The organism is Hydrogenophaga pseudoflava NBRC 102511, from assembly GCF_001592285.1.
GTDB classification, from domain to species: Bacteria; Pseudomonadota; Gammaproteobacteria; order Burkholderiales; family Burkholderiaceae_C; genus Hydrogenophaga; species Hydrogenophaga pseudoflava.
In genome coordinates, this window is the sequence record NZ_BCWQ01000002.1 from 1 (window position 1) to 224,680 (window position 224,680).

210 protein-coding genes, 6 tRNA genes and 1 other RNA gene (1 of these 217 cut by a window edge) are annotated in these 224,680 nt (G+C 65.7%); 87 read left to right on the top strand and 130 right to left on the bottom strand.

The genetic code is table 11. The features are described 5' to 3' along the window. The 8 genes from HPS01S_RS02870 to tolB all read right to left on the bottom strand — a co-directional run. The coding region (locus HPS01S_RS02870; protein ID WP_157576055.1) for an MCP four helix bundle domain-containing protein at positions 1-864 on the bottom strand (864 nt) is incomplete at its 3' end. 273 nt (positions 865-1,137) lie between these two features. Then, positions 1,138-1,213, bottom strand: a tRNA-Lys gene (locus HPS01S_RS02875). Positions 1,214-1,268: 55 nt separating this feature from the next. Beyond that, positions 1,269-1,344: transfer RNA gene (locus HPS01S_RS02880), tRNA-Lys, on the bottom strand. A 46-nt stretch (positions 1,345-1,390) separates the two neighbouring features. Next, complete coding sequence (locus HPS01S_RS02885) at positions 1,391-2,206, bottom strand: tRNA threonylcarbamoyladenosine dehydratase (protein WP_066150986.1); 816 nt, start codon at positions 2,204-2,206, stop codon at positions 1,391-1,393. Continuing rightward, complete coding sequence (locus HPS01S_RS02890; protein ID WP_066150989.1) at positions 2,203-3,315, bottom strand: YeeE/YedE family protein; 1,113 nt, start codon at positions 3,313-3,315, stop codon at positions 2,203-2,205. Before HPS01S_RS02890 ends, HPS01S_RS02885 begins: the two co-directional genes overlap by 4 nt. A 56-nt stretch (positions 3,316-3,371) precedes the next feature. After that, positions 3,372-4,124, bottom strand: coding sequence for a tol-pal system protein YbgF (gene ybgF, locus HPS01S_RS02895; protein WP_255284142.1), 753 nt, complete (start codon positions 4,122-4,124; stop codon positions 3,372-3,374). Between the two features lie 49 nt (positions 4,125-4,173). After that, positions 4,174-4,746, bottom strand: coding sequence for a peptidoglycan-associated lipoprotein Pal (gene pal, locus HPS01S_RS02900; RefSeq protein ID WP_079365802.1), 573 nt, complete (start codon positions 4,744-4,746; stop codon positions 4,174-4,176). A gap of 67 nt (positions 4,747-4,813) precedes the next feature. Continuing rightward, entirely contained in the window at positions 4,814-6,124 is a 1,311-nt protein-coding gene (gene tolB / locus HPS01S_RS02905; RefSeq protein ID WP_143434266.1) for a Tol-Pal system beta propeller repeat protein TolB, read from the bottom strand. Positions 6,125-6,272: 148 nt separating this feature from the next. Here tolB and msbA point away from each other — a divergent pair, with 148 nt between their 5' ends. Continuing rightward, on the top strand, positions 6,273-8,084 hold the full coding sequence (gene msbA / locus HPS01S_RS02910) for a lipid A export permease/ATP-binding protein MsbA (RefSeq protein ID WP_066150995.1): 1,812 nt from the start codon (positions 6,273-6,275) through the stop codon (positions 8,082-8,084). 8 nt (positions 8,085-8,092) lie between these two features. On the opposite strand, the gene rng is transcribed toward msbA, so the two are convergent. From rng to HPS01S_RS02950, 8 genes are read right to left on the bottom strand one after another with little or no spacing between them, the layout of a single operon-like run. After that, positions 8,093-9,634 (bottom strand): ribonuclease G, encoded by a 1,542-nt coding sequence (gene rng, locus HPS01S_RS02915; protein ID WP_066150998.1) that lies wholly within the window; start codon positions 9,632-9,634, stop codon positions 8,093-8,095. A 26-nt stretch (positions 9,635-9,660) separates the two neighbouring features. Continuing rightward, positions 9,661-10,284: a Maf family protein gene (locus HPS01S_RS02920; protein ID WP_066151001.1), complete on the bottom strand. Its 624-nt coding sequence runs from the start codon at positions 10,282-10,284 to the stop codon at positions 9,661-9,663. A 6-nt stretch (positions 10,285-10,290) separates the two neighbouring features. Further along, on the bottom strand, positions 10,291-10,758 hold the full coding sequence (gene rlmH / locus HPS01S_RS02925; protein WP_066151004.1) for a 23S rRNA (pseudouridine(1915)-N(3))-methyltransferase RlmH: 468 nt from the start codon (positions 10,756-10,758) through the stop codon (positions 10,291-10,293). Next, on the bottom strand, positions 10,755-11,465 hold the full coding sequence (gene rsfS / locus HPS01S_RS02930) for a ribosome silencing factor (RefSeq protein ID WP_066151008.1): 711 nt from the start codon (positions 11,463-11,465) through the stop codon (positions 10,755-10,757). Before rsfS ends, rlmH begins: the two co-directional genes overlap by 4 nt. Then, a complete protein-coding gene (gene nadD / locus HPS01S_RS02935; protein ID WP_066151011.1) occupies positions 11,462-12,112 on the bottom strand; it encodes a nicotinate (nicotinamide) nucleotide adenylyltransferase in 651 nt (216 codons plus the stop codon). Before nadD ends, rsfS begins: the two co-directional genes overlap by 4 nt. Continuing rightward, positions 12,112-13,026, bottom strand: coding sequence for an oxygen-dependent coproporphyrinogen oxidase (gene hemF, locus HPS01S_RS02940; RefSeq protein ID WP_066151013.1), 915 nt, complete (start codon positions 13,024-13,026; stop codon positions 12,112-12,114). The genes nadD and hemF overlap by 1 nt, the downstream gene beginning before the upstream one ends. A gap of 2 nt (positions 13,027-13,028) precedes the next feature. Beyond that, a complete protein-coding gene (purD, locus tag HPS01S_RS02945; RefSeq protein WP_066151016.1) occupies positions 13,029-14,303 on the bottom strand; it encodes a phosphoribosylamine--glycine ligase in 1,275 nt (424 codons plus the stop codon). Next, a complete protein-coding gene (locus tag HPS01S_RS02950; protein ID WP_066151019.1) occupies positions 14,300-15,025 on the bottom strand; it encodes a YebC/PmpR family DNA-binding transcriptional regulator in 726 nt (241 codons plus the stop codon). The genes purD and HPS01S_RS02950 overlap by 4 nt, the downstream gene beginning before the upstream one ends. An 88-nt stretch (positions 15,026-15,113) precedes the next feature. On the opposite strand from HPS01S_RS02950, the gene HPS01S_RS02955 reads away from it, so the two are divergent. After that, on the top strand, positions 15,114-16,655 hold the full coding sequence (locus HPS01S_RS02955; protein ID WP_066151774.1) for a helicase HerA-like C-terminal domain-containing protein: 1,542 nt from the start codon (positions 15,114-15,116) through the stop codon (positions 16,653-16,655). A 31-nt stretch (positions 16,656-16,686) separates the two neighbouring features. Beyond that, positions 16,687-17,460, top strand: a complete 774-nt coding sequence (locus HPS01S_RS02960; RefSeq protein ID WP_066151022.1) for an SGNH/GDSL hydrolase family protein — start codon at positions 16,687-16,689, stop codon at positions 17,458-17,460. Between the two features lie 77 nt (positions 17,461-17,537). Here the strand turns inward: HPS01S_RS02960 and clpA are convergent, their stop codons facing one another. From clpA to icd, 3 genes are all read right to left on the bottom strand, one after another. After that, on the bottom strand, positions 17,538-19,877 hold the full coding sequence (gene clpA / locus HPS01S_RS02965; RefSeq protein WP_066151025.1) for an ATP-dependent Clp protease ATP-binding subunit ClpA: 2,340 nt from the start codon (positions 19,875-19,877) through the stop codon (positions 17,538-17,540). Positions 19,878-19,969: 92 nt separating this feature from the next. Then, positions 19,970-20,326: an ATP-dependent Clp protease adapter ClpS gene (gene clpS / locus HPS01S_RS02970; RefSeq protein WP_133156860.1), complete on the bottom strand. Its 357-nt coding sequence runs from the start codon at positions 20,324-20,326 to the stop codon at positions 19,970-19,972. 216 nt (positions 20,327-20,542) lie between these two features. Continuing rightward, entirely contained in the window at positions 20,543-21,796 is a 1,254-nt protein-coding gene (gene icd, locus HPS01S_RS02975) for an NADP-dependent isocitrate dehydrogenase (protein WP_066151028.1), read from the bottom strand. Between the two features lie 134 nt (positions 21,797-21,930). On the opposite strand from icd, the gene HPS01S_RS02980 reads away from it, so the two are divergent. Further along, a complete protein-coding gene (locus HPS01S_RS02980) occupies positions 21,931-22,383 on the top strand; it encodes a DUF192 domain-containing protein (RefSeq protein WP_066151031.1) in 453 nt (150 codons plus the stop codon). Between the two features lie 70 nt (positions 22,384-22,453). Here HPS01S_RS02980 and HPS01S_RS02985 read toward each other — a convergent pair whose 3' ends face one another. From HPS01S_RS02985 to xseA, 3 genes are all read right to left on the bottom strand, one after another. Beyond that, complete coding sequence (locus HPS01S_RS02985) at positions 22,454-24,688, bottom strand: NADP-dependent isocitrate dehydrogenase (RefSeq protein WP_066151034.1); 2,235 nt, start codon at positions 24,686-24,688, stop codon at positions 22,454-22,456. 259 nt (positions 24,689-24,947) lie between these two features. Continuing rightward, positions 24,948-25,529, bottom strand: a complete 582-nt coding sequence (locus tag HPS01S_RS22105; RefSeq protein WP_066151037.1) for a superoxide dismutase — start codon at positions 25,527-25,529, stop codon at positions 24,948-24,950. Positions 25,530-25,622: 93 nt separating this feature from the next. After that, positions 25,623-26,921, bottom strand: coding sequence for an exodeoxyribonuclease VII large subunit (xseA, locus tag HPS01S_RS02995; RefSeq protein WP_066151041.1), 1,299 nt, complete (start codon positions 26,919-26,921; stop codon positions 25,623-25,625). Positions 26,922-27,238: 317 nt separating this feature from the next. Between xseA and HPS01S_RS03000 the strand changes: the two genes are divergently transcribed. The 6 genes from HPS01S_RS03000 (at position 27,239) to adk (ending at position 31,201) form a co-directional block, all read left to right on the top strand. Next, positions 27,239-27,883 (top strand): MotA/TolQ/ExbB proton channel family protein, encoded by a 645-nt coding sequence (locus HPS01S_RS03000; protein ID WP_066151043.1) that lies wholly within the window; start codon positions 27,239-27,241, stop codon positions 27,881-27,883. A 20-nt stretch (positions 27,884-27,903) separates the two neighbouring features. Next, positions 27,904-28,341, top strand: a complete 438-nt coding sequence (locus HPS01S_RS03005; RefSeq protein WP_066151048.1) for an ExbD/TolR family protein — start codon at positions 27,904-27,906, stop codon at positions 28,339-28,341. Positions 28,342-28,351: 10 nt separating this feature from the next. Further along, entirely contained in the window at positions 28,352-29,458 is a 1,107-nt protein-coding gene (gene lpxK, locus HPS01S_RS03010; protein ID WP_066151051.1) for a tetraacyldisaccharide 4'-kinase, read from the top strand. After that, entirely contained in the window at positions 29,439-29,639 is a 201-nt protein-coding gene (locus HPS01S_RS03015; protein WP_066151054.1) for a Trm112 family protein, read from the top strand. The genes lpxK and HPS01S_RS03015 overlap by 20 nt, the downstream gene beginning before the upstream one ends. Then, complete coding sequence (kdsB, locus tag HPS01S_RS03020; protein ID WP_066151056.1) at positions 29,636-30,418, top strand: 3-deoxy-manno-octulosonate cytidylyltransferase; 783 nt, start codon at positions 29,636-29,638, stop codon at positions 30,416-30,418. Before HPS01S_RS03015 ends, kdsB begins: the two co-directional genes overlap by 4 nt. A 126-nt stretch (positions 30,419-30,544) precedes the next feature. Beyond that, positions 30,545-31,201: an adenylate kinase gene (gene adk, locus HPS01S_RS03025; protein ID WP_066151059.1), complete on the top strand. Its 657-nt coding sequence runs from the start codon at positions 30,545-30,547 to the stop codon at positions 31,199-31,201. Positions 31,202-31,275: 74 nt separating this feature from the next. On the opposite strand, the gene HPS01S_RS03030 is transcribed toward adk, so the two are convergent. Continuing rightward, the gene (locus tag HPS01S_RS03030) at positions 31,276-32,241 is read right to left on the bottom strand and encodes an asparaginase (RefSeq protein WP_066151062.1); all 966 of its coding nucleotides are present in this window, start codon (positions 32,239-32,241) and stop codon (positions 31,276-31,278) included. An 89-nt stretch (positions 32,242-32,330) separates the two neighbouring features. Here HPS01S_RS03030 and lexA point away from each other — a divergent pair, with 89 nt between their 5' ends. The 3 genes from lexA (at position 32,331) to HPS01S_RS03045 (ending at position 34,549) form a co-directional block, all read left to right on the top strand. Beyond that, on the top strand, positions 32,331-33,011 hold the full coding sequence (gene lexA / locus HPS01S_RS03035) for a transcriptional repressor LexA (protein ID WP_066151065.1): 681 nt from the start codon (positions 32,331-32,333) through the stop codon (positions 33,009-33,011). Positions 33,012-33,143: 132 nt separating this feature from the next. Beyond that, a complete protein-coding gene (locus HPS01S_RS03040) occupies positions 33,144-33,494 on the top strand; it encodes a hypothetical protein (RefSeq protein WP_066151068.1) in 351 nt (116 codons plus the stop codon). Positions 33,495-33,541: 47 nt separating this feature from the next. Beyond that, the gene (locus HPS01S_RS03045; RefSeq protein ID WP_066151071.1) at positions 33,542-34,549 is read left to right on the top strand and encodes a D-2-hydroxyacid dehydrogenase family protein; all 1,008 of its coding nucleotides are present in this window, start codon (positions 33,542-33,544) and stop codon (positions 34,547-34,549) included. A gap of 68 nt (positions 34,550-34,617) precedes the next feature. On the opposite strand, the gene HPS01S_RS03050 is transcribed toward HPS01S_RS03045, so the two are convergent. Further along, positions 34,618-36,663, bottom strand: a complete 2,046-nt coding sequence (locus HPS01S_RS03050; RefSeq protein ID WP_157576057.1) for a type IV pilus assembly protein FimV — start codon at positions 36,661-36,663, stop codon at positions 34,618-34,620. 75 nt (positions 36,664-36,738) lie between these two features. Here HPS01S_RS03050 and HPS01S_RS03055 point away from each other — a divergent pair, with 75 nt between their 5' ends. The 8 genes from HPS01S_RS03055 (at position 36,739) to selD (ending at position 44,917) form a co-directional block, all read left to right on the top strand. Further along, positions 36,739-38,259, top strand: coding sequence for a 3-hydroxyacyl-CoA dehydrogenase (locus tag HPS01S_RS03055; RefSeq protein ID WP_066151077.1), 1,521 nt, complete (start codon positions 36,739-36,741; stop codon positions 38,257-38,259). A 2-nt stretch (positions 38,260-38,261) separates the two neighbouring features. Then, the gene (locus tag HPS01S_RS03060) at positions 38,262-39,041 is read left to right on the top strand and encodes an oxepin-CoA hydrolase, alternative type (RefSeq protein WP_066151080.1); all 780 of its coding nucleotides are present in this window, start codon (positions 38,262-38,264) and stop codon (positions 39,039-39,041) included. 138 nt (positions 39,042-39,179) lie between these two features. Then, positions 39,180-39,899: a Crp/Fnr family transcriptional regulator gene (locus tag HPS01S_RS03065; RefSeq protein WP_066151083.1), complete on the top strand. Its 720-nt coding sequence runs from the start codon at positions 39,180-39,182 to the stop codon at positions 39,897-39,899. Positions 39,900-39,930: 31 nt separating this feature from the next. Continuing rightward, entirely contained in the window at positions 39,931-41,016 is a 1,086-nt protein-coding gene (locus HPS01S_RS03070) for a phosphotransferase family protein (RefSeq protein WP_066151086.1), read from the top strand. Positions 41,017-41,058: 42 nt separating this feature from the next. After that, positions 41,059-42,318, top strand: a complete 1,260-nt coding sequence (locus HPS01S_RS03075; RefSeq protein WP_066151089.1) for an acyl-CoA dehydrogenase family protein — start codon at positions 41,059-41,061, stop codon at positions 42,316-42,318. 57 nt (positions 42,319-42,375) lie between these two features. Further along, positions 42,376-42,452, top strand: a tRNA-Pro gene (locus HPS01S_RS03080). A gap of 58 nt (positions 42,453-42,510) precedes the next feature. Beyond that, positions 42,511-42,587 (top strand) — tRNA-Arg (locus HPS01S_RS03085). A gap of 44 nt (positions 42,588-42,631) precedes the next feature. Then, entirely contained in the window at positions 42,632-44,917 is a 2,286-nt protein-coding gene (gene selD / locus HPS01S_RS03090; RefSeq protein ID WP_066151092.1) for a selenide, water dikinase SelD, read from the top strand. Between the two features lie 24 nt (positions 44,918-44,941). Here selD and HPS01S_RS03095 read toward each other — a convergent pair whose 3' ends face one another. The 6 genes from HPS01S_RS03095 to HPS01S_RS03120 form a co-directional block, all read right to left on the bottom strand. Further along, a complete protein-coding gene (locus tag HPS01S_RS03095; protein ID WP_066151095.1) occupies positions 44,942-45,589 on the bottom strand; it encodes an ATP-binding cassette domain-containing protein in 648 nt (215 codons plus the stop codon). 1 nt (position 45,590) lies between these two features. After that, positions 45,591-47,210 (bottom strand): ABC transporter permease, encoded by a 1,620-nt coding sequence (locus tag HPS01S_RS03100; protein WP_157576059.1) that lies wholly within the window; start codon positions 47,208-47,210, stop codon positions 45,591-45,593. Between the two features lie 20 nt (positions 47,211-47,230). Further along, on the bottom strand, positions 47,231-48,406 hold the full coding sequence (locus HPS01S_RS03105) for an ABC transporter substrate-binding protein (protein ID WP_066151102.1): 1,176 nt from the start codon (positions 48,404-48,406) through the stop codon (positions 47,231-47,233). 195 nt (positions 48,407-48,601) lie between these two features. Next, positions 48,602-49,810, bottom strand: coding sequence for a branched-chain amino acid ABC transporter substrate-binding protein (locus HPS01S_RS03110; protein ID WP_066151105.1), 1,209 nt, complete (start codon positions 49,808-49,810; stop codon positions 48,602-48,604). A gap of 193 nt (positions 49,811-50,003) precedes the next feature. Further along, a complete protein-coding gene (locus HPS01S_RS03115) occupies positions 50,004-50,435 on the bottom strand; it encodes a DNA polymerase III subunit chi (RefSeq protein WP_066151108.1) in 432 nt (143 codons plus the stop codon). Beyond that, a complete protein-coding gene (locus tag HPS01S_RS03120; protein ID WP_066151112.1) occupies positions 50,432-51,934 on the bottom strand; it encodes a leucyl aminopeptidase in 1,503 nt (500 codons plus the stop codon). Before HPS01S_RS03120 ends, HPS01S_RS03115 begins: the two co-directional genes overlap by 4 nt. Positions 51,935-51,959: 25 nt before the next feature. Here HPS01S_RS03120 and lptF point away from each other — a divergent pair, with 25 nt between their 5' ends. From lptF to HPS01S_RS03145, 5 genes are read left to right on the top strand one after another with little or no spacing between them, the layout of a single operon-like run. Continuing rightward, positions 51,960-53,078, top strand: coding sequence for an LPS export ABC transporter permease LptF (gene lptF / locus HPS01S_RS03125; RefSeq protein WP_066151778.1), 1,119 nt, complete (start codon positions 51,960-51,962; stop codon positions 53,076-53,078). Further along, complete coding sequence (lptG, locus tag HPS01S_RS03130; protein WP_066151115.1) at positions 53,075-54,193, top strand: LPS export ABC transporter permease LptG; 1,119 nt, start codon at positions 53,075-53,077, stop codon at positions 54,191-54,193. Before lptF ends, lptG begins: the two co-directional genes overlap by 4 nt. 2 nt (positions 54,194-54,195) lie before the next feature. Next, positions 54,196-54,561 (top strand): sirohydrochlorin chelatase, encoded by a 366-nt coding sequence (locus HPS01S_RS03135; RefSeq protein ID WP_066151118.1) that lies wholly within the window; start codon positions 54,196-54,198, stop codon positions 54,559-54,561. Then, the gene (locus HPS01S_RS03140) at positions 54,558-55,502 is read left to right on the top strand and encodes a CysB family HTH-type transcriptional regulator (protein WP_066151121.1); all 945 of its coding nucleotides are present in this window, start codon (positions 54,558-54,560) and stop codon (positions 55,500-55,502) included. Before HPS01S_RS03135 ends, HPS01S_RS03140 begins: the two co-directional genes overlap by 4 nt. Positions 55,503-55,506: 4 nt before the next feature. Then, the gene (locus HPS01S_RS03145) at positions 55,507-56,688 is read left to right on the top strand and encodes a pyridoxal phosphate-dependent aminotransferase (RefSeq protein WP_066151124.1); all 1,182 of its coding nucleotides are present in this window, start codon (positions 55,507-55,509) and stop codon (positions 56,686-56,688) included. Positions 56,689-56,697: 9 nt separating this feature from the next. Here HPS01S_RS03145 and HPS01S_RS03150 read toward each other — a convergent pair whose 3' ends face one another. Together HPS01S_RS03150 and hrpA are read right to left on the bottom strand one after the other, a co-directional pair. Next, positions 56,698-57,414, bottom strand: a complete 717-nt coding sequence (locus HPS01S_RS03150) for a twin-arginine translocation signal domain-containing protein (protein ID WP_066151780.1) — start codon at positions 57,412-57,414, stop codon at positions 56,698-56,700. A gap of 71 nt (positions 57,415-57,485) precedes the next feature. After that, positions 57,486-61,424: an ATP-dependent RNA helicase HrpA gene (gene hrpA / locus HPS01S_RS03155; protein WP_174545229.1), complete on the bottom strand. Its 3,939-nt coding sequence runs from the start codon at positions 61,422-61,424 to the stop codon at positions 57,486-57,488. Between the two features lie 69 nt (positions 61,425-61,493). Between hrpA and argA the strand changes: the two genes are divergently transcribed. Continuing rightward, the gene (gene argA / locus HPS01S_RS03160) at positions 61,494-62,834 is read left to right on the top strand and encodes an amino-acid N-acetyltransferase (RefSeq protein WP_066151130.1); all 1,341 of its coding nucleotides are present in this window, start codon (positions 61,494-61,496) and stop codon (positions 62,832-62,834) included. A gap of 24 nt (positions 62,835-62,858) precedes the next feature. Here argA and HPS01S_RS03165 read toward each other — a convergent pair whose 3' ends face one another. Next, positions 62,859-63,371, bottom strand: coding sequence for a disulfide bond formation protein B (locus tag HPS01S_RS03165; protein ID WP_066151132.1), 513 nt, complete (start codon positions 63,369-63,371; stop codon positions 62,859-62,861). 72 nt (positions 63,372-63,443) lie between these two features. After that, positions 63,444-64,220, bottom strand: coding sequence for a ferredoxin--NADP reductase (locus HPS01S_RS03170; RefSeq protein ID WP_066151134.1), 777 nt, complete (start codon positions 64,218-64,220; stop codon positions 63,444-63,446). A gap of 289 nt (positions 64,221-64,509) precedes the next feature. On the opposite strand from HPS01S_RS03170, the gene HPS01S_RS03175 reads away from it, so the two are divergent. Both HPS01S_RS03175 and HPS01S_RS03180 read left to right on the top strand, forming a co-directional pair. Beyond that, positions 64,510-64,788: an oxidative damage protection protein gene (locus HPS01S_RS03175; protein ID WP_066151138.1), complete on the top strand. Its 279-nt coding sequence runs from the start codon at positions 64,510-64,512 to the stop codon at positions 64,786-64,788. 24 nt (positions 64,789-64,812) lie between these two features. Beyond that, a complete protein-coding gene (locus tag HPS01S_RS03180; RefSeq protein ID WP_066151142.1) occupies positions 64,813-65,982 on the top strand; it encodes an FAD-dependent oxidoreductase in 1,170 nt (389 codons plus the stop codon). 6 nt (positions 65,983-65,988) lie between these two features. On the opposite strand, the gene HPS01S_RS03185 is transcribed toward HPS01S_RS03180, so the two are convergent. Beyond that, positions 65,989-66,780 carry a hypothetical protein gene (locus HPS01S_RS03185; protein ID WP_066151144.1) on the bottom strand — a complete coding sequence of 264 codons (792 nt, stop codon included), beginning with the start codon at positions 66,778-66,780 and terminating at the stop codon, positions 65,989-65,991. Positions 66,781-66,917: 137 nt separating this feature from the next. Here HPS01S_RS03185 and HPS01S_RS03190 point away from each other — a divergent pair, with 137 nt between their 5' ends. From HPS01S_RS03190 to HPS01S_RS03250, 13 genes are all read left to right on the top strand, one after another. After that, positions 66,918-67,709, top strand: a complete 792-nt coding sequence (locus tag HPS01S_RS03190) for a sulfite exporter TauE/SafE family protein (protein WP_066151146.1) — start codon at positions 66,918-66,920, stop codon at positions 67,707-67,709. A 20-nt stretch (positions 67,710-67,729) separates the two neighbouring features. After that, positions 67,730-69,511, top strand: coding sequence for a nitrite/sulfite reductase (locus HPS01S_RS03195; RefSeq protein WP_066151150.1), 1,782 nt, complete (start codon positions 67,730-67,732; stop codon positions 69,509-69,511). A 17-nt stretch (positions 69,512-69,528) separates the two neighbouring features. Then, the gene (locus HPS01S_RS03200; RefSeq protein WP_066151153.1) at positions 69,529-69,912 is read left to right on the top strand and encodes a DUF934 domain-containing protein; all 384 of its coding nucleotides are present in this window, start codon (positions 69,529-69,531) and stop codon (positions 69,910-69,912) included. 17 nt (positions 69,913-69,929) lie between these two features. Then, on the top strand, positions 69,930-70,553 hold the full coding sequence (locus HPS01S_RS03205) for a phosphoadenosine phosphosulfate reductase domain-containing protein (protein ID WP_066151160.1): 624 nt from the start codon (positions 69,930-69,932) through the stop codon (positions 70,551-70,553). Positions 70,554-70,588: 35 nt separating this feature from the next. Beyond that, entirely contained in the window at positions 70,589-71,533 is a 945-nt protein-coding gene (gene cysD, locus HPS01S_RS03210; RefSeq protein WP_066151166.1) for a sulfate adenylyltransferase subunit CysD, read from the top strand. A 44-nt stretch (positions 71,534-71,577) separates the two neighbouring features. Further along, a complete protein-coding gene (locus tag HPS01S_RS03215) occupies positions 71,578-72,882 on the top strand; it encodes a sulfate adenylyltransferase subunit 1 (RefSeq protein WP_066151168.1) in 1,305 nt (434 codons plus the stop codon). Positions 72,883-72,991: 109 nt separating this feature from the next. Next, on the top strand, positions 72,992-73,321 hold the full coding sequence (gene fdxA, locus HPS01S_RS03220) for a ferredoxin FdxA (protein WP_066151171.1): 330 nt from the start codon (positions 72,992-72,994) through the stop codon (positions 73,319-73,321). 9 nt (positions 73,322-73,330) lie between these two features. Continuing rightward, the gene (locus HPS01S_RS03225; RefSeq protein ID WP_157576061.1) at positions 73,331-74,395 is read left to right on the top strand and encodes an NAD(P)/FAD-dependent oxidoreductase; all 1,065 of its coding nucleotides are present in this window, start codon (positions 73,331-73,333) and stop codon (positions 74,393-74,395) included. Between the two features lie 65 nt (positions 74,396-74,460). Beyond that, positions 74,461-74,536: transfer RNA gene (locus HPS01S_RS03230), tRNA-Asn, on the top strand. Between the two features lie 417 nt (positions 74,537-74,953). Next, positions 74,954-75,310 (top strand): VanZ family protein, encoded by a 357-nt coding sequence (locus tag HPS01S_RS03235; RefSeq protein ID WP_066151177.1) that lies wholly within the window; start codon positions 74,954-74,956, stop codon positions 75,308-75,310. A 4-nt stretch (positions 75,311-75,314) separates the two neighbouring features. Next, positions 75,315-76,088 carry a leucyl/phenylalanyl-tRNA--protein transferase gene (gene aat, locus HPS01S_RS03240; RefSeq protein WP_066151181.1) on the top strand — a complete coding sequence of 258 codons (774 nt, stop codon included), beginning with the start codon at positions 75,315-75,317 and terminating at the stop codon, positions 76,086-76,088. Beyond that, the gene (locus HPS01S_RS03245) at positions 76,085-76,825 is read left to right on the top strand and encodes an arginyltransferase (RefSeq protein ID WP_066151189.1); all 741 of its coding nucleotides are present in this window, start codon (positions 76,085-76,087) and stop codon (positions 76,823-76,825) included. Before aat ends, HPS01S_RS03245 begins: the two co-directional genes overlap by 4 nt. A 37-nt stretch (positions 76,826-76,862) precedes the next feature. Next, entirely contained in the window at positions 76,863-77,666 is an 804-nt protein-coding gene (locus HPS01S_RS03250; protein WP_066151192.1) for an IclR family transcriptional regulator, read from the top strand. Positions 77,667-77,730: 64 nt separating this feature from the next. On the opposite strand, the gene HPS01S_RS03255 is transcribed toward HPS01S_RS03250, so the two are convergent. From HPS01S_RS03255 to HPS01S_RS03280, 6 genes are all read right to left on the bottom strand, one after another. Then, a complete protein-coding gene (locus tag HPS01S_RS03255; protein WP_084397000.1) occupies positions 77,731-78,954 on the bottom strand; it encodes a serine hydrolase in 1,224 nt (407 codons plus the stop codon). Positions 78,955-79,129: 175 nt separating this feature from the next. Then, complete coding sequence (locus HPS01S_RS03260; protein WP_066151194.1) at positions 79,130-80,671, bottom strand: 2-isopropylmalate synthase; 1,542 nt, start codon at positions 80,669-80,671, stop codon at positions 79,130-79,132. A gap of 241 nt (positions 80,672-80,912) precedes the next feature. Next, positions 80,913-81,722: a CDP-diacylglycerol--serine O-phosphatidyltransferase gene (gene pssA, locus HPS01S_RS03265; protein ID WP_066151197.1), complete on the bottom strand. Its 810-nt coding sequence runs from the start codon at positions 81,720-81,722 to the stop codon at positions 80,913-80,915. Between the two features lie 111 nt (positions 81,723-81,833). Next, positions 81,834-82,850 (bottom strand): ketol-acid reductoisomerase, encoded by a 1,017-nt coding sequence (ilvC, locus tag HPS01S_RS03270; protein ID WP_066151200.1) that lies wholly within the window; start codon positions 82,848-82,850, stop codon positions 81,834-81,836. Between the two features lie 110 nt (positions 82,851-82,960). Beyond that, positions 82,961-83,452 carry an acetolactate synthase small subunit gene (ilvN, locus tag HPS01S_RS03275; RefSeq protein ID WP_066151204.1) on the bottom strand — a complete coding sequence of 164 codons (492 nt, stop codon included), beginning with the start codon at positions 83,450-83,452 and terminating at the stop codon, positions 82,961-82,963. Positions 83,453-83,584: 132 nt separating this feature from the next. After that, entirely contained in the window at positions 83,585-85,366 is a 1,782-nt protein-coding gene (locus HPS01S_RS03280; protein ID WP_066151207.1) for an acetolactate synthase 3 catalytic subunit, read from the bottom strand. Positions 85,367-85,631: 265 nt separating this feature from the next. Between HPS01S_RS03280 and HPS01S_RS03285 the strand changes: the two genes are divergently transcribed. Genes HPS01S_RS03285 through HPS01S_RS03295 form a run of 3 tightly spaced genes read left to right on the top strand, consistent with a single transcriptional unit; the run spans position 85,632 to position 87,162 of the window. Beyond that, positions 85,632-86,177 (top strand): RDD family protein, encoded by a 546-nt coding sequence (locus HPS01S_RS03285; RefSeq protein ID WP_084397046.1) that lies wholly within the window; start codon positions 85,632-85,634, stop codon positions 86,175-86,177. Next, positions 86,165-86,578, top strand: coding sequence for a diacylglycerol kinase (locus HPS01S_RS03290; protein ID WP_303741004.1), 414 nt, complete (start codon positions 86,165-86,167; stop codon positions 86,576-86,578). Before HPS01S_RS03285 ends, HPS01S_RS03290 begins: the two co-directional genes overlap by 13 nt. Next, positions 86,575-87,162 (top strand): LOG family protein, encoded by a 588-nt coding sequence (locus HPS01S_RS03295; RefSeq protein ID WP_066151218.1) that lies wholly within the window; start codon positions 86,575-86,577, stop codon positions 87,160-87,162. The genes HPS01S_RS03290 and HPS01S_RS03295 overlap by 4 nt, the downstream gene beginning before the upstream one ends. Here the strand turns inward: HPS01S_RS03295 and HPS01S_RS03300 are convergent. Then, complete coding sequence (locus HPS01S_RS03300) at positions 87,159-87,497, bottom strand: P-II family nitrogen regulator (protein ID WP_066151221.1); 339 nt, start codon at positions 87,495-87,497, stop codon at positions 87,159-87,161. The genes HPS01S_RS03295 and HPS01S_RS03300 overlap by 4 nt on opposite strands. Positions 87,498-87,578: 81 nt before the next feature. Further along, positions 87,579-89,270: an NAD+ synthase gene (locus HPS01S_RS03305; protein WP_066151225.1), complete on the bottom strand. Its 1,692-nt coding sequence runs from the start codon at positions 89,268-89,270 to the stop codon at positions 87,579-87,581. Here HPS01S_RS03305 and HPS01S_RS03310 point away from each other — a divergent pair. From HPS01S_RS03310 to HPS01S_RS03330, 6 genes are all read left to right on the top strand, one after another. Next, the gene (locus HPS01S_RS03310) at positions 89,269-90,519 is read left to right on the top strand and encodes a GNAT family N-acetyltransferase (protein ID WP_084397001.1); all 1,251 of its coding nucleotides are present in this window, start codon (positions 89,269-89,271) and stop codon (positions 90,517-90,519) included. The genes HPS01S_RS03305 and HPS01S_RS03310 overlap by 2 nt on opposite strands. Positions 90,520-90,618: 99 nt before the next feature. Next, positions 90,619-90,933: a hypothetical protein gene (locus HPS01S_RS21695; protein ID WP_157576063.1), complete on the top strand. Its 315-nt coding sequence runs from the start codon at positions 90,619-90,621 to the stop codon at positions 90,931-90,933. Next, positions 90,930-91,388, top strand: a complete 459-nt coding sequence (locus HPS01S_RS03315; protein ID WP_066151782.1) for a bactofilin family protein — start codon at positions 90,930-90,932, stop codon at positions 91,386-91,388. The genes HPS01S_RS21695 and HPS01S_RS03315 overlap by 4 nt, the downstream gene beginning before the upstream one ends. Then, positions 91,385-91,975 carry a bactofilin family protein gene (locus HPS01S_RS03320; RefSeq protein WP_084397003.1) on the top strand — a complete coding sequence of 197 codons (591 nt, stop codon included), beginning with the start codon at positions 91,385-91,387 and terminating at the stop codon, positions 91,973-91,975. Before HPS01S_RS03315 ends, HPS01S_RS03320 begins: the two co-directional genes overlap by 4 nt. 7 nt (positions 91,976-91,982) lie before the next feature. After that, positions 91,983-92,462 (top strand): hypothetical protein, encoded by a 480-nt coding sequence (locus HPS01S_RS03325; protein WP_066151235.1) that lies wholly within the window; start codon positions 91,983-91,985, stop codon positions 92,460-92,462. A 4-nt stretch (positions 92,463-92,466) separates the two neighbouring features. Beyond that, positions 92,467-92,871 (top strand): bactofilin family protein, encoded by a 405-nt coding sequence (locus HPS01S_RS03330; RefSeq protein WP_066151238.1) that lies wholly within the window; start codon positions 92,467-92,469, stop codon positions 92,869-92,871. 82 nt (positions 92,872-92,953) lie between these two features. Here the strand turns inward: HPS01S_RS03330 and ppa are convergent, their stop codons facing one another. Then, positions 92,954-93,490: an inorganic diphosphatase gene (gene ppa, locus HPS01S_RS03335; RefSeq protein ID WP_066151241.1), complete on the bottom strand. Its 537-nt coding sequence runs from the start codon at positions 93,488-93,490 to the stop codon at positions 92,954-92,956. Positions 93,491-93,730: 240 nt separating this feature from the next. Between ppa and HPS01S_RS03340 the strand changes: the two genes are divergently transcribed. Beyond that, entirely contained in the window at positions 93,731-95,791 is a 2,061-nt protein-coding gene (locus tag HPS01S_RS03340; protein WP_066151243.1) for a sodium-translocating pyrophosphatase, read from the top strand. A 55-nt stretch (positions 95,792-95,846) separates the two neighbouring features. Here the strand turns inward: HPS01S_RS03340 and HPS01S_RS03345 are convergent, their stop codons facing one another. Then, positions 95,847-96,449, bottom strand: a complete 603-nt coding sequence (locus HPS01S_RS03345) for a TetR/AcrR family transcriptional regulator (protein WP_084397048.1) — start codon at positions 96,447-96,449, stop codon at positions 95,847-95,849. A gap of 111 nt (positions 96,450-96,560) precedes the next feature. Between HPS01S_RS03345 and HPS01S_RS03350 the strand changes: the two genes are divergently transcribed. The 4 genes from HPS01S_RS03350 to moeA all read left to right on the top strand — a co-directional run bounded on the left by HPS01S_RS03350 (position 96,561) and on the right by moeA (position 100,486). After that, entirely contained in the window at positions 96,561-97,385 is an 825-nt protein-coding gene (locus HPS01S_RS03350; RefSeq protein WP_066151249.1) for a metal-dependent hydrolase, read from the top strand. Positions 97,386-97,460: 75 nt separating this feature from the next. Beyond that, on the top strand, positions 97,461-98,576 hold the full coding sequence (gene moaA, locus HPS01S_RS03355; protein WP_066151251.1) for a GTP 3',8-cyclase MoaA: 1,116 nt from the start codon (positions 97,461-97,463) through the stop codon (positions 98,574-98,576). A 4-nt stretch (positions 98,577-98,580) separates the two neighbouring features. After that, positions 98,581-99,201 (top strand): molybdenum cofactor guanylyltransferase MobA, encoded by a 621-nt coding sequence (mobA, locus tag HPS01S_RS03360; protein WP_066151254.1) that lies wholly within the window; start codon positions 98,581-98,583, stop codon positions 99,199-99,201. Positions 99,202-99,208: 7 nt separating this feature from the next. Continuing rightward, on the top strand, positions 99,209-100,486 hold the full coding sequence (gene moeA, locus HPS01S_RS03365) for a molybdopterin molybdotransferase MoeA (protein WP_066151256.1): 1,278 nt from the start codon (positions 99,209-99,211) through the stop codon (positions 100,484-100,486). Positions 100,487-100,492: 6 nt separating this feature from the next. Here the strand turns inward: moeA and HPS01S_RS03370 are convergent, their stop codons facing one another. The 5 genes from HPS01S_RS03370 to HPS01S_RS03390 all read right to left on the bottom strand — a co-directional run bounded on the left by HPS01S_RS03370 (position 100,493) and on the right by HPS01S_RS03390 (position 106,785). Beyond that, the gene (locus HPS01S_RS03370; protein ID WP_066151260.1) at positions 100,493-100,954 is read right to left on the bottom strand and encodes a methyltransferase family protein; all 462 of its coding nucleotides are present in this window, start codon (positions 100,952-100,954) and stop codon (positions 100,493-100,495) included. Beyond that, positions 100,951-104,046: an efflux RND transporter permease subunit gene (locus HPS01S_RS03375; RefSeq protein ID WP_066151262.1), complete on the bottom strand. Its 3,096-nt coding sequence runs from the start codon at positions 104,044-104,046 to the stop codon at positions 100,951-100,953. The genes HPS01S_RS03370 and HPS01S_RS03375 overlap by 4 nt, the downstream gene beginning before the upstream one ends. 30 nt (positions 104,047-104,076) lie before the next feature. Continuing rightward, positions 104,077-105,324, bottom strand: coding sequence for an efflux RND transporter periplasmic adaptor subunit (locus HPS01S_RS03380; RefSeq protein WP_066151265.1), 1,248 nt, complete (start codon positions 105,322-105,324; stop codon positions 104,077-104,079). A gap of 162 nt (positions 105,325-105,486) precedes the next feature. Next, on the bottom strand, positions 105,487-105,921 hold the full coding sequence (rnhA, locus tag HPS01S_RS03385; RefSeq protein ID WP_066151267.1) for a ribonuclease HI: 435 nt from the start codon (positions 105,919-105,921) through the stop codon (positions 105,487-105,489). A 24-nt stretch (positions 105,922-105,945) separates the two neighbouring features. After that, the gene (locus HPS01S_RS03390) at positions 105,946-106,785 is read right to left on the bottom strand and encodes a class I SAM-dependent methyltransferase (RefSeq protein WP_066151269.1); all 840 of its coding nucleotides are present in this window, start codon (positions 106,783-106,785) and stop codon (positions 105,946-105,948) included. 84 nt (positions 106,786-106,869) lie between these two features. On the opposite strand from HPS01S_RS03390, the gene gloB reads away from it, so the two are divergent. Both gloB and HPS01S_RS03400 read left to right on the top strand, forming a co-directional pair. Beyond that, complete coding sequence (gloB, locus tag HPS01S_RS03395) at positions 106,870-107,643, top strand: hydroxyacylglutathione hydrolase (RefSeq protein ID WP_066151271.1); 774 nt, start codon at positions 106,870-106,872, stop codon at positions 107,641-107,643. A gap of 57 nt (positions 107,644-107,700) precedes the next feature. Next, entirely contained in the window at positions 107,701-109,287 is a 1,587-nt protein-coding gene (locus tag HPS01S_RS03400) for a transglycosylase SLT domain-containing protein (RefSeq protein WP_066151273.1), read from the top strand. A 19-nt stretch (positions 109,288-109,306) separates the two neighbouring features. Here HPS01S_RS03400 and HPS01S_RS03405 read toward each other — a convergent pair whose 3' ends face one another. From HPS01S_RS03405 to dnaX, 5 genes are all read right to left on the bottom strand, one after another. Next, positions 109,307-110,371 carry an ABC transporter substrate-binding protein gene (locus HPS01S_RS03405; protein ID WP_084397005.1) on the bottom strand — a complete coding sequence of 355 codons (1,065 nt, stop codon included), beginning with the start codon at positions 110,369-110,371 and terminating at the stop codon, positions 109,307-109,309. A 135-nt stretch (positions 110,372-110,506) separates the two neighbouring features. After that, a complete protein-coding gene (locus HPS01S_RS03410; protein WP_066151277.1) occupies positions 110,507-110,911 on the bottom strand; it encodes an MAPEG family protein in 405 nt (134 codons plus the stop codon). Positions 110,912-110,948: 37 nt separating this feature from the next. Then, complete coding sequence (recR, locus tag HPS01S_RS03415) at positions 110,949-111,554, bottom strand: recombination mediator RecR (RefSeq protein WP_066151279.1); 606 nt, start codon at positions 111,552-111,554, stop codon at positions 110,949-110,951. Positions 111,555-111,568: 14 nt separating this feature from the next. Then, the gene (locus HPS01S_RS03420) at positions 111,569-111,901 is read right to left on the bottom strand and encodes a YbaB/EbfC family nucleoid-associated protein (protein ID WP_066151282.1); all 333 of its coding nucleotides are present in this window, start codon (positions 111,899-111,901) and stop codon (positions 111,569-111,571) included. Between the two features lie 46 nt (positions 111,902-111,947). Beyond that, a complete protein-coding gene (gene dnaX / locus HPS01S_RS03425) occupies positions 111,948-113,819 on the bottom strand; it encodes a DNA polymerase III subunit gamma/tau (protein ID WP_066151283.1) in 1,872 nt (623 codons plus the stop codon). Between the two features lie 65 nt (positions 113,820-113,884). Between dnaX and ffs the strand changes: the two genes are divergently transcribed. Further along, an RNA gene (gene ffs, locus HPS01S_RS03430) (signal recognition particle sRNA small type) lies at positions 113,885-113,981 on the top strand. Here the strand turns inward: ffs and HPS01S_RS03435 are convergent. The 8 genes from HPS01S_RS03435 to HPS01S_RS22345 all read right to left on the bottom strand — a co-directional run bounded on the left by HPS01S_RS03435 (position 113,967) and on the right by HPS01S_RS22345 (position 126,420). Then, the gene (locus HPS01S_RS03435; protein WP_084397006.1) at positions 113,967-115,103 is read right to left on the bottom strand and encodes a DegT/DnrJ/EryC1/StrS family aminotransferase; all 1,137 of its coding nucleotides are present in this window, start codon (positions 115,101-115,103) and stop codon (positions 113,967-113,969) included. The genes ffs and HPS01S_RS03435 overlap by 15 nt on opposite strands. Then, on the bottom strand, positions 115,100-115,942 hold the full coding sequence (locus tag HPS01S_RS03440; protein ID WP_066151287.1) for a Gfo/Idh/MocA family protein: 843 nt from the start codon (positions 115,940-115,942) through the stop codon (positions 115,100-115,102). Before HPS01S_RS03440 ends, HPS01S_RS03435 begins: the two co-directional genes overlap by 4 nt. Positions 115,943-115,953: 11 nt before the next feature. Next, complete coding sequence (locus tag HPS01S_RS03445) at positions 115,954-116,724, bottom strand: hypothetical protein (protein ID WP_066151288.1); 771 nt, start codon at positions 116,722-116,724, stop codon at positions 115,954-115,956. Positions 116,725-116,773: 49 nt separating this feature from the next. Further along, positions 116,774-118,111 carry a glycosyltransferase gene (locus tag HPS01S_RS03450; RefSeq protein WP_066151290.1) on the bottom strand — a complete coding sequence of 446 codons (1,338 nt, stop codon included), beginning with the start codon at positions 118,109-118,111 and terminating at the stop codon, positions 116,774-116,776. A 122-nt stretch (positions 118,112-118,233) separates the two neighbouring features. After that, complete coding sequence (locus tag HPS01S_RS03455; protein WP_066151292.1) at positions 118,234-119,223, bottom strand: tripartite tricarboxylate transporter substrate binding protein; 990 nt, start codon at positions 119,221-119,223, stop codon at positions 118,234-118,236. 79 nt (positions 119,224-119,302) lie between these two features. Further along, positions 119,303-120,556, bottom strand: coding sequence for a TIGR03862 family flavoprotein (locus HPS01S_RS03460; RefSeq protein ID WP_066151293.1), 1,254 nt, complete (start codon positions 120,554-120,556; stop codon positions 119,303-119,305). After that, positions 120,553-123,810 carry a UvrD-helicase domain-containing protein gene (locus HPS01S_RS03465; protein ID WP_066151295.1) on the bottom strand — a complete coding sequence of 1,086 codons (3,258 nt, stop codon included), beginning with the start codon at positions 123,808-123,810 and terminating at the stop codon, positions 120,553-120,555. Before HPS01S_RS03465 ends, HPS01S_RS03460 begins: the two co-directional genes overlap by 4 nt. Before the next feature lie 18 nt (positions 123,811-123,828). Further along, complete coding sequence (locus tag HPS01S_RS22345) at positions 123,829-126,420, bottom strand: PD-(D/E)XK nuclease family protein (protein ID WP_066151297.1); 2,592 nt, start codon at positions 126,418-126,420, stop codon at positions 123,829-123,831. Between the two features lie 144 nt (positions 126,421-126,564). Here HPS01S_RS22345 and trxA point away from each other — a divergent pair, with 144 nt between their 5' ends. The 4 genes from trxA (at position 126,565) to HPS01S_RS03490 (ending at position 130,516) form a co-directional block, all read left to right on the top strand. Beyond that, positions 126,565-126,897 (top strand): thioredoxin TrxA, encoded by a 333-nt coding sequence (gene trxA, locus HPS01S_RS03475; RefSeq protein ID WP_066151299.1) that lies wholly within the window; start codon positions 126,565-126,567, stop codon positions 126,895-126,897. A gap of 193 nt (positions 126,898-127,090) precedes the next feature. Continuing rightward, on the top strand, positions 127,091-128,353 hold the full coding sequence (rho, locus tag HPS01S_RS03480) for a transcription termination factor Rho (RefSeq protein ID WP_066151301.1): 1,263 nt from the start codon (positions 127,091-127,093) through the stop codon (positions 128,351-128,353). Positions 128,354-128,452: 99 nt separating this feature from the next. Beyond that, positions 128,453-128,701 carry a type B 50S ribosomal protein L31 gene (locus HPS01S_RS03485; protein WP_066151302.1) on the top strand — a complete coding sequence of 83 codons (249 nt, stop codon included), beginning with the start codon at positions 128,453-128,455 and terminating at the stop codon, positions 128,699-128,701. A 108-nt stretch (positions 128,702-128,809) separates the two neighbouring features. Next, positions 128,810-130,516 (top strand): hypothetical protein, encoded by a 1,707-nt coding sequence (locus HPS01S_RS03490; protein WP_066151304.1) that lies wholly within the window; start codon positions 128,810-128,812, stop codon positions 130,514-130,516. On the opposite strand, the gene phoR is transcribed toward HPS01S_RS03490, so the two are convergent. The 8 genes from phoR to HPS01S_RS03530 all read right to left on the bottom strand — a co-directional run bounded on the left by phoR (position 130,513) and on the right by HPS01S_RS03530 (position 137,723). Next, the gene (phoR, locus tag HPS01S_RS03495) at positions 130,513-131,805 is read right to left on the bottom strand and encodes a phosphate regulon sensor histidine kinase PhoR (protein ID WP_157576065.1); all 1,293 of its coding nucleotides are present in this window, start codon (positions 131,803-131,805) and stop codon (positions 130,513-130,515) included. The genes HPS01S_RS03490 and phoR overlap by 4 nt on opposite strands. 20 nt (positions 131,806-131,825) lie before the next feature. Further along, positions 131,826-132,548 (bottom strand): phosphate regulon transcriptional regulator PhoB, encoded by a 723-nt coding sequence (gene phoB, locus HPS01S_RS03500; RefSeq protein ID WP_066151305.1) that lies wholly within the window; start codon positions 132,546-132,548, stop codon positions 131,826-131,828. After that, positions 132,545-133,246 carry a phosphate signaling complex protein PhoU gene (gene phoU, locus HPS01S_RS03505; protein ID WP_066151307.1) on the bottom strand — a complete coding sequence of 234 codons (702 nt, stop codon included), beginning with the start codon at positions 133,244-133,246 and terminating at the stop codon, positions 132,545-132,547. Before phoU ends, phoB begins: the two co-directional genes overlap by 4 nt. A 14-nt stretch (positions 133,247-133,260) precedes the next feature. Next, a complete protein-coding gene (gene pstB / locus HPS01S_RS03510) occupies positions 133,261-134,052 on the bottom strand; it encodes a phosphate ABC transporter ATP-binding protein PstB (RefSeq protein WP_066151309.1) in 792 nt (263 codons plus the stop codon). A 31-nt stretch (positions 134,053-134,083) separates the two neighbouring features. Next, positions 134,084-134,941, bottom strand: coding sequence for a phosphate ABC transporter permease PstA (gene pstA, locus HPS01S_RS03515; protein WP_066151311.1), 858 nt, complete (start codon positions 134,939-134,941; stop codon positions 134,084-134,086). 1 nt (position 134,942) lies between these two features. Beyond that, complete coding sequence (pstC, locus tag HPS01S_RS03520) at positions 134,943-135,941, bottom strand: phosphate ABC transporter permease subunit PstC (RefSeq protein WP_066151312.1); 999 nt, start codon at positions 135,939-135,941, stop codon at positions 134,943-134,945. A 91-nt stretch (positions 135,942-136,032) separates the two neighbouring features. Then, positions 136,033-137,064, bottom strand: coding sequence for a phosphate ABC transporter substrate-binding protein PstS (gene pstS / locus HPS01S_RS03525; RefSeq protein WP_066151313.1), 1,032 nt, complete (start codon positions 137,062-137,064; stop codon positions 136,033-136,035). Positions 137,065-137,162: 98 nt separating this feature from the next. Beyond that, entirely contained in the window at positions 137,163-137,723 is a 561-nt protein-coding gene (locus HPS01S_RS03530) for a TlpA disulfide reductase family protein (protein WP_255284144.1), read from the bottom strand. A 130-nt stretch (positions 137,724-137,853) separates the two neighbouring features. Here HPS01S_RS03530 and ppx point away from each other — a divergent pair, with 130 nt between their 5' ends. The 3 genes from ppx to HPS01S_RS03545 all read left to right on the top strand — a co-directional run bounded on the left by ppx (position 137,854) and on the right by HPS01S_RS03545 (position 143,496). Next, on the top strand, positions 137,854-139,335 hold the full coding sequence (ppx, locus tag HPS01S_RS03535; protein ID WP_066151315.1) for an exopolyphosphatase: 1,482 nt from the start codon (positions 137,854-137,856) through the stop codon (positions 139,333-139,335). Positions 139,336-139,437: 102 nt separating this feature from the next. Next, entirely contained in the window at positions 139,438-140,553 is a 1,116-nt protein-coding gene (locus HPS01S_RS03540) for a response regulator (protein ID WP_066151316.1), read from the top strand. 3 nt (positions 140,554-140,556) lie between these two features. After that, positions 140,557-143,496: a hybrid sensor histidine kinase/response regulator gene (locus HPS01S_RS03545; protein ID WP_066151318.1), complete on the top strand. Its 2,940-nt coding sequence runs from the start codon at positions 140,557-140,559 to the stop codon at positions 143,494-143,496. 23 nt (positions 143,497-143,519) lie between these two features. On the opposite strand, the gene HPS01S_RS03550 is transcribed toward HPS01S_RS03545, so the two are convergent. The 5 genes from HPS01S_RS03550 to HPS01S_RS03570 are packed head-to-tail and all read right to left on the bottom strand — an operon-like array spanning position 143,520 to position 148,909. Next, positions 143,520-144,002, bottom strand: a complete 483-nt coding sequence (locus tag HPS01S_RS03550) for a SixA phosphatase family protein (protein WP_066151319.1) — start codon at positions 144,000-144,002, stop codon at positions 143,520-143,522. Positions 144,003-144,007: 5 nt separating this feature from the next. Further along, positions 144,008-146,074 (bottom strand): polyphosphate kinase 1, encoded by a 2,067-nt coding sequence (ppk1, locus tag HPS01S_RS03555; RefSeq protein ID WP_066151322.1) that lies wholly within the window; start codon positions 146,072-146,074, stop codon positions 144,008-144,010. Positions 146,075-146,083: 9 nt separating this feature from the next. Next, positions 146,084-147,145 (bottom strand): glycosyltransferase family 4 protein, encoded by a 1,062-nt coding sequence (locus HPS01S_RS03560; protein WP_066151324.1) that lies wholly within the window; start codon positions 147,143-147,145, stop codon positions 146,084-146,086. After that, positions 147,142-148,050, bottom strand: a complete 909-nt coding sequence (locus tag HPS01S_RS03565) for a UDP-2,3-diacylglucosamine diphosphatase (RefSeq protein ID WP_084397008.1) — start codon at positions 148,048-148,050, stop codon at positions 147,142-147,144. The genes HPS01S_RS03560 and HPS01S_RS03565 overlap by 4 nt, the downstream gene beginning before the upstream one ends. A gap of 1 nt (position 148,051) precedes the next feature. Further along, the gene (locus HPS01S_RS03570; RefSeq protein WP_066151788.1) at positions 148,052-148,909 is read right to left on the bottom strand and encodes a GNAT family N-acetyltransferase; all 858 of its coding nucleotides are present in this window, start codon (positions 148,907-148,909) and stop codon (positions 148,052-148,054) included. Positions 148,910-149,133: 224 nt separating this feature from the next. Between HPS01S_RS03570 and HPS01S_RS03575 the strand changes: the two genes are divergently transcribed. From HPS01S_RS03575 to HPS01S_RS03615, 9 genes are all read left to right on the top strand, one after another. Further along, entirely contained in the window at positions 149,134-151,293 is a 2,160-nt protein-coding gene (locus HPS01S_RS03575) for a PhoX family protein (protein ID WP_066151326.1), read from the top strand. A gap of 11 nt (positions 151,294-151,304) precedes the next feature. Then, on the top strand, positions 151,305-152,216 hold the full coding sequence (gene ppk2 / locus HPS01S_RS03580) for a polyphosphate kinase 2 (RefSeq protein WP_066151790.1): 912 nt from the start codon (positions 151,305-151,307) through the stop codon (positions 152,214-152,216). A gap of 64 nt (positions 152,217-152,280) precedes the next feature. Continuing rightward, positions 152,281-152,631 carry an ArsR/SmtB family transcription factor gene (locus tag HPS01S_RS03585; RefSeq protein ID WP_066151327.1) on the top strand — a complete coding sequence of 117 codons (351 nt, stop codon included), beginning with the start codon at positions 152,281-152,283 and terminating at the stop codon, positions 152,629-152,631. Then, the gene (locus HPS01S_RS03590; RefSeq protein WP_066151329.1) at positions 152,628-153,908 is read left to right on the top strand and encodes a hypothetical protein; all 1,281 of its coding nucleotides are present in this window, start codon (positions 152,628-152,630) and stop codon (positions 153,906-153,908) included. Before HPS01S_RS03585 ends, HPS01S_RS03590 begins: the two co-directional genes overlap by 4 nt. Before the next feature lie 20 nt (positions 153,909-153,928). Beyond that, positions 153,929-154,429, top strand: a complete 501-nt coding sequence (locus HPS01S_RS03595; RefSeq protein WP_066151331.1) for an arsenate reductase ArsC — start codon at positions 153,929-153,931, stop codon at positions 154,427-154,429. 4 nt (positions 154,430-154,433) lie between these two features. Next, positions 154,434-155,474: an ACR3 family arsenite efflux transporter gene (arsB, locus tag HPS01S_RS03600; RefSeq protein ID WP_066151332.1), complete on the top strand. Its 1,041-nt coding sequence runs from the start codon at positions 154,434-154,436 to the stop codon at positions 155,472-155,474. Positions 155,475-155,562: 88 nt separating this feature from the next. Then, on the top strand, positions 155,563-156,003 hold the full coding sequence (locus HPS01S_RS03605) for a hypothetical protein (protein WP_066151335.1): 441 nt from the start codon (positions 155,563-155,565) through the stop codon (positions 156,001-156,003). A 44-nt stretch (positions 156,004-156,047) separates the two neighbouring features. Then, on the top strand, positions 156,048-156,608 hold the full coding sequence (locus tag HPS01S_RS03610) for a DOMON-like domain-containing protein (protein ID WP_066151337.1): 561 nt from the start codon (positions 156,048-156,050) through the stop codon (positions 156,606-156,608). Beyond that, positions 156,605-157,819, top strand: coding sequence for an exo-beta-N-acetylmuramidase NamZ family protein (locus HPS01S_RS03615; RefSeq protein WP_066151339.1), 1,215 nt, complete (start codon positions 156,605-156,607; stop codon positions 157,817-157,819). Before HPS01S_RS03610 ends, HPS01S_RS03615 begins: the two co-directional genes overlap by 4 nt. A 51-nt stretch (positions 157,820-157,870) precedes the next feature. Here HPS01S_RS03615 and HPS01S_RS03620 read toward each other — a convergent pair whose 3' ends face one another. The 25 genes from HPS01S_RS03620 to HPS01S_RS03725 all read right to left on the bottom strand — a co-directional run bounded on the left by HPS01S_RS03620 (position 157,871) and on the right by HPS01S_RS03725 (position 180,924). Next, a complete protein-coding gene (locus HPS01S_RS03620) occupies positions 157,871-158,431 on the bottom strand; it encodes an HI_0983 family protein (protein ID WP_157576067.1) in 561 nt (186 codons plus the stop codon). 74 nt (positions 158,432-158,505) lie between these two features. After that, positions 158,506-159,003 (bottom strand): GNAT family N-acetyltransferase, encoded by a 498-nt coding sequence (locus HPS01S_RS03625; RefSeq protein WP_066151341.1) that lies wholly within the window; start codon positions 159,001-159,003, stop codon positions 158,506-158,508. Continuing rightward, entirely contained in the window at positions 159,003-160,340 is a 1,338-nt protein-coding gene (glmM, locus tag HPS01S_RS03630) for a phosphoglucosamine mutase (protein WP_066151343.1), read from the bottom strand. Before glmM ends, HPS01S_RS03625 begins: the two co-directional genes overlap by 1 nt. Positions 160,341-160,381: 41 nt before the next feature. Next, complete coding sequence (locus HPS01S_RS03635) at positions 160,382-162,280, bottom strand: type IV secretory system conjugative DNA transfer family protein (RefSeq protein ID WP_084397010.1); 1,899 nt, start codon at positions 162,278-162,280, stop codon at positions 160,382-160,384. Further along, entirely contained in the window at positions 162,277-163,248 is a 972-nt protein-coding gene (locus HPS01S_RS03640) for a hypothetical protein (RefSeq protein WP_066151345.1), read from the bottom strand. Before HPS01S_RS03640 ends, HPS01S_RS03635 begins: the two co-directional genes overlap by 4 nt. 27 nt (positions 163,249-163,275) lie before the next feature. Further along, a complete protein-coding gene (locus tag HPS01S_RS03645; RefSeq protein WP_157576069.1) occupies positions 163,276-163,728 on the bottom strand; it encodes a hypothetical protein in 453 nt (150 codons plus the stop codon). Positions 163,729-163,745: 17 nt separating this feature from the next. After that, positions 163,746-164,795, bottom strand: coding sequence for a P-type DNA transfer ATPase VirB11 (virB11, locus tag HPS01S_RS03650; RefSeq protein WP_066151792.1), 1,050 nt, complete (start codon positions 164,793-164,795; stop codon positions 163,746-163,748). 18 nt (positions 164,796-164,813) lie between these two features. After that, positions 164,814-165,890 carry a TrbI/VirB10 family protein gene (locus tag HPS01S_RS03655; RefSeq protein ID WP_169803927.1) on the bottom strand — a complete coding sequence of 359 codons (1,077 nt, stop codon included), beginning with the start codon at positions 165,888-165,890 and terminating at the stop codon, positions 164,814-164,816. Positions 165,891-165,892: 2 nt separating this feature from the next. After that, positions 165,893-166,645 carry a TrbG/VirB9 family P-type conjugative transfer protein gene (locus HPS01S_RS03660; RefSeq protein ID WP_066151350.1) on the bottom strand — a complete coding sequence of 251 codons (753 nt, stop codon included), beginning with the start codon at positions 166,643-166,645 and terminating at the stop codon, positions 165,893-165,895. An 80-nt stretch (positions 166,646-166,725) separates the two neighbouring features. After that, the gene (locus HPS01S_RS03665) at positions 166,726-167,640 is read right to left on the bottom strand and encodes a VirB8 family type IV secretion system protein (protein WP_066151351.1); all 915 of its coding nucleotides are present in this window, start codon (positions 167,638-167,640) and stop codon (positions 166,726-166,728) included. 7 nt (positions 167,641-167,647) lie between these two features. Then, entirely contained in the window at positions 167,648-168,058 is a 411-nt protein-coding gene (locus HPS01S_RS03670; RefSeq protein WP_169803928.1) for a TcpQ domain-containing protein, read from the bottom strand. Positions 168,059-168,110: 52 nt separating this feature from the next. Beyond that, positions 168,111-169,628, bottom strand: a complete 1,518-nt coding sequence (locus tag HPS01S_RS03675; RefSeq protein ID WP_169803929.1) for a type IV secretion system protein — start codon at positions 169,626-169,628, stop codon at positions 168,111-168,113. Between the two features lie 113 nt (positions 169,629-169,741). Continuing rightward, positions 169,742-170,359: a hypothetical protein gene (locus HPS01S_RS21700; protein WP_157576072.1), complete on the bottom strand. Its 618-nt coding sequence runs from the start codon at positions 170,357-170,359 to the stop codon at positions 169,742-169,744. Further along, the gene (locus tag HPS01S_RS21705) at positions 170,356-170,844 is read right to left on the bottom strand and encodes a hypothetical protein (protein ID WP_157576074.1); all 489 of its coding nucleotides are present in this window, start codon (positions 170,842-170,844) and stop codon (positions 170,356-170,358) included. Before HPS01S_RS21705 ends, HPS01S_RS21700 begins: the two co-directional genes overlap by 4 nt. Beyond that, positions 170,789-171,376 (bottom strand): hypothetical protein, encoded by a 588-nt coding sequence (locus tag HPS01S_RS03685; RefSeq protein WP_066151361.1) that lies wholly within the window; start codon positions 171,374-171,376, stop codon positions 170,789-170,791. The genes HPS01S_RS21705 and HPS01S_RS03685 overlap by 56 nt, the downstream gene beginning before the upstream one ends. A gap of 22 nt (positions 171,377-171,398) precedes the next feature. Next, on the bottom strand, positions 171,399-171,761 hold the full coding sequence (locus HPS01S_RS03690; protein WP_157576076.1) for a hypothetical protein: 363 nt from the start codon (positions 171,759-171,761) through the stop codon (positions 171,399-171,401). A gap of 49 nt (positions 171,762-171,810) precedes the next feature. Then, positions 171,811-172,368 (bottom strand): hypothetical protein, encoded by a 558-nt coding sequence (locus HPS01S_RS03695; protein WP_157576078.1) that lies wholly within the window; start codon positions 172,366-172,368, stop codon positions 171,811-171,813. Between the two features lie 40 nt (positions 172,369-172,408). Further along, entirely contained in the window at positions 172,409-172,804 is a 396-nt protein-coding gene (locus tag HPS01S_RS03700; RefSeq protein ID WP_066151367.1) for a hypothetical protein, read from the bottom strand. Positions 172,805-172,865: 61 nt separating this feature from the next. Continuing rightward, positions 172,866-175,361, bottom strand: coding sequence for a VirB4 family type IV secretion/conjugal transfer ATPase (locus tag HPS01S_RS03705; protein ID WP_084397012.1), 2,496 nt, complete (start codon positions 175,359-175,361; stop codon positions 172,866-172,868). Positions 175,362-175,412: 51 nt separating this feature from the next. Then, a complete protein-coding gene (locus HPS01S_RS03710; RefSeq protein ID WP_066151369.1) occupies positions 175,413-175,730 on the bottom strand; it encodes a VirB3 family type IV secretion system protein in 318 nt (105 codons plus the stop codon). Between the two features lie 21 nt (positions 175,731-175,751). Next, on the bottom strand, positions 175,752-176,129 hold the full coding sequence (locus HPS01S_RS21415; protein WP_084397013.1) for a TrbC/VirB2 family protein: 378 nt from the start codon (positions 176,127-176,129) through the stop codon (positions 175,752-175,754). Positions 176,130-176,139: 10 nt separating this feature from the next. After that, positions 176,140-177,150 carry a lytic transglycosylase domain-containing protein gene (locus tag HPS01S_RS21420; protein WP_157576080.1) on the bottom strand — a complete coding sequence of 337 codons (1,011 nt, stop codon included), beginning with the start codon at positions 177,148-177,150 and terminating at the stop codon, positions 176,140-176,142. A 158-nt stretch (positions 177,151-177,308) separates the two neighbouring features. Then, a complete protein-coding gene (gene folP / locus HPS01S_RS03715) occupies positions 177,309-178,151 on the bottom strand; it encodes a dihydropteroate synthase (RefSeq protein ID WP_066151370.1) in 843 nt (280 codons plus the stop codon). Between the two features lie 68 nt (positions 178,152-178,219). Further along, complete coding sequence (gene ftsH, locus HPS01S_RS03720) at positions 178,220-180,136, bottom strand: ATP-dependent zinc metalloprotease FtsH (RefSeq protein ID WP_066151372.1); 1,917 nt, start codon at positions 180,134-180,136, stop codon at positions 178,220-178,222. Between the two features lie 116 nt (positions 180,137-180,252). After that, a complete protein-coding gene (locus HPS01S_RS03725; protein ID WP_066151794.1) occupies positions 180,253-180,924 on the bottom strand; it encodes an RlmE family RNA methyltransferase in 672 nt (223 codons plus the stop codon). A 54-nt stretch (positions 180,925-180,978) separates the two neighbouring features. On the opposite strand from HPS01S_RS03725, the gene HPS01S_RS03730 reads away from it, so the two are divergent. The 3 genes from HPS01S_RS03730 (at position 180,979) to HPS01S_RS03740 (ending at position 184,296) form a co-directional block, all read left to right on the top strand. After that, positions 180,979-181,449: a YhbY family RNA-binding protein gene (locus HPS01S_RS03730; RefSeq protein ID WP_066151374.1), complete on the top strand. Its 471-nt coding sequence runs from the start codon at positions 180,979-180,981 to the stop codon at positions 181,447-181,449. A 66-nt stretch (positions 181,450-181,515) separates the two neighbouring features. Continuing rightward, the gene (locus HPS01S_RS03735) at positions 181,516-183,597 is read left to right on the top strand and encodes a M3 family metallopeptidase (protein ID WP_066151376.1); all 2,082 of its coding nucleotides are present in this window, start codon (positions 181,516-181,518) and stop codon (positions 183,595-183,597) included. Between the two features lie 36 nt (positions 183,598-183,633). Continuing rightward, positions 183,634-184,296: a glutaredoxin family protein gene (locus tag HPS01S_RS03740; protein WP_066151378.1), complete on the top strand. Its 663-nt coding sequence runs from the start codon at positions 183,634-183,636 to the stop codon at positions 184,294-184,296. A 37-nt stretch (positions 184,297-184,333) separates the two neighbouring features. Here HPS01S_RS03740 and rpiA read toward each other — a convergent pair whose 3' ends face one another. Next, positions 184,334-185,005 (bottom strand): ribose-5-phosphate isomerase RpiA, encoded by a 672-nt coding sequence (gene rpiA, locus HPS01S_RS03745; protein WP_066151381.1) that lies wholly within the window; start codon positions 185,003-185,005, stop codon positions 184,334-184,336. 40 nt (positions 185,006-185,045) lie between these two features. On the opposite strand from rpiA, the gene HPS01S_RS03750 reads away from it, so the two are divergent. After that, on the top strand, positions 185,046-186,125 hold the full coding sequence (locus HPS01S_RS03750) for a quinone-dependent dihydroorotate dehydrogenase (protein WP_066151383.1): 1,080 nt from the start codon (positions 185,046-185,048) through the stop codon (positions 186,123-186,125). On the opposite strand, the gene HPS01S_RS03755 is transcribed toward HPS01S_RS03750, so the two are convergent. From HPS01S_RS03755 to uvrB, 13 genes are all read right to left on the bottom strand, one after another. Continuing rightward, complete coding sequence (locus HPS01S_RS03755) at positions 186,126-187,238, bottom strand: NAD(P)/FAD-dependent oxidoreductase (RefSeq protein WP_066151386.1); 1,113 nt, start codon at positions 187,236-187,238, stop codon at positions 186,126-186,128. It lies immediately after the preceding gene. 60 nt (positions 187,239-187,298) lie between these two features. Next, a tRNA-Val gene (locus HPS01S_RS03760) sits at positions 187,299-187,373 on the bottom strand. Positions 187,374-187,464: 91 nt separating this feature from the next. After that, positions 187,465-188,181 (bottom strand): DNA polymerase III subunit epsilon, encoded by a 717-nt coding sequence (gene dnaQ, locus HPS01S_RS03765; protein WP_174545228.1) that lies wholly within the window; start codon positions 188,179-188,181, stop codon positions 187,465-187,467. After that, entirely contained in the window at positions 188,181-188,519 is a 339-nt protein-coding gene (gene fdx / locus HPS01S_RS03770; protein ID WP_066151390.1) for an ISC system 2Fe-2S type ferredoxin, read from the bottom strand. Before fdx ends, dnaQ begins: the two co-directional genes overlap by 1 nt. 4 nt (positions 188,520-188,523) lie before the next feature. After that, on the bottom strand, positions 188,524-190,395 hold the full coding sequence (gene hscA / locus HPS01S_RS03775) for a Fe-S protein assembly chaperone HscA (RefSeq protein WP_066151394.1): 1,872 nt from the start codon (positions 190,393-190,395) through the stop codon (positions 188,524-188,526). Positions 190,396-190,436: 41 nt separating this feature from the next. Then, positions 190,437-190,955 (bottom strand): Fe-S protein assembly co-chaperone HscB, encoded by a 519-nt coding sequence (gene hscB, locus HPS01S_RS03780; RefSeq protein ID WP_066151397.1) that lies wholly within the window; start codon positions 190,953-190,955, stop codon positions 190,437-190,439. An 8-nt stretch (positions 190,956-190,963) separates the two neighbouring features. Beyond that, complete coding sequence (gene iscA, locus HPS01S_RS03785) at positions 190,964-191,287, bottom strand: iron-sulfur cluster assembly protein IscA (RefSeq protein ID WP_066151399.1); 324 nt, start codon at positions 191,285-191,287, stop codon at positions 190,964-190,966. 8 nt (positions 191,288-191,295) lie between these two features. Then, complete coding sequence (gene iscU, locus HPS01S_RS03790; protein ID WP_066151401.1) at positions 191,296-191,682, bottom strand: Fe-S cluster assembly scaffold IscU; 387 nt, start codon at positions 191,680-191,682, stop codon at positions 191,296-191,298. A 12-nt stretch (positions 191,683-191,694) separates the two neighbouring features. Continuing rightward, positions 191,695-192,912: an IscS subfamily cysteine desulfurase gene (locus HPS01S_RS03795; RefSeq protein WP_066151403.1), complete on the bottom strand. Its 1,218-nt coding sequence runs from the start codon at positions 192,910-192,912 to the stop codon at positions 191,695-191,697. A 105-nt stretch (positions 192,913-193,017) separates the two neighbouring features. Then, complete coding sequence (iscR, locus tag HPS01S_RS03800; RefSeq protein ID WP_066151405.1) at positions 193,018-193,554, bottom strand: Fe-S cluster assembly transcriptional regulator IscR; 537 nt, start codon at positions 193,552-193,554, stop codon at positions 193,018-193,020. A gap of 173 nt (positions 193,555-193,727) precedes the next feature. Beyond that, complete coding sequence (locus HPS01S_RS03805) at positions 193,728-195,638, bottom strand: sensor histidine kinase (protein WP_066151407.1); 1,911 nt, start codon at positions 195,636-195,638, stop codon at positions 193,728-193,730. Continuing rightward, positions 195,635-196,330: a LuxR C-terminal-related transcriptional regulator gene (locus HPS01S_RS03810; protein WP_169803930.1), complete on the bottom strand. Its 696-nt coding sequence runs from the start codon at positions 196,328-196,330 to the stop codon at positions 195,635-195,637. The genes HPS01S_RS03805 and HPS01S_RS03810 overlap by 4 nt, the downstream gene beginning before the upstream one ends. 90 nt (positions 196,331-196,420) lie before the next feature. Further along, entirely contained in the window at positions 196,421-198,508 is a 2,088-nt protein-coding gene (uvrB, locus tag HPS01S_RS03815; protein WP_066151411.1) for an excinuclease ABC subunit UvrB, read from the bottom strand. Positions 198,509-198,613: 105 nt separating this feature from the next. Here uvrB and HPS01S_RS03820 point away from each other — a divergent pair, with 105 nt between their 5' ends. The 3 genes from HPS01S_RS03820 (at position 198,614) to rsxB (ending at position 202,166) form a co-directional block, all read left to right on the top strand. Beyond that, on the top strand, positions 198,614-199,810 hold the full coding sequence (locus HPS01S_RS03820) for an amino acid aminotransferase (protein WP_066151413.1): 1,197 nt from the start codon (positions 198,614-198,616) through the stop codon (positions 199,808-199,810). A gap of 217 nt (positions 199,811-200,027) precedes the next feature. After that, positions 200,028-201,458, top strand: coding sequence for a polyhydroxyalkanoate depolymerase (locus HPS01S_RS03825; protein WP_066151415.1), 1,431 nt, complete (start codon positions 200,028-200,030; stop codon positions 201,456-201,458). Positions 201,459-201,509: 51 nt separating this feature from the next. After that, on the top strand, positions 201,510-202,166 hold the full coding sequence (gene rsxB, locus HPS01S_RS03830; protein WP_066151417.1) for an electron transport complex subunit RsxB: 657 nt from the start codon (positions 201,510-201,512) through the stop codon (positions 202,164-202,166). 1 nt (position 202,167) lies between these two features. Here the strand turns inward: rsxB and HPS01S_RS22405 are convergent, their stop codons facing one another. Then, complete coding sequence (locus HPS01S_RS22405; RefSeq protein WP_307172931.1) at positions 202,168-204,441, bottom strand: methyl-accepting chemotaxis protein; 2,274 nt, start codon at positions 204,439-204,441, stop codon at positions 202,168-202,170. A 382-nt stretch (positions 204,442-204,823) separates the two neighbouring features. On the opposite strand from HPS01S_RS22405, the gene HPS01S_RS03840 reads away from it, so the two are divergent. Beyond that, positions 204,824-205,195 (top strand): cupin domain-containing protein, encoded by a 372-nt coding sequence (locus tag HPS01S_RS03840; protein ID WP_066151419.1) that lies wholly within the window; start codon positions 204,824-204,826, stop codon positions 205,193-205,195. Positions 205,196-205,259: 64 nt separating this feature from the next. On the opposite strand, the gene HPS01S_RS03845 is transcribed toward HPS01S_RS03840, so the two are convergent. From HPS01S_RS03845 to scpA, 5 genes are all read right to left on the bottom strand, one after another. Further along, positions 205,260-205,751 carry a VOC family protein gene (locus HPS01S_RS03845; protein ID WP_066151421.1) on the bottom strand — a complete coding sequence of 164 codons (492 nt, stop codon included), beginning with the start codon at positions 205,749-205,751 and terminating at the stop codon, positions 205,260-205,262. Beyond that, on the bottom strand, positions 205,748-207,799 hold the full coding sequence (accC, locus tag HPS01S_RS03850; protein WP_066151423.1) for an acetyl-CoA carboxylase biotin carboxylase subunit: 2,052 nt from the start codon (positions 207,797-207,799) through the stop codon (positions 205,748-205,750). The genes HPS01S_RS03845 and accC overlap by 4 nt, the downstream gene beginning before the upstream one ends. 20 nt (positions 207,800-207,819) lie before the next feature. Next, on the bottom strand, positions 207,820-209,352 hold the full coding sequence (locus HPS01S_RS03855; RefSeq protein WP_066151425.1) for an acyl-CoA carboxylase subunit beta: 1,533 nt from the start codon (positions 209,350-209,352) through the stop codon (positions 207,820-207,822). 39 nt (positions 209,353-209,391) lie between these two features. After that, positions 209,392-210,399: a methylmalonyl Co-A mutase-associated GTPase MeaB gene (gene meaB / locus HPS01S_RS03860; protein ID WP_066151797.1), complete on the bottom strand. Its 1,008-nt coding sequence runs from the start codon at positions 210,397-210,399 to the stop codon at positions 209,392-209,394. Between the two features lie 99 nt (positions 210,400-210,498). Then, the gene (scpA, locus tag HPS01S_RS03865) at positions 210,499-212,655 is read right to left on the bottom strand and encodes a methylmalonyl-CoA mutase (protein WP_066151428.1); all 2,157 of its coding nucleotides are present in this window, start codon (positions 212,653-212,655) and stop codon (positions 210,499-210,501) included. A 142-nt stretch (positions 212,656-212,797) separates the two neighbouring features. Here scpA and HPS01S_RS03870 point away from each other — a divergent pair, with 142 nt between their 5' ends. From HPS01S_RS03870 to HPS01S_RS03880, 3 genes are all read left to right on the top strand, one after another. After that, positions 212,798-213,433 carry a GntR family transcriptional regulator gene (locus tag HPS01S_RS03870; RefSeq protein ID WP_066151430.1) on the top strand — a complete coding sequence of 212 codons (636 nt, stop codon included), beginning with the start codon at positions 212,798-212,800 and terminating at the stop codon, positions 213,431-213,433. A gap of 16 nt (positions 213,434-213,449) precedes the next feature. Next, positions 213,450-214,340, top strand: a complete 891-nt coding sequence (locus tag HPS01S_RS03875) for a Dyp-type peroxidase (RefSeq protein WP_066151432.1) — start codon at positions 213,450-213,452, stop codon at positions 214,338-214,340. A gap of 111 nt (positions 214,341-214,451) precedes the next feature. Then, positions 214,452-215,741 carry an NAD(P)/FAD-dependent oxidoreductase gene (locus HPS01S_RS03880; protein WP_066151433.1) on the top strand — a complete coding sequence of 430 codons (1,290 nt, stop codon included), beginning with the start codon at positions 214,452-214,454 and terminating at the stop codon, positions 215,739-215,741. 15 nt (positions 215,742-215,756) lie between these two features. Here the strand turns inward: HPS01S_RS03880 and HPS01S_RS03885 are convergent, their stop codons facing one another. The 5 genes from HPS01S_RS03885 to HPS01S_RS03905 all read right to left on the bottom strand — a co-directional run bounded on the left by HPS01S_RS03885 (position 215,757) and on the right by HPS01S_RS03905 (position 221,181). Then, a complete protein-coding gene (locus HPS01S_RS03885) occupies positions 215,757-216,200 on the bottom strand; it encodes an FKBP-type peptidyl-prolyl cis-trans isomerase (protein ID WP_066151434.1) in 444 nt (147 codons plus the stop codon). A gap of 13 nt (positions 216,201-216,213) precedes the next feature. After that, complete coding sequence (dusA, locus tag HPS01S_RS03890; RefSeq protein ID WP_066151436.1) at positions 216,214-217,239, bottom strand: tRNA dihydrouridine(20/20a) synthase DusA; 1,026 nt, start codon at positions 217,237-217,239, stop codon at positions 216,214-216,216. Between the two features lie 71 nt (positions 217,240-217,310). Further along, positions 217,311-218,048, bottom strand: coding sequence for an acetoacetyl-CoA reductase (gene phbB / locus HPS01S_RS03895; RefSeq protein ID WP_066151438.1), 738 nt, complete (start codon positions 218,046-218,048; stop codon positions 217,311-217,313). Between the two features lie 46 nt (positions 218,049-218,094). Then, positions 218,095-219,276, bottom strand: a complete 1,182-nt coding sequence (locus HPS01S_RS03900; protein ID WP_066151441.1) for an acetyl-CoA C-acetyltransferase — start codon at positions 219,274-219,276, stop codon at positions 218,095-218,097. A 75-nt stretch (positions 219,277-219,351) separates the two neighbouring features. Beyond that, a complete protein-coding gene (locus HPS01S_RS03905) occupies positions 219,352-221,181 on the bottom strand; it encodes a PHA/PHB synthase family protein (RefSeq protein WP_066151443.1) in 1,830 nt (609 codons plus the stop codon). Positions 221,182-221,307: 126 nt separating this feature from the next. Between HPS01S_RS03905 and HPS01S_RS21425 the strand changes: the two genes are divergently transcribed. Beyond that, entirely contained in the window at positions 221,308-221,607 is a 300-nt protein-coding gene (locus HPS01S_RS21425) for a hypothetical protein (RefSeq protein ID WP_084397017.1), read from the top strand. Here the strand turns inward: HPS01S_RS21425 and pgeF are convergent. The 4 genes in view from pgeF to HPS01S_RS03925 are tightly spaced (at most 20 nt apart) and all read right to left on the bottom strand, a layout consistent with a single transcriptional unit that may run on beyond the window. Continuing rightward, on the bottom strand, positions 221,527-222,312 hold the full coding sequence (gene pgeF, locus HPS01S_RS03910) for a peptidoglycan editing factor PgeF (protein WP_066151444.1): 786 nt from the start codon (positions 222,310-222,312) through the stop codon (positions 221,527-221,529). The two genes, HPS01S_RS21425 and pgeF, sit on opposite strands and share 81 nt — an antisense overlap. After that, entirely contained in the window at positions 222,312-222,953 is a 642-nt protein-coding gene (gene maiA / locus HPS01S_RS03915) for a maleylacetoacetate isomerase (RefSeq protein WP_066151446.1), read from the bottom strand. The genes pgeF and maiA overlap by 1 nt, the downstream gene beginning before the upstream one ends. A 20-nt stretch (positions 222,954-222,973) precedes the next feature. After that, on the bottom strand, positions 222,974-223,870 hold the full coding sequence (locus HPS01S_RS03920; RefSeq protein ID WP_066151448.1) for a ribose-phosphate diphosphokinase: 897 nt from the start codon (positions 223,868-223,870) through the stop codon (positions 222,974-222,976). Beyond that, a protein-coding gene (locus HPS01S_RS03925; protein WP_066151450.1) for a thymidine phosphorylase family protein crosses the window boundary here: on the bottom strand, positions 223,870-224,680 show its 3' portion. The gene runs 761 nt beyond the window's last position; the window shows 811 of its 1,572 coding nt (coding positions 762-1,572); its start codon lies beyond the right edge, outside the window; the stop codon is at positions 223,870-223,872. Before HPS01S_RS03925 ends, HPS01S_RS03920 begins: the two co-directional genes overlap by 1 nt.

Below are 224,680 nucleotides of genomic sequence, written 5' to 3' on the forward strand. Positions count from 1 at the left end.
TGCAATCTCCGCGCTCGCCGTGCCGATGCTGTCGCTGGCCTGGCGCACCTGCGTCACAGCCGCCTGAAGCGACACCTGCATGGACTGCAACGAGGTCAACATGGCGGCGGTTTCGTCGCGCCCATCAGTGTCCACATGGCGGGTCAGATCACCTTGGGCAATGGCGCTGGCCAGTTCGCGCGCCTGGTCCAGTGGGGCACAGATGCTGCGCATGTTGAGCCAGACGAATGGCACTAGCAGTGCCGCCACGGCCACCAGCACGCCCAGGCTGATCATGGTGGCCTGCTGGACGCCCTGCTCTCGCGCGGCGCGCGCTTCGGCGGCATCGGTATCCAGCACCTGCGCCAGCGCCTGCAACGCCGCCTCGATCAGGCGCATCTGTTCCTTGGCCTGTCCCAGCATCTTGTCGGCCGTGTGGCTGTTGTCGTAGGCACCGTCCTCTACCTGCAACACGATCTGTTTGGTGGCGGCTTCATACGCCTCCAGCCTGGTGAGCGCCTCTTTGAGCGGTGGGGCCGCCTTCTCGCCGGCGCCGTCCAGCAGAACGCCCAGTTGCTTCTGCACCGCAGCCACCGCGGCTGTCCACCGATCCCGGTGCTGGTTGAGCGTGATGCGGTCGTCGTAGTAGATGACCATGTCCTTTTCCGCCCGATTGATGTCCCCGACCTTTCGGTTGATCTCACTGAGCTGGTGAGACAAATGCAGCGAGCGGTTGATGAACTCGTCGGTGCGCTGGCTTTGCAGTTGCAGGGACAGGACCCCGGCCGCGGCCACAAGGCACACCAGAGTCAGTGCGATCACAAGCAGGGCAACCATGCGTGTGCGGATTCGCCATTGGCGCAGGGCCTTGATGATCAGTCCCATGTGGTGTCCCCGTTTGATTCACTGCCCGTCCGAACAGAGCTGTATGCGTCGCAAGGAGCAGCTCCACCTTCCCCACTCCGACAATGCCTCTGTGTGGTGGAAGCACGCCAAGATGGCAATGGGTTTCTGGAATATCGGACACCCTGGCACGGACTGAAGGCCGAATGAGCACAGCCAAACCCGGCCATTCCTGCGCAGGCAGCGGGAACGCCAACAAAAAAAGCCTGCTACCAAAAAAGTAGCAGGCTTTCTATGTCCTCAGAGAGAGGATTTTGGTAGGACGTGGCAGGCTCGAACTGCCGACCAACGGATTAAAAGTCCGCTGCTCTACCAACTGAGCTAACGTCCCATCAAATCGAACGGTGACCCTGACTTCAGCCAGGAACTTCACATACCAAATAAACTGGTGGGGCGTGAGTGACTCGAACACTCGACCTACGGATTAAGAGTCCGCTGCTCTACCAACTGAGCTAACGCCCCGCACACATTCCGTTGTCTTACGAATCGGATAGCGCGAAGCCTCAAATTATAGCGTCATTTCAGGCCGTTTCGAAAGCATGCCCAGTTTGTTTGATGCGCAATCTGCGAGAGCGTTGAGCACGCTCCCCGCCGAACACAGCCCGAAGCTTGCCGTCACGCTGACCACCGACCCGTAACCATGGCAGTTGAGCGATCCATCGGATGACGAAAGATTGCACGACGCATCGGGCGGCGCCACGGCCTCGCGGCTGAACACACAGCTCACACCCATGCGACGGGTGCGTGGCGCGCCGTGTGCCCTGCGCAGCCTGTACCGCAACTGGGCTAGCAGCGGGTCGTGGGTGACCTCGGCCAAGTCTCCAACCTCGACGGCCTGCGGCTTGCGTTTGCCCCCCGCTGCGCCCACGGACACAAAGTTGGCCCCGCACGCCATGGCCCACGCCGCCATGGCCGTTTTGGCACGCACCTGATCACAGGCATCGATGACTGCGACCGGTCCTGCATGCTCCAGCAGCCTAGCGCCGAGCACAGGCCAGTTTTCCTCCGTCACGAAGTCGTCGACTGTCTCGACCACGCATGCAGGGTTGATCTGCGCAATCCGCTCGCGCATGGCCGCGACCTTGGCCATGCCCAAGGTGTCGGTCAGCGCATGGATCTGTCTATTGATATTGGACTCGGCCACATGGTCCATGTCGACCAGCGTCAGGCGCCCCACGCCGCTGCGCGCGAGGCCTTCCACGGCCCAGGACCCCACCCCCCCAATGCCCACCACCATCACATGCGCGTCAAACACCGCTTGTGCGCCCTGAACGCCGTAGAGGCGGCGCATGCCGCCGAAGCGCCTGTCGAAATCTGCGTTCATTCGCGTTCAAGCAGCCAGATCTGGAAACGGAAGCCCAGTACAGCCCCGATCATGATGCCGGTCACTGCAATGGCACTGGTCAGGCTCAGCGTGGACAGACCCGACAGTCCCTGGCCGACCGTGCAACCCATGGCGGTCACGCCGCCCACACCCATGCAGGCGGCTCCAGCAAGGTGCAACGCCGTGTCCTGGGTGTCGCGAAATCCCTCCCAGCGAAAGCTGCGAGACAGCAGCGACTGAACGAACGAGCCAACGACCACGCCGACCACCGTCACCACGCCCAGTGTCAGCACCTTGGAGGTGTCACTGTAGAAAATGAGCCAATCCAGCAGGTAGGCCATCGGCGCCGTGAAGGTCAGCGATTCCATGCGCCCGCTGTTTGTCGCGAGATACACCGATTCCAGCGTCTCGGGATGCTCTGGCACAAAGCCAAGGTGGCCACTGATCCACCACATCCATGCGATCACCGCGCCCAGCCCGACACCGGCCAGCAATCCGTCCGGCGTGCGGAAGTCCTTCCCTAGCAGCGCCCAGAACATCAGCGCGCCCCCCACCAGCAGCGCGGCAACCAGACCGGATACGTCGGGAGCAAAACCGAAAAACTGCGTCAACCACATGGGCACACTCCCGCCAGCAGCAATGTCCACGGCGACCTTGTCAACCGTATTCACGCGCAGCACGGCAAAAACTCCGCGCAGGGTGGCGAACGCAAAAAAGCCCATGACGAAGAACACCACCAGCGACTTCAGGCTGCCCGCTCCGATGCGCACCAGCGTCTTGCTGCCGCAGCCGGAGGCCAGCACCATGCCGAAGCCGAACAGCAGGCCGCCCACGAGCGCGGACAGCCAGATGATGCGCCCGGAGCTGTAGATGGTCTTGCCGGTGTCGATCCAGCCCAGCCAGCCCATGCCGTAGAAGCCGATCATGGCCACACCCACCGCCATGCCCCACATCCGCATGCGGGTCCAGGACCCCATGTTGACGATGTCGCTCACCGCCCCCATGGTGCAGAACTGCGTCCGCTGGGCGATGAAGCCGAAAAGACAAGAGGCCGCGAATGCGGCCCAGAGAACAGTGGTTTGAAGAGTTTGAATGCCGGCGAGGTCCATCCGGCGATTGTAGAAGCGGCCCTCCACCCCAGGCGGGGTGGAGGCTTCTGGCAGGATCAGCGCAGACGCGACAGACGCTCGCGGCCCGCTGCAGCTGCTTCGGACTGGGGATAGGTCCGGACCAGGGTCTCCAGCGTGCGCTTGGCCGACTTGCTGTCCTTGAGTTCAACCTGGCTGTTGGCCATCGCGAGCATGGCTTCAGGGGTGCGCATGTGGGTCGGGTACTGACTCACCAGACGCCGGTGGCTGTCAATCGACTCCTTGTATGCACGGGTGGCGTACAAGGCATTGCCCTGCCAGTACAGGGCAGAAGGGATGTAACCACTGCCGGGGAAACGCCGCAGGAAGGCCGAGTAGGCGGAGGCGGCTCCGGCGAAGTCCGACTTGCGCAGCAGTTCCATGGCTGCGTCGTATTCGCGCTGCTCCTCTGGTGACGCAGAGAACTCCGCGCCGTCGACCGACACCTTGCTGGGCTCAACCTGTTTCAGACGCGCATCAACACCCGCCTGGACATCCTTCTGCAAGCGCTGCAGCTCGGACACCTCGCGAGCCAGTTGCTCGTTCTGGCCACGCAGACGGGCAATCTCAGACCTGAGCTGTTCGTTCTGGTTGGAGAGCTCCAGCAGGCTCCGCTGGCCGGCCGAGCCCGCATCGCGCGACTCTGCTGCCATGCGATTGAGCTTTGCATCGATTTCCAGCTTGTAAGCGTCAAATTTCTGCCGAAGGTCCAGGATCGCCTTGCGCGCCTCATCGTCGTCGAACAAGGCATGGGCCTGCGGCGGCCACAGGCAAGCGCCAACCAGCGCCATGGCAGCTGCGACTCGAACAGACAGGACAGCAGATGTGCGCACGGTCATGTCAGCGGTAGGTCATTTCCACGCGGCGATTCTTGGCATAGGACGTCTCGTCCATGCCCATCGCGGCGGGCTTCTCTTCCCCGAAGCTCACCGGCTCCATCTGGGACTCGCTCACACCCAGCAGCGCCAGCGAACGGCGAACGGCCTCTGCGCGCTTCTGGCCCAGCGCCAGGTTGTACTCACGGCCACCGCGCTCGTCGGTATGACCTTCTAGCGCCACCTTGCGGTTCGGGTTGGCCTTGAGATAGCGGGCGTTGGCTTCCAGAGCCGCGGTGTATTCGGCACGAATCTCGAAGCTGTCGTAGTCGAAATAGACGATGCGGGAGAGCGCAGCAGGCTGCTCAGAGTCCATGCCAGGAACCTGCACCCCGGTGACGCCACGCGGATCGACGCCGGAACCGGTGCCATCCTGACCGGCCTGGCCAGTGGTGGTGTTGCGGTCTTCGACCGGCGCTTCATCCAGCTTCACGCTGGAGCCGCAGGCCGCGAGCGATGCCACCAGGATCAAGGCGCCGAGCCGGGAGGCCCATTGGGAAGTTTTGCGTTGCGCAGCCGGGGTCGAGGTGTTGTTCATTGACAGGTCCCTTTCTGAATCGGGTTGGTTGGTTTTGAAAAGAGGCAAGGCACCAAAGCGGCAGGGGTCAGCGGACGAACGGACCCCACTCGGGCTCTCGGATGTCGCCCTGGGCACCGGTCAGCCGCGTCTTGACACGACCGTCGACGGTCGACGTCATCAGAGCCTCTTGGCCTCGATCACGGGTGGCGTACACGATGAGTCGGCTGTTGGGTGCAAAACTGGGGCTTTCGTCTGCGCTCGCATCGCTCAGCGCAGTGACATTGCCACTGGACAGCTCCATGACGTGCAGGCGGAATGCCCCGCCCACGCGGGAGATGAAGGCCAGCCAGCGCCCGTCGGGGCTGGGTGCCGGAGAAATGTTGTAGTTGCCGGTGAAGGTCAGGCGCTGAGGGTTTTCGCCGCCGGCACCCATGCGGTAGATCTGGGGCGAGCCACCACGGTCGCTCACGAAGAAGATCGAGCGACCATCGGCACTGAACACTGGCTCGGTGTCGATGCTGCCCGACTGGGTTAGCCGGCGCGGCTGGCCGCCATTGGCGTCCATGGCATACACCTGCGCATTGCCCGAGAGAGACAGTGTGGCCACGACCTGGCGACCATCCGGCGACCAGGAGGGCGCGCTGTTGGAGCCGCGGAAGTTGGCCAGCAGGCGCCTTTTTCCGGTGGCTACATCGTGCGAGTAGATGACGGGTTTGCGCGATTCGAACGACACATAGGCCAGTTGCCCACCACCGGGCGCCCAGCTCGGGGAAATGATCGGTTCAGGACTGCTCAGTGTGGCCTTCGCGTTTTCACCATCGGAGTCGGCCACCAGCAGGGTGTAGCGCGGACCGTTCTTGGTCACGTACGCGATGCGGGTGGCGAACACCCCTTTTTCACCCGTGAGCTTCTCGTACACGTAGTCGGCGATACGGTGCGCCGCGTAACGCAGATCGCTGGCGTTGACCGGGTAGCTGAGCCCTCCAAGGTCCTGTCCGCGAACCGAATCCCAGAGCCGGAAGCGGATGTCGAAGCGTCCATCGGCAAGCTTGGACACGCTGCCGGTCAGCAGAGCGTCCGTGCCTTTCTCGCGCCAGGCAGCCAGATCGGGTCTCGAGGTCTCGTCCAGACGGACCGGCAGCGGCTCGATGAACTTGAACTGCCCACTGCGCTCGAGGTCGGCCCGGACAATCGCGATCATGTCCTGATTGGCCAGACCGTTGTCGCGGAAAGCCACGCCAGAAATCGGAATCTGGGTCACACCAGCGCCGGAGACTTCGACGCGAAATTGCGCCAGAGCGTTTTGGAGGGGAAGTGCCGCCAGCGGGAGGACGGCGGCTTGGGACAACAGATGCCGCCGCGTGGGCAGCCATTCGGGTCGATTCAAATCCAGCATGCGTCGGGTGTTGGTGTCAGCGACAGAAAGCGCTGCCGTCGGATAATACCGGAAGCGCATTCCCCGACCGTGACAAGATGTGCCATATCCTTGCTGCACGCGGGCCCGGAGCCCTCTCGCCGAGCCTCACGAACCACCGACCGCCGCCTTGACCTCGCCCTCCACCCCTGCTGCACCACCCTCCGCCACCATCCGCGAGCGCCTGGTGAGGTTCTGGCCTTACTTCCGCTCGGCGTCGGCGGGCATCGTGCTGGCGGTGATCTGCACCATCATCGGAGCACTCACCGAGCCGATGATTCCCGCGCTACTCAAGACGCTGCTGGACAGTGGCTTCTCTGAAGGAAACATCGACCTCTGGATGGTCCCTGTGGCTCTGGTGGGACTGTTCGGCATCCGCGGGCTGGCCGGCTTCCTCGCGCAGTACGCACTGTCCTACACCGCCAGCCTGGGCCTGCTCAATCTTCGACGCGCCATGTTTGCCAAGCTCAACGACGCGCAGCTGACGCTGTTCGCCCGCCAGAGCGCCAGCAAGCTCTCCAACACACTGGTCTACGAAGTGCAGACAGGCTCAACCCTGCTGGTCAACGCACTGCTGACCCTGGCCAAGGACAGCCTCACACTGCTGGCGTTGTTGGGCTATCTCATGTATCTGAACTGGAAGCTCACCCTCATCGTGCTCTTCCTGTTCCCGGCGCTGGTGGTGGTGATGCGGGTGCTCTCGCGCCGCCTCTACAGCCTCACCAAATCCAGCCAACAAGCCACCGACGAGCTGGCCTATGTGGTCGAGGAGAATGCCCTCGCCCACCGCATGGTCCGTCTGCACGGCGCGCAGGAGCGTCAGTCCGAGCGCTTCGAGTCGCTGAGCGTGCGCCTGCGGCGGCTGGCGCTGAAGTCGACCATCGCGCAGGCGGCCATGACACCGCTCACGCAGATGCTGGCGGCAGTGGCCCTGTCGGCGGTGATCGCCGTGGCCTTGTGGCAGAGCAGCCGCAGCGGCGTCACTGTCGGCAATTTTGTGGCCTTCGTCACGGCCATGCTGATGCTGGTGGCGCCTATCCGGCACCTGGCCGAGATCGCCGGCCCCATCACCAGGGGCCTGGCGGCCCTGGAGCGCGGACTGGAGCTGATCGAGGACACACCCGAACAGTCCAGCGGCACCCACCAGGCCGAGCGCGTCCAGGGCGCCATCGAGCTGAAGGACGTCTGGGTGCGCTACCCGTCGCGGGAAGACGAAAACACCAGCGACGACGAGGTCAACCGCACGGCGCTGTGCGGCGTGTCGCTGCAGGTGCAGCCGGGTGAGGTGCTGGCGCTGGTGGGCCCTTCCGGTTCTGGCAAGACCACGCTCGCCAACCTGCTGCCCCGTTTTGTCGAGGTGCTGCACGGCGACGTGCTGCTCGACGGTGTGGTCCTGACGGATTGGGACCTGCACTGCCTGCGCAGGCAGTTCGCGATGGTCAGCCAGGACGTGATCATGCTCAACGACACGCTCGCCGCCAACGTGGCGCTGGGGGCCGCGGAAGGTGCCATCGACGAGGAGAAGGTGCTCGCCGCCCTGCATTCGGCCAACCTGGGCGAACTGGTTGCAAGGCTTCCGAGGGGCATCCACAGCAGCGTCGGACACAACGCCGCCGAGCTGTCGGGCGGACAGCGCCAGCGCCTGGCGATTGCCCGGGCGATCTACAAGGATGCGCCGGTCCTGATCCTCGACGAAGCCACCTCGGCGCTGGACAACGAGTCCGAGCGGCTGGTGCAGGAAGCGCTGGCCCGCCTCATGAAAGGCCGCACGACGCTGGTGATCGCCCACCGGCTCTCGACCATCGAGCACGCCGACCGCGTGGTCGTGCTGGCCAACGGCCGCATCGAGGAGCAAGGCACCCACCAGGTGCTGCTGCGCGCGGGCGGCCTCTACGCACGTCTGCACGCCCAGGGCTTCTCACCGGAGCCCGAGGCGGCGTGAACCAGGACTCAGAGCAGGACGATGTCGTACTGCTCCTGGGTCATCGAACTCTCGGCCTGCAGAGAGATGGGCTTGCCGATGAAGTCCGAAAGACCCGCCAGGTGCTGCCCCTCCTCGTCCAGAAAAAGCTCGATCACCCGGGGTGAAGCCACCACCCGGAACTCGCGTGGGCTGAAGGCACGCGCCTCGCGCAGGATTTCGCGCAGGATGTCGTAGCAGACGCTGCGCGCAGTTTTCACCACACCCTTGCCATCGCAGGACGGGCACGGCTCGCTGAGCATGTGGGCCAGGGACTCGCGGGTGCGCTTGCGGGTCATCTCCACCAGGCCGAGCTGCGAAAAGCCGCCGGTCATGGTCTTGACGCGGTCTCGCGACAACTGTTTGCGGAACTCGGTCAGCACGGCGTCGCGGTGGTCTTCGCGCACCATGTCGATGAAGTCCACGATGACGATGCCGCCCAGATTGCGCAGCCGCAGCTGGCGCGCGATGGCCTGCGCGGCCTCCAGATTGGTGCGGAAGACGGTGTCGTCGAAATTCCGGGCCCCGACGAACCCGCCCGTGTTCACGTCGACCGTGGTCAGCGCTTCGGTCTGGTCGATCACCAGATAACCACCAGACTTGAGGTCGACCCGGCGACTGAGCGCGCGCGTTATCTCCTCGTCGATGTTGAACAGGTCGAAGATCGGTCGCTCGCCGGTGTAGAGCTGCAGCTTGCTGGCGGTGTCGGGCATGAATTCCGCGGCGAAGGACTGCAGCAGCCCGAACTGCTCGCGGGAATCGATGCGGATCGAGTGCGTCTGCGCGCCCACCAGGTCGCGCAACACCCGCTGCATCAGGTTGAGGTCCACATGCAGCACGGTGGCCGCAGGCTGGCGCGAAGCCGCATCCTTGATGCGCTGCCAGGTCTTGCGCAGGTAGGCAATGTCTTCGCCCAGTTCTTCGTCGCTGGCGTCCTCGGCGTTGGTGCGCAGGATGAAGCCACCGGCCGCACTGCCGTCGGGCATGGCCGTCAGTGTCAGCAGGCGCTGGCGCAGCGACTCGCGCTGAGCCGAGGGAATCTTCTGCGACACGCCGATGTGGTTGTCCTGCGGCAGAAACACCAGCAGCCGGCCAGCGATGCTGATCTGCGCGGTCAGGCGGGCGCCCTTGGTGCCAATCGGGTCCTTCAGGACCTGGACCATCAGCGCCTGTCCTTCAAAGATCTGCCGCTCGATCGGTTGCACCGGGTCAGGGGTCAGCACGCGGTTGGCGCCGCCGTTGGGAGCCTCGGACCCCGGCTGGGCGGCGGCACGCTCGCGCGGCGCCGCGTGCTTGGCGTTGATGTTGGGCATCAGGTCAGCGACGTGCAGGAAGGCCGCACGGTCCAGGCCAATGTCGATGAAAGCCGATTGCATGCCCGGCAGCACGCGGGACACCTTGCCCAGGTAGATGTTCCCCACGAGGCCGCGCTCCAGCGTGCGTTCGAGGTGCACTTCCTGCACCGCGCCCTGCTCCACCACCGCCACGCGGGTTTCCTGGGGTGCCCAGTTGATCAGGATGTCCTGGCTCATCGATGCCTCGTGATTGTGTTCAGGGTTCAGCAGGCCAGCCGCACGCCAGCAGCCCGCAGGAGTTGCGCGGTTTCATGGGCCGGCAAACCCATGATGCCCGAGTAACTGCCGCTGATGTGCCGGATGTGCAGGGCCGCCGCGCCCTGGATGGCATAGGCACCTGCCTTGCCCATGGGCTCGCCGCTGTCCACGTAGCGCCGGATGTCCGCGCCGCTCCACGGGTCGAACTCGACCCGCGAGGTGGACAGCACCGCCCACTGGCGGCCCGGACCCCGGACCCCGGGTCGCGCCACCGCCACCGCCGTCAGCACGCGATGGCGACGGCCGGACAGATCGGACAGCATGCGCCGGGCCTCGGCGGCGTCGGCAGGCTTGCCCAGAATGCGGCGCCCGAGCGCCACGGTGGTGTCTGCGCACAGCACCGGCGCCAGCGGCCATCCCCTGCGCCGAAGCCGGTCAACGGACGCCTCCAGCTTCAGAGCGGTGACCCGCTGCACGTAGGCGGCAGGCGCCTCGCCGGGTTTCACCGCCTCCAGGGCCTCGATATCCTCGTCGGCATCGGGCAACAGCAGCTCGCAGCTCACACCCCACTGTTCAAGCAACTGCTTGCGGCGGGGGCTCTGGGAAGCCAGGTAGATGAAGTCACTCACGGTGGATCATTCCCGGTGGTAAGGGTGGTTGGCGTTGATCGACCATGCGCGATAGAGCTGCTCGATCAGCAGCACCCGGACCATGGCATGGGGCAACGTCATGTCCGACAGGCGGATGCGCTGGTGGGCCGCTTCGCGAAACGCGGGTTCGAGGCCGTCCGGCCCACCGATCACCAGCGCCACATCGTCGCCACCGAGCTGCCAGGCCTTGAGCTGCTGGGCCAACGCCTTGGTGGTCAGCTGCGCCCCACGCTCGTCGAGCACCACCACGCGGCAGCCCTTGGGCAGCGCGGCCACGATGCGCTCACGCTCGGCAGCCATGATGGTTTCCACCGTCTTGGCGCCACGCGGCTCGGTTTTTACGGTCTTGAGTTCCACCCGGAGTTCGGGCGGAAAGCGTTTGGCGTAGTCGTCGTAGGCGGTCTGGGCCCAGTCGGGCATGCGCTGCCCGACCGCGACGATCACCAGCTTCATGCCTTCTTCTTGGGCGCGGCCTTTTTCGCGGCGGCGGGTTTCTTCGCCGCCGGCTTGGGCTTGTTCACGACCAGCTTGGGCAGCACCGCTTTGGGTTGGGCCGTCTTGGCCGAGCCAGCGGTCTTGCGTGTCGCCTTGGCCGCGGGTGTCTTGACGGCTGCAGTCTTGGCTGTGGCCTTCTTGGCAGGCGCTTTCGCGGGTGCCGCCGCAGCAGCGGCCGCCTTGGCCTGCTTGCGGGCCACGGACTTGGCGTCCACCGGCTTGACCTCTTTCTCGACGCCCTTGCGGGTGGTCTTGCCCGCCGGCTTGGCGGCCGCGCGCGCCTCGGCGGCCTTCTCGGCAGCACTCTTGAGTCGTACCGGCTTCTGGCCCCAGATCTCTTCGAGGCGGTAGTACTGCCGGATCACCGGTTGCATCACATGGGCGACCGCCTGACCGCAGTCGATGATGATCCACTCACCGTTGTCCTCGCCCTCGATGCGGGGTTTGTCGAAGCCGGCCTCCCGCACAGCGTCGCGAACGCTGGACGCAAGCGCCTTGGTCTGCCGGTTGGAGGTGCCGCTGGCGATGATCACGCGTTCGAACAGCGGGGACAGCGTTTCGGTATTGAAGACCACGATGTCCTGGCCCTTGACGTCCTCCAGACCGTCGACGATGGCACGCTGGAGTTTCTGGATGTCTTTTTTGGCGGTGGTTTCGCTGGTCATGAAGGCTGTTGGTAAAGGGAATGGGTGGAAATATAGCCGGCGACGGCTTCGGGCACCAGCGCGGCCAGTTCCTGGGGCGCCGCGCCGGCAGACGCCATCGAGCGGAGGGCGGTGGAGCTGATGGGCGAAAGCGGCAACGGAAGCCGAAGGTGGGGCACGGGCGGGTCGTTGCTGACATCACCAGATACGCGGGTCGCAGGAGACGGGAAGCCGGGACGTCCCGCCACCACCAGCCGCGCCAGGTCAAGCACCTCTGGCCAGCGCTTCCAGGTCCTGAAGGCGGCCAGCTGGTCTTCGCCGATGATCAGGAACAGCTCGGCACCCGGATATTCACGCGCCAGTTCGTTCAGGGTGTCGATGGTGTACGAGTCGCCCGGGCGATCGATTTCGCGGCGGTCCACGCACACGCGCCCCAGGTCGCCAAAGGCCAGCTCACACATGGCCAGCCGGTGCTCCGCCGGGCTGAGCGCGCGCGCCTTGTGCCAGGCACGCCCGGTGGGCAGGATGTGCAGGCGGTCGAGCCGCAGCACATCCAGCGCAGACTCCACCAACAGTCGGTGCGCACGGTGCGGCGGATCGAATGCGCCGCCGAACAGGCCGACCCTTCGTACGGGCACCGTCCGGTCGTTCGACCGCCCAGAAGACATCAAACCCAGTCCTTGCGCACCAGGAAGTCGCTGTAGAGCTGTGCCTCGTGGGAGCCGGGCGCTTCCTGGCGCTGGTAGGACCAGCTCACCAGGGGGGGCATGGACAACAGGATGGACTCGCTGCGCCCGCCAGATTGCAAGCCGAAGTGGGTGCCACGGTCCCAGACCAGGTTGAATTCCACATAGCGGCCACGGCGGTAGAGCTGGAACTCCCGCTCACGCTCACCAGAAGGAAGCGTCTTGCGACGGTCCACGATGGGCAGGTAAGCGTCCAGGAAGGCATCGCCCACCGATCGCATCATGGCGAAACTGCCCTCGAAGCCCAGCTCCGAGAAGTCGTCGAAGAACACGCCACCGATGCCACGCTGCTCGTCGCGGTGCTTCAGGTAGAAGTACTCGTCGCACCACTTTTTGAAGCGAGGGTATTTGTCGACACCAAACGGGTCCAGCGCGGCCTTGCAGGTGCGGTGGAAGTGTTCGGCGTCCTCCTCGAAACCGTAGTACGGCGTCAGGTCCATGCCCCCGCCGAACCAGCACACCGGTTGCCCGCCCTTCGGCGTGGCAGCGATCATGCGAACGTTCATGTGGACGGTCGGCACCATGGGGTTGCGCGGGTGAAACACCAGCGAGACGCCCATGGCCTCGAAAGGCGCCCCCGAGAGTTCCGGCCGGTGCTGGGTGGCCGATGGCGGCAAGGCGGGCCCTGTGACATGGGAGAACCCGCACCCCGCCCGCTCAAACACCGGGCCGTTTTCGAGGATCTGCGTGATCCCGCTGCCCTGCAGGCGCTCGCCCGCCGGCTTTTTCCAGCGGTCCACCACAAAGGAGCCACCGTCGACCACGGCGATGGTGGACGTGATGCGGTCCTGGAGGTTGACGAGGTGGTCGCGGACCCTCTGGGTGGGATTTTTCATGGTCAGAGCGCCCGATAACCGATGTCGCGGCGGCACTGCATGCCGTCGAAGCGGATGCCATCGACCACGCCGTAGGCCTTCTGCTGCGCGGCGGCCACCGTGTCGGCCAGCGCCGTCACGCACAGCACGCGGCCGCCCGAGACCACCACCTGACCGTTGGCATCGGCCGTTCCGGCGTGAAACACCATGCGGTCGGCCTCGTCGGCTGGCAGGCCACTGATGGCGTCGCCCTTGCGCGGGTTCATGGGGTAACCGGCGGCGGCCAGCACCACGCCCAGCGCCACGCGCGGGTCCCAGTCCAGCGTCACCTGGTCCAGCTCGGCGCGGGTGGCCGAGAGCAGCACCTGGGCCAGGTTGGAACGCAGCCGCATCATGATCGGCTGGGTCTCCGGGTCGCCCATGCGGCAGTTGAATTCGAGCGTCTTCACACGGCCATCGGGCGTGATCATCAGGCCGGCGTACAGGAAACCGGTGTAAGGAATGCCGTCGGCCGCCATCCCACGCAGCGTGGGCAGGATCACCTCGTCCATGGCGCGCTGGTGCACCGCGGGCGTCACCACCGGCGCAGGCGAATAGGCGCCCATACCGCCGGTGTTCGGACCCTGGTCGGCGTCCAGCAGGCGCTTGTGGTCCTGGCTGGTGGCCAGCGCCAGCGCGTTCACTCCGTCACACAGCACGATGAAGCTGGCCTCTTCGCCTTCGAGGAACTCCTCAATCACCACGCGAGCGCCGCCTTCGTTGTGCGCCACGCCCAACTTGTTGTCCAGCAGCATGAAGTCGATGGCCTCGTGCGCTTCGACCAGCGACATCGCCACCACCACGCCCTTGCCCGCTGCCAGCCCGTCGGCCTTGATCACGATGGGCGCGCCCTTGGCGTCCACATAGGCATGGGCCTGCGCCGCGTCGGTGAAGGTCTGGTACTCGGCCGTGGGAATGCCATGGCGCTGCATGAAGGCCTTGCTGAAGGCCTTGGAGCTTTCGAGTTGCGCGGCCTTCTGCGTCGGACCGAAGATGGCCAGACCATGGGCACGGAACTCGTCCACCACACCGGCCGCCAGCGGCGCCTCGGGGCCGACCACGGTCAGGCCGATGCCGTTGGCCTGCGCCCATTCGCGCAGCGCCACCTTGTCGGTGATGGGCAGGTTCGTCAGCTGCACATCGCGCGCGGTGCCCGCATTGCCCGGTGCGACAAACACCTGCTCCACGCCTTCAGACTGCTTGAGTTTCCACGCCAGCGCGTGCTCGCGGCCACCGCCGCCAATCACCAGGACTTTCATTCGTTGATCTCGGCGTTGTGGAACACGTCCTGCACATCGTCCAGGTCTTCGATGACATCCAGCAGCTTCTGCATGCGGGCGGCGTCGTCGCCGGTCAGCTCGATGGTGTTTTCGGGCCGCATGGTCACCTCGGCCACTTCGGGCTTGAGGCCAGCCGCTTCCAGCGCGTTCTTCACCGCTTCGAAGTCGGTGTAGGCGGTCAGCACCTCGATGGCGCCATCGTCGTCGGTGATCACGTCTTCGGCCCCGGCTTCCAGCGCCACTTCCATGACCTTGTCTTCGCTCGTGCCGGGCGCAAAGATGATCTGACCGCAGTGCTTGAACTGAAAGGCCACCGAACCTTCGGTGCCCAGGTTGCCACCGTACTTGCTGAACGCGTGGCGGATCTCGGCCACGGTGCGCACCTTGTTGTCGGTCATGGTGTCGACGATGATGGCGGCGCCACCGATGCCGTAGCCCTCGTAGCGGATCTCTTCCAGCGCCTGGCCTTCGAGGTTGCCCGAAGCCTTGTCGACGTTGTACTTGATGCGGTCGGCCGGCATGTTGGCCGCCTTGGCCTTGTCAATCGCCAGCCGCAGGCGCGGGTTCATGGCCGGGTCGCCACCGCCCGTGCGGGCTGCGACCGTGATCTCTCGGATCACGCGCGTCCAGATCTTTCCCCGCTTCTCATCCTGCCGGCCCTTGCGGTGTTGAATGTTGGCCCATTTGCTGTGTCCAGCCACGAGAGAGTCCTTTTTTCTGACCAGAATTTGGTGTAATAACTCTCGATTTTACGACCCACCCTCTCCTCTCTCTGCAAGGATGCCCGACATGGCCGAACCGATGCTGATCGCCCAGAACGCCAGTACACAGTGCCACCTGCTGCCCGGTCTGGCCAACCGCCACGGGCTGATCACCGGCGCCACCGGTACCGGCAAGACGGTGACACTGCAGACCCTGGCCGAACAGTTCTCCAACATCGGCGTGCCGGTGTTCATGGCCGACGTCAAGGGCGACCTCACCGGCATCAGCCAGACCGGCAACCTGCCCGACAAAGTCCGCAAGATCCTGGCCGACCGGGGCCTCACCCCCACCCCACCCCAGGCCTGCCCCACCACGCTGTGGGACGTGTTCGGCGAGCAGGGCCATCCGGTGCGGGCCACCGTGTCCGACATGGGCCCACTGCTGCTCTCGCGCATGCTGGACCTCAACGAAACCCAGGCCGGCGTTCTCAACCTGGTGTTCAAGATCGCGGACGACAACGGCCTGCTGCTGCTGGACATGAAAGACCTGCGCGCCATGCTCCAGCATGTGGGAGACAACGCCAAGCAGTTCACCACCGAGTACGGCAACATCAGCGCCGCCAGCATCGGCGCCATCCAGCGCGGCTTGCTGCAGATCGAGCAGCAAGGCGGCGACAAGTTCTTTGGCGAGCCCATGCTCGACATCAGCGACTTCATGCAGACCGTGGGTGGCAAGGGCGTGATCAACGTGCTGACCGCCGACAAGCTGCTGAACGCGCCGCGCCTGTACGCCACCTTCCTGCTGTGGATGCTGTCGGAGCTGTTCGAGAGCCTGCCCGAGATCGGCGACCCCGAGAAACCCAAGCTGGTGTTCTTCTTCGACGAAGCCCACCTGCTGTTCGACGAAGCGCCCAAGATCCTGGTCGAGCGCATCGAACTGGTGGTGCGCCTGGTGCGTTCCAAAGGCGTCGGCGTGTATTTCGTGACGCAGAACCCGCTGGACATCCCGGATTCCGTGCTCGGGCAGTTGGGCAACCGCGTGCAGCACGCCCTGCGCGCCTTCACCCCACGCGACCAGAAGGCCGTCAAGGCGACCGCCGAGACCATGCGCCCAAAGGCCGGACTGGACATCGAAGCCGCCATCACCGAGCTGGCGGTGGGCGAGGCGCTGGTCAGCCTGCTCGACAGCAAAGGACGCCCGAGCGAGACCGAGCGCGTGTTCGTGCTGCCCCCGGGCAGCCAGCTCGGGCCCATCACCCCCGAACAGCGCAAAGCGCTGCTCCAGGGTTCGCTGGTGGCCGGCGTGTACGAAAAGGTGGTGGACCGCGAAAGCGCCTACGAGATGTTCCGCAAGCATGCGGGTGCCGCAGACGATGCCGACGCCGCACCGCAAGATGCACCCAAGACCCCTCGCATCCCCGGCGCTGCAGGCAAGAAAGCCGAGGCGGAAAGCGGCGGCATCGGCGGCATGCTGAACGAAGCCCTGTTTGGCCGCACCGGCCCGCGTGGTGGACAGTACGACGGCATCGTCCAGACCATGGCCAAGACCGCCGCCCGCAGCGTGGCCAGCGGCATCGGTCGCCAGATCGTGCGCGGCGTGCTGGGCAGTCTGCTCGGCGGCAAGCGCTGAACCTTCAAACCATTCGCCAAGGACCTTACATATGCCCCAGCGCTTTTTAGCTCATGCCTGCCTGGTCGGCCTCAGTGCCCTGTTGAGCGCCTGCGGCGGCGGCGACAGTGGCGACGACGCCGGAGGTGGTGGCAGCTCGGCCGAGAAGGTGGCCAGCTGTGGCCTCAGTGGCGGCCCGTTGCGCATCATGCCTCTGGGCGACTCCATCACCGAGGGCGAAGCCGGCCACAACAGCTACCGCAGGGTGCTGTGGCAGCGCCTGAACGGCGCGGGATGCTCAGTCAATCTGGTCGGCAGCAAGTCTGGCGTGTCCAGGGGTTCGCGCGACAGCGGTTCGGTGAATCCGCCCAACTCCGACTTCGACCTCGACCACGAGGGCTACTGGGACTATTCGGTCAACGAGCTCGCGCCCCGGGTGGGCGGGCTGGTGGCCCAGGCACAGCCCGATGTCGTTCTGGTGCATCTGGGCACCAACGACGTGCTCGCAGGCCAGTCGGCCAGTGGCATCGCCGCCGAGCTCGGCGGCGTCATCGACGCGATCCGCGCAGGCAAGCCGGACGCCCACATCCTGCTGGCCAAAATCATCCCGGCGGCACCCGCCCCCTCCGGCACCGCAGCCCTCAACCGCCTGATCGACGGCGTCGCGTCCGGCCGGTCCAGCGCCACATCGCCGATCGCGGTGGTCAACCAGGCCAGTGGTTATTCCACCGGCGACAACTACGACGGCGTCCATCCCAATGTCAGCGGGGAGTCCAAGCTGGGCAACCGCTGGGCGGACGCCGTGCTCGCCTGGCGGACTCAGTGATCGGCGGGTCTTCGGCTCGCTGCGCCCAAAAAGAAACCCGGCATTGCCGGGTTTCTTTTTGAACATGCCGGCGGCGATCAGCCCGCTGTGGCCTCTTCGGGCTTGGCCTTGCCTTCCTTCTTGGGCAGCGGCTGGATGTCGAGTTTGACCTCCTGCGTTTCCTTGCCGTCCTCGCCGACCTTGGACTCCAGGTCCACCGTCAGGCGCCCGCCCTCGGTCAGACGTCCGAACAGCAGCTCGTCGGCCAGCGCGCGGCGAATGGTGTCCTGGATCAGGCGCTGCATCGGACGCGCCCCCATCAACGGGTCGAAACCCTTCTTGGCCAGGTGCTTGCGCAGCGTGTCGGTGAAGGTGACCTCCACTTTCTTCTCGGCCAGTTGGCCTTCCAGCTGCAGCAGGAACTTGTCCACCACGCGCATGATGATCTGCTCATCCAGCGCCTTGAAGCTGACGATGGCGTCCAGCCGGTTGCGGAACTCCGGCGTGAACAGGCGTTTGATATCGCCCATTTCGTCGCCGGCCACACGCGGGTTCGTGAAGCCGATGGTCGCCTTGTTCATGGTCTCGGCGCCCGCATTGGTCGTCATGATGATGATGACGTTGCGGAAGTCGGCCTTGCGCCCGTTGTTGTCCGTCAGCGTGCCATGGTCCATCACCTGCAGCAGCACGTTGAAGATGTCGGGGTGCGCCTTCTCGATCTCGTCCAACAGCAGCACGCAATGCGGCTTCTTGGTGATGGCCTCGGTCAGCAGACCGCCCTGGTCGAAACCGACATAGCCCGGAGGCGCGCCGATCAGGCGGCTGACCGCGTGCCGCTCCATGTACTCCGACATGTCGAAGCGGATCAGGTCGATGCCCATGATGTAGGCCAGCTGCTTGGCGGCTTCGGTCTTGCCGACGCCGGTGGGGCCGCTGAACAGGAAGGCGCCAATCGGCTTGTCGGCCTTGCCCAGCCCTGAACGGGCCATCTTGACGCTGGCGGCCAGCACCTCCAGCGCCTTGTCCTGGCCGAACACCACGCTCTTGAGGTCGCGCTCCAAGGTCTGCAGCTTGCCTCGGTCATCATTGGACACGTTCGCAGGCGGAATGCGCGCGATCTTGGCCACGATTTCCTCGATCTCGGCCTTGCCGATGGTCTTCTTCCGCTTGGAAGGCGTGAGGATGCGCTGCGCCGCACCGGCCTCGTCGATCACGTCGATGGCCTTGTCCGGCAGATGGCGGTCGTTGATGTACTTGGCCGAGAGCTCTGCGGCGGCCTGAAGGGCGGCCACCGCGTACTTGACGCTGTGGTGCTCCTCGAAACGGCTCTTGAGCCCCTTCAGGATATCCACCGTCTGCTCCACCGTCGGTTCGACCACATCCACCTTCTGGAAGCGGCGGGACAGCGCCGCGTCCTTCTCGAAGATGCCGCGGTACTCGGTGAAGGTGGTGGCGCCGATGCACTTGAGCTGGCCGCTGGACAGCGCCGGTTTGAGCAGGTTCGAGGCGTCCAGCGTCCCGCCCGAAGCCGCACCGGCCCCGATGAGCGTGTGGATCTCGTCAATGAACAGGATGGCGTTGGGCTTGTCCTTGAGCGACTTCAGGACAGCCTTGAGGCGCTGTTCGAAATCACCCCGGTATTTGGTGCCCGCCAGCAAAGCGCCCATGTCGAGCGAATACACCGTGGCCTCGGCCAAGATGTCGGGCACATCATTCTGCGTGATGCGCCAAGCCAGGCCTTCGGCGATCGCGGTCTTGCCCACGCCAGCCTCACCGACCAGCAGCGGGTTGTTCTTGCGGCGGCGGCAGAGGATCTGGATCGTGCGCTCGACCTCGTACTCGCGGCCAATCAACGGGTCGATCTTTCCTTCCTTGGCCGCCTGGTTGAGGTTCTGGGTGAACTGCTCCAGCGGTGACTGTTTTTCGTTGCTCTTGGCCTCGGCGCCCTGCTCCTCGTTGTCCGCAGCACTTTCGCCAGGCTTGGACGACTCGGGAGGATCGCTCTTGCGGATACCGTGGGCGATGAAGTTCACCACGTCCAGGCGCGTCACGCCCTGCTGGTGCAGGTAGTACACGGCATGCGAATCCTTCTCGCCGAAGATAGCCACCAGCACGTTGGCGCCGGTCACCTCTTTCTTGCCATTGCCGGTGGACTGCACGTGCATGATCGCGCGCTGGATCACCCGCTGGAATCCCAGCGTCGGCTGCGTATCGACCTCGTCGGTGCCAGCGACCTGGGGCGTGTTGTCCTTGATGAAGTTCGTCAGGGACTTGCGCAGGTCGTCGATATTGGCCGAGCAGGCACGCAGCACCTCGGCTGCGCTGGGGTTGTCCAGCAGCGCCAAGAGCAGGTGCTCAACCGTGATGAATTCGTGTCGTTGCTGGCGAGCCTCAACGAAGGCCATATGCAAGCTGACTTCAAGTTCCTGGGCAATCATGGACGCTTCCTTTGGGCTGGTGAGAATCTGAAACGCAAGCGTTCGGGTAGAGGTTTACAGGGAAGAGACCATCAGTTGGGGTAGACCCGCCTTTATTCAACCGGTTCACTCAGACATTGCAGCGGGTGACCAGCGGCTCGGGATGCCGCCAGCACCTGATCGACCTTGGTGCTGGCCACGTCCCGGGTGTAGATGCCGCAGATGCCTTTGCCCTCCAGGTGGATCTTGAGCATGATCTGGGTGGCCGTCTCCCGGTCCTTGCTGAAAAACTCCTGGATCACGTGCACGACAAACTCCATGGGCGTGAAGTCGTCGTTGAGCAACACGACCTGAAACATCTGTGGTGGCTTGGTGCGCTGGGTGCGCCGCTCAAGCACCACCGAGTCATCGCTGCCGACGCCTGTCGGAGCGGCTGGAACTGGGGGCTTCTTCGGTATCTGCGTGGCCATGAAAATGATTCTAGCGGCCAGCCGACTCGCAAGTCGGGCTGTGGACATGTCCAGGCAAGTTCCGGCTGGCGGGCTGCGCCTGCCGGGTGCCTGGTGTCTCTGTTGCTGACCCTTTCCATGGCGCCATTGTCCGCCTGGATGCCAAGAAAAAACCGCCAAGGAATGGCAATTCCTGGCGGCTTTTGTGCCCTTTCCCCGGAGGGAGAAAGACCGGACCTACATGTGGTCAATCATGACCTGCCCGAAACCGGAACAGGACACCTGGGTGGCCCCGTCCATCAGCCGAGCGAAGTCGTAGGTCACCTTCTTGGAGAGAATGGCCTGCTCCATGGCCGAAATGATCAGGTCGGCGGCCTCCGTCCAGCCCATGTGGCGCAACATCATTTCAGCCGACAGGATCTCGGATCCGGGGTTCACGTAGTCCTTGCCGGCGTATTTCGGCGCGGTGCCGTGGGTGGCTTCGAAGCAGGCCACCGAGTCGGACAGGTTGGCGCCCGGGGCGATGCCAATGCCGCCCACCTGGGCCGCCAGGGCGTCAGAGACGTAGTCGCCATTGAGGTTGAGCGTGGCGATCACCGAGTATTCGGCCGGCCGCAGCAGGATCTGCTGCAGGAAGGCGTCCGCAATCGAGTCCTTGATCACGATGTTGCGGCCGGTTTTGGGGTTCTTGAACTGGCACCACGGGCCTCCGTCGATGGGCTCGGCGCCGAATTCCTTCTGGGCCAGGGCATAACCCCAGTCGCGGAAACCGCCCTCGGTGAACTTCATGATGTTGCCCTTGTGGACCAGGGTCACGCTGGGCTTGTCGTTGTCGATCGCATACTGGATCGCCTTGCGCACCAGCCGCTCGGTGCCCTCGATCGACACCGGCTTGATGCCGATGCCCGAGGTTTCAGGGAAGCGGATTTTGGTCACGCCCATCTCGTCCTGCAGGAACTTGATCAGCTTCTTCGCCTTGTCACTCTGGGCGGCGTATTCGATGCCGGCGTAGATGTCTTCCGAGTTCTCGCGGAAGATCACCATGTTGGTCTTCTCGGGCTCCTTCAGCGGCGAAGGCACGCCCTTGAAATACTGCACCGGCCGCAGGCACACGTACAGGTCCAGCTCCTGGCGCAACGCAACGTTCAGAGAACGGATCCCGCCCCCCACCGGCGTGGTCAGAGGGCCCTTGATCGAGACCACATACTCCCTGAGCGCGGCCAGCGTCTCTTCCGGCAGCCAGACGTCGGGGCCATACACCTTGGTCGACTTCTCGCCCGCGAACACCTCCATCCAGTGGATCCTGCGCTTGCCGCCGTAGGCTTTCTCCACGGCCGCGTCAACCACCTTGAGCATCACCGGTGTGATGTCCAGACCGGTGCCATCGCCTTCGATGTAGGGAACGATAGGCTCATCCGGCACGTTCAGCGACATGTCCTGATTGACAGTGATCTTCTGGCCCTGGGCCGGCACCTTGATGTGCTGATACATGGAAAACGATCTCCGGTGGAATGATGGATGCGGCAACTCTGAGGCCGGAATCGGCTCAGACAGCCGGAAATTCTATTCCGCCTGACAAGACTGATCGCGCACAATGCGCGCTTGCACGACACGAGAACCTTCCCATGATTCGCCGGACCACCCTCCTCGGCCTGCTGGCCCTGTTCGTCTCTCCTGCTTGGTCGCAGACTGCTCCGCAACTCGACCTGCCCAAGGTCACGCTGAAGGCGGGCATGCACCTGATTCACGCCCAGGTGGCCTCCACTCCTGAACAGCGGGCGACGGGTCTCATGTTCCGTTCTGAGATGCCCGCCAACGAAGGCATGCTGTTCGTTTTCGAGGAGTCCGCGGGGCAGTGCTTCTGGATGAAGAACACCCTGCTGCCCCTCACCGCTGCCTTTGTGGCCGACGACGGCACCATCGTCAACCTGGCGGACATGAAACCCAGGACGCTGGACTCCCACTGTTCCGCCAAGCCGGTGCGGTACGTGCTGGAGATGCACCAGGGCTGGTTCGCCAAGCGCGGCATTCAGGCGGGGTCTCGGCTTGGCGGGCTGCCCTTCGAAGGACGGCGCTGAACCACAACGCCAATAAAAAAGCCCGCCTCACGGCGGGCTTTTTTGATGGTGGGTGACGGCCAAACCAGAATCAGGCCACCAGTTCCAGCGCAGCATTGAGCGTCTTGCTCGGACGCATCACCGTGGAGAGCTTGTCGAAGTCGGGCTTGTAGTAACCGCCAATGTCCACCGGCTTGCCCTGGACCTCGATCAGTTCTGCGACGATGGCCTGCTCGTTGTCCGCCAGCTGCTTGGCCAGCGGCGCAAACTTGGCAGCCATTTCGGCATCCTCGGTCTGCGCGGCCAGTTCCTGTGCCCAGTACAGCGCCAGGTAGAACTGGCTGCCCCGGTTGTCGAGCTGGCCGGTCTTGGGGGACGGGTTCTTGTTGTTGTCCAGCAGTTTGCCGGTGGCGCTGTCCAACGTCTTGGCCAAGAGCTTGGCTTTGCTGTTGCCGGTCTTCAGGCCCAGATCCTCCAGCGACACGGCCAAGGCCAGGAATTCACCCAGCGAGTCCCAGCGCAGGTGGTTTTCTTCGACCAGCTGCTGCACGTGCTTGGGCGCCGAACCACCGGCACCGGTTTCGTACATGCCGCCGCCGGCCATCAGGGGCACGATGGACAGCATCTTGGCCGAGGTGCCCAGCTCCATGATGGGGAACAGGTCGGTCAGGTAGTCGCGCAGGATGTTGCCGGTGGCGCTGATGGTGTCCAGGCCACGGATCACACGCTCCAGCGTGTAGCGCATCGCACGCACCTGGCTCATGATCTGGATATCCAGACCGTTGGTGTCGTGCTCGTGCAGGTACATCTTGACCTTGCGGATCAGCTGGGCTTCGTGCGGGCGGTACGCGTCCAGCCAGAACACCACCGGCATGCCGGAATTGCGGGCGCGGTTGACGGCCAGCTTGACCCAGTCGCGGATGGCGGCATCCTTGACCTGACACATGCGCCAGATATCGCCCTCTTCCACGTTCTGGCTCAGCAGCACCTCGCCGGTTTCCAGGTCGGTGATGTTGGCGATGCCGTCCTCGGGAATCTCGAAGGTTTTGTCGTGCGAGCCGTATTCCTCGGCCTGCTGGGCCATCAGGCCGACGTTGGGCACCGTGCCCATGGTCTTGGGATCGAAAGCGCCATGCCACTTGCAGAAGTTGATCATCTCCTGGTAAATGCGGGCGAAGGTCGACTCGGGCATCACGGCCTTGACGTCCTTCAGGCGGCCGTTCGCGTCCCACATCTTGCCGCCGTTGCGGATCATGGCCGGCATCGAGGCGTCGACGATCACGTCATTGGGCGAGTGGAAGTTGGTGATGCCCTTGGCCGAGTCGACCATGGCCAGCTCGGGACGGTGCTCATGGCAGGCATGCAGGTCGCGCTTGATCTCGTCCTGCTTGGACTGCGGCAGCTTGGCGATCTTGTTGTACAGATCGACCATGCCGTTGTTGACGTTGACGCCCAGCTCCTTGAACAGCTCGCCGTGCTTCTCGAAGGCTTCCTTGTAGAAGATTTTCACGCAGTGGCCGAACACGATGGGGTGCGAGACTTTCATCATGGTGGCCTTAACGTGCAGCGAGAACATCACGCCGGTCTTGCGGGCATCCTCGATTTCCTTCTCGTAGAAAGCCAGCAGGGCCTTCTTGCTCATGAACATCGAGTCGATGACTTCGCGGTCGAGCAGGGAAACCTTAGGCTTGAGCACGATGGTCTTGCCGCTCTTGGTGATCAGCTCCATCTTCACGTCGCGCGCCTTGTCCAGCGTGATCGACTTCTCACCGTGGTAGAAATCGCCAGCGTGCATGTGAGACACGTGCGATTGCGAGGCTTGGCTCCATTCGGCCATGCTGTGCGGGTTCTTGCGGGCGAACTCTTTCACCGCACGGGGGGCGCGGCGGTCCGAGTTGCCTTCGCGCAGCACCGGGTTCACGGCCGAGCCGGTGCACTTGGCGTAACGCGCCTTGATGGCCTTTTCTTCGTCGTTCTTCGGGTTTTCAGGGTAGTCGGGGAGCTTGTAGCCTTTGGCCTGAAGCTCCTTGATGGCCGCCACCAGCTGGGACACGGAGGCGCTGATGTTGGGCAGCTTGATGATGTTGGCCTCGGGGCGCAGCGTCAGCTTGCCCAGCTCGCCCAGGTAGTCCGGCACACGCTGCTCTTCGGTCAGGTATTCGGGGAACTGCGCCAGGATGCGGGCGGCGACGGAGATGTCGCTGGTGGCCACATTGACGCCCGCAGGGGCGGCAAAGGTGCGGATGATGGGCAGGAACGACGCCGTCGCCAGCAGGGGCGCTTCGTCGGTGAGGGTGTAAACGATGGTCGAGGACGGTTGGCTCATGGCATGGCTCCTGATGTCGTTGTTGGAAATCCGCCGCTCCCGACGAACTCGGGGCAAGCGGTCGATGGTGTGGGATTTTGCTTTCAGTCCTCTGACCTCGGCTTCAAAATTCGAAGTGTTATCTCACATAACAAAATTGAACATCAAAAACTCCAACTTTTTTTCACCGCTGCCTTGACCGCATGGGTCCGAGGCCATGAAAAAAAGCCCGAAGGCACGACACCTTCGGGCTTCGCCGAACCGGATTGGTCCGTCGCCGTCAGGCGAAGTTGCTTTCGGCAAACGACCAGTTGACCAGCTTGTCCAGGAAGGTTTCAACGAACTTCGGCCGCAGGTTGCGGTAGTCGATGTAGTAAGCGTGTTCCCAAACGTCCACGGTCAGCAGGGCCTTGTCACCGGTCGTCAGGGGCGTGCCGGCGGCGCCCATGTTGACGATGTCCACGGAGCCGTCGGCTTTCTTGACCAGCCAGGTCCAGCCGGAACCGAAGTTGCCCACGGCGGACTTGACGAAGGCTTCTTTGAAAGCCGCGTAGCTGCCCCACTTGGCGTTGATCGCAGCGGCCAGCGCACCGGAAGGCTCACCGCCGCCGTTGGGCTTCATGCAATTCCAGAAGAAGGTGTGGTTCCAGATCTGGGCGGCGTTGTTGTAGATGCCACCGCTGGACTTCTTGACGATCGATTCGAGGTCCATGGACTCGAACTCTGTGCCCTTCTGCAGGTTGTTGAGGTTCACCACGTAAGCGTTGTGGTGCTTGCCGTGGTGGAACTCCAGCGTTTCCTTGGAGTAGTGAGGTGCCAGGGCGTCGATGGCGTACGGCAGTGCGGGCAGGGTGTGTTCCATGTGGGGTCCTCGTCTGTTGAGTGGGAAAAGTCCGGCGCATTGTAGGCAACACGTTGAACCGCTGCTGCCCTCAGGGGAAAAGAGGTCCGCCCCTCAACGGTCCACAGTCAGATCCACCGAACCGTCCGCCAGGGTCGCCGTGACGGATTGGCCCGGCCGCACCTGCGCGGCCTGGGTGATCGCGCGTCCATCACGGTCAGAGAGAAATGCATAGCCGCGCTCGAGCACCAGCATCGGATCCAGCAGGCCGAGCGCCGCACCGCAACGATCCAGCCGCTGCACGTGCGCCGACAGCGCGCGTGCGACCGCCTGGGGCAGCGTGGAGGACAGCCGCTCGAGATGGAGGGCGTGGCGCTGCTGGCGCAGCTGCACCGCCGACGTGAGCCGGTGCTGCAGGGCCGACAGCCGCTGGCTGCTGTCGTGCAGACGGCCAGAGGGGCGCCCCAGCCGCTGGGCCAGCCGGTCCAGCCGCTGCACCCGCAGGTCCAGCCCCCGCCAGACCACATCCCTGAGATCGGTTTCGAGCTGCTCCAGCTCGTCAAGCCGCTGCTGCCGGGCCGGTGCGCACAGCTCGGCCGCCGCCGTAGGCGTGGGGGCCCGCAGGTCGGCCGCAAAGTCGGACAGCGTGAAATCGGTCTCGTGCCCGACGCCGCAGACCAACGGCATGGGCGCGCGCACGACCGTGCGCACCACCGATTCGTCGTTGAACGCCCAGAGGTCTTCCAGCGATCCCCCTCCACGAACCAGCAGAAGCACATCGCCTTCGCCGGAGTCCCTGAAGCGCTGGTAGGCCTGCTCCAGCGCCCGGCAGATTTCCTGCGGCGCCTGTGCCCCTTGCACCGACGCAGGATGCACCAGCACCGGTATGTGGGGCACCCGCCGCCGCAGTGCGGTCACCACGTCGCGCAGCGCAGCGGCTCCCAGCGAGGTCACCACCGCGATGCTCCGCGGCTGCGACGGCAACTCCCGTTTGCGCCGGGGGTCAAACAGCCCCTCCGCCTCCAGCTTAGCCTTGAGCCGGATGAACTGTTCGAACAAAGCGCCCTGCCCCGCCGGTTTGAGCGCCTCAACGATCAGCTGCAGATCCCCACGCGGACCATAGACATCCAGCCGGCCCTGAGCTTGCACCAGCAGCCCATCCCGCGGAACAAACTGCAGCTGATCCGCCGCACGGCGGAACATGGCACAACGCAACTGCCCCGATTCGTCCTTCAGCGAGAAGTAGCAGTGTCCGCTGGCGGCACGGGAGAAGCCCGAGATCTCGCCACGAACTGCCACGGGGTTGAAGCGCACAGACAAGGCGTCCGCAATCGCTTGCATCAGCGGCCCAACCGCCCACACGCGCCGCGCAGAGCCGTCGTCCTGGGTGAAAAACGGCTCAGACACTGGCATCTCCGGGGCGAACCTGTCCACAAGGCGCGCCGTTGCTGGAATCCGTGCCCTCTACCCCCGTGTCATCTAGGACCTGCGGGAAGTGGCTTGATTTCAAAGCACTTTGGGCTGCCTGTTTTGTCATCGAACTGTTGAAACGCAGACGTTTGGCGGGATGCGCCGCCATCGAGGCACGGTTCTGCACAAAGTTATCCACAGAATCTGTGCATGGACCCCAGGGTCGGGTTCGGGTGGAGAGGCTGGTGCATCGGCGCAGGACTGCTGCGGGCGGTCGCAGGGGCTGAGACATAATCAAAAGATTGCACCGGAGCCCTGATTTGTTTTCCATCATACAAGCCGCTGGCTGGCCGATCTGGCCCCTCATCTTCTGTTCAGTGATCGCTCTCGCCCTCGTGATCGAGCGTTTTGTCAGCCTCAAGGCGGCCAAGGTTCTGCCGCCACAACTGCTCGAGGAAGCCATCATGGTTTCCCGCAACGGCGTCCCCAACCCGGATGTCGTCACCCAGCTGGAGCAGAACTCGGTGTTTGGCGAGGTGCTCGCCAGCGGCTTTCGGACCCTGAACAACAACCCCAGGGCCACCGAAGACGACCTGAGATCTTCACTGGAGGGCGCGGGACGCATCGCCGGTTCGCGGCTGCAACGCTACCTGGGGGCGCTGGCCACGATCGCCTCCGCAGCCCCTCTGCTGGGTCTGCTGGGCACGGTGATCGGCATGATCGAGATCTTCGGCTCCCAGGGTGGCGACGGTGGCATGGGCACCATGCCGGGCGGCGGCAATCCCACCCAGCTGGCGCACGGCATCTCGATCGCCCTGTACAACACCGCTTTTGGCCTGATGGTGGCCATTCCCGCGCTGATTTTCTGGCGCTATTTCCGCGCCCGGGTCGACGACTACCTGCTGGCCATGGAAGTCGCCACGGAGCGGTTCGTCCGCCACCTGGTGACACTGCGCAACAAGTAAGCAGCGCCCGGGAACCCCGCATGAACTTCCGTCCTGGAACCCGTGATGAGCCGGAGATCAACCTGATCCCTTTCATCGACATCCTGCTGGTCGTGCTGATCTTCCTGATGCTGACCACGACCTACAGCAAGTACACGCAGCTGCAGGTCAATCTGCCGGTGGCCGATTCCGAGGCCCAGCGCAGCGCCCCGAAGGAAGTCATCGTCTCGGTCAGCAGCGACGGCCGCTACGCGATCAACCAGTTGCTGCTGGACGGCTCGTCCGTCGAGTCGCTCACCCGTGCGCTCGAAGAAGCAACGCAGGACACACGCGACATGGTGATCATCATCAGCGCAGATGCCGCGGCCACCCACCAGTCGGTGATCAACGTGATGGACGCGGCGCGGCGCGCCGGGCTGGTGCAGATCACCTTCGCCACCCAGCAGTCCGGCTCTGCCCCGTCGCGCGGCAAGTCCTGATATCCCCGCCATGACACTCCCGGACGCCGAAGCCCGGTGGCAAGCGATCTGGGCGCAGCGGGGCTGGAAAGCCCGCCTGCTGTGGCCGATGTCCCAGATCTACCGGGCGCTGGTCGGCTTGCGGCGGCGCCGCTACGCACAGGGTCAATGGCCAGTGGAACGCCTGCCCGTGCCGGTGATCGTGATCGGCAACGTGGTGGTCGGTGGCGTGGGCAAAACGCCCACGGTGATGGCACTGATCTCCCATCTGCGCTCGCGGGGCTGGTCGCCGGGCGTGGTGTCCCGAGGGCACGGGAGGCTGGGTGAAGGACTGCTGGAGCTCACATCCGGGACAACGGCCTCGGAGGCTGGGGACGAACCCACCCTGATTCACCGGAGCACAGGCGTGCCGGTCGTGGTGGGAAGGCGTCGTGCGCACGCTGCCCGTGCACTGCTGGCGGCGCACCCCGAGGTGGACCTGCTGCTGTGCGACGATGGGTTGCAGCATCTGGCACTGGGACGTGACATCGCCATCGCGGTGTTCGATGACCGGGGCATCGGCAACGGATGGCTGCTGCCGGCGGGCCTGCTCAGGGAGCCCTGGCCTCCTGCCGCGGAAGACCCGTTCTCGCCACAGTTTGTCTTGCTGCAGCGACGGGCTGACTCCGCACCGGTCTTGCCCCTTGCCTTGCCCGTGGGCGTGACCCCGTTTGTGGCCACCCGACGTCTTTCCGCCGTCGCTCGCGGCCCCGGTGGCAGTGAGCGGCCCTTGTCCGAACTGGCGGGCCGGGAACTGGTGGCCGTGGCCGGCATTGCCCGGCCGAACGTCTTCTTCGAAATGCTGCGAGACCAGGGGTTGGCACTGTCCCGGTGCGTGGCCCTGCCGGACCACGCGCCGCCGGACGCCTACCAGGCAGTCCTGGATTCACCCTCATCCACCGTGGTGTGCACGGAAAAAGATGCGGTCAAGCTGTTCGCCCAGGCACTGGCGCTGCCAGCCGACCGGCGCCCGTCCCTGTGGACGGTGCCATTGGAGCTTCAGCTCGACCCGGCCTTTCTGGCTGAACTGGATCATCGGCTGGAGGCTCTGCGTGCAAGCGCGCGACTATCATCGCCTCATGGATACCAAACTGCTTGAACTGCTGGTCTGCCCCGTCACCAAAGGCCCTCTGATCTTCGACCGCGAGGCCCAGGAACTGATCTCTCGCAGCGCCCGCCTGGCCTATCCGGTGCGCGACGGCATTCCCATTCTCCTGGAGCACGAAGCCCGGACACTGAGCGACGAAGAAGCCGCTCGGCCACCGGCGCCCACCGCATGAGCGCGGCTGTCCGGACACCGGCCTTCAGCGTGCTGATTCCGGCGCGCATGGCCTCCAGCCGCCTCCCGGACAAACCTCTGGCAGACATTGCGGGCCTGCCCATGGTTGTTCGTGTGGCCCGGCAGGCGCTGCTCAGCGGCGCCCGCCAGGTGGTGGTGGCGGCCGACGATCCCCGCATCCTGAGCGCCTGTGCGGAGCATGGCGTCACGGCGCTGCTCACCCGTTCCGACCACCCCTCCGGCAGCGACCGGCTGGCCGAAGCCTGTGAACTGCTTGGCCTGGCTGACGACGAGCTCGTGGTGAATGTGCAGGGGGACGAGCCGCTGGTGGACCCCGCGCTCATCGCCGCAGTGGCCACGCAGCTGGCGCAAAGGCCCGATTGCGTGATGAGCACCGCCGCCCACGCCATTGAGCAGGTGGAAGACTTTCTCAATCCGAACGTGGTCAAGGTGGTGCTCGACCGGCGGCAGGTGGCGCTGTATTTCAGCCGCGCGCCCATCGCCTGGTGGCGCGACGGCATGTCGAACGGCCAGCCGCTCAGCCTGCCTTCTCCGGCCCCTTGGCGGCACATCGGCGTCTACGGATACCGGGCGGGTTTCCTGCGCCGTTTTCCGTCGCTGGAGCCGGCACCGCTGGAACTGACGGAGTCGCTGGAGCAACTGCGCACCCTATGGCACGGTGAGCGCATTGCGGTGCATCTCGCGACCCATGCGGCCGCTCCCGGTGTGGACACCCCCACGGACCTGGAAAGGGTCCGGGCGCTGCTCCGGAAGTCTTGAACTGCGACACTGTCTGTAAGGCAGTGTCGGGGTAGGCCATGCTATCCTCGTTCGACCCTCGATACCGGGGCCAGCTCAGCCGCGGAGACAGGCGAGCACGAATGAAACACTGATACAAGGAAGACGATGAGACTGATCCTGTTGGGCGCTCCTGGTGCGGGCAAGGGCACACAAGCCACCTTCATCTGCCAGAAGTACGGCATCCCCCAGATCTCGACCGGCGACATGCTGCGTGCCGCCGTGAAGGCTGGCACGCCTCTGGGCATGCAGGCCAAGGCGGTCATGGACGCCGGTGGCCTGGTGAGTGACGACCTGATCATCAACCTCGTCAAGGAACGCATTGCCCAGCCCGACTGCGCAAGCGGCTTCCTGTTCGATGGCTTCCCGCGCACCATCCCGCAGGCCGACGCTATGAAAGCGGCCGGCGTGAAGCTGGACTACGTGCTGGAAATCGACGTGCCGTTCGACGCCATCATCGAACGCATGAGCGGCCGCCGCTCACACCCCGCCTCAGGGCGCACCTACCACGTGAAATTCAACCCGCCCAAGGTGGAAGGCAAGGACGACGTCACCGGTGAACCGCTGATCCAGCGCGACGATGACAAGGAAGAAACGGTCAAGAAGCGCCTGGAGGTGTACAGCGCCCAGACCCGACCGCTGGTCGACTACTACAGCCAGTGGGCCAGGACAGATCCGGCCTCCGCCCCCAAGTACCGCGCCATCAGCGGCACCGGCTCGGTGGATGAGATCACAGCCCGCGCGTTCCAGGCCCTGGCCGCCTGACCCAGCGCCCACTCCTCCTGCAAACCCGGCAACTTGCCGGGTTTCTTTTTTTGTCGTTGCAACGGGCTGGCGCGTCAGGGTTCCAGCAGCGAGAGTGCCAGAGCCAGCCGCGCCTTCACAGGGGGCAGTCCGGCGGAGTCGGGCATGGGATTGGCCGTGTCAGGAATCACACGCCCTCGGGCACAGCGCGTGGCCCTGACCACCCGCACACCACGGGCCATGGCCTCCAACAAGGCCGAGGCCAGCGACTGGTGAACCGTGCCGTTGCCGGTGGCAGCCACCACAATGCCCTGCGGACGCAGTGCCGGGTCCGCCTGCAGCAGCGCGCGAACGATGGAGCCGTCGGCATCGGCATGGCTGGTCACCAGTTGGACGCGTGGCAGCGCATCGGCCCGCAGCACCCGCGCCAGCAGTGCCTCAGATCGCTCGGCGATCGGGCGGCTTGCGGGAGGATGGAACCACCGGACCTCGCCTTCTTCCACACACGCCATAGGGCCGGCGTCGCCCGAATCGAACGCATCCACCCGGTAGCTGTGAACCTTGGTCAAGTGCTCGGGCGCGTGCACCAGCCCCGCACAGACCACCACACACCCTCCAACCTCGGGATGACCCGCCACGGTCACGGCATCCAGCAGGTTCTGAGGGCCATCGGGCACAAGGGCGGTGGCTGGGCGCATCGCGCAGGTGAACACCACCGGCTTGCGGGGCTGCAGCACCGTCTGGATGAAAAAGGCAGTTTCTTCCAGCGTGTCGGTGCCGTGTGTGACCACAACGCCGGCAACCTCGTCGCGTGCAAGGTGGTGAGAGAGCCGAAGCAACAGCCGCTTCCACAGACCGAAGTGCATGTCCTTGCTGTCCACCTGGTCCACCTGCTCCACCTCCAGTGGACTGCCTTGCAGCGCTGGAACGCCCCCCAGAAGATCTTCCACACGAACCTGCCCTGCCACATATCCCACGTTATCTCCTGCCCGGGCGGCCCGCCCGGCGATCGTTCCGCCAGTCCCCAGGATCACGCAAAAGCCTCTGTTGTTGTCGCTCACTTGCCAAGTCTCCGAAACTGTTTAAAAATACAGATACTGGATGTACAAACAGCCTGTCCAGCCGCATCCCACCTAACCACGAGGTTGACATGATCGAGTCGTTCCCGCCCAAGCTCACGGCCCGCCAGCAGCAAATCCTGGAGTTGATCCAGAACGCCATTGCCCGCACCGGCGCTCCACCCACCCGCGCAGAAATCGCCACCGAGCTCGGATTCAAGTCGGCCAATGCGGCCGAGGAGCACCTTCAGGCGCTCGCACGCAAAGGCATGATCGAACTGGTCAGCGGCACCTCCCGCGGGATCCGTCTTCGCAGCCGGGATCTGCAGGCCATCAACGATCAGCGGACTCATCAGCTTACACTGCCGATGCCCGGCCTTTCTCAGCTCATGCTGCCCCTGATCGGGCGGGTGGCTGCCGGCTCACCGATCCTCGCTCAGGAACACGTCGACCAGACTTATCACGTCGAGCGCAGCCTGTTCCAGCGCACACCTGACTACCTGCTGCGCGTGCGCGGCATGTCCATGCGCGACGTCGGCATCCTCGACGGCGACCTGCTGGCCGTGCAGTCCGGCAAGGACGCGAAAAATGGGCAGATCGTGGTGGCCAGGCTCGGAGACGATGTGACTGTCAAGCGTTTCATGCGCCGCGACCACCAAATCGAGCTGCACGCGGAAAACCCGGACTACAAAACGATCGTGGTGCAACCGGGTGAACCCTTCGAGATCGAAGGCCTCGCCGTGGGCCTGATTCGCAACAGCTTCCAGATCTGACCCGCTGGGTCGGTGCCGCCCTCGCAGGTGGCGGGCGTTTTGCCAGAACAGCACACTGTCCTTGGCAAACCCTGCGAGAGCGGCTCTTCCGAACCAATCCTGCCTGTGTCCAACCCCTTTCCGGAGTTTCACATGGGAATCCGCATCACCTCCAAGACCTGGCGCGCTCCGTTGCAGTTGATCGACAACTGGCTGCCGTCACCTCCTTGTCCCAACAAGACCCGCAAACCGCTGCCAACGTTGATGCAGCGGTTTGTCAGGGCCGGATGGTTGACCAACAAGCAACCGAAACAGTCGCTGTCGACCTCTCACGGCGCTTCCATGGCCGAGGTGTCGCGGCCCTCACAGACAGCAACCATCCGCTTGAAGCACACCAGCCAACCGGATCGAAGCGCTTGCCTGGTGATTTCAGGGCGCATGGCCGATGTCTGCGCCGAACTGGACCGTCTGGCCGCTCTCGAGCACCGCACCGAACCCGCCTGACAGCTCAAAGTCTGTACAGAATGCTCATGGCGGCACAATAGTGCTCCATGAACATCGTGATACTGGACGACTATCAGGACGCCGTCCGAAAGCTGGATTGCGCAGCGCGCCTCGACCCCTATCCCGCCAAAGTGTTCACCAACACGGTCAAGGGGGTCGGGCAACTGTCCATACGGTTGCGGGATGCCGACATCGTGGTCCTGATCCGGGAAAGAACCCCGGTATCCCGTCAACTGGTTGACAAGCTGCCTCGCCTGAAGCTCATTGCGCAGACGGGGCGTATCGGCAGCCATATTGACGTCACTGCCTGCACCGAACGCGGCATCGCCGTGGCCGAAGGCACAAGTTCCCCGATCTCCACCGCCGAGCTGACATGGGCTCTGGTCATGGCGTCGATGCGGCGCATTCCCCAGTATGTCGCAAGCCTCAAGCACGGCGCCTGGCAACAGTCGGGGCTGAAGTCATCGTCCATGCCCGCCAACTTCGGCCTCGGCATGGTTCTTCACGGCAAGACACTCGGCTTGTGGAGCTATGGCCGCATCGGCAAGCTGGTCGCTGCTTACGGCAAGGCCTTCGGCATGCAGGTGCTGGTCTGGGGTGGCGATGAGTCCTGCCGGCAGGCCGTTTCCGACGGCTTTGAGGTCGCAGCCAGCCGGGAAGATCTCTTTGAGCGTTCGGATGTGCTCAGCCTTCATCTTCGACTCAGCGACCGCAGCGCGGGCTGTGTCACGCTGGAGGATCTTTCTCGCATGAAGCCGACCGCCCTGCTGGTCAATACATCCAGAGCGGAACTGATCGAGGCCGAGGCCTTGCTGACCGCGTTGAACCGGGGGCGCCCAGGCATGGCCGCCATCGATGTTTTCGAATCAGAGCCGATTCTTCAGGGGCATGCGCTGCTCAGGCTCGAGAACTGCATCTGCACGCCTCACATCGGCTACGTCGAGCTCAGCAACTACGAGACCTTGTTCTCGGCTGCGTTCGACAATGTGGTCAATTTCATCAAGGGAACGCCCACGAACATCGTCAACCCTGGCGCCCTGCAGGTGCGACGCTGACCATCAGGCTCAGCAGCGCCAACAAAAAAGCCAGCACGTGTCTGGCTTTTTTTGTTGAGCAAACATGCTCACTGTGTGGACTGTGCGCCCTTGCCCGGCGGGATTTCTCCGTCATCGGGTGGCGTGAAATCCAGAACTTCAAAATCAATGAGGTTGCCCATGTCCGCGGCCTCCACTGCAGAGATGCCCGTCGATGACGCGAGCCTGGCCGTGGGCTCCACCGGCACCACAACGTCGGGCAGCGATGCTTCGAACGCCGACGCATCGTGCAGCGCATCCAGGTCGATATCCAGGCCAAGACGGGGGGAGGCGTGCGGGATTTCATCCATCGGTTCGGTCAACCGTTCCGAAGCTGCCGCAGAGGACGAAACAGCAGCCATCTTCGGCCCCGCAGCCTTGAGAGGACGAATCGCCGTGTGCTGGAAGTCAGAAGAAGGTGTGCTCGAATCGCGCTGGATCACATCCTTCGCGATGGCGTGGAGGAGCAGGAGCTCACGGTACGCTTCGAGATCAAACACCTCCGACTCGGGATCGGCCGCATCCCTGAAGATGGACTTTTCGATGACATCCAGCACCTTGGGCTGAGGCCACAGTGCCTGAATCCGCCCGAACGCAGTCTCGTAGGCTTCCAGGCCCCGGTTGGAGTCGCTGTACTGATCGAACGGCGGGGCACTTGCATTGAACTGGCGGTTGAACTCTTCGCGCAGCTTCTCGTACTCGTCGCGCCGCCCCAGCCGGTGGTAGAGCTTGAAGAGGTCAAGATACGCGAGCGCACTGGGCTCCTGGCTTTCGTGCAAATGCATCTTGAGGACACCGATCGCCTGGTCAAACTCGCCCAGCGAAACGAAAAAATCCGACTGCTGCTGGACGTCGAACAGTTCTTCCGTAGCGACGGACCGGGACACGCCGATGTGGCTGGTGCGGAAATCGCGGCGCTCGGAAGTGGACAAGGGCATCGCTCCGCTGTCACCAGAACCTTTGCGCACAGGACCCAGTTCGTCCAACCCGGAATCGGCATCCAGATCAAGGTCAAGATCCAATCCTTTGGCCGCCACCTTCCTTGCAGGCTTGTCGGCAGGCACCTTGGCCGCTTTCGCTGCACCAGACGTCCACCAGTCCTTCTGAGGGGTACCCGCAACGCCAATGGCGGTCTTGCGTCGCCACAGCCAGGCCAGTGCTGCCAAAGCAAAAAGCAGCAGCGCCCCCAAGGTGTACGCAGCCCACGACATGAAGCGCGACTGTTCGAGCCTGGCCTCCATGTCCTGCATGGCGGCCTTGTTGCGCGCCTCCCGCTCACGCAAGCCTTTGGATTCGGCCTCCAGGACTGCCAGCTTCTGGGTGTCGCGAAGAATGTCCTCGGGGGATGCGTTCAATGCCTTCCAGAGCTGGGCAGCAGCGGCCCGCTCCTGGGGGTTCGAGGAGGGCTCGCTGAGCAGGGACAGCGACAGTTTGAGAACCGGATCGCGCTCGATCGCGAGACTCACGTCCACAGGGTCCAGCTGGAGCCGCGGGGTTACATCCCTTGCCGGTTCCACCGGCTTGCGCACCACGCTGGCTGGCCTGGGCCTGGAAGCAGAAGCAGGCGCCGTGCTGCGCGTCGGAGCCGCCACAGGAGTACCGCTGCCAGCTGCCGGACCAGCAGACACTCTGGAGCTGCCTGTCGAACCCTCCGCCGGGATGGGCGACGGCTTGGGCACTACTTGTGAACCGGACAACGCAGGCGCTGTTTGCGACGCCGTTGCAGGCTCGGACAGAAAGTCAGCCAGCAGCACATACCGACGGGAGAACGGCGAAGCGCAGCCCGCCCTCAACACCACCGAGACAACGGGTTCGTTCACCGGCACCGTGGTCTGGATCCGCACCGATGCCTCGGCATCGGGTGCGTTGTGCTGCGTCGAGGTGCGCACAGACGAAGGACCCAGCTGGTTGTCACCGAAGAACACATCGGCCTGCAGGCACAGCGCGGACAGATCTTCACCCGGGGCCGCGACGGCCTGCACCCGGATATCAAGAGGCCTGCCAATGAGAACAGCGCCGCTGTGTCGCCCCAAAGTGGCCGCCGAACCGCCCAACGCCGTTGATAGCAAAATAGAGCCAACCAAGATCTGGCGCACGTCACAGCCCTTCCGTTCTTCGTGGCAACATTTTGTCATAGGTCGTTGCCCACCCTTCTTAAATAACACTTTCATATGACCCCAACTTTTCAAACCGTCGGCATCGTGGGTGCAGGCGCCATGGGCCGCGGCATCGCACAGATGGCAGCCCAGGCCGGAAGCGCAGTCATCTTGTTCGATCTGCAGCCCAATGCGGCCGAAACCGCCCGGCAGGCGCTGGCCGACACCTGGCAGAAGCTGGTGGACAAGAACAAGCTCGATGCCGCGCAACGCACCGCCATGCTGGATCGGCTCCGCTGCGCCGATGCCCTTGCTTCGCTGGCCCCCTGCGACCTGGTCATCGAAGCCGTCGTCGAGCGGCTAGATGTCAAACAGAAGCTGTTTTCCGAACTTGAGTCCATCGTTTCCAAACAATCGGTGCTGGCAACCAACACCTCTTCGTTGTCAGTGACCGCCATCGGTGCGGCGCTCCAGCGCCCTCGCCAGCTTGCCGGGTTCCACTTCTTCAACCCCGTGCCGCTGATGCGCGTGGTCGAAGTGATCGCCGGTCTCAAGACCGATCCGGTGGTGTGCGAGCGGCTGACGGCCTTTGCCCGCGAATTCGGGCATACCCCCGTATCGGCGCAGGACACCCCCGGCTTTATCGTCAACCACGCCGGTCGCGGTTACGGCACCGAAGCACTGCGGGTGGCGAGCGAGCGGGTGGCCGATTTCGCGACCATCGACCGCATCCTCAAAGACCAGATGGGCTTCCGGCTCGGTCCTTTCGAGCTGATGGATCTGACCGCCCTGGACGTCTCGCACCCGGTCATGGAGTCGATCTACCGCCAGTACTACGACGAACCACGCTACCGCCCCAGCGTGATCACAGCGCAGCGACTGGCCGGTGGTGTGGTCGGCAAGAAGGTCGGCGACGGCTTCTATACATATAGGGAGGGCATTGCCCAGGTTCCTGCCGAGCCTCCGGTGCCCGAGGTCGGTGCCCTGCCGCCGGTCTGGGTCTCGCCCAAAGCCGCGCGTCGGGCCGAGATCTACCAGTTGCTCAAGAACCTGGGCGCAAGCATCGAAACCGCCCAGGCCCCATCAGCCAGCGCGCTGATCCTGGTGGCACCGCTCGGACTGGACGTGACCACCCTCGCCGCGGTCGAGCGGCTCGACCCCACCCGCACCGTTGGCATCGACATGATGCTGGAGGACGCCGCCACCAAGCGCCGTGTGCTGGCCACCAACCCGGCCACCCGCCCCGACATGCGCGACGCCGCGCACGCCCTGTTCGCCAAGGACGGCAAGGCGGTGAGCGTGGTCAAGGACAGCGGCGGCTTCGTGACGCAGCGCGTCGTCGCCACCATCGTCAACATCGCGGCCGACATGTGCCAGCAGGGCATCTGCACACCCAAGGACCTGGAAGTGGCGGTGACACTGGGTCTGGGCTACCCCATGGGCCCGCTGGCCATTGGCGACAAGGTCGGCCCCACCAATGTGCTGGAGATCCTGTTCAACATGGGCACGGTCTACGGCGATCCTCGCTACCGCCCTTCGCCCTGGCTGCGCCGCCGCGGCGCCCTGGGTCTGAGCCTGATGCACGAAGAGGCCTGAGCATGAGCGCCAGCCTCAAGAGCCACAGCCATGGCCAGACCATGGTGCTCACCATCAGCAACCCGGAACACCGCAATGCCCTGGGTCCGGAGATCTATGCCGCGGGGGTCGAGGCGCTGAACGTGGCCGAGTCCAGCCCGGAGGTGCGTTCGGTGGTGATTGCCGGCGAAGGCAGCCACTTCTGCGCAGGCGGCAACCTGCAGCGCCTGCTGTCCAACCGCCAGCAGCCGCCCGAGGTGCAGGCCCAGAGCATCGAAAGCCTGCACAACTGGATCGAAACCATCCGCGCATTCCCCAAGCCGGTGATCGCCGCCGTGGAAGGCGCCTGCGCCGGTGCGGGCTTCTCGCTTGCGCTGGCCTGCGACCTGCTGGTCGCCGCACAGGACAGCGTCTTTGTGATGGCCTACAGCAATGTGGGTCTGTCCTCCGACGGCGGCGCCACCTGGAGCCTGGCGCGCGCCCTGCCCCGCGCCACCGCGATGCAGTTGCTGATGTGTGGCGACCGCATCGACGCCGCGCGCCTGCAGACCCTCGGCGTGGTCAACCAGGTGTGTGCCAGCGGCGAGGCGATGGCCTCCGCGCTGGCGCTGGCCGAAAAACTCAACTCCCGGGCGCCCAACGCCATGGCCAGCATCAAGGAGCTGGTGAACGAGGCCCAGACCGCGCCGCTGCACACCCAGCTCGCCGCCGAGCGCGACCACTTCGTGCGCAACCTCCACCACGCCAACGGCGGTGAAGGCATCTCGGCCTTCCTTGAGAAGCGCCGCCCCGGCTACCGTTGATCGACAAGCCTGCCGTGCTGCGGTTTTAAAAGCGGCACGGCGACACCTGCGGGACAGCTTCCCCGCGCTATCCCTGATGCTCCCGGCGCGTCCCAGTGGTGACAATGGGGCCGCTTTCAGTCACTCAAAAGACATCCAATGGACGAACCCATTCTGACAATGGAAGAACGCGAGGCGATCAACAACGGTCGCTGGTTCCAGAGTCTTTCCCCCTCCCTGCGTCACGACATTCTCCGATGCGCCTACGTCAAGCGATTCAAGGACGGCGACCTGATCGTCGCCCGCGGCGAACCGCCCACCGAGTGGACGGCGGTCGCCAAGGGTGCGGTGCGTGTCAGCTCGACCTCGCTCTCGGGCAAGCTGATCACGCTGACCTACGTGGAACCCGGTGTGTGGTTCGGGGATGTGGCGTTCTTCGACGGGGACCGTCGCACGCACGACGCCTATGCGCATGGCCCGACCACGCTGCTGTGCGTGGCCCGCAACGATTTCCAGAAGATCCTCAGTGCCCACGTCGAACTGTACGAAGCGCTGATGCGCCTGCAGGCGCGGCGCATCCGAACGCTGTTCGGCCTGGTGGAAGACCTCAACACCCTGCCGCTGCGCGCGCGCCTGGCCAAACAGCTGCTGCACCTGGTGCGCTCCTACGGCGTGCCCTGCCTCTCGGACGGCAACGAGATGCGCATCGGCCTGCAACTGGCACAGGAAGAACTGGCGCAGCTGCTGGGCGCCTCGCGCCAGCGCGTGAACCAGGAACTCAAATCCATGGAGCGCGAAGAAGCGATCCGCATCGAGCAGGGAGGGCTGGTGGTGCGCAACCGCGACATGCTGATGCGCATCGCCGAAGCCGAACACTGACCGTTTTCCTGCCCTCACCGACCGTGACCGAATGAACGACCTCCAGAACTTCACCGGCACACGGCCGGTGGCGGCCCAGCATGCCGTCGACACCGCCGCCCTCCAGGCCTGGCTCGAACGCCATGTCGAAGGCTTCAGCGGCCCCCTGAGCATCGAGATGTTCAAGGGCGGACAGTCCAACCCCACCTACAAACTCATCACGCCGGCGCGTGCCTACGTCATGCGCGCCAAGCCCGGCCCGGTGGCCAAGCTGCTGCCTTCGGCTCACGCCATCGAGCGCGAGTTCCGCGTGATGGGCGCACTGCACGGCACCGGTGTGCCGGTGGCCCGCATGCACGCGCTGTGCGAGGACGAGTCGGTGATCGGCCGTGCGTTCTATGTGATGGAGTGCGTCGACGGCCGCGTGATGTGGGACCAGTCGCTGCCCGATCTGACCAATGACCAGCGCGGCGCCATCTACGACGAGATGAACCGCGTGATGGCCGCGCTGCACAGCGTGCGCCCGGACGCCATCGGTCTGTCCGACTACGGCAAGCCGGGCAACTACTTCGAGCGCCAGATCGGCCGCTGGAGCAAGCAGTACGTGGCGTCGATCACGCAAACCATTCCCGAGATGGACCAGCTCATGGAATGGCTGCCTCGGAACATTCCGGCCATGGCGCGCGACGAATCGATGGTGTCCATCGTGCACGGCGACTACCGGCTGGACAACCTGATGTTCCACCCCACCGAGCCGCGCGTGCTCGCGATCCTCGACTGGGAGCTGTCCACGCTGGGTCACCCGCTGGCCGATTTCAGCTACCACTGCATGGCCTGGCACATCCCGCCCGGCGCCTTCCGCGGCATCGGCGGCCTGGACGTGCAGGCGCTGGGGATTCCGACCGAGGCGGAGTACATCCGCCGCTACTGCGAGCGCACCGGTTTCGTCACGCCCGAACAGCTCAAGGCCGACTGGAACTTCTACCTGGCCTACAACCTGTTCCGTCTCGCCGCCATCTTGCAGGGCATCGCCAAGCGCGTCGAGATGGGCACCGCCTCCAGCGCGCAGGCGGTGTCGTCCGCCGCCGGTGCGCGCCCGCTGGCCGAGATGGCCTGGCGCTTTGCACAGCAGGCCTGACCCCGACTCCAACGTCCCGACCCCACACCCAAGGAACACACCATGCACTTCGATTACACCGACAAGGTCAAGGACATGCGCCAGCGCCTGCTGGCCTTCATGGACGAGCACATCTACCCGAACGAAGGGCGCTTCTTCGCCGAGATCGCGGCCAACCGCGCCAAAGGCAATGCCTGGATCCCGACCACTGTCATCGAGGAACTCAAGCCCAAGGCGCGCGCCGCCGGCCTCTGGAACCTGTTCCTGCCGATGAGCAAGCGGGCACCCGAGGGTCTGTCCAACCTGGAATACGCACCGCTGTGCGAGATCATGGGCCGCGTGCCGTTCGCGGCCGAGGTGTTCAACTGCTCCGCTCCCGACACCGGCAACATGGAAACGCTGGAGCGCTATGCGTCCGAGGAGATCAAGGACGAATGGCTCGAACCCCTGCTGCGCGGCGAGTTCCGTTCGGCCTTCTTGATGACCGAACCCGCGGTGGCCTCGTCGGACGCCACCAACATCCAGTGCGAGATCACGCGCGACGGTGACCACTACGTGCTCAACGGCCGCAAGTGGTGGTCGTCCGGTGCTGGCGATCCGCGCTGCAAGGTCTACATCGTCATGGGCAAGACCGACCCCGAGGCACCGCGCCATTCGCAGCAGAGCATGATCGTCGTGCCCGCCGGCACGCCCGGCGTCACTGTGGTGCGCCCGCTCTCCGTGTTCGGTTACGACGACGCGCCGCATGGCCACATGGAAGTGGTGCTCAAGGACGTGCGCGTGCCGGTGCGCAACCTGCTGCTGGGCGAGGGCCGCGGTTTCGAGATCGCCCAAGGCCGCCTCGGCCCGGGCCGCATCCACCACTGCATGCGCTCCATCGGCGCAGCCGAGCGCGCGCTGGAGTTGATGTGCAAGCGCCTCAACAGCCGCGTCGCCTTCGGCAAGCCGATCTCCGCGCAGTCGGTCTGGCACGAGCGCATCGCCGAGGCCCGCTGCAAGATCGAACAGGCGCGCCTGCTCACGCTCAAGGCCGCCTACATGATGGACACAGTGGGCAACAAGGTGGCCAAGGCCGAGATCGCGATGATCAAGGTGGTGGCGCCCAACATGGCCTGCGAGATCATCGACATGGCCATCCAGGCCCATGGCGGCGGTGGCGTCAGCGACGACTTCCCGCTGGCCTACAGCTACGCCAACCAGCGCACGCTGCGCTTGGCCGATGGTCCTGACGAGGTGCACCGCGCGGCGATTGCCAAGCTGGAGCTGGCCAAACACATGGCCATCAAGAGCGACGTCGAGATGCCGGTGACGCGCGGTTGCTGATGCGCACCAACAAACCGCGCAGAGCCCCCTGGCGACAGGGTATACTTGCTGGCTTGTCGGAGCGTAGCGCAGCCTGGTAGCGCATCTGCTTTGGGAGCAGAGGGTCGCGAGTTCGAATCCCGCCGCTCCGACCATTCTTCAGGACAAAAAAGGCCCACTGCGTGGGCCTTTTTTGTATCCTGTCCGCACCGGCTGCCCGTAGCTCAACCGGATAGAGCAGCTGCCTTCTAAGCAGCAGGTCGGGGGTTCGAGTCCCTCCGGGCAGGCCAGCGATTCCTCCCCAGCGCCCTCCCTTCTGCGCGGCCAACGTCGCATGCAATCACACGAACAACCTGTCCTGCGCGATCTGGTCCTCGTCGGTGGCGGCCACAGCCATGTGGTCGCGCTGCGCATGCTGGCCATGCAGCCCGAACCGGGCCTGCGCATCACCCTGGTCTGCACCGACATCGACACGCCCTACTCCGGCATGCTGCCGGGCTATGTCTCGGGCCACTACAGCTTCGACGAGGTGCACATCGACCTGGGCCGCCTGGCGGCGTTCGCGGGCGCGCGCTTCATCCACGGTGAAGTGACCGGGCTGGACCGCGCGAGCCAGCGCGTGCTGCTCAAGGGGCGGCCCGCCATTCCCTACGACCTGCTGTCCATCAACACCGGTTCCACACCGAATGTGCGTCAGGTCGATGGCGCCCAGGCCCACGCGGTGCCGGTCAAGCCCATCGCCCATTTCAACCAGCGCTGGCTCGACCTGCTGGAGCGCGTGCGCGGCTTGCGCGACCGCTTCACCGTGGCGGTGGTGGGCGGCGGCGCAGGCGGCGTGGAACTGGTGCTGTCCATGCAATACCGGCTGCGCCAGGAGCTGCAGGCCCTGGGCAAGAACCCCGACCTGCTGCAGTTCGTGCTGCTCACCGCGGGCGAGACCCTGCTGCCGACACACAACCCCAGGGTCCGGGCGCGCTTTGCCCACGTGCTGAAGGAGCGGCGCGTGGCGGTGCACACCCGGGCCGAGGTGTCGCAGGTCTCGCCCGGCTGCCTGACCACGCAGGACGGCCGCACCTTCGACGCCGACGAGACCATGTGGGTGACGCAGGCAGGCGGCCCGGCCTGGTTGCAGGGCACGGGTCTGGCGCTGGACGAACACGGCTTCGTCTGCGTCAACGAATACCTGCAGACGCCGGACGACCCGAAGATCTATGCGGCAGGTGATGTGGCGTCTTTCCTGCCACGCCCGCTGGAGAAAGCCGGCGTGTTCGCTGTGCGCATGGGCCGTCCGCTGGCGCGCAACCTGCGCCGGGCCTTGCGCGGCCAGCCCCTGCAGCCCTACCGCCCGCAGAAACACTGGCTGGCGCTGATCTCCACCGGCGACCGCCACGCCGTGGCCTCGCGCGGCCCCATCGGCTTCGCGGGCGACTGGGTCTGGCGCTGGAAGGACCACATCGACCGCCGCTTCATGCGCAAGTTCACCGAGCTGCCCGCCATGGCACCGGCATCACCGTCACAGGCCGCGCCCGCCAGCGGCCTGGTGCTGAACGCCGAAGAATCGCGCCAGGCCATCTCAGCGATCGCCATGCGCTGCGGCGGCTGCGGCGCCAAGGTGGGGGCCAGCATCCTCAGCCGCGCACTCGGCAACCTGCAGCCGGTGCAGCGCGACGACGTGCTGATCGGCCTGCATGCGCCGGACGACGCCGCCGTGGTGCGCGTGCCGCCGGGCATGGCCATGGTGCACACGGTGGACTTCTTCCGCAGCTTCATCGACGACCCCTACCTGTTCGGCCAGGTCGCGGCCAACCACGCGCTGGGCGACATCTTTGCCATGGGGGCCGAGCCCCAGTCGGCCACGGCGATCGCCACCGTGCCGCCCGGCCTGGAGGCCAAGGTCGAAGACCTGCTGCTGCAGATGATGACCGGCGCGGTCGAGGTGCTCAACGCCGCCGGCTGCAGCCTGGTCGGCGGACACACCGGCGAAGGGCGCGAGCTGGCGCTGGGCTTTGCCGTCAACGGCCTGATCGACGAGCGCATGACCGGCGTGATGCGCAAGGGCGGCATGCGGCCCGGCGACGTGCTGCTGCTGAGCAAACCCATCGGCACCGGTACCCTGTTCGCGGCGCACGCGCGGCACGCCGCCAAAGGCCGCTGGATAGACGCCGCGCTGAAATCGATGGTGCTTTCCAACCAGGCCGGTGCGCAGATCCTGCGCGAACACGGCGCCACCGCCTGCACCGACCTCACCGGCTTCGGCCTGCTCGGGCACCTGGTCGAGATGACCCGCCCCTCGGGGGTGGACGCCGAGCTGCAGCTGGGCGCCCTGCCCCTGCTCGACGGCGCGGTGGACTGCGTGAAGGCCGGCATCGTCAGTTCGCTGCAGCCGGCCAACGTGCGCCTGCGCCGTGCGCTGCGCAACGCCGTGGCCTTCGTGGACGACCAACGCTACCCGCTTCTGTTCGACCCGCAGACCGCGGGTGGCCTGCTGGCCAGCGTGCCCGCCGACCGCGCGGCCGACTGCGTCCGCGCGCTGCAGGCGGCGGGCTACCCGCACACCGCCGCCATCGGCCGCATCAGCGCTGCCAGCGACGCGCTCGAACCAGTGGTGCTGAGTGCCTGAGTCCGCCTGGGCTTAGCGGTTCGCTCAGTCCGGCGGCGCCTGCCACTGCTGGATGTCGAACACCTGCCCGCCAGGTGGCACGTCGTCCGGATCGTGTGTGACCAGCACGGTCGGGATGCGCTGGAGCTGGATCTGCTCGAACACGAAGCCGCGGAACTGCGCGCGCAGCGCCGCGTCCAGCCGCGAGAAGGGCTCGTCCAGCAGCAGCGCGCAGGGCTCGGCCAGCAGCGCACGCATCAGGCTCACACGCGCGCGCTGCCCGCCCGAGAGCGTCGCGGGGTCGCGGTCGTGAAAGCCCTCCAGACCGATATCGCGCAGCGTCTGCGCCACCCGCTCGCGCCGGGCGGCGGCGCCGCGCACCGCGGCCGGCAAGGCGAACGCCAGGTTCTGCCCCACACTGAGGTGGGGAAACAGCAGGTCGTCCTGGAACAGGATGCCGATGCCGCGCGCCTCCACCGGCCAGGCGTCACGCCGCTGGCCGTCCAGCCACAGTTCGCCCTGGGCCTGGAACGCCGGGTCCAGATCGCCCACCAGCCAGTTGAGCAGGGTCGACTTGCCCGAGCCCGACGCGCCGGTGAGTGTGACGATGCAGCCCTGCCCGACCTGCAGGTCCAGGCCCGCGATGAGCTCATGGCCGTCCTTGACGATGGTCAGATTTCGAACCTCAAGCATTTCAGCGCAACCCTCGACGGTGTCGACCCGCCCATTGAGACAGCAGCGCTGCCAGACCGAAGCCCAGCAGCGGCAGCACGATTTGCAGCAACGCCTGCGCGGCCAGCACGCGGCGATTGCCGCCGGCGCTCAGCGCCACCGCTTCGGTGGTCACCGTGGCAAAGCGCCCGCCGCCAGCGAACAGCGTCGGCAGGTACTGCGCCACGCTGACCGAAAAACCGACCGCGAGCGCGGCCAGGATGGGTTTGAGCAGCATCGGCCACTTGACGTGCAGACAGGCGCCCAGGGGCGACTGGCCCAGCGCCCGCGCGGTGGTCATCAGCCGCCGGTCGAATGCGCGGTAGGGCCCGATCAGGGTGAGCACCATGTAGGGCAGCACCCACAGCAGGTGGCTCCACAACAGGCCGCCTGCGGTGCCGTCGGCCGGCAGCCGCAGCAGCGCCGCGTACTGCGCCGCCACCAGGGGCAGCGAGGGAATGATCAGCGGCAGATACAGCACGGCGTTGTAGCGCTGCGGCCCCCACTCCAGCCAGACCAGCGCGGCCGGCAGGCACAGCAGCGTGGACGCCGCCGCCAGCCACAGGGTGGTGCCGAACGGCGCCCAGTCGGCCTGCATCCAGGTCTGCAGCGACAGCGCATCGGGCCACAGCGCGGGGAAGAACCAGGTGTCCGCCAGCGACCACAGCAGCAGCACCGCCACCACCGCATAGCCCACCAGAAACAGCGGCTGGTGCAGCCCCCAGCGGGACGGGTGGCTGGCGGGCTGGCGCACACCCGCAGGGTAGCCTGTGCGCCGGACCAGCCCCTGCCATGCCCAGCGGGCGCCCGCTGCGATCAGCAGGAACAGGCCCAGCAGCACCAGCGCCGCCGCCGCCCCCTGGGCTTGCATGGCGGGGTCGGGGTCGGTCAGCCACTGCCAGACCAGCACCGCCAGCGTGGGCGGCGTGCTCGGCCCCACCACCAAGGCCATGTCCACCACCGACAGGCCGTAGGCCAGCACCGCCGCCAGCGGCCAGCCCAGCCGCGGCAGCAGCTGGGGCCACAACACGTGCCGCCATGTCTGGGCGCGGTTGTAGCCCAGCGACCGTGCCACCACCATGTGCCGATGCACCGTCTGCTCGCCCAGCACCGCCACCAGCACCCAGAGCAGGAACCAGCTCTCCTTGAGTCCCAGCGCCAGGGCCAGGCTCAGGCCGAGCGGGTCCTGCACCGTGGTCCAGGCCGGTGGGTCGATCCAGCCCGCCAGCGGTGCCACCGCACGCGCCAGCCAGCCCGAGGGCGAGATCAGGAACAACAGGCCGACGGCAAACGCTGCGTGCGGCACCGACAGCATCAGCGGCAGCCGGCGCTGCATCACCAGCCAGCGCGGCCCTGGGTACAGCGCAGTCGCCAGCCCGGCCGCCAGGACCATGCCCAGCACGCAGCCCAGCACTGCAGACACCAGGGTGGCACGCAGGGCCTGAGGCCATTGGGCGTCGGACCACAGCGCCTGCCAGACCGACAGGTCGAGCGAGGGCGCCAGCGCCCAGTACAGGCCGGGCAATACCGGCCCGAGAATCAACAGCACCGGCAGGGCCGCGAGCCAGGCCCACGCCTGGCTCCAGCGGTATCCCGATGGCACGGAGGGTAAGCCGCGCTGACTCAGCGGGTCCCGTAGCGCTTGAGCCACTCGCTCTCCAGCGCCTCCACCCAGCTGGCGTGGGGCTCGGCCAGCGTGGGCACGGCTTCGGCCAGCGCGCCCGGCGCCGTCTTGCGCATGGCGGTCTGAATCGCTGTCGGCAGCTTGTTCACATCCAGCACGCTGCCGTCGCCCCAGACCGTGATGTCGGCCTTGCGCGCCTGGGCCACGGGCGACAGCAGGAAGTTGGCCACCACCTGGGCCCCGGCGCGGGCCTTGGCATTGACGGGAATGGCCACGAAGTGCACGTTGCCGATGGTGCCACCGGTGAAGCCGAAGCTGTAGGCCGTGGCGGGCAACTGGCGCGAGCTGATCAGGTTGGCGGCCTCGTTCGGGTTGAAGGTGAGCGAGAGCCGGAGTTCGCCATCGGCCAACATGCGGTGCATCTCGGCGGCGCTGGCGGGGAAGGTCTTGCCACTGCGCCAGAGCGCCGGGTGCAGCTGGTCCAGGTAAGCCCACAGCGGCGCGGTGGCGGCGCCGAAGCTGGCGGGGCTCACCGGCGACTGCAGCACCTTGCGGTCAGGCGCCAGCTCGATCAGCACCTGTTTGAGGAACGTGGTGCCGTGGAAATCCGGTGGTTTCGGGTAGCTCACCCGCCCCGGGTTGGCCTTGGCGAAGCTCAGCAGATCGGCCACCGAGCGCGGCGGCGTGGGGGTGCGGGCCTTGTCGGCGATGAAGGTCAGCTGGGCCGTGCCCCACGGCGCCTCGTAGCCCTCGGTGGGCACCGAAAAATCGCTGCGCACCGGCTTGTTCAGGTCCACCGCGCCCCAGTTGGGAAGGGACTCGGCCCAGGGACCAAACAGCAGGCCGCCCTGCTTGAGGTTGCGGAAGTTCTCACCGTTGATCCACACCAGGTCGACCGAGCCGTCGGTGCGCCGGCCGGCCGCCACCTCGGTCTGCACCCGCTTGACCACCTCGGCCGCGTCGGTCACCTTGACGTGCCGCAGCTCCACCCCATAGCGGCCCTTGACCTGCTCTGCCACCCAGGCGATGTAGGCATTGATCGCCTCGCCGCCGCCCCAGGCGTTGAAGTACACCGTCTGGCCCTTGGCCTCGGCTTCGGTCTTGGCCCAGTCGGCGTGAGCAGCGAACGGGACACACAGGCTCAGGGTCAGTGCGGTCAGCGAGAACCATTTCATGCGCGAACTCTCGATAAAACAGTAAATGGAAGGCCAGCAGTCGGGCGGGAGGCCGAAAACTTACAGCCGACACCGACTGTACGGCCTGACCCGGCCAACCGAGCACCCTGTGCCAGGAGGGTTGTGCGTCGATCGGCCGAGAGGCACCCACAAAAAAGCCGCCCGAAGGCGGCTCTTTTGAGGCTTGTCCGCAGATCAGCGGATCACGGCCAGTTCCGAGCGCTTGCCACCCTTGTAGGTGTACAGCGTCAGGGCACCGTTCTTGATGTCGCCCTTCTCGTCGAAAGCGATCTGACCCGTCACGCCCTTGTAGTTGGTTTCCTTCAGCTTCGGCAGGTACTTGGCCGGGTCGGAAGAATCGGCAGCCTTCATGGCTTCGACCATCACCTTGACGGAGTCGTACACGTACGGTGCGTACACCTGGACGTCGGCGTTGAACTTGGCCTTGAAGTCGGCCTTGAACTTCTCCATACCCGCCTTGGCTTCACCTTCCACGCCACCGGCTTCCGCGCAGTAGACCTGCTCGTCGGACATGCCGTCACCAGCCAGATCGACCAGGCCGGAAGAGCAGATGCCGTCGCCGCCCATGAACTTGGCCTTGATGCCGAGCTGCTTCATCTGCTTGAGCATCGGGCCAGCCACGGCGTCCATGCCGCCGAAGAACACGATGTCCGGCTTCTTGGCCTTCAGCGTGGTCAGGATGGCGTTGAAGTCGGTGGCCTTGTCGTTGGTGAATTCACGACCCACGACCTTGCCGCCAGCGGCCGTCACACCCTTCTCGAACTCGTCGGCCACACCCTGGCCGTAGGCGGTGCGATCGTCGATGACCGCAATGCTCTTGCCCTTGAGGGATTCCACAGCGTACTTGCCCAGCGTGCCACCCAGGTGCACGTCGTCGGCCACCACGCGGAACGCACCGGCGTAGCCCTGGCGGGTGTACTTGGGGTTGGTGGCGGAGGGAGAGATCTGGGGAATGCCAGCGTCGTTGTAGATCTGGGACGCGGGGATGGTGGTGCCCGAGTTCAGGTGACCGATCACGCCGTTGACCTTGGCGTCCACCAGCTTTTGAGCGGCGGCCGTGCCCTGCTTCGGATCACCAGCGTCGTCTTCGGCCAGCAGCTCGAACTTGGCAGGCTTGCCTCCGATGGTCAGACCAGCGGCGTTCAACTCTTCGATGGCCATGCGTGCGCCATTTTCGTTGTCCTTGCCGAGGTGGGCGATGGCACCGCTGGTGGGACCGACGTGACCGATCTTGATGACGCCGTCATCTGCTGCGGGCGCAGGAGCGGCAGCAGGTGCCGGGGCAGCAGCAGGAGCGGCGGCCGGAGCTGCCTCTTCTTTTTTGCCGCAGGCGGCCAGAACGACGGCTGCGGAAATGACGGCCAGTTTCAGGTTCAGTTGCATAGGTATCCTCGGAAAGGAATGAATTTTGGAATGCGGAGGGAACTTTTCTCCACATCCATAAAGATACTCCAAATCGTTGCGCAGAGGACGCTGCATCAGGGCTTGCACAAATCGCTTCAAGGGTTTGCCCCAGTGAGCATCATTCCAACGCATGCACCATAAGCACACCGCATGCAAGGCAAACGACCATCCATCACGCCACGGACCCGGACAGGTCGTGGGCCGTGGGCTCAACGCCCGCCTGGCGGTAGAGCCGCCACCGCTCCCGACCCTTCTCCCTGCCTCCTGGTTCCGAGCCCACCACCTCGATGATCCGCGGCACAACACCCACACCGCAGAGGGCCTGATCCGACAGATTGACCAGCACATCCACCAGCCCCCACTCGGGCTCATGCTCGCCCAGCACGATGGGCGAACGGCGGCGGACGTGCTCTGCAGATCCGCTTCTTGCATGCGGCACAAACTCACCTTGCGCCATGAGCCAGAGAGCCCTGTCGAGCGGGTCGATGGACGACGCTCCGCCGAGCACGTACACGCGGGAGCCCTTGAGGTAGGCCTTGCGCAGCAGCCTGCAGAGGTAGACCGTCCGGTCTCCGACGTTCAGGTGAAACGCGACCTCGGTCATGCCTTGCGGGATGTCCTGCCGCCTGAGCGCGACTTCTTGGACGCTCCGGTCTCGCCCTGGAGATCGCTGAGGTACTGCAGCAACAAGGGAACCGGTCGCCCCGTCGCACCTTTGCTGGTGCCGCTCTTCCAGGCCGTCCCTGCGATGTCAAGGTGCGCCCAGGGCATTTCCGCCACGAACTTCTGCAGGAACTTGGCCGCGGTGATCGCACCACCCGCCCGTCCGGCCACATTGCCCATGTCCGCGAAGTTCGACTTGAGGCCTTCGGCGTATTCGTCGTCCAGCGGGAGCCGCCAGCAGAGATCCATTGACCGATCTCCCGCCGCGAGCAGTGCGTCGGCCAGGTCGCTCCGGTTGGCGAACATGCCAGACCGGACCGCCCCGAGAGCGATCACGCAGGCACCCGTGAGCGTGGCAATGTCGATCACGCAACGCGGTTTGAACCGCGCGGCATAGGTCAGTGCATCGCAAAGAATGAGCCGGCCTTCCGCGTCGGTGTTGAGGATCTCGATGGTCTGTCCGCTCATGCTGGTGACCACGTCCCCGGGTTTGACCGCGCTGCCGTCCGGCATGTTCTCGCAGCTCGGAATGATGCCCACCACGTTGACCTCGGGCTGCAGCTCGGCCAGCCCGGCGAAGGTGCCCAGCACGCTCGCAGCCCCACCCATGTCGAATTTCATCTCGTCCATCTCGGCCGCAGGCTTGATCGAGATGCCGCCGGTATCGAAGGTGATGCCCTTGCCCACCAGCACCACCGGCGCACTGCCTTTGGACCCGCCCTGGTAGTGCATGACGATGAACCGCAGCGGCTGGGACGAGCCCTGCGCCACCGCCATGAAGGCGCCCATGCCCAGAGCCGCCACTTCCTTGGGCCCGAGCACCTCGGTCCTGATGCGGGGCTTGCGCCCGAGCTTGCGCGCGGCCTCGGCCAGGTGGCTGGGCGTGGCGTGGTTCGCGGGCCGGTTGGCCCACTCCTTGGCCAGCTCGATCCCTGCAACCTGGGCCAGACCGAAACGGAAGGCAGGACGCGCCACGGCGACGTCGCTCACACCGACGATCACCTGCCGGATCGCGCGAGCGGTGGCCGAAGGCTTGGTGGTCACATAGGCGTAGGTGCTGTCCGCCACCGCCACCATGGCGCTGTGCACCGTGGGCTGGTCGTTCGCCATCCCGCTGAGCAGCACAGCCACTTTCTTCACACTGGACGACTTCAGGCCCGACATCGCCGCCGTGACCGCCTTGCGGACCGCAGCGGGCGAACAGTCGCCAGTGCGTGCCAGCACCACCCTGACCGGTTTGAGCCCCTGGGGCCGGTAGACCGACAGGCACTTGCCCACCCCGGTTTCAAGATCTCCCCTGCGGGAGGCGTCCCGCACCAGCTCGCTCAGGGCGTCGGTGCCGTCCAGGCCCTGGGTGTCGTCGGGCACCAGCACCACCAGTGCGTCCACCGCGAGCTGGCTTGCCTGAACCAGGGAAAGGGCTTTGAGTTCGAAGTCCATAATCGTGTCTTTCCTGTTTGATTCGATGTTATTCCATTCATCCATCCGCACCGAACTGGCACGCAGTTTCGGCGCCACCCTGGTGGTGCTCTTCACCATCGTGCTGACGGTGCTGCTGATCCGCACGCTGGGACTGGCCTCGCGCGGCAGCGTGAACCCGGAAGAAGTCATGCTGGTGCTGGGCTACACGGTGCTGGGCTACACGCAGACCATCCTGACGCTGGCCCTGTTCATCGCGATTGTCTCCACGCTCTCCCGCATGTACCGCGAGAGCGAGATGATCATCTGGTTCTCCAGCGGGCGCTCGCTGGGGGGATTTCTCAGTCCGGTGATGAGGTTCGCCTGGCCGGTGCTGCTGGTGATCGTTCTGATGGTGCTGTTCGTCTGGCCCTGGGCCAACCAGCAGACCGCCGAACTGCGCAACCGGTTCGAAAACCGCGGCGACCTCCAGCGCATCGCCCCGGGTCAGTTCCAGGAGTCGTCCAGCGGCCGGCGGGTGTTCTTCATCGACAAGGACACGGCCGACGGCACCGAAGGTCGCAACGTGTTCATCTCCAGCATCGAGAAGAACGGCAACGAGACCGTCACCTCGGCGGTGTCCGGCCGCATCGAGTGGCAGGGTGACCGCCAGTTCCTGATGCTCAACAACGGCCAGCGTCTCGAAAGCGACCCGAAGACCGGCCGCATCAAGGTCAGCCAGTTCGAGCAGTACGGGGCACAGATCGGCGCCTCGTCCTCCTACATCCGCGGCGGCCAGGCGCTCAAGGCGCGCAGCACCCTCGCGCTCATCCAGGACCCCACGCCCGCGCACATGGGTGAACTGGGCTGGCGCATCGGTGTGGCCCTGACGGCCTTCAATCTGGTCTTGTTGGGGGTCGCAACCACGGTCAGCAACCCCCGCGCAGGCCGCAGCGGCAACCTGTTGTTCACGCTCTTTGCCTTCATCGTGTACTTCAACCTGCTCAACGTCGGGCAGCGCTGGGTCACCGCCGGACAGGTCAGCTGGCTGACGCTGACCGTCCTGCTGCACGGCTCGGTGTTCCTGTTCAGTGCCCTGTGGCTGGCCAAGCGCCACCACAACATCCACTGGCGCACCTGGTTCAGCCAGATCGCACGTGGCGGCGCCGCGGGGGCATCCGCATGAAAACGATCCGCCGACTGATCTACGGTGAGGTCCTGATCGCCACCGGCTACGTGCTGCTGGCCTTCCTGTCGCTGTTCTTCTTCTTCGACTTCGTCGAGGAGCTGGCGGCGATCGGCCAGCCGTCCCGCCTGGACCCCAAGGTCACCTACGAGCTGACGCACGCCATGCTGTATGTGGCGCTGCTGATGCCCAGCCGCATCTACGAGCTGCTCCCGATATCGGTGCTCATCGGCTCGGTGGCGGTGCTGGCGCGCCTGGCCCAGAGTTCCGAATACACCATCCTGCGCACCAGCGGCCTGGGGCCGTGGAAAGCGCTGCGCACGCTGCTGGGCCTGGGCCTGCTGTTTGTCGCGCTCACCTTCGCGGTCGGGGACTATGTGGCCCCCATTGCCGACAAGACGGCGCAACTGCTCAAGGCCCGGTACCAGGGCAAGCTGAGCCTGGGCCAGACCGGCGCCTGGCTCAAGGAGCGGCAGGCGCACAGCAACTTCTCGGTCAACGTGGGGTCGCTCTCCCCCTCCGGTGAGCTGGGAGAAGTCCGCATCTTCGAGTTCGACAACCAGGGCCTGCTGGTGTCCACGGTGCAGGCCGAGCAGGGCCGGATCGAAGGCCACGGTACCTGGACGCTGAACAATGCGGTACGAAGAGAGTTTGATGTGGCGGGCCAGCTGTCGGCCCGGATCGTGCGCAGCCAGCACGAGTCGTTCGCCTGGCCCAGCGCGATTTCCGCGGAGATGGTGTCGGTGGCGCTGCTCAAGCCAGACCGCATGCGCACGACCGATCTTTACGCCTACGTCCAGCACCTGGAGGCCAACGGCCAGACCGCGCAGCGTTACGAAATCGAGTTCTGGCGCAAGGTGTTCTATCCACTCTCCTGTCTGGTGATGGTGGTGCTGTCCCTGCCATTCGCCTATCTGCATTTCCGCAGCGGCGGCATCACCGGCTACGTGTTCGGCGGCGTGATGATCGGCATCAGCTTCTTCCTGCTGAACAACGTTTTCGGCTACATCGGCAACCTCAACCACTGGCGCCCCTGGCTGGCGGCTGCGTCTCCGGCCATCATCTATTCGTTCCTCTCGCTGGGTGCGTTTGGCTGGCTGGTGCTTCGGAGGTAGCCATGCTGGGCGTCATCGTTTTTGCGCATGGGTCTCGCGACCCGCTGTGGCGGGCGCCGGTCGAATCGGTGGCGCGGCAGATCTGTGACGCCGACCCGGCGGTCCGGGTGGCCTGCGCCTATCTGGAGCTGAGCGAACCCGACCTCCCGACCGCCGCCGCGCAGCTGGTGAGCCAGGGGGTGTCCCGCATCCGGGTGCTGCCCCTGTTCTTCGGCATGGGCAAACACGCCCGCGAAGACCTTCCGCTGCTGGTGGAGCAGCTCGCACTCACCCATCCAGGCGTTCGCTTCGAACGCCTGGCCACCGCCGGCGAAGATCCCCGCCTGACCGCACTGCTCGCACAGATTGCGCTGGAACCTGCCCGATGAACCTGCACCAGTTCCGCTTCGTCCAGGAGGCGGTGCGCCGCAACCTGAACCTGACCGAAGCCGCCAAGGCGCTGCACACCTCGCAGCCCGGCGTTTCCAAGGCCATCATCGAGCTCGAAGAAGAGCTGGGCATCGAGATCTTTGCCCGCCACGGCAAGCGCATCAAGCGCATCACCGAACCCGGCGTGCAGGTGCTCAAGAGCATCGAAGTGATTCTGCGCGAGGTCAACAACCTCAAACGCATCGGCGAGCAGTACGCAGCGCAGGACAGCGGCACGCTGTCCATCGCGACCACCCACACCCAGGCGCGCTACGTGCTGCCCGGACCGGTGGCCAAGCTGCGCCAGGCCTATCCCAAGGTGGCCGTCAGCCTGCACCAGGGCTCACCCGACCAAGTCGCGAAGATGCTGATCGAAGAGGTCGCGGAAATCGGCGTGGCCACCGAGTCGCTCACCAACTACCCCGATCTGGTCACCCTGCCCTGCTACGAATGGCAGCACGTGCTGGTCTTCCCCTACGACCACCCGCTGGTCGCGCAGGAGCGCATCACGCTGGAAGACCTGGCCCATGTGCCACTGATCACCTACCACCCGAGCTTCACGGGCCGCACCCGCATCGACCAGGCCTTTGCGCTGCGGCACCTGCGGCCCAACATCGTGCTCGAAGCCATCGATTCGGACGTGATCAAGACCTACGTGAAGCTGGGCATGGGCGTGGGTATCGTGGCCGAGATGGCGATGCAGGGTGACAACGCGACCCCCGACCTCGTGGCCCGCCCCGGCGCGCAGCTGTTCGGCCACAACCTGGCCCGCGTGGCCTTCAAGCGCGGCAGCTACCTGCGGCAGTTCGTGCTGCGCTTTGCCGAGCTGCTCAGCGACCGGCTCTCGCGCGACCTGATCCTGCGCGCCATGGCCGGCAACTCCGACGAATACGACATCTGAAGCCATGGACACCGCCACCGCCCCCCGCACGCCGCCGCTGACCTCCCGCCTGCCCGCCGTCGGCACCACCATCTTCACCGTCATGTCGGCGCTCGCCGCCGAGGTCGGGGCCGTCAACCTGGGCCAAGGTTTCCCTGACTTCGACTGCGACCCGGAACTGGTCAACGCCGTCACCCTGGCCATGCAGGCCGGCCACAACCAGTACCCGCCCATGCCCGGTGTGCCGGCGCTGAGACAGGCCATGGCCGCGAAGATGGAAGCGCTGTACGGCCTGCGCTGCGACCCAAACACCGAGATCACCGTCACCGCCGGCGCCACCCAGGCCATCCTGACCGCCATCCTCGCTGTGGTGCACCCGGGCGACGAAGTCATCGTGCTGGAGCCCTGCTACGACAGCTACGTGCCCAACATCGAACTGGCCGGTGGCAAGGTCGTTCGGGTGCCACTGGTGCCGGGCACGTTCCGGCCCGACTTCGATGCCATCGCCGCCGCCATCACGCCACGCACCCGTGCGCTCATGATCAACAGCCCGCACAACCCCAGCGGCCAGGTCTGGAGCGCCGAGGACATGCGCCGGCTCGACGAACTGCTCGCGCCCACCGACGTGCTGCTGATCAGCGACGAGGTCTACGAGCACATGGTCTACGACGGCCAGCAGCACCAGAGCGCTGCACGCTTCCCCGGCCTGGCGGCGCGCGCCTTCATCATCAGCAGCTTCGGCAAGACCTACCACGTCACCGGCTGGAAGGTCGGTACGGTGGTCGCACCTGCGCCGCTGACGGCCGAGTTCCGCAAGGTGCACCAGTTCAACGTGTTCACCGTGAACACGCCCATGCAGCACGCGCTGGCCGCCTACATGGCCGACCCGGCGCCCTACCTGCAATTGAGCGATTTCTACCAGCGCAAGCGCGACCTGTTCCGGGAAGGTCTTGCACAAACGCGCTTTCGCCTGCTGCCCGGCCAGGGCACCTACTTCCAGTGCGTGGGCATCGAGAACCTGGCGGTGGCGGAACGCGACCTGCCCGAAGGCGAGTTCTGCCAGTGGCTGACGCGCGAGATTAGCGTGGCCGCCATCCCCCTGTCGGCGTTCTACGGCAACGGCTTCGACCAGAAGGTGGTGCGCTTCTGCTTTGCCAAGAAGGACGACACACTGAAGGCCGCGCTGGAGCGCCTGGCCCGCCTCTGACGCAGCGCGTCAGCAGCGGATCGGGTTGCGGCAAAAGCGCTCCAGCTCCCGCACCGTGCTGCGCCCGGCCACGGGCTGGCGTGCCTTGGGGCCCACGTCCAGGCTCAGCTTCATCTCGTACTTGCGGAAGAACTCGTCGAAGAGTTCACCGCCCAGCGTGCCGGTCGCGGTCAGGGTGTCCGCACGGGCATCGTGCTCCAGCAGCACGGCGCACAGCGGTTGCTCCGCCGGCCCGCCCAGCACCTGGGCACCGCGCGCCGGGTCGTACTGGCTGTGGTCGGCGCAGCAGTGGATCAGGTCGTTGCCATGGCTGGGCGTCTTGGGGTTGAGCACTGGCCCCTTGCGGAAACTGATGAAACTCAGGTCCCTGGTCGGATAAACCAGCTGGTGGGCACAGATGGCGCTGAACGCCACCAGGCTGCGGCGCGGCCCCACTCCTCCGGGCCACTGGTAGTCCTGCTGGCCCTTGGTCTTGAGGGACAGCGGCATCGCCGCCTTGCCCAGGTCCAGCAGGAACACCGGCGTGGCCTCGAACGGGTAGTGGAAGACGTAGTTCGTCTGCAGTTTCAGCTGCGAGGCCTTCACCGGATCGCCCAGCTCGTCGACGAGCAACGCCGCGGCGTAGCGACGCGGCGTGGCTTGCGCCGCCCAACTGCCCGTCCCGAGGGTGGTGGCCAGCACACCCGCGCCCAGCGCACAACCTTCCACGAAGTCACGCCGATCCATGGACACCTCCATGCGAAGAAGGCGCCAGTGAAGCGCATGCCGGGCGCCCCTGTCAACAGGGGCACGCCGGATCAGGTGTTGAGCTGGGCCCAGGCCTTGTCGATGCGCTTGATGCTCACCGGCTGCGGCGTGCGCAGCTCCTGCGCAAAGAAGCTCACGCGCAGCTCTTCCAGCAGCCAGCGCACCTCCTGCAACCGGGCGTCCTGCACACCCTTGCGCTCGGCCACCAGGCGCCAGAAGCGCTGGTCCTGCGGCCGGAGTTCCGCGAACTTCGCCGCGTCGCGTGCCGGGTCGCCGCGCAGCTTGTCCAGTCGCAGCTGCACCGCCTTGAGGTAGCGCGGGAAATGCTGCAGCTGCGCGTAAGGCGTTGAACTCAGGAAGGTCTTGGGCACCAGGCGCTGCAGTTGCTGCTGCACGTCGGTGGCCACGTCGGCCGGAGGCTTGCTGTCCTTGAGCTTGCGCTGCGCGGCTGCGAACTCGGTGAGGATCACGCCAGCCTGGCGCGCGATCTCGTTGGCGATCAGGGTCAGGCGTCCTCTGCCCTCGTCCACCCGAGCTTTGAAGGCCGCGGCGTCCGCCGGCAACGGGTCGGTCAGGAAGGCACGGTCCAGGGCGAGGTCGAGGATCTGGTTCTTCAGTTCGTCCAGCGTGCCGCCACCGCCGCCACTGTCGGTCTTGCCAACGGCCATGTAGGCCACGCCCATGGCCTGCAGGCTGGGCAGGTTCTTCTCCAGGTACTTCAGCGCGTCCTTGATCTGCAGCGCGAACAGGCGGCGCAGGCCGGCGCGGTGGCGCGCCTGCGCCACCTCGGGCTCGTCGAAGACCTCGATGCGCACCGCGTCGCCGTCGTCGATCAGCGCCGGGAAACCGATCAGCGTCTGGCCACCCTTGCGGATTTCCATCAGCTCGGGCAGTTCGCCGAAGTCCCAGGTGGTGTGGCGCTGTTCGGCGCTGGACGCCTTCGAGGCGGGCGCAGCGGGCGCCTTGGCCTTGTCCGGGGCGGGCACACGGCGCGCGTGGTCGGCGGCGGGCGCCGGGGTCGGTGCCGCCGGCGCACCGGCCGCCGGTGCCGTGATGTCCTGGAGCTTGAGGGACGCCAGCGCCTGAAACGCCCCGCGCGCCTTGGAGCCCAGCTCGGCCTTGAGCGCGCCCAGGTTGCGGCCCTGCCCCAGCTGACGCCCGTGTTCATCCACCACGCGCAGGTGCATGAAGTGGTGCGCCGGCAGCATGTCGACCTTGATATCGTTGCGCTGCACCGGCAGTTGCGTGGCCTCGCGCACCAGCTTGAGCAGCGCGTCCATCAGGTTGCCACTGGCGAACACCTCGGGCTGACACAGGGCCTCGGTCATTTTCTCGGCGGTGGCCGGTAGCGGCACCAGGCGCGAACGCGGGCGCTGGTGCAGGGTCTTGAGCAGGGCCTGCACCTTGTCCTTGAGCATGCCGGGCACCAGCCAGTCGCAGCGGTCTTCGCTGACCTGGTTGAGCGCGAAGATGGGCACCGTCACGCTCACGCCGTCGCGCGGGTCGCCGGGCTCGTGCAGGTAGGCGGCTGCGCAGTCCACGCCCCCCAGGCGGACGGTCTTCGGGTAAGCCTGCGTGGTGATGCCCGCGGCCTCATGGCGCATCAGCTCTTCGCGGGTGAGGAAGAGCAGCTTGGGGTTCTCGCGCGAAGCGTCGCGCCACCAGCGCTCGAAGTCGGCGCCTCCGCACACGTGGGCCGGGATCTGCTGTTCGTAGAAGGCGTAGATGAGTTCGTCGTCCACCAGCACGTCCTGTCGCCGCGCCTTGTGTTCCAGCTCCTGCACCTCGCGCACCGTGCGGCGGTTGGCGGCCAGGAAGGGCAGCTTGCTGTCCCAGGTGTCTTCGTGCAGGTGGCCCACCAGGGCTTCGCGGATGAAGAGATCACGCGCGCCGGCCGGGTCCACTTTTTGATAGTCCACCCGCCGCTGCTGATAGACCACCAGACCGTACAGCGTGGCACGTTCATAGGCGCTGACGCGGCCGGCCTTCTTCTCCCAGTGCGGGTCCAGCACCTGCTTCTTGAGCAAATGGCCGCCGACCTGCTCCAGCCACTGCGGCTCGATGTTCGCAATGCCGCGACCGAACAGGCGCGCGGTTTCCACCAGTTCGGCGCAGACAATCCAGCGGCCAGGCTTCTTGCTCAGGTTCGCGCCGGGGTGGCGGTGGAACTTGATGCCGCGCGCGCCCAGGTACCAGTCCTCGGTGTCGTTCTTTTGGCCGATGTTGCCCAGCAGGCCGGCGAGCATGGACAGGTGCAACTGTTCATACGACGCAGGCGCGGTGTTGATGGGCCACTTGTGTTCTGCCACCACGGTGTGCAGCTGCGAATGGATGTCGCGCCACTCGCGCACACGCCGCACGTTGATGTAGTTCTCGCGCAGCAGATTTTCGTACTGGCGGTGGCTCAGCTTGTGGTCGGTGCCGTGGCCGCCCTTGCTGTCTTCCAGCCACTTCCAGAGCTTGAGCGTGCCGGTGAACTCGCTCTTCTCGTCGTCGAACTTTTTGTGCGCCTGGTCGGCCTGGGTCTGCTTGTCCATTGGCCTGTCGCGCACGTCCTGCAGGCTCAGCGCGGATGCAATGACCAGCACCTCGTCCAGCGCGCCGCGCTGCTGCGCCTCCAACAGGATGCGGCCCACACGCGGGTCCAGGGGCAGGCGACTGAGCGTCTGGCCGATGCGGGTGAGTTCGTTGGCCTCGTCCACTGCGCCCAGTTCGGACAGCAGCTGGTAGCCGTCGGTGATGGCGCGGCGCTGCGGCGCTTCCAGAAACGCGAAATCCTCCACGGCGCCCAGGTGCAGCGCCTTCATGCGCAGGATCACCCCCGCCAGCGAGCTGCGCAGGATCTCCGGGTCGGTGAACTTCGGCCGGCCGTTGAAACCCGCCTCGTCGTAGAGGCGGATGCAGATGCCGTCGGCCACCCGGCCGCAACGGCCGGCGCGCTGGTTGGCCGCGGCCTGGCTGATCGGCTCGATGAGCAACTGCTCCACCTTCTGGCGGAAGCTGTAGCGCTTGACGCGGGCCGTGCCGGCGTCGATGACGAAACGGATGCCCGGCACCGTCAGCGAGGTCTCGGCCACATTGGTCGAGAGCACGATGCGGCGCTGGCCGTGCGGCTGGAAGATGCGGTCCTGCTCGGCCTGCGACAGGCGCGCGAACAGCGGCAGCACCTCGGCGTTGCGCAGCGCGGGCTGATGCGACAGGTGTTTGCGCAGATGGTCGGCGGCCTCGCGGATCTCGCGCTCGCCGGGCAGGAACACCAGGATGTCACCGCCCTGGCCTGCTCCACCGCGCCACAGTTCGTCCACGCCGTCGCCAATCGCATCGTTCAGGTCGTATTCGCGGCTCTCTTCAAACGGCCGGTAACGCACCTCCACCGGGTAGGTGCGGCCAGAGACCATCAAGACAGGCGCTTTGCCTTTGCTGGACGCGAAGTAGTCCGCAAAGCGGTCCGCGTCGATGGTGGCCGAGGTGACGATCACCTTCAGGTCCGGCCGGCGCGGCAGCAGCTGGCGCAGGTAACCCAGCAGGAAGTCGATGTTCAGCGAGCGCTCGTGCGCCTCGTCGATGATCAGCGTGTCGTAGGCGCGCAGGTCGGGGTCGGTCTGCGTCTCGGCCAGCAGGATGCCGTCGGTCATCAGCTTGACCGAGGCGTCCTTGCTCAGCCGGTCCTGGAAGCGCACCTTGTAGCCCACCACCTCGCCCAGCGGTGTCTTCAGCTCTTCGGCAATGCGCTTGGCCACGCTGCTGGCCGCGATCCGCCGCGGCTGCGTGTGGCCGATCAGCTGGCCGCGCTGGCCCGGCTTCGCGTTGAGCCGGCCACGCCCCATCGCCAGGGCAATCTTGGGCAACTGCGTGGTCTTGCCCGAACCGGTTTCGCCGCAGACGATCACGACCTGGTGGTCGCGGATGGCGTCCTCGATCTCCTGCCGGCGGGCGGAGACGGGCAAGGCTTCTGGGAACTCGATGTGCAGCGCGGAGGACAAGGGGATAACTTCAGTCAAAATCGGGCAACCCGCGATTATCCTGCGCACCCCGCCCGTCTGCCCCACCCGCCCGACATGTCCACCGTCTTCAATTTCACCTTCGTGCCCTGGTTCCGTTCGGTGGCCCCGTACATCCACAAGTTCCGGAACCAGACCTTCGTGATCGGCCTGACTGGCGAGGCCATCGCTGCGGGCAAGCTGGCCTCGATCGCGCAGGACATCGCCATGATCCAGGCCATGGGCGTGAAGATCGTGCTGGTGCACGGCTTCCGCCCGCAGGTCAACGAACAGCTGCGCCTCAAGGGCCAGGAGGCGAAGTACTCGCATGGCATGCGCATCACCGACCCGATCGCGCTGGATTGCGCACAGGAAGCGGCGGGCCAGCTGCGTTACGAAATTGAAGCCGCCTTCAGCCAGGGCCTGCCCAACACGCCCATGGCCGGCGCCCGGGTGCGCGTGATTTCGGGCAACTTCATCACCGCCCGACCGGTGGGCCTGATCGACGGTGTCGATTTCCAACATACGGGCCTGGTGCGCAAGGTGGACACCGAAGGCATCCAGCGCACGCTGGACATGGGCGCCCTGGTGCTGATCTCGCCATTCGGCTTTTCACCCACCGGCGAGGCGTTCAATCTCGGGATGGAAGACGTGGCGACCTCGGTGGCTGTGGCCTTGCAGAGCGACAAGCTCATCTTCCTGACCGAGATCCCGGGCATCCGCGTGGACGCCAACGATCCTGAAAGCGACATCGACACCGAGCTGCCCCTGGCCGATGCCAAGCGCCTGATCGCCAGCCTGCCCGTCGCCACCCTGCCCACCGATCCGGGCTTCTACCTGCAGCACTGCGTGCGCGCCTGCGAAGGTGGTGTGGAACGCAGCCACATCATTCCGTTCAAGCTGGACGGGTCGCTGCTGCTGGAGATCTATGTGCACGACGGCATCGGCACCATGGTGGTGGACGAGAAACTGGAGAGCGTGCGCGAAGCCACCATCGACGACGTCAGTGGCATCGTGGCCCTGATCGAGCCCTTCGAGAAGGACGGCACCCTGGTCAAACGCGACCGCACCGAGATCGAACGCGACGCCGGCAACTACACCATCATCGAACACGACGGCGTGATCTTCGGCTGCGCCGCGCTCTACCCCTACCCCGAAGAGCGCACCGCCGAAATGGCCGCGCTCACCGTTTCGCCACAGAGCCAGAGCCAGGGCGACGGCGAGCGCCTGCTCAAGCGCATCGAGACCCGCGCCCGGGCCCAGGGACTGCAGAGCATCTTCGTGCTCACCACCCGCACCATGCACTGGTTCATCAAGCGAGGCTTCGTGCAGGTCAACCCCGACTGGCTGCCCGAGGCGCGCAAGCGCAAGTACAACTGGGACCGCCGCAGCCAGGTGCTGGTCAAGAAGCTGGGCTAAGCCTGCCCAGCTAGCAGGCCGCGCCTACCGTCGGCGCAGCAGCAGTGCCGTCGCCAGCGCCGCAATGCCGGCAAAACAGAGGAAGGACCAGTTTGCGATGGACAGGCCCAGGAAGGTCCAGTCGATCGCCGAGCAGTCGCCGCTGCCCTTGAAGATCATGGGAATCGCTCGCTTGAGCGGGAAGGATTCGATCATTCCGTAGAAGTCGCGTCCGCAGCTGAGCACCTCGGGCGGGTACCACTGCAGAAAACTCTGGCGCGCGGCGACGAAGGCGCCACCCAGTGCCAGCAGACCCATCAGGACGACGCCGACGCGCCGGCCCTTGGCCCCCGACAGGGAGGCAGCGACACCGGCCATGATGGCCACGAGGATCAACGCATAACGCTGCACGATGCACATCGGGCAGGGCTCCAGTCCCACCACATGCTGCAGGTACATGCCGAAAGCCAGCAGGCCGATGCAGCCGGCAGCCACCAGGGTCAGCACACGGCGCGGGTACTGGTCAAGAACATCGAGGGCGGGGGTGAGGAAACTCAAGAAAACTCCAGAAGATGAAAAAGGCGCTGCGGGTGGACCCGGCCAGCGCCTTCAAGTTCCAGCGGCGGGCGATCAGCCGTTGTCGGCGAACGCGCGCTCGATCACGAACTGGCCCGGGCGCGTGGTATTGCCCTCAGCAAAACCGCGCTTCTCGCACAGCGCCTTGAGGTCGCGCAGCATCTCGGGGCTGCCGCAGATCATGACGCGGTCTTCGGCGGGGTTCAACTCAGGCAGGCCGGTGTCCTTGGCGATCTGGCCGCTCTCGATGATGTTGGGGATGCGGCCCTGGTGCACGAAGGGTTCGCGGGTTACGGTCGGGTAGTAGATGAACTGCTGGCTCACCATCTCGCCCAGGAACTCGTGCTGCTTGAGCTGGGTTTCCAGCATGTCGCGGTAGGCCAGTTCCTTGACCTCGCGCACCCCGTGGATCAGCACCACCTGCTCGAACTTCTCGTAAGTCTCGGGGTCGCGCACGATCGAGAGGAACGGCGCCAGCCCGGTGCCGGTGGCCAGCAGGTACAGGCGCTTGGCCGGCAGCAGGTAGTCGATCAGCAGCGTACCGGTGGGCTTCTTGCCAACGATGATGGTGTCGCCCACCTGGATGTGCTGCAGGCGGCTGGTCAGCGGACCGTCTGGCACCTTGATGCTCAGGAACTCCAGATGCTCTTCATAGTTGGCACTGGCGATCGAGTAGGCGCGCAGCAGCGGCTTGTCGTTCACCCGCAGCCCGATCATGGTGAAGTGGCCGTTGGAGAAGCGCAGCGCCGTATCGCGGGTGGTGGTGAAACTGAACAGACGATCGGTCCAGTGATGAACGCTCAGGACGCGCTCTTCCAGAAATGCACTCATGGTCTTGAAGAAGATGGGTCCGGCCGGGACGCCGGACTTGGAAACAAAAACAGTTCGCGATTGTAGAAGTCGGGTTCCGGCGCGCCTTGCGATAAATCAGGAACTGGCACCGGCGCCCGAAGGGGATTCGCTTGCGCTGGGTATTCATTGCTACAGTGGAGCCCCTCTTGCAGGCCCCTGCACCATGCAACCCGGTCTTGCTGGCTGCTCGCATCATGCCGACCTTGGGTTAATACTGGAACGAATAGTTTTTCATTTTACTTAGACATCAACAGAATAAGGAAACCCCATGGCACGCACCATCCACTGCATCAAGCTCGGCAAGGAGGCCGAAGGCCTGGACTTTCCACCCTACCCCGGCGAACTGGGTAAGCGCATCTATGAGAACGTGAGCAAGGAAGCCTGGGCGGACTGGCTCAAGCACCAGACCATGCTGCTCAACGAAAACCGCCTCAACCTGGCCGATGCCCGGGCCCGTCAGTACCTCGCCCGCCAGATGGAGAAGCACTTTTTTGGCGAAGGTGCCGACGCGGCGGCGGGCTATGTGCCCCCGAGCGCGGGTCAGTAAGCAGCCGGATCACCTCCTTCCCTGGTGACCTCCTCATCCCGCCACGCGCTGGTACTGGGCGCCGGTCTGGCCGGTGCTGCCTGTTGCGCGACCCTCGCCCGCCGGGGCTGGCGGGTCGAGCTGCTCGAACGCGGCCGCCAGGCCGCCATGGGCGCCTCCGGCCTTCCGGTGGGCATGCTCAGCCCGCATGTCACGCGCGCGCCGACACCGCTCTCGCGCCTTTGCTCCCTGGGCGTGGCCGATGCACGGTCCCAGCTCGAGCGTCTGGTGCCACAGGGCCACGGCTGGCAGGCCACGGAAGTCGACAACCTCGGACACGACCCCGGCCGCTGGCCTGCAGCAGTGGTCCGGCCGTCGGCACTGGTCCTGGCCTGGCTGTCTGAGGCGCAGTCCTCCGGGGGCCTGAGCATCCGCTTCGATGCCGCTGTGGCCAGCCTGGTCCGCGAGGATGGACAGTGGGTGGCCAGGGATGGTGCAGGCGTGGTGCTCGGCGCCGCGCCGACTGTGGTGGTGGCCACCGCCTACGGGGCATTTCCATTGCTGGAAGGAATCCACGGCCACGGATCGGGCGCGGTGCCGCTGCGACCGGTCAAGGGCCAGCTGACGCTCGCGGCCCTGCAGACGCCACCGCTCGCGCCCCGCCCCATGCGCAACAACGGGGTCTTTGTGCCGGCCTACGAAGATGCCGGTCTGCCGCCTGCATGGCCTTCCCGCGTCTGGGCCATGGGTTCCACTTACGAACGCGGTCGCGACGACACCACCGTGGATTCCGCGGCTCATGAACGCAACGCGGTGAGCCTGGAAGAGATGCATCCGCAGGCGGCTGCCGAGCTGCGACGCTGCGCCAGCGACGGGCGCCTGCTTGGCTGGTCCCAGGTCCGGTGTGCGTCGCAGGACCGGCTGCCGATGGTCGGCGCCGCGCCCGACCTGAAAGCCATGCAGGAATTGTTCAACGCCGCTGGGGCGCGCCGCGGCAGGGTCCCGTTGCTGCAGACGCCCCGTCTGCCAGGACTGTTCATGCTGACGGCGCTTGGCTCCCGCGGCCTGACGCTGGCCCACTGGTGTGCCGACTGGTTGGCCGGCCGGATGAGCGGCGAGCCCTCGCCGCTGCCCGAGCAGGATCGGGACCTGGAGAAGGCCCTCGACCCGGCCCGTTTCGCCTGGAAGGCAGCCCGCCGGCAGCCGGTGGCCTGAACCGGCTCAGGCCAGGAGTTCAAGCCAGCGCCGCCACTGGGCTTCCTGCAACGGCCGACCCACCAGGGCGCTGATGCCCGTGCGTTCCGTGTCCCGCTTGAGCCGCCGACGATTGAGCCAGGGTGCCAGGGGGTCGGCGTGCTCGCTGACCCCCACGGTCAGCGCATTGGCGTTGTGCTGTGAAAACAGCCGCGCCAGCTGCCAGGTGTCGACGTGGTGCTCGTCCAGGTCGAATACCCCACAGACATAACGGCGGCGTCCGATGCATTCAAGAGCGGCTTCGGTGCTGTCCGCCTCGTCCACCTCCGACACCCCCACCCCGGACAGCCAGGCCGTGACCTGCCCGCGCTCGCCCGCGGCGCCAACGATCAGCGCCCGCTTGTTTGGCGACTCCGAGCCGGTCTCCAGTGGCCCGGGCCGGGTCACATCCAGGTCGAGAAAGCCGGAGTCCACCCGTCGCGCGGCATACACCGCATCCAGATCATTGAGCATGACGGCCCACTGAATCGGCCGCTCCAGCACTCGCCAAGCATGCGCAGGTGCATGCGACCCCACCCAGATCAGTCGCTGACCCGGCGGGGTCTCCCTGGCATGGGACAACACCGCCTCGGCCGCGTCGCCGTCCACCAGAGCCACTTCTGCCAGCCGGGTCGGGGCCTGGACCCCGGGCGCGGTCAGTGGCACCCAGGGCGCGTAACTCAGTTCGCGCTCTTCGGACAGTCGGAAAACGGTGTTGAGCGCATGTCGCTCCACGTCGCTGAAGCCCACCACCTGCACATGAATCCGCTGCTTGACCATCGGCGCATGTTACCCGCGTGACGCCGCTGCACAACCAAAAGAGACCAGACATCCGACACCACTGATAACCAGAAGAAATATATGAACAACCAAAATGTCGTTTGAGATATATGGGCATTTGCGTAGAGTCGCGCCCCATGTCAGAACTTGCTTTTGTCTTTGCCGGTTTTTCTGTGGGCCTCGTCGTGGGCCTGACCGGCGTGGGCGGCGGTTCGCTGATGACCCCCATCCTTATTTTCTTCTTCGGAATCAAGCCTTACCTCGCCGTGGGCACCGACCTGCTGTTCGCGGCCGTGACCAAGGCGGGTGGCACCATCAATCTGGCACGCCAGCGCCTGGTGCCTTGGCGCGTGGTGGCCCAGCTGTGCGCCGGCAGCATCCCAGCTGCGCTGGTCACGCTCTGGGTGCTGCACCAGGTGGGCCCAGCCAGCCCTGCAGTGCAGTCGGTCATGACCCACACGCTGGGCGTGGCCCTGCTGCTGACCGCCGCCGCCATGCTCTACAAGGCGGCCCGTGGCAAGGTGCTGCCGCGAAGTCTGCCCACGACGGAAATCGACAAAGCCACCCATGCCCGCCACTGGAGCCTGCCGGTGCTGTTCGGCGCCGTCATCGGCACCCTGGTCACGCTGACCTCGGTCGGCGCTGGCGCCATCGGTGTCTCGGTGTTGCTGCTCCTGTTCCCGCTGCTGCCGCTGCCGCGCATCGTGGCCGCCGACATCGCCTACGCCGTGCCGCTGACCCTGGTCGCCGGTCTGGGCCACGCCAGCCTCGGCTCGGTCGACTGGCCTCTGCTGGGCAAGCTGCTGGCCGGTTCGCTGCCTGGCATCTGGCTCGGCACCCGCCTGATGCGCCACACGCCAGAGCGTCTGGTGCGCTCCCTGCTCTCGCTGCTGCTGGCCTACGCCGGCACCAAGCTGATCGCCTTCTGATTTATCGCCTCACGACAGCCATGTACCAGTACTCCGATTTCGACCGACAGTTCGTCCAACAGCGCGCCGCCCAGTTCCGCGACCAGCTTGAACGTTTCCAGGCCGGCACGCTGGACGACGAAGCTTTCAAGCCGCTGCGCCTGCAGAACGGCTGGTACATCCAGCGCTTTGCGCCCATGCTGCGCGTGGCCGTGCCCTATGGCGAAATCAATACCGCCCAACTGCGCGTTCTCTCCAAGCTGGCCCGCGACTTCGACCACAAGGAGGCTCACGACACCTCCAAGGCCAACGCCGCCCTGGCCGACGTGCCCAGCCTGCCCGACCGCTGCGCCCACTTCACCACGCGCCAGAACGTGCAATACAACTGGATCCCGCTGCACCGCGCCGCCGACGCCATGGACCTGCTGGCCAGCGTGAACCTGCATGGCATCCAGACCAGCGGCAACTGCATTCGCAACATCACCACCGACGCCCTGGCCGGCATCGCCGTCGATGAGGTGGCCGACCCGCGCCCCTTCGCGGAAATCATGCGCCAGTGGAGCACGCTGCACCCGGAGTTCGCCTTCCTGCCGCGGAAGTTCAAGATCGCCATCACCGGTGCCCGCGAAGACCGCGCCGCCACGCCCTGGCACGACGTGGGCCTGCGCCTGCTGCGCAACGTGGACGGCGATCTGGGCTTCCAGGTGCGCGTGGGTGGCGGCATGGGCCGCACCCCCGTCATCGGATCGGTGATCCGTGAGTTCCTGCCCTGGCACCAGATCCTCAACTACCTCGAAGCCGTGGTGCGCGCGTACAACCGCTTCGGCCGCCGCGACAACAAGTACAAGGCCCGCATCAAGATCCTGGTCAAGGCCGAAGGCCAGTCCTTCACCGACCAGGTGGAAGCCGAGTACCGCGACATCGTCGAAAAAGACGGCGCGCCACACACCATCACGCAGGCCGAGCTGGACCGCGTGAGCGCCTTCTTTGTCCAACCCACCCTTCGCTGCGATCGCAAGAGTGCCGACGCCAAGATCGCCAACATCCTCAAGGCCGCCGCCGAGGACGACGTCGAGTTCAGCCGCTGGCTGACCCGCAACGTCAAGCCGCACCAAAACCCCGACCTGCGCGCCGTCACCCTGTCCTTCAAGCGGCTGGGCTCTGCGCCCGGCGACGCGAGCGCCGAACAGCTGGAACGCGCCGCCGAGCTGGTGGACCGCTTCTCCTGCGGCGAAGCCCGCGTGACCCACGAACAGAACCTGCTGCTGCCCTGGGTCAGCTGCGATCAGTTGCCCGAGCTGTGGCGCGAGGCGCGTCGCCTGGGCCTGGCCAAGCCCAACATTGGCCTGCTGTCCGACATGATCGCCTGCCCCGGCGGCGACTTCTGCGATCTGGCCAACGCCCGCTCGCTGCCCATCGCACAGGCCCTGCTGGCCCGCTACCAAGACCTGGACGAACTGCACGACCTCGGCGAGATCGACCTGCACATCAGCGGCTGCATCAACAGCTGCGGCCACCACCACAGCGGCCACATCGGCATCCTGGGCGTCGACAAGGACGGCCAAGAGTGGTACCAGGTCACCCTGGGCGGCTCCGACGGCACGCGCCTGTCGGGTGAAGCGGTGCCGGGCAAGGTGATCGGTCCGTCCTTCGCGGCCGACGAGATGGTCGACGTGATCGAGGCGCTGATCGACACCTTCCGCACCCAGCGCCAGCCGGCCGAGACCTTCGTCAACACCGTCAAGCGCGTGGGGATCGAGCCCTTCAAGACCGCCGCCAACGCGGTGCGCGTGGCCACGGCCCGCACCCCGGTCGCCGCCTGAACGCAGGAGCCCACGACATGAAACCCACGATCCAACTCTTCAAGGCCGATAGCTTCAGCGCCGACGAGACCGGCACCCTGACCCTGCCCAACGACGCCGACCCTCGCGAAGCTGCCCTGGACGGCGTCCACACGGTGCAGCTGCAGTTCCCGTCGTTTGCCGACGGCCGCGCCTTCAGCCAGGCCTTCCTGCTGCGCCGCCGTCTGGGCTTCACCGGCCAGATCCGCGCCATCGGCGATGTGCTGATCGACCAGCTGGCGCAGATGCAGCGCAGCGGCTTCACACAGGCCGTGCTGCGCGCCGACCAGAGCATCGAGCACGGACAGAAGCTGCTGGCCCAGTACGACGCCTACTACCAGGGCGATGCCGTGGACACCCGCCCGCACTTCGCCCACGCCTGAGCACCAGGACGAACACCATGAGCACCATTGATCTCGCAAAAATCAACGCCGACATCGGCCGCGACGCCCCCGCCCTCGTCAAGTGGGCCCTGGGCCTGAATCAGCCGGCCATCGTCACCACCAACTTCCGCCCCTTCGAGGCGGTGATCCTGCACCTGGTCACCCAGGTCAACCCGGACGTGCCAGTGGTCTGGATGGACAACGGCTACAACACCGAGGCCACCTACCGCTTCGCAGACGAGGTGACGCGCCAGCTCAAGCTGAATCTGCAGATCTACCTGCCGCGCCGCTCGCGCGCCCACCGCGAAGCCGTGGAAGGCGCCACGCCCGCGCTGGACGACCCGCGCCACGCCGCGTTCACCGAAGAAGTGAAGCTGGAGCCGTTTGCCCGCGCCCTGCGCGAGACGGCGCCCAAGGTCTGGTTCACCGCCCTGCGCGCCACCGACACCGCCGTGCGCGCGCAGATGGACCCGGTGAGCATCAACCCGGACGGCCTGATCAAGGTTGCCCCGCTGCTGCACTGGACGTCCAAGGACCTGCACCACTACTGCGAGCTGCACGGTCTGCCCAACAACTTCGACTACGTGGACCCGACCAAGGGCGAAGAGAACCGCGAGTGCGGCCTGCACCTGGCCCACTGAGGCCCGGCCCACCGAACCGACTGCCGACAACGATCATGAACGCCCGTACCGACTCCGCCGTGCTGCAATCCGCCGAACACCACCTGAGCAACGCCCACCTGGACGCGCTTGAAGAGGAAACCATCTTCATCCTGCGCGAGGTGGCCGCCGCCTTCGAGCGCCCCGCCCTGCTCTTCTCGGGCGGCAAGGACTCGCTGGTCATGCTCAAGTGCGCGGAGAAGGCTTTCGGCATCGGCCGCATCCCCTACCCGCTGCTGATGATCGACACCGGCCACAACTTCCCCGAAGTGACCGACTTCCGCGACAGCCGCGCCGCAGAACTGCAGGCCGAGCTGATCGTGCGCAGCGTGGAAGATTCGATGAAGCGCGGCACCGTGCGCCTGGCCCACCCGGGGGAGAGCCGCAACGTGCACCAGTCGGTCACGCTGCTGGAAGCCATCGAGGAATTTCGCTTCGACGCACTGATCGGCGGTGCCCGCCGCGACGAGGAAAAGGCGCGCGCCAAGGAACGCATCTTTTCGCACCGCGACAGCTTCGGCCAGTGGCAACCCAAGGCCCAGCGCCCCGAGCTCTGGACCCTGTTCAACACCCGCCTGGCCCCGGGCGAGCACTTCCGCGTGTTCCCCATCAGCAACTGGACCGAACTGGACGTGTGGCAGTACATCGAGCGCGAAGCCATCGCCCTGCCCTCGATCTACTACACCCACAAGCGCGAGGTGGTCGACCGCCGCGGCCTGCTCGTGCCTGTGACCGAACTCACCCCGCCCAAGGATGGCGAGACGGTGCAGATCCGCGATGTGCGCTTTCGCACCGTGGGCGACATCACCTGCACCTGCCCGGTGGAGAGCCTGGCCGCCACCGCCGGCGACATCGTGATCGAGACTCTGGCGGCTGACGTCAGCGAGCGCGGTGCGACGCGCATGGACGACAAGACGTCCGAAGCTTCGATGGAGAAGCGGAAAAAAGACGGTTACTTCTGAAGCCGACTTCGCACCCACGAACCGACCTTTCCCCGGACATTCCCATGAACGCTGTTGTTACCCCCTCCACTGCCGCCGACACCCGCACCGCCCTGAAGTTCATCACCTGCGGCTCGGTCGATGACGGCAAGAGCACCTTGATCGGCCGCCTGCTGGTGGACAGCAAGGCGGTGCTGCAAGACCACCTCGCCGGCGTGCAGCGCCAGGGTGAGACCGATCTCGCACTGCTGACCGATGGCCTGTCGGCCGAACGCGAGCAGGGCATCACCATCGACGTCGCCTACCGCTACTTCAACACCGAGGCCCGCAAGTTCATCATCGGCGACGCCCCCGGACACGAGCAGTACACCCGCAACATGGTCACGGCCGCCTCGGCCGCCGACGCCGCCGTGGTGCTCGTCGACGCGACCAAGCTGGACTGGAAAGACGCCGGCCTGAAGCTGCTGCCCCAGACACGCCGCCACTCGCTGTTGCTCAAGCTGCTGCGCGTGCCCTCCGTCGTGTTTGCCGTCAACAAGCTCGACGCGGTGCAGGACAGCGCGCTGGCGTTCACCAACATCGCGGGTGCTCTGAGCGCGTTTGCAGCGGACGCCGGGATCGAGGTCACCGCCACCGTCCCGGTCTCAGCCCTCAAGGGCTGGAACGTGGTCGACGCCCCCGTGCAGGCTGGCTGGTGCGGCTATCAGGGCCCGACCCTGCTCAACATCCTGGAGCACCTGCCGGTGACCCGCCCGGACACCGAGCTGCCGCTGGCCTTCCCTGTGCAGTGGGTCGAAAAGTTCTCCTCGTCTTCCGACACCAGCCAGGGCCGCCGTGTGTTCTGGGGCCGTGTCGCCACCGGCATCGTCCAGCCAGGCCTGCAGGTCAAGGTCATGCCCAGCGGCCAGACCGCCACCGTGGCGCAGGTGCTCAACCACGTGCGCAACCCGCAGGCGGTCCCCGCCGGTCACAGCGCCGGCATCGTGCTCGACCGCGAGGTCGATGTCTCGCGCGGCGACTGGCTGCTGGCCGTGGACGAGCAAGGTCAATCCCTCGAAGCCAGCCGCGAGATCCGCGCCACGGTCGCTTGGATGGACGATGAAACCCTGGTCGCCGGCCGTGTCTACTGGGCGCTGCATGGCCACCGCTGGGTCAAGGCCAAGGTCAAGCGCATCGTGCACAAGTTGGACATCCACACCCTGGCCGAAGGGGAAGCCACCCAGCTAGAACCCAACGCCATTGGCCACGTCGAACTGGCGCTGCAGGAACCGCTGGCCACTGCACCGTTCGCACAGTCGCGTGCGCTGGGTTCGCTGGTGCTGGTGGACACCGCCAGCCACAAAACTTCCGGCGCCGTGCTGGTGAACTGACGCGCTTCGCAAGTCGGGTTTAACCAATATCAAGGCCAAGGGCTTCCCCGGGGCCTTACCCTCCTGCTCCGCCTAAAATCCTCGGTTTGATCGATATTCCTCCCACACCATGACCCACGTCGTCACCGAAGCCTGCATCCGCTGCAAATACACCGACTGCGTCGACGTCTGCCCCGTCGACTGCTTCCGCGAAGGCCCGAACTTCCTGACCATCGATCCGGACGAGTGCATCGACTGTGCGGTCTGCATTCCCGAGTGCCCGGTCAGCGCCATCTTCGCCGAAGAGGATCTGCCCAAAGACCAGGTGCACATGACAGCGCTCAACGCCGAACTGGCCAAGCTGCCGAACTGGAAGAGCATCACCAAGCGCAAAGATCCGCTGCCCGACCACGAGGAGTGGAAAGACCGCACCGGCAAACTGTCCGAACTCGCCCGCTGATCCCAGGAGATGATGACCGGTGACGTGATCGAGACCGATGCGGTCATCATCGGTGCCGGTCCTGTGGGCCTGTTCCAGGCTTTTCAGCTGGGGCTGCTGGAGATCCGGGCCCACGTCGTCGACGCGCTCCCGCACCCTGGCGGGCAGCCCGCAGAGCTCTATCCCGACAAACCGATCTATGACATTCCTGCCGTGCCCGCCTGCACCGGTCAGGAGTTGACCGATGCGCTGCTGAAACAGGTTCGCCCCTTCGAACCCACCTTTCATCTCGGGCAGACGGTATCCCGTGTCGAACGACAAGGCGATGATCGCTTTCTGGTGTCGACCTCCCAGCGAACCTCGCTGCTGACCAGGACGGTGTTCATCGCCGCAGGTGTCGGCGCCTTCGAGCCACGTCGCCTCAAACTCGAGGGTCTGGAGACCTTTGAAGGCTCGCAGCTTTTCTTCTTTCCGCGCCTCCCGGAACAGGAAATCGGGCGTCGCGTGCTGGTGGTTGGAGACACCGACAGCGCCATGCAATGGGCGCTGTCCCTGGTGAACCAAGGCGGCGTCGATGTGACGCTGATGCACCGACGCGATGTGTTTCAGTCCGGCACGGACTTGCAGACGCAGATGCGCGCGCTCTGTGCACAGGGACGCATGCGGTTGCTGATTGGCCAGGCCACCGCCTGCGAATCGGATGGCGAACGTCTGAGCGCTGTCAGTGTTTTGCGGGCCGATGGCGCCGCAGAACGCCTGGACGTCGACAGCATGTATGTGATGCAGGGACTCTCGCCCCGTCTGGGCGCCATGGCCCAGTGGGGACTCGCGCTGGAACGCAAACAGCTGGTAGTCGACACCGCGACGTTTTCCACCAGCGAGCCCGGGATCTTCGCTGTTGGCGACATCAACACCTACCCGGGAAAGAGGAAGCTCATCGTCTGTGGCTTCCACGAGTGCGTGCTCGCAGCGTATGCGGCAGCCACGCGGGTGTTTCCCGGCAAAGCCATCCACCTCGAATACACAACCTCCAGCTCCCGGCTGCATCGCTTGCTGGAAGTGCGGCCCGAGCCACTTGGCGGCCCAGTTCCATAATTTTTTGAAGAAACTGTGACCCGACTTCCAAACTTCATAAAAATCACACTATAATTTGAGGCTGTTCCCTGATAGCTCAGTCGGTAGAGCGACGGACTGTTAATCCGCAGGTCCCTGGTTCGAGTCCAGGTCGGGGAGCCAAAAACACAAAAGCCAGCAAGCATTCGCCTGCTGGCTTTTTTATTTTCTGGTTGACGGGCGCTGTTTTGGCCGCCAGCAGTGTTCTGAGGCCGGCCTTCGGACGCACACGCTCCCGGCTTCGATGATCGACGGCCCCGTCTGGATGACGGCCCCGCGCGAACACGCGATCTGCCTCTCGGGGAATCGGGACCTCTTCGCTTTGCGCTCGCGGTATCCCTAAGCGCATTCACCTCCCGCCGTGGACATGGCGCCCCTCATAATTCCGGGGAATCTCGAATAGATGCTCTGAACGCCCACGGCTGATCTGCAGTGCCTGGGTCGAGTCCAGGGCGGGGAGCACCCAAAGGACACTCAGGTCATTGGCCCAAGTGCGTTTGTTGTCTGAAACGACCTTCAACAACGGCTGTGCCGCCTCACATGAACCGCCTCCTGTTAAAAGCCGCCTTCTGGGCAGCCGTGGTCCTCGTGGGCACCCTCTCGCTCGTGCCCGCGACCGAACTGCCTGCGCAGGTGTTCAACATATGGGACAAGGCCCAGCACGCCGGAGGCTTCCTGCTGCTGGCCCTGCTGGGTGGACTCGCTTACCAGAGGCCGCAGGGAAAAGTGTTGATCGGCCTCTTGGTCTACGGGGCCTTGATTGAGGTAGCCCAGTCCGCAACAGGCTGGAGAAACGGCGATCTGTTCGACCTGGTGGCCGATGCCGTGGGTGTGTGGCTGGGCGCCCTGTTGCTCGCAATGCCCCTGCCTTGGTCGCAGCGATCCCGCCCACAATAGGCGCATGTCGTCCACCCCCACGTTCACTCCGGAACTCCCATGGCTGGAGCCGGGCGATCCATTCCCAGCGGTGGAACGCGCCTGGGGCGCGACCGACCCCGCGCCAGGCTTGCTGGCAGCAGGAGGGGCTCTGGACGTTGACACCCTTCTGCGCGCGTACAGCGAAGGCATTTTCCCCTGGTACAGCGCGGGGCAGCCGATCCTCTGGTGGTCGACCGACCCTCGGATGGTGCTCCGCACGCACCAGTTCAGGTTGCACCGCTCGCTTCGCAAGACGCTGATCAAGCTTCTGCTGGACCAGCGACTGGTCATCCGGTTCGACCACGACTTCGAGCGGGTGATCCGGGCCTGTGCGCACACGCCCCGCAAAGATCAGGCGGGCACCTGGATTCTGCAGCCCATGATCCAGGCCTATCTGCAGCTGCATTCCGCAGGTCATGCGCACAGCGTGGAAGCCTGGATCGATGGAGAGCTTTCTGGCGGGCTCTACTGCGTCAATCTCGGTGCCATGGTTTTCGGAGAGTCCATGTTCAGCCGCCGCAGCAATGCCTCCAAACTGGCGATGTGCGGACTGGTCGCATTCTGCCTGGCCACTGAAATTCCCCTCATCGACTGTCAGCAGGAGACCTCTCATCTGGCATCACTCGGTGCAACCCTGATGCCAAGGACCGACTTCAGCCAGCACCTGCGAAAGACCACGTCCCACCGTGCACCAGTGTGGCGATTCGAGCCCGTATACTGGAACCACCTCATCACAGGCCCTGACGCAACAGCGTGACGCACCTGAAAGAACTCCCGCTGCAGGCGTTGCAGTTCTACGCCACGGCACCCTACCCCTGCAGCTACCTGGCCGGCCGACAGGCCCGTTCGCAGGTGGCAACGCCAAGTCACCTGATCCACAACGACGCCTATTCGAACCTCGTGACCCTGGGCTTCAGGCGCAGCGGGGTGTTCACCTACCGCCCGCACTGTGACGGTTGCCATGCCTGTGTTCCGCTGCGCATTCCGGTGAACGTGTTTCGCGCCAGCCGCAGCCAGAGGCGCTCCATGGCCCGGCATGCCAATCTGGAGACCCGGGTTCTCGGACTGTGTTTCGAACCCGAGCACTACCAGCTGTACCTGCGCTACCAGAACAGTCGCCATGCCGGTGGCGGCATGGATCAGGACAGCATTGACCAGTACAGCCAATTCCTGCTGCAAAGCCGTGTCAATTCACGGTTGGTGGAGTTCCGTGAGCCCGCCCGCTCAGACCGTCCAAGCCGTCTGGTAATGGTGTCCATCGTCGACGTCCTCAACGACGGACTATCGGCCGTGTACACGTTTTACGAGCCATCCGACGCGGGCGCCAGTTACGGCACCTACAGCATCCTCTGGCAGATAGAACAGGCCCGTGAGCTGGGCCTGTCGCACATGTATCTGGGCTACTGGATCGAGCAGAGTTCGAAGATGAACTACAAGGCGGCCTTCAGACCGCATGAACTGCTCAGAGATGGGCAGTGGGTGATGGCGCCTTGATTTCATCTCGTAAAATATCCGCAACTCTATTGCGGCCATGACAAAACGAAACGACTCCCTGCCCAGCACCCCGACGGTCCAGGTCATAGAACGGATGTTCAATCTTCTGGAGGTTCTCGCCTCCCGCGAAGAGCCGGTGTCACTCAAGGAAATCAGCGAGAAGACCGGCCTGCACCCTTCAACCGCACACCGGATTCTCAACGACCTGACCATCGGCCGCTTCGTGGACCGCCCTGAGGCTGGAAGCTACAGGCTCGGTATGCGCCTCCTTGAACTTGGCAACCTGGTGAAAGCGCGTCTCAGCGTCAGGGATGCCGCGCTCGCTCCGATGCGGGAACTTCACAAGCTGATCCAGCAACCGGTCAACCTGAGCGTCCGGCAGGGCGATGAAATCGTCTATGTAGAACGGGCCTACAGCGAACGGTCCGGAATGCAGGTCGTACGCGCCATTGGCGGGCGTGCCCCGCTGCATCTGACTTCGGTGGGCAAACTGTTTCTGGCGGCAGACGAACCTCAACGGGTGCGCGCGTATGCAACCCGAACCGGTCTTGCCGGCAACACCCGTAACAGTCTGACCCAGCTGCCCAATCTTGAACGCGAGTTGCAGCAGTGCCGCATGGCAGGCCTGGCCCGCGACAATGAGGAGCTGGAACTGGGTGTGCGTTGCATGGCCGCCGGCATCTATGACGACCAGTGCCGTCTGGTCGCTGGCCTGTCGATTTCAGCGCCCGCCGACCGCATCGACGAAAACTGGGTTCCCAAACTCCGCTCAACAGCCGCAGAGATTTCGACTGCTTTGGGGTGTCCCAAAGGATTCGCCACACAGCCAGTCGCCCGCTGATCCACAAACAAAAAGCGGCCCAAAGCGGGCCGCTTTTTTATCCGTTGGGGGCGGCAGAAGAGACTCACCCTTGCGGACGCACCGCCGCCTGGTGCATTGGTTGGGCCTCGACCCAGCGTCGCACACGCTCGGCATCCTGAGCCCTTCCCAGCTGGCCCGTGGCATCAAGGAAGACCATGATCAACTGGCGTCCTGCGACACGGGCCTGCATCACAAGGCATCGCCCCGCTTCCGAGATGTACCCGGTTTTCTGAAGACCGATATCCCAGTCGGGATCACGAATCAATCGGTTCGAGTTGCGATACTCCAGTGTCCGATGGCCCAGTTCGAGCTGGTGACTCGGCGAGGTCGATAGGCTGCGGAGCAGCGGCCGTTGATACGCCACCGACACCAAAGTCGCCAGATCACGCGCGCTGGACTGATTCAGACTGGACAAGCCAGTGGGCTCGACATAACGGGTGTCGCGCATGCCCAGTTCGCGTGCCTTCGCATTCATGAGACGCACAAACTGGTCCAGTCCTCCAGGGAAGGTGCGCCCCAAAGCATGAGCGGCTCGGTTCTCACTGGACATGAGCGCCAGGTGCATCAACTCCAGACGCGTCAGGGTGGTCCCCACCGCCAATCGCGAGCGACTGCCTTTGACCGTATCCACGTCGTCGGACGTGATGGTCACCATCTCATCAAGGGGCAGGTTTGCATCGGTGACCACAAGCCCGGTCATCAACTTCGTCAGCGAGGCGATTGGCAGGACAGCAGAATCGTTCTTGCTGAACAGCACCTCATTGGTTTGCTGGTCCACCACCAGTGCAACGCTTGAATTGAGAGCCAGAGGGTCTCCAGCAGCCCGAAGCCCCATCCGTTCACCAATCGAAGAACGGGGTTCCATCGCCACCGGACGCACCGTACTGCTGCGCGGGTGCGCAGCCAGTCGCACCGGCTGACGACCAGCACGCACATACCTCGCTTCACTGAACTTGCGGGACTTCGCCAAGCGGGTGCTGTTTTCGGGCTTGCGCTTGCTCGCCCGGGAATCAGACCGGGCCACACGAGTGGCCTTTGCCCCCAGCTTTCTCTTGGCGGAGAGTTCCTTCTTGCCCGATCGCGCACTCAGTTTGGTGACGCTGGCGCGCTTGCTGCGTTCGGCAGGCTGGGCATCCGCTTTGCGAGCGGTTTTTTCGGCTTTGTTGGAGGCCGCCTCCGCGGTCACCGGCAACGCCAGGGACACCGACATCACGGCAACCGCAACCAAGTGCAGCAGCGTGACAAATCGTACGCGGGACAATTTCATGGACTCCACTCCAGCGACCTCAAAGATGAGCCCGAGTATAGGAGCACGAAAAAAAACTAGCAATATCAAACGCTTGTAACGCACTCCTCAGTGAACGCCAAAACAACCGTGAAGATGCACGGCTATTCGGAGCCTCATCCGAGGATTTCGTTACAAGTGGTTGATTTGTAATGCTTTATCCTTGCGCTGCAACCCGCTCTGCCTGGCTTTCCAGTTTGTTCAGAGCACTCAGATAGGCTTTGGCAGAGGCCACGACGATGTCGGGGTCGGCTCCAACCCCATTCACCACCCGGCCACCGAGCTGCAGACGAACCGTCACCTCTCCCTGGCTTTCGGTTGAACCACTGGTGATGGCATTGACCGAGTACAACACCAGTTCCGCACCGCTCTTGACATGGCTCTCGATGGCCTTGAGCGAGGCATCGACGGGGCCATTGCCATCGGACGAGCCACGGATCTCTTTGCCTTCGACAGTGAACACCACCTCTGCATGAGGGCGTTCACCGGTTTCACTGCGCTGGGACAGCGACACCAGGCCATATCGTTCCTTTTCGGCGGTCACGCTCTCGTCGCTGCACAGTGCCAGGATGTCTTCGTCGAAAATCTCGCTCTTGCGATCAGCCAGCTCTTTGAACGCGGCAAACGCCGTGTTGATCTCGCTTTCCGACGCCATCTCGATGCCCAGATCCTGCAGGCGCTGCTTGAACGCGTTGCGACCACTGAGTTTGCCCAGCACGATCTTGTTGGCGCTCCAGCCCACATCCTCTGCGCGCATGATTTCGTAGGTGTCGCGCGCTTTGAGCACCCCATCCTGGTGGATGCCCGAAGCGTGCGCAAACGCGTTGGCCCCGACAACAGCCTTGTTGGGTTGAACCACAAAACCGGTGGTCTGGCTGACCATACGGCTGGCTGGCACGATTTGGGTGGTGTCGATTCCAATGTCCAGATTGAAATAGTCGCGACGGGTCTTCACCGCCATCACGATCTCTTCGAGCGAGCAGTTGCCTGCACGCTCGCCCAGTCCATTGATGGTGCACTCGACCTGGCGAGCGCCGCCGATTTTCACACCGGCCAGCGAGTTGGCGACCGCCATGCCCAGATCGTTGTGGCAATGCACAGACCAGATGGCCTTGTCGGAGTTGGGAACTCTCTCCCGCAGCGTGTGGATGAAGTTGCCGTAAAGCTCGGGCACCGCATACCCCACCGTGTCAGGAATATTCAGCGTTGTGGCCCCTTCGTTGATCACGGCTTCAAGCACCCGACAGAGGAAGTCGATGTCGCTGCGATAGCCGTCCTCCGGGCTGAACTCGATGTCATCGACAAGGTTCCGCGCAAAGCGCACCGACTGCTTGGCCTGCTCGAACACCTGGTCCGGCGTCATGCGCAGCTTCTTCTCCATGTGGAGAGGGCTGGTCGCGATGAAGGTGTGAATCCGCGCCCGGCTGGCCCCTTTGAGGGCTTCGGCGGCGCGAGAGATGTCGCGATCATTGGCACGGGCCAGCGAGCAGACCGTCGAGTCCTTGATGGTGTTGGCAATCGCCTGGACGCAGTCGAAGTCCCCATTGGAACTGGCGGCAAAACCCGCCTCGATCACATCGACTTTCAGCCGCTCGAGCTGACGTGCAATACGCAGCTTTTCGTCCTTGGTCATGGAAGCACCAGGCGACTGCTCGCCATCGCGCAGGGTGGTGTCGAAAATGATCAGTTTGTCGCTCATCTCAGTTCTCCGGTGTGTGGCCTCGTGGACCACTCTTGAAAAAACCCGCAGTTCCAAAACAAAACGGCCCGCTGCGGGTGCAAACGGGCCGTTGTTGGAAATCACTCGCGCGTTACCAGACCTGCCCGTGCCGGACACCCAGTAGTAGCGAGGAGGAAACGGATTTCATACAGAGCAATGTAGCACAACGGCCCGGACATCCCTACAAAAACCGTCCATGACCGCGATTGACATCGCCGCGTCACTCGTGCAGGCCACGCTCGTCCGGTTCGTCGGTCGACGTGCTGATCACGCTGGTTGGCCGCCCCTTGGCCTTGCGCCAGAAATACATGGCATAGCCAGAAAGACCATACAGAACGAACAACCCGAACAACACCGTGGGCGGATGGATGTTGATCACCGCAATACCCAGCGCCACCAGCACGATGGCAGCAAACGGAACACTCTTCTTCAGACTCAAATCCTTGAAACTGTAAAACGGCACATTGGTCACCATGGTCAGGCCCGAGTACAGCGTGATCGCGAACATCGCCCACACGAGATCGGCCTTGACCAGTTCCAGCTCGTTGGCCAACCAGATGAACCCGGACACCAGCGCCGCAGCAGCGGGCGATGGCAGCCCCTGGAAGTAACGCTTGTCGACCACTCCCGTGTTGACGTTGAAACGCGCCAGCCGCAGCGCCGCGCATGCGCAGTACACGAAGGCAGCAATCCAGCCCCAGCGGCCGATGTCCCTGAGGACCCAGACATAGGCCACCAGCGCGGGTGCTGCACCGAACGACACCATGTCGGACAAGGAGTCCATCTGCTCACCAAAGGCACTTTGCGTGTTGGTCATGCGGGCCACACGTCCGTCCAGGCTGTCCAGAACCATGGCAGCGAAGATGCCCACGGTCGCAAGATCAAAGCGGCCATTCATGGCCATCACGATCGCGTAGAACCCGCCGAACAGAGCCGCGAGGGTGATCATGTTGGGCAGCATGTAGATGCCCTTGGGGCGCCGCGGGCTCTCCGTCATGGGCTCGTGAAGGGGGTCGGATCCGTCGTGCATGAGGAATGGGCTTCAAGCCGAAAAGCGTCAAAAAAGCAGTGTAAGCCAGTGGCAAGCCCGCACAAACGACAAAGGCCACCGAAGTGGCCTTTGCATCGGACGCCGAGGCGATCAGTTGCGGGTCTGGTCAACCAGCTTGTTCTTGGCGATCCAGGGCATCATGGCGCGCAGCTGGGCACCCACCACTTCGATCTGGTGATCGGCGGTGTTGCGGCGGCGAGCGGTCATGCTCGGGTAGTTCAGACGGCCTTCCTGAATGAACATCTTGGCGTAGTCGCCGTTCTGGATGCGCTTGAGCGCGTTGCGCATGGCCTTGCGCGACTCTTCGTTGATCACTTCCGGACCGGTCACGTACTCGCCGAACTCCGCGTTGTTGGAGATCGAATAGTTCATGTTGGCGATACCGCCTTCGTAGATCAGGTCGACGATCAGCTTGAGTTCGTGCAGGCACTCGAAGTACGCCATCTCGGGGGCATAGCCCGCTTCGACCAGGGTTTCGTAACCCATCTTGATCAACTCGACGGCACCACCGCACAGGACGGCCTGTTCGCCGAACAGGTCGGTCTCGGTCTCTTCCTTGAAGTTGGTCTCGATGATGCCGGCCTTGCCGCCACCGTTGGCCATGGCGTAGGACAGGGCCAGGTCACGGGCCTTGCCGGACTTGTCCTGGTGCACCGCGATCAGGTGGGGCACGCCGCCGCCTTGGGTGTAGGTGTTGCGCACGGTGTGGCCGGGGGCCTTGGGTGCAACCATCCACACATCCAGATCGGCGCGCGGCACGACCTGGTTGTAGTGCACGTTGAAGCCGTGGGCGAACACCAGCGAAGCGCCTTGCTTGATGTTGGGGGCCACGTTGTTGCTGTAAACCTCGGCGATTTGCTCGTCGGGCAGCAGGATCATGACCACGTCAGCGGCCTTCACGGCATCGTTGACTTCCATCACGGTCAGGCCAGCCTTGCCGACCTTGTCCCAGGAGGCGCCGCCCTTGCGCAGGCCGACCACGACCTTGACGCCGCTGTCGTTCAGGTTCTGGGCATGGGCATGGCCCTGCGAGCCATAGCCGATGATCGCGACGGTCTTGCCCTTGATCAGGCTCAGGTCACAGTCTTTGTCGTAGAAAACTTTCATGGTCATTCCTCTTTGGAGTGTTGGTTTGCCGTTCGTACACGAGCCCGTCGAAGGCCCTCGACAGGCCCAGCCCGAACGGCGGTTCGGCTGAGCCCGAAAAACCTGAGATCTTAAACGCGCAGAATGCGCTCGCCACGCCCGATGCCGCACGATCCCGTACGCACCGTTTCAAGAATGGCAGAGCGGTCGATGGCTTCCAGAAACGCGTCGTTCTTGCCCTGGTCGCCCGTCAGCTCGATGGTGTAGCTCTTCTCCGTCACGTCGATGATGCGACCGCGGAAGATGTCCGCCATGCGCTTCATCTCTTCGCGCTCCTTGCCCACCGCACGCACCTTCACGAGCATGAGCTCACGCTCGGTGTAGGCGCCTTCGGTCAGGTCCACCACCTTCACCACTTCGATCAGGCGGTTCAGGTGCTTGGTGATCTGCTCAATGACGTCGTCCGACCCGGTGGTCTGGATGGTCATGCGCGAGAGCGATGGATCTTCCGTCGGCGCCACGGTGAGCGACTCGATGTTGTAGCCACGGGCCGAGAACAGCCCCACGACGCGGGACAGCGCACCCGCTTCGTTCTCAAGCAGGACAGCAATGATGTGTTTCATGATGAAGATTCCTCTTTTCTGAGCCCTCCCCTGCGCACGGTAATGCACAGGCTCGGCTGCAAATAGATTCGTCGAAGGGAAGCACCTTGGCGTTGCACACTGATGCGCGCAGCGCCGGGTGCGGAGGGAAAGTCAGAGCTCTTCTGAGCCCAGCAGCATTTCGGTGATGCCCTTGCCGGCCTCCACCATGGGCCAGACGTTCTCCGTCGGGTCGGTGCGCACGTCGATGAAGACGCAGCGGTCCTTGATGGAACGCGCTTCACGCAATGCGGCTTCCACATCTTGTGGGCGCTCGACCAGTATGCCAACGTGACCGTAGGCTTCGGCCAGCTTGACGAAGTTCGGCAGCGCATCCATGTAGCTGTGGCTGTAACGGCCCTGGTAAATCAGTTCCTGCCACTGGCGCACCATGCCCAGATAGCGGTTGTTCAGGGACAACACCTTCACCGCCGTGCCGTATTGCTGGCAGGTGGACAGCTCCTGGATGTTCATCTGGATAGAGCCTTCGCCGGTGATGCACCAGCAGTCGGCATCGGGCTTGGCCAGCTTGATGCCCATGGCGTATGGCAGACCCACACCCATGGTGCCCAGGCCGCCCGAGTTGATCCAGCGCCGAGGCTCGTTGAACTTGTAGAACTGCGCCGCGAACATCTGGTGTTGGCCCACGTCGGACGTGATGTAGCAGTCGTCGTCCTTGGTCAGATTCCAGAGCGTTTCCACCACCATCTGCGGCTTGATGACCTGCGTATTGGTGCGGTCATAGCGCAGGCAGTCGCGCGAACGCCACCCCTCAATGGTGTCCCACCAGGAGGCCAGCGCCTTCTCGTCCGGCCTTGCCTGAGCTTCCTTGATCATGTTGATCAGCTCGGTCAGCACATCCTTGACGTCGCCCACGATGGGCACATCGACCTTCACGCGTTTGGCGATGCTCGAAGGGTCGATGTCGATGTGGATGATCTTGCGTTCCACCGAAGCAAAGTGCTTGGGGTTGCCGATCACGCGGTCGTCAAAGCGTGCACCCACCGCCAGCAGCACGTCGCAGTTCTGCATGGCGTGGTTGGCTTCGATGGTGCCGTGCATGCCGAGCATGCCCAGGAACTTGTGGTCGGTCGCCGGATAGGCGCCCAAACCCATCAGGGTGTGGGTGACCGGGTAGCCCAGCAGGTCAACCAGGGTACGCAGCTCGGGAACCGCGTTGCCAAGCAGAACGCCACCACCGGTATAGATGTAGGGTCGTTTGGCGTTCAGCAGCAGCTGCAGCGCCTTGCGGATCTGGCCACCATGCCCCTTGCGCACCGGGTTGTAGGAGCGCATTTCCACCGACTCGGGGTAACCGGTCCAGGTGGCCTTGTTGAAGGACACGTCCTTCGGAATGTCCACCACCACAGGACCCGGACGACCGGTGCGGGCGATGTGGAAGGCTTTCTTCATCACGTCGGCCAGATCGCGCACATCCTTGACCAGGAAGTTGTGCTTGACGATGGGTCGCGTGATACCTACGGTGTCGCATTCCTGGAATGCGTCCGAGCCGATGGCCGCTGTGGGCACCTGGCCCGCGATGATGACCATGGGAATACTGTCGGTGTACGCCGTGGCAATACCGGTGACGGCATTGGTCACGCCCGGCCCCGAGGTGACCAGCGCCACGCCCACATCGCCGGTGGCACGGGCGTAGCCGTCTGCGGCGTGCACGGCGGCCTGCTCATGGCGCACCAGCACGTGCTGCATGGTGTCCTGCTTGTACAGGGCGTCGTAGATGTAGAGCACCGCACCACCGGGGTAGCCCCAGATGTACTTCACACCTTCGGCCTGCAGGGCGCGCACCATGATTTCGGCGCCCATGAGCTGTTCGGATGCGGGGGATTGGCCGGCAGCAGCAGCGGCCGAGGCCAGTTCGGCCTTGGAGATTTCCATGATCAACCTTTCGAGAATTTCTCTGACGAAATACCTTGGGTGCTCCTTCACCTACTCTCGTGAAGCGGTGTCGGAACTTGAGGCCAGTGGACATGAGCGGACACATACCCCGCCGGACCATGACCCGTTTGCTTTTTTGAATTGCAGTTTGACATTATCGCACTGCAACACGAACCTTCGCGCATGACCCGCCAAGATGTTCAGAAACGTTGCGCAAAGCACCCGTCGCGGGGTGCGACAATCGCCCGCTGTCCCTCGCCCCATGATGCAAGCCTCTCCTGTCCCTGCCACTCCGTCCTCTCTCATCGCACCTCCGCTGATGCGCCGCATGGCCTGCTGGCTGTACGAGGGCACACTGCTCTTTGGCGTGGTGTTCATCGCGGGCTATCTTTTTTCCACACTCACCCAGACCCGAAACGCACTGGACAACCGCCACTGGCAGCAGGCGTTTCTGTTCATCGTGTTCGGCATTTATTTCGTCTGGTTCTGGGCCAAGGGGCAGACGCTGGCCATGAAGACCTGGCACATCCGTGTCGTCGACGCCAACGGACATGCCCTGACCCAGACAAGGGCGCTGGTTCGCTATCTGCTGAGCTGGCTGTGGTTCCTGCCGCCGCTGGCCGCTGGAGGGGTCTTCAGGCTGCCCGCGGGGGAACTGTCGGTCATCGTGATCGGATGGGTGCTGGTCTGGGCCCTGCTCTCCCGGTTCCACGCGCAGGGCCAGTTTGTCCATGACGCGCTGGCTGGCACACGCCTGGTGCATTTCAAGCCCGACCTGCCTCCTCGTCCGCGCAAACTCTGGCATCTGTGAAAACCGCGTCCGATACCCCTCTCGAGCCCACCGACGCCCAGAAGCGCCGGCACGGACTCAGCCGGATGTGGCACGCCTTCGGCTACTCCATGGCGGGGCTGCGCGCAGGCTGGCAGGAAACGGCGCTGAGGCAGGAGATGCTCGCTGCCGCATTGCTGCTGCCGTCGTCCCTCTGGCTGGGTCGCAGTTGGGTGGAGGTCGTTCTGCTGGCGGGCTCGGTACTGCTGGTGCTGATCGTCGAGTTGCTCAACACCGGCGTGGAGTCGGCCATCGACCGCATCGGACCTGAATGGCACGAACTGTCCAAGCGCGCCAAAGACATGGGCAGTGCCGCGGTACTGCTCAGCCTGTTGCTGTGTGCCGGCACCTGGGTTGCAGCCATCATCCATCGAATCTCATGAAATCACCTGCGTTCTCTCTCTGCGTCTACTGTGGCTCTCGACCGGGCGCCAATCCTGCCTACGCGCAGGTTGCGAGGTCTGTGGGCGAGTGGATCGGACGCCACGGCGGCCAGCTGGTCTATGGCGGCGGACACAACGGATTGATGGGGCTGCTGGCCGACGCCACACTGGCGGCCGGCGGCCGGGTGGTCGGCATCATTCCCAAGGCACTGGTCGAGCGGGAATGGGCCCACAAGGGCTGCAGCGAACTGCATGTGGTCGACACCATGCACGAGCGCAAGCGCATGATGGCCGAGCGGGCCGATGCTTTCCTCGCCCTCCCTGGCGGCATCGGTACGTTCGAGGAGTTCTTCGAGGTCTGGACCTGGCGCCAGCTGGGCTACCACGACAAGCCGGTCGGCCTGCTCAATGTCGATGGCTACTACGATGGTCTTCTGGGCTTCATGCAAACCGGTGTCGACCAGCAGTTCATGGGGCCCTGGCAGATGGAGTTGATCCGCGTGGGATCCGACTGGCAACAGCTGCTGCCGGAACTGGTACAGGCCGGGGGCATCACGCCCGCCGACCACTTGGACCGGGTTTAGACCGCGGTTTCGTCCTCTTCACCGGTACGGATGCGCACCACGCGTTCAACCTGCGTCACAAAGATCTTGCCGTCACCGATCTTGCCGGTGCGTGCGGCGCGCACGATGGCATCGACACAACGGTCCACGTCGTCCGACTTCACCACCACCTCCAGCTTGACCTTGGGCAGGAAATCCACCACGTATTCGGCGCCGCGGTAGAGCTCGGTGTGACCCTTCTGGCGACCGAAACCCTTGACCTCCGTCACGGTCAGACCGGTCACGCCTTGTTCGGCGAGCGCCTCCCGAACCTCCTCCAGCTTGAACGGTTTGATGACGGCGGTGATCTGCTTCATGTCGGGGTCTCCAGTCAGGCGGGCAAAGTTGCCGGGTAATTATGCCCAAGGGTGTCTGCCCCCATGGGGCACTCGGGCGTGTCAGGCGCGGTACCGGCTGGTGATCGGATAGCGCCAGTCTTTGCCGAAACTTCGGTGCGTGACGCGAATGCCGATGGGTGCCTGGCGCCGCTTGTACTCGTTGATGCGGATCAGCCGAACCACCTTGTCCACATCGGCCTGCGGATACCCCTCCGCCACGATCTGGTCCGGGCTGCGGTCGTTCTCCATGTAGCGCTCGATGATGGCATCCAGGACCTCGTACTCCGGCAGGCTGTCCTGGTCCTTCTGGTCCGGCCGCAATTCGGCGCTGGGCGGTCGCGTGATGATGCGCTCGGGAATCGGGTTCGTTCCGGTGCCATAGGGATCGTGCGCGTTGCGCCAGCGCGCCAGGCGGAACACCATGGTCTTGGCAACGTCTTTGATCACCGCAAAACCCCCGGCCATGTCGCCGTAGAGCGTGCAATACCCGGTGGCCATCTCGCTCTTGTTGCCGGTGGTCAGCACGATGTAGCCGAACTTGTTGGACAGCGCCATCAGCAACGTGCCGCGGATGCGCGCCTGCAGGTTCTCCTCCGTGGTGTCCTCGGGACGCCCCTCGAACAGGGGGTTAAGCGACGCCCGGAATGATTCGAACTCTGGCGCGATGGCGATCTCGTCGTAGCGCACCCCCAGGCGCGCCGCCATGTCGCGCGCGTCGATCCAGGAAATGTCTGCTGTGTATGGGGACGGCATCATCACAGCCCGCACCCGGTCCTTGCCCAGCGCATCGACCGCAATCGCCAGCACCAGGGCCGAGTCGATACCGCCCGACAACCCCAGCAGCGCCCCGGGGAAGCCGTTCTTGCCTACGTAGTCGCGCACCCCCAGCACCAACGCGTGCCAGAGATCGGCCTCCAGGCTGTGCGGCCGGTCCATGCCGGCCTCGATCTGCCAGCCACCGCCGGCCCGGGTCATGGCAATGTCAAACAGCGTCTCTTCAAAGCTGACGGCACGGCCCACCAGCGTCCCGTCGGAGCCCAGGACAAAACTGCGCCCCTCGAACACGATTTCGTCCTGCCCGCCTACCAGGTGGGCATACACCAGCGGAAGACCCACCGCCCGGGCTCGATCGCGCATGGTGGCCTCCCGCTCGCCGCCTTTGCCTGCATGAAAAGGCGAGGCGTTGATAACCACCAGCACCTCGGCACCGGCGACTCGGGCATCGGTTGCCGGCTCGTCGAACCAGGCGTCCTCACAGATCAGCAGGCCCACTTTCGCAGACTGCCCTGTGCTGTCCAGAACATCGAATACGCAGGGGTCACTCCCCGGAACAAAGTAACGACGCTCGTCAAAAACCTGGTAATTGGGCAGCTCGCGCTTGGCGTAGGTGTGGGTGATGCGCCCCTCGCAGACCACGCTCGCAGCGTTGTACAGGCTGGCCACCGACACGCTTCGGTTGCGCATCCCTGCTTCGTCGCCTTTGCGGGCCGGATGTCCCACCACGATGTGCAGGCCTTTGAGGTCGGCCGTGCCGCTGGCGATCACTTTGAGCGCATCATCGCAGGCGTCGATGAAGGCTGGCCGCAGGAACAGGTCCTCGGCCGCGTAGCCGCACAGCGCCAGTTCAGGTGTCACGAGCAGCTGCGCACCGCCCGCATGGGCGCTGCGCGCCGCTTCCACAATGCGCCTGGCGTTGCCAGTCATGTCCCCCACCACGAAGTTGAGTTGGGCCACACAAATCTTGAGCGTCATGGAATCGGAATCAAGGGGAACAACACAGGGAACGACCGCCGGAGCGCCTGGCCCCGGCGGGGGGGTGGAAGATTATGTCACCCGGGTTTTCACCGTGCCGGCGGAAATCCCGCTCGCCGATTGGAATGCCCTGCTGGAACTCGAGGCCGACCCCAGCCCCTTCATGCGGCTGGAGTATCTGGCGGCGCTGGATGCCAGCGGCAGTGCCACCCACCGCACCGGGTGGCGGCCAGCCTTCATGACCTTGTGGGACAGTGGACACATGGTGGCGGCCTGCCCGCTGTACCTGAAGCAGCATTCCTACGGCGAATACGTGTTCGACTGGGCATGGGCCAACGCCTACGAGCAGCATGGCCTCTCCTACTACCCCAAGGCTTTGGTGGCGGTGCCTTTCACCCCTGTGCCTGGCGCCCGGCTGCTGGCGCGCGACGATGCATCGCGCGCCGCATTGCTGCAGGCGCTGCTCCGTTACTGTCAGGAACAGCAACTCTCGTCGCTGCACCTGTTGTTTGCCCAGCCACGCGATCAGCAGGCCTGCGTCGACGCCGGGCTGATGCTGCGCCACACGGTCCAGTTTCACTGGCACAACCAGAAGTATCTGGATTTCGATCAGTTTCTGGCCAGCCTGCAGCAGGACAAGCGCAAGAAGATCCGCCAGGAGCGGCGCAAGGTCGCCGACGCCGGCGTGCAGTTTCGCCATGCACAGGGGCGGGACATCAGCCCCGCAGACTGGCGGTTCTTCTACAGCTGCTACGAGCGCACCTACCTGGAGCACGGCAATGCGCCCTACCTGCAGCCGGATTTTTTTGCCCGCATGGCCCGCGACATGCCCGAGCACTGGCTGATGTTCGTCGCAGAACGCGATGGACGTCCGATTGCGAGCAGCCTGGTGGGCATCGACGCATCACAGCGGGTGGCGTACGGCCGCTACTGGGGCGCGCTGGAACGGGTGAATTGCCTGCATTTCGAGGCCTGCTACTACCAGCCCCTGAACTGGTGCATTGACCATGGGTTCGAGCGATTCGAAGGCGGGGCCCAGGGCGAACACAAGATGGCCCGGGCGCTCCTGCCGACGCGCACCAGCAGCGCCCACTGGCTGGCCCACCCGGCATTTTCCGATGCGGTGGCGCGTTTCCTGGAGCGCGAGGAGAGCGGCGTGGACAGCTATCTCTCGCATCTGGCAGAGCGCAATCCGGTTCGTGCATCCGCGGGGGTGCCACCAGCGACCACTCCCGACAATCTGGCGTAGTCACGCCGTACCCGGGCGTGTTTCACCGAATGCTTCGTGGCACTCGACCTGCGCAAACGCTCTCAGCGACTTGTTACGCTCTCCCTACAATCGAGAACCATGGACCCGACTGACGCCTTCTTCACCCAGACCGTTGTGGGCGCGCCGTTCACTGTCCTGCTCGGCCGGCGCCGCCAGCCCGGTGGTTCAAAAGCGGAAGGCCTGCACATCAATCTGGTCACCGGCGAAAGCCGTCTGAGCCAGCTCTGGCAGGAATGGGCGCTGCTCCGCCATGCCACACCACCCGGTACCGCTAGGACCCGGCCGGGTCGTGTCCGCCGCCTGATGGAACGTCATGCGCTGTGGGTGGCGGTTCTGGGTTTACTATCGCTGACCGGGTCGGCCGTGTCCTGGTGGCTGCTGCTGTGGAAATGAAGTTGCCACAGGACACGCTGACGATCGACCCGATCGCCATGAACGTGGTCAACCGGGTGGCTGCCGGGAGCCGGCTGGAGGGAGACTTGCTGTTCGAAGGCGGTCTGCTGGTCCAGGGAGAAATCTCCGGGCAGATTCGGGTCAACGGTCGGCTCATCATCTGGAAGGGTGGCGTGGTGCGGGGCACGGTGCGCGTGCAGGGCGACCTGTACCTGTTTGGCCAGCTCGGCGTGACCGAAGGTTCGGCGCAGGACACGCAGCTCGAATGCCACGGCATGGCCTATGTAGCCCAGACCGGTGTGTCCACGGGCACGCTGATGGCCAAACGATTGCAGCTGTACGAGGGCGCGGATCTTCGCGGGCCGTTCAAGACGCTAAAGTTGGGAAGCACCCTGCCCGTGTTGCATGATGTCCAGTCCCAGCAGCCCTTGAGAGCACCCGGAGGCCGATCATGAAAGCACGCCGCTATATCCCTCCCGAACGCCACCTCGAACAGCACCCAGGATCCCAGACCATGATGAACGACCAGAACAGCTTCCCAGCCGTGCCCAGTCCGGAGCAGCAACCTGCATCCGACCTGCCGCAGGCGCTGGAGGTGGACGTGGGCCGCGCCATGCCGCCGGCCATGGCAGAACCGATTCCCATGCTGCAGGCTCAGGACAGCACCATGCCTGAGATCGACGCGACCGATGTGGCCTCGGCCCGCAGCATGCTGGCCGACGGCATGCACTTTGTGGGCAACGCCCTGCTCAAGGGGCCGTTCAGCGTGGCGGGCCAGATTGATGGCAACCTCACGCAGGCCGAAGGCATCCAGGTGTCGGTGGTGATCACCGAAACCGGGCGCGTCAAGGGGGACATCACCGCCCACAAGATCTCCGTCATGGGGCACACCGATGGTGTGCTCGACTCGGGCCAGGGCGAAGTGTCCCTGCACGACTCCGCCAGCGTTCACGGACTGGTGCGCTACGGGCGCATCCAGGTCAACGGCGCCGATCTGAACGCCACGCTCGAACGCGTGGCACCCGCCCGGAAAGTGACCTGACGGCCTCATGCAGTGGCAGCGGAGCGAACACCAGCAACCGCCAGCTCCCCGCCAGTCGTCGGTCCCCGACTCCGAGGCGGTGCGTCTGGCCGCGCTCCAGGCCAGCTGGCGCCGGGACCGGCGTGTGGGACGGCGCAGGATCGTCTGGCGCTGGATCGTCTGGTTCGCCCTGCGGTACCTGCCCTGGCTGGTGGCCGCACTGGCACTGCTGTTCGCCGCGGGCTACCTGGCAGGCTGGCTCCCGGCAACGCCCGCAGCAGCCGAGCCACGAATGATCGAAGCAGAGGCTGCGATGTACGCGCCCTTGCCGGCTGCTGTGGACCCTCCGGAGTCCATTGCCGAAACTGACTGGACGCCGCTGAATCTGCACGCCAACGCGCAGCTTGAATTCGCCGCCAACGCAACGACAACAGCCGTTGAAGCGCTGACATCTCCCGATACACTAACCCTCACCCCTGAAAACTGGTTGCACAGCAAGGAGCCCTGATCTCATGAGCCACAACCCTGCGTCCACGCGCCTCGTTCCGGCCGAGCGCCTTTCCGCCATCACCAGCTTGATCGCCGAAGGCGCCGTGTTCGACGGCAACTTTCACACCACGCGCGACCAGGGCATCAAGGTCGACGGCCAGCTCAAAGGCAACATCACCTTCGAAACCGGCGGCACCCTGCATGTGGGCGCCACTGGCGTGATCGAGAACACCCGGCTCGAGGCCGACTATGTGTTCATCGAAGGCAAGGTGATCGGCGCCGTGATCGCCCGCAAGGCGCTGGAAATCACCGGCTCGGCCACGCTGATCGGCGACGCCAGCTACGACGAGCTGATCGACATTCATCCGCGCGCCCGGGTGCGCGGCAAGATCGAGTACCGGGGCGACATCGACGCAGCGCAGAACTGACCCCGTCTGCTGCGCCCACAAAAAAAGCCTGCCACTTGGCAGGCTTTTTTGCGCCCGACACCTCGAAGGTGGCGGTGAAAGATCAGCCCTGCGCCTTGTTGTATGCAGCGATGCCGTCCATGATTTCCTTGTGCGCAGACTCGGGACCTTCCCAGCCCGCGACCTTGACCCACTTGCCCTGCTCCAGATCCTTGTAGTGCTCGAAGAAGTGTTCGATGGCTTTCAGGCGCATCGGGTTCAGGTCTTCCGGCTTCGTCCAGCGGCTGTAGAGCGACAGGATCTTGTTCGTCGGCACGGCCAGCACCTTGCCATCCTCCCCGGCTTCGTCGGTCATCTTCAGGATGCCGATGGCGCGGCAGGGCACCACGACACCAGGCATCAGCGGCACGGGGGTGACCACCAGCACATCGACCGGGTCGCCGTCGCCGGCGATGGTCTTGGGCACATAACCGTAGTTGGTCGGGTAGTGCATGGCGGTGTTCATGAAACGGTCCACGAAGATCGCGCCCGATTCCTTGTCCACTTCGTACTTGATCGGATCGCCGTTCATGGGGATCTCGATGATGACGTTGAACGCTTCGGGGATCTTGTCGCCAGGGGTGACGTTGTCGAGAGACATGGGTTCTTTGGAAAGTTGAAGAAAACGCTAGTGATTAACCCTGATTTTACTGATTCCAACCTGACTTCCTGATCCATATCAGTTCGTGTCTGAAGCAATTCCCGCTACATTCACTTCGTTGGCCAATCGCCCTGCCCCACCCGCCCCGGGTGCGTGACGGACGCGAGGAAGCAACGCAGCGGGGGTAGTCCTCTCAGCGTTGCCCCCTCCAAGTCAAACGTTACGGAGCAGGAGAAATCTATGGTTGGACAAACTGCGCTGATCTTTGCGCTGGTGTGCGGGCTGGTGGCCGTGGTCTATGGTTTCTGGTCCCGCAGTTGGATTCTTTCCCAAGACCCGGGCAACGCCCGCATGCAGGAAATCGCCGGTGCCATCCAGGCCGGCGCTGCCGCCTACCTCGCCAAGCAATACACCACCATCGGCATCGTCGGTGTCGTGCTGGCCGTGCTGATCGGCGTGTTTCTTGACGGCCCCACGGCCATCGGTTTCGTGCTGGGCGCTGTGCTCTCGGGCGCCTGCGGCTTCATCGGCATGAACATCTCGGTGCGGGCCAATGTGCGCACCGCACAGGCCGCCACCAAGGGCATCGGCCCGGCGCTGGACGTGGCCTTCCGCGGCGGTGCCATCACCGGCATGCTGGTGGTGGGCTTGGGCCTGCTCGGCGTAGCCGGCTTCTTCTGGTTCCTCGTGGGCAACGGCAACCTCACGCCCGACAAGAACCTGGCCAAGCTGCTCAATCCCCTGATCGGCTTTGCCTTCGGCTCGTCGCTGATTTCGATCTTCGCGCGCCTGGGCGGCGGCATCTTCACCAAGGGCGCCGACGTGGGTGCCGACCTGGTGGGCAAGGTGGAAGCCGGTATTCCCGAGGACGACCCGCGCAACCCGGCGGTGATCGCCGACAACGTCGGAGACAACGTGGGCGACTGCGCCGGCATGGCGGCCGACCTGTTCGAGACCTATGCGGTGACGCTGATCGCCACCATGGTGCTGGGCGCCCTGATGGTCGTGGCCGCACCGATGCAGGCCGTGCTGTACCCGCTGGTGCTGGGCGGCGTGTCCATCATCGCCTCCATCATCGGCTGCTTCTTCGTCAAGGCCAGCCCGGGCATGAAGAACGTGATGCCGGCGCTCTACAAGGGTCTGGCCATCGCGGGCGTGCTCTCGCTGATCGCCTTCTACTTCGTGACCACCGCCATCATCCCGGACAACGCCATCGCCGCCGCCGGCAGCCAGGTGCGCCTGTTCGGGGCCACGGTGGTGGGCCTGGTGCTGACCGCTGCGCTGGTGTGGATCACCGAGTTCTACACCGGCACCCAGTACTCGCCGGTGCGCCACATCGCCCAGGCGTCCACCACCGGGCACGGCACCAACATCATCGCGGGCCTGGGCGTGTCGATGCGCTCCACCGCCTGGCCGGTGCTGTTCGTCTGCGTGGCCATCATGGCAGCCTACTCGCTGGCCGGCCTGTACGGCATTGCGGTGGCCGCCACCTCCATGCTCAGCATGGCCGGTATCGTGGTTGCGCTGGACGCCTACGGCCCCATCACCGACAACGCGGGCGGCATTGCCGAGATGGCCGAGCTGCCCAGCAGCGTGCGCGACATCACCGATCCGCTGGATGCCGTGGGCAACACCACCAAGGCCGTGACCAAGGGCTACGCCATCGGCTCGGCAGGCCTGGCCTCGCTGGTGCTGTTTGCCGACTACACCCACAAGCTGGAAACCTACGGTCACGCGGTCAGCTTCGACCTCTCCGACCCGATGGTGATCATCGGCCTGTTCATCGGTGGCCTGATCCCCTACCTGTTCGGCGCCATGGCCATGGAAGCGGTCGGCCGCGCGGCCGGTGCGGTGGTGGTTGAAGTGCGCCGCCAGTTCAAGGAAATCCCCGGCATCATGGAAGGCACCGCCAAGCCGGAATACGGCAAGGCCGTGGGCATGCTGACCGGCGCCGCGATCAAGGAAATGATCGTGCCCAGCCTGCTGCCGGTGGTGGTGCCCATCCTCGTGGGCGTCTTCCTCGGCCCGAAGGCCCTCGGCGGCCTGCTCATGGGCACCATCGTGACCGGTCTCTTCGTCGCCATCTCCATGTGCACGGGCGGCGGTGCCTGGGACAACGCCAAGAAGTACATCGAGGACGGCCACCACGGCGGCAAAGGCAGCGAAGCCCACAAGGCGGCCGTGACCGGTGACACCGTAGGCGACCCCTACAAGGACACCGCCGGCCCGGCCGTGAACCCGCTGATCAAGATCATCAACATCGTGGCACTGCTCATCGTGCCGCTGCTGCCGATGGTCTGATCGCTTCGACGCCTGCTCCGGCGGTCACAGCGCATGGCCCAGGAGCAGAGCCGGTTCATACCACGGGCGAACACGCCAGGCGGCGCACCACCTCGCTGGCCACAGGCGTCATGGCGGGCAGTTCCGCCACCCGCCCCTGTTCGATGGCCTGCAGGATCAGTTCGTTGATGCCGCCCACCGCGGCCAGTGCCAGTCCCTCGTCGATGCTGCTCTCCCCTGACCCGCGGCGAAGGGTCTCCACCATGAACGCGGCCAACGCATTCATGACGTCCCGGCGAGCCCGTTCGCCCGCCCCTCCCAGGTGATGGATCTCGATGAACAGGGTCCGCAGCAGCTCGGGGTTGGCCGCCATGTGCGTGAGGTAGGCCTGCAACGCCTGCTCCAGCTGCTGCTGCCAGGGTCGCTCCGCCGACACCGAGTCCCGCAGGGTTTTCAGGGCGCTCATGCTCACCGCCCGATACAGGGCCAGGAAGCAGGCGTCCTTGCTCTCGAAGTGTTCGTAGAAGGTGCGCTTGGAGACACCCGCCTCACGCACCACGTCGGCAATGGTCACTGCGGCAAGCCCCTTGGTGGCGGCCACGCTGGCCATGCCTTGCAGCAGGCGTCGCCGGTGTTCGCTGCCGTTGGAGGTCTTCGGTGTGGTCTGGTTCAAGGCCATGACCGACATCTTAGGCCGCGGGATCACAGGGGTTGCCGGCTTGACACCCATGCCTGAAAGCAAGACCATGGCGAATTCGGTACCAACCGGTACCACCAACCGCTTGAAGCCATGACCGAACTTGTCGTCCGCCGCCTGTTGATCGATCTGGACCAGCCCGTGGAACGCCACTGGTGCGGCGGTGACGCATTCCTGACCGCCTGGTTCAACGCCCTGTCCATGAGCTTCCCGATCGGCGAGCAGTTCTTCATCGACTCGGTGCGCGCCGGCTTCAAGGCCCTGCCACCGGAACAACAGGCGCCGCTGCGCGACGAGGTCCAGGGCTTTGTGGGCCAGGAGGCCACGCACCGACGCATCCACGCCTTGTTCAACGCCCAGATCGAGAAACATGGTCTGACCAACCACTGGGAGCCCAGAGCGCGTCGGCGGCTGGCACGGATGGACGGAGCCGATGTGCGCCACGGTGTGGCCATCACGGCAGCCAACGAACATTTCACAGCCCTCTTCGCCGAGTGGATGCTCGCACACCCCGAGTTGCTGGATGGCTGCGAACCCCGGCTGAAAACTCTGTGGTTGTGGCACAGCGCTGAGGAAGCCGAGCACAAGTCCACAGCCTTCGACATCTACCAGGCCCTGGGTGGCAGCCAAGCCTGGCGGCTGCGCTGGATGCGCCGCGTGACCGTGTTCTTCCTCGGCGACGCGCTTCGGCAGACCGTCTCCAACCTGCGCGCCGACGGCACGCTGTGGCGCTGGTCCACCTGGCGCAGCGCCGCCCGGCACCTGCTCGGACGAGACGGGCTGCTGCGCACCAGCTACACGCCATGGAAGCGCTACTTCCGACGAGACTTCCACCCGACCCAGCAACACAGCGAGCTGTCCGAGCGCTGGCTGGCTGCCAACGCCCAGGTGTTCGTGCGGGTAGGCAGCAGCGCCTGAGTGCCCGCGGGTATTGTCCCTGCCCAGAGCCCGTGTGTCCAGACTGGGCTATGCAGGGTCGACCATAATCTCGCCATGTCCGAACGCGTGATTCCCCTGGTCGACCAACGCATGACGACCCGCGCCGCGGTCGTTCCCACCACACCGATTGCTGCCACCGGTCTGCTCGGCGATGCGCTCGGGCGGCCGCTGCGCGACCTGCGCATCAGCGTCACCGACCGCTGCAACTTCCGCTGCAGCTACTGCATGCCCAAGTCGATTTTCGACAAGGACTATCCCTACCTGCCGCACAGCGCCCTGCTCAGCTTCGAGGAAATCACCCGCATTGCGCGCCAGTTCGTGGCCCATGGCGTGCAGAAGATCCGCCTCACCGGCGGCGAGCCGCTGCTGCGCAAGAACATCGAGATCCTGATCGAGCAGCTGGCCGCACTGCGCACCACCGAAGGCAGGCCGCTGGACATCACGCTCACCACCAACGGCTCGCTGCTGCAACGCAAGGCGCGCGATCTCAAAGCCGCCGGGCTGCGCCGCGTCACAGTGAGTCTGGACGGGCTGGACGACGCCGTGTTCCGCGCCATGAACGATGTCGACTTCCCGGTGGCCGATGTGCTGCGCGGCATCGAGGCGGCGCGCGAGGCCGGACTGGGCCCGGTGAAGATCAACATGGTGGTCAAACGCGGCACCAACGAGCACGAGATCCTGCCGATGGCGCGCCACTTCAAGGGCACCGGTGCGGTGCTGCGCTTCATCGAATACATGGACGTGGGCGCCACCAACGGCTGGCGCATGGACGAGGTGATGCCCAGCGCCGAGGTGGTGCAGCTGATCCACCGCGAACTGCCGCTGGTGCAGCTGGACCCGTCGGCGCCCGGTGAAACGGCCGAACGCTGGGGCTACGCCGACGGCAGCGGCGAGATTGGCGTGATCAGCAGCGTGACGCAGGCCTTCTGCCGCGACTGCAACCGCGCCCGCCTCTCCACCGAAGGCAAGCTCTATCTCTGCCTGTTCGCCACCCAGGGACATGATCTCAAGCCGCTGGTGCGCGGTGGTGCCAGCGACGCCGAACTGGCCAGCGCCATCGCCGGCATCTGGCAGGGCCGTGACGACCGCTACTCGGAACTGCGCGCCTCCATGCCGCCAGACCAGAGCGCGGGCGGGCGCCGCATCGAAATGAGCTACATCGGAGGCTGAACCCATGCAAGCGGGAGACATCACCGGGCTGGTCCTGGCCGGCGGGCGCGGCTCGCGCATGGGCGGCGTCGACAAGGGGCTGCAGAACTTCCACGGCACGCCGCTGGCGCTGAACGCGCTGATGCGGCTGCAGATGCAGGAAGGAGGTCTGGTCGGCGACCTGATGGTCAACGCCAACCGCAACCTCTCGGCCTACGAGGCCTTCGGCACCCCGGTGTGGCCCGACACACTCGACAATTTCGCCGGACCGCTGGCGGGCTTTCTCACCGGTCTGGAGCGCTGCGAAACCCCCTGGCTGCTGACCGTGCCCTGCGACTCGCCGCGCTTTCCGCTCGACCTGGCACGGCGTCTGGCAAAAGCCTTTGAATCGCCCGACACAGAGATCGCCATGGCGGCCGCCCGCGAGGACGACGGGCAATGGCGGTCCCAGCCGGTGTTCTGCCTGATGAAGGTGGACCTGCTCGAAAGCCTGGCCGACTTCACACGCGGCGGTGGCCGCAAGATCGACCACTGGACCGGCCAGCACCGCACCGTGGTGGTGCCGTTTGACCGCTCGGGCGACGACCCGCTGGCGTTCACCAATGCCAACACGCTGGACGAACTGCACGCCCTCGAAAAACCGTGATGGACCGATGAAGACGATTGAACAGATTGCCGCCGAATTGCAGGGCTACGACCCGAAGGCCCTCAGGGCTGCAGACGTCAACGAGTTCCTGGCGCGGCTGGTGACACCGGTCAGCGAAACAGAAGCTTGCGGCGTGTTCGGCGCCCTGGGGCGGGTGCTGGCGGAGGATGTGGTCTCGCCGATCAGTGTGCCGCCGCACGACAACTCGGCCATGGACGGCTTCTCATTCGATGGCGGCCAGTTGCAGCCGGGGCAGCCACTGGTGCTGCGCTGCCTGGGCACCGCCTACGCAGGCCAGGCCTGGAGCGGCCAGGCGGGTGCGGGCGACTGCGTGAAGATCATGACCGGCGCCATCATGCCCGCCGGCACCGACACCGTGGTGCCCATCGAGTTCGTGAAGGTCGAGGGCGAGACAGTCACCGTGCCGGCCGACGTGGTCCGCCAGGGCGACAACCGCCGCCTGCTTGGCGAAGACCTGATGGCCGGCCGCCCCGCCCTGGCGCGCGGCCAGACCCTGGGACCGGCGGCGCTGGGCCTGATTGCCAGCCTGGGCCTGCCCACCGTCCCCGTGTTCCGGCGCCTGAAGGTGGCGTACTTCTCAACCGGCGACGAGATCCTGAGCCTGGGCGAGGCGCCGCGCGAGGGCGCGGTCTACGACAGCAACCGCTACACCGTCTTCGGCCTGCTCACCCGCATGGGCATCGAGGTCCTCGACATGGGCGTGGTCAAGGACGAGCCGGCCGCGCTCGAAGCCGCATTCCGTCGTGCTGCGACCGAGGCCGACGCCATCATCACCAGCGGCGGCGTGAGCATGGGCGAGGCCGACCACACCAAGGCCATGATGAAGCAGCTGGGCGACGTGGCGTTCTGGCGCATCGCGATGCGGCCCGGACGGCCCATGGCCGTGGGCCGGATCGTCCAGGAGGGCAAGTCGTCGGTGCTTTTCGGATTGCCTGGCAACCCAGTGGCCGTGATGGTCACCTTCCTGGCCTTCGTGCGTCCGGCCCTGCAGCGCATGATGGGCTGCACCGCCTGCGAGCCGGTCCTGCTGCAGGCCCGCAGCGCCGAGGCGCTGCGCAAGAAGCCGGGCCGCACCGAGTACCAGCGCGGCATCGTCACGCGCGAGGCCGACGGCACGCTGCGGGTGCGCACCACCGGCAACCAGGGCTCGGGCGTGCTGCGTTCGATGGTCGAAGGCAACGGCCTGATCGTGCTGCACCACGACCAGGGCAACGTGGCCGTGGGCGATCCGGTCGACGTGATGATGTTCGACGGCGCGATCTGAGCCGCCTCAGAGCCAGCGCCTCACACGCGCCATGTAGGTGCGGTACTCCTCGCCAAACAGGCCCAGCAGCACCCGTTCTTCGGGCGCAATCTGGAACCGGGTGAGGTACAGGACGTAGGCCACCGGCCCCAACAGCAACGCCGGCCAGTGCGCGAGGTAGACGCCCCAGGCCAGCAACAGGAACACCATGCCGACGTACATGGGGTTGCGGGTGATGCGGTAGACGCCGCGCGTGACCAAGGATGAGGCACGCTCGGGGCGCAGCGGATTGACCGTGGTGCGCGACGCGCGGAAGGCCAGCAGCCCCGCGAGATCAAACGACAGTCCGACCAGCACCAGCAGCGCCAACGACAGTCCGTTCGACCCGGTGGGCACATGCCACTCGGGGCCGCCGGCCGCCCAGACCATCAGCAGCGCGGTGACCAGGCCCACCAGGGGCGGCGGCACCCGGTGTTCGAGCCAGCTCATTTGGCCACCAGCACGTCACCGGGATGCGACGGCACCTGGGCGGTCTCCTGCGGCAGCACGCGCGAGCCGTGCCGGGTGCGCGCCAGCAGCATGTACATGGTCGGCACCACGAAGATGGTCAGCAGCGTGCCCACCGACATTCCGCCCACGATGACCCAGCCAATCTGTTGGCGGCTCTCGGCGCCCGCGCCGGAGGCCAGCGCCAGCGGCAGGGCTCCGAGCACCATGGCACCAGTGGTCATCATGATGGGGCGCAGGCGCAGCGCGGCGGCTGCGGTCACGGCCTCCAGCTTGGACTGGCCCTGCTCGCGCAGCTGGTTGGCGAACTCCACGATCAGGATGCCGTGCTTGGAGATCAGCCCCACCAGGGTGATCAGACCAATCTGGCTGAACACGTTGAGTGTGCCTCCCGTAAGCCGCAACGCCAGCAGCGCGCCGAGCATGGACAAGGGCACCGACAGCAGGATGATGAACGGGTCGACGAAGCTCTCGAACTGGGCCGCCAGCACCAGAAAGATGAACAGCAGCGACAGCGCGAACACGATGGCCAGCGAACCCGACGAGCTGCGGAACTCCCTGCTCTGGCCGTTGAGGTCGGTGGTGTAGCCCGGCGGCAGCACCTCGGCCGCGATGGTGTTCATGATCTGCAGCGCATCGCCCAGCGCCAGCTCGGGACCGAGGTTGGCGGTGATGGAGGCGCTGCGCCGTTGACCGAAGTGGTTGAGCTCGCGCGGCACCACCACCTCGCTGACCTTGACCAGCGAAGCCAGCGGAATCATGGCGTCCCCCCGTCCGCGCACGAACAGGCGGTCGATGTCGTCGGGCGCGCTGCGCTGCGTGCGGTCGGTCTGCACCACCACGTCGTACTGCTCGCCGCCCTGCTTGTAGCGGGTCACGGTGCGCCCACCCAGCAGCGTCTCCACCGTGCGGGCGATGGCGTCCACGCTCACCCCCATGTCGGCGGCGCGCTCGCGGTCCACGTCCATGCGGATCTCCGGCTTGTTCAGCCGCAGGTCGGTGTCGACCTGCTGGAACCCGGGGTACTTCGCCATCTCGTCCTGGAAGCGGCGCACCGTGCGCGAGAGGTTTTCGTAACTGTCGCTGGTGACGATGACGTAGTTGATCGGCCGCTCGCGGAAGCCCTGGCCCAGCGAGGGCGGCGTGATCGGGAACGCGCTGATGCCCGGCAGCGCCCCGATCTTGGGCTGCAGCTCGCGCGCGATTTCCAGGGTGCTGCGCTCCCGCTCTTCCCAGGGTGTGGCACGCAGGAACACCGAGCCCTGGGCCACGGTCGGGTTGCCGATGTTGGCAAAGATGCGGTCGAACTCCGGGTAGTCCTGTCCGATCCGTTCGACCGCTTCGGCGTAACGGCGCGTGTAGTTCAGCGTGGCGCCGTCCGGGCCGTTGATGTTGACCAGGATCACGCCCCGGTCCTCCAGCGGCGCCAGCTCCTGCTTGGTGGTCTTGAGCAGCCACCAGCTGCCCACCGCGCTGGCGAGCATGATGCCCACCACCAGCCAGCGCACCCGCAGCGCACCGGCCAGCATGCGGCTGTAGCCGTTGGTGATGGCCACCAGCACGCGCTCCATGCCTCTGTCGAACCAGCCTGGGTTGGGGTTGTGGCGCAGCAGCTTGCTGCTCATCATGGGCGAGAGCGTCAGCGCCACGAAGCCCGAAACCACCACCGCGCCGGCCAGGGCAAGCGCAAACTCGGCGAACAGGCGTCCGGTGCGCCCGGGCGTGAAGGCCAGCGGCGCGTACACCGCCGCCAGCGTCAGCGTCATGGCCACCACCGCGAAGCCGATCTCGCGCGCCCCTCTGATGGCAGCGTCGAAAGGTTTCATGCCCTCCTCGATGTGCCGGTAGATGTTCTCCAGCACCACGATGGCATCGTCCACCACCAGACCGATGGCCAGCACCAGCGCCAGCAGCGTCAGGGTGTTGATGGAAAAACCGAACAGCGCCATCAGCGCGAAGGAGCCGACCAGGCTGACAGGGATCGTCACCAGCGGAATGATGGAGGCGCGCAGCGTTCGCAGGAACACGAAGATCACCAGTGCCACCAGCACCACCGCTTCGGCGATGGTGGTGTAGACCGCCTTGATCGAGCGGTCAATGAAGACCGAATTGTCGTTGGCGATGTCGACGTTGATGCCGGGCGGCAGGTCGGCCTTGACTTTCTCCAGCAACTGGCGCACTCCCGCCGAGAGTTCCAGCGGGTTGGCCGTGGCCTGGCGGATCACGCCCAGCGACACCGAGTCGCGGCCGTTCAGGCGCACCGAGCTGCGTTCGTCCTGAGGGCCCTGCACCACCCGCGCCACGTCGCCCAGCCGGATCGGCAGGCCGTTGACGTTGCGGATGGTGACGTCGCGGAACTGCTGCGGCGTCTGCAGGTCGGTGGCGGCGGTCACGTTGAACTCGCGCTGGCTGCTCTCGATGCGACCGGCCGGCACCTCGAGGTTGGAACGCCGCAGCGCATCCTCGATGTCCTGCACCGTGAGCCCATAGGCCGCGAGGCGGTCGGGGTCGGCCCAGATGCGCATGGAGTACTTGCGCTCGCCGTACACCCGCACCTCGGCAGCACCCGGCGCGGTCTGCAGCACCGGCTTGGCGATTCGGTTGGCCAGATCGGACAGCTGCAGCGCGCTGTGGGTGTCGGAAGTCAGGGCCAGCCAGATCACCGGAAAGGCATCGGCCTCCACCTTCGCGATCACCGGCTCGTCGATGCCCTGCGGCAGGCGCTGCCTCACCCGGCTGACCTTGTCGCGCACATCGGCAGCGGCCGAGTCGGGGTCGCGTTCGAGCTTGAAGCGCACCGTGATCTGGCTGCGCTCCTGTCGGCTGATGGAGGTGATCACGTCCACCCCCTCGATGCCGGCAATGGAATCCTCCAGCGGTTTGCTGACCTGCGACTCGACCACCTCGCTGGAGGCCCCGGTGAAGGTGGTGCTGACGGTGACCGTCGGTTCGTCGATCTTGGGGTACTCGCGCACCGTGAGCCCCTGGAAGGCCACCAGGCCCACCAGCAGGATCAACAGGGACAGCACGCTCGCGAAGACCGGGCGGCGGATGGCAATCTCGGGCAGTTGCATGGTCGGGCTCCTGTGCGGTGCGGAACGGCCTCAGCCCGCTGCGGGCGGTTTGCCGCCCGCAGGCGCATCACCCGGCTTGGCTGAGGGAGCGCCGGCCGGTGGCCCGCCCTTGCCAGCGCCTGGCTGGCCGGCTTCGGGCCGGCTCATGTCCACCACACGGACGGCGGTCCCGTCCTGCTGCAGCCGCTGCTGCCCGGCGACCACCACGGTGTCGCCCACCGCCACACCGTCGGTGATTTCCACCTGGCCGGCGCGGCGCACGCCGATGCGGACCTCGGTGCGCTGGGTGACCAGCTTGGCGCCATCGCCCTCGCCTTCCTTGCGCAGCTTGATGACGAACTGCTTGCCCGCCTGCGGCACGATGGCCTCCTCGGGCACGACCAGGGCCGCGTCGTTGACCGAAAACACGGTGTTGACCCGCGCGAACATGCCCGGGCGCAGGTCCTTGCCCGCTGTCGAGGGCAGCACCGCCCGCACGGCCACCGAGCGCCCGTTGGCGTCCAGCAGCGGGTCGACCGCCTGGATGCGGGCCTGAAAGTTCTGGCCTGGCAGAGCATCCAGCTGAACCTGCACCGACTGGCCCGCCGCCACCAGGCTCTGGTAGCGCTCGGGCAGGCGGAAGTCCACCGTCAGCTGCGAGGTGTCTTCAAGGTTGATCAGGTCGGCACCGTCCTTGACGTACTCGCCGAGGTTGATGTTGATCAGGCCCACCGTGCCGTCGAAGGGCGCCACGACGCGCATACGCGCCAAGCGAGCCTGCGCCAGCGACACCTGGGCCTCGGCCACCTGGAGGGCGGCGCGGCTTTCATCGAGCACCCGCTGGGCAACGAAGGCCTGGGCCACCAGCTCCTCGTTGCGCTTGAGGTTGGCGCGCGCAATCGACAGCTGCGCCTGGGCCTGGCTCAGTTCCGCCTTCTGCAACGTGTCGTCCATCTGCACCAGCAACTGGCCCTTGCGCACCCGGGCACCATCCGACACCGCGATCTGCACGATGCGACCGGCCACCTCGGGCCGCAGGGTCACGCTCTGGCGCGAACGCAGGGTGCCGACGGACTGGGCATCGTCCTGCAGCCGTTGGGTCTGGACCTTGGTGACCTCGACCCCCGGCATGCCACCACCGCCTTGGCCGGGCCGTCCACCGGCAGCACCGGGGGAAGCGGGAGTGCCCGGTGCGGCCTGCTGTGCACCTGCAGCGGGACGGTTCTGAAACCACCAGGCGCCGGCCGACGCCAGCGCAATGCCGCCCACAGCGACCCAGACGTAGAGTTTTTGTGCCATGTAGTCTTCGTGTCCACGAAGGCCTCATGCAGCGTCCGTGCTGCGAATGAGACGGAGAAAGAAACGCAATGTATCAGCGCAGACGCTGCTGCGCTGCACAAGTTCCCGAAGCCCCGCGAGAACGGTCACCCGTTCATCGGGATTCATCAGGTCGCTCGAACCTCAGGTGGGCACACCCCGGTTCGCCAGGGCATCGGCCCGCTCGTTGCCCGGGTCACCGGCGTGTCCTTTGACCCAGTGCCACTCAATCTTGTGCGTGCCCTGGTGCACCAGCGCATCCAGGCGCTGCCACAGGTCGGCGTTCTTCACCGGCTGCCGGCTGGCCGTCTTCCAGCCCTTGGCCTTCCAGCCGTGAATCCACTCGGTGATGCCCTTGCGCACGTATTCGCTGTCAAGGTAGAGCGCCACCGTGCAGGGGCGCTTGAGCGCCGCCAGACCTTCAATGACCGCGGTCAGCTCCATGCGGTTGTTGGTGGTCTCGCGCTCGCCGCCCCACAACTCCTTTTCGTGCCCGCCCGATTTCAGGTAGACCCCCCAGCCGCCCGGACCGGGGTTGCCCTTGCAGGCACCATCGGTGTACATCACCACGTGATTCAAATTCAATGCTCCAGAAAGGCGCGTTCAGCGCCGGTTTGCAATGGTCACGGGCGCGGTGCCCGAAGCGCGCCGCGGTCGCCAGGCAGGCCCGAGCAGACGCACCCCACGCACCCGCTTGACCGCGACAAAAAAATAGACCGATCCGAAGATCGGCCACCAGCGGGGGCCGGCGCGGTCCATCCAGGCATAGCGCTGCAGCCACTTGTCGCTGTGGACCGCGGGCCGGTAACAACCAAAGTGCTGCGACTCGACTTCGAGGCCCAGCAGGCTGAACCAGTCCCGCAGCCGCCCAGGCCCGATGAACTCGCCGGCCTCGGGCAGGTACAACTCCGACAGACCCAGCGCCGAGATGCCGAAGCGGCCCATCAGGCGCGCACGGCTCTGGCGCAGCCCCCAGAAGCTGTTGGGGTTGAAACCCGCCACCACCACACGTCCTTCGGGCACAAGCACACGCTCCACCTCGCGCAGCACATGGTGCGGGTCGGCGCTCAGCTCCAGGGTGTGGGGCAGCACCACCAGATCCAGACTCGCTTCGGGAAAAGGAAGCGCCGCTGCGTTGGTCACCAGCGCCACGCGCGGGATCGCTGAGGAGGATGCCCCTGCGACTCCGGCTGCGGGCACCGTGTCGCGGTCCGGTCCAGTCGGAATTTCCTCGGCGCTGAGCATTTCTTCGGGCAGGGCCAGCCACCGGTGAGGCATCCGGTTGGCCGCCAGCGCATGCAGTTCCGGCAGCCCCAGCTGCAGCGCGTTGTAGCCGAACAAGTTCACCACCGAACGGTCGAACTGACCCTGTTCCCACTGGAGCAAGTAGCGCCCCGGAGGGGTCTGGAACCAGTCGGTCAAACTTATAATTCGGTCATTCATTCTGGGTGTTCAAGCGACGGTCTCTTCGGGCCGCAACCCGGTCCCGCCCGGTACTCTACACGCCCTGCCCAAGGTGCGAGCCCCATGACCCTGATCCCGCTTCCCGCCTTCAATGACAACTACATCTGGGTGCTTCATGATGGCCGGCGTGCGCTCGTGGTGGACCCGGGGGAATCGGAGGGTGTGCTGAGATGGCTGGGTTCGCAGGGCATCACGCTCGACGCCATCCTGGTCACCCATCATCACGGCGATCACACGGGGGGTGTGGACGCACTGAGGCAGGCCACCGGCGCACGGGTGATCGGCCCCGCACGCGAGGTCGTTCCCGAGCCCCTTGAGCGTGTGAGCGAAGGCGACACCATCGAACTGCTGGGCCTGCGCTTCGAGGTGATGGACGTGCCGGGCCACACCGCGGGCCACATCGCCTACCACTGCGCCGATGTGGACGGCCGGCCTCTGCTGTTCTGCGGTGACACGCTGTTTTCTGCCGGCTGTGGCCGCCTGTTCGAAGGCACACCTCAGCAGATGCTGGCCTCGCTCGACCGCCTGGCGGTCCTGCCGGACGACACCCGGGTGTGCTGCACCCACGAGTACACGCTGTCCAATCTGCGGTTTGCGCGGGCGGTGGATCCGGACAATGCCGATCTGCAGGCGCACGAACAACACTGTCAGTCGCTGCGCGAGCGGAACCTTCCCACGCTGCCCAGCTCCATCGGACTGGAAAAGCAGATCAACCCCTTCCTTCGCGTGCGTGCGCCGGCCCTCTCAGAAGCTGCCCGCCGCCATGCCCCAGAGACCCCTTCCGACGCGCTGGGTGTGTTCACCACGCTGCGTGCCTGGAAAAACGTGTTTCAGTAGTCCATGACCTTTCTCTCTTCGTTGCCCGTCCGCGCGCGCTGTTGTTCGGCACGTTCCTTGAAAGTGCTGAGCAGCCTCGGATTCGCGGCGCTGCTGGCCGCCTGTGCAAACACCCCGCTGCCACCGCACGAGCCGCCGCAGACGCCGTCTCCCGGCGCCACCGCCCCGTCCCAGGCCGCCGCTCCCCAGCTTCCGCGGGTTCAGACGCCCCATGCCCCGCTGAGCGAGATTTCCATCGCGTCCGCCACGCCACCGCCCGTCACCATGCTGGCGGCACCGGCGGACATCTGGGAACGCATCCGCCGCGGTCTCGCGATGCAGGACCTCGACGGTGAGCTGGTGCGCGACCGCGAACAGTGGTACGCCTCGCGGCCCGACTACATCCAGCGCATGACCGAGCGCTCGAGCCGCTACCTGTTCCACATCGTCGAGGAGATCGAGCGGCGCAACCTGCCCATGGAGCTGGCGCTGCTGCCGTTCATCGAGAGCGCGTTCAACCCCCAGGCGGTGTCCAGCGCCCGGGCCGCGGGCATGTGGCAGTTCATGCCCGCCACCGGCCAGTCCTTCGACCTCAAGCAGAACGTGTTCCGCGACGACCGCCGCGATGTGCTGGCCTCAACCCGTGCGGCGCTCGACTACCTTGAACAGCTGCACGCCCGGTTCGGCGACTGGCACCTGGCGCTGGCCGCCTACAACTGGGGCCAGGGCAACGTCAACCGGGCCATCACCCGCAACCAGCGGGAGGGCCGCCCCACCGGCTACACCGACCTGAACATGCCGCTGGAAACGCGCATGTACGTGCCCAAGCTGCAGGCGGTCGAGAACATCGTCGCGCGCCCCGAGGTGTTCGGCACCGTGCTGCCGTCCATCGGCAACCATCCCTTCTTCGACACGCTCACGATCGAGCGCGACATGGACGTGTCGCTCATCGCGAGCCTCGCGGGCATCAGCGAACGCGACTTCCGCACGCTCAACCCGTCCATCAAGCAACCGCTGGTGATGGCCGCGGGCACTCCGAACATCCTGCTGCCGTGGGACAACGCCAAGGTGTTCGAGGAAAAGCTCAAGACCTACAACGGTCCGCTGGCCAGCTGGACCGCCTGGGTGGCGCCGTCCACCATGAGCGTGTCTGATGTGGCCAAGCGCGTGGGCATGAGCGAGTCCGAGTTGCGCAGCGTGAACAACATCCCGCCGCGCATGAAGGTCCGGGCCGGTTCCAGCCTGCTGGTCCACCGCAACGGCGCGCGGGATCGGGACGTGAGCGAGTTCGTGGCCGACAACGCCCAGCTCAGCCTGGCGCCCGAGGTGGTGCTCCGGCGCACGGTTGTTCGCGCCCGCAAGGGCGACACGCTGGCCCGTGTGGCCCAGCGCTACCGGGTGAGCACCGTCAGCGTGGCGGGCTGGAACGGCCTGTCCGTGAACGCGAAGCTCAAGTCGGGCCAGCGCCTCACGCTGATGCTGCCCAAATCCGTCCGCGTGGCCGAGCGTGCCCCTGCCCGCTCGGCGAAGGCCGGCAAGGCCACCCGCAGCAAGCAGGCCAGCGCGAAAAAGCCTGCTCGTTCCGCCAAGGTGACCAAGGGCAAACAGAAGAGCGTCCGGGTCGCGTCGGAGGAGCGCTCCAGCCGCAAGACCACCAAACGCTGAACATCCCCGGCGCGGCGCCTCAGGCCTTGAACCGAGCCTTGGCCTTGAGCGCCATGTCGTTCGTGAAAGTCTGCGAAAGGTCCACCTGGCGCAACGGTGACGCGGTGTCGAACCGGGACATCACCCGCGCCATGGTCGCGGGCCCGGCATCGGGCATCAGCCCGTCGGGCGACCATGCTTCGCGAGCACGGCTGAACGCCGCCAGATACAGCGCCCGGTCACCCTGGAAGTACGACTCCGGCACCACCTTGTTGATGTCGGACAGGCCCGCCGTCTGCAGCCACTTGAGCGCATGGACCAGGCCATGGACCAGCGCCTGGCACTCGTCGCGGTGCGTGCCCAGGTAGTCGGCTGCCACGCTCAGACAACCTGCGGGCATCGGTCCACCGAACACATCGGCGTTGCCGCGCACCGTGCGTGTGTCCGCCACCAGGCGCAGCGCACTGTCCTGCTCCAGCTGGGTGATGACCGGGTCGGTGTAACAGATCGCATCGACCAGGCCGTTCCGGAAATTCGCCAGCGCCGCCGTCGGGCTGGCGACGGGCACGAAATCCACGGTTTCCGCGCCCAGACGGCCGGCCGCCATCAACATGAGCACCATGCGGTGCGCTCCACTGCCCAGAGACGGCACCAGCACCTTGCGCCCACGCAGGTCTTCGATGTTTCGGAAGCCCGCGAGTGTCTTGTGCGACACACCGAGCACCAGTTGGGGCGCACGCCCCTGCAGCACGATCGAAGGATAGGACTTGCCGCGCGCACGCAAGGCGACGCTGGTGCTGTAGGGACCGGAGAGCACCTGCGCCGACCCGGACAGCAGGGCCTGCAAGGCTGTTCCAGGCTCCATGAGGTCGCGCACCTGGACATCCAGCCCCTCGGCCGCGAAGTACCCCATGCGGTCGGCAATCGTCAGCGGCAGGTAGCAGAAGGCCGCGCGGTTCTCGACCGCCAGCACCACACGCCCGAACGGCGCGCGCGAAGGCTGCGACTGCAACTTCGCGCTGCCCTGCGCCATCGCCGCAGGCAGCCCGGCCACCATCGGCAAAGCCGAGGCCCAAGACCGCAACCACTCACGGCGACTCCACATGCACGCGTCCTTCGGTTCCCTGATTCGATGGAACCGAGCGTAGGTCACGGACGCCCGCTGCGCATCGGGACGAGTCCCGAGCGGGTTTCCACCGACGCCAAATGCAAGCCGATGTAACGGCCGCCGGCGTCGCAATCAGATGAAGAGCAGCGCGATGTTGGCTGCGAACGCCAGCGCCCACACGGCGCTGCGCAGCGTGGCCATGTCGGCCACGTAGAACAGGATGTACATCAGCCGGAGCACCACGTACACAAAGCACAGCAGATCCAGCCGCGTCTGGAAGACCGAATGCTGGTGCGCAATGATCACCGCGCCGATGTAGAACGGCATGGCCTCGAAGCAGTTGGCCTGCGCCGCGTTGGCCCGCGCGCGCCAACCCGACTGCCGTGCCAGCCATTCGCGCGGCAGGTGGTTGTCGTAGCCGCCGTCCCGGCGGGGTTTGGACACCGCCCCCGACTTGGCCAGCCAGGCGCAGCCGAGCGGCATCAGGGCCACGACCAGCACGGTCCAGTAGGCCACGGTCAGTCCGGCATAGGTCATGAAAACACCTTGAAACAAAAGGGAGTGGCCGGGCGATTCAGCGCCGGTCCACCAGGGCGTGGGCAATGGTGCCCAGATCGACGTATTCGAGCTCGCTGCCGACCGGCACCCCGCGCGCCAGACGGGTGACGTTGACGCCGCGGGTCTTCAGCCCCTGCGCGATGACATGGGCCGTGGTCTCACCTTCGGCGGTGAAGTTGGTCGCCAGGATCACCTCGCGCACCACCCGCTCGCCCTGCTCGGTCGCGTCGATGCGCTCGAACAGTTTCTGCAGCCCGATCTCGCGCGGACCCACGCCGTCCAGCGGGCTGAGTTTGCCCATCAGCACGAAGTACAGGCCCTTGTAGGCACCGGTGCGCTCCATCGCCGCCTGGTCGGCCGGTGTTTCCACCACGCAGAGCAGGCCGCGGTCGCGCCGCGGGTCGTCGCAGGTCGGGCAGATGTCGTTTTCGGTGAAGGTGTGGCACATCGTGCAGTGCTTCACCGAGTTGCAGGCGTGCTGCAAGGCCTGCGACAGCCGCAGCGCGCCCTCGCGGTCGTGCTGCAGCAGATGGAAGGCCATGCGCTGGGCGGACTTCACCCCCACGCCGGGCAGGCAGCGCAGGGCCTGCACCAGCAGCTCCAGCGAGTGGGTATCGGCCACGCGTGGTTGCGTGGTCAGAACGGGAATTTCATGCCGCCCGGCAGCCCGGGCATGCCGGCGGTGAGCTTGCCCATCTTCTCCTGCGAGGTCTCTTCGGCCTTGCGCACCGCGGCGTTGAAGGCGGCGGCCACCAGGTCTTCGAGCATGTCCTTGTCGTCGGCCAGCAGCGAAGGGTCGATGGTCACGCGGCGCACGTCGTGCTTGCAGGTCATGAGCACCTTGACCAGACCGGCACCGGACTCGCCCGTGACCTCGATGTTGCCCAGTTCGTCCTGGGCCTTCTTGAGGTTTTCCTGCATGGCCTGGGCCTGCTTCATCAGGCCGGCGAGTTGTCCTTTGTTGAACATGGTGTTCCTTGGGTTGGGGTTCTTGGAATGAATAAAAGCTGTGCGTTCAGGCCTCGGTGGCCCGCAACGATCCGGGCACGATTCTGCCGCCAAAGTCGCGCATCATGGCCTGCACCAGGGGGTCGTCGTGAATGATGCGCTCGGCCTCGCGCTGGCGCCGGTTGGCCTCGGCCGCCAGGCGCAGGGACGCCGAGTCGCTCACCGGGCCGATCTCCACCGCCAGCCGCACCGCATGACCCTGCGACTGCAGGGCCGTCGACAAACGTTCGCGCGTGCTGGGCTGGTTGAGCGACTCGCGCTCCACGCGCAGCAGCCATTGGTCGGCGTCGCGCGCCACCAGCTGCGACTGCAGCGCCAGCTCACGCACCAGTGCCGTGACCACCTCGGCCTTGACCATCTGCTGCACCAGCTCGAACCAGAAGTCGCCCTCGGGCGTGATCACCGGCTCAGGCAGTCGCACCGGCTCCGAGGGGTCGCGCATCTGCTCCACCCGCGGGGACAGGCTGGCCTCGCGCACCGGAATTTCCACCACGCGCCGGCTGGTCTGCACACCCTCTTCCGGCGGCTCGGGCATCGACTCTTCACCGGGTTCGTCGACCCAGGGCGGTCCGTCGACGTCCGTGGGTTCTTCGGGAGCCGCGCGCGAGACGGGGGCTTCAGCGGGCCGGGGTGCAGGCACGGCGGCAGACGGGGCGGAGACGGCTGGCGAAGGGGGCACGACCACCGGCGGCTTGGCCACCGGCGCGGGCGCTGCGACGGGCTCAGGCCCGGATTTCAGTGTTTTTTTTTCCGGCGAGGCGCTGGCGGCGCCGGCCGGCTTGAAGGCCAGCAGCCGCAGCAGCACCATGGTCAGCGCCGCGTACTCATCGGGCGCCAGTCCCAGCTCGGCACGGCCGTGCAGGCACAGGCTGTAGAGCAGCTGCGTCTCGTCGGCCGGCAGGGCCTGGGCCAGCCGCACGATCTCGGGCTGGTCGGGGTCGTCCGAGGCCTCCAGCGCCGCCCGCTCGGGCACGGCCTGCAGCACGGCCATGCGCTGCAGCAGGCTGGTCATTTCTTCCAGCGTGGAAGCGGCGTTCAGCCCGTTGACGCGCAGCGCATCGACTGTGTCCACCACCGCCGCGCCATCACCGCGCGCCAGGCCATCGATCAGCCGCAGCACGTGCGAACGGTCCACCGCGCCCAGCATCTGGCGCACCGTGGCCTCCTGCAACTGGCCGCCACCGAAGGCGATGGCCTGGTCGGTGAGCGACAGCGCATCGCGCATCGAACCGCGCGCCGCGCGCGAGAGCAGGCGCAAGGCCTGCGGCTCGGCCGGCACGTTCTCGGCCGCCAGCACCTGGCCCAGGTGTTCCAGCACCGTCTCGGGCGCCATCGGCCGCAGGTTGAACTGCAGGCAGCGCGAGAGCACCGTGACCGGCACCTTCTGCGGGTCGGTCGTGGCCAGCACGAACTTGAGGTATTCGGGCGGCTCTTCCAGCGTCTTGAGCATCGCGTTGAACGCGTGCCCGGTGAGCATGTGCACCTCGTCGATCATGAAGACCTTGAAGCGCCCCTGCACCGGCTTGTAGACCGCCTGCTCCAGCAGCGACTGCACCTCGTCCACGCCGCGGTTGGAGGCCGCGTCCAGCTCGGTGTAGTCGACGAAACGCCCGGCGTCGATGTCGGTGCAGGCCTGGCACACGCCGCAGGGCTCGGCGGTGATACCGCCCTGCCCGTCAGCACCCAGGCAGTTGAGCGACTTGGCCAGAATGCGCGAGACCGTGGTCTTGCCCACGCCACGCGTGCCGGTGAACAGGTAGGCGTGGTGCAGGCGCTGGGTCGTCAGGGCATTCGAGAGGGCTTGGACCACATGCTGCTGCCCCACCATTTCGGTGAAGCGGCGCGGACGGTATTTGCGGGCCAGGACGACATAGGACATAGGCGGCTGATTCTAAAGGTCACCCCACGCCGCAAAGGACACAGGCATCGCCTACAATCGCAACTGACGGGCCTTCCCGCATGGTGAAGCGGCCAACCGGGTCAGGTGGGGAACCAAGCAGCCCTAACTGTGGAGCCAGTGCCGGGGTCAAGGCTCGTCACCTTCTTCTTTCTGCTGTGCGGCAACAGCCCGCCGCACAGCGGCCACCACCCTTGTGATCTCCTCTTCCTGCATGCCCGGAAAAATGGGCAACGCCAGGGCCCGGCTGGCAAGCGCGCTGGCATGAGGCAGCGTCCGCTCCCCATACCGGGCCAGCCAGGCCGGCTGTGCGTGAATGGGGCGTTCGTAGTAGATCTTGGTTTCGACGCCCGCCGCGGCGAGGCTCTCCCGCAGACCGTCACGGCGCTCACACCGTAGGACAAAGTAGTTCCAGGCGTGGCCCTCGCGGTCGTGTGGCAGGGTGATGCCCGGCAGCCCGGACAAGCCGCTCAGGTAGCGCCGCGCAATCTCCTGGCGTCTGGTCAGCCAACGATCCAGCTGATCCAGCCCCATCAGGAGCAGTTCCGCCTGCAACGCGTCCATGCGGCTGTTGTAGCCCACATCGATATGAACTGCGCTGTTCAAGCCATGATTGCGCAGCGCCTGTGCGCGCTCCACCAGCCGCGCATGCGGACTGCTCAGGGCGCCAGCGTCACCGCTTGCCCCCAAGGTCTTGGTGGGATAGAAGCTCAGGGTGCTCAGGTCTCCCCAGGCTGCGGCAGCGACCCAGCCACGGTCCGGAGTCCAGGCGCGTGCGCCCAGCGCCTGTGCAGCGTCTTCGACCAGCGGCAGCCCCCGGTCCCGGCACAGCTGCGAAACCCCGGGCAGTGCGCTGGCATCGCCGAACAGCGGCACAGCGAGAACGGCCCGTGTGCGCGGAGTCAGCCGCTCGGCCACTTCCTCGGCACCGGCAAGGAAATCGTCGGGAGCGCAGTCGCACAAGACCGGAACGGCGCCAGCCCGCACCACAGCCTCGAAACAGGCGAAAAAGGTGTAGCTGGGCAACACGACCTCGTCGCCAGGGTCGAGGTCGAGCAAGCGCAGCGCAAGCACCAGGGCATCGGTGCCGGAGTTCAGCCCCACCACCTGCCGAGCGCCCAGTCGCAGGGCCAGCGCTCCTTCAAAGCGCGACACAGCAGGCCCCTGGATGTAGCAGCCGCTGCGCAGCACCTGGGACCAGACCGCCATCGCGCGATCTGCGGCTTCTGGCTCCTGCCAGGGACTGCGAAAAAAAGGCACCTTCATAGCTTGGCCACGATGGCGAGAGCGCGGCGGGCAGCGATGGCGCCATCCTGTGCACCTGCCAGCAGCGAGGGCAGGCCGCGCAACTCGTGATGAAAGGCGGTGTACTGTCTGGTCAGGGCATCGGACTGCCCCAGATCGGACCGGCTGGACAGAAGCAGCTCATTCCAGGCTCCTTGGTCGCCCCAACACACGCTGGCAAGAGAGATGTCCGCGCCGTGGCGGACATGAAAGTCCACACGCGTGTCGCCCATCCGCGCCACCACCTGCATGCTGTCCTCCAGAGACTGCACATCGAGAATGTGAAGGAATTCATCGGGTCCGCAGCGCAGGAGGTGGGGCGCCAGATCGAGGTCGTGCACCATCAGGTCCAGCACCACCGAACGGGCGGTGCCGGGCAGGCGGGACTGGCGCCGGAATACCAGGTGACCAGGAACCTGACCCCACGGCGGGTCGATCAGCGCCGGGTTGAAGCGCTCGATGTGGCCGATGAAGAGCTTGCGACCCGTCACGCGGACAGCGTCCAGCATGGCGTCAATGGCCTGCTCGCTTTCGGCCATCGGCTTCTCGACAAGCACGTCGATGCCCCGGTGCATCAGCGTCACCGCCAGATCCGCGTGGGTTTCTGCGGGTGTGACCACCGCGGCGGCCTGCACCGCCTTCGGCAAGGCGTCAAGGGAGGCAACGGCATTGAAGCCCTGCGTCTGCGCAGCGGCACGCGCCTGCGGGTCGGGGTCGACCACACACACCACTTCGTAGGCCGGGTGAGCCTGCAAGCGCAAGGCGTGCACCCGGCCGAAGCGACCGAATCCCAGAACGGCGATGCGGGTGCGAGTTCCCATCGTCGTCTTGACTAGCCCGGGAGGCCCGCAGCAGTCACCATGCGCAGCAGATGCCGTGCGCGGATCACATCCTTGTAGATGCCCGCAGCCTGCCGCTCTTCGCCCACCCGCTCGAAGTGGGGCATCTCACCTGGCAACAACCCTTCTTCATATGGCGTGCGCGCCGCGGGGTAGAGGCACTCGCGGGCGAAGGCCTGCGTGCCGAAAGTGTCGAACATGGTCTGCACCTCGGCCAGCAGCACCGGGCTGCAGCGCCGGGCGTAGTCCAGCACCTGCTCCAACTTCTGACGGAGCTCGGCCTCCGTCAGTCGCACCTCGATCTCGATCTGGTCTTCACGCGCAGGGTCACAGGGATGCCCCACCAAAGGGATCTCCAGGTTGCGCACCTCGCGGCCCGCCGCGCGCAAGCGCGACACCAGGCGGTTGGCCAGCACCCGGCAAAGGTCGTGCGACGGGTTGTAGCCCTCTGCTTCGTCCGCCACCACCGTGTCGATGCCGGCCTCCAGTGCCGCCCGGGTGAGCCCGTCGAGCCATTCCCCGAATGGAGAAACCCCCGTCCCCAGCAGCGCCTGGTACACCACCGAATCGGACACAGGCGCCAGCCACTCGCTGCGCACGTCCAGCCCCCATTGGTTCAGCATGCGCCGGCTGTCCTCCAGCCGGGGCTGACCAATGGAGCCGTCCCCGCTGGTCAGCACCACGACCTGAGGGCGGGCCTGCTGGACCCATTGGAAAACACGCAGCTCATGTCCGGGGTGGGCAACCAGGAGAAGGGGCTTCATGGCGGTCATTGCATCGGGTGGTCGTGTGGAGAGTGCGGCGTGCCCAAGATCAGTGCTTGAAGCGCGAAACCAGCCAGCGCATGGGCGCGGTCAGGCGCCACGAATGGCTGCTCCTCAAGGCCTGCACCTCGCGTTCGAATGCATCGGCCTGCGTCCTGGCGTCCTGCAACTCCTGCACCTGCCGTTCCAGCCAGGCTGCGCGATCGCTCAACCCGCTCAGGGCCTGTGCCTGTTGTTCGAGCTCCATTGCCCTGGCCCCGGACGCCAGAAGGTCTTCCTGGGTGTTCGCCAGGCTGGTTGCGGTGCCGATCAGACGCGACTCAAGGTCCTGGATGCGCGCGAGCAACAGGCCGACCTGCACCGCAACCTGCGGCGTGCCGAAGGGCACCAGGTTATCGGCCACATGCCGGGCGAACTCGCGCAGTTCATCCCGCGGGTCGATCACCGCGCGCCCGGGCTCGGCCTCAATCACCTGGCGCGCCAGCGCTTCCAGGGCGTCGGCGCTGGCCTCCAGCGACACATGGGTTCGCACGTAGTCACTAACAAGCGCCGCGTCGGCTGCGTCGTAGCGGAGCACTTCGCGCCGGATCGCATCGCTGTCAATGGGCGCCTGCATCAGGCGGCGACCGAAATTCCAGCGATGCCATTCCTGCACCTTGTCGGCCGTGACCAGTCCCGCCAAACCCATGCCTTCGTTCAGCAGGACGACTGCGCAACCGACCGCCATGGCCTCCATGGCACAGCGCGCTTTGGCAAACACCAGATCGAACGCTCCCAGCAAGTCCTCAGGCGCCGTCGCCTGGCGGCCGACGCCCTGCCCGATCACCTCCAGCGTCAGTCCCAGCGACTCGCACGCCGAACGGATGGCGCGCGTGTCCGGACTCTCGGTGGCGTAGTTGCTGAAGATGGCCGCCCTGCGGGGCCGCCCGGGCAAGGCAGGCCGCGGTCGAAACCGCTGCAGATCCACCCCGTTGGACACGATGGCAATCCCCGCGGCCGGAATGCCGCTCTCCAGCGACAGGCGCTCGGCGCAATTGGCGTCCACCGCCACATGCTGCCGCACCCGGGAGAACAACGGCGGTTGGCCGTGGGAAGCCGTGCGGTCGTGGCAGATGGAGATGGCCGGCACGTCCAGGAAGTGCGCCAGGCAGGCCACCGTGTCGTCGCGCGTGTTGCCGATGATGATGTCGGGCGCCTCGGCCACCTGGCTCAGCTCAACCACGCAGGCAATGCAGCGCTGGCGCAGCCCGTCCACCATGTCGCCCATGATGGGTGCATAGACCACCACCGAGTGACCACGCCGGTGCAAAACGGTGGCCACGTCGTGCACAAAGAGCTCGGCGCCAGAGCGGTGGGCCATGCTGCAGACGGCCAGCAGAATCTTCACAGAGGTCCTCTTCGGGTCTTGGGGCCTGTCATCCGGCTGGATGATAGGGCATGCTCCTGACCGGAGGCCTTCAAGACAAAGGGCCGCATTGGCGGCCCTTGCTCATGTCCGGCGGCGGCTGATCAGAACGCGTCGATCTTCAGCCCCTGCTTCTTCACCACGGCCTTCCAGCCGTCCAGATCGCGCTGCAGGAACTGGCCCAGCTGGGCGGGGCTTCCCACCGCGGGTTCCAGCGCGTCCTTGGCGAGGCGCTCCTTCACATCCGGCATCTGCACCACCTGGGCCAGCGCGGCGTTGATCTGCTGCACCACCGCATCCGGCGTGCCCCGCGGCGCGACCAGTGCGAAGTAGTTCAGCACGTTGAAGTCGGCCATGCCGGCTTCCTTCATGCCCGGCACGTTCGGCAGCGCGGGGCTGCGCTCCGGGCTGGTGACCGCCAGGGCCTTGAGCTTGCCGTCGCGGATGTGGGGCGCGAGCGCGGGGATGGTGCCGGTCAGCAGCTGCAGCTGGCCGGAAATCGTGTCCAGCGTGGCCGGCGCGATGCCACGGTAAGGGATGTGGGTGATGTAGATGCCGGCGCGCGCCTCCAGCGATTCGAGCACCAGGTGGTTGATGCCGCCCACGCCGGCCGAGCCATAGTTGAGCACGCCCGGCTGCTGTTTCGCCAGCGCGATCAGTTCGGGCATGGAGCTCGCAGGCAGATCCTTGTTGGCCACCCAGACCAGCGGGCCGTGCGCGATCATGCCGACTGGCACGAAACCGCCCACCGGGTCGTAGCCCGCCGTGGGCAGCGCGGCGGCCACCGTGGTGAACGGCGCGGCGGCCAGCAGCAGCGTGTGACCATCGGGCGCGGACTTGGCCACCTCCTGCGCACCGATGGCCCCCGAGGCGCCGGTGCGGTTCTCGACCACCACGTTCACCTTGAACAGCTCGCTCAGCTTCGCAGCCACCAGACGGCCCATGGCGTCGGTGCCGGCGCCCGGCGCGAACGGCACGACGATGCGCATCGGGCGTTCGGGAAACGTGGCGGCGGATGACAGTGCGGGTGCCAGGGCCAGGCCAGCGGCGATCTGCTGGCAGAAGCGGCGGCGGTTCGGGTGGGGTGTGCTCATGGTCGTTGGGAACTCAGGTTCTGAATGACAAGCCGGACACTTTAGGTCGGCGCCTTGACGCCGTGATGACAGAAGGGTTTCAGTTGGCCCGTTGCAGCCAGTCGAGCACGCCCTGCCCGGCCCGGTGGCCGCTGGCCAGGCAGGCGGTCAGCAGGTAGCCGCCGGTGGGCGCCTCCCAGTCCAGCATTTCGCCGGCGCAGAACACCCCAGGCAGCTGCTCGCACATCAGGCCGCTGTCCAGCGCCTCGAACAGCACGCCACCGGCGCTGCTGATGGCCTCGTCGATGGGCCGCGCCGCGACCAGCGGCAGCGGCAAGGCCTTGATCGCCCGGGACAGCTGCGCCGGGTCGTTCATCGCGTCCTTGCCCAGCCGTTCGTACAGCACCGCGGTCTTGATACCGTCCAGGCCCAGCCGGCTCTTGAGGTGGCTGGAGAGGGAGCGCGAACCGCGCGGATGGGCCACCTCGCGCTGCACCCGCTCCGCGGTCCAGGCCGGCAGCAGATCCAGCTCCAGGGTGGCCTCGCCCGCCCGGACGATCTGGTTGCGCAGCAGCGCGGACGCCGCGTAGACCAGGCTGCCCTCGACGCCGGTCTGTGTGGCGACGAATTCGCCCTGGCGCTCGAACACCGGCACCGCCTCGCTTTCGAAGCGGATCGCGACGTTCTTGAACGGTTGCCCGGCAAAGCGGCTGCGGAAGTGTTCGGTCCAACCCCCAGCGACGTCAAAGCCGCAGTTGGCGGGCAACAGAGGTGCCACCGCCACACCGCGCGCCGCCAGCAGCGGCACCCAGGCGCCGTTGGAACCCAGGCGTGCCCAGCTGCCGCCGCCCAGCGCCAGCACCACGGCGCGGGCCTGCACCTGCTGTTCGCCCGACGGGGTTTCGAACCTGAGCGTCCGGCCATCGACGGCCCAGCCCAGCCAGCGGTGGCGCATGTGAAAGCGCACGCCGGGGCCGCCACCGGCTGGGTGGCGCAGGCGCTGCAGCCAGGCCCGCAGCAATGGCGCAGCCTTCATGTCGGTCGGGAAGACGCGGCCCGAGCTGCCGACGAAGGTGTCGATGCCCAGGCCCAACGCCCAGGCGCGCACATCGCCAGCGCCGAAGTCGGCCAGCAGGGCCTCGATCTGCTGGCGGCGCTCGCCGTAGCGGCCCGCGAACCGGTCGGCCGGTTCGGAGTGGGTCAGGTTCATGCCCCCCTTGCCGGCCAGCAGGAACTTGCGGCCGACCGAGGGCATGGCGTCGTACAGGCTCACCGGCACGCCGGCCGCCGACAGCACCTCGGCGGCCATCAGACCGGCCGGTCCGCCGCCAATGATCGCGACGTCAGAATTCATGGGGTTTCCAGTTCAATCAGTTGTCCGGTGGCGCTGACGAAGGCCAGCCGCACCGCCTCGCCAGGACGGGCCGCCTGCAGCGCCCGGCGGTAGCGCGCCATCTGCTCGCGCAGCGCGGCCTGCAGTTCCGGCCGCTCGGCGCTCTTGAAGTCGAGCACCCACCATTCGCCGCTGTCGCGCCGCCGCACCAGCCGGTCCAGCCGCAGCAGTTCGCCCTCGTGCCAGAGCTCGACCTCGTTGCCCCAGTGCAGCAGGTCTTGCGCCGACCAGGCCCAGGCGGCCTCGCCCGCCACCACACGCTGCGCCATCGCCAATGCCTCATCGCCGGCCTGGGGGCTCAGCTGGAATTCGCGCACCACCGCCCGCAGGTGCTCGTCGGTCCAGGTGAAGTCCCCCAACGGCGTCGGCCGCCACTGCAGCAGGCGGTGCATGGCCTGGCCCAGGCGGGAACGTTCGTCGTCTTCTGCCACGTCCGTGTCGGGCATGTCCATGCGGAGCCACTTGGGGTCCAGCGCCGGCAGCGCCGGCAGTTCAATGGGCGTATGCACCGCGACCGCCTGGGTGGCCACCACCGGCGCCGGCAGCGGCTGCGCCAGCGGCTGCAGCCGCCGCCACCAGCTCTGGTCGGGCGGCTGGTGCGGCACGAAGCTGGAGATCACCAGGTTCGTCTCGGCCCGTGTGAGCGCGACGTACAGCGCATTGAGTTCCTCCAGCGCACGCGCCTGCTGTTCGGTGGCGAGCAGGTCCACCGCGCAGGTGGGCGGCTTCTTCTCGCTCGCCAGGAACACGAAGCGACGCGGTGCATCCTCGCCAGCCGGCCAATCCACCAGCACGCCCATGCTCTCGGGCTTCTGCGGCGGGTTGTCGGTGTCCAGCAGGACCACGGTGTCGGCCTCCAGGCCCTTGGCGCCGTGGATGGTGAGCAGCCGCACGGCGCCCGGCTGGTGGGCGCCGCCCGCGGCGATGCCGCCGGCCTTGATCGCCCGCACGAAGCGGTAGGGCGTGAGAAAGCGTCCGCCGTCCTGGGCCAGCGACTGAGCCAGCAGATCCCGCAGCGCGGCCAGGGTGGCGCCGCGTTCGCTCGCGGGCACCGCGCAGGCAAAGCGCGCCAGCACGTCGCCGTGGTCGACGATGGCCGAGAGCGCATCGTGCGGCGGCAGGCGGCGCAGCCAGTCCTGGTAGAGCGCGAGCGTGCCGGCGGTGGCGGGGTCGACGCTGGGCAGCACCTCCCACCACCCGGGTTCGTCTTCAAGCCCCTCGCCTGCGGCGCGCACCGCGGTGGCCAGCGCCACCAGCCGGTCGTCGTCCCAGCCGAACAGAGGCGACTTGAGCGCCCGCGCCAGGCTCAGGTGGTGGCGCGGCGACACCAGCGCGTCCAGCAGCGCGACCATGTCCTGCACCGCGGGCGATTCGATCAGTTCGGCCTCGCCGGGCGCCTCACTCGCGATGCCGCGTTCGCGCAGCGCCTCATGCACGAGATGCAGCCGGTTGCGCTTGCGCGCGAGCACCATGAAACCGTCGGGCGCGTGGCCTGAGGCCACCTGCTGCGCGATCCAGTCGGCCACCTGGGCGGCCTCGCGCTCGGCACTGCCCTCTTCGTCGGGCAGCACGCGCGGCTGGTTCAGGCTGTCGCGCCAGACCGGCTCCTCGTCGCTGCTCGCGTCTTCTTTCGCGGGGCGTTCGATGGCGGGCAAAGCCCCCACCGAACCGGCCTCCTGGCTGTGCGTGGTGTGGGGCCGGAAGCCGGCGTATTCGCCCGCCGTCATCGCTGCGGCCATGGCGGTGTTGAGCGTCTGTACCACCGCCTGCGAACAGCGGCGCGTGTGGTCGCAGCTGAGCAGCGCGCCGCCCAGCCCCTGCACCACGAAGGCCTGGGCGGCCTTGAACACCTGGGGCTCGGCGCGGCGGAAGCGGTAGATCGACTGCTTGGGGTCGCCCACCAGGAACACCCTGGGCGCCTCGCCCGAACCGGCCCCGGCGTAGGCGCTGAGCCAGCCGTACAGCGACTTCCACTGCAGCGGGTTGGTGTCCTGGAACTCGTCGATGAGCAGGTGGCGCACGCGGGCGTCCAGCCGCTGCTGCATCCAGCCCGAGAGTTCGGCGTCGCCCAGCAGGCGGCAGGCGGCGGACTCGAGGTCGTTCATGTCCACCCAGCCGCGCTCGCGCTTGAGATCGGCGTAACAGGCCAGCAGCACCCGCGCCAGGCGGGTCATGCGCTGCTGGTGCAGCCAGGCCTCGTGCTGGGCCTGGGCCTTGAGCAGCTCCTGCAGTTCGGCTTCGGCGGCCTGGGCCGCGGGGAACTTGGCCAGGTTGGTGTTGAGGCGGTCTTCGGTCGCCACGAAGAAGGCCTTGCGCAGCGCCGCCAGCCGCCCACCCACGCGACCCGGCTCATCACCGGCGGCGAACGCGTCCACCACCGCATCGGCCGCCTTCTGCGGCGTCTTGTTCTTCTCCGCGCCCAGTTCCCGGGCCCAGCCCAGCCAGCGCGCGCGCGCGGCGTCACCCGTCAGGGCCTGCTCCGGCCGTTCGAAGCCCGCAAGCCACGGCAACACCTCGCTGAAATGCGCCACCGAGCGCTCCACCAGGCCGGCGGCGTCCGCCAGTCCGAACTCCACACGCTTGGCCAGCGCCGCCTCCAGCGCCTTGATCGTCTGGTGGCGGCCGTGGCGCGCCACGCTGTCGAAGAACGCCTGCCGGTCTTCGACGCCGGCCGCGAGCGCCGCGTAGAAACGCGGCCACAGCAGGGGCATGGCTTTCTGGTCGTTTTCCAGCAGCTCGTAGGACAGCGGCAGCCCCAGCTCCTGCAGCACGGTCAGCGGTGCGCCCCGCAGCAGCGCCGAGAACCAGCTGTGGAAGGTGCGCAGCTGCACCTGCCGGCCCGAGGCAGTGACCCGCTGATGCAAGGTCTTGAGCTCGGGCGCGCGGCGCCGGGCCTCGGCTTCGCCACAACCCCAGCTGCGCAGGGTCTGCACCAGCCCTTCGCCATCGAGACCAGCACAGCGGCGCAACTCGCTGCCCAGCCGCCCACGCATCTCGCCGGCGGCTTTCTTGGTGAAGGTGATGGCCAGGATGTCCTGCGCGGGCGTGCCGTCGAGCAGCGCCCGCACGATGCGCGCCACGAGCATCCAGGTTTTGCCCGCGCCCGCGCAAGCTTCGACCGCGATCGACCGCGCCGGGTCGCAGGCGGTGGCATAGAAAGCCTCGGCCGACACCGGCTGGCCGTTGATCTGATAGGACGCCAACATCTCACTCATGGCGCAGGGAGGTGTTCACTACTCATTCCAGAAGTCCTTGCGGCACAGGCCCCGGGCGTCGCAGTGTTCGCAGACGCGCCCTTCGCCGAGCGCGGGCATGGGGTGTCCGGCCGCCACCCGCGAGAGGTCGGCCACCAGACCCTCGCGCAGGCGTTCGCGCGCCTGCAGCACGAATGGCTGCTCGATCAGGTGGGTGGCGCCTTTTTTCCCGCTCGCCGAGCGGCCGTCGGTAATGCTCAGATAGGCCGCGCGGAGGTTCTCGTCGGGCAGCAGTGCCGCGTAGAACGCCAGCTGCGTGTCCTCGAACGGGTGCCTGACCCGGTCTTCGGTTTTCTGCCGGCTTTCGGTCTTGTAGTCGATGACCAGCGGCAACCGGCCCTCCGGGCTGTCCTGGCGGTCGATCCGGTCGAGCTTGCCCCAGAGGCGCCAGGGCGGCAGTTCTGCCGCCAGCTCGGCCTCGGCGCGTTCGAACACGGGGCCGGGACGGCCGGGCTGGGCCTCGTGGCCGGCCAGCCAGTCGAGATAGCCCTCGCGCAGCGCCGGCCAGACCGCCTGGTACGGAAGAAAACCCGCCTCGGTGGCGTCGCCCTGCAGGCCCATGGCGGCCGCCACTTCGTCCCCGATCTGGTCCAGCCGCTGCGCATCGGCCTCGCGGCCCGGGCGCTGGTCGCCGCGCTCCTCGTGAAAAACCTTGAGCACCGCGTGCAGCCAGTTGCCCAGGTCGCGCTGGTCGGGCTCGGCCTCCAGCTCGGACGCATCGCTCACCCGCAGCTGCCGCAGCGCGAAGAAGCGGTAGGGACAGTCGCGCAGGTCCTGGTAAGCGCTGGCCGACAGCCGGGCCGGCACCAGCGCCGGCGCCGACGGCTGGGGTGGCGGCACCGGCGCGGGGTCCAGGCGGCGGCGCAGGTCGTGGCTGCCTGCGGAGGCAGCGACCGATTCACCATCCGGCAGCGCCAGCACCCAGGGGCTGGGCGACAGCGGCTCGCCGTCTTTCTGGCAACGCCAAAGAACGTCGACCGAGGGCGCACAGAGCGCAGCGGTCCAGGCGCCTTGTGCCGCGGCCGACAGCTGCTCCCGCGTCGGCAGCCCCAGCGCCACCCGCTGTGCGGCCGTCCAGGGGCCGGGCAGCTCGGGGCTGGGATCGAGCGTGACCTCGTCACAGCCCGGCATCACCACCGCCGCGAAGCCGCGCCCCAGCAACTGGGCCATCGGCAGGATTGTCACAGGCGCTTCGGCGTCGCTGCGCGGCAGGAAGCTGACGCTCTCCAGCACGCTCCGGACCCAGGCAGAGAACGCCGCAAGACCCATGCGCGGCGCCGTCCGGGCGCCATCGGCCAGCGCCTGCCCGACCTGCCGCAGCTCGGACGAGGCCCCTTCGTTCAAACGCAGCACCTGCAGCACCTGCTGCCCGGCCGGATCGTTGCAGAGCGTGGACCACAGCCCGCATGCCTCCAGTGCGGAGCGCAGATCGTCGAGCCAGCGCTCCAGCGGGCGCGCCGCCTGCAGAGACTCGAGCATCGCCGTGAGCCCCTCGGGCACCAGGGGCGCCAGCGCCGCGTGCCGAAGCACCGCCCGCCAGGATGAGAGACCATGCTCGCGCGCCAGTTGTTCCAGCGCTTCCACGCCGCCGGCCGGCCAGATGCCGCCCTGCTTGAGAAGGTCGAGCACGTCGTCGGTGCGGGCCCGGGGATCCGCGGCTCGCAGCAGGCTCATGAGCCTTGCGGCCGCCTGGGTGGTGGAGAGCTTCCAGCCGGTGTCGTCGCGCAGCGGCACGCCGACCGCGTGCAGCATGGCGCTGATGCGGCGGACCAGCAGGCGGTCGTTGGCCACCAGGGCCAGCGGCACCCGCCCCTCGTTGACGCGGGCGATCACCGTTGCAGCGGCGCGGCGCGCCTCGTCTTCCGGGTCGGTGCAGGCCTGAAGGCACAGCGCACCGTCGTGGGTGCTTTCAGACACGCCCAGCAGCTCTGCCAGCGAGAACACCTCGGAACGCCCGACCCAGTGCGCGGCCAGCGCCTGTCCCAGCGGGTCGTCCTGAAAACCCTGCAGCAGCCAGAGCCGGTCGGCCGCGTGGCCGGGCGCCGCGCGGTCCGACCAGAGCACGTCGGTGGCAAACCCTGCACTGCCCACCCAGGCCAGGGCCAGGGAGGCCACCAGCGCCTCCCACTGCGGGCCGGGCGTCATGGCGGCGCGTTGCCGTTCGGCCCAGGCCGCCCGCTGCCCCGGCGGCACCGCTGCTGCGAGCGGCACCAGCTGGCGGGCCGCATCGACCAGACGCGACACCAGCTCGGCGCGCAGCGCCGGGTCCCGCTGGCCCCTGGCCATGCGGTCGACCAGGGCCTCGGCCACCAGACTGTCTCGCGCCATGTCGCCGCTGAGATCGGTGGGCGCGGGCCACCAGGGCGCCAGCCCGGCCGCCCAGTTGCGGGTGGTCTCGAAACGGGGCGCAAAGCCGGTGGGATGAGACGCGGCCCAGGCCCGACGGGCCGGATCGATCAGCTGGGCATACGGCAGCAGCACCAGCCACCGATCCGGCGAGCCGCCGCCTGAAGCCAGCGCGGCCTCAATGCGGCGCACCACCGCCTGCCATCCGTCAGGGGCGACCGGCATGGGCCCAGGCGCTGTGGGGTGGTCTGGCGCAGGCGTCATCGGTGGGGGGTTTCTGTCACAATGTCTCGGTTCACAGGCTCCCGCTCTTGCAGCTGCCCTGTTTCCGACTTTAACTTCCCCGATCCACGTTCTTCAGGATGAACCATGGCCAGTGAGCTGATCACCCACGTTTCCGATGCAACCTTTCAGGCCGATGTGCTCGACGCCAAAGCCCCTGTGCTGGTCGACTTCTGGGCCGAATGGTGCGGCCCCTGCAAGATGATCGCGCCGATCCTGGACGAAGTGGCCGGCTCCTACAACGGCAAGCTCAAGATCGCCAAGGTCAATGTCGACGAAAACCGGGACATCCCCGCCAAGTTCGGCATCCGCGGCATCCCCACGCTGATGCTGTTCAAGGACGGCCAGCTGGCTGCCACCAAGGTGGGCGCCATGAGCAAGGCCCAGCTGACGGCATTCATCGACCAGCAACTGGCCTGACCGGCCCGGCGCCGGCCACCGCTGCTCCGGGTGCAAGGCCTGGGGTCGGCTCCGGTGGCCGGTTTTTTCCTGTCATAATTCTCGCGTCAGCTGGCCTACCAACGCCCAGCCCCTCCTGACAGCGCCAGTCCGCCATCCGGACATCAGCGCCCCCTCCCCGGTTCTGACAAGACTCCCTTCCGGAGCGATTTCCATGCACCTTAACGAACTCAAGGCACTGCACGTGTCTGAAGTCCTCAAGCAGGCCGAAGCGCTTGAGATCGAAAACACCGGCCGCATGCGCAAGCAGGAGCTGATGTTCGCCATCATCAAGAAGCGCGCCAAGGCCGGCGAACAGGTGAACGCGGACGGCGTGCTGGAAGTGCTGCCCGACGGCTTCGGCTTCCTGCGCAACATGGACACCAGCTTCACGGCGTCCACCGACGACATCTACATCTCCCCCAGCCAGATCCGCCGCTTCAACCTGCACACAGGTGACATGATCGAGGGCGAGGTCCGCATTCCCAAGGACGGCGAGCGCTACTTCGCGCTGAACAAGCTGGATGCCATCAACGGCCTGCCGCCCGAGGCGAACAAGCACAAGGTGATGTTCGAGAACCTGACGCCGCTGTTCCCCAAGCAGCAGATGCGCCTGGAGCGTGACATCAAGACCGACGAGAACATCACCGGCCGCGTCATCGACATCATCTCGCCCATCGGCAAGGGTCAGCGCGCCCTGATCGTCGCACCGCCCAAGAGCGGCAAGACGGTGATGATGCAGCACATCTGCCACGCCATCACTGCCAACCACCCCGAGGTGGAACTGATGGTGCTGCTGGTGGACGAGCGCCCGGAAGAAGTGACCGAAATGCAGCGCACGGTGCGCGGCGACGTGATCGCTTCCACCTTCGACGAGCCGGCCGCCCGCCACGTGCATGTGGCCGAGATGGTCATTGAGCGCGCCAAGCGCTTGGTCGAACTCAAGAAGGACGTGGTGATCCTGCTGGACTCCATCACCCGCCTGGCCCGCGCCTACAACAACGTGCTGCCCAGCTCTGGCAAGGTGCTGACCGGCGGCGTGGACGCCAACGCCCTGCAGCGTCCCAAGCGCTTCTTCGGTGCCGCGCGCAACGTGGAAGAAGGCGGTTCGCTGACCATCATCGCCACCGCCCTGGTCGATACCGGCAGCCGCATGGACGAGGTGATCTTTGAAGAATTCAAGGGCACCGGCAACAGCGAAATCCACCTCGACCGCCGCCTGTACGAAAAGCGCGTCTTCCCCTCGATCCAGCTCAACCGCAGCGGCACCCGCCGCGAAGAACTGCTGCTGGCACCCGAGATCCTGCAGAAGACCCGCATCCTGCGCCAGTTCATGTACAACATGGACGAGATTGAGGCCATGGAGATGGTGCTCAAGAGCATGAAGGCGACGAAGAACAACTCCGAGTTCTTCGACATGATGCGCCGCGGCGGTTAATACCGCAGCAAACATCATATAATTCAAGGCTTTGCAACTTGCGACAAGTACGAGAGAACGGTTCTCCCGCGGCTGCCGCACCTGACCCAAGGAATCGCCATGAAAGAAGGCATTCACCCCAACTACCGCGAAGTCTGCTTCGTGGACCTGTCGAACAACTTCAAGTTCGTGACGCGTTCCTGCGCGAACACCAAGGAAACCATCAAGATGGAAGACGGCCGCGAGCTGCCGCTCTACAAACTTGATACCTCCAGCGAGTCGCACCCCTTCTACACCGGTACCCAGAAGTCGGTGGACAACATGGGTGGCCGCGTCGAGAAGTTCCGCAATCGCTTCGGCAAGAAGTAATCGGACCGATCGACCCTGCGGGCCTGCGCCCGGGAAAGAAAGCAGCCGATCTCCCGGCTGCTTTTTTTTCGCCCTGCGTGCCCCGCGTACCCCTGTATATTCCCCGCCGTGAGTCTTGCCACCCCCGCCATCGTGACCCAGTCGGCCGTGCGCCGCCTGCCGCGCATCGCCTTGCTGCTGCTGGGTCTGGCCTATGTGCTGCCCGGATTTCTGGGGCGGGAGCCCTGGAAAAACCTGGACGTGGCGGCCTTTGGCGCCATGATGGAAATGGCCCGGGGCAGCAGCGGCTGGTGGCAGCCCCAGGTGCTGGGACAGCCAGCCGAGATGGTGGGCCCTCTTCCTTACTGGCTGGGAGCACTGGCCATCCGGTTTTTGCCGTTTCTGCCGCCCGACCTCGCCGTCCGGGTGCCGTTCGGGATGCTGCTGGCACTGACCCTGGTCTGCACCTGGTACGCGACCTACCACCTCGCGCGCCAGGCCAGCGCACAACCCGTGGCCTTTGCCTTCGGTGGCGAGGCGGACCCGATCGACTATGCGCGCGCGATGGCGGATGCGGCGCTGCTGGCGCTGGTGGCCTGCCTGGGCCTGGCCCAGATGTCGCATGAAACCACGCCGGACCTGGCGCGGCTGGCCATGGTCAGTGCGGTGCTCATGGCGGCCACGCGCATGGCGCTGCCGCTCACCCGCCACCCATGGAAAGCCGTGGCCCTGTGGGGTGCGGCCACGCTGGGCCTGGTGCTTAGCGGCGCGCCCTGGATTGCGCTGGCCCTGGGCACCGGTCTGCTGTTGCTGGTGTGGACCAGCCGGTCGGCTCAGGGTGCGGCAGCGCCGCAGGAGCTGAGCTGGGTGGTGGGACTGCTGGCACTGGCCGCCTTGCTTGCTTCGATCACTGAGCAGATCCACTGGCCCCAGGCGCTGTCGCTGCCCGCTTCCATGGCAGACTGGAAGCGCTGGGGCAAGCTGCTGGTGTGGTTCACCTGGCCCGCCTGGCCTCTGGCGCTCTGGACGCTCTGGCGCTGGCGCCACCAGCTGCGCAGCCCACATGTGGCGCTTCCGTTGTGGGCCGCACTGGTGAGTGTTGTCAACAGCGCGATCAACCCGGATTTCGACCGTTCGCTGCTGCTGGCCCTGCCGGCCATGGCTGTACTGGCCGCGTTCGCGCTGCCCACGCTCCGGCGCAGCGTGTCCGCCCTGATCGACTGGTTCACGCTGGTGTTTTTCAGCGGATGCGCTCTGGTGATCTGGGTCATCTGGTTCGCCATGCAGACCGGCGTCCCAGCCAAACCCGCCGCCAACGTCGCCAAGCTGGCCCCCGGGTTCAATCCCGAGTTCTCCTGGCTGCTCCTGCTGCCCGCGCTGCTGGCCACCATCGCCTGGGGCTGGCTGGTGGCGTGGCGCGTGGGACGCCATCGGCAGGCCATCTGGAAGAGCCTGGTGTTGCCAGCCGCTGGCGCCACCCTCTGCTGGCTGCTGCTCATGACGCTGTGGCTGCCGCTGCTGGACTATGGCCGCAGCTATGGGCCGGTGGCGCGCCGCATCGCCACGCTGGTGCCGCCTGGCTCCCCCTGCGTGCTGGTGGACGGGCTTGGCCAGGCGCAGATCGCGTCGCTGCAGTTCCAGGGTGGGCTCAGCTTGCGCCGCACCGGTGACGGGGCCGCAGACGGCTGCCGCATCATGGTGGTGAACCCGGACACCCAGCCGACGCTGGACGAGCGGGTGGCGCTGACCGAATGGGCCTACAAGGCCACGGTGCGGCGCCTCAACGACCGCGAACGGCTGCTGATCTACCAGCGGGTCGGCGGCCCGGCTCGCTAGGTGCCGGTCGCGCGCACACGCGTGGCCGGCAGCGAGATGATGAAGGTGGAGCCGCGCCCGACTGTGCTGCGCACCACCACCTGACCACCGTGGCGCTGCGCCACGTGTTTGACGATGGCCAGCCCCAGACCTGTGCCACCGGTCTCGCGCGAGCGGCTGCGGTCCACGCGGTAGAAGCGCTCGGTGAGGCGTGGCAGGTGCTCGGCCTCGATCCCCGGTCCCGTGTCTTCCACAAAGAACTCCCCCGCCCCCTCATCGACAAGGCGCCAGCCGGCCCGGATGCTCCCCCCCGGCGGCGTGTAGCGGACCGCATTGCTCAGGAGGTTGGACATGGCGCTGAGCAGTTCGTTGCGGCTACCGGCCACCTGCAGCTCCGACCCGGGCACCACCTCGATCTGATGCACCGGATCGGCGATCACGGCGGACAAGCCCTGCGCCTCCAGCACCGCCTGGCGCAGCAGCTCGGAAACATCGACCCACTCACCGGTGCCTGGCACGGGACTGCCTTCCAGGCGGGACAGCGTCAGCAAGTCGCTCACCAGCGTCTGCATGCGCTGGGCCTGCTGGCCCATGAGCCCCAGGAAGCGCTGGCGGTCGGCCTCCTCCAGCGGCAGGCTCTGCATGGTCTCCACAAAGCCGCTGAGCACCGTCAGAGGCGTGCGGATTTCATGCGAGACGTTGGCCACAAAATCCCGGCGCATCGAGTCGGCCAGCTGCACCGCCGTGACATCGCGCGTGAGCATCAACTGCCGCTGGTCACCATAGGGGTGGATCTGCAGCGAGATCTTTCTGGGCTGGGTCGGACGCTGGCCGGGACCATCGACCTCGATCTCGGCACCGAAGTTGCCTGCGTCCATGTAGGCGTTGAAGCTCGGATGCCGCACGAGGTTGCGCACGTACTGCCCGATGTCTCGCTGCGGATCGATGCCCAGGTGCTGCGCCGCCGTCAGGTTGCACCACTCGATGCGCGCCATGCTGTCGAGCAGCACGACGCCGTTAGGTGAGGCCTGGATCGCGGCCAGAAAATCCTCCAGCCGCTCGTCGCTGCCATGGGCCTTCTGTTCGAGGGCGCGGAACCGCTTGCGCGTGCGCTCCAGCAGCTCACCCCAGAGCCCGGAGAGCCTGGGGATGTGAATGTCGTCGGCCCGGCTCAGCCAGCGCAGCAGCTGCGCAGCGCGCACGCTGTCCCAGGCCAGCCAGAGCATGGCCCCCAGGCCCGCCCCCGCCAGCGTCCAGGTCACCGAGCCTCTGGTCCAGCCCCACGCGCCAGCCGCTGCCACCAGCAGCATCAGCCCAAACGCCCGCCCGATCATGCTGCGCTGTCGCCGCTTCCCTGCCCGACAGCCACGCGGGACGTGAGGCGGTAGCCCGCGCCGCGCACCGTTTCCACCATGCCGGCAGCGTCGCCCAGGGATTCCCTCAACCGCTTGACGTGTACGTCCACGGTGCGCTCCTCGATGAAGACATGGTCGCCCCATATCTTGTCGAGCAGGGTACCACGCGTGTGCACGCGCTCCGGGTGCTTCATCAGGTAGTGCAGCAGCTTGAATTCGGTCGGTCCGAGCTTGAGCTCGACCTCGCGGAAGCTCACGCGGTAGGTGGCCGCGTCCAGCGACAGCTCGCCCACCTGCACCGAGTCGTTGACGATCTCGGGGGCACGGCGGCGCAGCACGGCGCGGATGCGCGCCAGCAGTTCCTGGGTGGAAAACGGCTTGGTGATGTAGTCGTCGGCACCGGCGTCCAGGCCCTGCACCTTGTCCGACTCGTCGCTGCGGGCCGTCAGCATCAGGATGGGCACGGTCTTGGTGCGCTCCTGGCGGCGCCAGGTGCGGGCCAGGGCAGCGCCGCTCTCGCCGGGCAGCATCCAGTCCAGCAGGATCACGTCGGGCAGAACCGCGTCGATCTCGCGGCGAGCCGACTCACCGTCGAACACCACCGTGGGTGCAAAACCGTTGTGGCGCAGGTTGACCGCGATCAGCTCGGCGATCGCCGGCTCATCCTCGACCACCAGCACGCGGGGAAGTTTTTTCATCCGACCACCGACTGCACTTTGTCCATCGAGCTGTGGCGCACGTCCTCGCCCTTGACAACGAAGATGATCTGCTCGGCGATGTTCTTGGCGTGGTCGCCCACACGCTCCAGCGACTTGGCCAGGAACAGCAGGTCCAGGCTGGGCGAGATGGTGCGCGGGTCTTCCATCATGTACGTGATGAGCTTGCGCAGGAAGCCGTTGTACTCGCCGTCGATGGCGTCGTCCTCCTTGATGATGGCCAGCGCCATGTTGGTGTCCAGCCGCGCGAACGAGTCCAGCGTCTTGCGAAGCATGCCGGCGGCCAGGTCGGCGGCCAGCCGCAGCTCGGAAATCGGCAGCGAGCGCGGCGAGCCGCTTTCGATGATCGACTTCACCATGCGGGCCACGCGGGCGATCTCGTCGCCGGCGCGCTCCAGGTTCTGGGTAGTGCGCGAGATGGCCATCAGGAAGCGCAGGTCGCGCGCGGTGGGCTGGCGGCGGCCGATGGTGGAGATGATCTCGTGGTCGATGTTCATCTCCATCTGGTTGATCCGGTTCTCGGTCTCGATCACCTGCTCGGCCGTCTCCTGGCTCAGATGGACCAGGGCGTAGACCGCCTGGTGCAGCTGAGATTCGACCAGCCCGCCCATCTCCAGCACGTGGGTGGAAATGGAATTGAGCTCGGCGTCGAACTGGCTGGAAATGTGTTTGTCACCCATGGTGGTCTCCCTGATCAGCCGAAGCGGCCGGTGATGTAGTCCTCGGTCTCGGTGCGCGTGGGCTTGAAGAAGATCTGCTCGGTGGAGCCGAACTCGATCAGCTCGCCCAGGTACATGTAGGCCGTGAAGTCGCTGCAGCGTGCGGCCTGCTGCATGTTGTGCGTGACGATGGCAATCGTGTAGTCCTTCTTGAGCTCGTGCACCAGCTCTTCCACCTTGCCGGTGGAGATCGGGTCCAGCGCCGAGGTCGGCTCGTCCAGCAGCAGCACCGAGGGCTTGACCGCCACGCTGCGGGCGATGCACAGGCGCTGCTGCTGACCGCCGGAGAGCGACAGGCCGCTCTGGTGCAGCTTGTCCTTCACCTCGTTCCACAGCGCTGCCTTGCTCAGGGCCCACTCCACGCGGTCGTCCATCTCGCTGTTCGAGAGGCTTTCGTAGAGGCGCACACCGAAGGCGATGTTGTCGTAGATCGACATCGGGAACGGCGTCGGCTTCTGGAACACCATGCCGATGCGCGCGCGCAGCAGGTTCAGATCCTGCTTCGGGTCGAGGATGTTGTCGCCGTAGAAGTTGATCTGGCCTTCGGCGCGCTGGCCGGGGTAGAGGCTGTACATGCGGTTGAGCGTGCGCAGCAGCGTGGACTTGCCGCAGCCCGACGGGCCGATGAAGGCGGTGACCTTCTTCTCGGCGATGTTCATGGTCACGTTCTTCAGACCCTGGAACTTGCCGTAGAAAAAGTTGAGATTGCGCACCTCGAGCGCGTTGCGCTGTTCGACGGCGGCGGGAGCGATGGCGGTGGCGGTCATGTGGGTGGTTTCCGTGTGGGTGGCGCCTGGCTCAGGCAGGAGTCTTGTTCCGGAAGAAGACGCGGGCAACGATGTTCAGGATGAGGACGGCCAGGGTGATCAGCAGCGCGCCGCCCCAGGCCAGACGGATCCAGTTGTCGTAAGGGCTCATGGCGAACTGGAAGATCACGACCGGCAGGTTGGCCATGGGCTTGCTCATGTCGGCGTTGAAGAACTGGTTGTTCAGCGCAGTGAACAGCAGCGGTGCGGTCTCGCCGCTGATGCGGGCCACGGCCAGCAGCAGGCCGGTCATCACACCGCTCTTGGCGGCGCGCAGCGTGACCATGGAGGCCACCTTCCAGCGCGGCGCGCCCAGGGCGAACGCCGCCTCGCGCAGGCTGCCCGGCACCAGTCGCAGCATGTTCTCGGTGGTGCGCACGATCACCGGCACCGCGATCAGCGACAGCGCCAGCGTGCCGGCCCAGCCGGAGAAACCGCCGACCGTGGCCACCGCGATGGCGTAGACGAACAGGCCCAGCACGATCGAGGGGGCCGACAGCATGATGTCGGTGACGAAGCGGGTCAGCTCGGCCGTCTTGCTGGTGTCGCCGTACTCGGCCAGGTAGACGCCGGCAAAGATGCCGATGGGCGTGGCGAACAGCACGGTGGCGCCCACCATCAGCAGGCTGCCGACGATGGCGTTGCGCAGGCCGCCGCCTTCCGAACCCGGCGCCGGCGTGTCCTGGGTGAACATGTTCAGGTCCAGCGCAGCCAGGCCGTTGGACAGCAGCACGTACAGGATCCACAGCAGCACCGCCAGGCCCAGCACCATGGAGCCCATGGACAGGGTCAACCCGACGGCGTTGGAGAGCTTGCGGCGCTGGTAGAGGGTTTTGTTGAAATCGGTCATGTCAGAGTCCCTTGGCCTTTTCGCCGCGCACGATCATCCACTTGGCCAAGGCCAGCACGATGAAGGTGATGACAAACAGCAGGAAGCCCAGCGCGAACAGGGCCGAGATGTGGAAGTCGGCGGCTTCGCCGAATTCGTTGGCCAGGGTCGAGGCGATCGAGGTGCCCGGCGAGAACAGCGAGCTCGGCATGCGGTTGGCGTTGCCGATCACGAAGGTGACGGCCATGGTCTCGCCCAGCGCGCGGCCCAGGCCCAGCATCACGCCACCGATCACGCCCTTCTGCGTGTAGGGCAGCACCACGCGCCGCACCACTTCCCAGGTCGTGCAACCCAGGCCGTAGGCCGACTCGCGCAGGATGGGCGGCACGATCTCGAACACGTCGCGCATCACCGCGGCGACGAAGGGCAGCACCATGAAGGCCAGCACGATGCCGGCGGCCAGGATGCCCATACCGTTGGTGGAACCACCGAACAGGAAGCCGATCAGGGGCATGCCGCTCATGAGCTTCTGCACCGGCACCTGGAAGTAGTCGGCGAACAGCGGTGCGAACACGAACAGGCCGAACATGCCGTAGATGATGGACGGCACGGCGGCCAGCAGCTCGATGGACGTGCCCAGCGGGCGGCGCAGCCAGGGCGGGCAGGTTTCGGTCAGGAACAGCGCGATGCCGAAGGCCAGCGGCACCGCGATCAGCAGCGCGATGCCGGCGCTGGCCAGGGTGCCGACGATGGCGATCGCGGCACCGAATTCTTCGTTGATGATGTCCCACTCGACGTACCAGATGAACCGGGCGCCGAACTTCTGCAGGACGGGCAGCGCATTGATGAACAGCGAGACGATGATGCCCAGAAGGGCGAACAGCACCAGCAGCGAGAACAGCTGGGTGATGCGGTGAAAAAGGGCATCCTGCAACCGCTGCTTGCGCGCGATCGACAGCATGCGGGAGTTGGCTGGCGCTGCAGCCTCGGATGGCGACGTCATGGTGATGCCCACGCTCATGATGGGGTCCCCTTCAGGTGCTTTCATACCGTTGAAAGGCCCGGGAACCGGTGCAAAGTGTGCACCAGAGCCCGGGCCACGGGTGCCGGTCTTACTTGGCGACCTGGTTCCAGACCTTGCTGCGGATCTGGGCGGTCAGGGCATCGGGCAGCGGCACATAGTCCAGTTCGGTGGCCAGGGTCTTGCCCTTGCTGAAGGCCCAGTCGAAGAACTTCAGGGCTTCGGCCGACGCGACCTTGTCGGCCGGGTTCTTGTACATCAGGATGAACGAGGCGGTGGACACGGGCCAGGCATTGTCGCCCTTGGCGTTGACCATGGAGATGCCCATGCCCGGCACGCTGAACCAGTCGGCGCTGGCGGCGGCGGCTGCGAAGGTCGCGTCGTCGGGGCTGACGTACTTGCCGTTGGCGTTCTGCAGCTGCATGAAGTTCATCTTGTTCTTCTTCACGTAGGCGTATTCCACGTAGCCGACCGCACCCTTGATGCGGTTGACGTTGGCGGCCACGCCTTCGTTGCCCTTGCCACCGACAGACGAAGCGGCCGGCCACTTGACGGCGGCACCCTTGCCCACGGAATCGGCCCACTCCTTGCTGACGGCGCTGAGGTAGTCGGTCCAGTTGAAGGTGGTGCCCGAACCGTCGGCGCGGTGCACCACGGTGATGTTCTCTTCCGGCAGCTTCTTGCCGGGGTTCAGGGCGACCAGCTTGGGGTCGTTCCACTTGGCGATCTTGCCCATGAACATTTCGGCCAGCACGGGGCCGGTCACGCGCAGTTCGCCAGGCTGGAAGCCTTCCAGGTTGATCACGGGCACGGTGCCGCCGATGATGGCCGGAAACTGAATCATGCCGTCCTTGTCCAGCTCTTCACCCTTGACCGGCGCGTCGGTGGCACCGAAGGTCACGGTCTTGGCGCGGATCTGCTTGATGCCGCCGGAGGAACCGATGGACTGGTAGTTCAGGCCGGTGCCGGTTTCCTTCTTGTAGGCCTCGGCCCACTTGGCATAGACCGGGAACGGGAAGGTGGCGCCCGCGCCTGTGATGTCGGCGGCAAAGGCCGGGGCAATCGCCATGGTGGCCAGGGCGGCAGCGGCGACGGTCTTCAGAAGGGAACGTTTGGTGATCATTCGGGTCCTCACGGGTTGGTGAAAAGGTTCACAACCCGGGACTCTAGGCACCCACCGTGACAGCTCTGTGACAAAACGGCGATGTCATATGACAGCCGTCAGAAAAGGCGGGCCATGTCCTGCACGTCTTCCGCAAACATCTGGCCTCTTTCGGCCAGCAGCAGGCGGCCGTCCGCCCCCGCCAGCAGCGTCACCGGCAGGCCCTTGGGCTTGGGGAATGCCTGGCGCCAGGCCGGGGAGGCCCAGGCGGCCGGGAATCCGTAGCCTTTCTTCTTAAGATACTCCGCCGCATCGGCCGGCTTCCGGTCGATCGACAGGGCCAGCATCTGCAGGCCGCGCCCCTGCTGCGCCTTCCAGAAGGCGTCCATCTCCGGGCTCTGCAGGGCGCAGAACGGACAGATGCTGGACCACCAGTACACCAGCAGCGGCTTGCCGCGCGCCTGCGCGGGGTCGAAACGCCCGCCACCAATGAGGTCGACCGGCGGCACCGCGAGGGTGCTGCCCAGTGCTGGCAGCGGCGGCGCCTTGGCTTCTTCGGCGGCAGCCGACACCGGCTGACCCAGGACGGGTCTCACCAGCCCGCCAGCGACCAGGGTCATCGCCGCGCCCAGCCACTGGCGACGGCCGGAAGAGGTTTTGAAGCGGGTGCGCGGGTTCATGTGGGCGGGTCCGGACAGGAAATGGGACGGGCGTGCGAAGAACGCAGCATACGCAGCCCGGGCCACGGCTTCAAGCCGGACGGCGCGGTCCATGCGTCACAATCGGCCCACTTTCGTCAGCGCCTGCCCCATGCAAAACGGTACCCTGCTCGCCGCCATCGACCTTGGCTCCAACAGCTTCCGCCTCGAAATCGGGCGCCTCCAGGCGGGCCACATCGAGCGCATCGAGTACCTCAAGGAAACCGTGCGCCAGGGCAACGGGCTGGACGACAACAAGATGCTCAGCCCGGCGGCCATGCAGCGCGGCTGGGACTGCCTGGCCCGCTTCGCCGAGCGCCTGCACGGCTTTCGCAAGCAGCAGGTGCGCGCGGTGGCCACCCAGACCCTGCGCGAGGCGCGCAACCGGGACGACTTCCTGCAAAAGGCGCAGGCCATCCTCGGTTTCGGCATCGAAGTGATCTCGGGCCAGGAGGAGGCGCGGCTGATCTACCAGGGCGTCTCCCACCTGCTGCCGCAGTCGGACGAGCGGCGGCTGGTGGTGGACATCGGTGGCCGCTCCACCGAACTGATCATCGGCCAGGGCTACACCGCCCGCCAGATGGAGTCGTACCGGCTGGGCAGCGTGGCCTGGTCCACGCGCTACTTTCCCAAGGGACAGTTCACCGCCGACGCCTTCCGCACGGCCGAGATCGCGGCCAAGGCGGTGCTCGACCAGGCGCTGGACAGCTTTCCGCCGTCGCTGTGGTCGGTCGCCTACGGCTCCTCGGGCACGGTGGGCGCAGTGGCCGACGTACTGGCCGCCAACGGCCGGCCGGCCGGCGTGGTCACGCGCGACGGCCTGGACTGGCTGGTCGAGCGCCTGATCAAGGCCGGGAGCGCCGACCAGCTGCGAATGGAAGGCATGAAGGACGACCGCCGGCCGGTGATCGGCGGCGGCGTGAGTGTGCTGCGCGCCGTGTTCGACCTGTTCGGTATCCAGGAGATGATTCCCGCCCAGGGTGCGCTGCGCCACGGCGCCCTCTACGACCTGATCGACCGCGACACCGGGGGCGGCGACGTGCGCGAGCGCACGGTGCGCTGGCTCAGCGAGCGCTTTTCGGTGGACGCCGCGCAGGCGCAACGGGTGAGCGAGGTGGCCACCGCCCTCTTCGCCCAGGTCGCCGCCGGCGAGGCCAACGAGCGCTTCTCGCAGAAGCTGGCCTGGGCGGCGCGGCTGCACGAGATCGGCACCCACATTTCGCACGACCGCTCCTACCACCACGGCGCCTACATCCTGGACAACGTGGACGCCTCGGGCTTCTCGTTCCCCGAACTGCACCGCATGAGCCAGCTGGTGCTGGGTCAGCGGGGCAAGCTGCGCAAGCTGGAGGAACCCCTGCAGGACGAGCTGTTCGCCAAACAGCTGCTGTGCCTGCGGCTGGCGGTCATCCTGTGCCACGCGCGCCGGATGCCCGAACACGAGACCCTGAAGCTGGGCTACAAGCCCGGTGCGTTCCGGCTGGTGACACCCGAGGGATGGGCCCGGCGTTTCCCGCAGTCGGCCTGGTTGCTCGGCGAGGAGTTGCTGGCCTGGCAGAAAACAAACTGGAAATTCTCCGCCGACATCCGTTGAAAGCGGCACGGCGACGTGTGTTCCGCGCCACATCGCTGCCCGATCAACCGATACCATCGCCCCCCAAAGGGCCTTCGGCGGCCTGAAAAACGAAGAAAAACAATGGCTCTGATCGTGGTGGCGGAAGACGACGCAGGAACAATGCGTCTCATCGAGGCGGCCCTGCACCTGCAGGGGCATGAGGTGCTGACAGCCAACAACGGGCAGTCGGCGTGGATGACCATCCGGCAGTACCGGCCGGACCTGGTCGTCAGCGACATCAACATGCCGGGTGTCAACGGCTTCGACCTGCTCAAGGCGGTGCGCGAACACGCGGCCCTGCAGCAGACCCCGTTCATCCTGCTGACCTCGCTGCAGGAGCGGCGCAACATGCGCCAGGGCATGACGCTGGGCGCCGACGACTACCTGACCAAACCCGTGCACCCGCGCGAACTGGTCGACGCGGTGGCCGCCCAGCTCAACCGCAAGGCCATGCGCACCGCGGCGCTGGAGCTGCAGGTGAAGGAGGCCGTGAACGAGGCCCTGGACGAACAGGCCTGGACCCTGCAGGAGCAGTACGAACTGCGGCTGGCCCACGAGCTGAGCGAACAGTGGCCCGGCGAGGCCCAGGGCGACCGCGAGGACTTCCACCCACAGGCCACCGTGCTGTTCGCCGACATCCGCAACGACCGCGAGTGGGCCCGCGCCCTGGACCCGCAGCAACTGGCCATGATGCTCAAGCGCTACTACGAGGGTGGCGGCGACACGGTCCACCTGTTCGGCGCCACCTCGGCCCACTTTGTCGGCGACGGGTTGCTGGCGGTGTTCACCGACCGCACGTCCAAAACCTCCGCCCACCAGGGCCTGCGCGCGGTCAAGGCCGCCTTTGGCCTGCGCAAGTCGGCCGCGGCGATGCAGGGCTGGGTGCAGCAGCAGTTCCCCGACCTGGCGCTGCCGCGCTTCGAGGCGGGCATCGCCATCCACAGCGGTCCGGTGGCGATGATGCGGCTGGACGGCCTGCTGGGCGGCGCGGCCCAGGTGCTGCCGGTGGGTGAAACTGTGGTCAACGCTCTGGCGATGCAGCGCGCCGCCGTCGGCCCGCACCCGGTGACGCTGTCGATCCCGGTGCTGCGCGCGGTGACCGGGGCGGTGCAGCCCGTCTCGCGCCACTTCGTCACCCTGCCCCAGTGTCCCGAGCCGCTGGAGGTGTGCGCCGTCGACCCCCTGCCCGCGACCTGACCCATGGCCGAGCGCGACACCCCCACGCCGGCCGGCCGCCGCCGCCTCTCGATCGGCCCGGCGCTGATTGCCGCACTGGTGCTGTCGGCGCTGATCCCGGCGGTGCTGGTGTCCTGGCTGCTCTCGTCCAACAGTTCGCAGTCCATCGACACGCTGGCCGAGAATGCGATCAGCCAGGCCGCGCACCGGGTGGACGTGGGCGCACTGGCCCATCTGGGGGAGTCGCACACCGTGGTCAACGCGCTGGTGCCGCCGGTGCCCACCAGCGGAGCCGAAGCCGAGCGCACGCGCAACTGGCTGCGCGACCCGGCCGCTTTCGAGCTGATGGCCTACGCGCTGACCCAGCAGTCGCCCAACGTGCCCTATCTGTACTACGGCACCACCGACGGCAGCTTCTTCGGGCTCGAACGCGAGGAAGGCCGTTTCGTGGTGCGCGAAATTCTGCCCGGCGAGAGCGGGCGGCGCCACTACGAGATCGACGCACCGGGCGACCGCAGCCGCCTGGTCAGGACCGAGGACACCATCTACGACCCGCGCAAGCGCCCCTGGTACCAGCTGGCCGCGAGCACCGGCAAGCGCGTGTTCACCGACGTCTACCGCTCGGCGGTCAAGAAGCAGTTCGACCTGACGCTGGCCCAGCCGATCTTCGACACCGACAACCGCACCCTGCTGGGCGTGATGGCGGTGGACATGAGCCTGGCGCGCCTGACCGAGCTGATCCGCAGCACGCGCATCAGCGAACACGCGGTGACCTATCTGGTGGACGGCCAGGGCCGCATGGTCGCGTCGTCGGTGGACGAGGAACTCAGCGAACTGGTCAACGGCCGCCACCAGCGCATCACGCCGCTGCAGAGCCGCGAGCCGCTGGTGCGCGAGTCCTACACCCAGCTGTTTGCTCCCGACCGGCAGGGCTCGCGGCGCGCACCAGGGCTGGTGCGGCTGGAGACCGAGCGCGACTGGCTGCAGCGCCTGGGCCTGACCAGCAACCGCCTGATCGCGCTGCAGCGCCCCTTCGGCGCCAAGTACGAGCTGGGCTGGCAGCTGGTGGTGGTGGCACCGGAACAAGACTTCACGGCGCAGGTGCTCCAGGCCCGGCAGTGGGCGCTGCTGGCCATGGCGGCGCTCATCGGCGTCGGTGTGCTGGGCGCCTTTCTGGTCGCCCGGCGCCTGTCGGCCCAGTTCCACCAGCTCAACAAGTCCGCCACCCAGCTGGGCTCCGGCCAGGTGCCGCCGGTGCAGGAGAAGGCGCCGTTCCGGGAGGTCCACAACCTCTCGCGCGTGATGCACGACAGCGCGCTCAAGCTGCACGCCTACAACCGCGCCATTAAGCGCAAGAACAAGGCTCTGCACGACGCCACCCTGCTGCTGGAAGAACGGGTGCGCCTGCGCACCACCGAACTGGCCACCTCGCGCGAAGAGGCGCTGGCCGCGGTGCGGGCCAAGGCCGGCTTCCTGGCGGTGATGAGCCACGAGATCCGCACCCCGCTCAACGGTGTGGTCGGCATGAGCCAGCTGCTCACCGACACAGGCCTGACACCGTCGCAGAAAGAGCTGCTGGGCGTGCTCAAGGTGTCCAGCGAACAGCTGCTGGCCGTGGTCGACGACATCCTGGACTTCTCCAAGATCGAATCGGGCAAGCTGGCGCTGGAACACCTGCCGATGGACCTGCATGCGGCCATCCAGGGCGTGTGCGACATCTCCCGGCTGCGCTGCCAGGAAAAGGGGCTGGCGCTGCGCGTCGACCTGCGCCCGGACCTGCCGCGCGCCATCGTCAGCGACATCACGCGCCTGCGCCAGGTGCTGCTGAACCTGCTGTCCAACGCGGTGAAGTTCACCCACCACGGCGAGGTCTGCCTGCGGGCCTGGGTCGAGCAGGCGGGCGAACCGCTGACCCTGGGCTTCAGCGTCAGCGACACCGGCGTCGGCATCTCGCAGCAGCGGCTGGGCGAGCTCTTCCAGCCCTTCTCGCAGGGCGACACCTCGACCGCACGCGTCTACGGCGGCACCGGCCTGGGGCTGATGATCTGCCGCCATTTGGTCGAGCGCATGGGCGGACGCATCCAGGTGAACAGCCAGACCGGCGTGGGCTCGACCTTCTCGTTCACCATCCGCGCCCAGCCGGCCCGTCCCGAGGACATCGGGGCGCCCCTGGTGCCCACGCTGCAGCTGGCCCGCAGCCCCCACCGCGTGCTGGTGGTGGACGACAACCTGACCAACCTCAAGGTGGCCTCCGCCATGCTCCACCGGCTGGGCTATCCGCACGACCTGCGCGACAACGGCCTGCGCGCGGTCGAGGCGGTGGAGCAGGCCCAGCGCGAACACCAGCCCTACGCCTTGGTGCTGATGGACAGCCACATGCCCGAGATGGACGGCGCCGCGACCACGCGCCAGATCCGCGAGCGTCTGGGGCCTGCCGCCCCCATCGTGCTGGGGGTGTCCGCGTCGAGCCTGCCGAACGACCGCACCCGCTGCCTGGAAGCGGGCATGTCGGACTACCTGGCCAAGCCGCTGGAACTGCACACGCTCGGCCAGGCGCTGCAGCGCTGGATCGAGCGCGCGCCCGCGGCCGCCAGCAGTGCCACAGGCCCGGCCCCGACCCGGCCCGCTGCGCCCTGGATCAACACCGAACGCTGGACCATGCTGGGCGAGTTCGACAACGGTGCGGGCAAGGTGCGCGGCGCCATCGTCCAGGACTTCCTGGCCGAACTGGACACGCGCATGGACGACATCCGCCAGGCCATGGCCACGCGCGACCACGAGGCGCTGGGCAATGCCGCGCACCAGCTCAAGGGCGCTGCGCTCAACACCTGCGCGGCGCGGCTGGCGCAGCTGTGCGAGGCGCTGGAGACGCGTTCTCTGGCGGAAGACCCCGAGGTCTTTGCGTACGACGGGCTGCTCGACCAGGTGGCGCAGGGCACGCGCGAGGCGCTGGTGACCACCTGACGGCGGTCAGCAGGCCGGTCCGCTCAGACCAGTTCCGGCGTCTGCACCGTCACAATCACGGTCTGCATGCGGCCGTTGCGCTCGCGCTGGCGCAGCCACCAGACCGAGCCCTTGCGCATGGTGCACTCGCCCTCGGGCAGGTTCAGCAGCTGGGCGATCACCTGGCCCAGCGTCGGCTGGTGCCCGATCACCAGCACCGGGCCGCGGCCCTCGGGCCAGCCCACCAGCGCCAGCACCGCGGCCGGGTCCGCCCCGGGCAGCAACTCGTCGCGCACGCGCAGCTTGCGGCCGAGCGCGTGGGCGGTCTGACGGGCCCGCTCGGCGGGGCTAACGTACACCTTGGCGCCGTCGGGCAATTGCCGGTCCAGCCAGGCGGCCATGCGCGCGGCCTGCTTCTCGCCGCGCGGGGTCAGGCGCCGTTCCAGGTCCAGCGGGTCGCCCTGCGCGCCCTGCTCGCCATAGGGGTGGTCCTGGGCTTCGGCGTGTCGCCAGAGGATGAGGTCCATGGGGGTCACTCCTGGGAACGGTGTCCGTAGCGGGCCATCAGCGCCGCCTGGGCCGACAGGCCCGGGCCTTCGATGGCGTCGCTGGCGCGGCGGTAGTCGCCGTCCGGCTGCAGCAGCCAGGCGTCGCGCGTGTCGTGCAGATAGGCCGACAGGCACTCGTCCTTTACACGCTGGCGCAGCGCCGGGTCGGTCACCGGCCAGGCCAGTTCGACCCGCCGCAGCATGTTGCGGTTCATCCAGTCGGCGCTGGAGAGCCAGAGCTCCTCCTCGTCGCCGAACCGGAAATAGAACACCCGCGAATGCTCCAGCAGACGGCCGATCACCGAGCGCACGCGCACCCGGTCGGTCACGCCGGGCACCTGCGCTGGCAGGATGCAGGCGCCGCGCACGATGAGGTCGATCGAAGCCCCGCGCTGCGAAGCGATCGCCAGTGCGCGCGCCATGGGCTCGTCGGTCAGGGCGTTCATCTTGAGGATGATGCGCGCGTCCTGGCCGGACTGGGCCGCCAGCCCTGCCCGTTCGACCCGCTCCAGCATGGCCTTGTGCAGGTGGAAGGGCGCGATCAGGGCGCTCTTCAGGCGCGGCAGCCGGCTCTGGCTGGCCAGGTGCAGGAACACCTGCTCCATGTCCGCGGTGAGCGACTTGTCCGCGGTGAGGTAGCTCAGGTCGGTGTACAGGCGCGCCGTGCCGGGGTTGTAGTTGCCGGTGGAGAGGTGGCCGTAGCGGCGCAGCACCCCGCCCTCGCGGCGCGTGACCAGCAGCATCTTGGCGTGGGTCTTGAGGCCCACCACGCCATACACCACCTGGGCGCCCACCGATTCCAGCCGCTCGGCGTAGTTGATGTTGGCCTCTTCGTCGAAGCGCGCCTTGAGCTCGACCACCGCGGTCACTTCCTTGCCGCGCCGCACCGCCTCGCGCAGCAGCTCGATCATCTCGGCCTTGCTGCCGGTGCGGTAGATGGTCTGCTTGATGGCCAGCACGTCGGGGTCGTTGACCGCCTCGCGCAGGAAGGCCAGCACCGCGTCGAAGCTCTCGTAGGGCTGGTGGATCAGCACGTCGCCCTGCTGCATGCGCTCGAAGAAGGACTGGCCCGGCACCAGCTGGACCGGCCAGCCCGGCGTGTGCTGCTCAAAGCGCAGCGCGGGCTGGTCGACCTGGTCGATCAGCTGGTTCAGGCGCACCAGGTTCACCGGCCCGGGCACGCGGAACAGCGCCTGCGGCGGCAGCGCGAACTGCTCCAGCAGGAAGCTGGAGAGGAACTCGGAACAGCCCGCCGACACCTCCAGCCGCAGCGCCTCGCCGTAGTGGCGGTGCTGCAGACCCACACGCAGGGCGGTGCGCAGGTTCTTCACCTCTTCCTCGTCCACAGCCAGATCCGAGTGCCGCGTCACGCGGAACTGTGAAAACTCCGTCACCTGCCGGCCGGGGAACAGGTCGGCCAGGTGCGAGCGGATCAGGCTGGAAATGGAGACAAAGACCGTCTTTTTCGAACCCTTGGACCCGGGCACGCGCACATAGCGCGGCAACACGCGCGGCACCTTGACGATGGCGACCTCGTTTTCGCGCCCGAAGGCGTCGCGCCCCTTGAGGCGCACGATGAAGTTGAGCGACTTGTTCGCCACCTGCGGGAACGGGTGCGCCGGGTCGAGGCCCACCGGCATCAGCAGTGGCTGCACCTCGCGCTCGAAATACGCCTTGACCCAGCGGCGCTGGGCGGCGTCGCGCTCGCCGTGCGAGACCAGCTCGACGCCCTGCTTCTGCAGCAGCGGCAGCAGCTCGTCGTTGTAGATCGCGTACTGCTGCGCCACCAGTTCGTGCAGCTGGGCGCTCAGGCGCACATAGTCGTCCGCCGTCTGCGGGCCGCGCGGCTCGTTGGCATTGAAGGCGGCCAGATGCGGCGCCATGCGCACCTCGAAGAACTCGTCGAGGTTGCTGGAGACGATGCACAGGTAGCGCAGGCGCTCCAGCAGCGGCACCTGTTCGCGCCGCGCCCAGTCCAGCACGCGTTCGTTGAAGGCCAGGATGCTGTGGTCCCGGTCGAGAAAGGTCAGGCTGGGGGTGGGCGGGTTCATCAATGACGATTATTCGACCAGCCGATGACGTTTGTGTGACAGAACGGCGCGGCGCTGCCCGGGCAGCCGCACCAGGTGGGAGAGGAACAGATCGGCCACCCGCCCCCAGCCAAAGTCCAGCGCGCGCTGGCGGGCCTGGTGGCGGCGCACGCGCAGCGCCTGCGACCAGGCCTCGCGCAGGTCGGTGTGCATCGCGCCGGCGGGGGAGTCGCCGATCACCTCCAGCGGGCCGTCCACCGGGTAGGCGGCCACGGGCAGGCCGGTGGCCATGGCTTCGAGCATCACCAGGCCGAAGGTCTCGTGCAGGCTGGGGAACACGAACACGTCGGCCGCGGCGTAGACCTCGGCCAGCTCGCGCCGCGCCAGCAGCCCCACCCAGTGCACGCCGGGGTAGCGGTCGCGCAGGGCCTGCTCCAGCGGACCCACGCCACACACCACCTTGCTGCCCGGGATGTCCAGGTCCAGGAACGCCTGGAGGTTCTTTTCGTGCGAGAGGCGGCCGACGAACAGGCTCACCGGCCGCGCCAGGTGGCCCAGCCCGGGGCATTCGCGCGGCTCGGGGTGGAACGCGAACAGCTGGGTGTCCACGCCATGGGTCCAGTCGCGCAGGTTGGCAAAGCCCCGCTGCTCCAGCAGGCGGCGCACCCCGCCGGTGGGCACCATCACCCCGCGGCTGGGCCGGTGGAAGCGCCGCAGCAGGGCATAGCCCCAGGATGCCGGTACGCCCAGCGCGAGCTGCAGCATCTCGGGAAAACGGGTGTGGAAGGCGGTGGTGAACGGCCAGCCGCGGCGCAGGCAGTGGCGCCGCGCGGCCCAGCCCAGCGGGCCTTCGGTGGCGATGTGGATGGCGTCGGGCTGGGCCTCGTCCATCAGCCGCCGCAGGCGCGCGCCCGGGAACAGGGCGAGGTCGATGCCGGCGTAGCCGGGGCACGGCCGCGTGCGGAACTGCCCGGGGTGGATCACCGTCAGCTCGTGCCCGGCGCCCTGCAGGTGCCGGACCAGCTCCACCAGCGTGGTGACCACGCCGTTGACCTGGGGCTGCCAGGCGTCGGTCACCAGCAGGATCTTCATGCGGGTGCCAGAACCCCCGGGATCGCCTGGGGCTCCTTCAGCGGCAGGGTCAGGCCGCCGTGCCCCATCGGGTGCCAGTGCACCAGCTCCAGCCGGCCGTCCTGGTGCTCGACCAGGGCCGAGAGGCTCTCGACCCAGTCGCCGTCGTTGGCGTAGAGCGTGCCGTCGATGGTGCGCATCTCGGGGCGGTGGATGTGGCCGCAGACCACACCGTGGTAGCCGCGCTCGCGCGCCTCCGCGGCCACGGCGCGCTCGAAGTCGTTGACGTGGCTGACCGCGCGCTTGACCTTGTGCTTGAGGTACTGCGAGAGCGACCAGTAGGGCAAGCCCAGCTTGTGGCGGATGCGGTTGAAGTGGCGGTTGAGTTCGAGCGTGACGCCGTAGGCCCAGTCGCCCACGTGGGCCAGCCACTTGGCGCACTGGATCACGCCGTCGAAGTGGTCACCGTGGATCACCCAGAGGTGGCGGCCATCGGCGGTGGTGTGCACCGCCTCGTTGGCCACCTCGATGCCGCCGAAGTGCATGCCGTCGAACTGGCGCGCGAACTCGTCGTGGTTGCCCGGCACGAACACCACGCGGCAGCCCTTGCGAGCGCGGCGCAGCAGCTTCTGCACCACGTCGTTGTGCGACTGCGGCCAGAACCAGCGCCGCCGCATCTGCCAGCCATCGACGATGTCACCGACCAGGTACAGCGTGTCGCTGGGGTGGTGCTTGAGAAAGTCGAGCAAGGCATCGGCTTGACACCCCGGTGTTCCTAGATGCACATCGGAAATGAACACAGCCCGCAGCGACAACGCCGCCGGAGAAGATGTCTCATCCAGTGGAGCCGTGGAACCGGCTATGCCGGGCCACAGGCTCCGCCCCCCTGGGGGGGTGACGCCGAAGGCGGCGCGGGGGGGAGCCATTTCAGACTCCGAAGTGGCGCCGGTACCGCGCCGGCATGTCCGCGATGCGCATGATCATCGGCAGGTCGGCGGCGTTGAAGTCCGGGTCCCAGGCCGGCGGGCCCATGACCTTGGCACCCAGGCGCAGGTAGCCCTTGATCAGCGCCGGCGGTTCCACCTCCAGCGAGCCGTCCAGCCGGTCCACCGGCAGCGGCAGCCGGGGCCGCACGTGGCAGTCGATCGGGGCCATGTGCTTGTCCTTCACCTGGCGCCAGATGCTGGCCGCCGCGTGGCCGCCGCCGATCATGCCGTGCGGGCCTTCGTACTGCATGGGGATGCTGGCGCAGCCGATCATGGTGTCCAGCCGGTTGCGCTGCATGAAGGCCGCGAGCGCGCCCCACAGGGCCATGATCACGCCGCCCTGGCGGTGGTCGCGGTGCACGCAGCTGCGGCCCAGTTCCACCATGCTCTCGCGCAGCGGGCGCAGGCGCACCAGGTCGAACTCGGTGTCGCTGTAGGTGCTGCCGGCGCGCTTGGCCTGCTGGGGGGTCAGCACGCGGTAGGTGCCGATGACCTTGCGCGTGGCGCCGTCGCGCACCAGCAGGTGCTCGCAGTAGTCGTCGAACAGGTCGACGTCGTGGCCGGGCACGGCGTTGGAGAGAATGGCCCCCATCTCGCCGGCGAACACCTCGTACCTCAGGCGCTGCGCCTCACGAACCTCGTCCAGGTGCCGCGCCCAGCCGACGTCGATGCCGGCCGGCGCCTGGACCACCGCACCGGGGACCACCACCGCAGCGGGAGCGTCCGTGCGTGGGTGAAGTGACCTCCGGAAGTCGGGCAGCGGCGACAGGTCCAGCGTCGGGGTGGGCAGTTCTCGCATGGTGGGCTCCTGGGTGGGGATGGCGTCCACAACGGACGCTGGGTGGATGGATCGCTTGCTCATGGCCACGATGCTCCGGCCCCGCCATGTCCTTCCCGTGGCATCCCGATGAAACTTTTTTGACGTTGCAGGCCCGCCCCACAAACTGCCGCACAAGCGTCATCAAACTTTCACAGCCGCCGCACAGACTCCACGCGTTTTCCATCAACCCACGCGGAACCGACATGAGCCACAAAACCGAATCGCACTTCAACAACGAAGCGTCGAACACCTCCAGCAACCCGGCCTTCGAACAGGTCCTGGAAACCCGCCTGAGCCGCCGCAGCCTGTTCCGCGGCGCGGGGCTGGCGGGTGCCGCCGTGGGCGCCGCGTCTGTCACCGGCTGCGCCACCACCATGGGCAGCGGCAGCGCCACCCAGCTGGACCGCCTGGGCTTCAAGGCCGTGCCCAAGAGCCTGGCCGACAAGGTGATCGTGCCCGAGGGCTACACCGCCCAGGTGATCTACGCCCTGGGCGACCCGCTGGCCGCCGGTGTCGCGCCGTTCAAGAACGACGGCACAGACACCCAGTTCGAGCAGCGCGCCGGCGACCACCACGACGGCATGGAGTGGTTCGGCCTGGACGCGCAGAGCAAACCTTCGGCCAGCTACAACAGCCGCGGCATCCTGGGCATCAACCACGAAGCCACCACCGACGAGAAGCTGGCCTCCTTCTTCATCCACGCCAATGGCGGCACCGCCACCCTGCCCCGCCCGGCCGCCGAGATCGACAAGGAGCTGGCCATCCATGGCCTGTCCTTCGTCGAGGTGCAGTCCGATGGCAAGCGCTGGGCCTACAAGGCCGCCTCTCCGTTCAACCGCCGCATCACCACCATGACCCCGGCCGTTGTGCACGGCCCGGCCCGTGGCAGCGAGCACCTGGTCACCAAGTACAGCCCCGACGCCACCGCCTGCCGCGGTACCCTCAACAACTGCGGCACCGGCAAGACGCCCTGGGGCACCTTCGTCAGCGGTGAAGAAAACTGGTTCGGCTACTTCTTCCGCGACGCCAAGGACGATGACGCGCGCAAGAAGGACAAGCAGGTGCAGGCGCTCAAGCGCTACGGCCGCAAGGCCGGTGACGCCAGCCGCCACGGCTGGGAGAGCGGTGGCAGCGACGACCGCTTCGCGCGCTGGAACAACAGCGCCATCGGCGCCTCGGCCAAGGACGACTACCGCAATGAGATGAACACCTTCGGCTATGTGGTCGAGGTGGACGCCTACGACACCGCCGCCCCGATGCGCAAACGCACCGGCCTGGGCCGCTTCGCCCACGAGAGCGTGGCCTTTGCCAAGCCGGTGGCCGGCCAGCCCATCGTGGCCTACATGGGCGACGACGCCCGCGGCGAGTACATCTACAAGTTCGTCTCCGACGCCAAATGGGACCCGAAGGACGCACGGCCGGCCAACCGCCTGGCCGCCGGTGACAAGTACCTCGACAAGGGCACCCTGTTCGCCGCCCGCTTCAAGGGCGACGGCACCGGCCAGTGGCTGGAACTGTCGATGAACAACCCGCAGATCGCCAACAGCTCCTACTTCGAGTTCAAGAGCAACGCCGACGTGGCCATCTTCACCCGCCTGGCCGCCGACGCTGCGGGCGCCACCAAGATGGACCGCCCGGAATGGAACGGCGTGCACCCGCGCACCGGCGAGGTCTACTTCACGCTGACCAACAACAGCGCCCGCACCGCCGCCACCGCCGACGCCCCCAACCCGCGCGTCTACACCGACATGAAGGGCAGCAAGGAGCAGAAGGGCAACGTGCACGGCCACATCGCGCGCCTGGCCGACGCCTCGCCCGCCGGTCTGACGTTCAAGTGGGACATCTATGTGTTCGGTGCCGAGGCCGACGCCGACAAGGCCACCGTCAACCTGTCCAGCCTGACCGACGAGAACGACATGTCCGCGCCCGACGGCCTGGTGTTCAGCCCCGCCACCGGCATCTGCTGGATCCAGACCGACGACGGCGCCTACACCGACAAGACCAACTGCATGATGCTGGCCGCCATACCCGGCAAGCAGGGCGACGGCGCGGCCCGCACCATCAAGCACGGCGACCGGGAAGTCACCACCTACGTGGGCAAGACCCCGACGCCGTCGACGCTGGCGCGCTTCCTGGTCGGCCCCAAGGACTGCGAGATCACCGGCTGGTGCGAAACGCCCGATGGCCGCGCGGTGTTCATCAACATCCAGCACCCGGGTGAAGGCACCAAGATGGCCGACGTGACCAACCCGTCGAAGTACACCAGCCAGTGGCCTGCCAACGCCGGCTACGGCGCCGGCCAGCGCCCGCGCTCGGCCACCATCGTCATCACCAAGAACGACGGCGGCGTCATCGGCAGCTGATGGGCGGCACCATGAACGGCGACACCCTGGCCCGGACGGACCAGCAGATCGCGCAGCTGCGCGAGGACCTGCTCGACTCGATGGACGAGGAGTTCGAGCTGGAGATGGAGGACCGGCTGGGCGAGGACGCACGGCGCCCCGGCGCCAGCGCCTCCAGCCGCATCCACTACTTCCGCGAGCTGTTCCGGCTGCAGGGTGAGCTGGTCAAGCTGCAGGACTGGGTGGTCGCGACCGGGCACCGGGTCGTGATCATCTTCGAGGGCCGCGACGCCGCGGGCAAGGGCGGCGTGATCAAGCGCATCACCCAGCGGCTGAACCCGCGGGTCTGCCGCGTGGTCGCGCTGCCGGCGCCCAACGACCGCGAGCGCACGCAGTGGTACTTCCAGCGCTACGTGACGCACCTGCCGGCCGGCGGCGAGATCGTGCTGCTGGACCGCAGCTGGTACAACCGCGCGGGCGTCGAGAAGGTCATGGGCTTCTGCAGCGACGAGCAGTACGAGGCCTTCTTCCGCGACGTGCCCGAGTTCGAGAAGATGCTGGTGCGCAACGGCATCCAGCTCATCAAGTACTGGTTCTCGATCTCCGACGAGGAGCAGCACCTGCGCTTCATGGGCCGCATCCACGACCCGCTCAAGCAGTGGAAGCTCAGCCCGATGGACCTCGAGTCGCGCCGCCGCTGGGAGCTCTACACCAAGGCCAAGGAGGTGATGCTGGAGCGCACCCACATCCCCGAATCGCCCTGGTGGGTGGTGCAGGCGGACGACAAGAAGAAGGCGCGGCTGAACTGCATCCACCACCTGCTGGGCCAGATACCCTACCACGAGATCGAGCGCCCGGCCATCGTGCTGCCGCAGCGCGAACGGCACGAGGACTACAAACGCCAGGCGGTGCCGGTGGACATGATGGTTCCTGCCATCTACTGAATGGAGACACCACGCCGCGACCAGCGGCGTGTTTTCACCCCAATGTTTCAACTATCATTGAAATATGGAAACAATCACACCCGCCGAACAGCAGGCCCTGAGCGCCCTCACCGCCCTCTCCCAGGTGGTGCGCCTGCGCGCCTTCCGCGAACTGGTGGTGGCCGGCCCGGCCGGCATGACACCGGGCGCCATCGCCGAGCGCCTGGGCGTCGCGCCCAGCTCGCTGTCCTTCCACCTCAAGGAACTGGTGCACGCCGACCTGGTGAGCGCCGAGCCGCAGGGCCGCAACCTCATCTACCGCGCCCACTTCGACCGCATGAACGCCCTGCTCGGTTACCTCACCGAGCACTGCTGCGGCGGGCAAGCATGCGAGGTCGCGCCCCCGGCCTGCACCGACTGCGGAGACCCGGCATGAACCTGGCCGACGCGCTCAACCTCGGCTGCGCCTGCCAGACGCTGGAAACGCCGCGCCTGCGCGAGCAGCTGGAGACCGAACCCGCGCTGGCCGGCCTCACCGCGCGGCTGGCCGAAAGCCACCCGCACCTGTTCTCGCGCTCGGCGGTGTTCCTGGATGCCGGGGTGATGGACCAGATCACCGACGCGGTGGCCGCGCTGGAGCGCGTGATCGCCCTGCCCGGCTGGCAGCAGCAGGCGCTGGACCGCGCACCGCCGATCGCGCGCCTGGACCACGGCCCTGCCGGGGTCTTCATGGGCTACGACTTCCACTTGGCCGACGGCGGGCCGCGCCTGATCGAGATCAACAGCAACGCTGGCGGCGCCTTGCTCAACGCCGCCCTGGCGCGGGCGCACCGGGCCTGTTGCGAATCGTTCCAGCAGGTGTTCGACCCGCGGGACCGGCTGCGCCACCTTGACGAGGCCTTCGTCGCCATGTTCCGCGCCGAGTGGCAGGCGCAGCGCGGCGATGCGCCGCTGCGCAACATCCTGATCGTGGACGACGCGCCCGAGGCCCAGTACCTGGCGCCCGAATTCCAGATGGCGCGCGCGCTGTTCGCTGCGCACGGCCTGACCGCTGTGGTGGCCGACCCGCGCGAACTGCAGTGGCGCGATGGCGCGCTCTGGCACCCTGCCCTGCCCGCCGGCACGCCGGTGGACCTGGTCTACAACCGGCTGACCGACTTCTACCTGCAGGACGGTGGCCACGAGGCGTTGCAACAGGCCTATCTGGCCGGCGCCGCCGTGGTCACGCCCCACCCGCGCACCCACGCGCTGTACGCCGACAAGCGCAACCTGGTCACCCTGTCCGACGCCGCGCTGCTCGAACGCTGGGGCGTGAACGAAGCGGACCGTGCCCTGCTGCGCCGCGTGGTGCCCGCCACGCAGCGCGTCACCGCCGACCACGCCGAGGCGCTCTGGGCGCAGCGGCGCGGGCTGTTTTTCAAACCCGCGGCCGGCTTCGGCGCCCGCGCCGCCTACCGCGGCGACAAGCTCACCCGGCGCGTGTGGAGCGAGATCCTGGCCGGCGACTACGTGGCCCAGGCCACCGTGCCGCCCAGCGAACGCCTGGTGTCGGTGGAAGGCCAGACGACCCGGCTCAAACTGGACCTGCGCGCCTACACCTACCGCGGCCAGGTGCAGCTGCTGGCCGCCCGCACCTGGGCCGGCCAGACCACCAACTTCCGCACCGAAGGCGGCGGCTTCTCACCCGTGGTGGTGCTGCCGCGCGCCCTCTGACTTTTCCTGCACCCTCCACCATGAACGTCCTCTTCCTCTGCACCCACAACTCCGCCCGCTCCATCCTGGCCGAAGCGGCGCTCAACCACCTGGGCCGCGTCGGCGGCGAACAGCGCTTCCGGGGCTTCTCCGCCGGCAGCAGCCCGCGCGAGAACCAGCAGCCCAACCCGCTGGCCCTGCGCGCGCTGCAGGACGCGGGCATCGCCACCGAAGGCCTCTCCAGCAAGAGCTGGGACGTCTTCGCCCTGCCCGACGCGCCGCACATGGACCTCGTCATCACCGTCTGCGACAACGCGGCGGGTGAGGTCTGTCCCTTCTGGCCCGGCCAACCGGCCACCGCGCACTGGGGCTACCCCGATCCGTCCAACGTGACCGGCTCCGAGGAAGAACGCCTGGACGCCTTCAAGCAGACCCTGCTCGCGATCCGCCGCCGGCTGGAGCTGCTGATCAACCTGCCGGCCAGCGGCGTGGACCGGTTGCGCCTGCAGCAGGCCGCGCGCGACCTGGCACAGAAGGGCTGACGCGATGGGACTCTTTGAACGCTACCTCACCGTCTGGGTCGGCCTGGGCATCCTGGCCGGCGTGGGCCTGGGCCTGCTCACACCTGCCACCTTCGCCGCCATCGCCGCGGTCGAGTTCGCGCACGTCAACCTGATCGTGGCGGTGCTCATCTGGGTGATGATCTATCCGATGATGATCCAGATCGACTTCGCGGCCGTGCGCGACGTCGGCAAACGACCGCAGGGCCTGCTGCTCACCGTGGTCATCAACTGGCTGGTCAAGCCCTTCACCATGGCGGCGCTGGGCGTGCTGTTCTTCCGCGTCGTGTTCGCAGACTGGGTCGACCCGCAATCGGCCAGCGAGTACATCGCCGGCATGATCCTGCTGGGCGTGGCGCCCTGCACCGCCATGGTCTTCGTGTGGAGCCAGCTCACCAAAGGCGACCCCAACTACACCCTGGTGCAGGTGTCGGTGAACGACCTGATCATGGTCTTTGCGTTTGCCCCCATCGCCGCCTTCCTGCTCGGCGTGACCGACCTCACCGTGCCCTGGCAGACGCTGCTGCTGTCCACCGTGCTGTATGTGGTGCTGCCGCTGGTGGCCGGCGTGCTGACCCGGCGCTGGTGGCTGGCGCGCGGCGGCGAGGCGGCCGTGAACGCTTTCGTGAAGCGGCTCAAGCCCTGGTCGGTGGTTGGCCTGATCGCCACCGTGGTGCTGCTGTTCGGCTTCCAGGCCCAGACCATCGTCGCCCAACCCGCGGTGATCGGCCTGATCGCCATCCCGCTGCTGATACAGACCTACGGCATCTTTGCCATCGGTTACCTGGGTGCGCGCTGGCTGAAATTGCCGCACGACATCGCCGCGCCGGCCTGCCTGATCGGCACCTCCAACTTCTTCGAACTGGCGGTCGCTGTGGCCATTTCCCTCTTCGGCCTGCACTCGGGCGCGGCCCTGGCCACGGTGGTCGGCGTGCTGGTGGAGGTGCCGGTGATGCTGTCGCTGGTGGCCTTCCTGAACCGCAACCAGCACCGCTTCGGAACGGCGCGGACCAGGCCCACGCACTGACCCCGCTCACTACAATCGACCGCAGCGACGCGGTCGTCCCCACACGGGGCTCCGCCATGCTGCACCGACCACGCACCAAGGAGCCCCCATGCCCTCTTCACGACTGGCCCTGACCCTGGGCACCGCGACCCTCGTGCTGATGGGCTGCTCCAGCATCTCGCTGGACCAGCCTGCCCCCAAGGCGGATGCCGCTGGCAGCGGCAGCGACGTGCGGGTCGTGCGGTCCTACGACAACAGTTTCGACGGCGAAATCAGCGGCACGCCCGCGCCCGAGAGCCGCTTCGCCAAGGTGAAGATCGGCATGGAGCTGGAACAGGTCTACAAGCTGATCGGCGAGCCCGACCAGCTCTACAACCACACCACCGGCAAGAACTGGATTCCCTTCTACTTCGGCGCCGACGGCCAGCGCATCGTCACCCACTACCGCGGCGAAGGCTGCCTGACCTACAGCGCGGGCGGCGTGTTCAACGGCAAGAAGCAACTGCTGCGCATGGACGTCGACGCCGCCGGCCAGTGCTACAAGCCCTGATGTCCGGCGCACCATCCGGCGGTCTGCAAGCAGCTCCACTGCGTTTGCAGGTCCACCCCGGCGAACAAGGGCCCGCAGGTCTGGGCGTCTCGGCCTCCCTGGACCTGGTGGCGTCCGACGACGGGCCGGGCTGGCTGCTGCGCTACCGGCTGGAAGGCGATATCGACGCGCTGGCCCTTCCTCCGCCCGCCGTGGGCGCCACCGACGGCCTCTGGCGCCACACCTGCCTGGAAGCCTTTGTGCAGGACGGCGACGGTCCAAGCTACCACGAGTTCAACCTCTCACCCTCGGGGCAGTGGGCGGTCTACCGCTTCAGCGCCGAACGCCAGCGCGTGCCCGGCGACGCGCCACCGCCCAGCGGGCCGACGATCACCACCGAACGCTCCGCCGATTCGCTGGTGCTGCAGGCCTGGCTGCCCGGCGCGCTGCTGCCCGCACGACCAACCGCCATCGGCCTGACCGCGGTCATCGAAACCCTCGGTGGCCAGATCAGCCACTGGGCGTTGCACCACCCGCGCGCCGACCGGCCCGACTTCCACCACAGCGCCGGTTGGACCTTCCGCCCCGCCCTGCCCCCGTTTCCACCCGCCCCTCCGTCCGCATGAAATTCGGCCTCGAACGTTTCCTCGAAGACCCCGCCCTGCGCGCTCCGCTGGCCGGCCGCCGTGTCGCGCTGCTCGCCCACCCGGCCTCGGTCACGCGCGACCTCACCCATTCGCTCGACGCGCTGGCCGCCCTGCCCGATGTGAAGCTCAGCGCCGCCTTCGGCCCGCAGCACGGCCTGCGCGGCGACAAGCAGGACAACATGGTCGAGTCGCCCGACTTCACCGACCCGCGCCTGGGCATCCCGGTGTTCAGCCTGTACGGCGAGGTGCGCCGCCCGACCGACGCGATGATGGACACGTTCGATGTGCTGCTGGTGGACCTGCAGGACCTGGGCTGCCGCATCTACACCTTCATCACCACGCTGCGCTACGTGCTGGAAGCCGCCGCACAGCATGGCAAGGCGGTCTGGGTGCTAGACCGCCCCAACCCCGCCGGCCGCCCGGTGGAAGGCACGCTGCTGCGCGAAGGCTGGGAGAGCTTCGTCGGCGCCGGCCCCATGCCCATGCGCCACGGCATGACCATGGGCGAACTGGGTCACTGGTTCATCGACCTGCTCAAGCTCGACGTGGAGTACCGCGTCATCACCATGGACGGCTGGCGGCCCGACGAGGGTCCCGGCTACGGCTGGCCCATGAGCGCCGATGACCAGCGGACCTGGGTCAACCCCAGCCCCAATGCCGCCAACCTCTGGATGGCCCGCGCCTACGCCGGCACCGTGATGCTCGAAGGCACCTCGCTCAGCGAAGGCCGCGGCACCACGCGCCCGCTGGAGCTCTTCGGCGCGCCCGACATCGACACCACCCGCCTGCTGGCCGACATGCGCCGCATCGCGCCGCAGTGGCTGGCCGGCTGCCGGCTGCGCGCCTGCTGGTTCGAGCCGACCTTCCACAAGCACGTGGGCAAGCTCTGCGCGGGCGTGCAGATCCACGTTGAAGACCCGCAGCACTACGACCACGCAGCCTTCAAGCCCTGGCGCCTGCAAGCCCTGGCCTTCAGAGCCGTACGCGAGCAGGCCTTCGACTACCCGCTCTGGCGCGATTTCCCCTACGAGTACGAGCGCGACCGCTTGGCCATCGACCTCATCAACGGAGGACCGGCGCTGCGCGAGTGGGTGGACGACATGAACGCCACGGCCGACGATCTGGAAGCTGTCGCCGCGCCCGATGAAGCGGCGTGGACGGAAGCCCGTCGGCCGTTCCTGCTCTACTGAGGCGAAAAGGCCGCTTGCGCCCCCGCTTGAAGCAACCGGTGCTGGCCTGGCCTAGCGCGGTGCCAGCACCACCTTGCTGACCGACCCCATGTCGTATTGAACGACCTGCCGGACCCACGACGCCCGGGTCGCCCGCAGCTTCTCTGCCACCTGGGGCTGGCCCGAATGAAAGCGCTGCGCCACCTGCAGCGACACCAGACCGCGACCGTCCGGACTCTTCACGTAGCGAAAAACGTTGAACTCCATGATGTCCTGCCCGTCGGTCCAGGTGAGAAAGTCGATGGTGGCATCGGTCTTCGCCTCGTTGCTCATCACACTCGTGCGAGCCTGGGGATTGGCCTTCATGACCACCTGTTCAAGCCGCAGGGCCGCTGCCACCGGGTCATTGCCCAGAAACGGCATCTGCTGGTATCGAAGGCCGACCAGCCGGGTCCAGTTGTTCAAGCTCTCCGTGGGGCGCACAAATTCCACCAGCCGGTCACCCTTGGATGGTGCGCCGACAAACTGCTGCGCGTAGTCCTCACCATCAAACCGGAACACCGAGGACTGCGCCCACAGCGCCGCACTGGGCAGCACGCACAACAAGCCGCAAACCCATCTTCTTTTCATCATCGCTCACTCCCCCTGAACACCATCCCTGCCGTGCGCGAAGCCCTGCGGCGCGCCGCACACACGTACGCTTGTGTTCAGCTGGCACCCAGCCACTTCTGCATGAACTGCGCCGTGCCCATCGCCGGGTCCAGCTGGTAGCCCTCGTAGCCGATGCGCCGGTAGAGCTTGACCGCCGGCGCGTTGCCCGAGAGCACCTCCAATGTCATCTTCACCGCGCCACGTTCCACTGCGATGCGCTCGGCCTCGGCCAGCATGGCCTCGGCAATGCCGCGCCCCCGGTGGCTGGCGAGCACGGCCACATCGTGCACGTTCACCAGCGGCTTGCACTTGAACGACGAAAATCCTTCGATGCAGTTGACCAGCCCCACCGGCTGCTCACCGTCGAATGCGAGCACGCTGTAGGCCTGCGGGCGCGCAGCCAGCTCGCGTGCCAGATTGGCCTTGACGAAATCGGACAAGGGCTCGCCGCCGCCCGCCGGGTCGCTGGCGTAGGCATCGAGCAGGGCCACCACCGCGGCCGCGTCGGACGGGTGGCCGTAGTCGGCCTGCCGGACAGAGAACGCCGCCGCCATCAGAGCGCCTTCACCGCAGCGACCAGGCGCTCGGCGCAGGCCTGGGCCTGTGCCGCATCGCGGGCCTCGACCATCACCCGCAGCAGCGGTTCGGTGCCGCTGGCGCGTATCAGCACGCGCCCCGTCTCGCCCAGTTCGGCCTCGACCGCTTTCGTCTCGGCGGCCAGCGCCGGATTGTTTTTCCAGTCTTCCTGGCCGGGCTGCAGCCGCACATTGATCAGCGTCTGCGGGAACAGGGTCACATCGGCCAGCAGCTGCGCCATGGACTGCCCGCTGCCGGCGCAGGCCTGCATCACCTGCAGCGCCGAGACCAGGCCATCGCCCGTGGTGTGTTTGTCCAGCACCAGCAGGTGGCCCGAACCCTCACCGCCCAGGATCCAGCCGTGGCGCTCCAGTTCTTCGAGCACGTAACGGTCGCCCACCCGGGCGCGCACGAACTTGACGCCCTTCTTCCGGAACGCCACCTCGACGGCCATGTTGGTCATCAGCGTGCCCACCACACCGGGCACGTCGATGTCGCGCGCGATGCGGTCCGAGGCAATCAGGTAGAGCAGCTCGTCGCCGTTGAACAGGCGGCCACTGGCGTCCACCAGCTGCAAACGGTCGGCGTCGCCGTCCAGCGCCACACCGTAGTCGGCGCCGGTCGCCTGCACAGCGGCCACCAGCGCCTGCGGGTGGGTCGCGCCCACCTCGTGGTTGATGTTCAGGCCATCGGGCGCGCAGCCGATGCGCACGACCTCGGCACCGAGCTCGTGGAACACCGCGGGCGCGATCTGGTAGGCCGCGCCGTGGGCGGCGTCCACCACGATCTTCAGTCCCTTGAGCGTCAGATCGTTGGGAAAGGTGCTCTTGCAGAACTCGATGTAGCGGCCGGCGGCATCGTCCATGCGGCGCGCCTTGCCCAGATTGCGCGAATCGGCCCAGACCGGGTCCTTGTCGAGCTCGGCTTCGACTGCCAGCTCCCAGTCGTCCGAGAGCTTGTTGCCCTGGGCGCTGAAGAACTTGATGCCGTTGTCACCAAACGGGTTGTGGCTGGCGGAAATCACCACGCCGAGGCTCGCACGCTGCGCCCGTGTCAGGTAGGCCACCGCGGGCGTGGGCACCGGGCCCAGCAGCACCACATCGACACCCGCCGAGTTGAAACCGGACTCCAGCGCCGACTCCAGCATGTAGCCCGAGATCCGGGTGTCCTTGCCGATCAGCACCGTCGGGTGCTCTTCGCTGCGCTTGAGCACACGCCCCACGGCGTGGGCCAGCTTGAGAACGAAGTCGGGGGTGATCGGGGCCTGACCGACGGTGCCACGGATGCCGTCGGTGCCGAAGTATTTGCGCGTCATGCGATGGATTTTAGGGTGCCCTACCGGACCGCTCGACTCGCTCAGCGCTCCAGATGCGCCAGCATCGCATCAATCTCGCCACCGATGCCCGCCAGCCCGGTGTACTCCGCTGGCGGACTCGACACCTTGTTTCGGTCGGCGTCCGTCTGTCGTGCCAGCGACTCCTGGACGCTGGGCACGGTCTCTGGCAGCTCAATCGGTGCCACCGCGGGCGGTGGCGCTGACCGTGTCGGAGGCGTCACCACCGGCGGGTCGGTCGCCAGGGTCAGCAGGGGTACGTCGACCTTGGGCAGCAGCCGCTCCTTGAACGCCGTCTCCTTGAAGTAGCGGATCTTGTCCGACATCACCGGATGCGCCATGCCCTCCACCAGCAGGATCTGCTTGTCGTCACCCATGGCCTTGAGCTCCTGCGGCAGCATCAGCGCCCGGCGCTCCTCGCTTTCGCTGCGGGTGTAGCTGCTCTCGCGCGAGCGGCTGCGGCTCACGCTGTCCTTGCGCATGCCGGTGTAACCCAGCATCTCGCTGTATTCGTTGGCATCCTGCTGCTCGCGCGGCGCGAAGATGATGCGCAGCGCGTGGTTGGTCATGATGGTGCGCGCGTTCTCCTTGCCGTAGGTCGACTCCAGCTGCGCCATGCTCTGGATGATGGGCATCAGGCGCAGGTTGTAACCCGCCATGAAGCTCACCGCGCTGGCGATGATGTCGACGCGGCCGATGCTGGTGAACTCGTCCATCAGCAGCAGGCACTGGTGCTTGAGCTCGGGATTGGCCTGCGGCAGCTCTCGCGTGTTCTGGTTGATCAGCTGGCTGAAGAACAGGTTGAGGATCAGGCGGCTCTCGGCCAGCTTGTTGGGCTGGATAGCGACGTAGATGCTCATCTTCTTCTTGCGCACGTCGCGCAGGTCGAAGTCGTTGCCGCTGGTGGCGGCGTCCACCACCGGGTTCAGCCAGGGGTTCAGCGGCTCCTTGAAGGTGCCCATGATGCTGGCGAAGGTCTCGTTGGCCTGCCCCAGTAGTGTGGCGAAGGCGGTGCGCGCACTGGGGCTCAGGTGCGGCCAGGCCGCCAGCTCCGCCAGGTAGGCCTTGAACTCCTGGCCGGGGCGCCCCGACGCCAGGCGGTAGAGCCCGCCCATGGTCGGTTCCTGGAAAGGCACCCCGTACTGCTCGGCCAGGTAGGCCGCCTGTTCGTAGGCATACAGCGCGAACGCGACGAAGGCGTTCTGCGCCTGGTTGGCCCAGAACGGGTCCTTGTGCAGGTCCGACACCGGGTACAGCATGGCCGCGATGCTCTGCACGTCGCTGATGCGGAACGCCGGATCGCGCGAGACGTAGGACAGCGGGTTCCAGCGGTGCGTGCGCCGGTCCTCGGCGAACGGGTTGAACAGGTAGACGGACTGCCCGTAGCGAGCCCGAAAGCCGCTGGTGAGCTCGAAGTTCTCCTGCTTGATGTCCAGCACCACCACCGAGCCCTGGTAGCTCAGCAGGTTGGGAATGACGATGCCCACCCCCTTGCCCGAGCGCGTGGGCGCGGCCAGCAAGGCGAACTGCTGCCCATTGAAGTAGACGAACTGCCCGTCTTTCTTGCCCACCACCAGCGCCGTGTCCTCGGCCCGCAGCATCTTGCGCGACCGCAGGTCGGCCATGGTGGCGAAGCGGGCCTCGCCGTAGAGGCTCGGCTTCCGGCGCAACAACACGGCGAGCGCCAGCGCTGCCAGCGCCAGCAAGGGCACACCAAATCCCACCAGGCCACTGCTCTTGATGACCGGGCCATGCTTGGGCGCATCGGCGTAGGCGGCCAGGTAGCGCCAGTAGTCGAACGCGCCGATGCGCTCCAGCGGCAGGCCCAGGCGCCAGGCCATCAGCCACCCGCTGAAATAGGTTCCCGCCACCAGTGCCAACACCAGCAGCACCAGCACGCCCCAGCCTAGGAAACGCCTCATTGCCGGACCTTGGCACCTTTGACTTCGCCCAGGCGCGCCATCTGGTCCTTGTAGCGCCTCAGCTGGTCGCGGGCCCACTCGTACCGGCACAGCTCGACCGAGGCGGGCAGCGCCTTGACGGGCACGGCCTGCTCGCGGGACTGCGTCGCGCAACGCGCATCGCGGTACTCGCGCCACCGGCTGTGGTCCAGGTCCTGGTGGCGCGCATAGGACTGCGCATAGCTCTTGCCGTGCTCGGCCTGCAGCGACTGCATACGGCCCGCCCGGTAGTCGCGCACGAGGGTCAGCAGGGCCTTGTCCTGCTCGATGCGCGCGCGGCGGCAGGCCACCAGCTCGGGCGCCCCGCTGTCGCACACCGCGTCCACCCGGTCGGGCGCTGCCCCGCGCCGCGCCGCCGCCGGTGTGCCGCGCACCCAGCGCCCGCTGGCAGCCACATAGCAGTGGCTCTCCACCTTCGGGCTCCCCGAGGCGCCGGCCACCTTCAACGACACGCAGTTCGGTGCCGAAGGCTGGATCTCTCCCGCGTTGGACACCAGATCAATCTGCGCATAACGCCCGGTTTTCGGATCGAACTGGTAGAGGCTGTCCACCGGCAGCTTGCCGTCCATGGCGTACAGGCGCGTGACCTTGAAGTCCAGCAGCCCGTCGCCATTGAAGTCCCTGAACTGCAGCCATCCGCTGGCGTCCAGCCGCTCGCGCGGCATCTCGAAGGCGTGCGGAAGCGCCTGCAGTTCCTTGCCATCCTGCGTCACCACGATGTAGCCCGACCCCACCTCGCCCTCGGCGGCATCGGCCTTGTCGTCGAACTCGAAGCTGAACGCAAGCTCCGGCGCCTCGTGCCCGACCTTCTGGGTCATGGTGTCGAGACCCTGGGCCTGTGGGCGCAGGAAATCCAGGGACAACGGGGCACACGCCACCAGGGACAGCAGCAGCGCAAGGCTGCTGGCGCTTCTCAAAACCTTCTTCATGTCCTCACTCCCTTGTTTTCACAGACCTCAGTAGCCGCAGCGCGCAAACACCGCTGTGTCCACGGGTTCATCCAGTGCGTCGGCGCCCCGGCGGCGGGACCAGAGCAGCTCGTCCTGTCGCAGCTCGAAGACATAGGTCTCCAGCGTTTTGGGCTTGTCGTAGGGCGGCACATCGACCAGGGCCTGCATGCGCCAGGTGTTGACGCGGCGAGGCTGTACATCGGTCACGAAGTACATGGTGGTCTGGGTGTTCTCCGCCCACTGCTGCAGTTGGCGTTCGTCGATCACCAGCGCCCCCGGATCGGGCTCCACCGGTTTGCGCCCGAGGTAGGCGGCGCACTTGGCGACCCCCTCCTCGTTCTTCAGGAACCACAGCCCCCGCATGTCGACCGGGGTGATGCCCGGTGTCGGCGTGGCGGCCTGCGCCGCCATGGCACAAAGCGCGACAAAGGCCGCCGCCACAACCTGACGATGTTTCATGTTGTCCTCCTTGAATGTCATGACTCCAGCGCGAGCTTGCGCTGGGGATCGAAGTCGATGCCAGTGATGTAGCGCTGGCCGGCATGGGCCTTGATGTGCACCACGATGTCGATGGTGAGCATCAGCAATCGCTTGATCTCGTCGAAGTCCAGGCCTGAGCCCTCAGGCGAGGCCTTGACCATCAGCGCCATCTGGTCCCAGGTCTGGCTCGTGCTGCCGGCATGGCAGCTGGTGATCGAACCCGGGTGGCCGGAGGCGCAGTTGCGGATGTAGTAGAACGATTCGTCGCCCCGGATTTCGGCCAGGATGATGCGGTCGGGCTTCATCCGCAGGCAGGCCTCCATGCAGCCCTTGGCCGTGACATTGGCCGTGCCCTGCCCGCCCCGCGAATAGATCAGGTGCACGCGGTTGGGCTGCTCGATGAACAGCTCCCGCGCGTCCTCGATCGTGATGAGCCGCTCGTCTTCCGGTATGTGCGTCACCAGCGACTTCATGAAGGTCGTCTTGCCGCTGCCTGTGGCACCCGACACGACGATGTTCTTCTTGTAGAACACGGCCTTGCTGAAGAAGTCGTGGTAGTTGCGGGACCGCTTGAGCGCCAGCAGTTCTTCGTCCATCTCGCTGACGCTGTCGGTGCCCTCCAGAATCCGGGCAAAAAAGCCGTCCTCCTGGTACTGGTTGAGCGTCTTGGTGTAACGCGAGGGCAGGCGGATGGTGATCGAGACGTGATCCGCCGGCACCGCGGGCGGCAGCACGAACTGCGCGCGCTGCCCGGTGGGAAAGGTCAGCGACACCACCGGGTCCACCGCAGTGATGCGCTGCCCGGTCTTGCTCTCGTTGACCACCGTGGTGCAGAACTGGCGCGCACGGTCGAAGGTCAGCCCGGGCACATCGATGCGCTCCCAGCCCCTGACCGTCTCCAGAAACACCTCTCCTGGGCGGTTGATGCAGATCTCGGTGACGCGCGGATCGCCCAAGAACGGGGTGATGCCCAGGACGTGGTACTGGTACTCCAGAAACTCGGTGGAGATGTTCGCGATCTGTTCCGCGCCGCCACTCTCTGACATGTCAGACACCACCACCGGTCAGCGCATCACGCTCGAGAAATCCACGTCCCGGGCGGTGAAGATGTTGATCACCGTGCCGTTCAGCACCGTCACCGTCGCCTTGCGGTTGGCTGAGCGGGCCAACATATCGGAGGCGGCCTTCTTGGCAGTGGCCGCAGTGGCCGACTCCCAGGGATCGATGGACACCACGCCCACACCGCCGGCCCCCGTCACCGTCGTGCTGCCGCGAATGTTGTGTTCGTTCGCGAACCTCTGAGCCCCGGCATCGATGCCATCGGCCAGCAGGCTGACCAGCATGGCTGCGCCAATGCGCTCACCCCAGTGACCGTCGTAGTGACCGGGCACCCCGGCCCCACCGAGCGCGTCCGTGCCGTTGCTGTCGATCCGCACATCCAGACCCGTGGTGGTGAGCACGCGGGTCCAGACGATGCCGATCCGGTCGTAGTTCTCGTCGGCGTACTTGTACTCGCCTGTGACCTTCGACCCCTTGTCGATCAGCAACCGGCGCCCGTTGACCGAGTAGATGGGCTCGGTGACGATGCACGAGGTCATGCCAGGCAGGGTCGACACGATCTTGGTTTCCAGCGAGCAGCGGATGTACGTTCCACGGGTCAGCGTGAAGTCGGCATTGGCCAGGGCCTCGACCGCACCGCGCTTGACCGACGAGTACTCGTCCTCGAACAACTGGTTCTTCTTGCCCTTGTCCTGGGTCGCGACCAGGTTGTTCTCGCTCGCCATGCGGCGCTGCATCAGATCGTCCTTGGGCGCCTGGGCCTCGGCCAGCTGGGGCATCTCCGTAGGCAGTGACGGCACATCCGCCTTGGCCACCACTTCGGCAGGCGGCGGCGGTGGCAGCAGGTTGAGCTTCGGCTTGTTCGGCACGGTGACCTCTTCATAGGTCACCTGCTTCTTCTTGTCGTCGTCGGCCGAGAACGCATTGCTCGCAACCCACAGGGTCATGCCAATGGTGGCCAGCGACACCAGAACGATGTACGCCACCGCCGTCTTGTTCACGCCGCGCGACAGGCCCGCCGACAGCTTGGGCATGTTGTCGGACAGCACCGGGCCCTGTCCGCCGCCTTGGGGAAATTGCATGCTCATTGGTTCCTCCTGAGTCCCACCACGTCATTGCCCAGCCGCATCACCAGAAACGGATAGACGCCCAGCACCACCATCACGTTCTTCTCGCTCTTGGTGTTCACCAGAAATTCCTCGCCATTGCGTTCATTGCGCCCGAACACGGCGGGGAAGTTCGCCATCGGCGGCAGGTGGATGTAGGTGAACTGACCGTTGTCGTAGACCCGGGTGGGCACGATGGTCGACACGTCGCTGACCGCCGAGTAGTCGTAGTTCAGGTGGTAGTTGCTCTGCGAGTTCAGCGCAGCCGCCGACGGCGACAGCACCGCATTGGCGGCGGCGAGCGGGCTGGCCTTGTCCGGCTCCTCGTTGCCGTAGACAAAGCGAATCTTGTAGAACACGCCCGCGTTCTTGGCCTCTTCCAGTGTCTTCCACTTGGTGGCCGACACGCGCAAGTCCAGCAGGTACGAACGCATGTTGGTGCGGATGTACATGTTGGTGTCCACATCCACGTTCTTCGGCCGGATGTAGAAGATGTTGTCGCGCCGCACCAGCTCCCAGCCATCGCTGAACCCGGTGCCGAAGTCCTTCACCTGCTCCTGGGCGCTGATCTCGATCTGGGTGGCGATGCCCAGCCCAGTGTTCACGCGCACCACCTGGTCGCGCTGATACGGCACTTCGCGCACCTCCTGTGCGCCGGCGCTGCCCGCCCAGAGGCTGGCCGTGAGCGCCAGAACCGCCATGGCGCTGAAGTTTCGCAATCGATGGGTCATGCTTGTCTACTCCCTGTCATTTCAAACTCGATGGGGGCGCAACCACCGGGTGGCGCCCATGTGTGCGCTGGCTCAGGCCACTACTGGCCCGGGGCTGGTGTCGCAGGAGCGCCGGGCAGTGCGGGCAGCGAAGGCTGGGCGGGCAGGGCACTTGCCGGCACCACCGCAGACGGCGCATCCTGCGCGTCGGCGCCGCGGTGCATCACACCCTCGTCCTCTGTCAGCAGCGGGATGCCCTTGTCCGGCTGACCCGCCTTGAACATCGGCGCGTTGAACTCGTCATCCACCCGGAACGAGGTCACCTGGAACCCCAGCGGATTGCGCAACCGCAGGTGGTCGCTCATCTTGAGGTTGGTCTTGTATTCATAGCTCATCGTGGCCACGTGGCTGCTGAGGTACTCGCTGCGCCCATTGGTCTTGTCGAACTTCCACTTCTCGAAGCGCACCGTGGCCCCGGTCGGCCGGGCACCGCGCTCCTCGTCCAGCCCGTTGAACACGATGCTGTTGACCTTCACCCGGATCGCGGCGTTGCGGCCCCACTTCTTCTCGGGGCTGTTGGCCGTGCCGTCGAACTGCTGCACGAAAAGGCCCTTGACCTGGTCGTTGGACATCGACGCGACGTACTCCCAGTCGTGCTCGTTGATGGTGTCGTAGTCGTAGCCCTCGCGTGCCTGCACGAAGCGGGCGACATGGCTGCGGTTGAGCGCCTCGCTGGCGTAGATGCCCGTGGCGGCGATGTTGTCGCGCAGCGGTGACACGGTGCTGGTGCTGCGCTTGAGGTCGACCGTCACCAGGTACGGCACCTTTTCCTTGAGCGGCAGCATGTAGGCAATCGCCCCACCCAGCATCAAGGTCAGCACCATGGACGCACCCGCGACGATCCAGGCCCTGCGCTCGCTGCGCTTGACCATCGAGATCACGTTGGACTCGAAGTCCATCGACTTCTTGAGGATTTCCTGCGAGGCCTCGGACACCTCGCGCTTGAACAAAGCCATACCGTCCTCAGGGCATCTTGGTGACCAGCATCGACCGGCTGGCCGACACCTGGATGCGCAGCTTCTGCGCCGCGTAGTTGCGCCTCACCGCGTTGAGGGCGCGCTGCAGGTTGTTGTCCTTGACCGACTCCAGGCCCGACACCAGGGTCAGGTCGCTGGGGTACTGCCAGTCCAGCGCACCCCCGTTCTCCTTGGCCCAGCGCTCCAGCATGTGGCGCAGCGTGGCATCGGTCGGCAGCATCTGGAACCGCGGCAGCTCGTTTTCTTCCTTGAGCGGAATCTCCTGCGGCTTGGCGGCCAGCGTGTTCACCGGCTTCCAGCTGTCGGAAATGTCGATGGGCTTGGGCGCTGCGCAGGCTTGCAGCAAGCCTGCCAGCAACAAGGCCCCCAGTACACGTGTCATCCGTCCCTTGGTCATGTTTGTATTGGTCATCTCGTAGTCACTCATTGGTCATTTCGAATCGGCATCGTCAGCTCTGCTTTAGGGGCTTGTCTGCAGGCGCTCCGAATGGCACACGCGGCCTTGCCGGAGCTCCATTGCTTGTAGCAACAGGGCCTTGGTTGCCACGATGAACAGAGGTATCGCCTTCGCCCTGAGAAACCTTCAGCCGCCCCCCCTTGCCAGCGTCGCCGGCCAAGGCAGCCTCGGTGCCAGCGCCGACGTACACCCCCCGTGTCGCGTCGTAGGTCAGGTCGGCCACCGGGGGCTGCACCGATGTGCTCTCAGCGCTTTCAACCTCAACCGGCCTGGAAGAGGAAGCGTTGCCTGGATCGCGGAACTCGTCGCTGCTCTGCTTCTGCCGAAGAAACGCCAACCCCTGAGATTCGGGTACCCGGCTGGCCACGCCCAAACTGCCAGGCGCGGGAGATGTGCCATAAGACAGGCGTTCGCCTGCGCCTGCCGACCCGAAAACGCCGGTGCGTTGAAGAGCCATCTGGGTATTGCGGGTGGCGGGGCTTTCAGTTGCGACACCAGCCCCTTCCCGAGAGGTCTCAAGGCGTGCGCCCGAGCCGCCGGACGAAGCACCAACACCAGCCGGCTGCTGCTGCCCGCCCATCGCGTTGGCCAGGCCCACCACGCCGCCGGCGGCCGCCCCACCGCCCATGGCCCCCATCATGGCGCCCGCTGCAAAAGAGGCCCCGGAGTTGAAGAACTGCATGATCAGCGGCGGGATCATCACCAGCAACGCAGTCGACAGCGCCCCGAGCATGGCCATTCGCATCGCGCTCCCACCAACGTCCACCGACACCACACTGCCAAGGGCCGACGCATTGAGGAAGAAGCCGGCGAGCACGGTGGCGCCGTACATCATCATCATCTTCAGCAAGATGCCCGAGACCAGTGCCAACACCGCCAGCGAAAACATCGTTCCGAGCAGGAACTTCACCCAGCTCCAGAACATGGCCGCGGTCTGCTGGAACAGCAGGAAAAACAGGAACAAAGGCGCCAGCATGATGGCCAGCGTGATGGAGATCTCCGCCATGATCGCCATCACCGACACCAGCATGGCCGGTCCACTCTGGCCGACCAGACCGGCCATCTGGGTCAGAGACTTGCCCTCTGCGTTCGCCTGAGCGCCCCCTACAAAACCGTCAATCAGGGCATTGAACACCTGGGCCAGCGCCAGGTTGATGTCAATCGTGCGGTAGACGTCGGTCCCCTCGTCCACCACGACCGCCGTGACCAGTTCCTGAAAATCCAGCACGGTGTCGGCAATCACCGGTGAGTTCCGAGCCACCAGTGCGACCAGCGACAGGATCAACACCATCTTCCCTGTCTTGTAGGCGAGCCCCAGAATGGGTTGGCGGTTGGCCCCGGAAATGATCATGAACCCCTGGTAAGCCACCCAGATGGTCACGAGCGTCGTGGACATATAGGCCAGCGCAGTAGCCAACTTGGCGGCCACCAACTCACGATAGGTACCGATCAACATGTCGTCGATCAAATACTCGCGAACGCTGCAGACGAACACGGCATCGTTGACCATGGCAACGTACCGGTTGTCCAAGCCAGTGAGGGCGGTCACCAGAAATGCGGGAAGCGCGGCGGTACTACAAGGCATGTGCAAACTCTGGAAGTGATTTCAATCAAAGCACCTCGCTATCTCGGCGGTGGCACGAAAGGCACCGCACCAAGATTGATGAGCGAGTTGGGTCGGGTGTCAGACACTCGTCGTGCTTCTGCCATTTGCATCTCGTAGGCTTTTTCTCGCTGCTTGTAACCGTCCATCAGGACTTGCAGCTTGAATGCATCTGATTGCATTTGCACATGCAGACCTTGAAGCTCAAAGTGATATCGCTGCATAACCCCGGACTCATTTGGAATACTGCGAGCATCCGCTATCAATTTATCAATGGATCTGCGACGCCTATCGAGCACAGCCAACACGCTCTGGCTTTGCTTCAGGGTTTGGAGGCGCAGGTTTCGCAAACCCTGGCAAGCCTCATAGTGTTTAACATTTAGCCGCTGATCCCCGCAGTCTTCTTTAGTTCCGACATATCTATCCTTCTCCGCCTCGGTCAAAGAAGTTAATTTCGAAAAATCAACATCAAGACCCTCAAATCTTTCAAAATCAGCAAGCCTATCAACCGCAGCATTCCGAACCCTATTGATCTTCTCAACTTCGAGTTTGACAGCATCATCATAGACAGCCCACTGGGCGTTGGAATTTGCTGACAAAAGCAAAGAGAACAGCAACAAAAAAGTCTTCATACTCACTCGCATTTATTGGGATCAAAATTCCGCTCAAGCTCACCACCCGGCACCTCATCCCAATCGACCCCATTCGAGACATACCCACCGGAACTTAATACTGCGAAGGTGGCCGTTAGGGTCTGATTGCCAGATCTCCAGCGCCGCAAGAAAGCATGTGGCACCTCATCTGGAGAGCGTCCAACCGCTCCATCAACATCCGCATATGTCATGCAATTCTGATTAATCCGGTCATACGCCGCCCGCAAGTCCACATCATCAGAACCATCCCCCCCACCACCGCCGCCACAAGCAGCCAGACTGGCAGACAGCACAGCAGCCAAAGCGAGACGAACCTTAACAAAGGACCTCTTTGTCTGTTTCAAACCTTGGTCACATCGAACAAACATGAAACTCACTCCTTCAATAAAATGCTGCTGATTGAGAAAAAAATATTCAAACCATTGCGCAGATTGCCCGCCCAGCGGGTCCAGTAATGGACGACGTGCCAATCACATTGCGCGCTTCTGCCATTTGCATCTCGTGGGCTTTTTCTCGCCGCTTGTAGCCGAAGTGCAGCGCCTGAAGCTTCATCGCGTCGTTCTGCATGCGCGTCTGCAGGCCGATCAGCTCGAACTGGAGGCGCTGCAGCTTCCCAGAGTCCTCGACGGTTCTTCCGTCATCAATCACCCGTTTGATTTGTCCGTCCCTCGTCACGATGACGTTCACGAGGTCCACCGTTTCCTTGAGCGTGGTCAGGCGCAGATTGCGTAGGCCCATACAGGCGTTGTAGTGCTGCTGGTTGAGCTGGCGGTCGCCACAGTCAGCGGCCGTGCCAATGAACCGCTCTGGGTTCTGCGCCGCGACGGTTGCAAAGTCAATATCAAGATTGGACGTGGCCGAGAGATTGGCCATTTGGCCGGTGGCCCCCCCAACGTTGTTGATTCGACGGACGAGATCCCTCACCGCTTCGTCCAGCACCGCCCATTGCGCCTGCGCCGCTTGCGACAGCAGCATCGAGCTCAAAAACAAGAGTTTCTTCATTGCATTTGCTCTGGGTCTTGCGTCATTGATAACGGCGATGTATTTCTGGCTCCCCTGCCCGCCCTGCCAAAACTGCGACCGCAATGCGCCGTTCGCTCGCATTGGCAGGTGTTTGAAAGGTGACCATCAAAAGTCGACCGTCGTGCGACCAGTTGTCGGGGCCTTCATTCGGCTGCCAACCCACTGCAGCCACCACCTCGTCGTATGTCATGCCCGCCTGCAAGCGGTCCAACGCCGCCCGCAGGTCTTTGGAGTCTTCAGACCTGTCATCACCGCCACCACCACAGGCAGACAAGCCCAACGCCAGGACACTCGCCAGGGTCAGTCTGATCGCGGCCCTGCGGGCCATCCCATGCATCGCTGCGTTACCTTCATTGCTTTTCATGCCATCCACTCCTTGAATATGCGTTGGTGCGTCAAAAGGGGAAGCCCCATCAGAAAAGGCGCGACTTGTTGCCCAAGCCGTACCACTTGCCGCCCGAGGCCTCACAGTTCTTCTTGCTCTTGCGCCACTCGAACAAGGTCTGCGGCGTGTAGTGGTAGTGGTTGGAGGTGGACTTTTCGCTGTCGGCGGCACCTCCGCTCTTGGCGCCGATGCAGGTGCCCAGCGCCTTGGGTGGGCACTTCGGCACGAGGGTCGAGTCGATCTTCATCGGCGTCATCTGCACGGTGCAGGCCTTGTGCAGGGCCTCCACGTCGTCGCTGCCGGTGGTCGCACTCTCCCAGCAGCTGAGCAAGGGCAGGCCGGGCCGGGTGATGTCCATGTTGCCTTTTTGCAGGCAGGAGACCACCACGCCGACCTGCCCGGGCTCGGGCATTTCCGTGCCTTCGGGCAGCTTGTCGAGGATCTGGGTGTCGGGAATTTCAGGCTGCTCACCGGGCTTCGGTGGGCTTGGTGGCTTGGGCAGATTGACGGCGTGTGCGGCGGTGGCCAGCATCAGGGCGGCAGCCAGCGTGCCAAGGGCCCGCATGGCCCGTGTGGATGTGCTCATTGGTTTTCCTCCTATCTGTTGTTCTTGGTGCAAGCCGCCGTCACTCTTCCATCAGGTGCTGGCACTCCTCCAGCCCATCCGGTGCGCCGGCCTTGCCCTTGTAGTCAAAGGGCATCTTGCCCGGGCTCTTCCAGGTCCCCGGGCGGCGACCGTGAGGGCAGACCTGCTCGTACTTGCTGGTCCACTTGGGGTTGAAGCAGTACTGGTTGACGATCTTCCAGGTGCCGGCGATGGGGTTCACCCCCACCCAGCAATGCGGCGGGTAGCCAAACGCACAGAAGGAAAACACGTCCTGCCCCGCCGGCAGGTCGTTGTCAAAGAAAGCGCCCCCCGTGGAGGTGCCTTCGGGGGCCAGGCCTCCGCAGTTGGACTGCCCCGCAGTCGCCGAAGCGGCCAGCGGGGCACCCGCCAGTACGAGTGCTGTCAGTAAGTGCATGGCGGTGGTTGTCGGTGTTCTGATTTGCTTCATCTTTATTTCTGCTCCCTTGTGTATCCCGCTACCTCAGCAACGTCTCTTCGCTGCTCTCCTCCAGATCGGCTGTTGGCGCATGCCTGAGAAACTCATTGCTGTTGGCCATGAGCGCCTTGCGCTGGGTGCGCAACCCTTTGCGACGCAGGTGGAATTCGGGCAGCCATGTGTCTGGCAGGTGCGGCGTGGGGTGCTCCGCGAGCAGAGCCGTCAAGACCTCCACGTTGTCCGATGAACCCGACAGCACGGCGAGTTCGTCGTCCATGCCATTGAGGTTGAGCTGGCACAGCACGGCGTTGTGGCCCTGCTTGACGAGGAAGCACCGGCTGCGCTCGTCCAGGCCCACCACCAGTTCGAACTCGGCCCGGGTGAGCTTGAGCCCCTCAAGGTAGTCCTTGGGGTCGGCGTTGGGGTTGGGCAGAAGGATCAGCGTCGCGGTCTGCTCTATGAGTGCGGCCGATATGTCGCTGTTGAGCGCGTCCTGAGGACTCTGGGTGGCGAAGATGCCCAGGCCGTTCTGTTTCCGGATGGTCTTCTGCTTGTTCTTGGCGAAGTCCTTCAGACCGCCTTTGCCCTCAAGCACCTTCCAGAACTCGTCCATCACATAGATGAACGGGCGCCCGTCAATGAGGCTTTCCATCCGGTGCAGTAGGTACTGGATGATGGGCTCGCGGGTCTTGGAGTCCTCAATGACTTCGGTGTAGTCGAAGCCAATGATGTTGGAGCCTGAGAAGTCGATGTTGTCCTTGGGGTTGTCGAACACCCAGGCAAACGGGCCGCCCTTGCACCAGACCGAGATGCACTCGAAGAGGCTGTTCTCGCCCATGTTGGGCAGGCTCTTCTGCAGGTTGGTCATAGTGCGCAGGTGCACCGGCGTGTCCAGGATGGCACGCACTGCACGTATCAGATCCTCCTGCTCGGTGGCGGCGTACTTCTCCTTGCCGCACAGCGTCTGCAGCAACTCCACGAGGAACTGCTCGTTCTCCGGCGTGTTGTCGCACTGGAGGGGGTTGAAGCCGGTCGGACGCCCCTTTTCCAGGGTGAAGTAGCGACCGCCGCAGGCGCGGATGAATATCTCGGCGCCGCGGTCTTTGTCAAAAAAGAAAATCATCGGCTCCGGATCGATCTTCTGCACCTGCGCCAGCAGGAAGTTGATCAGCGCCGTCTTGCCGGTACCCGACTTCCCGATCACCATTGTGTTGGCAATGGCCTTCTCGCCCAGCGAGTACTCATGCGGCTTGGTGGCGTGGAAGTTGAAGTGGTAGGCCTGATTGTTCAGCGTCTGAAGGATGCTGACCGACGGCCCCCAAGGGTTGAAGTTGGGCTTTCCGGTAGCGAAGTTGTGCAACGGACTCAGGCCCAGGAAGTTCAGTGAACTGAGATTGGCAATGCGCGGGCGGAAGCGCCAGTTGCAAGGCAACTGCGCATAGAAAGCCGCGGGCACAGCCACATCCTCCTTCACGGTCACGAAGCTGGCACCTGACAGCTGTGCGCGGGCCTGTGCGATGTGGCTGTACAGCTCGTCCTGGCTGGCCGCAAAGATGGCCATGTTGAAGTGGTATTGGCCGAGCACGAAATTGCCCGAGGCCAGTTGGTCCATGGCGAAGTCCAGCTCCACGATCTGACTCACCGCCTTGTCTTCGGACGAGAGCATGGCTCCCTTCGTCCGCTCCAAAGCCTTCATGGAGTCGTACCGACTCATGGGGGTGAAGGAGTGGGTAACGATGTACTCGAACTCGAGGTACTTCAGACCATTCAGAATGCCCGGCCAGGAACTGTCGGCGTATTCCTTGATGTTGAGGATGGCTCCGAAATAGTTGTCGCCATTGGCGGTGCGAACAGCGAAATCACCGCTCCCCGTCGAGAACAGGTGCTTGCTCGTCGGCAGGTAGTTGTAGATGGGTGCTGGCAGAACCGGCGCGGGTTCATCCACATGGTTGATGAGGTAGCCGAAGAACTCGAGGTTCTCGGAGAACACCTGCTTGTGCGTGCTCTCGTAAAGCCCCAGGCGGTACGGCGAGTAGTCCTGGAGGAGAGCTTCGACGTTGCCCACCAGCTCGTAGATCTTCTCGAGGTAGGCCTTCTCCTCCTTGCGCAGGACCTCGATGTCGCGCGAGAGCGCCGCGAACTTCTTCCCACTGACCACGGGCCGGTACACCATGGTCAGGTACAGCTCGTTCTGCATCAACCGTTTGCTGGAGAGGCGTTCGATGTACTTGTCGTGCAGCTCTTGGCTGAACCTGTGGGGAAAGCGCGCCTCGGCCTTGATCGGCCTGCGGCGCCGAATGTCGTGGGCCCAGAAGGCCACGTTCTCGAAATCAGGCGCCCGCAGGCTTTGCAGCAGGTTGTTGAACGCCTTGTGCCGGTGCTCCAGCTCCCAGTCCTCACGCCCAACGAACGGAAAGCCGCAGAGCAGCCAGGTGACCATGTAGTCACCCTCGCGCGACTTCACCACATGGGCATCCACATGGGTGCTGAAAGGGATGAAGTTGCTGTAGTCAGCGTCGGGAGAAAAGAGCGACATGTGCGAAAGCAGTTTGTTACCCGGAACGACCAGAAATGGCGACAACCAGATTCACTGGTAAGGAGTCATCAGCTTCCGACGCTCCACCTTGCCAGCCGGCCCGAACGCCCAAGCCCCTCCGTATTGACCAACATTGCGAGGCAAAAACCGGAACACCAGATGCAATCCAACCAAGCGAAATATCATCTCGTCCCGCTTGGCCATCATTCGCATGACAAATATCGTCAACGGAATTAATAGCAAGATATAGAGAGAGATGTACATCGCCAGCAGCAGGGGGAGCCCCGCTCCGACTAGAAACGGGACATACGGAACCCCCAAAATCATGGGGGGGCGGGTGCAGCCCCGGAACAAAACATCCTTGTGCATACAAATGCCGCATGCGATACGCTATTCGCTTTGAGCGCCACAGGTTGTAGATGCACCTTCATTAGGCACCCAGTCTCCGACAAACCAACCCGCAATAGTGGCAGCCCCACCAATCAACAACCCACCAATCAGGATAGGTGCTACATCTGAGAGGCGCTTGTGCGCGAATGCGATCTGATACCCTGCAAAAACCACGGCAATTGTGACAATTGAGACGGAAGCCACTCTGAGAATGGTCTCGAATTGCGCAAAGAATCCAGTCACCTTGTCACAGGCATCCGCAAAGGTCTGCGCAGACACATCAGGAATTATCGTCACCAGGGCTATTCCAAGCAATACAGTGATCATCAACTGACGCTCAAAACCCGACTTCAATTTAAATTCTGAAAAACTCTTCATACTTCCTCCTTTAAAAAACAAATGATTGATCAGCCGACTCGCCCGGCGCTTTTCCAACTCCTCCACTGGGGGGAGACAGGGAAGAAGACGCCGCCGGCCTCGCGACCGATCCCGGCGCCTCACCATGAACGATGGGGCCACCCTTGCGAGGCAACGTGACGCGAGACACTCCACCTCGCAAAGGGGCAGCAAGGGCTGTATCCCGCGACGATTCCGGTGTCAGAAAGGGATCAGGAAGGGGCAAGGCATTGCCAGGCACGGCTGGCGGTGGTTGCCGCGCCGGCAACTGTTTGGTCTGGTAAGGCTCGCCGTTAACCCCTACCAGCTGGGTCGGTATCTGCCCGATGCCAACCTTGTTGCGGTCAAGGTGTTCGCTCGACGCTTGAGACACCACCGCTCCCGGCCCCGGAACGGGAATGGCCGGCCGGCTTTCTGCCGTGCTCATTCCGGAAGCGCCACCTGCTTCAGCACGAAGAGCAGCCCCAGACTGAGCAACTCCCAAGCCCTCTTGGTTTGTGACCGGAACGGCGTCTGGTGGCAGCGTCTTGCGGAGCCGGGGTCGGTTGGAAATGATGCGAATGGGACCAGCGGTGGCAGACTCGCTGCTCGCTTTGCGCATGGACGCAAACACCTTCTGCACATACCCGTGCTGAAAACCCGTGGCAAAGTTGCCCGAGTAATAACAACTGAACGCCTTGCCCCAGTCCTGGGCACGGTCGTAACACTCTCTGAGGATGCGGGAGCCCGCTTGCAGGTTGGGGCAGACCTCGAACGCCTGTTCGTAGGTCTTGAGGCCGTATTTCGCTAGGTTGTAGCGATTGACCTGCGAGATGCCGACGGAAAAGTTGTAGCCCTCGTCCTTGAGCTGGCGCACGGTGGCCAGGGCTTCTTCAAGGTTCTTGGGCTGGCGCGCCAAATATCCGTCCACCACCCCAATGGCGAACGGATTGCGCGATGACTCCACGTGCACGACGTGTTGCATCACCTCCCAGGGTACCGCGAGATCCGGACAATCCAGCATGACGGCTGCGCGGGCGCGCAGGCCTGACCACGCTGTTTCGCGTTTGCGTCAGACCTGCTGCCACTTCCTCCTGAATATTTTTTTGGCAGGCGCGCATTGTAACTTGCGTACTAGTTAGTTTCTCCCCCAAAGCAAGGGATACACACTTTGTTGCGACTTCAGGCTGTGCCAGTCGCCGCGATCATCGCCTGCCATACGGCCAGTCCATCGACCGTGTCTCTGACATCGTGGACGCGAACCACCGAGGCACCACGCTCTACAGCCAGTACAGCCGCAACCACGCTGGCAGACATACGTTCGACTGGAGCCGCTCGTCCGGTGACAGCACCCAGCGACGACTTGCGAGACCAACCCACGAGCCAAGGGTACGGCAGTTGACCCAATGCGGATTGCTCCGCCAGAAGTTCAAAGTTCTGCTGCACCGACTTGCCAAAACCAATGCCGGGGTCCAGCACGATCCGCTCTCGGCGCACGCCTTTGGCCCCCAATGAAGCGGCCCGATCGCCAAGGAATTGCAGTACTGGAGCCAGCACACGTCCTTCCATGGGCGCGACCTGCATCGTCTGAGGATCGCGATGCATGTGCATCAGGCAGACTCCGCAACGGGGATGGGCCGCCACGACGTCAACGGCACCGGCCCGCCGCAGTGCCCAGATGTCGTTCACGATGTCTGCCCCAAGGTCCAACACCGATTGCATGACTTCCGGCTTATAGGTATCCACCGATACCGGCACCCCCAGTTTCACCGCTTCCCGCACGACAGGAATGACCCGTTCGAGCTCGGCCTCCAGAGGAACTGCTGGGCTGCCCGGCCGGGTCGACTCCCCTCCGATGTCGAGGATGTGAGCTCCCTCCTTGAGCACCTGCTCGCAATGCCTCAGTGCCGAAGAGGTGCTGTCGTGCTGTCCCCCATCGGAAAATGAGTCAGGGGTCACGTTAATGATGGCCATGACCTTGGGCACATCCAGGTCGATGACGAAGCGGGAGGTGATCCACTGCATTGAAGGCTCGCTGAACGAAAACGGGGCCCAAGGGGCCCCGCAAAAAACAAATTGGCAGAAACCGCTGTTCAGGCAGCTGTCGGAGCCGTGTCCGTGGTCACGGCAGGCGTCCCCCCACTGCCACCGCCTCCCACAGAGGGGTTTCGCGGCGTCCAGTCCTTGGGTGGGCGCGGAGGCTTGCCAGCCATGATGTCGTCGATCTGGTCGGCATCAATGGTTTCCCACTCCAGCAAGGCCGTCGCCATGGCGTGCATCTTGTCGCTGTGCTCCTCGATGAGGTCACGCGCCAGCTTGTACTGGGCATCGATGATGCGGCGTACCTCGGCATCCACCTTCTGCATGGTCTGCTCACTCATGTTGGTGGTCTTGGTGACCGAACGGCCCAGGAACACCTCGCCCTCGTTTTCAGCGTAGACCATCGGGCCCAACGCGTCGGTCATGCCGTAGCGCATCACCATGTCGCGGGCGATTGAGGTGGCACGCTCGAAGTCGTTGGAAGCGCCCGTGGTCATCTGGTTCATGAACACCTCCTCCGCGATGCGGCCACCGAACAGCATGCTGATCTGGTTCAGCATGTAGTCCTTGTCGTAGCTGTAGCGGTCCTGCGCCGGCAGGCTCATGGTCACACCCAGTGCCCGGCCGCGCGGGATGATCGTGACCTTGTGCACCGGATCACACTTGGGCAGCAGCTTGCCAATCAGGGCATGCCCAGCTTCGTGATAAGCCGTGTTCTTGCGCTCCTCCTCGGGCATCACCATGCTCTTGCGCTCGGGACCCATGAATATCTTGTCCTTGGCCTTCTCGAAGTCCTGCATCTCGACCACGCGCGCGTTGCGGCGGGCGGCCATCAGGGCGGCCTCGTTGCAGAGGTTGGCCAGGTCGGCACCGCTCATGCCGGGCGTGCCACGTGCGATCACGCTGGCGTTCACGTCGGTGCCCAGCGGAACCTTGCGCATGTGCACGTTCAGGATCTGCTCGCGACCACGGATGTCGGGCAGCGTCACGTAGACCTGCCGGTCGAAACGGCCCGGGCGCAGCAGGGCGGCGTCCAGGATGTCCGGACGGTTGGTGGCTGCGACCACGATAACGCCCAAATTGGTCTCGAAACCATCCATCTCGACCAGCATCTGGTTCAACGTCTGCTCGCGCTCATCGTTGCCACCACCCAGGCCAGCACCACGCTGACGACCGACGGCGTCGATTTCGTCGATGAAGATGATGCAGGGGGCATTCTTCTTGGCGTTCTCGAACATGTCGCGCACGCGGGCAGCACCCACGCCGACAAACATTTCAACAAAGTCAGAGCCCGAGATGCTGAAAAAGGGCACCTTGGCTTCGCCGGCAATGCCTTTGGCCAGCAGTGTCTTGCCGGTGCCCGGAGGACCGACCAGCAACAGCCCGCGCGGAATGCGGCCGCCCAGCTTCTGGAATTTCTGGGGGTCCTTCAGGAAGTCCACAACCTCCTTGACCTCTTCCTTGGCTTCGTCGCACCCTGCAACGTCGGCAAAAGTCACGGTGTTGTTGTTTTCGTCGAGCATGCGGGCCTTGCTCTTGCCAAAGCTGAAGGCACCACCTTTGCCACCGCCCTGCATCTGGCGCATGAAGTAGATCCACACGCCGATCAGCAGCAGCATCGGCCCCCAGCTGACCAGCAGGGTCATCAGCAACGAGCCTTCTTCGCGCGGACGCACGTCGAACTTGACGTTGTTGTTGATCAGGTCACCCACCAGACCGCGGTCAAGGTAGGTGGCGGTGGTGCGGATGCGCCGGTCATCGTGAGTGACCGCCACGATTTCGGTACCGCCCTGGCCCTCCTGGATGGTGGCCTGCTTGATCTGCTGTGCCTTCACCTGATCCAGAAACTCGGAATAGCCGACATAACCGGCCCCGGCCGTCGCGCGGCCATCGAATTGCTTGAAGACGGTGAAAAGCACCATGGCGATCACCATCCACACGGCAATCTTCGAGAACCACTGGTTGTTCAAGGTCGGCTCCTGACTAGAACGGATACAGGCATGTTGAGGCCATTTTAGGTGTTTCAAGCCATCAGGGACTTGACATTTAGGGAGGCAACGCCAATGAAATGGTTAGTATTTATTGATCAACTCGGGCTTTTCAGACCCATGCCCACCAAAAAGGTTTCAGAGGACTTGTCCCTTGACGCCTTGGGCTTGAAGGGCTTGACGACCTTGAATGTCTTGCGGAACAGAGCCACCAAGGGGTCGTAAGCCCCGCCATGGAACAGCTTGGCGACCAGGGCACCATCGGGCTTGAGGTGCTGACTGGCGAAGTCCACCGCAAGGCCAACCAGATCCTCGATGCGCGCGGCGTCTGCCGACCCGATGCCCGAGAGATTCGGCGCCATGTCGGACACCACGACATCGACCGCCTTCACCCCACGGTCGGCCAGTGCCTGCTCCAGCGCGGCCAGTACTTCGCTCTCGCGAAAGTCGCCCTGGATGAAGCGCACGCCTTCGACGGGTTCCATGGGCAGCAGGTCCAGCGCGATGATCTGTCCGTGCAACTCGCCGACAGCGGCGCCACCCGGGCTCAGGCGCCGGCGCACATACTGGCTCCAGGCGCCGGGCGCCGAACCCAGATCGACCACCACGTCACCCGGGCGTATAAGCCCCAGGGTTTCGTCGATCTCCTTGAGCTTGTAGGCCGCCCGTGCCCGGTAACCCTCTTTCTGGGCCAGACGCACATACGGATCGTTGACGTGCTCGTTCAGCCACGCCTTGTTGACCTTCTTGCTCTGAGTCTTGACTTTCATGCCCATGGCGAAACCGGGGCTGTGAGCCGCCGCTGTGTAAACGATAATTGTCCCATGCCCCAGATCCAACTCACGCCCGCACAGCGCAAGGTGCACCGCGCCGAGGCGCACCATCTCGATCCCGTCGTTCTCGTTGGCGGAGACGGACTGACCGCCGCCGTCAAAAAGGAGGTGGACGCAGCGCTCAAGGCCCACGGCCTGATCAAGATCCGAGTGTTCAGCGACGACCGCCCATCCCGCGAGGCCATGCTCCAGACGCTGGCCGACGAGCTGGAGGCAGCCCCCATCCAGCATATCGGTAAGCTGCTGGTACTGTGGCGCCCGGTTCCGGAGAAGCAGAAAGTGGCCGATGAAGACCGCATGCCCGGGCCACGCGATGTGAAGGTGCTCAAGTTCAGCAAGCGCGGAGGCCAGAAGCCCGAAGTCAAGGTGGTTCGGGTGCTGGGCAACCAGCGACTGACTCCCGGCGGCCAGGTCAAGCGCGCCAAGGTGCTCAAGAAGAGCATCAAGAAAAGCGCCCGCTGAGCCGGTGTTCCGGGTTCCAGCCGCCCAGGCCATTGAACTTTCTGTCCCGAGCCCCTACTGAGTTGCATGAACACCGTCGCTGACAACCCACTGCTCGATTTCTCCGCACTGCCGCGGTTCGATGCCATCGCCCCTTCCCACGTGGCGCCCGCCATCGATGCCCTGTTGAAGGAAGCCGATGCCGCCCTGGAGAACGTCACGGCGCCGGAGTTTCCTGCGGACTGGAGCGCCTTGTCTGCCCGGCTCGACGTGTCCACCGAGCGACTGTCGCGCGCCTGGGGTGCAGTCGGACACCTCAACAGCGTGGCCGACACACCCGAGTTGCGGGCTGCCTACAACGAAGCGCTGCCCCGCGTGACGGAATTCTGGACGCGGCTGGGTGCCGACGAGCGTCTGTATGCCAAGTACAAGGCCATGGACGTCTCCCGGTTGAACCCTGAGCAGGCACAGGCCCACCGCAACGCCATGCGTGGATTCGTTCTGGGCGGTGCCGAGTTGCAAGGAGAGGCCAAGCAGCGGTTCGCCTGGCTGCAGGAACGACAGGCCGAACTCGCCCAGAAGTTCAGCGAAAACGCACTGGACGCCACCGACTCTTTCAGTCTGTACGTGTCACCAGAAGACCTCGAAGGGGTGCCGGCGGATGTGCAGCAGGCCACGCGCGCGGCGGCCCAGGCAGACGGCCAGGCCGATCACAAACTCACCCTCAAGATGCCCTGCTACCTGCCTGTGATGCAGTTTGCCCGCAGCAGCGCTTTGCGGGAAAAGCTCTACCGCGCCTACGTGACGCGCGCCAGCGACCAGGCCGAGGGCGACGCCACCCGCTTCGACAACACGACCATCATGGCCGAGCTGCTGGCGCTGCGCCACGAGGAGGCCCAGTTGCTGGGACATCGCCACTTCGCCGATGTCTCACTGGTGCCTAAGATGGCGGAATCGCCCGAACAGGTGATCGGTTTCCTGCGCGATCTGGCCCGCAAGGCCCGCCCGTACGCCGAGCAGGATGTGAAGGATTTGCGGGAGTTCGCCGCCCAGGAACTGGGGATCAGCGATCCACAGCCCTGGGACTGGCCCTACATCGGCGAAAAGCTCAAGGAAGCCCGTTACGCCTTCAGCGACCAGGAGATCAAGCCCTACTTCACCGCGCCCAAGGTGCTGGCGGGCCTTTTCCAGATCGTCGAAACCTTGTTCGAGGTGAGCATCCGCCGGGACATCGCCCCGGTCTGGCACCCGCTGGTGGAGTTCTACCGCATCGAACGCCGGACTGCGACCGGACCCGAACTTGTCGGCCAGTTCTACCTCGACCCCGCGGCCCGCAACGGCAAACGCGGTGGCGCCTGGATGGACGATGTGCGGGCCCGCTGGCTGCGACCGGACGACGGCAGCGTGCAGACGCCCGTGGCGCACCTGGTCTGCAACTTCGCCGAAGGCGTCGAGGTCAATGGAGTCCGGCAGCCCCCCCTGCTCACGCACGACGACGTGATCACCTTGTTCCACGAGTTCGGTCACGGCCTTCACCACATGCTCACGCGTGTCAACGAACGCGACGTGTCTGGCATCAGCGGTGTCGAATGGGACGCGGTCGAACTGCCCAGCCAGTTCATGGAGAATTTCTGCTGGGAATGGGACGTTCTCAAGCACATGACGTCGCACGTGGACACCGGTGCACCCCTTCCGCGCGACCTGTTCGACAAGATGCTGGCGGCCAAAAACTTCCAGAGCGGGCTGCAGACGCTGCGCCAAGTCGAGTTCTCCCTGTTCGACATGCTGCTGCACAGCCAGCCTGCCCCCGTGTCAAGCGGCGAGGACATCCTGGCGCTGCTGTCGCAGGTCCGCGATGAGGTCGCGGTGCTGCAGCCACCGCCCTACAGCCGCACGCCGCACACCTTCAGCCACATCTTTGCAGGCGGCTATTCCGCTGGGTACTACAGCTACAAGTGGGCGGAGGTGCTCTCGGCCGACGCCTACTCGGCCTTCGAGGAAGCTGCGCGCGCCAGTGGTCACAGCACGCTGGACGTGGCCACGGGCCGCCGCTACCGTGAAGCCATTCTCGAGGCGGGAGGAAGCCGCCCGGCCATGGAGTCGTTCAAGGCCTTCCGCGGCCGCGAACCCGGCCTGGATGCGCTGCTGCGCCACCAGGGCATGGCCTGACCCGCCTTCATCCGATCTCTTCCGAGGACAAACGACATGCGCTCCTTCTGCCGCCACTCGATCTTCTCTGTATCGAAGCTCGCTCCCGCAGTCGCACTCGCAGGCATGCTGGTCGCTCCGCTTGCTTCTGCCCAAGGCGTCTACCGGATCGTGGGGCCTGATGGCAAAGTCACCTATTCCGACCAGCCACCACCGGCTGCGACCAACGCCCGCCCAGTCGACGGGGCCAGCTCAGCGGGATCGGCCGCACCCACGCTGCCGGTTGAGGTTCGTCAGGCAGCGAGCCGCTATCCCGTGACCCTCTACACCGGCGCCGACTGCTCGCCCTGCGACAGTGGCCGCAACTTCCTGAGCACGCGGGGCATTCCCTTTGCTGAAAAAACCGTCAACAGCAGCGACGACGTGGCCGCCTTCAAGCGACTGAGCGGCGCCACCAGCCTGCCGCTGCTGACCGTCGGAGGACAACAGCTCAAGGGCTATTCGGCCACCGAGTGGGGCCAGTACCTGGATGCGGCCGGCTACCCGAAAAAGTCGGTGCTGCCCCCCAGCTACCGTCGCGAAGCAGCCACCCCGCTGGTCGAGGCCAAACCGGCTGCGGCGCCCGCCACCAGAACGCCCGCCGGTCAACCCGCTGCCGATACACCCGCGGAAGTCCCGGTGACGCCGCCGGCCAGCAATCCCAGCGGCATCCGCTTCTGAGAAACCGGGGGCAGTCGCCCTCTGGCCCCGCTGCTGGTCAGAACGTCAGTGTGCGCACCCCGCCCGGGGTACCGAGCAGGCACACGCTGGCTTTCTGGTGGGCAAAAACCCCCACGGTCACGACGCCAGGCCACTGGTTGACCTCGCTCTCGAAAGCCAGCGGATCGCTGATCTTCAAACCGGTGACATCCAGGATGTGCTGACCGTTGTCGGTCACCAGGGGCTGGCCATCCTTGATGCGCAGCCTGGCGGAACCGCCCAGCCCGTCAAACTGGCGAGCCAGACGGGCAGCCGCCATCGGAATCACCTCGACCGGCAGCGGGAAAGCCCCCAGCACCGGCACCATCTTGGACTCGTCGGCGATGCAGACGAAGCGCCTGGACATCGCGGCCACGATCTTCTCGCGCGTCAGTGCGGCACCGCCGCCCTTGACCATGTAGCCTTTTGCGTCGATCTCGTCGGCACCATCGATGTAGACCGAAAGCCCCTCGACTGCGGACGCCTCCAGCACAGGAATGCCCAGCGCCTTGAGGCGGGCGGTTGAAGCTTCCGAACTGGATACCGCTCCGGGAATGCTGCCTTTGATGGCAGCCAGCGCATCAATGAACTTGTTGACCGTTGAGCCGGTGCCGACACCGACCACTTCACCCGGGGTCACGTACTGAAGGGCGGCCTGGCCGACCAGGGCTTTGAGTTCGTCTTGGGTCATTTGAGAGAATCAGGGTTTACGCGAATTTGTTGATTATCCGATGTCACTTCTGCCCTACGCGCTCACCCGCCCGCTTCTCTTCGGTCTGGACCCTGAAACTGCGCACGAGTTGACGCTCGACAACATCGCGCGCTTCCAGCACTCGCCCCTGAGCTGCCTCTGGAGCGAGTCGCGCATCGACGACCCGGTGACGGTGGCCGGCCTGAGATTCCCGAACCGTGTGGGTCTGGCCGCCGGACTGGACAAGAACGCACGCTGCATCGACGGGCTGTCGGCCATGGGCTTCGGCTTTGTGGAGGTCGGCACCGTCACCCCCAAGGGCCAGCCGGGCAACCCCAGGCCGCGCTTGTTCCGCATCCCCGAACGCAACGCGCTGATCAACCGGCTGGGCTTCAACAACGAAGGACTGATTGCCTTTGTGACCAATGTGCAGAAAGCGCGGTTTCGCAGCAAAGGTGGCACATCGCCCATGCTGCTGGGACTGAACATCGGCAAAAACGCCGCCACTCCCATCGAGCAGGCCACCAGCGACTACCTCACCTGTCTCGATGGCGTGTACCCGCACGCCGACTACGTGACGGTCAACATTTCGAGCCCCAACACCAAGAACCTGCGCAGCCTGCAGAGCGACGAGGCTCTGGATGCCTTGCTGGGCGCGGTCATGGAACGGCGCGAGCTGCTCGCACAGCGCTATGGCAAGCAAGCGCCGGTGTTCCTGAAGATTGCGCCCGATCTGGACGAGACGCAGATCGGGGTGATCGCAGCCACCCTTCTGCGCTACGGCAGCGACACCGCAGGCCAGCCCAACCAGCGGCTGGGCGTGATCGCAACCAACACCACGCTCAGCCGCGATGCGGTGGCGGGGCTGGCCCATGCCGAAGAGGCTGGCGGACTCTCGGGAGCACCGGTGCTGGCGGCCAGCAACAGGGTCATCCGGTTGCTGCGCGGTTCGCTGGGCGAGGGGTTTCCCATCATCGGTGTGGGCGGCGTGCTCAGCGGCGACGATGCCGTCAGCAAGGTGCGGGCGGGCGCGGATCTGGTGCAGATCTACACCGGTCTGATCTACAAGGGGTCCGCCCTGGTGCGCGAGGCCGCGCAGGCCCTCAAGGAAGCCCGCTGATCAGCGCAACAGGCTGACCACCCGCTCGGCAATCGCCAGGCAGCTGGTCAGGCCCGGCGACTCGATACCGAACAGGTTGACCAGGCCGGGCAGGCCATGCACGGCCGGCCCGTCGATGCGGAAATCCGCCGCGGGCTCGTCGGGTCCGCTGATCTTGGGCCGCATGCCCGCATAGCCCGGCTGTAGGGCACCGTCCGGCAGTTCGGGCCAGTATTTGCGCACCTCGGCATAAAAGGCATCGCCTCGCGCCGGGTCCACCACCAGATCCTCAGGATCGTCGGTCCACTGAACGTCGGGACCGAACTTCGCCTGCCCGCCCAGGTCGATGGTGAGGTGGACGCCCAGCCCGGCCAGGTGTTGCGCCGGCTCGGGCGCCGGGTAGATCAATCGCTCGAACGGTGAACGCCCGGCCGCGAGCGTGAAGTAGTTGCCTTTGGCGTACCTCGCGCGAGGCACATGCACGCGGTCCAGCCCGGTCGTCCGCGACGCCACGGCACAGGCGTCGAGACCGGCGGCATTCACCACCGTTGTCGCCTGAAGTTCTGTGCCATCGGCGGTCCGGACCACGAACTGCCCACCGGTCGCAGCGACTTCGTCAACGACGCTGTGACAGACCACCATACCACCCGCATTTTCCAGATCGCCTTGCAGCGCGAGCATCAACCCGTGGCTGTCGACAATGCCCGTAGAGGGCGACAGCAAGGCCGCCGCACAGTGCAGGCGACTCTCCAGCGCGCGGGCTTCGTCGGCGCCGAGCAACACAAGATCGTCCACACCGTTGGCGCGCGCCCTGGCCATGATGTCCGGCAAACCGGCGACCTGAGAAGGCGTATGGGCAACGATCAGCTTGCCGCAACGGCGATGGGCAATGCCTCGCTCCAAGCAGTATGCGTACAGCTGCGCACGTCCCCGCACGCACAGTTGCGCCTTGAGCGAGCCTGTCGGGTAGTAGATCCCGGCATGGATGACTTCGCTGTTGCGAGAGCTTGTGCCCATGCCGATACCCGCTTCACGCTCGAGCACCAGCACCTCGCGCCCGGACAGCGCCAGCGCCCGGGCCACCGCCAGCCCAACCACGCCGGCGCCGATCACCAACACATCCACCTGGTCCATGGCCCGTCTCCATCGGCTGCCAAAAAGAAAAAGCCCCGAGCGTTCGCTCGGGGCTTTGACTGGTGGGCGGTGCAGGGTTCGAACCTGCGACCCCTGCCGTGTGAAGGCAGTGCTCTACCACTGAGCTAACCGCCCGAAAATCTTGCCTGACTTGTCATCAGATCCGATTGTTCGGAAGCCTCGCATTATAGCCTGATATTTTCCATTTTCCGACGACCGCCCAAAATCAGACAGCGGGAGCGAGTTGGCGCCACAGGGTTTTGCCTTTGCAGGCCTTGTCGATATCCGCGAGCACGGCGTCATGGGCAGCCGCTTCCTGCTCGTTGGCGGTCAGCACCGGCAGCTCCAAGCGGCTCAGGTCGACCTGCACCAGCTCTTCCCCAAGGCTCACCTCGGTCGGGATGCCCTCTTCAACAATCAGGGCATCCTGGCCCCGAGTCATGTTGATGTAGACATCGGCCAGCAGTTCGGCATCGAGCAAGGCCCCGTGCAGCGTGCGGCTGGAGTTGTCCACGCCCAGGCGGTCGCACAACGCATCCAGGCCATTGCGCTTGCCCGGAAACATCTCCTTGGCCATCACCAGGGTGTCGATCACCCCGTCGATGTAGGCCTTGATCGGCTTGCGGCCCAGCCGCTCCAGCTCCTTGTTGAGGAAGGAGATGTCGAACGGCGCGTTGTGGATGATCAGCTCGGCGCCAGAGAGGTAGTCCAGGATCTCGTCGGCCAGTTGCGCGAACTTGGGCTTGTCACGCAAAAACTCGTTGCTGATGCCGTGCACCTTGAGCGCGTCCTCGTGGCTGTCGCGCTCGGGGTTGATGTAGTGGTGCAGGTTGTTGCCGGTGAGTTTGCGATTGAGCAGCTCGACACAGCCGATTTCGATGATGCGATCACCGTTCTCCGCCGACAGGCCGGTGGTTTCGGTGTCGAGAACGATCTGTCTCATCAGTGGTTCTCTTTGGCGTGGTTGATCGAGTACTTCGGAATCTCGATCGTCACATCCTGCTGCGCCAGGATGGCCTGGCAGGACAGGCGGGAGTTGGGCTCCAGACCCCAGGCGCGGTCGAGCAGATCTTCTTCGGCTTCATCGAGCTCGCCCAGGCTGTTGAAGCCTTCGCGCACCACCACGTGGCAGGTGGTGCAAGCGCAGCTCATGTCGCAGGCGTGCTCGATCTTGATGTCGTTGTCCAGCAGCGCTTCGCAGATCGACGTGCCGGGGGGCGCGCTGACGCTGGCGCCCTGCGGGCAGTACTCGGGGTGCGGGAGGATCTTGATCGTGGGCATGGGTTCAGACTTCTTCGACTTTGCGGCCGGCCAGAGCTTGCTGGATACCTCGGTTCATGCGCTGGGCCGCAAAGGCTTCGGTGCCCTTGGCCAGCGCCTGCGTGGCGGCTTCGATGTCGGCGGCGCTGCCGTCGGCCGAAACTGCCGCCAGCGTATTGATCAGGGTGTCGATGGCATCGCGTTCAGCCACGTCCAGCAGGTCGCCATCGGCGGCGAGCGCGCTGCGGGTGGCGGCGATCATGCGGTCGGCATCCACGCGCGCCTCAACCAGCGCCCGCGCAGCCATGTCCTGTTGGGCGGTGTTGAAGCTGTCCTGCAGCATGGCAGCGATCTGTTCGTCCGACAGGCCGTAGGCCGGCTTGACGTCGATCTTCGCCTCGACACCACTGCCCTGCTCTTTCGCACTGACCGACAGCAGGCCATCGGCATCGACGGTGAAGGTCACGCGGATGCGCGCCGCACCGGCCGCCATGGGCGGGATGCCGCGCAGCGTGAAGCGCGCCAGGCTTCGGCAGTCGGCCACCAGATCGCGCTCGCCCTGCACCACGTGCAGCGCCAGCGCGGTCTGACCATCCTGGTAGGTGGTGAAGTCCTGGGCACGGGCGGTGGGAATGGTGCTGTTGCGCGGCACGATGCGTTCGACCAGCCCACCCATGGTCTCGATGCCCAGCGACAGCGGGATCACATCCAGCAGCAGCAGGTCACCGTCCTGGCTGTTGCCGGCCAGCGCGTTGGCCTGGATGGCGGCACCCAGCGCCACCACCTCGTCCGGGTTGAGGTTGGTCAGCGGCTCGCGGCCGAAGAACTCGCCCACAGCGCGGCGGACCACCGGCATGCGGGTCGAGCCCCCCACCATCACCACGCCCTGCACCTCGTCCCGGGTCACGCCTGCGTCGCGAAGCACCTTGCGCACAGCGGTCATGGTGCGGGCCGTCAGCTCTGCGGTGCAGGCTTCGAAATCTTCTTGCCGCACGGCCTGTTCGACAGCGATCCCTTCAATCTCGGCGCGGAAGATCACTTCGGCATGCGCCGAGAGCTGCTCCTTCACGCGCCGAGCCTCGCGATGCAATGCGGCGCGTTCGGCCGCATCCGCCGCGGGGCCGAGGCCGGCCTGCTGCAGCACCCAGGAGGCCAGCGCCTGGTCATAGTCGTCACCACCGAGAGCCGAATCACCACCGGTGGCCATGACCTCGAACACGCCGCGTGTCAGTCGCAAGATGGAGATGTCGAAGGTGCCGCCACCCAGGTCGTAGATGGCGTAGACGCCCTCGCTGCCGTTGTCCAGTCCGTAAGCAATGGCGGCAGCGGTCGGTTCGTTGATCAGCCGCAGCACATTGATGCCGGCGAGCTGGGCCGCGTCCTTGGTGGCCTGGCGTTGGGCGTCGTCGAAGTACGCCGGCACGGTGATCACCGCGCCGAACAGTTCATCGTCGAAGCTGTCCTCGGCGCGGAACCGCAGCGTGGCGAGGATCTCCGCGCTCACCTCCATCGGGGTCTTGCGCCCGGCCACGGTCTCGACCACGGCCATGCCGTTGTCGTCGACCACGGCGTAGGACAGCTTGTCCACGTCGACCACCTGATCGCGGCGACGGCCCATCAGTCGCTTGACCGAACTGACCGTGTTGGCCGGATCACCAATTTGCGCGGCCAGCGCATCAAACCCGATCTGACGCCCTGCACCTCCGGTTTGAGGGTCGAGGTAGCGCACCACGCTGGGCAGGATGACTCGGCCATCCAGCGCGGGCAGGCATTCGGCCACGCCATGCCGGACCGCTGCGACCAGCGAGTGTGTGGTGCCCAGGTCAATGCCCACCGCCACACGTCGCTGGTGCGGGTCGAGGGACTGACCGGGCTCGGAGATCTGCAGGAGTGCCATGGACGGAAGAGAAAAAACGGGAATGAAACCAGCGCAACCCGCTATTGTCCCAGCTGTTCGAGACGGCTCTCGACGTCGCGCGCAAAACGCTCAATGAACATGAGGGCTCTGACCTGCCCGGCCAGTGCGGGCCAGTCGTGCTGCACGTCGGCGGTCTGCTGCAGTTGCGCCAGCATGCGCTTTCGTGCAGAGGCCACCTCATCGGCGAGATCCTCGACCACAGCGGCAGAAGCCGCCTCTTCCAGCGCTTCACGCCATTCCATCTGCTGCATGAGAAAGGCAGGAGGCATGGCGGTGTTGTTCTCCGCCTGGACGGGAGCCCCGTGCAACTCGCACAGGTAGGCCGCGCGCTGCAGCGGGTCCTTCAGGCGCTGGTAAGCCTCGTTGATGCGCACGGACCACTGCATCGCCTGCCGCTGGGTCTGGGCGTCGGCCGCAGCGTGCCGGTCGGGGTGCACCTCGCGCTGCAAGGCCTTCCAGCGTTCGTCCAGAACGGCGCGGTCCAGTGAGTAGGCCGGTGGAAGCTCAAAGAGTTCGAAGTCGTTGGATTGCAGGTTCATTTCCGGGATTAGACCCGGAAACTTTCACCGCAGCCGCAGCGGTCGCGCTCGTTCGGGTTGTGGAACTTGAAGCCTTCGTTCAGGCCCTCGCGCACGAAGTCCAGCTGCGTGCCATCAATGTAAGGCATGCTCTTGGGGTCCACCAGCACCTTGACGCCGTTTTCCTCGAACACCACGTCCTCTGGAGCGATCTCGTCGGCGTACTCCAGCTTGTAGGCCAGGCCAGAACAACCGGTGGTCTTGACGCCCAGGCGCACGCCCACGCCCTTGCCCCGTTTGGCGAGGTAACGGGTGACGTGACGGGCCGCGGCTTCAGAAATCGTGACGGACATGGCGGGACTCAGTTCGCGTGCTTCTTGCGGTAGTCGTCCACCGCGGCCTTGATGGCGTCTTCGGCCAGGATGGAGCAGTGGATCTTGACCGGCGGCAGGGCCAGTTCTTCGGCGATCTCGCTGTTCTTGAGGGCCGCGGCTTCGTCCAGCGTCTTGCCCTTGACCCATTCGGTCACCAGCGAGCTGGACGCGATGGCTGAACCGCAGCCGTAGGTCTTGAAGCGTGCGTCTTCGATCACGCCCGTCTGCGGGTTCACCTTGATCTGCAGCTTCATCACGTCGCCGCAGGCAGGTGCGCCCACCATGCCGGTACCGACGGATTCATCACCCTTGTCGAAAGAGCCGACGTTGCGGGGGTTTTCGTAGTGGTCAACGACTTTTTCAGAATAGGCCATGGTTGTTCTCCTTCAGTGCGCTGCCCACTGGATGGTGGACAGATCGACGCCATCCTTGAACATTTCCCAAAGGGGGGAGAGTTCACGGAGCTTGGCGACGTTTTCCTTGATGGTGGCGATCGCGTAGTCGATCTCTTCTTCGGTGGTCCAGCGGCCAATGGTCATGCGCAGGCTGCTGTGGGCCAGCTCGTCGCTGCGGCCCAGGGCCCGCAGCACGTAGCTGGGCTCCAGGCTGGCCGAGGTGCAGGCCGAACCCGACGACACCGCCAGACCCTTGATACCCATGATCAGCGATTCGCCCTCGACGTAGTTGAAGCTCATGTTCAGGTTGTGGGGCACGCGCTGCGTCTCGTGGCCATTGATGAACACCTCCTCGATGTCCTTCAGGCCGGCGACCATGCGGTCGTGCAGCGCGCGGATGCGCACGTTCTCGGCGTGCATCTCTTCTTTGGCAATGCGGTAGGCCTCGCCCATGCCCACGCACTGGTGGGTGGGCAAGGTGCCCGAGCGCATGCCGCGCTCGTGGCCACCACCGTGCATCTGCGCCTCGATGCGGATGCGCGGCTTGCGCCGCACGTACAGCGCGCCAATGCCCTTGGGACCGTAGGTCTTGTGGCTGGTCAGGCTCATCAGGTCCACCGGCAGAGTCTGCAGGTCAATGTCCACCCGGCCGGTGGCCTGCGCCGCGTCCACGTGAAAGATCACGCCCTTCTCGCGGCAGATGGTGCCGATGGCGGCGATGTCCTGGATCACTCCGATTTCGTTGTTCACGAACATGACCGAGGCCAGGATGGTGTCCGGGCGGATTGCGGCCTTGAAGGCCTCCAGGTCCAGCAGGCCATCGGCCTGGACATCCATGTAGGTCACCTCGAAGCCCTGGCGCTCCAGCTCGCGGCAGGTGTCCAGCACGGCCTTGTGCTCGGTTTTGACCGTGATCAGGTGCTTGCCCTTGGTCTTGTAGAAGTGCGCGGCGCCTTTGAGGGCGAGGTTGTTGGACTCGGTGGCGCCCGAAGTCCAGACGATCTCGCGCGGATCGGCGTTGATCAGCGCCGCCACCTGCTCGCGGGCGGTTTCGACAGCCTTTTCGGCTTCCCAGCCCCAGGCGTGGCTGCGTGAGGCCGGGTTGCCGAAGTGCTCGCGCAACCAGGGAATCATCGCGTCCACCACCCGAGGGTCGCAGGGGTTGGTGGCGCTGTAGTCCATGTAGATCGGGAAATGCGGCGTGCTCATGGCGGCAGATTTTCAGTAATTTGGAATCGTGGGACCAGAAGGATGCCCGCCCCGAATGGGTGGGCATGCCAAAGGCGAGGCTGGTGCAAGCACCAGCCGTGCTCGTCATTTGGAGAGTGCGGCGCCTCCGAGCGCGAACACCGAGTTCGGCGCGTTGACGCGAATCGGCTTGACCACCGGGGCGCTGGAAATCGCGCGCTTGATCATGGGGGCATTCTCGACCACCACGCCCTTGGCGATCTGTTCGTCCACCAGCGACTGCAGCGAGACCGAATCGAGGAAGTCGACCATTCTGGCGTTCAGCTGAGCCCACAGCTCGTGCGTCATGCAGCGGTTGCCCTCACCCAGGCAGTTTTCCTTGCCACCGCACTGGGTGGCGTCGATGGGTTCGTCCACCGACACGATGATGTCGGCGACCGTGATCTCTGCTGCCTTCCGGCCCAGCGTGTAGCCGCCGCCAGGGCCGCGGGTGGACTCCACCAGCTCGTGGCGGCGCAGTTTGCCAAACAACTGCTCAAGGTAGGACAGCGAAATCTGCTGGCGCTGGCTGATGGCGGCCAGCGTGACGGGGCCATTGTTCTGGCGCAAGGCCAGGTCGATCATGGCTGTGACCGCGAAGCGGCCTTTGGTCGTGAGGCGCATGGGGTGCTCCTGAATCGTGAGGTTTGGCTGCCGTTGTAGAACCGGGCGGACGTCTTGAGACACCCACTCGACCGCTTCTCCACCCACCCCAGCCACCGTGGTGGCTGCAACGTCAACTTGGTATCCGACTGTTTTTATCGAGTATACACCAATAGCCAAGTGTTTCTCTCGGGTTACCCGCTGCCCGCCGGGTCGTGCCGCTGCAGAGGGAAGAGGAAGCGCACGCACGTCCCGGGCGCGGCCTCCTCAAACGACACCAGCACACCGAGTTCGGCCGCTCGCAGCCGGATGTTGCCCATCCCGCGCCCGCCCCCGCCAGACAAACCGCCGTCAAGCCTGCCCAGTCCAACGCCATCGTCGGACACACACAGCTCGACCTGCCCGCCCAGGTCCCGTGTGCTCACCGTGACCCGCCCGGCCTGCGCGTGCTTGAGCACGTTCGCAAAAACCTCCTGCAGACAACGGAACACATGCAACACGCCCCGGGCCTCCAGCCCTGGAATCGGTGGCACCTCCTGCACCTGCCAGACCAACTCCACCCCGGCCGCCAGCATCGCCGGCGCAATGCGCTGGCGCAAGGTGCCCAGGATGGTGGGTAGGTCGCCGTCCATGGGCTCGAGGGAATCCAGGGTCATGCGCAGATCTTCCAGCGCATGGTGGAGCATGGCCGCCATCGCCGCGGTGTCGACCTGGGGTCCGCCGCCACGGACCACGTTGAGCGCCTGCACCAGTTGGCTGCCCAGGCCATCGTGCATGTCGCGCGTGAGGCGGCGGCGCTCGGCCTCCAGCACACGCTGGCTCTCCACGTGGCGCAAACGCTCGAACAGCCGCTGCAACTCGACCTCTCTCTCCCCCACCTTGCGCGAGAGTTCGGTGTTGAGCAGCCGAACCTGCTCCATGGCCGCCGACACCCGGCGCACCATCACCCAGCCCAGGGCGTACATCAGCATCAGCGACCCCACCGTCATCCAGCGGATGTCGGCATCGCCAGGAAAACCCATGTTCACAACGGCAAAGTCGCGCACGCCAGTGGCCATGGTGGCAGCACCAAACACGATGGTGAGCCGCTGGTTGGCATCGAGCCCCCAGCGCGCCCGGTGGAACAGCTTCACGAGTGCCACCGCCGAGGTCAGTGTGATCACAGCCATCCAGATCCAGTACATGGCGTAGCTGTCGACGTACACCGTGACCGCCAGCCAGAACGGGCCGAGCCACAACAGTCCATTGACAAAGCTGCGGATCAGCCCCTGCCGGTAGTCGAACAGGTCCCACATGAAGAGATACAAAAACCCGCAGTAGGCCGTGAACGAGAGCTTCTGCAGGTAGTACCAGACCTCGAAGGACATCGGCGGCGTTTCCAGCGGCGACAGCCCCAGCCGCACCGCCCATGCGAAGGTGGCCGCCGCCAGCAGGCCAAACAGCCGTTCGCGGGTGTTCAGCCACAGGAGCAGCGCCATCAGGCCGAGCATCAGCGACACGGCGGCCACCATCCAGGTCACGTACACCTGCCACCACATCAGGTCAGCATGGCGCTGGACCAGCGCATCGGCCCGGCCGATCTGCACCTGCGACAGCCCGCTCTTGCGCAGCGGCTGACCTCGCACCTCGATCTCGATTCGGTTGTCGGCCTGCTCGGCCGCCAGCCAGGCGCGCGGCAGATGCACGATCTGGGGCACGAGGGAGGTGTCCACAAAACCCTCGTACGACCAGAAACGGTCGGCGACTTCCTGCCCGTTGAGCCAGACCCGGTACCGGGCCCCGACCCGCGGCAGCAGCATGGCCAACGGAGCCTGGTCGTCGCCGCTGTAGGACAAGCCGGCAGGCCACGGCAACCGGTACCGCGCTTCGCCTTCCCAGCGGGGCAACTGCTCATCCCAGACATGGGGCAGCGCCACCTCCGACACCTGCAACACGCCGGCCTGCCGGTGCTCCACCAGGGCCTGCCGGACCACCAGGGCGCCCTCCACCGGGGTGGTGCGCGACACCCAGGCCAGACCGGCAATGCCCACCGCCAGCAGCATGCCCGCCCACCAGTAGGCCGGCGTCGCCAGCAGCCGCCGGGTCAGCGCCCCCGCCCAGCTCACAGCAGACCTCGTTCCTGCGCGGCGCGGACCACCTGGACCCGGCTGTGAACCGCCAGCTTGCGGTAGAGGTTCTTGATGTGCGAGCCCACCGTGGCGGGCGATATGAACAGCCGCTGGGCGATTTCCTTGTTGACGTAGCCCTGTGCGACCAGCCGGAGCACCTCGGTCTCCCGGTCCGAGAGCAGGACTTCCTGCAACTCCTGGGCCGCGGTCGGCACCTCTTGCACCCAGCGGAACTGACGCAGCAGCATGCGCGCCAGCAAGGGCGAGATCGGCGCCCCGCCGGCCCGGATCTGTTCGATGGCGGTGACCAGTTCCTCTGGCGTGCAGCCTTTGAGCACATAACCGGTCGCCCCGGCCTGCAGCGCGGCCACGAGGCGGGACTCATCGCCAAACACGGTGAATACCAGCAGTTCGGCGTCAGGATGTTCGACGGCGAGCCAGTGCAGCAGATCCTCACCCCGCCCATCGGGCAGGCCAAGATCGACCAGAAACACATTGGCGTTGGCATGCAGCGCGTGTTCCAGCGCGTGGCGGCGGCTCACCGACACGCCAACCAGTTGCCACTGTGGCCGGGACAACAAGGCCTGCCGGACGAAGTGCTGGATGGCGGGATCGTCTTCGATCAGGTAAATGCGCGTTTCATCGTCCATCTGTGCGGACTGCTGCGACCCTCGCGATGCGGTGTTCATGCGTGAACGAAAGGTGTTGTTGTGAGCGCCCCCCGGCATCTGCATGCCGCCCCCTTCGCGGCGCCCCGGCCGGTATTGTGCGGCAGCTGCTCAGGCGACCTTGTCCTGTCCGGAAGCGCCGAACAGACGCTCCTTGAGCCGGGTCAACTGGTCTCGCACAGACGCCGCCTTCTCGAACTCCAGGTTGCGCGCGTGCTCCAGCATCTGCTTTTCCAGCCGCTTGATTTCCCGCGCAGCGTCCTTTTCGTCCAGCGCCTCCAGGTCGGCCTTCTGCGCGCTGGCCGCCGCCAGGCGGTCCGCCTCCCGTCCCGCCTTCTCGCTGTAAACGCCGTCGATCAGGTCCTTGATGCGTTTGACCACACCCTTGGGCGTGATGCCGTTCGCCTCGTTGAACGCGATCTGCTTGGCCCGGCGCCGCTCGGTCTCGTCCATCGCCCTCTTCATCGAGTCGGTGATGCGGTCGGCATACAGAATGGCCTTGCCGTTGAGGTTGCGTGCCGCGCGGCCGATGGTCTGGATCAGCGAGCGCTCGGCGCGCAGGAAGCCTTCCTTGTCGGCATCCAGAATGGCCACCAGCGACACCTCGGGAATGTCCAGCCCCTCGCGCAGCAGGTTGATGCCCACCAGCACATCGAAGGCGCCCAGGCGCAGGTCGCGGATGATCTCGACCCGCTCGACCGTGTCCACGTCGCTGTGCAGATAGCGCACCTTGACCCCGTTCTCGGTCAGGTAGTCGGTCAGTTGCTCGGCCATGCGTTTGGTCAGCGTGGTGATGAGCACCCGCTCACCCTGCTCCACCCGGATGCGGATCTCCTGCAGCACATCGTCCACCTGGTGGGTGGCCGGCCGCACCTCGACCACGGGGTCGACCAGGCCTGTGGGACGCACCACCTGCTCCACCACCTTGCCGGCGTGCGTCTTCTCGTAGTCGGCCGGCGTGGCCGAGACGAAGATGCACTGGCGCATGCGCTGCTCGAACTCCTCGAACTTCAGCGGCCGGTTGTCCAACGCGCTGGGCAGCCGGAACCCGTATTCCACCAGCGTGGTCTTGCGCTGGCGGTCGCCGTTGTACATGGCGTTGAGCTGGCCGATCATCTGGTGGCTCTCGTCCAGGAACATGATGGCGTCGCGCGGCAGGTAGTCGGTCAGCGTGGCTGGCGGGTCGCCCGGCGCACTGCCGGCCAGGTGGCGCGAATAGTTCTCGATGCCCTTGCAGTGGCCGACCTCGCTGAGCATCTCGATGTCGAAGCGCGTGCGCTGCTCCAGCCGCTGGGCTTCGACCAGTTTGCCCATGCCCACCAGCTGCGCCAGCCGCTCGCGCAGCTCTTCCTTGATGGCCTCGACGGCGCTGAGCACCTGCTCGCGCGGCGTCACGTAGTGGCTGCTGGGGTAGACGGTGAAGCGCGGGATCTTCTGCCGCACCTTGCCCGTGAGCGGGTCGAACAGCTGGAGACTCTCGACCTCGTCGTCGAACAGCTCGATGCGGATCGCCATCTCCGAGTGTTCGGCCGGGAACACGTCGATGGTGTCGCCGCGCACGCGAAACTTGCCTCGGGAAAAGTCTTGCTCGTTGCGGCTGTACTGCATGCGCACCAGCTGTGCGATCAGGTCGCGCTGGCCGGCCTTGTCGCCCACGCGCAGCGTCATCACCATCTGGTGGTAGCTCTCGGGCTTGCCAATGCCATAGATGGCCGAGACGGTGGCCACGATCACCACGTCGCGCCGCTCCAGGATGCTCTTGGTGCAACTCAGCCGCATCTGCTCGATGTGCTCGTTGATCGCACTGTCCTTCTCGATGAACAGATCGCGCTGCGGCACATAGGCCTCGGGCTGGTAGTAGTCGTAATAGCTGACGAAGTACTCGACCGCGTTCTTGGGGAAGAACTCGCGGAATTCGGAGTACAGCTGCGCAGCCAGCGTCTTGTTGGGCGCGAACACGATGGCCGGGCGCCCGATGCGGGCGATCACGTTGGCCATGGTGAAGGTCTTGCCCGAGCCGGTCACGCCCAGCAGGGTCTGGAACACCTCGCCGTCCTCGATGCCTTCGACCAGTCCGGCGATCGCTGTGGGCTGGTCGCCGGCCGGCGGGTAAGGCTGGAACAGCTCGAACGGGGAATCGGGGAAGCGGACGAAGGTGCCGTCCTGCTTTTCCGTGATGACTTCAGAGAGATCCGGCATGGGCGCAGTCAACGAGTGGTGGGGAGCGGCCGTTAAAATTGGCCGAACCCGGCACACTACACCACGCCCGGACTCTTCGCTACTGACAACCTTTCAAGGATTTTCATGTCCCTGTTTTCCGCCGTCGAAATGGCCCCCCGCGACCCCATCCTGGGTCTGAACGAACAATTCGCTGCCGACACCAACCCCAGCAAGGTCAACCTGGGCGTGGGCGTGTACTTCGACGACAACGGCAAGCTGCCGCTGCTGCAGTGCGTGCAGGCCGCGGAGAAGGCGATGATGGACAAACCCGCCGCCCGCGGCTACCTGCCCATCGACGGCATCGTTGCCTACGACAACGCCGTCAAGGCCCTGGTGTTCGGCGCCGAATCCGACGTCGTGAAGTCCGGCCGAGTTTCCACCGTGCAGGCCATCGGCGGCACCGGAGGCCTGAAGATCGGCGCCGACTTCCTGAAAAAGGTCAGCCCGGACGCCAAGGTGCTGATTTCCGACCCGAGCTGGGAAAACCACCGCGCCATCTTCCAGAACGCCGGTTTCGAGGTGGGCAGCTACCGCTACTACGACGCCGCCACCCGCTCGGTGAACTTCGAGGGCATGCTGGCCGACCTGAACGCCGCCGCCCCCGGCACCATCGTCGTGCTGCATGCCTGCTGCCACAACCCCACCGGCTACGACATCACCGCAGCCCAATGGGACCAGGTGATCGCCGCCGTCAAGGCCCGTAATCTGACCGCCTTCCTGGACATGGCCTACCAGGGCTTCGGCCACGGCATCGCCGAAGACGGCGCCGTGATCGGCAAGTTCGTGGCCGCCGGCCTGAACATCTTCGTCTCCACCAGCTTCTCCAAGAGCTTCAGCCTGTACGGCGAGCGCGTCGGGGCCCTGTCGGTGGTGGCATCGGACAAGGACGAGGCCGCGCGCGTGCTGAGCCAGCTCAAGATCGTCATCCGCACCAACTACTCCAACCCGCCGACCCACGGTGGCGCGGTGGTAGCCGCGGTGCTGAACAACCCCGAGCTGCGCGCCCTGTGGGAAAAGGAACTGGGCGAGATGCGCGTGCGCATCAAGGAAATGCGCCAGAAGCTGGTCGATGGCCTGAAGGCCGCCGGTGTAAAGCAGGACATGAGCTTCATCACCACCCAGATCGGCATGTTCAGCTACTCGGGCCTGTCCAAGGACCAGATGGTGCGCCTGCGCAACGAGTTCGGGGTGTATGGCACGGACACCGGCCGCATGTGCGTGGCCGCCCTGAACAGCAAGAACATCGACTATGTCTGTCAGGCCATTGCCAAGGTCGTTTGATTTTTCTCACGCCCGTCTGCCAAAAGCCGCTCACCGAGCGGCTTTTTTTGTGTCCATTCGCACTGTTTACCCGATCTGGCCGGTCAAAACCACGCTTTCCCGGCGGCTGATTCCTTTCGCCAAGATGACACTACGGGGCTGCGAATTAGTGTTTTTCCCCTCTGGACAGGGGTGCCCTGCTGTTATATTGCACTGCAACATAACCTTTTCAACAGCCATGCTCTACCAGATCTACGAAACCCAGCGCTCGATCATGGAACCCTTCGCCGACCTGGCCGAAGTCACCGCGAAGCTGTTCAGCAACCCGATGTCCCCCCTCGGCCAGTTGCCGATGGCACAACGGATCTCTGCGGGCTACGACCTGCTGCACCGGCTTGGAAAGGATTACGAAAAACCGACTTTCGGCATTCCCACGGTGAACGTGGACGGTGTCGAGGTTGCTATCTACGAGCGCGTGGAAATCGACAAGCCGTTTTGTGAGCTGCGCCGCTTCAAGCGTTTCTCCGACGACACCGCCACACTGGCCAAGCTCAAGTCCCAACCGGTCGTGCTGATCGTGGCGCCGCTCTCGGGCCACTACGCCACACTGCTGCGCGACACGGTCAAGACCATGCTCAAGGACCACAAGGTCTACATCACCGACTGGAAGAACGCCCGCCTGGTGCCGCTGTCTGAAGGTGAGTTCCACCTGGACGACTACGTCAACTACGTGCAGGAATTCATCCGCTACCTGCAGAAGAACTACGGCAACTGCCACGTGATGAGCGTGTGCCAGCCCACCGTGCCGGTGCTGGCCGCCGTGTCGCTGATGGCCTCGCGCGGCGAGACCACGCCGCTGTCGATGACCATGATGGGCGGACCGATCGACGCCACCAAGTCGCCCACCGCGGTGAACAACCTGGCCACTCAGCGCAGCCACAGCTGGTTCGAGAACAACGTCATCTACCGGGTGCCCGACAAGTTTCCGGGCGCCGGCCGTCGCGTGTATCCGGGTTTCCTGCAGCACACCGGTTTTGTGGCCATGAACCCCGACCGCCACGCCAGCAGCCACTACGACTACTTCCGCGACCTGATCAAGGGAGACAACGAAAGCGCCGAAGCTCACCGCAAGTTCTACGACGAGTACAACGCCGTGCTCGACATGGACGCCGACTACTACCTGGAAACCATCAACACGGTGTTCCAGGAGTTCAAGCTGGTCAACGGCACCTGGGATGTGAAGGGCGCGAATGGCAAGACCGAACGCGTGAAACCTCAGGACATCAAGACCTCCGGCCTGCTGACCGTCGAGGGCGAGCTCGACGACATCTCCGGCTCGGGCCAGACCGCCGCCGCCCACGAACTGTGCACCGGCATCCCCAAGACCCACCAGATGCACTACGAAGCCAAGGGCGCGGGCCACTACGGCATCTTCAGCGGCCGCCGCTGGCGCGAAATGGTCTACCCGGTGGTCAAGAGCTTCATCCTGTCCCACCAGCCTGTCAAGGCCACCGATGCGGCCACCACCAGCCTGGCACCGGTCGCCAGCCCCGCAAAGCCGGCCCCTGCCAAAACCGCGCGGGCGAAAAAGGCCGTTCCCGCCCCGGTTGCCGCGGCGCCCGCCGCCAAGCGTCCTGTGGCCAAGAAGGCCGCGCGCAAGACCTCCTGACAGCGCCCCGGGGCCCCGGGGCCCCGGGTGCCCCGGGTACACTCGCGCCCCATGAACGAACTGGCCCGGCGCATCGATGCCGCACTGCCCCAGACGCAGTGCACCCGCTGCGGCTACCCCGACTGCGCGAGCTACGCGCAGGCCGTCGCTGCGGGCGAGGCCGGCATCAACCAGTGCCCCCCGGGTGGGCGCGAGGGCATCGAGCGGCTGGCGGCGATCACCGGACAGACGGCCAGCGACCTCAACCCCGCCAACGGCATCGAAGGACCGCTGACTCTGGCGGTGATCGACGAAGATTGGTGCATCGGCTGCACCCTGTGCATCAAGGCCTGCCCGACCGACGCCATCGTCGGCAGCAACAAGCGCATGCACACCGTCATCGAGCCCTACTGCACGGGCTGTGAACTCTGCATCCCGGTCTGTCCGGTCGACTGCATCTCGCTGGAGGTGGTCAGTGGCGAGCGCACCGGATGGGGCGCCTGGACTCCCGCCCAGGCAGAGCAGGCCCGCGAGCGCTACACCCGGCGCTCGATCCGGCTGGTGCGGGAGAAGCAGGAGCACGAGGCGCGCCTGGAGGCCAAGGCCCGCATGAAGCTGGCCGACCTGTCGGCGCACTCGCAGCACACCGATCCGGTCGTACTCGACAAGAAGCGGGCCGTGATCGAGGCGGCGCTGGCCCGCGCCCGCGAGCGCCGCGGGCAGGGCTGACTCAGGCCGACACCGTCAGCGACTTGTAGACACCACAACCGACGTACAGATCGTCGACCTTGGTGACGTAGGACATCTTGGTCTGCACCACACCGGTCTGCGGGTTGGTGATGTCGTACTCCACCCAGCCCGGTTCCAGTTCGGCCTGTGCCACGATGGCTTCGAACAGCGAAGCGCCGTCCACACCGGGAATGTCCTGCACGCGGCCGCCAACCTTCTCAGGATGACCGCCAAACGCGCGATAGGCCCCGCTGCTGTCGAGCGCGAAGACGTACATGTCGCGGTCGTGGAAGTTCTGCGCCGGGTCGGTGATTTGGTTCAGGAAGCCATCGCGACTGCTGCGGGCACGCAGTTCAAGTGCCCGCTGGACCAGCGCCATCGCCTCCTCGGCCGCACCCTGCTGGAGCTGGAAGGACGACACCGCCTGGGCCAGCGTGGCGGCCCGACCTTCCAGCTGGGTGGCCTGCTGGACCGCGCGCTCGACCATGCGGGCGTTGCGCTGCGTGATTTCATCGAGCTGCCCCACCGCGGACGAGATCTCGCTGAGGCCACCGCTCTGCTCGGCGCTGGCCGCCGAAATCAGCGACATGTTGGCGGCCACGCCGCGCACGCCGTTGACGATCTCCGTCATGCCTGTACCGGCGGCCCGGATCTGGGCCACGCTGGTGGAGACCTGCTGCCCGGAAGCCTGGATCAGTTCCCGGATCTCCCGCGACGACGCCGCCGAGCGCTGAGCCAGGCTCCGCACCTCGGCCGCCACCACGGCGAAACCACGGCCCTGTTCGCCGGCGCGCGCAGCTTCGACGGCGGCATTCAGCGCCAGGATGTTGGTCTGGAACGCCAGGCTGTCGATCACGCCGATGATCTCGTTCATTTGCTGGGCACTTTTCTGGATGCCCTCGACCGATTCGACCGCACGCACCATGGCCTGTGCGCCGCTCTCGGCGATGTCGCGGACCCGGGAGGCCTGCGCATCCGAGTCGCCCGCAGTCTGGGCATTGCGCTGCACCGTGCTGGAGAGCTCCTGCACGCTGGCGGCGGTCTGTTCCAGGTTGGCCGCCTGCTGCTCGGTGCGGTCGGCCAGTTCGCGGTTGCCGGTGGCCAGGCTCTTGCCGGCATAGGCGACCAGCGCGGAGTTGCTGCGCACCTCGGCCACCATGGCCGACAGGTTGCCGATCATGTCCTGCAGCTGGGACGCCAGATCGGCCAGTTCGTCGGTGCCACGCACCGTCACGCGGGTGCGCAGGTTGCCCTTGGCGGTCTCGGCCATCACATGGCTGACATGCCGGAAGTCGATCACAAAGCTGAAATAAAACGACGTGAGCAGGTAGCCCATGGCCGCCATGCCCAGAACGGCGGCGCCGATCGCCACCCACCGCTGGAGTTCCGCGGCCGCTTTGCGCTCTTCCAGCAGTTGCGTCAGTCGCGCAAGCACGGCGCCTTGGTAGGCCTGTGCCGCGTTGATGGCCGTGGTGCCTGCGGCGAAATACTCCGTGGGCGCCACGCTGCCGGAGCCATTGGCGGCACCCAGCGCAAGCGCCACGAACGATTCCGAGGCCTTGATGGCCTCTTCGGCTGGCAGGCCGGTCTGTCCGTAGCGCTGGGCGAACGCGGTGGCGAAGCGGAAGTCGTCGGTTTCACCTGCCAACAACTGCAGCTGGGAGCGAAGGCCCGCAGCGGCGTCGCCCATGCCTTCAGGCCGGCTGAGCAACCCGGCGCCCTCTCCCCTGAGACGGGCCATGCGCTCGGTCCATGGCACGGTGCGGGAGACCACGATGTCCATGAGGAAGTAGCTCGCAGGATCGGGATCGAACAGCAGGTGCGAGCGTTCGCCGGTGGTGTACATGAGCCGCTTGATGTCGGCGATCAGGGCGGTGTGGGTGTCGAACGCCTGCTCGCGCGATAGCTTTTCGGTGTCTGCCAGCCGCTGCACGCGGGCTTCCAGGTCGCGCCAGACCTGTGTGAGGCCCATTTCTTCGCGCGCCGCAGTCAGCGCCGCGCCTGCGGTGGCCAGTGTGGTGGGCAGGGACTCTCGGGTCTTGTCGAGGGAGGAACGCGCGGCCGCTTCGCCTGCCAGCAGCATGTTCGTCTGCCCCCGGTGGGTCTGCAGGACTGTCACCAGACGGCCCAGGGCAGAGATGCCCTGAACGCCCTGCGCCTCACCTTCCAGGAGGTGGATTTCGTCCGAGATGCGCTGCACCAGCGATACGCAGACCACCAGCATCGGAACAACGATCGCCATCGCGAGAATCCCCAGCTTGACGGGGAGTCTCATTTTGCGCATCAGCCATACGCCGGGCATGAACGGTTGGACTCGTGACATGGCTCATCAGCTCCTTCTCTCTGATCAGACTTCTATCGGCAGTTCGCTGGTCTTGTTGAATTGGGATAGACCCGCAAGCGACGTCTGTCAGTGAAACTGGGGCAGTCCGAGGGCCTTGGTGCCCCGCAGTCGTCGCCTTGCGACATCTGGGGAACCCCGTGAGGGGTGGCATGGTTCTGGTTGGGGTGTTCGTGGGTGCCCATGGCGGACTCCTCGGAATGCGGACGGTGAGGTGAGCCCCAGCGTAGGACAAGTGCCTGCCGCGCAATGCGCTGAAGAGCGCCTGTCTTCCATGCCTGTTCCAACTGCAGCCAGGCGACGGCACAATCCGCGCATGACCGCGACCGCCCATCTCCTCAAACTGACCGCGCGCCCCGAGGGCACCCCGTCCGTCGACCACCCGCGCCGGGAGCGGCTGTTACGCGGAAACCCCATGCGGGAAACCTGGAACCTGGTCGACGAGGGTCTGCCGGCCGGGCAGGTGTATTGCGGCGTCTGGCGCTGCGAGCCGGGGCACTGGCGCATCGCCATGGGGCCGACCGAGCGCGAACTGTTCACCGTGCTTGAGGGCCGCTGCCGGGTGCACGATGCGACGGGCGGCTTCGAGGAGGCCGGACCGGGAGAAGGCATCTACATTCCGCCCGGCTTCGAAGGGGCGTTCGAGGTGCTGGAGCCCCTGACCAAGACCTACATGATCTGCGAGTGAGCGCCAGATAAAAAAACCCCGCCAGGCGTGCACCCGGCGGGGCTGTCTCCTCGGCTTCTCGGTTTCAACCGGGTCGTGCGGCCAGGGCGGCAAAGGCGTTGACCACCTCGGCCGGGGCCTGCACCAGTTCAATCAGCACACCTTCCCCCGCAATCGGGAATTCTTCGTTCGCCTTGGGGTGCAGGAAGGTGATGTCAAAACCCGCCGCGCCCTTGCGGATGCCGCCCGGCGCAAAGCGCACGCCCTGGGCCGTGAGCCACTCCACCGCCACCGGCAGGTTGTCGATCCACAGGCCGATGTGGTTGAGCGGCGTGGCATGGACCGCCGGCTTCTTCTCGGGGTCCATGGGCTGCATCAGGTCAACCTCGACCTTGAACGGGCCGCTGCCGATGGCGCAGATGTCCTCGTCCACGTTCTCGCGCTCGCTCTGGAAGGTGCCGGTCTTCTCCAGCCCGAGCATGTCCACCCACAGCGTCTGCAGCCGCAGCTTGTCCGGACCGCCGATGGCGATCTGCTGGACGCCGAGCACCTTGAAGGGGCGTGGGGTGCCCTTCATTTCTCGAACTCCACGATCGGCTGATCGACGACCAAGCTCTCTCCCTTGGAGGCGAGCACCTTGCCCACCACGCCATCGGCCGCGGCGAACAGCACGTTCTCCATCTTCATGGCCTCGATCACGGCCACGCGCTCGCCGGCCTGCACTTTCTGGCCGACCTGCACCGCCACATCCACCAGCAGGCCCGGCATGGGCGACAGCACGTATTTGCTCATGTCCGGAGGGGCCTTGAACGGCATGAGCTGGTGCAGCTCGGCCATGCGCGGCGACACCACCATGGTCTCCAGCTTGGTGCCGTTGTGCTGCACCACCAGCGCCAGCGGGTTCTTGGCCGAACCGCGTTCCATCTGCGCGGTGAAAGGCTGACCGTTGCACTCGCCCGTGATGACGATGTCGTTCAGGCGCGAGGGCGAGCTGATCTTGAAGCGCTTCTCGCCCACAGTGACGGAGGCGTAGCCGGTTTCGCCGACGAACTCGTCCACGTGCACCGGGGTGTAGCGGTGCTGACCATCTGCGCCGAGGCTGATGACGGTGTAGTCCTTGCCCACCTTGACGCCATAACCCGGCAGCTGGCCGGAGATGCCGGTGGCGCGCTCGCGGCTCTTGCGGCGCACAAAAGCGGCCAGCGCCACCAGGAAGTCCGGGTCGTCGTGCGGCACGTCCTCGGCGCGGAAGCCGCTGGCGTAGTGCTGGGCGATGAAGCCGGTGTTGAAATTGCCCGAGACGAAGTCCGGGTGGGCCAGCAGCGCGGCCTGGAACGGGATGTTGCTGTTGATGCCGCGGATGACGAAACCGTTGAGCGCCTCGCGCATCTTGGCGATGGCGTCGTTGCGGTCCTTGCCGTGCACGATGAGCTTGGCGATCATCGAGTCGTAGTGCATCGGAATCTCGCCACCTTCGAACACGCCGGTGTCCACCCGCACGCCGTGCTTGTGCGCGATGTCGGCCTGCCACATGCTTTCCGTCGGGGGCGTGAAGCGCACCAGGCGGCCGGTGGACGGCAGGAAGTTGCGGAACGGGTCCTCGGCGTTGATGCGGCACTCCATGGCCCAGCCATCGCGCTTCACATCGGCCTGGGTGAAGGCCAGCTTCTCGCCCGCGGCCACGCGGATCATCTGTTCCACCAGGTCCAGGCCGGTGATGCACTCGGTCACCGGGTGCTCGACCTGCAGGCGGGTGTTCATCTCCAGGAAGTAGAAGTCCTGGTCCTTGCCGACCACGAACTCCACCGTGCCCGCGCTCTGGTACTTCACCGCCTTGGCCAGGGCCACAGCCTGCTCACCCATGGCCTTGCGCGTGGCGTCGGAAATGAAGGGCGACGGTGCTTCCTCGATCACCTTCTGGTGGCGGCGCTGGATGGAGCACTCGCGCTCGTTGAGATACAGCACGTTGCCGTGGCTGTCGCCCAGGATCTGGATCTCGATGTGGCGCGGCTGCTCGACGAACTTCTCGATGAAGATGCGGTCGTCGCCGAAGCTGTTGCGGGCCTCGTTCTGGCAGGCGGTAAAGCCTTCCAGCGCCTCCTTGTCGTTGAAGGCCACACGCAGGCCCTTGCCACCGCCACCGGCCGAAGCCTTGATCATCACCGGGTAGCCGATGCCCTTGGCGATCTCCACCGCGCGCTCGGCCGACGGAATGGGGTCGTTGTAGCCGGGGATGGTGTTGACCTTGGCCTCGTTGGCCAGCTTCTTGGACGCGATCTTGTCGCCCATGGCCGCAATCGAATGGGCCTTGGGCCCGATGAAGGCGATGCCTTCCTTCTCGCAGCGTTCGGCAAAGGCCTCGTTCTCCGACAGGAAGCCGTAGCCAGGGTGGATGGCCTCGGCGCCGGTCTGCTTGGCGGCGGCAATGATCTTGTCGGCCACCAGGTAGGACTCACGCGAGGGCGCCGGGCCCAGCAGCACGGCCTCGTCGGCCAGGCGCACGTGGCGCGCCTCCTTGTCGGCCTCGGAGTACACGGCCACGGTGGCGATGCCCATCTTGCGGGCGGTGGCGATGACGCGGCAGGCAATCTCGCCGCGGTTGGCAATCAGGATCTTCTTGAACATGTTGTTTTCTCCTCGGGCAATCAGAGGGGGATGTTCCCGTGCTTGCGCCACGGGTTTTCGATCTTCTTGTCCTTCAACATGACAAGGCTGCGGCAGATGCGCTTGCGGGTTTCGGAAGGCAGGATCACGTCGTCGATGAAGCCGCGCGCGCCGGCAACGAAGGGGTTGGCAAAGCGCGCCTTGTATTCGGCCTCGCGCTCGGCCAGCTTGGCTGGGTCCTTCTTCTCTTCGCGGAAGATGATCTCCACCGCACCCTTGGCGCCCATCACCGCGATCTCGGCGTTGGGCCAGGCGAAATTCACGTCGCCGCGCAGGTGCTTGGAGGCCATCACGTCGTAGGCGCCACCGTAGGCCTTGCGGGTGATCACGGTGATCTTGGGCACCGTGCACTCGGCGTAGGCGTAGAGCAGCTTGGCGCCGTGCTTGATGATGCCGCCGTACTCCTGCGAGGTGCCGGGCATGAAGCCGGGCACGTCGACGAAGGTGACCACCGGGATGTTGAACGCGTCGCAGAAGCGCACGAAGCGCGCGGCCTTGATCGAACTCTTGATGTCCAGGCAACCAGCCAGCACCAGCGGCTGGTTGGCCACGATGCCCACCGTCTGGCCGTCCATGCGGGCGAAGCCGACGATGATGTTCTTGGCGTAGTCGGGCTGGATCTCGAAGAAGTCGCCGTCGTCGACCGTCTTGAGGATCAGCTCCTTCATGTCGTAGGGCTTGTTCGGGTTGTCCGGCACCAGCGTGTCCAGGCTCTTGTCCATGCGGTCGATCGGATCACCGCTGGGGCGCACCGGCGCCTTTTCCCGGTTGTTGAGCGGCAGGTAGTTGTAGAGGCGGCGCAGCATCAACAGCGCTTCCACATCGTTCTCGAACGCGCCGTCGGCCACGCCGCTCTTGGTGTTGTGCGTCACCGCGCCGCCCAGCTCCTCGGCGGTCACTTCCTCGTGCGTCACCGTCTTCACCACCTCGGGGCCGGTCACGAACATGTAGGAGCTGTCCTTGACCATGAAGATGAAGTCGGTCATGGCGGGCGAGTACACGGCGCCACCGGCCGAGGGGCCCATGATCATGCTGATCTGCGGGATCACGCCGCTGGCCATCACGTTGCGCTGGAACACCTCGGCGTAACCGCCAAGCGAGGCCACACCTTCCTGGATACGGGCGCCGCCCGAATCGTTCAGGCCGATCACCGGGGCACCGACCTTCATGGCCTGGTCCATGATCTTGCAGATCTTCTCGGCGTGCGCTTCGGACAGCGCGCCGCCGAACACCGTGAAGTCCTGGCTGAAGACGAACACCAGGCGGCCGTTGATCATGCCGTAGCCGGTCACGACGCCGTCGCCGGGGATCTTCTGGTCCTGCATGCCGAAGTCCACGCAGCGGTGCTCCACGAACATGTCCCACTCTTCGAAGGTGCCTTCGTCGAGCAGCACTTCCAGGCGCTCACGCGCCGTCAGCTTGCCCTTGCTGTGCTGGGCGGCGATGCGCTTCTCGCCGCCGCCCAGGCGCGCCGCGGCGCGCTTCTTTTCCAGTTGGTCCAGGATGTCTTGCATGGTGGTCTCTCCGGTGAAATCGTTGTGATCGGGTGGACGTCAGTCGAACCGTTCGAGCAATTGGCGTGCGGCCGTGGAGGCGGCGAGTTCGCCAGCCTGCACCTGCCGCGTGAAAAGGTCCAGCGCCTCGCGCACCCGCGGGTGCTCACGAAAGCGCTGCTTGAGGCCGGCGTCGATGCGTTCCCACATCCAGGCCGAGGCCTGGTGCTGGCGGCGCGTGGCCAGGCGCCCGTTGGCGGTCTGCAGCCGCTTGAACTCGCTCACGGCGGTCCAGAACGTGTCCACGCCCCGCCCGTGCAGCGCACTGATCTGGATCACCTGCGGGTGCCAGACCTTCTGGTCGTGGTGAACGTGGTCGGGGTTGCCGTGCAGGCCCAGCAGCCGCAGCGACGAGGTGATCTGCGCCCGCGCGCGCGTCGCGGCGTCGGGGTCGATGTCGGCCTTGTTGATGACCACGAGGTCCGCCAGTTCCATCACGCCCTTCTTGATCGCCTGCAGGTCGTCGCCCGCGTTGGGCAGCTGCAGCAGGCAGAACATGTCGGTCATGCCGTGCACCGCGGTCTCGCTCTGGCCCACGCCCACCGTTTCCACGATGACGACGTCGTAGCCCGCCGCCTCGCAGACCAGCATGGCCTCGCGCGTCTTCTCGGCCACGCCACCGAGCGTGCCGCTGGAAGGGCTGGGTCGGATGTAGGCCTTCTCGTGCACGGACAGGTGCTCCATGCGGGTCTTGTCGCCCAGGATGGAGCCGCCCGACACGGACGACGACGGGTCGACCGCCAGCACCGCCACCCGATGGCCCTGGCCGATCAGGTACAGGCCCAGTGCCTCGATGAAGGTGCTCTTGCCCACGCCGGGCACGCCGCTGATGCCCAGTCGGAAAGCGCCGCCGGTGTGCGGCAGAAGCCTGGTCAGCAGCGCATCGGCCTGCTGGCGGTGGTCGGGGCGGGTGGACTCCAGCAGCGTGATGGCCTTGGCCATCGCGCGGCGCTGGACGACAGGGGTCCCGCGGACGATTCCGTCCAGAAAACCAGTCGACTCGGTCATGGCCAGCATGTCAGCAGCCCAGGACACCGCGGAACTGGCTTTGCCAGGCCGCAGGTGTCGCCCCCTTGAGGGGGTGGCGCGAAGCGCCGCAGGGGTGGGTCACGGGTTCACTTTCTTGATCTGCTCCAGCACGTCCTTGGCGCTGGCCGGGATCGGCGTGCCGGGGCCGTAGACGCCCTTGACACCGGCTTCGTACAGGTAGTCGTAGTCCTGGCGCGGGATCACGCCGCCCACGAACACCACGATGTCGTCGGCGCCCTGGTCTTTCAGAGCCTTGATGATGGCGGGCACCAGGGTCTTGTGGCCGGCGGCCAGCGTGCTAACGCCCACGGCGTGCACGTCGTTTTCGATCGCCTGGCGCGCACACTCCTCCGGCGTCTGGAACAGGGGGCCCATGTCCACGTCGAAACCCAGGTCGGCAAAGGCCGTGGCCACCACCTTGGCGCCACGGTCGTGTCCGTCCTGACCGAGCTTGGCGATCATCACGCGCGGACGGCGGCCCTGCGCGGTGGCGAAGTCGGCGATTTCGGTCTTGAGCTGGTCCCAGCCCTCGGCAGAGTCGTAAGCAGCGGCGTACACCCCGGTCACCTTCTGTGTGTCGGCGCGGTGGCGCCCGAAAACCTTCTCCAGCGCATCGGACACCTCGCCGACCGTGGCGCGCAGGCGGATGGCCTTGATGCTCAGGCCCAGCAGGTTGCCCTGGCCGCTCTCGGCGGCGGCGGTCAGCGCCTCCAGCGCCGACTGTACCGCCGCGCTGTCGCGGCGGGCCTTGATGGCCTTCAAGCGGGCGATCTGGCTCTCGCGCACCTTGACGTTGTCCACCTCCAGGATGTCGATGGCGTCTTCCTGCTTGAGCTTGTACTTGTTGACGCCGACGATCACGTCCTTGCCGCTGTCGATGCGCGCCTGCTTCTCGGCCGCGGCGGCCTCGATCTTCAGCTTGGCCCAGCCGCTGTCCACCGCCTTGGTCATGCCGCCCATGGCGTCGACCTCTTCGATGATCTTCCAGGCCTCGTCGGCCATCTGCTGGGTCAGCGACTCCATCATGTAGCTGCCGGCCCAGGGGTCGACCACGTTGGTGATGTGCGTTTCTTCCTGGATGATGAGCTGCGTGTTGCGCGCGATGCGGGCGCTGAACTCGGTCGGCAGCGCGATGGCCTCGTCGAACGAGTTGGTGTGCAGCGACTGGGTGCCACCGAACACGGCCGCCATGGCTTCGATGGTGGTGCGCACCACGTTGTTGTACGGGTCCTGCTCGGTCAGCGACCAGCCCGAGGTCTGGCTGTGCGTGCGCAGCATCAGGCTCTTGGGGTTCTTGGCGTTGAAGCCCTTCATGATGCGGCACCACAGCAGGCGGGCCGCGCGCATCTTGGCAATCTCCAAGTAGAAGTTCATGCCCACCGCCCAGAAGAAGCTCAGGCGGCCGGCGAACTCGTCCACGTCCATGCCCTTGGCGATGGCGGTCTTCACGTACTCCTTGCCGTCGGCCAGGGTGAAGGCCATCTCCAGCGCCTGGTTGGCGCCGGCTTCCTGCATGTGGTAGCCCGAAATCGAGATCGAGTTGAACTTCGGCATGTTCTTGGCCGTGTACTCGATGATGTCGCCGATGATCTTCATCGACGGCTCGGGCGGGTAGATGTACGTGTTGCGGACCATGAACTCCTTGAGGATGTCGTTCTGGATGGTTCCGCTCAGCTTGTCCTGGCTCACGCCCTGCTCTTCCGCCGCCACCACGTAGCCGGCCAGGATGGGCAGCACCGCGCCGTTCATGGTCATCGAGACGCTGACCTTGTCCAGCGGGATCTCGTTGAACAGGATCTTCATGTCCTCGACCGAGTCGATCGCCACACCGGCCTTGCCGACGTCGCCGGTCACGCGCGGGTGGTCCGAGTCGTAGCCGCGGTGCGTGGCCAGGTCGAACGCCACCGACACGCCCTGCCCGCCGGCGGCCAATGCCTTGCGGTAGAAGGCGTTGGATTCTTCGGCCGTCGAGAAACCGGCGTACTGGCGGATGGTCCAGGGGCGCACCGCGTACATCGTGGCCTGCGGACCGCGGATGTAGGGTTCAAACCCCGGCAGGGTGTTGGTGTACGGCAGGTCCTTGGTGTCTTCGGCAGTGTACAGAGGCTTCACGCTGATGCCGTCGGGCGTGACCCAGTTGAGCGCGTTCACGTCGCCACCGGGCGCGGATTTCTGGGCCGCCTTGGTCCAGGCTTCGAGGTTGGCGGGGGCGAATTCGGAGGGTTTCTGGCTCATGGCAGGGGCTCGCTCTGGCGGACGGACAGCGGTGTGGGATCTGCAACAGATCCGGCCGCGGAGTTTACATCATTCATAATTATTGATGCAAAATATTCCAGCGGGCTTACAATGCAGCCGCTGTCACCCGACCCATCCCTGCATGTCTGCCCTCTCCCTTGCCCCCCGCGCCCTGTACGAAGAAGTTGCCGAACTCCTGCGCCAGCGCATCTTCAAGCGCGAACTGGAGCCCGGCAGCTGGATCGACGAACTCAAGCTGGCCGAGGAATACGGCATCAGCCGCACCCCGCTGCGCGAGGCACTCAAGGTGCTGGCGGCCGAAGGCCTGGTGACCATGAAGGTGCGCCGCGGCGCCTACGTGACGGAAGTGTCCGAGAAAGACCTGGCCGACGTCTACCACCTGCTGTCGCTGCTCGAATCCGACGCTGCCGGCGTGGTGGCCGAGCGCGCCACCGACGCCCAGCGCACCGAACTGCAGACCCTGCACGCCGAGCTGGAAACCGCCGTCACCAATCGCGACCGCTTCTTCGCCGTCAACGAGCAGTTCCACATGCGGCTGCTGGAGATGGCCGACAACCGCTGGCGCCAGCAGATGGTGGCCGACCTGCGCAAGGTCATGAAGCTCAACCGCCACAGCTCGCTGTTCAAGTCCGGCCGAATCGAGGAGTCGCTGGCCGAGCACCGAGCGGTCATGGCCGCCCTGCTCGCGCGCGACGCCAACCTGACCCGCCAGCGCATGCAGGAACACTTCCGCAACGGGCTCGAAGCGGCGACCTGAGCCGATAATCCCGGGCATGAGCATCGCCCACCTCGCCCAACCCGGCATCCTCGAACCCATTCCCGCCCACGGGCGCTACCTCACCTGCCAGCTGCGGGTCGGCGTCGACCCGCGCGTGGTGCTCAAACGGCTGGCAAGCCAGGCCGATGGGCAGGCCACCGTGGTGGGCATCGGCGCCTCGCTGGCGCGCGAACTGGGCGCCCAGGTGCCCGGCCTGAAGACCTTCACCGGCATCGACGGTGCCCGCATCAAGCTGCCCGCCACGCCCACCGATCTGCTGGTCTGGCTGCGCGGCACCGACCGCGGCGACCTGCTGATCCGCAGCCGCCACCTGGAAACGCTGCTGGCGCCGGCCTTCGACGTGACCGACATCACCGACGCCTTCAACCACAACCAGGGCCGCGACCTCACCGGCTACGAGGACGGCACCGAGAACCCACAGGGAGACGAGGCACTGGCCGTGGCCCTGTTGCCCGAAGAAGCTGGCGACCTGGCCGGCAGCAGTTTTGTGGCGGTGCAGCGCTGGCACCACCACATGAGCCGCTTCGAAGCCATGCCCAAGCACCAGCAGGACCACACCATCGGCCGCGAACGCGAAAGCAACGAAGAACTCGACGACGCGCCCGAATCGGCCCACGTCAAGCGCACCGCGCAGGAAAGCTTCGCGCCCGAAGCCTTCGTGCTGCGCCGCTCCATGCCCTGGGCGGAAGGCAACAACGGCGGTCTGGTGTTCGCCGCCTTCGGCCACTCCTTCGACGCGTTCGAAGCCCAGCTGCGGCGCATGTCGGGCGCTGAGGACGGCATCACCGATGCGCTGTTCAGCTTCTCGGAACCCCAGACCGGCGCCTATTTCTGGTGCCCGCCCGTCTGCGACGGTCTGATCAACCTGCGCGCGCTGGGCCTCTGACCGGCCATCGCCGGCCGGGTTTTCCCTCGGTCCGGGTTTGACTTTTCTCAAGTCATATACCCCCAGGGGCATACATGATCAGGTCTCCAAGATCCACCACTGGAGACCCCCATGGCACGCATTGTCATTCTGGGCGCCGGCATCGGCGGCATGCCCATGGCCTACGAAATGAAGGCCCTCGCCCGCCCGGGCGACACCGTGACCGTCATCAGCGAAGCCCCCAAGTTCCACTTCGTGCCGTCCAACCCCTGGGTGGCGGTCGACTGGCGCCAGCGAAAGGACATCGAGGTTGACATCGCGCCGGCGCTCAAGCGCAAGGGCATCGAATCCATCATTCATCGCGCCAGGCGCGTCCACCCAGAAGCCAACCAGATCGAACTGGAAGACGGCGGCCGGGTGGACTACGACTACCTGGTCATCGCCACTGGGCCCAAGCTGGCGTTCGACGAGATCGAAGGTCTGGGTCCGCACGGCGGTCACACACAGTCGGTCTGCCATGTGAGTCACGCCGAAGCCAGCAAGCTCGCCTGGGACGAGTTCGTAAAGGCCCCCGGCCCCATCGTGGTGGGCGCGGTGCAGGGCGCATCCTGCTTCGGCCCCGCCTACGAGTTCGCGATGATCATGGACACCGACCTGCGCCGCCGCAAGATCCGCGACAAGGTGCCCATGACCTTCGTGACCTCCGAGCCCTACATCGGCCACCTCGGTCTGGGCGGGGTCGGCGACTCCAAGGGCATGCTGGAATCGGCCTTCCGGCAGCGCCACATCAAGTGGATCTGCAACGCCAAGACCACCAGGGTCGAAGCGGGCCAGATGCATGTGACCGAACACAACGACCAGGGCCAGCCCATCAAGGAGCATGTGCTGCCATTCAGGCACAGCATGATGCTGCCGGCCTTCAAGGGCGTGGACGCGGTGTTCGGCATCGAGGGGCTGACCAACCCGCGCGGCTTCATCACCATCGACGAGCACCAGCGCAACCCGAAGTTCCGGAACATCTTCAGCGTGGGGGTCTGCGTGGCTATCCCGCCGGTGGAAGCCACGCCCATTCCCTGCGGCACGCCCAAGACCGGCTACATGATCGAGTCCATGGTCACGGCCACCGCGCACAACATCCGCGAACTGCTGGACGGCCAGGAGCCCACCCACAAGGCCACCTGGAACACGGTCTGCCTGGCCGACTTCGGCGACACCGGCGCGGCCTTCGTGGCCCTGCCCCAGATCCCACCGCGCAACGTGAGCTGGTTCAGCGAAGGCAAATGGGTTCACCTGGCCAAGGTGGCCTTCGAGAAGTACTTCATGCGCAAGATGGAGAAAGGCACGTCCGAGCCGATCTACGAGAAGATCATCATGGACTTCATCGGCATCACCAAACTCAAGGCCAAGCTCACCGGCAAGTGAGCTCGGCAACCGGCCTCACTTGCCAGCGATGCCGAGCAGCTCCACCTCGAACAGCAGCGTGGCATTGGGCGGGATCACGCCGCCCGCACCACGCTCGCCGTAGGCGATCTGGCTCGGGCAGGTGAGCTTGGCCTTGCCGCCCACCTTCATGCGCTGCACGCCTTCGGTCCAGCAGGGAATCACGCGGCCCAGCGGAAACTCGATCGGCGTGCCGCGCGCGTAGGAGCTGTCGAACTCCTTGCCATCGGGGAAGGTGCCCTTGTAGTGCACCTTGACCGTGTCGGCCGCCGTGGGGCTGGTGCCGCTGCCGTCCTTGAGCGAGCGGTAGACCAGGCCGGTCTTGGTGACCACGGCGCCGGCTTCCTTGGCAGCGGCTTCGGTGACGGCGTTCTGGGCCGAGGCGTTCAGGGACAGCAGGCCGGCAGACAGTGCGACGGCGCAGATCAGCAAACGGGACATGGCGGGTGTTCTTTCAGTGGGTGGAGACAGAGGGTTCGAACGGAGTTTCGTCGCGCGGCGCGCCGACATGGGCCTGGGCCATTGCCCAGACCTCGCGCGGCGGCAGGGGTTTGAGGCGGTGGTCGCTCCAGACCTGGCGCCACTTGCGCGCGCCGTGCAGGCCGTGGCGCAGACCGAGCATGTGGCTGGCGATCGAATACCAGTTCACGCCGTCCTGTGCGTGGGCGCGTTCCATGTAATCGATCATGGCCAGCTCGACCGCTTCGCGGGTCGGCACCGGACGTGAGGCATCGCCATAGAAGCGCTCGTCCCAGCCCGCCATCAGCCAGGGGTTGTGGTACGCCTCGCGGCCGACCATGACACCGTCGACATGTTCAAGGTGCGTGGCGATCTGGTCGTCGGTCGTGATGCCGCCGTTGACCGAAATGGTCAGCCCGGGGAAGTCCTGCTTCAGCCGGTAGGCCAGCTCGTAGCGCAGCGGCGGAATCTCGCGGTTTTCCTTGGGCGACAGGCCCTTGAGCCAGGCGTTACGGGCATGGACCAGAAAGACCTGGCAACCGCCCTCGGCCACCGTGCCGACGAAGTCGCGCACGAAGTCGTAGCTCTCGACCTTGTCGATGCCGATGCGGTGCTTGACCGTCACCGGCACGTCCACTACATCGACCATCGCCTTCACGCAGTCGCGCACCAGCGCGGCCTCGCCCATCAGACAGGCTCCGAAGGCGCCGCGCAGCACGCGCTCGCTCGGGCAGCCACAGTTGAGGTTGATCTCGTCGTAGCCGCGGTCCTGCCCCAGCTTCGCGCACACCGCCAGATCGGCCGGTTCGCTGCCACCGAGCTGCAGCGCCACCGGATGCTCCTCTTCATTGAAGAACAGATGCTGGGCGGCGTTGCCGTGGATCAGCGCACCCGTGGTCACCATCTCGGTGTACAGCAGGGTGTGGCGGGTGAGCAGGCGGTGGAAGTAGCGGCAGTGGCGGTCGGTCCAGCCCATCATGGGTGCGACCGACAGGCGCCAGGGAGAAACGGAAGCAGACATGGGGCCGGATTATCCCTGTGGGCAACAAAAAACCCGCCGAAGCGGGTTTCATGTTTGTGCCATGGGCACCATCACCCCATATGGAGACCACCATTGACCGAGAAGTCCGCGCCGGTGGCGTAACCGCCCTCTTCGCTGGCCAGCCAGGCGATGATGGACGCGATTTCCGACGGCTCGCCCAGGCGCTTGACCGGCACCGTGGCGACGATCTTCTCCAGCACGTCGGGGCGGATGGCCTTGACCATGTCGGTGCCGATGTAGCCCGGGCTCACGGTGTTGACCGTCACACCCTTGGTGGCCAGCTCCTGCGCCAGCGCCATCGAGAAGCCGTGCATGCCGGCCTTGGCGGCCGAGTAGTTAGTCTGACCAGCCTGGCCCTTCTCGCCGTTGACCGACGAGATGTTGATGATGCGGCCCCAGCCCTTTTCCACCATGTCGGGAACGACCTGCTTGGTCACGTTGAACATGGAGTCGAGGTTGGTGTTCATCACCGCGTCCCAGTCTTCCTTGGACATCTTCAGGAACATGCGGTCCTTGGTGATGCCAGCGTTGTTGACCAGCACGTCGATGCTGCCGTGCTCGGCCTTGGCCTTGGTGAAGGCCTCGACAGTGGAATCCCAGTCACCCACGTTGCCGACCGAGGCGTAGAAGGTGTAGCCCAAGGCCTTCTGCTCGTCCAGCCACTTGTTGAAGTCGCGGGTGGGGCCGCAGCCGGCGATGACCTTGAAGCCGTCCTTGTGCAGGCGCTGGCAGATCGCGGTGCCGATGCCGCCCATGCCGCCGGTGACGTATGCGACTTTTTGACTCATGTGTGTGCTCCTCTGGGTGGTGCCGTGTGGCGAAAAATGATGGATATCAGGCGCGTTCAACAGCAAGGGAAACGCCCATGCCGCCGCCGATGCACAGCGCGGCCAGGCCCTTTTTGGCGCCGCTGCGCTGCATCTCGTGCAGCAGCGTCACCAGGATGCGGCAGCCGGACGCGCCAATGGGGTGTCCGATGGCGATGGCGCCACCGTTGACGTTGACCCTTGCGGGGTCGATGTCCAGCGCCTTGTTGACGGCGCAGGCCTGGGCCGCGAAGGCTTCGTTGAGTTCGAACAGATCAACATCGGACGCCTTCCAGCCGGCGCGGGCCAGGGCCTTTTGCGAAGCCGGCACCGGTCCCATGCCCATGGTGGCCGGGTCCAGGCCGCTGGTGCCGAAGGCGGCGATGCGCGCCAGCGGCGTCAGGCCCAGGGCGGCGGCCTTCTTGGCGCTCATCACCATCACGGCGGCGGCGCCGTCGTTGATGCCGGAGGCGTTGCCAGCGGTCACCGAGCCCGCCTTGTCGAAGGCAGGGCGCAGACCGGCCAGCGCTTCGGCGTTGGTCTTCTTGTTGATGAATTCGTCGCTGTTGAACACCAGGGGATCACCCTTGCGCTGCGGGATCAGCACGTCAACAATCTCATCCTTGAACTTGCCGGCGTCCTGCGCAGCGGAGGCTTTCTGCTGGCTGCCCAGCGCCAGGGCGTCCTGCATCTCGCGGGTGATGCCGTGGGCCTTGGCCACGTTTTCGGCGGTGATGCCCATGTGGTACTGGTTGTAGACGTCCCACAGGCCGTCGACGATCATGGTGTCGACCATCTTCCAGTCGCCCATGCGCTGGCCGTCGCGGCTGCCATTGAGCACGTGCGGGCTGGCGCTCATGTTTTCCTGACCACCGGCGATCACGATCTCGCTGTCGCCCCAGGCCACGGCCTGAGCGGCCAGCATCACGGCCTTCAGGCCCGAGCCGCAGACGGCGTTGATGGTCAGCGCCGGCGTTTCCCTGGCCAGACCGGCCTTCATCATGGCTTGGCGGGCTGGGTTCTGGCCACAGCCAGCGGCCAGCACCTGGCCCATGATGACTTCGCCGATGACATCGGTGGGCAGACCAGTGCGTGCCAGCAGCCCCTTGATGACGATGCTGCCGAGCTCGGTGGCCGGCGTCTTGGCCAGCGATCCGCCGAACTTGCCGACGGCGGTGCGGGCGGCGGAAACGATGACGATGTCTTCCATGTGGTTCTCCTTGAAGGGTGGGTGCAGCAAAGTTGGGGGTTTGCGTTCAGCCATGAACGCAAACGGTCAGGACGTTCAGGCCTTGGCCTTCACATAGCGGCCAGGCGCCGGCTCGATGGCCGCATACGCCTTGCCTCTGCCATAGTTCTTGGGCGCAGCAATTTGCTTGCCAGCCAGGGGTTTGAGCCAGGCGGCCCAGTCGGTCCACCAGCTGCCCTTGTGTTCGGTGGCGCCGTCGATCCACTCGTTCACGTCGGCCGGGAACTGGCCAGCCGGTCCGGTCCAGTGGCTGCGTTTGCCGGCGGCGGGCGGGTTGATCACACCGGCGATGTGACCCGAAGCACCCATGACGAAGCGCTTCTTGCCGGGGAACACCTGGGTGCTGGCATAGGCGCCACCGATCGGAACGATGTGGTCCTCGCGCGAGCCGTAGATGTAGACCGGCAGCTTGACCTTGCGGAAGTCCACCTTCTGCCCGCAGACCGTGGTCTTGCCGGGCTTGACGAGGTTGTTCTCCAGGTACATGTTGCGCAGGTACCAGGCGTAGTACGGGCCGGGCAGGTTGGTCGCGTCGGAGTTCCAGTACAGCAAATCGAACGGCGGCGGCGACTCGCCCTTGAGGTAGTTGCCGACGACGTAGTTCCAGACCAGGTCGTTCGGTCGCAGGAAGCTGAACGTGGTGGCCAGGTCGCGGCCCGGCATCAGCCCACCCTGGGCAAACTGCATCTCGCGCATCTTGACGAACGGCTCGTCGATGAACACGTCCAGGATGCCCGTGTCGGTGAAGTCCACCAGTGTGGTCAGGAAGGTGGCGCTGTGCACCCGCTCCTCGCCGCGCGCAGCCAGAACGGCCAGCGCATTGCTCAGCATGGTGCCGCCCACACAGAAGCCCAAGGCATTGATCTGCTCGGCGCCGGTGATGTCCTGCGTGGTGGTGATCGCCTTGATGACGGCGTCTTCGATGTAGTCGTCCCAGGTCTTGTGGCCGAGCGAGGCGTCCGGGTTGCGCCAGCTCACCACGAAGGTGCGGTTGCCCTGCTCGACGCAGTAGCGGATGAATGAGTTGGTCGGCTGCAGGTCGAGGATGTAGAACTTGTTGATGCAGGGCGGCACCAGCAGGAACGGACGCTCGTAGACCTTGGCCGTCAGCGGCTTGTATTCGATGAGCTGGAACAGCTCGTTCTCGAACACCACGGCGCCTTCGGTGGTGGCGACGTTCTTGCCCACCTCGAACACGCTCTCGTCGGTCATCGACACGTGGCCCTGCTTGATGTCGTGCAGCAGGTTGGCCACGCCCTTGGCAATGCTCTCGCCCTGGGTCTCGATGGCCTTCTTCTGCGCCTCGGCGTTGAAGGCCAGGAAGTTGCTCGGCGCGCTGGCGTCGATCCACTGCTGGACCGCAAAGCGCACCCGCGTGCGGGTCTTGGCATCGCCTTCGACCGCATCGGCCAGTGCCATCAGCGTGCGGGCGTTGAGCAGGTACACCGCCGCCGTGTAAGCGGCCACGGGGTTGTTGCCCCAGGACTCGTCCGCGAAGCGCCGGTCCCCTTTGGGCTGGACCGCCGGCCCCTGGTTCCACAGGCCGGCCACATCCTTGAGGTACTGATTCTGGATCTCGATCAGCTTGGCCGGATCAAAACGGACCTGGTGTCCCGTGGTCTGGGCCAGCAGGTCACCCATCCCGGGCAACTGCCCCATCTGCGGCATCGGCATGCCAAACGGATGGGCCACACCGGCCTGCGGCATGAAGGCCTTGAACGCTGCGAAGGGATCAGGGGAAGTGGGGGAGCCCTGCGCCGCCCCGGGAAAGGCCTGTGCGGCCTGTGTCCACTGCTGGATGAGCTGATTCTGGAACTGCTCGGCCGCCTGCAGCCAGTCGGGCTGCGGTGTCTTACCAGATGTCATGCAAGTCTCCGATGTTTGTCCTGCGGCTTATTATCAAGCCCTCATGGGCTTGAGGCGGGGTTTTCCCTAGTGTCGGTCTGCTCACTTCCAACAAACTGACAACAAACTTCCCGGTCGCAGGTCGCTATGTATCTGGTTGTGATCGCTTGGCTCTACGTGGTGCTGATGATGTCGGTGGCCGAAGCCACTGGTACCAACGGCTCTCTTCTTGGAGCCATTGTGACCTTTTTTCTATACGGTTTAGTGCCGCTTTCATTGGTGGTTTACCTGATGCTCACGCCGCAACGGCGCAAGGGCATCCGGGAGCGCGAGGCGGCCGAGGAAGCACGGCGCCAACAGGCGGTTTCAGACCTTCCAGATGCTGGCGGCCATGCGGCCGGTGCTGCCGAGCCGGGCGGCGTCCCGGCGGTGGGAAAAGAACCGTGACGACTGGGTAACGGTGCACCAGGCATCGCCGCCGTCGTTGCCGAATACCTGGGTCACCCCCATCGCGCCCAGACGCAGGCGCGCCAGGGCCGGCAGGTCGGCCAGATACTTGCCTTCGGCGGGCAATGCCTTAAAACACCGCACGGCGTCGTGGTCGACCGTCACGAACGCCTCGCGCACCTCTGCACCGACTTCGAAAGCCTTGGGACCAATACAAGGCCCCAGCCACACCAGCGGTGACGCCGTCGTTGCAGACAAGGCCCGCAAGGCCCGAAAAGTGGCCTCCAGAATGCCGTGGCCGTCCTGGCCCGCGAGTCCGCGCCAGCCGGCATGAGACGCGGCCACCGCCGATTCGTCGGGCAGGCACCAGAGCACCGGCAGGCAGTCGGCCACCATCACGGTACAGGCCACGCCAGCGTGTTCGGTCAGGCAGGCATCGGCCTCGGTGCCATCGGGGGTGGTGCCATGGAGCGCGGAGACCTCCACGCCATGGATCTGGGACAGGAAGACGGGGCGCGCTCCCATGGCTTCCCGCAGGCGATGGCGGTTGGTGGCCACCGCCGCCGGGTCGTCCCGCACGTGGTCACCGAGGTTGAAACTGTCGAAGGGCGGTATCGAAACCCCACCGGCCCGCGTCGTGAACAGCGCGCGGATGCCTGCGGGCGCCGGCCAGTCGGGCACCAGCCATTCGGAAGGCCATTCCATCAGGGTTCGTTGTCCGGGCAGGCCGAAGGCTGGGCCTGCTGGAACGCGGGCAGCGCCATGCAGGCCTCGAACGCCGCCATGGTGCGCGGCAGGCCGTCCATGGGCGTGTTGAAACGCTGTCCATTGAAGATCTGCGGCACCAGGCAGCAGTCGGCCAGGGTCGGCGTGTCGCCATAGCAGTAGCGGCCTGCGGGCAGTTGGTTCAGCTGGCGCTCGAAGGCCTCCAGACCGGTGCGCACCCAGTGGCGGTACCAGGTGTTCTTGGCTTCTTCATCGACCTTGAGCGTGCCCGCGAGGTACTTGAGCACACGCAGGTTGTTGATCGGGTGGATCTCGCAGGCGATCGACTGCGCCAGCGCGCGCACCCGGGCGCGACCGATGGCATCGCCGGGCACCAGTGCCGGCTCGGGATGGGTCTCGTCGAGGTACTCGATGATGGCCATGGACTGCGACAGGCGCGTGCCGTCGTCCAGCTCCAGCAGAGGCACCAGACCGTCGGCGGCGATGTCGGCGTACGCAGACTTTTTGTGTTCACCCTTGGCCAGGTGCACCGGCACATAGTCATAGGCAATGCCTTTGAGCGCCAGCGCGATGCGCACGCGGAAGGAGGCAGAGGAGCGGAAGTAGTTGTAGAGCTTCATGGTGCAAGCATAAGGGGATGTCAGAGGCCGCGCAGCCGTGCGGCCACGGCCGGAACGATGCTCACGGCGTTGCTGGGATGAGGGATGCAGTCGGTGCTCCAGAGGCGGTCCACGCCTGCTTCCCGGATCAGCGCCACAGCGCCTTCGGCAAACAGCGCGTGCGTCACCGCCACGTCGACCGACGCCGCACCGGCCTCGCGCAGCAGCGCGGCCGCGCGCGCCAGCGTGTGGCCCGAACTGGCCACATCGTCCATCAGCACCACCGCCCTGCCCCGAACCGCCAGCGTGGGCAGCTCGATGTCGACCTCGCGGTCGCCGTGGCGGGTCTTGCGGCACACGCCGTGCTCCCAGCCGTGGCGCCGGGCGGCCTGCGCCACCCATTGCAGCGACTCTTCGTCGGGCCCGATCAACAGCACATCGGCGGTGCACTGGGTGGCGATGTGGTCCGACAGCAGCGGCGCACCGTCGAGCACCATGGCGTCCCGCACGGGAATCGCCTCCTGCAGCGTGGCCACACGGTGCAGGTGCGGATCGACCGTGATCACCGCATCGAACAGGTCCGCCAGAAACGCCCCGACGATGCGCTGGCTCACCGCCTCGCCCGGGTTGAATGCGATGTCCTGCCGCATGTACGCCAGATAGGGTGCCACCAGGGTCAGGTGTTGCGCGCCGAGCGTTCGTGCCGCGCGGGCCACCAGCATCAGCTCCACCAGCTTTTCGTTGGGCTGGTGCAGGCCGCGCCAGACCACCACGCGCGGCGGCAGCGCCGCGGGCAGACGCACCTTCACCTCGCCATCGGGGAAGCGGTGCCGCTCCACGACCGCGAGCGCCAGACCCGTATGGTTGGCGCAGGCCTGCGCCACCGTGCGCTCGTCGTCGAAACACAGCAGCACGCCCGACAAAGGAACAGAAGACATCAGGACTCCACAAAAACCTGGGGAATCTGGGCGGCCGTGCCCAGCGAGATACCACAGTGCCGGTCGACCGCGTGGCGTGCGAAGTGCAGGTCGGAAGGGTAGTCGGCGTGGATGCGGTAGAGCACCTGGCCGGCGCGCACCGTGTCGCCCAGCCTACACAACAGGTCCACGCCCGCGCCCTTGACCTTGGGCGCGCCGGCCAGTCGCGCGATCTGGGCGATCTGCAGGTTGTCGATGCCGATCACGACGCCGTCGGTGGCCGCGGGCACCTCCAGGGTCAGCGCCCCGAGCGCGGGATGGTGGTGGTCGAAACCGTGCGAGCCCTGCGCCGCGATGATGGCCTGCATGCGGCTGAGCGCCCGGCCCGACTCCAGGATGTCGCGCGCGATCGCATAGCCCTGCCCTCCGCGCACGTCCGGGCTGCATTCGATGAGGCGACCCGCCAGTCGCAGCGACTTCTGTCGCAGGTCGGCGGGCGCCTCGGGGTCGTTTTCGAGCACGCGCATCACGTCCCGCGCCTCCAGCGCCGGCCCGATGCCGCGGCCCACCGGCTGGCGGCCATCGGTGATGACCACGTCCAGCGACAGGTGCAGGCGCTGCGCCACGTACTCGAACAGGCGGCGCAGCTTCTGCGCCTCGGGCATGGAGCGCACCTTGGCGGTGGGGCCGATGGGAATGTCCAGCACCAGGTGCGTCGCACCCGCCGCCATCTTCTTGGACAGGATGGAGGCCACCATCTGCCCGGGCGAATCGAGCGCCAGCGGCCGCTCGACCGAGATCAGCACATCGTCGGCGGGCGACAGGTCAGCC

Excerpts from the sequence above, each read along its gene's own strand:
- phoR (WP_157576065.1), bottom strand. The coding sequence starts at position 131,805 with ATGCTGCTGGTGGCAGCGGCTGGCGCGTGGGGCTGGACCAGAGGCTCG.
- HPS01S_RS03410 (WP_066151277.1), bottom strand. The coding sequence starts at position 110,911 with ATGACCTATGCCGGACTGACCGTGGCCTACTGGACCGTGCTGGTCGTG.
- nadD (WP_066151011.1), bottom strand. The coding sequence starts at position 12,112 with ATGTCTTCTGGGCGGTCGAACGACCGGACGGTGCCCGTACGAAGGGTC.
- ppk2 (WP_066151790.1), top strand. The coding sequence starts at position 151,305 with ATGAACGGCGACACCCTGGCCCGGACGGACCAGCAGATCGCGCAGCTG.
- pstB (WP_066151309.1), bottom strand. The coding sequence starts at position 134,052 with ATGACCGCCACCGCCATCGCTCCCGCCGCCGTCGAACAGCGCAACGCG.
- HPS01S_RS03115 (WP_066151108.1), bottom strand. The coding sequence starts at position 50,435 with ATGACCGAGGTCGCGTTTCACCTGAACGTCGGAGACCGGACGGTCTAC.
- cysD (WP_066151166.1), top strand. The coding sequence starts at position 70,589 with ATGAACGCCCGTACCGACTCCGCCGTGCTGCAATCCGCCGAACACCAC.
- HPS01S_RS03320 (WP_084397003.1), top strand. The coding sequence starts at position 91,385 with ATGAAAGCACGCCGCTATATCCCTCCCGAACGCCACCTCGAACAGCAC.
- iscA (WP_066151399.1), bottom strand. The coding sequence starts at position 191,287 with ATGTCCGTCACGATTTCTGAAGCCGCGGCCCGTCACGTCACCCGTTAC.
- HPS01S_RS03905 (WP_066151443.1), bottom strand. The coding sequence starts at position 221,181 with ATGACATCTGGTAAGACACCGCAGCCCGACTGGCTGCAGGCGGCCGAG.
- rng (WP_066150998.1), bottom strand. The coding sequence starts at position 9,634 with ATGAGCCAGGACATCCTGATCAACTGGGCACCCCAGGAAACCCGCGTG.
- HPS01S_RS03605 (WP_066151335.1), top strand. The coding sequence starts at position 155,563 with ATGCCCTCTTCACGACTGGCCCTGACCCTGGGCACCGCGACCCTCGTG.
- HPS01S_RS03110 (WP_066151105.1), bottom strand. The coding sequence starts at position 49,810 with ATGCAACTGAACCTGAAACTGGCCGTCATTTCCGCAGCCGTCGTTCTG.
- argA (WP_066151130.1), top strand. The coding sequence starts at position 61,494 with ATGTCCACCGTCTTCAATTTCACCTTCGTGCCCTGGTTCCGTTCGGTG.
- HPS01S_RS03255 (WP_084397000.1), bottom strand. The coding sequence starts at position 78,954 with ATGAAATTGTCCCGCGTACGATTTGTCACGCTGCTGCACTTGGTTGCG.
- HPS01S_RS03750 (WP_066151383.1), top strand. The coding sequence starts at position 185,046 with ATGTCACTTCTGCCCTACGCGCTCACCCGCCCGCTTCTCTTCGGTCTG.
- selD (WP_066151092.1), top strand. The coding sequence starts at position 42,632 with ATGCAATCACACGAACAACCTGTCCTGCGCGATCTGGTCCTCGTCGGT.
- fdx (WP_066151390.1), bottom strand. The coding sequence starts at position 188,519 with ATGCCCACGATCAAGATCCTCCCGCACCCCGAGTACTGCCCGCAGGGC.
- accC (WP_066151423.1), bottom strand. The coding sequence starts at position 207,799 with ATGTTCAAGAAGATCCTGATTGCCAACCGCGGCGAGATTGCCTGCCGC.
- moaA (WP_066151251.1), top strand. The coding sequence starts at position 97,461 with ATGTCCGAACGCGTGATTCCCCTGGTCGACCAACGCATGACGACCCGC.
- HPS01S_RS03615 (WP_066151339.1), top strand. The coding sequence starts at position 156,605 with ATGAAATTCGGCCTCGAACGTTTCCTCGAAGACCCCGCCCTGCGCGCT.
- HPS01S_RS03900 (WP_066151441.1), bottom strand. The coding sequence starts at position 219,276 with ATGGAAGACATCGTCATCGTTTCCGCCGCCCGCACCGCCGTCGGCAAG.
- HPS01S_RS03700 (WP_066151367.1), bottom strand. The coding sequence starts at position 172,804 with ATGCACTTACTGACAGCACTCGTACTGGCGGGTGCCCCGCTGGCCGCT.
- HPS01S_RS03735 (WP_066151376.1), top strand. The coding sequence starts at position 181,516 with ATGAACACCGTCGCTGACAACCCACTGCTCGATTTCTCCGCACTGCCG.
- HPS01S_RS03855 (WP_066151425.1), bottom strand. The coding sequence starts at position 209,352 with ATGCAAGACATCCTGGACCAACTGGAAAAGAAGCGCGCCGCGGCGCGC.
- HPS01S_RS03880 (WP_066151433.1), top strand. The coding sequence starts at position 214,452 with ATGGCACGCATTGTCATTCTGGGCGCCGGCATCGGCGGCATGCCCATG.
- moeA (WP_066151256.1), top strand. The coding sequence starts at position 99,209 with ATGAAGACGATTGAACAGATTGCCGCCGAATTGCAGGGCTACGACCCG.
- HPS01S_RS02890 (WP_066150989.1), bottom strand. The coding sequence starts at position 3,315 with ATGGACCTCGCCGGCATTCAAACTCTTCAAACCACTGTTCTCTGGGCC.
- arsB (WP_066151332.1), top strand. The coding sequence starts at position 154,434 with ATGGGACTCTTTGAACGCTACCTCACCGTCTGGGTCGGCCTGGGCATC.
- HPS01S_RS03755 (WP_066151386.1), bottom strand. The coding sequence starts at position 187,238 with ATGGACCAGGTGGATGTGTTGGTGATCGGCGCCGGCGTGGTTGGGCTG.
- ybgF (WP_255284142.1), bottom strand. The coding sequence starts at position 4,124 with ATGGCGCTGGTTGGCGCTTGCCTGTGGCCGCCGCAGGCCCATGCCTTG.
- HPS01S_RS03055 (WP_066151077.1), top strand. The coding sequence starts at position 36,739 with ATGACCCCAACTTTTCAAACCGTCGGCATCGTGGGTGCAGGCGCCATG.
- HPS01S_RS22345 (WP_066151297.1), bottom strand. The coding sequence starts at position 126,420 with ATGCCGGTCGCCCCTGACGGATGGCAGGCGGTGGTGCGCCGCATTGAG.
- pstA (WP_066151311.1), bottom strand. The coding sequence starts at position 134,941 with ATGACCGATTTCAACAAAACCCTCTACCAGCGCCGCAAGCTCTCCAAC.
- HPS01S_RS03885 (WP_066151434.1), bottom strand. The coding sequence starts at position 216,200 with ATGTCCCGTTTGCTGATCTGCGCCGTCGCACTGTCTGCCGGCCTGCTG.
- HPS01S_RS03235 (WP_066151177.1), top strand. The coding sequence starts at position 74,954 with ATGAACCGCCTCCTGTTAAAAGCCGCCTTCTGGGCAGCCGTGGTCCTC.
- HPS01S_RS03825 (WP_066151415.1), top strand. The coding sequence starts at position 200,028 with ATGCTCTACCAGATCTACGAAACCCAGCGCTCGATCATGGAACCCTTC.
- HPS01S_RS03465 (WP_066151295.1), bottom strand. The coding sequence starts at position 123,810 with ATGAGTGAGATGTTGGCGTCCTATCAGATCAACGGCCAGCCGGTGTCG.
- pstS (WP_066151313.1), bottom strand. The coding sequence starts at position 137,064 with ATGATCACCAAACGTTCCCTTCTGAAGACCGTCGCCGCTGCCGCCCTG.
- HPS01S_RS03150 (WP_066151780.1), bottom strand. The coding sequence starts at position 57,414 with ATGGATCGGCGTGACTTCGTGGAAGGTTGTGCGCTGGGCGCGGGTGTG.
- HPS01S_RS03540 (WP_066151316.1), top strand. The coding sequence starts at position 139,438 with ATGGCTCTGATCGTGGTGGCGGAAGACGACGCAGGAACAATGCGTCTC.
- clpS (WP_133156860.1), bottom strand. The coding sequence starts at position 20,326 with ATGGCCACGCAGATACCGAAGAAGCCCCCAGTTCCAGCCGCTCCGACA.
- HPS01S_RS03260 (WP_066151194.1), bottom strand. The coding sequence starts at position 80,671 with ATGAGCGACAAACTGATCATTTTCGACACCACCCTGCGCGATGGCGAG.
- aat (WP_066151181.1), top strand. The coding sequence starts at position 75,315 with ATGTCGTCCACCCCCACGTTCACTCCGGAACTCCCATGGCTGGAGCCG.
- HPS01S_RS03820 (WP_066151413.1), top strand. The coding sequence starts at position 198,614 with ATGTCCCTGTTTTCCGCCGTCGAAATGGCCCCCCGCGACCCCATCCTG.
- HPS01S_RS03810 (WP_169803930.1), bottom strand. The coding sequence starts at position 196,330 with ATGAACACCGCATCGCGAGGGTCGCAGCAGTCCGCACAGATGGACGAT.
- dnaQ (WP_174545228.1), bottom strand. The coding sequence starts at position 188,181 with ATGAGACAGATCGTTCTCGACACCGAAACCACCGGCCTGTCGGCGGAG.
- HPS01S_RS02955 (WP_066151774.1), top strand. The coding sequence starts at position 15,114 with ATGGCCGAACCGATGCTGATCGCCCAGAACGCCAGTACACAGTGCCAC.
- HPS01S_RS03640 (WP_066151345.1), bottom strand. The coding sequence starts at position 163,248 with ATGAAGAAGGTTTTGAGAAGCGCCAGCAGCCTTGCGCTGCTGCTGTCC.
- HPS01S_RS03280 (WP_066151207.1), bottom strand. The coding sequence starts at position 85,366 with ATGGAAATCTCCAAGGCCGAACTGGCCTCGGCCGCTGCTGCTGCCGGC.
- HPS01S_RS03215 (WP_066151168.1), top strand. The coding sequence starts at position 71,578 with ATGAACGCTGTTGTTACCCCCTCCACTGCCGCCGACACCCGCACCGCC.
- HPS01S_RS03350 (WP_066151249.1), top strand. The coding sequence starts at position 96,561 with ATGACCGAACTTGTCGTCCGCCGCCTGTTGATCGATCTGGACCAGCCC.
- HPS01S_RS03185 (WP_066151144.1), bottom strand. The coding sequence starts at position 66,780 with ATGGTCAAGCAGCGGATTCATGTGCAGGTGGTGGGCTTCAGCGACGTG.
- adk (WP_066151059.1), top strand. The coding sequence starts at position 30,545 with ATGAGACTGATCCTGTTGGGCGCTCCTGGTGCGGGCAAGGGCACACAA.
- HPS01S_RS03325 (WP_066151235.1), top strand. The coding sequence starts at position 91,983 with ATGCAGTGGCAGCGGAGCGAACACCAGCAACCGCCAGCTCCCCGCCAG.
- HPS01S_RS03620 (WP_157576067.1), bottom strand. The coding sequence starts at position 158,431 with ATGATGAAAAGAAGATGGGTTTGCGGCTTGTTGTGCGTGCTGCCCAGT.
- ppa (WP_066151241.1), bottom strand. The coding sequence starts at position 93,490 with ATGTCTCTCGACAACGTCACCCCTGGCGACAAGATCCCCGAAGCGTTC.
- HPS01S_RS03075 (WP_066151089.1), top strand. The coding sequence starts at position 41,059 with ATGCACTTCGATTACACCGACAAGGTCAAGGACATGCGCCAGCGCCTG.
- HPS01S_RS03225 (WP_157576061.1), top strand. The coding sequence starts at position 73,331 with ATGATGACCGGTGACGTGATCGAGACCGATGCGGTCATCATCGGTGCC.
- HPS01S_RS03145 (WP_066151124.1), top strand. The coding sequence starts at position 55,507 with ATGGACACCGCCACCGCCCCCCGCACGCCGCCGCTGACCTCCCGCCTG.
- rho (WP_066151301.1), top strand. The coding sequence starts at position 127,091 with ATGCACCTTAACGAACTCAAGGCACTGCACGTGTCTGAAGTCCTCAAG.
- HPS01S_RS03295 (WP_066151218.1), top strand. The coding sequence starts at position 86,575 with ATGAAATCACCTGCGTTCTCTCTCTGCGTCTACTGTGGCTCTCGACCG.
- HPS01S_RS03190 (WP_066151146.1), top strand. The coding sequence starts at position 66,918 with ATGTCAGAACTTGCTTTTGTCTTTGCCGGTTTTTCTGTGGGCCTCGTC.
- maiA (WP_066151446.1), bottom strand. The coding sequence starts at position 222,953 with ATGAAGCTCTACAACTACTTCCGCTCCTCTGCCTCCTTCCGCGTGCGC.
- icd (WP_066151028.1), bottom strand. The coding sequence starts at position 21,796 with ATGTATCAGCACATCAAGGTGCCGGCCCAGGGCCAGAAGATCACTGTC.
- HPS01S_RS03170 (WP_066151134.1), bottom strand. The coding sequence starts at position 64,220 with ATGAGTGCATTTCTGGAAGAGCGCGTCCTGAGCGTTCATCACTGGACC.
- HPS01S_RS03455 (WP_066151292.1), bottom strand. The coding sequence starts at position 119,223 with ATGAGCACACCCCACCCGAACCGCCGCCGCTTCTGCCAGCAGATCGCC.
- HPS01S_RS03920 (WP_066151448.1), bottom strand. The coding sequence starts at position 223,870 with ATGTCTTCTGTTCCTTTGTCGGGCGTGCTGCTGTGTTTCGACGACGAG.
- HPS01S_RS03060 (WP_066151080.1), top strand. The coding sequence starts at position 38,262 with ATGAGCGCCAGCCTCAAGAGCCACAGCCATGGCCAGACCATGGTGCTC.
- HPS01S_RS03330 (WP_066151238.1), top strand. The coding sequence starts at position 92,467 with ATGAGCCACAACCCTGCGTCCACGCGCCTCGTTCCGGCCGAGCGCCTT.
- hscB (WP_066151397.1), bottom strand. The coding sequence starts at position 190,955 with ATGAACCTGCAATCCAACGACTTCGAACTCTTTGAGCTTCCACCGGCC.
- phoU (WP_066151307.1), bottom strand. The coding sequence starts at position 133,246 with ATGGGTGACAAACACATTTCCAGCCAGTTCGACGCCGAGCTCAATTCC.
- HPS01S_RS03095 (WP_066151095.1), bottom strand. The coding sequence starts at position 45,589 with ATGCTTGAGGTTCGAAATCTGACCATCGTCAAGGACGGCCATGAGCTC.
- iscR (WP_066151405.1), bottom strand. The coding sequence starts at position 193,554 with ATGCGCCTCACGACCAAAGGCCGCTTCGCGGTCACAGCCATGATCGAC.
- ilvC (WP_066151200.1), bottom strand. The coding sequence starts at position 82,850 with ATGAAAGTTTTCTACGACAAAGACTGTGACCTGAGCCTGATCAAGGGC.
- HPS01S_RS03585 (WP_066151327.1), top strand. The coding sequence starts at position 152,281 with ATGGAAACAATCACACCCGCCGAACAGCAGGCCCTGAGCGCCCTCACC.
- HPS01S_RS03435 (WP_084397006.1), bottom strand. The coding sequence starts at position 115,103 with ATGAAGGTGCCTTTTTTTCGCAGTCCCTGGCAGGAGCCAGAAGCCGCA.
- HPS01S_RS03015 (WP_066151054.1), top strand. The coding sequence starts at position 29,439 with ATGGATACCAAACTGCTTGAACTGCTGGTCTGCCCCGTCACCAAAGGC.
- HPS01S_RS03405 (WP_084397005.1), bottom strand. The coding sequence starts at position 110,371 with ATGTGGAGTCGCCGTGAGTGGTTGCGGTCTTGGGCCTCGGCTTTGCCG.
- HPS01S_RS03195 (WP_066151150.1), top strand. The coding sequence starts at position 67,730 with ATGTACCAGTACTCCGATTTCGACCGACAGTTCGTCCAACAGCGCGCC.
- HPS01S_RS03575 (WP_066151326.1), top strand. The coding sequence starts at position 149,134 with ATGAGCCACAAAACCGAATCGCACTTCAACAACGAAGCGTCGAACACC.
- HPS01S_RS03310 (WP_084397001.1), top strand. The coding sequence starts at position 89,269 with ATGGAATCGGAATCAAGGGGAACAACACAGGGAACGACCGCCGGAGCG.
- dnaX (WP_066151283.1), bottom strand. The coding sequence starts at position 113,819 with ATGTCCTATGTCGTCCTGGCCCGCAAATACCGTCCGCGCCGCTTCACC.
- lptF (WP_066151778.1), top strand. The coding sequence starts at position 51,960 with ATGTTATTCCATTCATCCATCCGCACCGAACTGGCACGCAGTTTCGGC.
- fdxA (WP_066151171.1), top strand. The coding sequence starts at position 72,992 with ATGACCCACGTCGTCACCGAAGCCTGCATCCGCTGCAAATACACCGAC.
- HPS01S_RS03380 (WP_066151265.1), bottom strand. The coding sequence starts at position 105,324 with ATGGCACAAAAACTCTACGTCTGGGTCGCTGTGGGCGGCATTGCGCTG.
- HPS01S_RS03675 (WP_169803929.1), bottom strand. The coding sequence starts at position 169,628 with ATGGTCAACGATGCCGTGTTCGTCTGCAGCGTTCGCGAGTATTTGATC.
- HPS01S_RS03175 (WP_066151138.1), top strand. The coding sequence starts at position 64,510 with ATGGCACGCACCATCCACTGCATCAAGCTCGGCAAGGAGGCCGAAGGC.
- HPS01S_RS03040 (WP_066151068.1), top strand. The coding sequence starts at position 33,144 with ATGGGAATCCGCATCACCTCCAAGACCTGGCGCGCTCCGTTGCAGTTG.
- HPS01S_RS03645 (WP_157576069.1), bottom strand. The coding sequence starts at position 163,728 with ATGAAACATCGTCAGGTTGTGGCGGCGGCCTTTGTCGCGCTTTGTGCC.
- HPS01S_RS03250 (WP_066151192.1), top strand. The coding sequence starts at position 76,863 with ATGACAAAACGAAACGACTCCCTGCCCAGCACCCCGACGGTCCAGGTC.
- HPS01S_RS03370 (WP_066151260.1), bottom strand. The coding sequence starts at position 100,954 with ATGAGCTGGCTCGAACACCGGGTGCCGCCGCCCCTGGTGGGCCTGGTC.
- HPS01S_RS03595 (WP_066151331.1), top strand. The coding sequence starts at position 153,929 with ATGAACGTCCTCTTCCTCTGCACCCACAACTCCGCCCGCTCCATCCTG.
- HPS01S_RS03695 (WP_157576078.1), bottom strand. The coding sequence starts at position 172,368 with ATGAGCACATCCACACGGGCCATGCGGGCCCTTGGCACGCTGGCTGCC.
- HPS01S_RS03200 (WP_066151153.1), top strand. The coding sequence starts at position 69,529 with ATGAAACCCACGATCCAACTCTTCAAGGCCGATAGCTTCAGCGCCGAC.
- HPS01S_RS03660 (WP_066151350.1), bottom strand. The coding sequence starts at position 166,645 with ATGACCCATCGATTGCGAAACTTCAGCGCCATGGCGGTTCTGGCGCTC.
- HPS01S_RS03870 (WP_066151430.1), top strand. The coding sequence starts at position 212,798 with ATGTCTGCCCTCTCCCTTGCCCCCCGCGCCCTGTACGAAGAAGTTGCC.
- HPS01S_RS03105 (WP_066151102.1), bottom strand. The coding sequence starts at position 48,406 with ATGAAATGGTTCTCGCTGACCGCACTGACCCTGAGCCTGTGTGTCCCG.
- clpA (WP_066151025.1), bottom strand. The coding sequence starts at position 19,877 with ATGATTGCCCAGGAACTTGAAGTCAGCTTGCATATGGCCTTCGTTGAG.
- hemF (WP_066151013.1), bottom strand. The coding sequence starts at position 13,026 with ATGAAAAATCCCACCCAGAGGGTCCGCGACCACCTCGTCAACCTCCAG.
- HPS01S_RS03440 (WP_066151287.1), bottom strand. The coding sequence starts at position 115,942 with ATGGGAACTCGCACCCGCATCGCCGTTCTGGGATTCGGTCGCTTCGGC.
- uvrB (WP_066151411.1), bottom strand. The coding sequence starts at position 198,508 with ATGCCGGATCTCTCTGAAGTCATCACGGAAAAGCAGGACGGCACCTTC.
- gloB (WP_066151271.1), top strand. The coding sequence starts at position 106,870 with ATGACCCTGATCCCGCTTCCCGCCTTCAATGACAACTACATCTGGGTG.
- phoB (WP_066151305.1), bottom strand. The coding sequence starts at position 132,548 with ATGAAAAAACTTCCCCGCGTGCTGGTGGTCGAGGATGAGCCGGCGATC.
- virB11 (WP_066151792.1), bottom strand. The coding sequence starts at position 164,795 with ATGTCAGAGAGTGGCGGCGCGGAACAGATCGCGAACATCTCCACCGAG.
- pstC (WP_066151312.1), bottom strand. The coding sequence starts at position 135,941 with ATGAGCGTGGGCATCACCATGACGTCGCCATCCGAGGCTGCAGCGCCA.
- glmM (WP_066151343.1), bottom strand. The coding sequence starts at position 160,340 with ATGACGCGCAAATACTTCGGCACCGACGGCATCCGTGGCACCGTCGGT.
- purD (WP_066151016.1), bottom strand. The coding sequence starts at position 14,303 with ATGAAAGTCCTGGTGATTGGCGGCGGTGGCCGCGAGCACGCGCTGGCG.
- HPS01S_RS03845 (WP_066151421.1), bottom strand. The coding sequence starts at position 205,751 with ATGAAGGGCACCCCACGCCCCTTCAAGGTGCTCGGCGTCCAGCAGATC.
- HPS01S_RS03390 (WP_066151269.1), bottom strand. The coding sequence starts at position 106,785 with ATGAATGACCGAATTATAAGTTTGACCGACTGGTTCCAGACCCCTCCG.
- HPS01S_RS03840 (WP_066151419.1), top strand. The coding sequence starts at position 204,824 with ATGACCGCGACCGCCCATCTCCTCAAACTGACCGCGCGCCCCGAGGGC.
- xseA (WP_066151041.1), bottom strand. The coding sequence starts at position 26,921 with ATGCCAGTGTCTGAGCCGTTTTTCACCCAGGACGACGGCTCTGCGCGG.
- HPS01S_RS03545 (WP_066151318.1), top strand. The coding sequence starts at position 140,557 with ATGGCCGAGCGCGACACCCCCACGCCGGCCGGCCGCCGCCGCCTCTCG.
- HPS01S_RS03530 (WP_255284144.1), bottom strand. The coding sequence starts at position 137,723 with ATGAACCCGCGCACCCGCTTCAAAACCTCTTCCGGCCGTCGCCAGTGG.
- HPS01S_RS03710 (WP_066151369.1), bottom strand. The coding sequence starts at position 175,730 with ATGCACAAGGATGTTTTGTTCCGGGGCTGCACCCGCCCCCCCATGATT.
- HPS01S_RS02980 (WP_066151031.1), top strand. The coding sequence starts at position 21,931 with ATGATTCGCCGGACCACCCTCCTCGGCCTGCTGGCCCTGTTCGTCTCT.
- HPS01S_RS03685 (WP_066151361.1), bottom strand. The coding sequence starts at position 171,376 with ATGAAGAAACTCTTGTTTTTGAGCTCGATGCTGCTGTCGCAAGCGGCG.
- HPS01S_RS03725 (WP_066151794.1), bottom strand. The coding sequence starts at position 180,924 with ATGAAAGTCAAGACTCAGAGCAAGAAGGTCAACAAGGCGTGGCTGAAC.
- lexA (WP_066151065.1), top strand. The coding sequence starts at position 32,331 with ATGATCGAGTCGTTCCCGCCCAAGCTCACGGCCCGCCAGCAGCAAATC.
- HPS01S_RS03875 (WP_066151432.1), top strand. The coding sequence starts at position 213,450 with ATGAGCATCGCCCACCTCGCCCAACCCGGCATCCTCGAACCCATTCCC.
- HPS01S_RS03670 (WP_169803928.1), bottom strand. The coding sequence starts at position 168,058 with ATGACCAAGGGACGGATGACACGTGTACTGGGGGCCTTGTTGCTGGCA.
- kdsB (WP_066151056.1), top strand. The coding sequence starts at position 29,636 with ATGAGCGCGGCTGTCCGGACACCGGCCTTCAGCGTGCTGATTCCGGCG.
- HPS01S_RS03560 (WP_066151324.1), bottom strand. The coding sequence starts at position 147,145 with ATGAAGATCCTGCTGGTGACCGACGCCTGGCAGCCCCAGGTCAACGGC.
- HPS01S_RS02885 (WP_066150986.1), bottom strand. The coding sequence starts at position 2,206 with ATGAACGCAGATTTCGACAGGCGCTTCGGCGGCATGCGCCGCCTCTAC.
- HPS01S_RS22405 (WP_307172931.1), bottom strand. The coding sequence starts at position 204,441 with ATGAGACTCCCCGTCAAGCTGGGGATTCTCGCGATGGCGATCGTTGTT.
- HPS01S_RS03730 (WP_066151374.1), top strand. The coding sequence starts at position 180,979 with ATGCCCCAGATCCAACTCACGCCCGCACAGCGCAAGGTGCACCGCGCC.
- rlmH (WP_066151004.1), bottom strand. The coding sequence starts at position 10,758 with ATGAAGCTGGTGATCGTCGCGGTCGGGCAGCGCATGCCCGACTGGGCC.
- HPS01S_RS03690 (WP_157576076.1), bottom strand. The coding sequence starts at position 171,761 with ATGAAAAGCAATGAAGGTAACGCAGCGATGCATGGGATGGCCCGCAGG.
- HPS01S_RS03655 (WP_169803927.1), bottom strand. The coding sequence starts at position 165,890 with ATGCAATTTCCCCAAGGCGGCGGACAGGGCCCGGTGCTGTCCGACAAC.
- HPS01S_RS03340 (WP_066151243.1), top strand. The coding sequence starts at position 93,731 with ATGGTTGGACAAACTGCGCTGATCTTTGCGCTGGTGTGCGGGCTGGTG.
- HPS01S_RS03120 (WP_066151112.1), bottom strand. The coding sequence starts at position 51,934 with ATGGACTTCGAACTCAAAGCCCTTTCCCTGGTTCAGGCAAGCCAGCTC.
- dusA (WP_066151436.1), bottom strand. The coding sequence starts at position 217,239 with ATGTCTGCTTCCGTTTCTCCCTGGCGCCTGTCGGTCGCACCCATGATG.
- HPS01S_RS03795 (WP_066151403.1), bottom strand. The coding sequence starts at position 192,912 with ATGAGCACGCCGCATTTCCCGATCTACATGGACTACAGCGCCACCAAC.
- HPS01S_RS03140 (WP_066151121.1), top strand. The coding sequence starts at position 54,558 with ATGAACCTGCACCAGTTCCGCTTCGTCCAGGAGGCGGTGCGCCGCAAC.
- pal (WP_079365802.1), bottom strand. The coding sequence starts at position 4,746 with ATGAACAACACCTCGACCCCGGCTGCGCAACGCAAAACTTCCCAATGG.
- HPS01S_RS03300 (WP_066151221.1), bottom strand. The coding sequence starts at position 87,497 with ATGAAGCAGATCACCGCCGTCATCAAACCGTTCAAGCTGGAGGAGGTT.
- trxA (WP_066151299.1), top strand. The coding sequence starts at position 126,565 with ATGGCCAGTGAGCTGATCACCCACGTTTCCGATGCAACCTTTCAGGCC.
- iscU (WP_066151401.1), bottom strand. The coding sequence starts at position 191,682 with ATGGCCTATTCTGAAAAAGTCGTTGACCACTACGAAAACCCCCGCAAC.
- HPS01S_RS03460 (WP_066151293.1), bottom strand. The coding sequence starts at position 120,556 with ATGAATTCTGACGTCGCGATCATTGGCGGCGGACCGGCCGGTCTGATG.
- pgeF (WP_066151444.1), bottom strand. The coding sequence starts at position 222,312 with ATGGAATGGCCTTCCGAATGGCTGGTGCCCGACTGGCCGGCGCCCGCA.
- HPS01S_RS03070 (WP_066151086.1), top strand. The coding sequence starts at position 39,931 with ATGAACGACCTCCAGAACTTCACCGGCACACGGCCGGTGGCGGCCCAG.
- HPS01S_RS03205 (WP_066151160.1), top strand. The coding sequence starts at position 69,930 with ATGAGCACCATTGATCTCGCAAAAATCAACGCCGACATCGGCCGCGAC.
- HPS01S_RS03375 (WP_066151262.1), bottom strand. The coding sequence starts at position 104,046 with ATGCAACTGCCCGAGATTGCCATCCGCCGCCCGGTCTTCGCGAGCGTG.
- mobA (WP_066151254.1), top strand. The coding sequence starts at position 98,581 with ATGCAAGCGGGAGACATCACCGGGCTGGTCCTGGCCGGCGGGCGCGGC.
- HPS01S_RS21425 (WP_084397017.1), top strand. The coding sequence starts at position 221,308 with ATGTATCTGGTTGTGATCGCTTGGCTCTACGTGGTGCTGATGATGTCG.
- rsfS (WP_066151008.1), bottom strand. The coding sequence starts at position 11,465 with ATGACCAGCGAAACCACCGCCAAAAAAGACATCCAGAAACTCCAGCGT.
- lpxK (WP_066151051.1), top strand. The coding sequence starts at position 28,352 with ATGACACTCCCGGACGCCGAAGCCCGGTGGCAAGCGATCTGGGCGCAG.
- scpA (WP_066151428.1), bottom strand. The coding sequence starts at position 212,655 with ATGAGCCAGAAACCCTCCGAATTCGCCCCCGCCAACCTCGAAGCCTGG.
- tolB (WP_143434266.1), bottom strand. The coding sequence starts at position 6,124 with ATGCTGGATTTGAATCGACCCGAATGGCTGCCCACGCGGCGGCATCTG.
- HPS01S_RS03305 (WP_066151225.1), bottom strand. The coding sequence starts at position 89,270 with ATGACGCTCAAGATTTGTGTGGCCCAACTCAACTTCGTGGTGGGGGAC.
- HPS01S_RS03315 (WP_066151782.1), top strand. The coding sequence starts at position 90,930 with ATGAAGTTGCCACAGGACACGCTGACGATCGACCCGATCGCCATGAAC.
- phbB (WP_066151438.1), bottom strand. The coding sequence starts at position 218,048 with ATGAGTCAAAAAGTCGCATACGTCACCGGCGGCATGGGCGGCATCGGC.
- HPS01S_RS03135 (WP_066151118.1), top strand. The coding sequence starts at position 54,196 with ATGCTGGGCGTCATCGTTTTTGCGCATGGGTCTCGCGACCCGCTGTGG.
- lptG (WP_066151115.1), top strand. The coding sequence starts at position 53,075 with ATGAAAACGATCCGCCGACTGATCTACGGTGAGGTCCTGATCGCCACC.
- rpiA (WP_066151381.1), bottom strand. The coding sequence starts at position 185,005 with ATGACCCAAGACGAACTCAAAGCCCTGGTCGGCCAGGCCGCCCTTCAG.
- HPS01S_RS03665 (WP_066151351.1), bottom strand. The coding sequence starts at position 167,640 with ATGGCTTTGTTCAAGCGCGAGGTGTCCGAGGCCTCGCAGGAAATCCTC.
- HPS01S_RS21420 (WP_157576080.1), bottom strand. The coding sequence starts at position 177,150 with ATGCTGGATTGTCCGGATCTCGCGGTACCCTGGGAGGTGATGCAACAC.
- HPS01S_RS03550 (WP_066151319.1), bottom strand. The coding sequence starts at position 144,002 with ATGGACCTCATCCTCTGGCGACACGCCGAAGCCCAGGACCACCCCTAT.
- ilvN (WP_066151204.1), bottom strand. The coding sequence starts at position 83,452 with ATGAAACACATCATTGCTGTCCTGCTTGAGAACGAAGCGGGTGCGCTG.
- HPS01S_RS03005 (WP_066151048.1), top strand. The coding sequence starts at position 27,904 with ATGAACTTCCGTCCTGGAACCCGTGATGAGCCGGAGATCAACCTGATC.
- HPS01S_RS03635 (WP_084397010.1), bottom strand. The coding sequence starts at position 162,280 with ATGAGGCGTTTCCTAGGCTGGGGCGTGCTGGTGCTGCTGGTGTTGGCA.
- pssA (WP_066151197.1), bottom strand. The coding sequence starts at position 81,722 with ATGCACGACGGATCCGACCCCCTTCACGAGCCCATGACGGAGAGCCCG.
- HPS01S_RS03285 (WP_084397046.1), top strand. The coding sequence starts at position 85,632 with ATGCAAGCCTCTCCTGTCCCTGCCACTCCGTCCTCTCTCATCGCACCT.
- hscA (WP_066151394.1), bottom strand. The coding sequence starts at position 190,395 with ATGGCACTCCTGCAGATCTCCGAGCCCGGTCAGTCCCTCGACCCGCAC.
- HPS01S_RS21415 (WP_084397013.1), bottom strand. The coding sequence starts at position 176,129 with ATGAAGAGTTTTTCAGAATTTAAATTGAAGTCGGGTTTTGAGCGTCAG.
- HPS01S_RS03420 (WP_066151282.1), bottom strand. The coding sequence starts at position 111,901 with ATGTTCAACAAAGGACAACTCGCCGGCCTGATGAAGCAGGCCCAGGCC.
- HPS01S_RS03740 (WP_066151378.1), top strand. The coding sequence starts at position 183,634 with ATGCGCTCCTTCTGCCGCCACTCGATCTTCTCTGTATCGAAGCTCGCT.
- meaB (WP_066151797.1), bottom strand. The coding sequence starts at position 210,399 with ATGACCGAGTCGACTGGTTTTCTGGACGGAATCGTCCGCGGGACCCCT.
- ppx (WP_066151315.1), top strand. The coding sequence starts at position 137,854 with ATGCAAAACGGTACCCTGCTCGCCGCCATCGACCTTGGCTCCAACAGC.
- HPS01S_RS22105 (WP_066151037.1), bottom strand. The coding sequence starts at position 25,529 with ATGGAACACACCCTGCCCGCACTGCCGTACGCCATCGACGCCCTGGCA.
- HPS01S_RS03570 (WP_066151788.1), bottom strand. The coding sequence starts at position 148,909 with ATGCGAGAACTGCCCACCCCGACGCTGGACCTGTCGCCGCTGCCCGAC.
- HPS01S_RS03065 (WP_066151083.1), top strand. The coding sequence starts at position 39,180 with ATGGACGAACCCATTCTGACAATGGAAGAACGCGAGGCGATCAACAAC.
- ppk1 (WP_066151322.1), bottom strand. The coding sequence starts at position 146,074 with ATGAACCCGCCCACCCCCAGCCTGACCTTTCTCGACCGGGACCACAGC.
- HPS01S_RS03705 (WP_084397012.1), bottom strand. The coding sequence starts at position 175,361 with ATGTCGCTCTTTTCTCCCGACGCTGACTACAGCAACTTCATCCCTTTC.
- HPS01S_RS03485 (WP_066151302.1), top strand. The coding sequence starts at position 128,453 with ATGAAAGAAGGCATTCACCCCAACTACCGCGAAGTCTGCTTCGTGGAC.
- HPS01S_RS03590 (WP_066151329.1), top strand. The coding sequence starts at position 152,628 with ATGAACCTGGCCGACGCGCTCAACCTCGGCTGCGCCTGCCAGACGCTG.
- HPS01S_RS03625 (WP_066151341.1), bottom strand. The coding sequence starts at position 159,003 with ATGGCGGCGGCGTTCTCTGTCCGGCAGGCCGACTACGGCCACCCGTCC.
- folP (WP_066151370.1), bottom strand. The coding sequence starts at position 178,151 with ATGCAGTGGATCACCTCCCGCTTCGTCATCGACCTGGATGTGCCCAAG.
- HPS01S_RS03345 (WP_084397048.1), bottom strand. The coding sequence starts at position 96,449 with ATGGCCTTGAACCAGACCACACCGAAGACCTCCAACGGCAGCGAACAC.
- HPS01S_RS03045 (WP_066151071.1), top strand. The coding sequence starts at position 33,542 with ATGAACATCGTGATACTGGACGACTATCAGGACGCCGTCCGAAAGCTG.
- HPS01S_RS02985 (WP_066151034.1), bottom strand. The coding sequence starts at position 24,688 with ATGAGCCAACCGTCCTCGACCATCGTTTACACCCTCACCGACGAAGCG.
- rsxB (WP_066151417.1), top strand. The coding sequence starts at position 201,510 with ATGAACGAACTGGCCCGGCGCATCGATGCCGCACTGCCCCAGACGCAG.
- HPS01S_RS21695 (WP_157576063.1), top strand. The coding sequence starts at position 90,619 with ATGGACCCGACTGACGCCTTCTTCACCCAGACCGTTGTGGGCGCGCCG.
- HPS01S_RS03445 (WP_066151288.1), bottom strand. The coding sequence starts at position 116,724 with ATGAAGCCCCTTCTCCTGGTTGCCCACCCCGGACATGAGCTGCGTGTT.
- HPS01S_RS02960 (WP_066151022.1), top strand. The coding sequence starts at position 16,687 with ATGCCCCAGCGCTTTTTAGCTCATGCCTGCCTGGTCGGCCTCAGTGCC.
- HPS01S_RS03565 (WP_084397008.1), bottom strand. The coding sequence starts at position 148,050 with ATGGCTCCCCCCCGCGCCGCCTTCGGCGTCACCCCCCCAGGGGGGCGG.